Raw genomic sequence first — 230,686 nt, forward strand, 5'->3', positions numbered from 1 at the left:
CAAAGCGATTGAAGCAGCAATCAGACCAATCCATAAGCTTTGACCAACGGTGCTCATGATGCCTTCCCACTCGAACTCCCAGAAGCGCGTGCTGTAGCGGCTCGGCAGTAAATCAGGGAAGCGCCAACGCTGAGCAACGCTCCAAATTACCATTAAAGGAATGATCAGCAGTGAAAGGCTAGCAAGGACAGTGAATACCGTTTTCCCCGGAAGGTTTGCCCCTGTTCTTCCGGAATACTGCCAAGTTCGAAAGTACTTAAGAACCGCCCATTCAACTAAACGCGCCAAGGCGATGATCAACGAAGCTAAACCAAACAAAACGATGGCACCAGCAGCAGCTCGCGGAAGTAGGTTAAGATCCGGATCGTTGAACCATTGCCATACCAAAACGGCAAAGGTCGGCGGGTTGGTTGGGCCTATGATCAAAGCAATATCGACAACCGAGACACTGTAAGCGAGTACCGCCAGCATTGGGAAACGAAGCTTAGTAAACCATTGTGGGAAAATACATTTCCACCAGATCTGAGCGCGGCTGTAACCGAGCGATGCACTGACCTTGGTGATACGCTCTACATCAATTTGCTGAAGTATCGAAATGCTCATCAGCAATAAGAAGGGGACTTCTTTGAGTGCGAGCATAATAATTAAGCCGAACGCGTATGGGTCTTTCACCAATAACGCCAATTCAGAGCTGGTAGCCGATTCGCCGAGCAAGTGATGTACCGCTCTTGCGCCAAGCCCCGTTGGACTAAACAGAAAAGCAAAGCCGATAGCGAAAGCTACATGTGGAATGGCAAGCATTGGCGATAGCGTAAACTCAATCTTTCTCCAAAACTTGTTTCCCCAAGAGGCTTGAAGAATACAAAAGGTCAGGAAGCAGGCTATATAGCTGCTTGCAATTGCTGAACCTAGGCTTAAGCCAATAGAGTGCCAAGCCCCTTCCCATTGAAAGACTTGGCTAAAACCGTTGAGTGTCGGCTCCTCTAAACCAAGGGGCGGGATGAAACTCAGTGACGAAGCCACGACTCCCGCTACCCCAGGAATGGTCGGGATAATGCATACAGCTATAACAACAAAATATAGAGCGCGTAGCATGAAGACTAGTTACCGTATCGCTTAAGCCACTCTTTCTCGAGCGCGTTTTGCCAGCTCGGGTGTGGTTCATCAACCGATTTAAATTGCTGGGTGTTTTTAGCGCTGCCAGTGAGGTACTTGCTGCTCAGAACCGAAGGATCGCCCCAAACATTGAGGTCCCCCTTGCGAGACTGTGCTTCAGGGCTCAGTAAGAAGTTAATGGTCACTTGAGCACCCGCGGTTGCATTGGCGTTCCAAGGAATCGCAAGGAAGTGAATGTTAGATAGAGCGCCGCTTTCTAGAGCATAAGCCTTAGTGGTTTCGGCTAAGCGACCACTGGCTTGTGCTGAATAAACAGAGTTTGGATTAAACGTAATCGCGAGATCGATCTGTCCGTCATCCAGAAGTTGGATGCTTTCCGATGTGCCTGCTGGGAACTGCTTTCCACCGCGCCACGCCACTTTATGGAATTTATCTAAGTAAGCCCACAGTGGTGCCGTTACTTCTTGGAAGTTGTCTTCTGAAACCGGCTGAGCCAGCGCAGGGTTATTGTTTGTTAGTTCAATCAGTAGTGACTTAATGAAGCTCGTGCCATGAAACTCTGGTGGGCGAGGGTAGCTTAAGCGGTTCGGGAAAGCCTGAGCGTAGCTTAACATCTCAGAGAATGATTGTGGCGGGTTGTGAAGTGTTTCTTGGTCATGAATGAACACCAGTTGTCCCACGCCCCACGGTGCTTCTAAGCCTTCTGTCGGCTCTGAGAAATCGACATCAATTGGCAGAGACTTATCGACATACTGCCAATTTGGAAGTGATTCCGTAAATGGCCCAAACAATAGCGCGTTGTCTTTCATCGAACGGAAGTTCTCGCCATTAATCCAGACGATATCGACGCTGCCTTCACTGTTCTTTCCTGCCGCTTTTTCAGCAAGCAGTCGAGTGGTGGTTTCCGCAATATCGGTCACTTTCACATGCTTTAACGTGACACCGTGGTCACTTTGTAATTTCTTGCCTGCCCACTGTAGGTAACGATTGATCTCTTGGCTTCCGCCCCAAGCGTGAAAGTAGACAGTTTCTCCCTCTGCCTGCTGTTCTATTTGGTTCCAGCTGTCGATGGATGTTGCTTCATCAGCATAAATGGTTGCGCTGTATGCAACGGTTGCCATGATTCCTAACGTACTTACTATCTTGTTCATAAACTTTTCCATTTGGTAGTGAACGGGCAAGAGCATTGTATTTTCGAACTCCCTAGTGCGTATTGACCCTTCGTGGTTAACGAAAGATCAACATGCCCTAATAGTTATTCTATCTGTTTCTGAAATAAATTCTAATTCAACAGTAAATTCAATCAATTACTTGAGAACAAGCAGGGAGTTCGCGGTCGAGTTTTGTTCGATACGTAATCATCTCGAAAACTCGACAGACTCTAGGCTTTTGCCATCCTAGCAACAGACCGCTGAACCGTTGAATTTATTGCATCTAAATGAGAGATTTTTGAGGTTTATTGGAGGTTGGTACGAAAAGTCGGCGATGAGCGTCAATTTTGAAGAAGTAGTGAGGGCAAGCTGACAATAAAAAAGGAGCCATCAGGCTCCTTTAATCAGTATTTGGTTTCGATGACGGATTAGTTTACCCAGTCACGAATTGTGTACGTTAGCGTGTGTACATCGTTTTTCAGTACTAGCGTATCGTTTGTTAGCGTTACGTCGCTCCACTCGCTTAGAGTAGCAGAAACCGATTGTTCGATTTCCATCGCAGAGCCGTGACACATTTTCATTGTCATGCCCATTTGCTTGATACGGAATTGACCGTCTTTCAGCTCGCCTTGACCGAAGAAGTTGTTACAACCAGCCATGCCGTTTGCAGTCATCTTTTCGCCGATCTCTAGACGAGGAGCTGCTTGGTCTTCGCTTTTCACAATGTCCTTGCCATCAATTTGCGCAAGTTCCCAATTATGGTGCTGTAGATCGGTTGGTGTTACTTGCATCGCGTTGTCACCTGTTGTTGTGCATGCTGCTAGCATCATAGGTAAAGCGGCTACTGCTAGTAATTTTTTTGAACTAAACTTCATATTATAAGGCTCCAAAGGAAAGAACGAAGTTACCGGATAAGTGTAACTTGATGGGTTCAAAGTATAGTTTACAAAACACTATATGTGTCAGTATAAGGTCATAGTTTAGTATGGATTTCATGAGCCAGGCGACAAATTAATCGCTTATTTTTGAGAGAGTAAGCGTAATTTTGAATGTGTAAGGAGGCATGGTGGAGCAGTTAGAGTTTTTCCAAGTTCCAAGCCCTTGCGTTGGGGTTTGTTCAAGCGATGACAAAGGCTATTGCAACGGTTGTATGCGCAAGAGAGAAGAGCGCTTTAATTGGATGTCGATGACACCGTCAGAACAATTGCACGTGATAAAGCTGTGTCGTCAGCGCTATAGAAGAAAAATAATGAATCAAAAAAACTTGATTGGTAAGCAGGTCGATGAAGAGGGAAATACCAGTCCCCAAAGAGATCTTTTTGGCTAAAGAGGAAGTATTTAGATTTTATTTAACTCCGAAGTAACTATTACTTTACATAATGGTTGGGGTGTAATATTAAAGTAGGTACCTTTGTACCAGAAGGAGTGGTGTCGGTATGAATAAAAAGAACGTAAAAATCAAAAAAGAGCCAGTCAAAGCACTTGACCGAAAACCGATCGGGGCAAAAGATGACCCTGAAGAGACTCCGCGTGATTGGCATTCGATGTCAGAAGAAGAACGAATGGAAATCCTTTCTCACCTCTCAGACATGCCTTTCCAATAACACCACTGGTTCTTCAGAGCCTTTCTTAAAGCTCAGTTTTCAGAAACAAAAATGTGATTAAACAAACATGTGATTCGCTTTCGTTACACCACGATGGTACGTGCAAAATGTATCATCGGCCTCGGTGGTTTTACTGTGAATCTTAATGTTTGTGATCACTTCTACCGCCCCTGCATCGTAGCAAGCTTGTTCTGCTTTTTTAACGATATCGAGTAATTGATTGAGTTCACCTTTCATTGTGGTTTCCATCGCACCAACTTGGAAAGGGACATCGGCTGCTTTCACAACTTCAATGGCTTTATCAACTACTTCGAAGTTGTTGCCTTCTTTAACGCGAGGGATCACTTGGAAGGCAACCATCACTTCTTTTTCTCTTTTTAACTCAGACACTTTCTGCTTACTCAATGATAGGGATTTGTTGCAGATGATAGGTTAATGCGGAGACGAATTCTACAGCGATTATGCTGGTTGGATTACTCTCTTTGTCCTACTTGTTACCCCAGTGGTCACTTACCCAACCACCTATGTGCTCATCAAAATGACTGCCACTGAACCTCTGGTTGCGTTCAACCGAAGTATCACAATCATCTTTATTATCTATTAGGTTTTGTATGTAGTTTGCCATTGGGTCATTGGAACTCTGACGATCTCGGCGAGTAGCCACTTCCTTAATCAGTTGTAATCGATATGTAGAGCTTGCACGTTTCATTTCAATGACCTCCCGGTTTTTAGGCACTAATAGAAAAATCTAGTTGCCAGATATAGGGGCGTCAACGTGATCAGAAAGTATTTTTTTTGAGCAACCAAGAATCAATACCTTGGCATCATAATTCACAAAAGTGTCATTTAAATTGGCATTTTGTCTGAGTCGATAGGTTGTGATTTTACATTTGATTGCATATAAAAAGCCCAGTGCAAACTGGGCTAATCGATTTTCTATGGTTATTTTGAAGAGCTGGTTATTTTGAAGAACTTAGCTTGCTCTTAAATTGCTTAGCACTTTTCTTCTTTGCGGTTCTTCGGTTAGCCATTTTGTCTTTAGGTGGACGTTTGCGAGCTGTCACTTCAGATGCAGGTTTGTCTGTAACAGGGAAACCTTCTAATGCTTGTAGCACAAGAGGCTTATTGGTCAGAGTACGAATCGCATTTAGGTAGTCAGTTTCGCTGTGACTAACCAGAGAGATAGCGCAACCAGTGCTTCCTGCTCTTGCTGTGCGACCAACTCGGTGTACGTAAGTTGCGGAGTGTGTCGGCAAATCAAAATTAATCACGACAGGCAGCTGATCAATATGGATGCCGCGAGCCATCACGTCTGTCGCGATAAGCACACGAGTCTCGCCATTTTTGAAACTTTCTAATGCTTGCTCTCGTTCTTCTTGGCTCTTATTTCCATGTAACGCACTCACACTGATTTTGGATTTATTCAATCGCTTGGTTAATGCGTCGGCATTATCTTTTGCGCCAATGAACACCAATACTTGCGGCCATGGGGTCTGATGAAGTAGGGCGATAAGTGCTTGAGCCTTACTGCCTTTGTTCACTAAATACAGAGTTTCTTCAATAGTCGCGACCACGCTGTTTTCTTGGTGTGTAGTGACTTTAACCGGGTTTAAAAGAAGCTCTTCAGCTTGCCCCACTAATTCAGGCGGAAGTGTCGCAGAGAACAACAGTGACTGACGTTTGCTTGGTAGTGCTGCGGTAATCGCTTGAATATCTGGCCAAAAGCCCATGTCGATCAGGCGGTCGGCTTCATCAAGAACCAATGATACGCACTGAGTTACATCCAGTTCGCTACTTTTGATTAAAGCAAGTAGACGCCCCGGAGTAGCGATTGCTAATTGCGGTTGGGTTAGTAATTGTTGCTGCTGATCATCAGTAGTCACGCCACCGGTTAAGGTTACGAATTTGATATCGAGCGCTGTCGCGATCGGCTCTAAAGATTTGGTCACTTGAGATGCAAGTTCACGGGTTGGAACAATGATCAGTGCTTGCAGTTCATTCACATCTTGGTTGATGTTATTCAGTAACGGTAAGCCAAACGCCAATGTTTTACCGCTGCCCGTTTGAGCCAATGCAAGTACGTCTTTCCCCGCAATAATGGTAGGAATTACCGCTTGCTGTATCTCTGTTGGCTTATTGAATTGAGATGGGAGCGCGGAGACGGTTTTTGCGTTAAGGGTTAGGCTAGCAAATGACATAAATGAACCAAGTATCAAAAGGGAGGTGGAGTCTAACAGGGCTACAAATGTTAGAGAATCAGTTTTGTATGTTAGACGATAAACACATTCATTATACGCGCGAATTATGTATGTTAGCCATACGCGATAATTAAGCGTTTATCATATTGTAATGGTATTGAATGGACGTACAATACCCGCCCTAAAACGATCAAGTATGATTAGGAAGCTTTAAGGAAATGAGAGCGAAATGAGTTGGGAAAGTATCTGGCTGTTTATTATCATCGTGTTTTTTATTGCCATTATTCCAGGCCCAAATGCTCTGTTGGTATTGAGCACGGCTCTAACCCAAAGAAAGCTGTTTGCGTTTATTAACGTGTTGGGTGTGTCATGCGGGTTCTTTTTTCATGCGTTTGTTTCTGCGAATGGCATGAGCTTACTGTTATCTCAGACCCCAATGGCGTTTGAAGGTCTTAAGTGGCTGGGCGTCTTGTACTTAATCTGGCTTGGTTGTAATCACTTTCGAGCGGCATTGCGAGCTCAAGAGGGCGTGCTTGCTGTGGTGAGCGCATCGGGAAGTAAGCTATATCATCAGTTTTTCAAAGGGCTTCTCACTAATCTACTGAATCCTAAAATTGTCCTGTTTTATCTTTCTATATTCCCTCAATTTGTTTCAACAGATGCGATTGTGACAGACAGTTTGATACTTGGTGCAATTCAAGCGTCAGTGGTGTCGATGTGGTTCTTAGTTGTGATCTTAATGGCGGATACCTTTAAGCGCTTGTTAGTTCAAAAGCGCACCTCGCAAATGGTGAACATTGTGTGTGGGATTCTATTCGTGGGCTTCAGCATTCAGTTGGCATTGTTTCAGCTTTAGGGTGCGATGCGAAGAATTGGGTTTTTAGCTATTGGTTCAGTTCATTTCCGGCTTAGTTCTCGTTTCCATCTTAGTTTTCATTTCCGATTCAGTTCTCATTTTTTACTGAATGCTAAGCAATCCGTGTTTCTCTGTATAAATCTCTAAAGCATTAGCTCGGGAAGTCGATATAATTATTAGCTATCAATTTGGTGAATGTGTTTATTTGAGACCAATTGAAGCTACAGCCTATTGCTTGACCGAAATAACAGAGACAGGGAGTCACTAATGCGTGAAGATTCATTCACCCAGAAACGCAAATATTACCGCTTAAAGTACCCTCAAAAGGCTCGTCCGGTGATGCGAATTAAGGATGAGCTTTTTCATGTCAGCGAAGTTTCTGAAAAGGGTGTACGCCTGATGATGCGTAACATCATTCCGGTTTATCGTGGCTTTTCAATGGCCGGCACCTTGAGGTTGCATGACAACAACAGTATCGATATTAGCGGTGCTGTATTGCGACAAGAAGGTGACGAAGTGATCGTTCAGTTATCACAAGGTCCGAGCTTCAAAGATATGGTGTCTGAACAACGCCACATTAGGCAAAGATACCCAGTGTTTTTTGCTAGCCTCAGAGTGGCATAGAAAGCTTTTAAAGTTAGATTCACTCATCCAAGCCGATATTAAAAAGCCCAGCACTTTCACAAGTGCTGGGCTTTGTTCTATCTATAGCCCAGATTCTTATAAACCAAAGGCGATACAGGTAAAGCTAATGAGCTTAGTTCGCCTTATAGCTCGTCTACTGTAGCCCAAACTGCGGCTAGCATATCGTGACCAAACGCGACACTTCGTTCTGGAGACCAGCCGTAAAGTTCGTCAGCGTGACTGATGTGATCTTTAAATGGCATCTCGACGGTGTAAGCCAAACACTTGAATTGCTCACCAATCCAGTTTGTGCCAACTGTCATGTTTGCTTTGCCTGGTTCGTCTTTATCGTAACCAAATTCATCTTGGAACTCTGGCGTGATAGTGAGCAGTGCTTGCTTGAAGTGGCTCTCTAGCTTCGCGATGCGCTCGTTGTAAGAAGGTGTGCCTTCGCTACCTGCTACAAAGTTATATGGAATCGCTTCGTCGCCGTGAATATCTAGACACAGGTCAACGCCCGTTTCCAGCATACGCTCGCGAACAAGGAATACCTCTGGGCTGCGTTCCATAGAAGGTGATTGCCATTCGCGGTTCAGGTTTACGCCAATCGCGTTAGTACGCAGGTGACCGCGGATGCTGCCATCTGGGTTCATGTTTGGTACAACTCTGAACACAACGCTGTCTAGAAGAGAGCGACCAACCGTATCTGTTTCATCAAGTAGGCGTTGTAGCAGGCCTTCGATCAGCCATTCAGCCATCGTCTCGCCAGGGTGTTGGCGACCAATAACCCAGATGTTTTTCTTCTCTTCACTTGGCTCACCAATGGTTAGCAAGGTGATGTCGTTGTTGTCTAGCGTGTGACCTAGAGTTTCAAGCTTACAAGCCGGGTGCGTTTGAGCACTGTGCAGAAGATCTTGGTGACGATCGTATGAGTACGGCGCAAAGTAGGCGAAGTACATTGAATCGTGTTCAGGGATGATATCAAAGCTTAATGTATCGCCATCGAACTGAGATGGAATACGGAACCACTCTTCACGGTCATAAGATGCTACAACATCATAATCTTTCCACCCATCAGGGTAAGCAGATGTTGCCAATTGGCCGATTTCAAAGTGGTGAGCTTGTTGAGCTTCACTTTCTAAACGGAAATGAAACCACTGAGAGATTTCAGTCTGGTTGTCTGCTGGGATCGTCAGTTGAATGTTTTGTGGTGAATCTGCTGAAACGACGTGAATGTTGCCGCTTTCGAAATTGCTGAAAATTTTCATTGTAGTTTTTATCTCGTAGTTGAGTTGCCGTAAGACTAGCACACTTTTTTTCGAGCAAACCACTAACTAAATCGTAATGAGATGTTATTTCAATTCTCTATTTTTTGTTATCTACGTTTAAGCTTTCTGATTTTGAACTAGCGGCGTTGGCAAGTTGTGCAACCACGACAGGCTGATCGTGTGTAGCGATCCAGTTTACTGCGTTGAACCTTACAGTACGCGCTTTTCAGTGCTCTTCTTCCCGAAAACCAATCATCGGGTTTCGATAGGATCAGATAACCATTAAAGCGCTTCACAAGCTCTATTCTATTTTGGTCGATAAACTTGCTATCAAAGCCAATTTCGAAGTAATCAAGCGCTTGTTCGATGGCGGTGAAACTCGCTATTTTTTGCTGGAATTCTGTTTGGTTCATTGAGTGAGGAGTTTATGAAAAATAGATAGCCAATATTGTAATAGATTTACAATTTACTTCTTTGACTTAGAAAGCCGTTTTGTCTCGTTGATGTTAGATTAATCAATAATAGATATTTAACCGTCGATTCTTATTTGGTGGGCGATTGTATCTGGTGGGGAATAATTTCGTGAAGTGCCCTTGGGTTCTCATAAAGGTTCAATCTTTGTTCCTCAGAATGCGATTTATGATCCAAATCAAACTGATCTACCCCTAAAGTACTATTCTGATCTTAATTGTAACCAATTGTTGAAGATGATTAAGAATTATGACAATAAAAAAACGTTATATCGCACTAATAGCGGCGGTTGGTATAGGTATTGGTTGGTTAACCTTAGGGGGAACTGCAGCCGTTATGCACTATACATCGAGCACTGAGTTTTGTGTTTCTTGCCACACAATGGAAGCACCCCACAAAGAATACCAAGGTTCTGTACACTTCAGTAACGCAAAAGGCATTCGAGCTGAATGTGCCGATTGCCACATTCCAACTGATCCGATTGACTACGTGATCACCAAAGTAAGAGCGTCCAAAGACATCTACCACGAATTTATTTCAGGTAAGATAGACACGCCTGAGAAATATGAAGCACACCGTGAAGAGATGGCTGAGACAGTTTGGGCTCAATTCCGCGAGAATGACTCAGCGACTTGTCGCTCTTGTCACGAATTCGATGCAATGGAAGAGTTCGAGCAATCTCGTGATGCAGCAAAAATGCATGCTTATGGTCGCGAAAATAACCAAACGTGTATCGATTGTCACAAAGGCGTTGCACATTTTGCTCCTGAAGCTCAGCTAGATAGCAAAGCGTTCGATACCCTGATCGCATTTACGAAAAACACGCCAGCAGATGCGAAAGTGGTTTACCCAGTAACCGATATCGCAATGGGTGACTTCGGCAGTGTAAACCCAACAGCAGAACTGCAAGTGGTCAAGGCTGAAGGCGACAACCGTACTGTGACTTTGAATGCATTCCAAATGAAAGGTGCAGAGCAAGTGCTTTACTTCGGTGAAGGCCAACGTGCAATCGTTGCGACATTGACAGACAAAGGTCAAGAAGCACTGACTACTGGTGACTATAAAGCCGATGCTTACGGTAACGAGTGGCGTTCAGTTGCGCTAACGGGTGATATCACTTCTCCAGTTGTCGATAAACTAGACCCAATCTGGTCTTACGCAGAAGAGTTGGACAACGTTTACTGTGCAACGTGTCACGCGAAAATTCCTTCAAACCACTTCACTGTGAATGCTTGGGGACCTGTTGCGAAAAGTATGGGCGACCGTACAGACATTTCTGAGCAAAACCTTGAGCTGCTGACTAAGTACTTCCAAAACCACGCGAAAGACGTTGTTGGTCACTAAAGAGAATTAGAAGGATAAAATTATGACTAATATGACACGTCGTGGATTTATGAAAGGCACAGGTATTACAGCTGGTGCGTTGGCATTCACATCTTTGACGCCGATGAGCGCAATTGCTTCGGACAAACGTGGTTCTGGTGTTCTAACATCAGGTCGTATGGGACCAATGCTGTGTGAAGTGAAAGATGGCAAGTTAGTGTCGACGACGAATGCACTGGCACAAACGGTTCCAAATAGCCTGCAGACCACAGGCCCTGATCAAGTACACACCAAAGCGCGTGTTAAGTACCCTATGGTTCGTAAAGGCTACTTGGCTAACCCATCTGCACCTGAAGGTGTACGTGGTAGTGATGAATTTGTTCGTATCTCTTGGGATGAAGTGTACAAATTGATTCACCAACAACACTCACGTATTCGTCAAGAGCACGGTGCGGAATCTGTATTCGCAGGCTCTTATGGCTGGCGTTCAAGTGGTGTTCTGCACAAAGCGCAAACGCTTCTACAACGTTACATGAGCATGGCTGGTGGTTACTCTGGTCACTTAGGTGATTACTCAACAGGTGCTGCGCAAGTTATCATGCCGCACGTTGTGGGTTCGATTGAGGTGTATGAACAGCAGACGACTTACCCAGTTATCCTTGAGCACAGTGATGTGGTGGTACTTTGGGGCCTAAACCCAATTAACACCTTGAAGATCGCTTGGAGCTCAACCGACTGTGCAGGTCTTGAGTTCTTCCACCAGTTGAAGAAGTCGGGCAAGACAGTGATTGCGATTGACCCAATGCGCTCTGAGACTATCGAGTTTTTTGGTGACAACGCAGAGTGGATTGCTCCTCACCCAATGACTGACGTAGCCATGATGATGGGTATCGCACACACGTTAGTGAAACAGGGCAAGCACGATAAAGAATTCTTGGGTAAATACACAACAGGTTACGACGTATTCGAAGCTTACTTGATGGGTAAGGAAGACGGCGTAGAAAAATCTGCTGAGTGGGCGTCTGAGATCTGTGGTGTGCCAGTGAAGCAGCTTGAGCTACTTGCGGATATCTTCAGTAAGAACCGTACTATGCTGATGTCTGGCTGGGGTATGCAGCGTCAACAATACGGTGAACAACGTCACTGGATGTTGGTTACGCTAGCGACAATGCTAGGTCAAGTTGGCTTGCCTGGTGGTGGTTTCGGTCTTTCTTACCACTACTCAAACGGTGGTAACCCTGCTCGTGATGCAGGCGTACTTCCTGCGATTTCAGCGTCACTTGGCGGTGGTTCTTCGGCGGGTAACGATTGGGCTGTTTCAGGATCTGTGAACGCATTCCCTGTAGCTCGTATTGTTGAAGCGCTAGAAAACCCGGGTTCAAGCTACCATCACAATGGTCACAACCTAACGTTCCCAGAGATCAAAATGATCTGGTGGGCAGGCGGTGCGAACTTTACTCACCACCAAGATACCAACCGCTTGATCAAAGCTTGGCAAAAGCCTGAGCTGATTGTTATCTCAGAACCTTACTGGACAGCAGCAGCTAAGCACGCGGATATTGTTCTGCCAATTACTACATCGTTTGAACGTAATGATATGACGATGACGGGTGACTACAGTAACCAACACTTAGTGCCAATGAAGAAAGTGGTTGAGCCACAAGGTGAAGCTCGTAACGATTTCGATGTATTTGCGGACATGTCTGAGTTACTTGCTCCGGGTGGTCGTGATGTGTACACCGAAGGCAAGACCGAGATGGAATGGCTGTATGGTTTTTACAAAACCGCACAGCAAGGTGGTCGTGGTCAGCGTATCGTAATGCCTAACTTCAGCAAGTTCTGGGAAGATAATCAGTTGATCGAGATGAAGTGGAACGAGAAGAACGCACAGTTTGTTCGTTACGCTGATTTTCGTGAGAACCCAATCATGAACCCACTAGGTACACCAAGTGGCAAGTTCGAGATATTCTCAAGAACCATTGAAGGTTACCAACTAGATGATTGCCCTGCACACCCAACTTGGTTAGAACCAACAGAGTACACAGGCAACGCTAAAGATGGCGAACTGCAACTGATGACAGCGCACGCCGCGCACCGTCTGCATAGCCAGTTCAACTACGCGAAGATCCGCGAAGAGTATGCGATTGCAGACCGTGAGCCGATTTCAATTCACCCTGAAGATGCGAAAGCTCGAGGCATTAAAACGGGTGACTTGGTTCGTGCACATAATGGTCGTGGACAAGTATTGGTGGGTGCATTAGTGACGGATGGCATCAAACAAGGCTCTGTATGTATCCATGAAGGCGGTTGGCCTGATTTAGATAAAGACACAGGTCTATGTAAAAACGGTGGCTGTAACGTGCTTACGTTGGATATCCCGACTTCTCGTTTGGCGAATGGCTGTGCTGCAAACTCTGCGCTTGTGAAGATTGAAAAATACACAGGTCCAGTATTAGAACTCACGGCATTTGATCCACCTAAAAACGGCTAATCTTTAACAAGTAATAGCTAACTGAATGAAGTCAGCCTAATCGCTGGCTTTTTTTGATCCTTTTCTTGCGACGAAGACTATTACTCAGTGTCGGCTAGACAATCCATAATAATCAATGACATCTAAGCGAGAAATAAACTCATGAATCGAATCAATCCAAAGAAACTACTTCGCAGTAAATGGACGGCCGTTAGCCCTGTAAAGAAAGAAAAACACTTTATGGTCACAGAGGTCGAGTTTGAAGAAGGGGAGGTTATTCGTTGTTTGATAGAAGCGGTGATGACCAAACGAGAGGAAGACATCAACTGGCGGGATCTCACCGACAAGGATCATTGGCTTCCCGGTTGGAAATAAGGATAGCAAGTAGGGAGCAGTCCTTATTTCTAATTACCCGCTGCTGCACGTCCTTGCCAGTATTTAAGGCCTTCTAAGACACCCTCAGCATGTGTTGCTCTACTCGTGTATACGTTGTCTCTATCCGATAGGTGAGCAACCTCTGGGTAATGGTTAGCAACCAGTATCGAGTTTACGCCTTCAATGGTGAGCATTGAGGTGTCGTTAGCTGAATCACCGGCAACGCAAACCTGGTCAATGCTCAAGTCGTGTTGCTTCAAAAGATGGTGGATAGCGGTTGCTTTGTTGACTCCCTTTGGTGTGATGTCTAGATACCAGTCGTGTGAATACGTTAGGTGAACATCTAATCCGTGCATCTCCAAGCTAGATTCAATCAGTTCGTGTTGAGGCTCTGAAAGCTTTCCTTCAAAGGTGATCTTGTAATCGCCTTGATGGTTTTCTATGCGATCACCCATAAAATCAAGGGGGGCGAGAGCCGTCTCTACCCTTGATTTGTTCCAAGAAGCTTCCAGTTGGTTATGCCAAACATGGTCTGGTTTTTGGGAATGAACATGATGAATTTTGGTGCCCACATCGCTAATAATACTGTGTGGCTTCGGGTAGTTATCCGATTCTAAACCCATTCGAATCGAAGGTAATGTTCTTCCTGTCGCGATGATAAAGCGAATATCAGGTTGTTCTGTGAGGTAATCAAATAGCTGGTTAACACCGTGAGATGAGCCTCCATCAAGCGTACCGTCAAAGTCACACACCAACATTTTTATCATTCGAATTCCTTGTCTTTTTCTCTATTTCGTCACGGGAAAATGCTTATTTCTTTTATAAAGAATGGCTCAGCAATGAGCACTCTACAAGTTGAAGTTCAGCTTAGATAATCACCAATTGGCAGTTTGCAGCAAGTATCACAGTTGGTGTGACGTATTAAAATTCTTGGTTGAAAAGGTTGATTTCAACTCGCTGACTTTAGCCGGTTGACCTTTGGTTTTTAGGTAGAGATTGAGAGTTGATCTTATATTTTTTATCGAGCGAACTTTCGCCTCGGAAACATCATGAAAGCTTAATAAATAGTTCGTATTCGAATTGTTTGTGCACGAACTAATTATGGCTTTTGTTGGTTCATTCAGCCTATTAATTACTCTAATGTAAAATTAATATTCAATAATCTACGACTACGTAATACATAATATTGGCCGTACGCTTATCTAATTTATCCCTTTTATTATCAGTGACTTGCTTTGTTTTTGCTTATTTTTTGGTCTTGTTGTTGCTGGTCTGGTTTCAGTCTGTTGCCTTGTTTTACCGAGCGAAGAACCTTGATGTTCATGATGTACAACGCCAAACGCTTTGTTCATTGTCCAACTCGCGGTAAGAATGTAACCGCCGTCTGTGTGCTCTTCCCATTTTACATCGGTGTAATCAACGTCTTTGAAACCTTGGTCGATGATGTTTTGCCAAAATGCTTGAATCGCTTCATGACCTTCAAAAGTACCAAATGGACGCGCTTCCATTACACAGCTTTTAGTATATTGATCGGCACAACCTTTCGCATCTTGGTTGTTGAAAGCCTTTTGCCACGCGTTAATGCCTTGCTTACATGCTTCTAAAATTTGGTTGTCTAACATTGTCTTTCTCCATAACAGTCTTGTTGTTTCGAGCACTGTCTTTTTTATTTGGTATTTCGATAAGTTGAATTGAGTTTAGTCTTGGAAATTGATTTGAAAAACAGAGATAATAGAAAATACTGTTTGTAAAAAGAGAACAATAAGATGAGTAAGCTAAAGCAGATGTCGATTTTCGCTCATATCGTAGAGCAGGGTTCAGTCTCGGCTGCGGCTGAAAAGTTAGAGTTGTCTAAATCTGTCGTCAGTCAACATCTCAAAATTCTAGAACAAGAGTTAGGCGCCTCTCTCCTTAAACGCACAACACGAAGACAAACTTTGACAAGCATGGGTGAGCGCTTTTATTTGAGTTGCAAAGACATCAATGTGATCGCTGAATCGGCTTGGGATATGGTAAAAGCCGAGCTAGAAGAGCCACAAGGCCGGATTCGTATCACAGCTCCGAATGCCTTGATGGATTTATTGGTAGCGCCTGTTATTGCCGAACTGATGAAACAATATCCGAAGTTAAAGCCAGAACTGATAAGCGACGATCAGCATTTAGACTTCATGGAGCACGATATTGATCTCGCGGTACGAGTGGGCAGTTCTCGTGATAGTAACCTCAAACAGAAACGCTTGGGTGAATTTAAAGATGTGTTGTGTGGCGTTGAAAGCATGCGTGAACGCGAACTTGATTCTATCCCTTATATCGCTAACTCATGGCAGGGGAAGCAGGTGACTCATCATTTTAGTTCTCAAACTGAGCAGGACTTTGTCTACCAACAGCAAGCTAGTTGCGTCACCAATTCGTTCCACAGTTGCCTTGCACTGATTAAATCAGGTGTTGGTATCGGTGTGATTCCAGATTTCTGCATTCCTCAGTTATTTGGTGATGTTGTCGACGTGCTGCCAAGCTTTGAATTACCCACCAACACGGTTTATGCGCTAAACCCATTTGCTTCAAATACGCCTATCGCCATCAAGCTGTGTATCCAAGCGTTGGAAGAAAAGCTTAAGCAGAATTTAGTATAAGCTTTCTATCGTTGGTAAAATCCGGTGCTTAACCATATTTACTAATAAAAGAAATAACATGTTTATTACTCAGTAATTCGATCTTGTCGATAGTCAGTACGCAATAGCGATAGTTTTTGTTTTTGAAGGTGATGTTCGACTTTTGTTCTGTTGGTTCTGAAAACTTCCATATTTCAAATCCGATGTTCTTCATAAGTTCCAATGCACTTGGGTTCTTTATGATCATGGAATACTTTTTAATCTTAGTATTTCTTGCAAGAAGCTTCATATCGGAAATCAGGTTCGCAATAGATTGTTCACGCTTCTCAGAGTGACCGCTAACCACAATGTAATTTAAGTTATGATTAGAATCTAAAGAGCAGGCTTGCTTAATATGTAGATGTTTATTTTGGTATTGCTCGAATACCTCTTCGTTGAAGAAAAAACCTAGGCTATGACTAACAATATCGCCATTAACATCGACCATTTTTCTGCCATGCGCCTTTTTTTCACTGCAATAGAGAAACAGGTCGATAGTATCAAGAGCTGAAGGATCCACCTTTGTATATTGTGAAATCAGCTTTATTCTATCTATTACTGATTTGTCATTCTGATCTGTCATTAGTGGCATGATCTGACAGTCGCAGCCTTCTTCTATTTCCCCTTTAGTGATAGACGATATTCGGCTTTGAAACGAAAAGAACCTCTCACGAAGGAAGTCTTCAAGTAATGCACTGTCTTCGTTATCTTCTGAATCAAAGGATTTCAACGTTGTATACAAGTCCAGACCAAGGCAGTCCAGTAGCTTTAGGGCTTTGTAATTACTTGGCTTTACTTTGCTATTTTCCCATCGATTTATCGTTACGACATCTACAGAGCTGAATTCATCATCTAAGTGATTAATGTATGCCGCAAAATCCTTTTGCGTTAACTTCAATTTCTTGCGCGCTTCGCGCAGTAATTGCGGAAATTTCATCATGGTAGAATATTCATCTTTGATTAGTGACATTACGTTCCGATTCGTCAGATAGTCTATTTTATCAATCGTTAATATACAGTAGCTATAATATTTATTTTTGAATGTAATATTACATTTTTTAGCAGAAGGTTCTGAAAATTTAAATACTTCAAACCCCACGCCCTTCAAGAGTTTCATCATGTTGGGGTCTTTTACTAAAACAGAATATTTTTTAATGTTTTTGTTCTGAGAAAGTAACTGTATATCTGAAACTATATGCTCAATAACATGATCTTTTGTCTCTGAGTGTGAGCTTATATTAAAATAATTTATGCTTTTGCTTGAATTTAAAGAGCAGGCCATTCTTAGATCTAGCTCTTGAGTTTTTAATGTTTCAAATTGATGGTCTTCAAAGAAAAAGCCTACGTTGTGACTCACAATGTCACCATCTACATTGATCAGTTTGTGACCATGTGCTTTTTTCTCACAGTAGTAGAGATATAAATCAATTTGGTCCAATGGCGAAATATCGACTTTTGTGAATTTAGAAAGTAGTTTGATTCTGTCGATAACGCCAGTGTCACACGGCTCTGACATTAAAGGCCGTGACTTAAAGTTGCGTTTGCCTTGTTGTTGATTCAGGCCTGATAGAGCTGAAATTCTACTTTGAAATGAGCCATAGGATTCGTTTAAAAACAGTTCGATTAGTGTGTCTTTTTGTTCGGATTTAAAGCTCTTTATTGTCTCAAACAAATCTCCGCCAAGGTACTGTAAGATCTTGAGTGCTTTGTATGTACTAGGCTTTACCTTACTGTTTTCCCAACGATTTATCGTTACGACGTCAACCGCATTAAACTCGTCGTCCAGCTGATTTAAGTAGGTTGCAAACTCTGTTTGTGTAAATTGAAGTTCCTTTCTGAAGTTACGTAACAACTGTGAAAACTCACTCATTAAAACATTAACCTTCTGATAATTAACTCAATGTCTTGATTCTAATTTAGACATCAGATTCTCTATTTAACATCTTCAGTAATTTGTTTTTTACAGATGTTAATTGTTCGGATTATTTGAACTGTATGTTGCGCATGTCCCTAATAGGCTAAGTGCCAAATTAGTGACGTCAAATCTATGGCTTTTTGCCTAGACACTTGTCAATCTACTGTGAAGTGCGCGTTAATGTTCAGATACAACCTTGCCTTTTTCTTATCTATTTTATTGATTCCATTTGCCTCCTATGCGGACACAACGGGTCTTGTTATGGATCTGTCTGTTGACAGCGCGTCTTACGACAACGACCAAGAGGTGGCTTATACGCTTGTTTTAACGAATGAGTCGGATAAAGCTATTGCTGAGTTGGACGTTAAGGATGAGCTGTTAAATATCTTAACGACAGATGACCAAGGGAATAATGTCAGCGCGTTCTCGCAAGTCTCGACTCAAGCGCAATCCTCCTTCCTGTCATCTCCAGGTGATTACAGTCGCTTCGGAAACTTAGATGCATCAGGTGTGCGTATTGCGGCTGGTGGGTCAGTGACCTACACCATGGTCGCCACCGTTTCTGCTAACGCAGCCGGTACGATTGATAACTTCGCAAGTGCGAGCACTGGACTATTGGATGCTGTTGAATCAAATACAGAATCCATTCAGCGTGGTGTGTATCAACATGATGTTGTTGTTTCGGTCGATAAAGCGAACTATCAACTCAATAACAAACTCACCTATAAGATTAAGGTTTCGAATACTGGCGATACGTTTATTCAGGCGCTCGACGTTCAAGATATCATTTCAGATATAAAGGCACTCAATATTGAAGGGGCTTTGCAACAAGCTTTTACTGACAACGTTAACTCTGCCACCAAGGTTGAAGGCAGCAAAAGCGATCCAGGCACCTTCGCCGAATCAGGGGACTTATCAGTAAGTGATGCGTCGATTGATATAGGCGGTTCTGTGACTTACGAAATTAAAGCGACCGTTGCCGACAATTTAGTCGGCGACATCGTTAATGACGGTATAATCGCTGAAACACGCGATGACTTGGTCACAGTTGATGAGGTTATCACTCCACCCACTGAGCCTAGTATCACCCTGACACATACCTTGAACCAATCGGATAACTACCTAGTCGACGATGAGTTTTCCTATACGGTCACGGTTGCTAATCAAGCAAACACTGGTATCGCGTACTATTATTCGGTTCAGCAGTTTCTTGCGGATCTTGAAACCGATCTAGGTAACGATGTCAGCAACGAAAAGAACGCAACTGACACGGTTGGTAACCCTTACGATTTTTGGACCAATGAAGTGACCTCGATCGGTTCTAATAGCCTTTCTGAACTCAATGCATCTGGAAAGGAGTCCAACAAGTCACTAGAAGACAAAGTGTCTATCTATCCCGGTGAGCAGATTGTTTATTCCGTTGTGGTGGACGTTAGCCCTGTGTCTATTGGTCAAATTCCCCAAGTTGCAGCCCGAGTGGTTGATGCTGATGGCCACGCAGATTCTGGCGATGCTTTGGCCAATATTCTCGATTCGAAAGACGTTCTGACGACGTCATCAAGTCAAATTACACGTAATAAGAACACCACAGATACGACTTATGTTCCGGGGATAGTCGGTGATAACGAAGTGGTCTATGACATTGTTATTTCTAACAAGGACACAGAGTTCTTCGCCAACGATATCGAAGTTGTCGATAAATTTGCTTGTATCGTGACAGAGCAAGCGGATGGCTCTAATGCTTCAGCATTTTCCGAGTGGAAGCTTGAAGTCGCTGATAGAAGTGGTGAAGGATCGAATTATGGTTCATTTAATTACAATACTTGGACAACAAACGACATCAATTTGAAAGTCGACCTCGCACCTGAGGGCTTCGTTCATTATAAGCTGACCGCAAAAGTGGCAGACACCAGTGTGGGGCAGATTGTTGATGATGGTACCGATGCCGGCTTGTGCTTAGGGGATAACTTAGGCGAGTCGGGTTCTGGCGTCCAAATGCCAAACTCGAAATTAAAGGTCCAAAAGGAAGTGGATTCTCGTTACTACTCAGCTGGCGGTACCCTGAACTACGACATCACGGTAGAGAATAACGGTGACGGCTATGCGATTGATATACCGGTTTATGATGATTTAGTCTCTGTCATGACTCAGTCTATTAATGATACACCGACTAAAGCGTATTTGAGCTGGATTATTACTGCGAAATCTTATGCCTCTGACGGCTCAATTTCGACAAACAGTGATCCCGGCTTTACTGATGACATAGAAGGTAATCAGAAGAATCAAAAGATCTTAGATGTGAAGGCAAAGCTAGCTCCACACGATAAGATCGTTTATAGCATTGCCGCGATCGTAAACCCCATTGCCGATGATGAAATCCGTAATGAAGTGACGGTTGACAGCGTACTTTATTCCGATAGAGGCTCATACCCACGAGATTACTACTTAGTATTGGATAAGCGTGTTGATGGTCATGACGAACAAAACGCGTATACCGACACCACCAATACTGTCACTTATACGATCAGCATTACCAACCCAGCAGGGAACGGTTTCGCCTCTAACATCAATGTTAAAGATGAAATCAGTACCATAGAAGCAGAGTTACTTCACGAGCCGGGTGATACCAAGCCCGTGTTCTCTTCGTGGACGATCAGTGCAGAAAGAGAGGCAGACTCCCCGTGGGTGAAAGCCGTGACTGACCCTGGATCGTTCTCGGATAACAATGATCTGGATGCCACCGCTCAGATCCCGCCAGGTGCGACGATTACTTATACCATTGTTGGGACACTCGATCGCAGTGTCGACAGTGAGATTCTTTGGGGAGCATTCACCAATACCGCAACAGTGACGGGACCAGATACTAATCTATCGGATACGGTACGTACCTATCCTAGCGAGCCGAATCTTGTAGTCGCTAAGACCGCTCAAAATACCGACTTTGTTGTAGGTGAGCGCGCTACGTTCGATATTTATATCTATAACCGCGGTGTTGGCTATGCAAATGACGCAACGGTACAAGATAGTATTTCAGCGCTTAACTTCTTTAATAGTTGGACAATTGTAGGTTCGACCAACACAGATAAACCGGGTTCTCGTTACGGTGACATTGCTAACGACACTGACATCGATACCGACGTTGATATCACTCCCGGAGGGTGGGTTCACTATGAGGTGAGCGGCATTGTTAAGTCTGACTATGAAGAAGAACAAGTATCGAACCGTGTTGATGTTTACGATCCTATTACAGACCGTGACCACAGCTCTTCCGCTCAAATAGATAACTCACACAGTACCTATGACATCAATGTTTCATTAGCCAAAACGACCGATGTTGTCCGCTACACGCCGGGTGAAGATCTCACCTACACCATCGTTATTGGCAATAACAGCGACACTGATGAGACCGATCTTATCTTCATGGATCGCCTGAGTGAGATCACTACTACGCTAGCGAATGATAAAGATGGTGAAGTAGAAGATGTTCTTAATCAAAACCCGTTTGACTATTGGTCTGTTGATACTGGCTCTGGTTTCGGCCCTCAAACGACTGAAGATGTGGAGTTCCCAGTTTCAATTCCGGCCAAAGACTTTGTCACGGTGCGTATTAAGGCGCATCTCAAAGACAATGCGGTATCTAACGGTGTAGCGGACAGAGACGGCGGCATAATCCGCAACGAAGCCGTGCTGATTCATGATGATAATGCCGGTTGTACTGACGATTGTGAGTATGCCAAACGTGCCGTGGCTGAAAACCATCAGGTACATAATAACGGCGGCGTTGTTCGCACTACTAACATTAACCGCTACTCTCCGGGAGATGAGTTGACTTATACCATTAGGTACAACTCTCAAGATGGACATGGTTATCGAAACAACGTAGACGTTAACGAACTGATTAATGACATATCAGTGGAGCTACAAGATGGCAATTCAGGTAATCCATTTTTCGATGATTCGGTAGGTTCAAACAAGTTTACGGTGGCGGTTGCTAAGAGCGATCCTGCGAACGCGGGTACAACAGATGGTACCAAAGACGGTGATGTTGCGAACGACACTGACATCGTAACCTCGATTGATATCGATGCTGGCGAAGACGTGACTTACACAGTAACAGGTACCGTAAGACCGGATGCGGTCGGTGATATTCATTATCGAGATACCGTCGTGATTCCCGATGGCTACCATTTAGATTTTGATAAAACGACTGATGAAGCGGTGTACGAGCCCGCTCAAACCGTGACCTATCACTTAGTGATTGAGAATGACGGCAAAGGTAACGCTCACGATATTCCAATCGTCGATAACCTCGAAGATATTACGGTCAGCTTAGTGGATGGTAATACAGGACCAGCGTATTCAGATTGGACCATCACATCGATCGCAACTGGAACTGATTCTGAGTATGTGGATGCGGGCGCAGGTGCTGGCAATGTTTACACATCAACCAACAGTAACCTAAATGTTGAAGCCGATATTCCGATGGGCGCTAAGCTTGAGTACCAAGTTGTCGCGACCATAAATGACAAAGCCAATGGCGATGTTGTTAACGTTCTAACCGTCGATGGCGACACGATATCTCATAATATTTCGCAAACTGGTCGCCAAATTGATTACGAAAAAAACATTCTGGCTTACTACGACACGGATGGTAATGAGTTGGTTGGTGCTACCAATTACATGCCTGGCGGCTACATCGAGTATGAAATCCTAATCGAGAACATCGCATCGGCGCACGTTGATGACATCAGTTTACGTGATGACATCGACCAAATAACGACTCAATACTACGATGGAACTCGCGGTTCGGCGTTTGATAGTTGGACGATTGAAACTTTCGCTGATGGATCGGGGATTTCAGATCCTGATGTAGATAACTCGATTAAAGACAATCAACCGATTGATACGCACTTTGATATATCGGCAGACAACTTTGGCGGTGTAGTATTGTCATCGTTTGTGCGTTACGTCATCAAGGCCAAAATCAGTCCGAAAGCAGTAGGTTCTTTCACTAACCGAGCGTACATCGATGAAGATGACGGAAATGAACTAATTGCCGTATCTCCACCTGCAAAGATGGCTGAGCCTGAAATTTCGTTCTCTAAGAAAGCATTTTATGACGCAGGCCTCTCCTCGGCAAAGACTGAGTATTCTCAAGTCGCTGGTGAAAGTGAGGTTTACTACCGAGTTCAAATTAAGAACACGGGTAATGGTATTGAGTATGGTTCTCGCCTTGAAGATACTATTTCTGCAATTCAGACTCGCATTGCAGAAGATGCCTCGACGTCTGGCACTGACCCTGTCGGCCAGCCATTTTTATCTGGTTGGGAAGTGCAGCTAGAAAAAACGGCAGCGGTAGGTTCGATTACAGACGCGGTTGACTTCGTTTCTGGTAATAACGTCAATATTGATAACGACATTGTTATCGCGCCTCAAGAAAGCCTAACGTTCACCATCCATGCTGAGATTCGTGAGGATGCGTTGGGCGATATTCAAAACAAAGCGAATTATGACGGTAAGGTTCGTACTGCGACTCTAATGCCACTAGGAAATAATATCAGTGTTGAAAAACGCGTGGTGTCGATTAACGGCAACCCGTTCAATGATGGGGATACCTATCTGCCGGGTGACGAAGTTGAGTATGAATTTGTGGTCACTAACACTGAAAACGGTTGGGCGAATGATATTCAAATCAAAGACACGGTAAAGGATATCCAAGTTGAGGTTATTGGCGGAACAATGGAGTCTGCCTTTGTTTCGGGCGATATCATTCACGAAATCAGTAATGGTATTGATGCCAACGTCGATACCTATGTTCCTAGCTATAACCCAAACAATAACCTGAATATTGAAACCGATATTGCCGCAGGTGAAATACTGACGTTTAACTTAACGGGTGTTATCCGTGATGACGCTTTGGGAACTATCGAAGCCAACCGAGTGACGGCAGAAAATGAGTCTGCGACGTCAGAAACTATCCCACCTCAAGAAGCTGAGCTCGACTATTTCAAAACCTTGGTTTACACCGATGGTGAATCGGCTGGTTGTTCAGTTCCTTCAAACGATGGCAGTAGCTGTACCTACGCACCTCGCGGGGATGTTGAGTATCAAGTTACGCTAGAGAATACGGGTGATAGCATCGCGAATGACGTGAGTGTTATCGATGCTATTCATACCATCAAAACCGAAGATGGTGATGATGCGTTCTCTGAATGGACCACCGCGATTGCTGTGGAACCTGTTGGTTCTTATGACGTACGAGGTAACTACAACGGCAGTGTACCATTGAATGCAACTGTCGACCTTCGCCCAGGTGAGCACATTGTATTTGACGTGAAAGGCAGAGTTTCTACGTCAGCGACAGGTACCATCACCAATACAGCACAAGTGAATGGCGATAACACCAACGATATTGCCCTCAACCCTGGCCGCTCGAATATCCTGATTGATAAATGGACGGATACGCCTGAGTACGTGCCGGGTGGAACAGTGAATTACTATATCGACATCACCAATGACGATGTGGATTCTGGCCTGTTTTCGATTCGTGACATCATCAGAAGCTTTGAAGTCGAAACCGTTGATGGCTCAATGAAAACGGCATTGACAGAATGGACGGTTGATTACGATGTGCTTTATAACTCGGCGCCGTCAGACCCTGACGCTAATGATTTTTCAGAGCTAGATAAGCTAGTTGCTCAAAACAGTCCAGACATCGATTTACCTGTCGAATCGATCAAGATGGCAGGGCGTGACGATGCCGGTACGGGTGGCGGCGATAAGTACACAGTTGTCCGTATTCACGTCCAAGGCAAGGTACGAGATGACGCGATTGGGCGCTTCACCAATACGGCTTATCTGCGACATGGTTTGGACGATTCGAAGATCGCTCGCTTACGAGAAGGCTTTATCACGCCGAAGTCGGGTCAATTGGTTCTAACCAAAGAAACGACGCCAATTGCAGAACCTGATGCCAAATACCAACCGGGTCAACCAATCTCATACAAGATCACTGTGGCTAACACGGGTGAAGGTTACCTTGTCGATCAAGTTCTAACCGATCGTATCGACACCATCATGACAGAGGTGGCTAACAGCCCAGATCAAGAGCAAGCGTTGACAGGTAATTGGATCATTAGCGACGAACAGCTTGATGGCAGTGGCGATCCAGCCCTGAACGCTCGCAAAGATGTGGTTAATAACGCACAGGGTTATAGTGCGACTTACAGCATTCACCCGGGTGACAGTTATTCATTTGTCGTGACCAACACTGTTAATGATAAGGTCAAAGGCGAGATAACTAACGTCGTTAAAGTTGATAGCGACGACGGTGAGCACTCTGCAGACGCGACCTACATTCCAGAAGATGCGCAAGTTGAGATCACTAAAGATGTCGATAAAGCAGAGTACCTTCCGGGAGAAATACTTCAGTACACCGTGACCGTTAAGAATAATGGCTTAGGTTGGGCTGAAGATGTTGCTATTGAAGATGCGCTGAAGTCGGTTGAAACCACGATTGCAGGTGGTACGACTGAACAAGCTTTTGACCCTGCTTCAATCCAAATATCGGCGGTATCGACAACCGGTGAAACCCCAGTACCGGATGCAACCCGTGGTGAAGACCTTCATGAGACGCTCGATATTGCGCCTCAAGACAGTATTGTTTTCACTATTCAAGTTGCGACTAATCCGTTGGCGACAGGCGATATTACTAACATCGCATCAGCGACCTTTGACGGCACAACATTTGATGACAGTGCTACCAGTACACCAGTGTTGGCGACGGTTTCGGTCAAGAAGACGGTTGATACGCCATCGTATGAAGTAACCAAGCTGATTAACTACGACATCACCGTAACCAACAGCTCTGATGCGTTTGCATCTGGTGTTCAACTTCAAGACATCATCAGTGACATTCAAGTCGACACGACCGCGGATAAACAAGAGTCGGCATTCCTACTATGGGAAGTGAGCTTTGACGCCTCGGATGATCGCTCTGTTGTCACTCCCAAGACGTTCGACTTGAGTGAAGATATCGATGTGAGTATGGATGTGGCGCCACAAAGTACCGTGACATTCCATGTTAAGGCGTTGATTCGTACGACGGCGATTGGCGATATCAGTAACACGGCAACCATCACTTATAACGGAACACCACAAGACTCAACGGTAGTCATGACACCGAAAGACTCTGAGTTTGTTGCGACGAAAACTAACGTACAAACCGAGTATGAGCCGGGTGGTGAGCTGGAATTCTTGATTACCATTGAAAACACCTCTAACAACTACATCAGCGATTTAAGTGTTGTCGATGACATGAGCACGATAGAGGTGGGCTATTACGATGGTACCACTGGGCCTGCTTTTGTTGCTGGAACCACTTCTTTGGTTGTTGAGTCAACCACGGTAGGAACGACGACGGAGCAAATTAGCCCGATTGAGTACAGTGTGGATATTGCACCGCACGGCACAGTTGTGTTCCGCTCAAAAGGCACCGTAGTCGATACCGCGACCGGACACATCATTAATACTGCGCAAGTAGATGGCGGCGATGTTATCAGTCCTCCAGTTCAAACAGTTGCGGCTGTGGTTCAAGCTGAGCTGTTTACCGATGCCCCGTATTACGTGCCGGGAGAGCAGGTTGAGTATCACTTAGTGGTGCAAAACATAGGCCGAGGTATAGCCAAAGATGTCGCGCTTTACACCCAGTTCTCTGAATCCATGGGTGATCATATTGATGGTAATTTTAGTAATGCGTTTGATGAATGGACACTAACGGCAACATCAGAAGGGGCTGAAACTCAACCTGGCACCTTTGATGACGACAAAGACCTGTTCACCTTGGTCGACATATCGCCGGGCGGCAAGATTGATTACACGTTCACATTGACGGTCAACGAAGACATGCTGACTAATATCGATGTGCTTGGATACTACCTCGACTTAACTGGTAGCCCAGCGATGCGCGCTCGTTCTAAAGGCATGTTGGCCTCTGAAACCTCGATGCAGGCATTGGCAGATCAAGTATCTGCTTTGGATTTGCCGCCAGTGGGTGCTGATTTGGTTGTTGAAAAACGTTCTGATAAGCCTGAATACACCGAAGATGACGACAGTGTCACTTATTACTTAGCCGTGACCAACAACGGTCAAGGTAACGCGGCTAATGTTCGTCTAACCGATGAGATCAGTGGACTACAAAACAGCACAGGTAATAAAGTCTTTATCGATTGGACAATTGAAGGTGTGGAAGTCGACGACTCGGGCGCGGTTATTCAGCGTCATTCTTTCCCGTCGAATAAAGACTTAGACACTACCGTTAACCTGAAATCCAACAAACGAAATGCTTACGCGTTTGAGGTCGTGGGTACGCTAGGTAAGGGCTTGGATGACGACATTACCAATACCTTTACGGCGACCGAATCTGACGGTACCGAAACCAGCGACAGTGTAACTACTCATATCAAGAAGATTCCTGATAATTCTGGAGAGTTGGAGCTGACCAAGTCTGCGTTGCAAGATACCGCGCAAGTGGGTGATGCGGTTGAGTACGAGATCATCGTTGAGAACAACAATGAATCTTACTTTAAGAACGTGACTGTGGAAGACCGTTACCCAGGTGGTCTGAAATACATCGTGGATACATCAGAAGTTGTGCTAAGCGGCATTGATGGTGAGTTCGGTACGGAAGACGATCAGGTTATCTCTCAAGATCCATCAGATACGGGCAAGTTAATGTTCACATCGTTGAACTTTGATCCGGGCGAGAAGCTGCGTATTCGTTACTTATTGCGTGTCTCGGTAGGTGCCACTTTTGGTGATTACATCAACACCGCAGTAGCGAAGGTTGATGGCTCGGCTGTTTCTAATGAAGACACCGCCAAAGTGACCATTGAGCCGGACAAGGTGTTCGATACCTCATCGATCATCGGTAAAGTTTTTGAAGATCATAACAAAGATGGATTCCAAGCTGATGCAACCGCGTTTGATGTTGAGCTAACTGCGAACTTAGCAACACAAGGCTACATCGCTGATTCGACGCACATCATTCGTGATGGTCAAGACGTTGCTATTCAAGATGGTGCGATAACCACTGCACTTGAACAAGGTTTGGAGCTTGGTGACCTTTGGGGACATTCAGTGAACCGAACACTGCCAGAAACCAGCAAAGTGGTGATTCAATTTAAAACTCGCACGCAGCAAAGCTTTGATTTCTACGTCACGACTGATGCGGGCTCTCGCATCGAGTTCGACGCACAAGGTCAGATTCAGTTTAAGCATGAATCCGATAAGAAGAAGGGACTGAGCGCGGAAAATCTCAACGTAACCAGAAACCTGTATCGCGATGGTGAGGATTACCTGTGGGAAATCGTTATCGAGAACAAAGGTATTTACGAAGATGGTATTCCGGGCGTTAAGTTGATGACGGTTGAGGGAATCGTTATTTACACAGACCAGTACGGTCGTTACCACGTGCCCGACCAATGGGTACTCAATAAGAAAGGTAAGAACTTCCTAGTGAAGTTGGACACTGATTCGCTCTCCACCTCCATGGAAGTGGTAAGCGAAAACCCGAAAGTGTTGCGAATTACCCCGAACAAGCTCACCAAGTTCAACTTTAGCGTTTATCGCAAAGACCAACAAAGTGAACAGAAGTAAGCCATTGGAACCGTATCTGGAAATTGTATGAAAGTATTTAGTAAGTCTCGTTTAGCGACGTGTTTGTTGACTGCCATCCCTGTAATGGCGGTAGCGAAAGACACAGGTAAGCTTGAAAAACTCGGTTCTGAGACGACTGGCATTGAAATCACCAAGCCGAACCAAGACCAAGACAGCTCGCGTATTTACTTAGAGCAAGGCGCTATTTGGGCAAGCCGTGACATCACTCGCTTTGACCCAGTATTAGATGTCAGTGTCAGCGATGAATTAGAAGTCGAACAAGGCACACTGCGTGACAGCGTCGGTTTCACCATTACCACCAACTACGGTTACTACATCAAAAAGTACCAGTTGGAAGTGTACCGAGTGGGTGACTTTGGTCTGTCTGAGCCAATCGCTGTGCTTGAAGGCGATAAACTGGCGAACGACTCTGACATCAATTGGGATGGTCAAACTGATGTTGATTATCAGTTTGAGGTCGGTGAGCAGCTGATGTTCCGCCTAAAAGCGTGGGACAAAGATGGCAACATGGATGTGACCACCGTTGGTGTGACTGACTTAGTTAAGCCGGACTCTGAAGTCGATATCGACCGAAACGATAACGACGATGAAGAGAGCAAAGGTAAAAGTTACGGACAGGCAAAGCTGATGCGTCACAACATCCCGACCAATGCGGGTTTAGCGAAGTTCATCGGCACTGGCTTGAAAGGCGTAGATAAAGTCATCATCGGTGAAGATGAATTTGATGTCGAAGATGGCAACTTATATGCAGAGCAGTACTTACCAACAGACTCCTACATTTTCCCTACCAAGGTTGTGTTTGATAACGGTGATGAACGTCGTTACAAGCTGTACGTTCGTATTCCAGATACGTACTACGCACAAACTGGCTTGGCTGATCTTTATGTTGGTAAGAATAATGTGTCTGGCAATAGCGATGCATTAAGTGTCGATGACCAGTACCAAGATGACATCTACAACCAAGGTCGCTTAGCGTACTTTGGTCAGGGTAAATTTGGCGACAAACTTCGTGTAACGACTCACTTTGATACGCGAGAAAGTGAAATCAAAGACATGTTCAAACATCCGTTCGCCTCCGACGATTCGGATGTGTTCGATATCCTTGAAGACGACGATGAGCTTTATTACGGTAACTATGGTGACAGCTCAAACATCGAAAAAGTGGTCAACACCAAGGGCAAGGTTTACCTCAATGTGGAATACGATAAGTCTCAATACTTGTGGGGTAACTACAACACGGGTTTAACAGGCACTGAGAACAACGATTACAACCGTAGCCTCTATGGTTTCAAAGCTGATTATCGCACTCGCGATACTACACAATACGGTGAAGATCGTCTGAACATGGTCGGTTTTACCGCAGAAGCTGATTCCTTGTATGCACACGATGAGTTCTTGGGCACAGGCGGTTCTCTGTACTTTCTTCGTCATGGTGAAGCGGTACCAGGAAGCGACAAGGTTTATGTAAAAGTAAAAGATGAATCTGGCCTAGTGCAGAATGAAATCCCACTTGAGCCGGGTGTCGACTATGATTTTGACCCATACCAAGGTCGAATTATTTTGACCAAGCCACTCGACAACATCCTATCCGATAGCTTTGGTAGCGTGATTGAAAACGGCGATGATTACGAAAACTTTCTGGTTGTCGATTATGAGTATGTTCCACAAGGTTCAGATTCATTAGACGCGATGTCTTACGGTGGTCGTGCTAAAGGTTGGATCAACGATTACGTTGGTGTTGGCGTGACGTATGCAACTCAAGAAAAGGACAACCAAGACTACGAGTCTTACGGTACGGACTTAACGTTGCGTGCAACAGAAGGTACCTACATTAAGGCTGAGTTTGCACACAGTGAAGGTACTCAAACTGAGTCGAATTTTGTCTCTGTTGATGGCGGCTTAACCTTTACGCCAATTGGCGACACATTGGAAGACCGCGAGGGCGACAGTGTCCAAATAACGGCTGTGACTAGCCTTTACGATCTTGCTCCAACCATCTTTGGTGCCGTTGGCAATGACCTTAAGCTTTGGTACCGAGACAAAGACGCGGGATACAGCTACGCAAGCAGCAGCGATGATTTAGAGCAAGAGGCATACGGTGCTGAACTTCGTTTGCAAGCTACCGATCGCTTGGCGGTTCTCTCTCGCTTCTCGACCAATGAAGAGCGCGATGTCGATGGTAATCTAGAAACAGATACTGAAACGATTGAGATTGAGACTCAAGTTAAAATCACCGAGCACATTAAGGTTTCGGCGGCAGGGCAACAAACTGAAGAGCTTAACCAAAACGACGAGCACAGTGATGCCACCTTAGCGGGTGTGCGTTTGGAATACATGTGGGACAGTGAGAACAGCGTTTACGTCAAAGGGCAAAAGACCGTCGACCAGTCGGATGACTATGATGAAAACGACAGCGCGTCGATTGGTGCTGAATTCCAAGTGTTGGAAGACTTGTCTCTTGGTGGCGAATACACCGATGGCGACCGAGGCCAAGTAGCAGAAGCGACTGTGACTTACGATTTATCCGATGACCATTCAACCTACGTAACTTATGTAGATGATAACTACGAAGGCCAAAACAACGTGATTGTTGGTCAGCGTGCAGATCTCACCAGCAGTGTCGATTTTTACCAAGAGAACCAGTTTGTTGATGAAAATGATGGTCATGGCCGTATCGACTCATACGGCTTTGGCTACGATGTGACGGAAGATGTCGAGATGGGGATTGGTTATCAGCTTGGTGAAATTGAAGATGACCAGAACATTACCACAGAGCGTGAATCTATCAGCTTCAATGCCTCAATTGACCTAGATGACATAACCCTTAGCCACAAATTTGAATACCGAGTGGATAAGAGTGAAGACGACCCTGACATCGCTCAGCGAGAACTTCAACAAATCGTGACGACCAACCGTTATACGCATCACTTAACGGAAGAGTACACATTGTTCGGCAAGTACAACTACTCCATTACCGAAAGCGAGACTACGGGCGAAACTATGGCGCAATTTACTGAAGCCACTGGCGGCCTCGCGTATCGTCCGATCTACAACGATCGACTCAATTTACTGAGCCGCTACACGTATATTGCAGATTTCGATCAACTGGATCGCGATGTGGATTATCAAGACGAAACCAGTCAGATCATTGAAGTTGAAGCGATCTATTCGATTGACCAACATTGGGACGTCGGTACTAAGTACGCCCATAAAGACAAACAGCAAGCTTTTGAACGAGCATCTGGTGCGAATGAGATGGTTAAAAGTGACATCGACCTATATGGACTTAGCGCTTCTTATCGCGTGATGAAAGAGTGGGATGTGACGGGTGAATACCACTGGAAAACAGACACACTCAACGATGAGCTAGAACACGGTGCGCTAGTTTCGGTGAACAAGCACATTGGCGAGAACTTTAAAATGGGGATTGGTTATAACTTCTCTGCGTTTGATAGTGACTTAACCAATGATGACGACTACGACGCATCTGGTGTGTTCATTAACTTAGTCGGTAAGATCTAAGCCTGCCCAAGTGGGTCGAAAGTTAAGAGTTGAGAATTCAAAGTGACAGTTAAGAGTAAGATGAAAACAATTATTTTCCTAATAAGCGCAGTGATGAGTACTTTGTTGCTGTCCGGCTGTGCAACCGCCACGTTCGTGAGTCAGGAGAACCGAGACAAGTTTGCTGGCATCGATGTGTCTAAGTTTTTAATCAGCGAGTGTTTGGCGCCAGAGCGTGAGGTGCATATTGCCATCGCAGAACATTTTGCCTTTGATAGATATCAATTACGCGACCTCGACAAGATCAACTTAGATACCTTTGTTAAAGAGATCAGAGGCTTAAAAGGGCGCATCACGATTGTAGGCCATACTGATTTCAAGGGCTCTCTCGAATATAATGAGCGCCTTTCACAGCGCCGTGCTAAATCGGTCGCAGATTATTTGAAAGGGCAACTAGACCCAACGCAATATGACTGGGAAGTGAAACACCTTGGTGAGACTCAACCTCTTCTGTTTGGTAAGACAGATAAAGACCGAGCGGAGAACCGCCGTGCATTTATTGTGTTTGAAGAAGCTCAGAAGTACGAAGAGATGCCTTTCTGTGAGCCACCAAAACCAGAACGTAAAGTTTATATGGCAATGACGCCACACTTCGATTTCGACAAATCAGTACTTAAGCAAGAAGATCTAACTCAGTTAGATGGCTTCACAACGAAGTTGAGCGGCTTGCAAGGCAGCATTATGGTAGCAGGGCACACCGACCAAGCGGGTTCACTTTCTTACAATGAAAAGCTGGCTGAGCGCCGCGCAGAAACGGTGGTTGAATACCTTAAAACCAAACTCGACCCTAAGCAGTTCATCTGGGAAGTGAAGTCATTTGGTAAGTTGCAGCCTGCGATTAATGAACGCTCTGAAAAAGCCGATGCATTAAACCGTCGCGCGTTCATTGTGTTCAAAGAATCTGATATTACCGCCGAACAGCAAGCTCTTGCTGGCAGTGAACAAGAGACGTCGAGCAGCGAGAGCGATTAGAGATCACCGAAGAATAACGAATAGACGCCTCTACAATAAAACGCAAAAAGCCCCACACGTTGGGGCTTTTTGTTGCTAACTCTAGGGATTAAGTCGGGTCGAAGATCTATTCAGATGGCAAATTTTGCTTTAACTCTAAAAGCATTCGGTAAGCACTTTCGCCAGACATTTCGTAGGGGTTAAATTGATCAGATGTTGAAAACTGTAAGTTCAACAGCTCGGTTAAATTGGACTGCGGAATGTCTCCCATCGACCAATCTCCAAATTCTCTGCTATCAATCTCTTTAAAATAAAGTATTGCGACGTGATTGTGTCTCTCGTCGTTAAGAATATGATTGTACGTGTGGTTAACGGCTTCTCTAGACCCTTCAATACATTGAAGAAAGTACTTTTGATTATGGCTGAGAAGCCCCGTTAAATGGCTCTGCCGATTATGATCTCGCGAGATAGCGAGTATCTCCTCCAATGCTTTGGAATCACAACATTCGGAAAGCGTACTGACATAAATTAACCGAGTTAGGAACATAGGCATCATTTCGAATTTTTGTTCAAAGGGTATTAATAAATATAAGCCAAGCTCATGGAATTGCGAGTTATTGATTTAATTGTCACTCGGTGGCTTTTGGAAGAGAGAGGATGGGGATGAAGTAGAAAAGGGCAGGTCGCAAGATACGCTAAAATGACTCGAATGTTGGCCATTCAATTATTTTAGCGACCTGCTTGTGAGCTCGTTAGTTGTTTAGAATTGAAATCGATTCAACGTTTGAAGACGCATCAAAACGAACATTGACCAACACACTCTCTCGTTCGAAAGTCACATCATCAAAGTCAGTAGCCGCGATCTTGAATCCATTTCTTGCGAATAAACTCGTCACTGTTGTTCGTTGTTTCTGTTCCATAGCGCATGTCAGTAGTTCATTCATCGTGATCTCCATTAGGTAACCGTGTGCATAACGTAAGCGTACAGTCTCTTTGTTATGAGATCAATTGCTTAATTGATAAGCTATGATGATATGTTCAATTGAATGATTTTGGTATTCAAAAAATCAATAATCAAGAGGGAGGATGGTTGTTCTGATTATGGAAGATGGAGCGTTATGTGACCGTGGTTCAGCATTCCTAGAGCGTGAGATTCATTGCAAAAATCTCTTTGAAATATGTAGTTACAAAGCAGGGTGAACCATGCCCGCCGTTTAGTCTTTTTGGTCGGTTATTGGAACCATTATCGGCCTATATCTAACTTAACTAAAGTACACAGATTTATGATGAGTAGATTCCTTAATAAGCCTTCTTCATATTGAAATTTCACATGCAAGATGGTGTTGTTATAAGTGTTATTAATTGCATAAGCTTGATTTTAATATTAGTTTGATTTATAAAATAAGCACTCGTTCATTAACTTCATGATTATATTAGTTTTTACTAACCTTTAATAACATGGAGAAAGGCGATGAAAAAGAATCAAACACGCAACAGGTTAGCGAATTTAGTGCGACTTCGTAGGTCATACAAAGCGTCAGACTTTCTGGTGAACTCTAACGAGCTCCGAGTTAAGAAAGATGTGTATAGCTTACGTAAAATCAAACAGTTAGAAATTCGTCAATTGGGTCTTAAAGAAAACGCAATCAATATTGTTTCGTTGGCTTTAGTTCTCTCGGCTGCGACTTGGGCATTTGTTCCTCAGTTCGGTTTACCGATGCTTGCACTGACCTTTATCTTGGCGTTTGTTACATGGCGAAGATATGAGTTGCGTGCAGAGTTTAAAGGAGCCGATGAAACTGGCGACCATTGGGTTTCCGTGGCACGCGGTTGTACTCGCGAAGAGTTCAAAGTGTTGAAAAACGTTGAATTGGCTTTGCGCGATCAGGTGTCTTAATGGTTAGATCGGTTAAGGCTTGGGTCTTATAACCGTTAAGCTCCCATAATCAATAAAGCTCGTCATTGCATGGCGAGCTTTTTGTTTTCTGAAAAACACAGATAGTGCAGGTTACTTTGAGAGGCCAATGCTTATATGTGTAATGGGGATTGATATGAATCTTAAGTCACGGCATTTGTGATGCTCTTTGTGGTTTTGAATATAGGGAGAGGGTGGAAATGAATACACGAGTCAGTGAGAGTTCTTTTAAAAGGCTCATCCAGTTAGTTGGTTGTGTTTTGATTATAGTGTTGAGCAATAGTCGACTCTCCAATGCTCAAAGCATCGAGTTTCCTACTTGTGCGAAGAGTGAGGTTTTGAATACAGAGATCCATCTTTATGTTGATGAATCTGTATTAGCCGAATATTCCAAAGCATTTGTTGCCTCTAAAATAGCGACATGGGAAAGCTATTCGAATCTGGTGTTGAAAAACTCCTGCATTCCTATGACGCGAAAAGTCACCAAGGTGATTTATACGTCTGAAATCGACAGCCTTTGGTTTCAAGATTTGGGGGCAGCAGAGAGGTTATTAAAATTATCGATGGAAGAACCGATTCCAGAAACAACAGAAGACGGCGTCCCCATTTTTACTGGGATAGTATTTTCTAATTATAATTTTAGCTTTGAGTCTGATTATTGTGGTATGTCATCTTCGGTATCCTACTTTTTTTCTTTAGCGATAAACTGCCCTGATTACTTAATGGAGCATGAAATTGGCCATTTAAGTGGTGCTAATCATGACTATAAAACGTTATTGAAAGATTTTGATAGTATCGAAAGTTACATTTCTGGAACGTATCCAAGAGCTCCTCAATATTCCTTCGGTGCAATTTGTGCTGACAGAGGGACAGTGATGTCTTATGAGCGAGATGTTATACCTGCATATTCCAGCCCGGACATCAGAGTAGATGGCATAAAATGCGGAGATAGCAAACACCACAATAATGCAAGAGTGCTTAGAGAGTTCGCACAAGCTTATTTAACCCCATGATTGCCTAGTTGGTAGCCTGTTGTTTTATCGAACGTTATAACGCGTTCAATTCAAAGTGTTTGTCCTGTGATCTTTAAATTTGGAACGAGCGTATTTCTCCCAGTTTATAAAGGAAGAGTATGCATGATGCTATCTAAAGAGAATGAATCAAGAATTATCGAAATGGCGTGGGAAGACCGAACGCCATTTGAGGCAATAGAGCACCAATTTGGTTTAAATGAATCGCAAGTGATTCGTTTTATGCGTAGCCATCTCAAGCTTGGCAGTTTTAAGCTGTGGCGCTCACGTGTTTCTGGGCGCTCGACCAAGCATGTAAAACTGCGCAGTTCGGACGTTTCGAGAGGTTATTGTCCGACTCAGTACAAGCATCGTTAAAAGAGGGGATGCCCAGCCAGTATCCCAAATCAACACACAGATATGGGAAATGAAAGGAATGAAACAATTTTGCGCTCTACTTTTGGTGCTGCTTAGCTTCGGCATCAGTCATGTTCAAGCGAATGATACGCGACTTAAGCAAGCTTACGAAAATCACCAAAGCGACGTTCAGGTGCGCGGATCGGGTACGGTGTATCGAGTACTTCCTGATGATAATAAAGGCTCTCGACATCAGAAATTCATTTTGCGACTCGATAGCGGACAAACCTTGTTAGTCGCACATAATATTGACTTAGCGCCTCGTGTTCAGGGACTGGCAAAGGGCGATCGAGTTGAATTTTATGGTGAATATGAATGGAACAATAAAGGTGGCGTAATGCACTGGACGCACAAAGACCCTCGTAATCATCACACTCATGGTTGGTTGAAGCATAACGGGAAAGTATACGAGTAAACACCTCCGAGACTTTTCCTTTCAAGGCTATAAGATAAAAAGGAATTTTGATGTTTAAGCTGGAAACTGACAGGTTGATTCTTCGAGATATGAGTCTCGAAGACGAGTGTGCTTTTGTTGCGATGTCTCAAGACGCTAAGTATCAGCGTTTCTATGATGAAAGTGATTGTGAACCTAACAAATATCGAGAGCTAACCCAGCTGTTTGTTGAGCAGGCTTCAGAAGTTCCTCGACAGTCCTATCAGCTTGCAGTTGAAAACAAAGACTCGGGGAAGTTTATTGGAACCGTTTGTTTGCGCCTTGAGGGCGATAAACAAGCTTCGATGGGCTGTGCTTTCTCAAGGGAAACTCAGGGAAAAGGGCTTTCTATAGAAGCATCTGAAGCCCTCGCTGATTTTGGTTTCTCAGAGTTAGGCATATACCGTATCTACGCTGAAACCATCAGCAAGAACTTGGCTGCGATTAAGTTATGTAAGTCACTAGGAATGAAACAAGAAGCGTGTTTTAAAGATCATCGATTCTTCAAAGGTCAATGGTGGGATACAGTTGTGTTGGCGGCTCTACGTTCTGATTGGAAAAAGGCTTAGTGATGGAAAGTGAAAGGCTCAAATTAACCCCTCCATCATTAAAACACAGCGAAGAGATGTTTGAGGTGATAAATGAGTGCAAGGCCGAGTTTTCCCCATTCTTACCTTGGGTTTCTGATTCTCTAACTAAAGAGCAGCTAGAACTTAACATTCAAGATGCTACCAATAATTTCGCCAACTTTACTGGTGAGTTCTGGTTCAATATTATTGAAAAGCAAACAGGGGTATTTATCGGGGCTATTGGTTTTATGATCAGAGACGATACTGTTCCTTACTTTGAAATCGGCTACGGGTTGCAAACATCAAAAACGGGTTTAGGCTACGTGAGTGAAGCCGTCCGAATTATCGAAGAGTATGCATTCACTCAAAAAGGTGCGAAAAGAGTCGAAATTAGGATGGCAGGCTCGAATCTTAAAAGTCAGGCCGTAGCCAAACGATGTGGCTATCAACTTGAAGATCGCTTAGCCAATGATCGACGTTTGCCATCAGGAGATATGGACAGCACGCTCGTTTACGCCAAAATAAGCCAGTCTTAAATGTGTGCTGTTGATTCTTAATGTGTGGCACTTTTATTGAGAGAAACCGTAAATTCCCAAGTAATCTGAAAGACCAACATTTAGCGCTTAGTTATCTGGCTCATCGTCTACAGTGACGTCACCATTCATTGAGTTGTAGTAAATGGAGATTCCAGGCACTACTCGATAGTGGTAGATACATTGATCGGTTTGAATGTATTCAGCGATGTAGTCTGTATCTGTAGGCGAATTAAAGCTAGAAACACTAGGGGGATCAAGAAGTAGAGCGCCCCACACCGAAATGCAATCTTCGGTATTGTCCAGTCTTGGAAAGTCTTCTTCTGCGTACCATTGCTGGGCTGGATATCCCCATTCATTGAAATCGAGCTGACCTGTTGCAGATTCATCATAGATAGGTACATTCGTAGATGCACCGCCACCGTTTGAGGTTAAATTTTTTGAATAGGCAAAATCGACACCTGTTTTAAAAGAAGCGCCAGTGCCTTTCACAACTGCAATATGAGAATCAGTACTTACGTTGAGGAACCTTGGAGCAGCAGTTACGGCGAGTATTCCAAGGATCACAATAACGACAACAAGCTCAATAAGTGTAAAACCGTTCTTTTTCATTTAGCACCTCTTTTTAAGGCCGCTAGTATGCATTATAAGTTACTCTTACCAAAGGGAATATCCTTGTTTTAGTGGTAATTTAAATGCTCAATAATGAATGTTGTGATTAAGGTAACTTATATTTTATAAATTCAATGCGTATGGTTTAAGTGCTGTGTATCTCACTTTGATATTAATTTTAGTTCTATGAAGGTTTGGCAATTAATGAATATCGTTGAAACGGTAAAGCTTCATCTTTCAGACGTTGGCTATCCAGAGGCTAGTGTTAAAACAGGGCTGGTTCGATCTATATCGGCGCTCGTTTTTAAAACCATCAAAAATAAAGATATCTCTAATGTTTTGTCCCTGTGTACTCAATTGCTTGAAGAAAGGGATTGGGCGTTAGGTGTTATTGCTTACGACTGGGCTTTTAGAGTAAGAAAACAATATTCGAAAGAAACGTTTCCAATCTTTGAGCATTGGTTAATGGAGTATGTCACTGACTGGAATGATTGTGATGACTTCTGCACTCATGCGTTTGGTGAGTTACTGTCTCAATACAATGAGTTGTTCGAACTCACAACCAAATGGGTCGAGCATTCAAATTTTGCTGTACGTAGAGCTGCTGCTGTCATCTTAATTTATCCGATCAATCAGAATCGATACTCAGCGTTGGCTCCGCTTTGTGTAGCAGACCTATTGCTAGAAGATGGACATGACCTCGTGCAGAAAGGATATGGTTGGATGCTTAAAGTCCTCAGTAAAAAGGAACCTCAACAGGTTATTGGTTATTTAAACGCTAAGCATGCCGCAATACCAAGAGTTGCTTTTCGCTACGCGATTGAAAAGTTGGACGATAAAACTAAGCGAGAGTTAATGTTACTTTAACCACTGGCACTCCTCAAATCATCATCAGAATCCGGTGTGATTAATTATAACGATTAAAATAGGAACCCAAGGTGCAAGAACAAACTAGAGGACTCGATCGAGAAGGGTTCATTCAAAATCTTTATTCGCCAAAGAACATTGCGACTGAATTTCAAGAAGTGGTGTCAGCAGTCGTTGATTCGCTGCTAAGAGAACTTCCAGGTCAAGTTGATGGTATCTACTTGTATGGAAGCGTGCCTAGAGGAACGGCCATTGTTGGTCGCTCTGATTTGGATGTTTCTATCGTACTCGCTACGCCTGTTGGTCAGAGAGAAAAGGAAGTCTTTAACCTACTTTCCGACACCATACCCCAAACCTATCCTCAAGTGACTAAGCTTGATATTGATCCAGGGTCTCTCTCAGAGGTTCTTCAGCCCAACGAAGAATTCCATTGGCAGTTTTGGCTCAAGCATTGTTGCTGTTGTATTTGGGGGAATGATCTATCGTTAGAGTTTCCGCAATACAAGCCAAGTATTGAAATCGCTCAAGCTCTCAATGGTGACTTGTCTACTTTTCTTGAGCAAATGCCCCCGAGTTTCAAAACAATGACTGATGCGGATGTCGTTAAGGTGATTGGAAAGAAGTTGGTTCGAGCTGCGTATTACTTTGTGGCTGAGCAAGACGGCAGCTGGTACACCAACCTGAGCCAGTGTGCCGAAGTAGCCAAGCGTTATTACTCCAATCAAAGCGACGATATTGAGCTAGCACATCAATACGCTCTCGGAAACTTGATATCTAAAACAGAAGCTTTTGAATTGTATGAAAGGCTGAGCAAAAAGCTTGTCGTAAATTAAGCATTAACACAAGCTAGAACAACAAACTTAACTACCTTTGTAACGGTTTTAGGAAAATTAGATGGATGTCCACGAGTGTGTCTCTTTTATCTTGCTGAACGAATCACAAGTATTGCTAGAAAAGCGTAGTGAGTCTAAGGAGACCGATCCCGGCTTAATCACTATACCTGGCGGCCATATTGAACACGGTGAAAACCAGGTTCAGACACTCTTTCGTGAGATCGATGAAGAGCTTAATGTTGTTCCGATTGATTACCAATACTTGTGTTCGCTTTACCATCCTACGAAGGAACTTCAGTTGATTCATTATTTTATCGTGAGTGACTGGGAAGGAGATATCACCGCTCAAGAGGCTGATGATGTTAAGTGGTATTCATTAGGTTCAGCTCCTGTTGGTATAGCAGCCGATGGTATTGCTTTGAAAGAAGTAGAGCGCGTGGGTAGGTATCTTTAGTTTGGATTCGATAACATGTTTTGGACGTTTTTTGAGGGCTCAAAAACGGTGAAACCCCGATGTTGGTAGTAAACTTAGCTGTATAGTATTGATTTATTTGAATTTCATGTGTTTAGAGCTGGTGGTTAAACTGAAATTGGCCTAAAAAACGGTTAAAAAGGCTAATAAAATAGTCAAATAAAATCAATACATTAGCAACTGGGTACTACTGTATTAGTCCACCCTAAAGTGGGCTTGAAATCGATTCGTTGAATCGTTTTACGCTTCGGGAATCCTTTTCGTTAATTGCTGCGCAAATAGAATGTCACTGAAAAAATCGTGCATAGTTTTTCTACCAGTAGATGAAAAATCTTAATTTTCATGTAGTGAGAAAGGTAAGGAGAACGACATGGCGACGCGTAAAATCAGACCTAGACAATTTATTGATGAGTTTTACCCTGATTCAGGGATATGCAATACCACCATCATAAACTGGATTAAACATGGCAAACTCGAGGGCACTAGAACGCCAACGGGCCGATATTTAGTCTGTGTTGACGACGAGATAGGGAACCCTGCAGACAGAGTGAGTGAACTTCTAAGATTCTTGGAGTCATAAATGGTTGGTAGAGCTAGAAGCAAAGAAACGGCTCATTACCCTCCATTCTTGGTGAAAATGAGCCATAGGGGTCAATCTCGGTTTCGGTTTACGACCGTAGATGGTGTGAAGAAGCTATTTCCTATCGGGACTGTAGAGCAAGAAGCGATACAAGCTGCGCATGTTTATAACTTGCAGTATCGTCCTGAGCTAGGAAGCGCATTTTCCCTTTCTGAGATGACCCCATTTCGCAAAGCTGTCTCCAAAGGCCGTAAGGACAAATTTAATCGGCCTTTAAAAGAGTGGCTTCCATTAGTGTTGTCTCGTGTGAAGAAAGAAGAACGGCTTTCCAAAGACGTTTATCGAAATTTGGAAAGGGACTGTTACCGCCTTGATGAGTTCATGGGGCGGTTGCCAACCAAATCGATCAAGTTACAGCACATCAATGAGTTCCTTTCGAAATACTATTCAGAGTTAAGTAATCGTCAGCTCAACAATAAGATCAGTAACCTTAAAAAGGTATTTTCCTACCTTGCTGATGAGAGCGCTATTGAGAGTAATTTTGTACTCAATAAAAAACAGCGTCGATTGACCAGAGAAGATTACACAAAAGCTCGCCACGACCTAGATATCGAAAACTACCAAAAGGTCTACGATGCAGCGCCACTGTTTCTTAAGGTCGCAATGAGCTTAACACTTGAGACGACTCATGCTGTGAGAGAGATCTATAGGCTTCGTTATCGTATATACAAACCACGGGAAGGCGTTTGTGGGATTCTATGGAACCCTGACAAAGAGGTGGAGTATGTGGATGGGCATGCAGTGTATGGAATGCTTTATGTTCATCGAGAAAAGGTGAAAAAGTCCGATGCTTCCACTGTCGCCATTCCTGTCACTCAGACGATCAAAGACATTGTAGACCTTTCTAAAACATCGAGATTGATTTGCCCTTATATCGTTCACCGTAAACCCAAACAGCAACAACGTGGTATTTCAAAAGAGACGGACCATCTTTACCAAGTACATCACCACAATATAAGTAAAGAGTTCAGTAAGGTTCGAGACTCTTTAGGGCTTTATAGTCACCTAAAGAAATCGCTAAGGCCGACCTATCATGAAATTCGAGGACTAGCTGCCCGAATGATTGAACAGCAAGGGCAGAGTGCTACCGAGCGAATGGCACATGCGAACGCGAAAACAACAAAAATCTATACAGGTACAAGTGACATTATTTGGCACCAAGTACCACCTGTTGAGGTTATGCCGAAAAGTGGCCAGAAGTGATTTGTGTTAGTTGTTTAGTTTTGGGGGAATTCGGAATCCGAATTTGAATCCGCATCGCTTTAAATTGCGTTGTAATTCGGATTCCGAATTATTAGATTAAGGAAATACGACTTGAGTTCCTTCACCACAAGAGCATGCAATTGAGTACGTGTTCTTTTTCTTACTGACTTTGGCTGAATTAGATTGGCAAGAATGGCAACTAATACGCATTGCAGTATTCACCTTACATTGTGGGCAGTAGACGTAATACCCATACTTTCCATACCTCGGCTCGGTCTGAGGGCTTTGACACTTCTTACAATTAAAACCATGCCTTATTTGTGGAATTTTGGCCTCTTCAATTGTTTCTTGAGCTGGAATCAAGTCTACCTTTTCAGTTTCGCTCAATTCTGCGATATGTACTTTGGGAGCCGGAGAAGACGTAGGCACATGTTGTTCGTTTAGAAAGTGAACTAGGCGGTACAGTTCATCACGATTAAACGTAGGATTCGGATTTAGTATTGAACCTACGCGGTGTTTTTTGATGAGACTCTTAGCGCAGCTACCAATAGATTCGGCTTTAATGAGTTTCTTCGATATATCTTTAGGGATAGAAGTTCGATCGATTAGAGCGTCATTGGACGCGGCACAGAGTTGATCCCAACAGCGACCACCAAAGTACCCTTGTAAAAATGCAATCCGGTCTAGTAACGATTTAGCGTTGTCATTTAAAAGTGCTTTCAATAGTTTGGTTTGCAACTTAGCTTGCTCGATAGGCGAGGGCATTCCTGTCCAATTCCCTCTTACGGTTCGACTCCATTCGAGTTGATTGTTGACCTTAACCTCACCACGAATCGATTTCGACTCAATAATGATAAATCCTTTGTTATAAAGGACTAAGTGATCGATCTGAGCAGTTTCATTTTTAAACTGTATGCGTAGGTCATTAATAATGAAAACGTCATTTGCATCTCCAAACTCTCTGCGTAAGTAAAACGCGACATCTTGCTCTACTTTTGCACCTGCTTTCTGTTGAAGACTGTTGTCGATTTTTGAATCTCTATCCTTAGTAATCATTCTTTATTCCTGCTTTTTTATAAAAGCAGTTTACCATGCAGTCTCATTCATATTGATGGTGTGTATATTTTTGAGACATATGTTCTTTTTCGAACACTGTTATTGATGAAAATTGTGAAATATCTCTTTTCGAAAGCTCGAAGTAGAGAGTAGGAAACCTGCAACTCGCTGTTTAATAATGTGTTTGTTAGGCATCCTGTTATTGTGCGTGTTAGGGCGTTGTGAGCGCCATGAAAGTTGTAAATAGGTAATGGTGGCGCAACAATAAGAGGTGATACGCAGCCATTGCTGCAGAGAAAAACACACACATAAATTGTAATTGAGTTTTGGAGTGACTAGAGGCCTCAGCCTTAAGAGCAGGTGATCGTGCCCTGTTTCGTGATTATGAGGTCATTTCAGAATTCGGAATCCGAATTTCATTTATCGTTATTTCACGAATATTCTTGATAGTGGGCTAACAACGCCATTGGCGCCTCTATCAATGATGTGAGTATAGATTTGCGTTGTCTTCAAATCGGTGTGCCCAAGTTGTTCTTGAACGGTTCTGATATCTGCTCCGCTTTGAAGAAGGTGCGTAGCGAATGAGTGCCTTAAAGTATGACACGAGATGTTTTTCTCAATGTTGGCTTTTTGGCCTGCTACCTTAATGTGTTTTTGAAGCGCTGTTGGGTGAATATGGTGTCTACGTAGCTCGCCTGTTTGTAAATCTGGCGACAAACGACCGGAAGGAAAGAGGAATTGCCAATTTAGGCTCCTTTCTGCGCTTGGGTATTTTCTAGCGAGAGCTTCAGGTATGTATACACCAGAAAAAACTGTGTCATTCATGTCTTGATGATAGTAACTCGCGGATCTCTGTTGCTGTTGTTTGATAGCGGGGAAAAGCTCTGGAGCTATTGTCACTATGCGGTTTTTACCTCCTTTCCCTTGCCATACACGTACAGATTTATATGCATAATCGATATCTTGTACACGTAAGCGTAGACACTCCATTAAACGCAACCCTGATCCATACATTAATTGATAAGGTAATTTGTAGTTAGGTGAACAGTGATTGAATAGCCTTCCAACCTCTTCTGGAGTCATGACTGTTGGCAATTTTCGTGATTTATCTGAGCGCCGAAACTGCATATCAAGCTCTATGGGTTCTTGAATAATTTCTTTGTATAAAAAGACTAATGCATTGAGAGCCAAACTTTGCGTTTTCCTCGCTGACTTTTTGTTAACAAACAGGTGCGTTAGGAAATCTTCTACATGTCTGGAAGTTAAGCTCTTTGGGTGCTTTTTATCATGATAAAGAATGTATTGGTGAATCCAATAAATGTACGCCTCCGTTGTACGAAGGGCATAGTGCCGTCCAAGCATATATTCTTGTATATACGATAGAAATGGTGATTTTTTCATTAAACTTTAACTGGTTATGCATACATGAGTTTCAGTTTGGCACATCAATTCATGCTATATAGAAAAATTCTGTATTTTGGGATGTAGGAAGGGGGCTGTAGTGCTTAAGTTACTGTTAGTTTTCATAAAAACGGGGTATCGTTTACGTCATTAAGATACTAGACAGAATAATTCTGTATTTAAGTGCAGAATTTTTCTGTCTAATATAGCTGTTAAGCGACAAGGGTGAAATATGATAGAAGTCGATGTTGAAAGAGTAAAGCCAGTCGTAAGTAAGACAGTGACAGACACTGCTGAAAAAATGGAGTCAATTCATAGCTCATTTTGGGATACAAGGATAGATGTTTGTAAAGCATTACTCACGATTACTAGTGCAGTACTAGTAGGTACTATTTCATTCTCTGGTTCGTTAATAGGTCCGGGTAAAGAAGAAATGGTTTGCTATCAAGCGTTAATTGCCTCTTGGGGCTTTTTCGTATTATCGATTATTGCGGCTGTATTAAGTCTCTGGTGTTCTTACCACCTTAACTCCTATAAGGTTCTTTTCTTCAATAGTAAAGGCATTATCGGGGAAAGGCTTAGGGCTATAGGTCCCCAAGAAAATAAGAAAAAACTAACGGGAGCTCTTGATGAAGCTGTACTTGATTTAACATCGCAAACAATCAACTCTTTGAAAAACTATGATAAGTGGTCGCACTATTCGACAGCTACGCAATTGTTAATGTTTGTTCTTGGGGTCATTTCTTTTCTGGTTTTTGGCGTTGTACAAGTCGCTTAACAAACTGTTCAAGAGGGATTCGCAACGCGTGGCATTTTCACTATGCGTTGAATTTAGTGATTAAGGTGGTTTGCGGCGACTTTGGTATTGCGTTGCTCACCCCTTAACAGGGCGTTAAGTGTATTTAGAAATGTCACGGTAATTAAGAGTATGAATGCATAAAAACCTTCTCTATTTGAGAGTTTTCAGTATAGAATTCAGTTAATCCGATATCCGCTTCAATTTTACGGTTACTGGTCGGCAAAATATAATTAATTTAGGTGCTTAAAGTGAATCTTAATGAAAAATCAAGGTTAGTATCTTTTCTACTCACACTCTTCTTTGGTCCACTGGGGCTGTTCTACTCTTCAATAGCTGGCGCTCTCGTTCTCTGTATTGTTGCTTTCTTTACTGCTGGGACAATCATTGTTCCTATTTTCTGTTGGTTACTGGCGATGGGAATAGGTGATCATTGTGTCCACAAGCACAATCTAAATGTTCAGCAAATCAAAGATCTGATGACGAAGTAAAAAACACTTAACAAATTGTTTAAGAGCGATTCAGCACGCATGGCATTTTTACTATGCGTTACTTTCCGTTGTTAAGGTGTTATGCGGAAACAGAAGTAACGCGAGCCTCACACCTTAACAAGGCGTTAAATGTATAATTTTTACAATGGAGTAATTAAATGAGTCAGTTGGAAGTTACACAAGAATCCTTAGCGAGGATGCAGGCTTTTGACGCAAAAAGCTTGGCGCGAGAGGAGGATTTAGGAAGAAACTTTGATTTCTCAGCAATCGTAGCTCCTGCGTCTAAGCTAATTCGATTATACAATCAGTTGGGTTTGTCGACGCTGGAAGACTTTCCTGATGGAATTCTTGTTCAAATAAAGCAAATAGCTGACGCAGACTTTAATCGCTTTCAACAAGCTTTGGATTTCGATCCTACTACTGTAGAAAACCAAAACCCAACTCAGCCCCGAGACCAAATCGTGCAGCAAGTGGTTGCGGCTTATGATCAGACGTTTCAAAAATTATTCCCATTCATTTCGTACGGCACTAGTAAGTCTGTCGACTTCCAAAGAATGGAAAATGAAGCTCGCGCAATGCTTCAAAACGTCAAAGACGAAGCTACAGGGATTACTGGTGAGCTTGCAGCTCAACAAGAACAAGCAGAAAATGTTTTAGCTGATGTACGTAAAGTTGCTGCTGAACAAGGTGTTTCACAGCAGGCGATATATTTTAAAGATGAATCTGAAGCACATGAAGAGTCGGCTGAGTATTGGAAAGTTAAAACGGTCCAAGCAGCAATAGCACTCGGTTTTTATGCTTTTTGTACGTTGTTTATACACAAGCTTGCATGGTTTAAGCCTGAAGATAACTTACAAGCTTTGCAGTTGATGACAAGTAAGGTTCTAATCTTTGGTGTTATTGCGTACTTGCTTTTCCTAGCGGCTAAAAACTTTTTATCACATAAGCATAATGCAATTGTTAACAAACACAGACAAAATGCATTAATGACATATAAAGCCCTGACTGATGCGGCGGTAACTGAAGAAACTAAAGACATAGTTTTGAATCACGCAGCTTCTTGTATTTTCTCCCCGCAAGACACAGGCTACATAAAAAATGAAAATTCTAGCTCACAAGCTAGTGCAGGGCGTTCAATTATTGAACTGATGCCTAAGACTTCAATGAAGCTTGACGGTTAGGTGTTTTTATACATTTAACAATCTGTTTAAGAGTGATTCGCAACGCTTGGCATTTTTGCTATGCGTTGCGTTTAGTGTTTAAGGTGGTATGCGGAGGCATCGGTATTGCGTTGCTCACTCCTTAACAGGGCGTTATATGCTACCCCGTCAAAATCAGATTCCAAACGAAGCACGCAGAGGTATAATCCATATACAAAGTGTGGCTAATTGGGAAGAGAAAGAATGATTGAATGGTTAAATCAACATGTTGGCGCAGATGCTGCAACTTATTTGGGTACATTTCTTGCGGTCGTAGCTTTGGTTTATGGTGGCTCTAAAATTGTTAAAAGAGTGCAAAAGCAGAAGCAAAACGTAAAAAATGGAAATGGTATTCAGGCTGGTGGAAACGTAACGATAAACGTAAACAGTAAGGAAAATTAATGTTCGGTGATAAGCAGAAGCAAAACGTTGAGGCAGAAGGGATTGCAATTCAGGCTGGTCAGAACGTAACACTTACACAAAATAACGGCATGAGCTTTAGTGAAGTAAAGGAACTGTGCTTGCTATTTCTTCGTGATAATTTTCCGGCGTTAAGAGAAGAAGCTATTAAAGCGGCAGAAGACAATGTTCGTTCTTTCTCTGAAAAACTAGAATCAAAGATCGTAGAATACTCTCAGAATATAGTTTTAGAGAAATTCAAAGACCCTGATGTTCAAGCTGCAATTAACGACGCTGTGCAAGCTTGTGCAAGGAAAGGTGAAAGAGCAAATACTGAAATATTAACTAATTTGATTGCAACAAGAGTTTCTTCTAACTCGAATGACTTTCTTGACATAGTTTTATCCGAAGCAGTTTTGGTTGCTCCAAAACTTACTAAACAGCAAATATCATATTTATCATTAATTCACTATATGACTAGTTGTTCATTAAATGGTATTGCTCATATTTCAGCCGTTGAACCAATGTCTAGAAACGTGTTCCCTGCTGTCGTTGGTGGTTTTGGAATTTCAGAGTCTCAGAAGCAGCATCTTCAGTATGCTGGCACTTGTTCAATTGTGAAAATGTCTAGAGTTGATATTCATGATGGTTGGATGAATACTCTTTATAAAGGTTTAGGTTATACGGACTTAAACAAATTTAAATCTGATATAACTAGTTTCTGTCCATATACAGAGCGTCTACTAAATGAGTTTGACAAAGACTCTCATGGTGGCGAAGTTTCGCTAACAAGTGTTGGACAAGCTATTGCTATTGCTAACCTTGCAACTATGGCAAAAGGAATGGATTATTCAATCTGGATCAAGTAGTTCGCATATAACAAGCAATTTAAGAGGGATTCTGTAGTTGACCCGATCTAGTGGACACCTTCAATTGTAATTGGAGGTGTTTATGCCAGCTTATAAATCAGGAAAAAAAACTCAACAATATCTCACGGAATTTAAGGTAACTGCCGTCCGACTTTCGCTTCGAGAAGGAGCTACAGTTAAAAGCGTGGCGCTATCATTGGATATCCACCCTTATATGCTTTCTAAATGGCGAAAGGACTATAGAGAAGGGGTTATTTTGGAAGATAAACGTAAGAAAAGGACTAAGATCCCGAGTCAGAAAACTGAGTCTAGTCGGATTGCAGAGCTTGAACGTCAGAACGAACAACTTAAGCTCGAGAATGACTTGCTAAAAAAGTGGCAACGATTCGTTGCCCAAGAAAATCGACAAAATTCCGATTCATAGCCCATTACAAAACGCGTTATTCCATTGTATTGATGTGTCGTTTTCTATCTGTTTCTAAGTCAGGTTACTACGCATGGCTTGATAGAGAGCCAAGCCGCTACGATCAAGATGAGCAGGCTTTGAAGAAGCGCATAATTAAAGTGTTTACCCAGAGTCGAGAGACTTACGGTAGTCCACGAGTTCATGCAGAGCTGAGGCGCCAAGGAGTTTTGGTTAGCCGCAAGCGTGTGGCTCGGATCATGAGAGAGCAAGGGCTAAGAGCGCGAAGTTATCGCATTTACATGAAAATGGCCAAGCTACATCGGTTCTATCAATCGATTAAAAATATTAAAAAAGACACACCAAAACCAACGGCAGTTAATCAACAATGGTCTGGAGATCTAACGTATATAAAGCAAGGTAAACGTTGGATGTATCTAGCGGTCGTTATCGATCTTTACTCGCGTAAAATCGTCGGTTGGTCGCTTGGTAGTAAGAAGAGTACACAGCTAACGATGAGTTCGTTGAGAATGGCAATTAGAAATCGAAAGCCACAAGAGCGCTTATTGTTTCATACCGACAGAGGCTCTGAATATCGAGCCCATGAAGTTCAAGCTTTATTATCAAAAAATGGAATTGTCCCAAGTATGAATCGTCCAGGTCATTGCACTTATAATGCGGAGGTGGAGTCGTTCTTCCATACGCTCAAAGGCGACATAATTAGGAAAAATAGTTTTAAAAGTGAGAAGCAGCTTAGAGATAAACTTGCCGGTTATATCCAGCATTTTTATAACCGTTATAGACTGCACTCAAGTCTTGGATATCGAACCCCGCATGAATATGAAGTAGCGACGGGTTAAAGATAATAGGGTGTCCATTTTATCGGGTGAAGATCATTCACAACGCTCGGCATTTTTGCTTCTACTTCAAATTTAGTGTTTATGGCACAATGCTTTAGCTATGGGTGGGGGCGTTGTTCACCCCTTAATTGGGCGTTATGTTTTACTTTAATCTAAATGGGAGTTGATAATTGAAAGTTAGTAACCCTTTAACAATCATTGCTATTTTTGCTGGTGTAGCTGAGGCTTTTGCTACTGGAGCATTAGTTCTACTCCCACCCGAAATACAAAAATTATTCGTTTATTTTGTAATGATTTTTCCGTTAATAATCGTGATTACATTTTTTATTATCTTAGTTAAAAAACCGCAAGTGCTTTATGCTCCGAGTGATTACTCAGATGAGCAAAACTTTATTGTGGCAAATGGCATAGAAAAAGTAATTAGAAGTAACTTGAATAAGGTAGTTGAGTCTGTTAGCAAAGATGCACCAGATCTGAGTCCTACAGTACTAGATTCACTTAGAAAGAATCTTCAAAACTCTGTAAAAAATGTTACAGAGGAAAGTTTTGAAATAATGGTTTTAGATTACTTAAAAGAGCATCCTAAAAACGCTTATACAACAACTGGAATCGCTCATATATTGTCTCTTGGTTTTCGAACTGTCGTAGATGTTTTAGCAAAACTCGAGAGTGATGGTGTGGTTGTAAAAGGTATTGAGAAAGACTCAAACGTCACTTTGTGGCAAATAAAAACATAACAAGGCGTTTAAATGCAACAAAAACAGTGGGTTACGTTTCGCTTCGCTACACATTATAACCCACAATTTTTGTCCGCTTAACGCGGCGTTAGGCGACAAGCGAGTTGAATACACGATAGGAATAGTTATGAAATATAGATTAGGTTTGAGAGAGATTACTGAGCCCGATATCAGGGTCGATTGCCCGTTTATGCCAGAACCTGAAGATTATCCGATGTATGTGGAAGCTTTTGTGGCTGATTTTAATAACCTTGAAATTGTCGATAATGCGTTTGAGGAGAATAACAGTGTAGTCATTGAATTGGCTGAAGGCGTCACTGGTGAGCAACTGCGACAAGCGAGCATTTCAATACATCAAAATTATTGGGAAAAGCTAAGAACCACTGGATTCGATAAAATCGCCTAACAATCTGTTTAAGACTGATTCACAACGTTTGGCGGTTTCAGTACAAAATTAGAGTTTAGTGATTAAGGCACAACTAATGAAGTTGTGTAGTGGTGTTGTTCACGCTTTAACGCGGCGTTATGCACTTATAGTTAGTTATGGAACAATATGAACAAAATCAAGATAAAAATTGTGTCATTAGGGGCACTACCTGCAACGTTCGATAGAACGGTTTTTGATAACTTTTCATCTAATATTTTTTCGATAGAAGGTCGAGTTGAAAGCTATGAATTTCGGGCGGATTCAGACCTTGATGATTGGGGGTATAGTGATGTTCTATTGAGCACAATTGTTCCTAAGAAACGTAGTACCGACTTTTTAGTTGTTCTTACGTCTGTACCTCTTGAAGATAATTATTATACAAGACGTATTGGTGATAATACTATTGTATTCACGTTTCATGAAGTTGGTGGTTTCCTCAAGTTTGAAAATATTCCACTTGAAAATGTAGTGAAGCGACTGCTTTATGCGTACTCATTGGTATATTTACGGAACGGTGAGTTAATACCGCATAGTGCTGAAATTATTAACTTTACTCACGATGATACTCGCGGGTGTATCTTTGATATGAATGGCATTAAGGAAGATATTACTCATTCTTGTCACGATCCAAAATTATGTAGTGATTGCAGTGAACGGTTAGTACAAGGAACTGTTTCAATTGATACGATCAACCAGACAAAAAAAGAACTTAAGAAAATAAGGAAAACTCAGTTTTATATTCTTGCTGACTGGGTCAAAGTCAATCCGAAACTATCGATAGTAATATCTTCAGTATGGGCTATTTCACTTGGTGTCATAGGTTCGCTAATTGCCACTGCATTATCTAGCAGTGCATAATCGGGTAGCCGAGGGTGTCTAACCCTCAGCCCCCACACCACCCTGCATGCGGCTCCGCACAGGGCGGTTCATTTAGAACGCCTAACCTAAACTTTCTGGTTAGGGTAATGAACTGCGATCCATCCATCTCTTAGTGAAAATAGTCCCGCTTTCTTAAGGTATTCATTACTCAGTGCTTGCTGTATTCCGGGGGTCTTCGAACTTCGCCATGGACCTTTACTTGTGATACCACAGCCAACGGCTGATTGGATCCTGACACCACGTTTAAGTAAGTTTTGTACTTTAGTCCGTGGTTTTCGCCATTGACGCCAGTAGCACATACGTACGCGACGACGGATCCAATGGTCTAGGTCGACACACCCTTGATAGGCATTGGCAATGCCAAAGTAGTTGATCCAACCTTGCAGGTATTGCCGCACTTTAAACAGTTGATAACTCATGCTTACGCCCCAGTTTCGGTTCGTCAGCCGTCTCATCTTTTGTTTGAAAATGTGCAGCGTTTTAGCATTCCACTGGATCTTGCCTCGGTTAAATGTAAAACCTAGAAATTTACTTTGACTTACTTTAACCACTTGGCTTTTCTGTTCATTAACAACCAGTTTCAGCTTAGTGGCTAGGTAATGAGTAATACTTTTGAGTATCCGTTCACCTGCTCGTTGAGACTTTACCAAGATGATAAAGTCGTCCGCGTAGCGGGCGAATTGATGCCCTCGGCTTTCCAGCTCTTTATCCAAACTATCTAACATAATATTTGATAGTAATGGCGAGAGGGGGCCGCCCTGAGGAACACCTTCAAAGCTTGCTTCAAATTGCTCATTGACCATCACACCAGCCCGTAGGTAACGACCAATAAGGGCCAATAGGCGCTTATCCTGAACCTTACTCCTTAGCTGAGTCATGAGTAAATCATGATTAACTCGGTCAAAGAACTTAGACAGATCAACATCCACGGAAAAATTGCGTTTCTGTTTGATGATATCCCTAACTTGCAATACCGCTTGTTTGGCATTTCTGTTCGGCCTAAAGCCAAAGCTGTTAGCCGAGAAAAATGGGTCAAATAGCGGGGTGAGTATTTGGGCAATCGCTTGCTGTATGACACGGTCAATAACGTTAGGGATCCCCAATTTACGTTTACCGCCATCGGGCTTATCGATCTCTACGCGCCTGACCGCTGAAGGTTGATATTCTCCTAACTCAAGCTGGGTTTTACACTGTTGCCAGCCGCCTTGTTGCATCCATTGCGGGAAAGCGTCGATGGTCATCCCATCGATGCCTGCCACGCCTTTATTGGCTTTAACTTGACGCCATGCTCGGTGTAAATTTTCAGGCTTGAGCAGTTGCTGAAATAGATCGTTGTTGAAGGCCGGTTGCAGATCAAGACGCTGCAGATAGTAATCGTCTGGCGACGTAGTGGGTATCGGCAAGTTTGACATGACTCCTCCTTCTTCTAAATGTTCAGGCCTTCACCATGTCCCATCCATTACGATGGGCGTTGGGCTACTATGCCGTCTGCTGACTTCTGCTTAATCACAGACCGAATTGCTCCGATCCGCGCTATCGTTATTCATCACTTTCGCTCGCATAAGTTGATGATGCTCACACGCCAGGCCCGTTGAACCAGAGGCCAAGCTGGTTAAGTTAACGATCGCTTGCTAAGCAGACCTCCCCAGATAAGAACATGAACTTTCTTTGCACTGCTGCATCATTTACGGTAGCCATTAGATCACGTGGTTTCGTCGTCTTGTGCCAACTCACCTCTAGCCTACGCCTCATATGATGTTCTTGTTCATCAGCTCGCAAATTTGCTAGCGGCTTCCTCTAGACCAACCCTCGCGGGTAAGCCCTTGCCATTCGCTAGTAGTTAACGTTTAATAACAGTACGTTATTTGAACGGTGATCTTCCTACAGAGGACTTTCACCTCATTAGTTCATGCCCATGCTGGGCGTACACAAAGCATTTAAGAGTGATTCGCAACGCTTGGCAGTTTCGCTTCGCTCAAGTATAGCCAAGCGTCGCTCACACCTTAATGTGGAATTATGTGCCTTTGACTTGATTTATGTTTATATATCCCTAAAAATAACAGTTTTTGTGCTTAGGTGGTTGTTATGAATAAAGTTCTTGATGAGATTCTTAAGGGTCTTGTGGTTGTCGCGATTTTTGGACTGATCGGCGGATTGCTTACTATGCAGCTCAAAGTACTCTCTTATACTAAGAAAACCGTCAATGAACAAAGCCAACAAATTAAGCAATTGAAATTAGAGAATCTTGAACTTAACCAGGAAGTTTCTGAGTTGTCTAAACAGTTCACAGTACTAACAAACTTGACTGATGAACAGCGTAAAAATTTGGTTGCATCAAAGTTAAGCGAGGATTTAGTTAATACCAATACAGAAGTAAGCCGTTTGAAAGGTATTATGCTGGAAACACCAGAACGTGCAATTAAGCTTGAGCGTTTTAAAATTACTCAGGAGGCTAAGAATAGTCAACTTGAAGCTGATATCAAAAGGCTGCAAGATGAAAAAAGTACTTTTTACTGGATAATAGCTCTAATTGTAACTCTGTTTTTTGGTTTTTTGAGCCTAATTTCTTTCCGCAATAAACCTTAGCGAGCAGTCACATAACAAGCAATTTAAGAGGGATCATTCCCAACGCTTGGTATTTTTCACTCCATCGTTGGGTTCAGTGTTTACGGTGTTATGGTAGCGTTGCTCACACCTTATTACAGGCATTATAAGCCACTAAATATTATCGTCCCATGACTTATCTAGATCTACAGCACTCCACTTAGAAGATGCCTTCATCGCAACACTGTACTCTAGAGCACTTTTTCCTAATATCATTAGTGTCTTGTGACGGTTTTCTTCCCGTGGTCCTTGTCGGTCTGCACTTTTCCAATAGATCCACGTATCAAAATATGGTCGGTCACGATCTTCAGTTATATCGGGCCTCAAAGTAATAATTTGTTTAGGTGATGGAGTACTTTGAGGCTTAGCTTGCGTTGGAATGCTATTATTCAGTTGTTCTAGAAAATCCTTAGGGTTTAGTCGTACAGCAGTTTTTGCACCAGAGCTTAAAACATCAACTAGATCGTAGAAGAAGCCTTCAAAATATGGCTTTATCCAGTATCCGTTTTGGACTTCGAACTTAAAGAATTTTGGTGCGCTTCCTCTCGAAGTTAAAGCTAAAATAAATGGCGCTTCACGAACAGAGAAAAGGCAATCAAAGCTCGCTGAACCAGTATTAATTTGAAACTGTTGCATGTCGGTGCCAATTTTCATCATACTTCGATGAAGAGCTTGTAAAGCTGTCATTTTCATATTTAATACCTATGTGGAAGCATGTAACTATAATAATGCTCTCAAAAGTACTTCAGAGTCAATGACTTATATAAAGCATTTAAGAATGATTCGCAAGGCGTGGCATTTTACTATACGTAGCGCTTAGTGTTCAGATGGCATGCGGCGGCATTGGTATTGAGTGCCCATACTTTAATGTATCGTTATGTATCTCATGAAAAAGGACGGTTTTAATGGATGCAGTTCCAAAAATATCAGATATAAAAAATCTTAAAGATCTCAGCACAGTTTTAGTTCTTCCGTTATTGTGTGCCTGTTACATATATCAAACCGAATTCATTTTATCGCTGGGTAGTTTTAGTTTCTCCATTGATCCTGACAACTCTGGCTTCTGGTACTATGTCCAAATCGTAGTGATTTTCGTTGGCAAAACCGTCTGGGCAGCATTTTTTAGTTCTGCGCTCTATATGGCTGTAATTTACGCCTATATATACATTCACCAATCAATTATTCATCTAATCGTGTTGCTCCTGTTAACATTTGGGTTTGTTGGTGTTTTTGCTACGGATAAAATTAATACGTTCCTGTCTTTGGCACCATTGTGGTATTACAGTTGTTTCGTCGTCGCATTCTTTTTACTTTCAATGTTGGAACAAATCGAGTCCGATACATAACAGCTCTTTTGGGTAAGCTAATACTTGGTATTCTCTCTAGGTTGGGGGGGTACTTACGGAGCAATGGTTTAAATTTGGTGCTAGCGTTGCTCACACTTCAATGGAAGTAAACGAAAAACAAGGAGTAGATCATCGATAACTTACTTGCAAGGTCAGCAGAATATGAGAATTATGTTGACTACATACTGAGACAACCTTTGTTTGATGATTCAGATAGGGTTCGGGTTAGCAAAATAATGTGTAGCGTATCTTTGGAGCATGCTGAAAGTTTAAAGATTTTGCTCGCGACAAGAAACTTTACTTCTGCACTTGGACTTTTGAGGCTTCAGTTCGAGAGTTTAGTGAAAGGTATGTGGGTATTGTATGCTGCGAGCGATATAGCGGTAAGTAAACTAACGGCAGAGTTAAACGAAGAAAATCAGAAAAGAGCCAATAACTTACCGATGTTGAGCGAAATGATAAGCCAACTGGAGAAGAAGGCTCCGAAAAATGCAGTAGGCCCTATTCTGGAGTTCAAAGAGTATTCTTGGAAGCCGCTAAGTTCATATGTTCATGGAGGCCTACATGCTGTAGATAGACATAGCAAAGGATACCCTGTTGCTATGCTAGAACAGGTTTTGAAAGCATCAAATGGTGTTAACGGGTTAATTGCGGTGTTTGGCTCTATCCTGACTGGTCAAACAAATTTAACCAAAGATGTATATAAGTCATTTCATATATATGAAGACTGTTTTCAGATGAAAGGGCCACTTACTTTGTAGCAAATCTTACAGGCTAGTTCTTTTAGCTTTCGTTTTCCGCTTCGTTCATAGCAGAAATCACCTCGTAACGTGGCGCCATGTTCTACCCTAAGAAGTAACACTTTATGGAGGTTGGTATGAATATCAAAGAGTCTGATTGGAAAACCTTTTGTGAAATAAAGAGTGAAGCAGCGAAAGTGTTTTGTACTCGTCAACTAGATGAAGCCATCAAAACGATTACTGATGAGTCAGAACCTGTAGGGGAAAGGTTCAACTTTATGTGTCAGCACTCTAAAGAATCTCAAAAGCAAATGAAGTCTATCTTTGATGGCCACTCTCGAAGCCGTGCATTTATCCAGCTCATGCAAATGTGTGAGGAAGGTTTGGTTGCACCAGAACAATTTGAACGCCTTTCAGAGGAACTCAAAAAAGACATTACGAGTATTCTAGAAAGAAGAGTATAAGGAAAGTTGGCTAATCAGGCCGCTTCTTTTTTATAGCTGCAACCATCTCCATATTACTCCTTTTTATTCGCGAATTCGGATATCCGCTACAATTTTGCTTCGGCAACCTCACTTTTACGAGTTTATTATACGAGTTGTATTGAAAATCTTAGAGTTACTCGTTTTTTTCTCCTTCAAAACGCCGTTTATTTTTAAGAATTAGCACTAGAATTTGGATTGAGATTTCTTCCAAAAAAGTGTCAACGTTACTTTGTCAATAAAATCTCTCGTTAGCCCTTTAAATCCATGCACTCTAGGTGAGCTGAAAGTGTCACCTAGAGTGCACGAGGGTGGGGGTGCGGGAGTTTATGCTTGTGATGCGACCAGAGCCCCACCATTACAAATTCTTGGACTCAAATTCTTAAATATTTTTGGTTTGCATAGACGTTCTAGTAATTATTCGGATTCCGAATCCGTGATTTTTGGCCAGAGAAACCGAGTGTTATGTTTTGAAAGTGAGTGTGCGTATCAGTGAGTGCCTAAAGGCCTTTAAAGTTCTTAATACTGGATGAGTAGGTTTACTTGCTGGTGGGTAGTTCAGGCATGTTATGTCATTAAATGAGAGTTGAAGGATTAGGTTGGAAGGTGGTGTTAAAAATGAACGAAAGGCTAGAAGTGTTTTCTTGATCGCCTTTCAGTGTTGTTTGATTAGCCTGGAGTGTATTACGCGGTGGTGAAGCCCAATCCAATATACATGAATGTAAGTAGGCGGCTCTCAGCGCTAGCGAGTTATGCCAAAGGAGTAGTTCTTATTCTTGATTACTCTATTCGTTTAGAAGTGCGTACAAGACCATACAAGTAACATTCTAGATGCTAGTCGGTTTTGTCTTTTTGTTTGAGTAGTGTGTTGAACCTAGCGAAAAAGCGGTCTAGTCTTACTGATAGAAAAACTACTGTATAAGTCCACCTTTCGTCCACCCTTAATCCACCCAAGTAAAGCTGGGATAAAGTGGGGAAGGGGAAAGTTGATTATTTTCAGTGTATTGCGCGAGATTTACGACGTTTTTGAGGGCTCAAAAACGGTGAAACCCCGATGTTGGTAGCATCGGGGTTTCGAATTTCTAGATTTTTCGACTGGTAAGATCGATAGTCTTTTCTATGCAGAAGGCTTGGATTAATCCAATCTTATTCCTTGGTAGGGAATTAGATACGGATGAAGTCCATGTGCTCAACTTTAGGCTTGAACGCGTGACGTTGAACGTCTTGCGGCTTAACCTTAACTTCTGCGCCGTCAATCAACAGAGTGATTGCTTCGTAGAATTCAGGCTTATCCATTTGGTTGATCACTTCAGCGTGAACAAGTTCGATAGCTACAGCTGCTGCTTCGCCACCGTAGATTACAGCTGGGAATTTACCAGCGTGACGTAGGCGGCGGCTCGCACCTTTACCTAGTTCAGTACGTACTACTGCTTCAAATTTCATAGTTTTACTCTCAAATTAGTAAAAATTAACTTCACACCTCAATGCGACCTTGAGTATGTGGTAAAGCTTAGGCATAAACGAGTTCATGCTTAAGCGAGCGCGGATACTAACATCACATTCAAATCTGAGCAAGTCAGAAGCCCATCTCAAAGTGAATTTCCTTCGATAAATGATTCGTTTGGAGATAAAACGTTCACTAACTCTTATTTACCCCGTTTTGTCGTCTTTTACATTGCCATTCTTATCTATTTATATCACCGCTAAATCATCAAGTTAATGAACGGAAAATGAATGTTTGCCTAAGACTTGGTTAAGGCTTGGTTGGTTAATCTTAGTGTTAATTAAACAGCAGAATGAATAGGTGAAAATATGGAACCGGTAAGCATTGTCGTAATTACGCTAAACGAAGAGAAACGCATTAGCCGCTTAATGGAAGAGTTGAGTGTGCAAACCCACCAAGAGTTTGAAGTGATTGTTGTCGACTCGAACAGTGAAGACAACACAAGGGACGTTGCGCAAGCCTATGAAAACGCGTTGCCAAAATTAACGGTTCATCATATGGAAAATCGTGGTGTGAGCCTTGGGCGAAACACAGGTGCTTCATTGGCGCAATACAACAGAATCCTTTTCTTAGATGCTGACGTGAGCTTGCCTCGAAACTTCCTTGCGAAAGCGCTTTATGAACTAGAGGAGAAGAAGCTTGAAGTGGCGGGTGTGTACATGAGTTCGAAAGGTCTGCCGCTTGTACACAAGTTTGGTTACGGGCTATTTAACGCAGGCTTGTTCACTACCCAGTTCTTTTTCCCGACGGCGATTGGCGCCTGTATTTTTTCGACTAAACGCGCGCATGATGAGATCGGCGGTTTCGATGAAGAGATCGTCCTGTGTGAAGACTGTGACTACGTAAAACGTGCGAGCAAAACATGGCGATTTAGATTCCTGAATATGACCTTTGGTTTTGACCCACGTCGTTTAGACCAAGATGGCGTTGTGAAGACAGGCTCAACTTATCTTAAAGCCAATGTAAGACGCTTCTTCAAAGGCGAAATGCGTAACAACGAGATGAACTACAAGTTTGGTCACTACAAAGAACAGTAAGTATTGAGGTTGTTATGTTTGATGGACTAGGGCTGTTTCTGGGGGCATTGGGTGATGCTCTCATTGGCCCAAACCTATTTGTACCGGGAGAGCCCTTCTTTATCGCAGCGGGCTTTCAACTGTATTCAGGTGCATGGATGGCGTTGGTTTTGGTGATGCTAGGTGGTTTGCTTGGTGACCAACTCAGTTATTTCATTGGTTATAAATACGGTGCTAAGGCGCAACGAAGGCTCATTAAGTTTCGTCCTAAAACCAAAAGATTAATTGCGCGCTGCCGCTATCTGGTTGCTCGCAAAGGCACATACATCATTCTTTTTGCTCGCTTATTAGGGCCTATCGCTTGGGTTGTGCCATTTATAGCTGGCTCGCATCGTGTACCGTGGCGTAATTTTAGTGTGTTGGCGTTTATCGGCTTGGCTCTTGGTGGTGGACAGTTCATTGCTTGGGGCATGTTACTGGCGCACGGCGTTGAAAACTTCCCGTGGCTTAATAGTCTTAAGATATTTATCTCTGAGCATAATAGCTTGATCGTCGGTGTGTTCGCGGTATCGGTTTTCACCATTATTGGTTATCGAATGAAGTGGCGACGCTTGGTACTTAAGTCGAGTGCGCTGTTGTTGGCGTGTGTATTGTTTGCGAACTACGCTCACTTTTTCTGGAAAGCGGACGATTTTCAGAATCAACCAGAGTTGGTTCAAATTGACAAGGTTGACTGGAATTCGGTTACCTATAAAGCGTTCCCCGGTAAATCTTCGTTCTACTCGGCGCAAGCGATCAACGTCATTTATGTTGGAGCAACCCCAAGAGACTTAATGAAGCAATTAGGCTGGATAGAGAATCAAACCTTCTCTCGAAATGAGATTGAATGGGTTGGTTATCTCGCATTGCTTAGAGAAAAAACGCCGCCAGTGTCTGATTTATATTGGCGAGACAAGCCGCAAGATATGGCTTTTCAATTGCCGGATAACCTGATGAAGCGCAGCCATATTCGTTGGTGGCGTGCAGGTGTTGATATTAAAACTAACCAGCCTCAGTGGTTAGGCGCAATTAGCTATGATGATGGCCTTAAAGTCACGCCTTACTCAGGCATTGTGACCGTGCTTCATAACATTGACCCTAATGTTGATGAAGAGCGAGATCGGCTTGCTAATCAGATACGAACGTTACTACCAGACATCGAGTTAGACAAGTACCCATTAGCAACGGTGGAAGTGATCAATGACGATCATGACTATTACACTGATGGCCGGGTATTAACGATTGGAGCAACGACCCTTAGTGATAATTCACAAACTTTGGATGTTGCTGTGAACGATATATAGAGTTGTATATAAGGTCGATAGAATTAAGCCCTAGCATTACGTTAGGGCTTATTGTGTTTAACTTTTACTTAGCTTGTTCAGCCTTTACTTACTTTAAGCACCAGAGAAGCTTTTAAGCCGCCCATTGAGCTCTTGCTGAGCGTTAGGCTGCCTCGGTAACTGTGTGCCATTTCATTTACGATATTAAGCCCTAAGCCTGTTCCTGGTGTGGTTTCATCAAGTCGGACGCCACGTTTGGTCACTTGCTCAAGCTTCTCTTCAGGAATGCCTTGGCCATCATCTTCAATCACCAACTCTATGTTGCCATCGTCGAGTTCATTTGCATGGACGCGAATAATGCTGCCAGCCCACTTGTAACTGTTCTCGAGTAGGTTGCCGACCATTTCATCAAGGTCGGTTTTTTCTACCGCCACTTCAATCTCAGAGTCTAGCTCGTTAATTATGGTGACTTCGTTGGCTGCGTAGACTTTATCAAACGCCATTGAGATAGCTTCAACACGCTCACAAGGTGAAGACTTCACCGAAAGAATGTTCATTGCACCTGCCATACGAGCGCGGCCAAGGTGATAATCAATTTGGCTTTGAATCTGATGAATGGGCTGTTGCAGCAGTGCCTTGTCATCCTCTGGAAGTCGCTCTATCTCATTTTTTAGAACTGAAAGCGGTGTTTTCAACGCATGAGATAAGTTACCCGCGTGGTTACGAGCTCGTTCTAATAACTCTTGATAGTGAAAGAGCAGGGCATTGAGGTCAGAGACTAATGGAGAAACCTCTTTCGGGTAGTTATCGCTTAACCCTTGTTGCTCGCCGTTTCTTAGCATTACCAGTTCGCGTTGCATCTTGCTGAGCGGTAATAACGACCAACTGACTTGAATACCGATCAACATCAGCACGCCAACAAACAGCAACATTAGGATCAACCAGACTTGACCAGTAAGCTCTGTCAGTGTGGATTCTAATGGATCTTCATCAATACCAATGGTGATCGTGACAGGGTCGCTCAGTTCAGGCAGGTAGATATCTTGCTCGATGTAAATCAGCTTTTCTTTCTCTGGCCCTTTGACTGATGTGTGAATCGGTGAACGCTTGATGGTGAGGTCTTTATCCCATAGCGAGCGAGATCGAATGATCTGCTCTTGGGTAGCGGCGCGCCAATAAATACCACTGTAGGGCTGGTTGAACCTAGGATCAGACAGACGCTCTGCCATGATCAGGTTACCACTGTCATTGGTTTCGATATTGGCGGTTAACTCATCCATGGTTAAGCCAAGCTGCTGCTTCATGTCATCGACGAGGTAGTCGTTAACCAGTTTCGGAATCCCGACACCAGCCGCTAATATCATCGCGCCTAGCCAAAAAGCCGCAGCAAGGAGCAAGCGGCTTTTTAAACTGATGTTTTTAAGTGTTCGTTTCTTTAGATTCATGCATTTCCAACCTGCCTTTGCTCATCGTAACTTATCGTATTGCGATGATCAGAACAGGCTGTCCACTTAATTAATGGTTGCTCTTGGCGTGATTGACGACTGAGCTATTCAGCATTCAGTTGGTAGCCAAGGCCACGAACGGTTTTGATGATCTTTGGTGCGATTTTCTTACGAATACGACCGATGAACACTTCAACCGTGTTTGAGTCTCGGTCGAAGTCTTGCTTGTAGATATGCTCAACCAACTCAGTGCGCGAGATAACCTTGTTTTGGTTATGCATGAAGTACGCGACAACTTTATATTCCAGCGCCGTGAGGCTAACTGCTTGACCTTGCCACAACACTTTAGAACTGCGTGTGTCTAGGCTTAGATCACCGATTTGAAGTATCGGAGCAGCACTGCCTGATGCTCGGCGCAGTTGAGCTCGGATACGGGCAATCAGCTCGACCATCTCAAATGGCTTAGTTAGGTAGTCATCAGCACCGGCGTTCAAGCCCTCAACACGTTGAGTTAGCGTGTCACGAGCACTTAAGATAATCACTGGCGTGTTGATGTTTTCGTCTCGAATGCCTTTTAATACCGTTAGGCCGTCAAGCTTAGGTAAACCTAAATCGAGGACAATCGCGTCCCATTCTTCTGACGTTGCACGGTAGAGTGCGTCGATACCATCTTGAGAGAGCTCTGGAACCCAGTCGGCCCCCTCAAGTGTTTCAATAATTTGTTGGCCCAAACGAGGCTCATCTTCAACGACTAAAATTTTCATAATTGTTCTTCTAATTTCTTCTAATTTCTTCTAATGACTGTTCGTCGTACGTAACTAGTCGCCGTGTTTAATTGCGTCTTTAAAGTTGCGGCCTTTGATCATAAGCATTTCTAACGTCTCAGCGTTGTATTCGACTTTGATGATGTTGTTTTGGTAATTGATTTTTAGTTCATACACCCAAATGTCGTCATCTTCTTCTAGTTCTACTTTAATGATTCTGCCATGAAGATCGTTTTCAACCGCCGCATACATTTCTGAGAAAGGGCGAATGTAGCCTTCTCGTACGGCTTCATAGACTTCGTCTTGATCTTCTTCAAATTCGATGCTGGTTCCTGCTTTGTGAACGTCCTGCACTAATTCATGACCATTATGATGTGAGTCAGCCCATGCACCAGCAGAAACAAATAAGCCTAAGCTTATAGAAAACAAAGAAATCATAGCTTTACTAAACATAGCGAATCCTAGAGAAGGTTGATAGCGTTCAGTATAAAAAAGTAATTCTGAACAGAAAGTGAACCTGATTAATAATGAGAATTTGATACCGAAAAACTTAACGTTTAAATGGCGCGGGTTTTAATACATAACACTAACTGCCGAGTGTTAAGAACGTAAGACTTACCTTTATTCTTATCCTTAACGCTGCTGTAGTTCGTCTTCGAATATCTTGTCTCTCATTTTCCAAAAGCGTCCGACTTTACGTGCAATCACGAATTGAGGTGGGCGGAATCTATGTTGGTGAGCAACCACTTTCGTCGGTGAGGCTTCTTCAAAAGGGCGATGTCTGTCTGCAAGGTGAGGGCGAACAAACTGGTCTTTGAAGTTTTGCTTCTGCTTTTTGGTGGTTAATGACCAAAACTCATGCACTTGCGCTTGGTTTTCCCCGCGATAGGTGACTTTAAGTTGTGATTTACCTTTGTCGTCTTTAAGCACGTTGAGATCCATTTCTAAACATTCAAATACCAATGCATCTTTTAGGTTCAGTGCTTCTTTTAGTTTTTTGTCTGGGTCAACTAAGGTGGCATCGCACTCATGGCAAATGCGCGCGGCAATGTCGTTGTCCGCACCACATTCACCGCAATATTTCGCTCGGAAGCGATAATTACAGTGTTCGCGTTCGCCTGTGTCTTCATCGGTAAAGTAGCCTTGGCATTTACGACCAAAGTGCTCAAGCAAGAAGCCATTGCTGTCTAGCTTACCCCAAAAGTTGTTATTGAAGCCGCACGCAGGGCAAGGGATGGTGATGATTTCACTGTCTGAATCGGGTTTAGGGTCGCCAACCTCAGGTTGGTAGAGGTCGTAACTGTTGCCCGCATAGTCGAGCACCAAACACTCTTTTTTACCCGGAGATAGGCGTAAGCCACGGCCAACGATTTGTTGATACAAACTGATGGATTCTGTCGGGCGCAAAATCGCGATTAAATCGACGTGTGGCGCATCAAAACCTGTGGTTAATACCGATACGTTAACCAAAAACTTGATTTTACGTTCTTTGAAGTCGCTGATAATTTGGTCACGCTCGAGCGTCGGCGTATCGCCAATCACAATTGAAGCTTCACCTTCTGGTAATAAGCCGAGGATCTCTTGCGCGTGTCGAACGGTCGCAGCGAATACCATGATGCCTAGTTTATCTTGGGCTAGGTGAATAATCTGATCGACAATCTGTGGGGTCGCTCGTTTCGATTGCTCGATCACCATGTCGAGTTCTGCTTCTTTGTAGCGACCAGTGCTCGCGGGCTTTAACTGCGAAAAGTCATAGCTCAACACGGGTGCATCAATCATGCGTGCAGGAGTTAAGAAACCTTCATCGAGCAGGTAACGAATCGGCAGCTCAAAGATACAGTCGCGGAAGAAACGTGGCTCATCTGAACGCACTTGACCGCGAGTGTGGTATTGATAAATCCAACCCATCCCAAGACGATATGGGGTCGCTGTTAATCCAAGCACCTTGATGCCCGAATTATTCTCGCGTAAGTGAGTGATGACTTTCTGATAACTACTGGTCTTTTCATCGGGAACACGGTGGCATTCGTCGATAACCAACAGCGAAAATTGGTTAGAGAATGAATCGAGATTTCGCACCACAGATTGCACCGAAGCAAACACGACTTGTTGGTCGGTCTCTTTGCGTCCTAAACCCGCAGAGAAAATCGAGCCTTTCAGCCCGTAACCTTCATACTTCTCATGGTTCTGTTCAACCAACTCTTTTACGTGAGCAAGCACCAACACTCGACCTTTCGCAAGCCTTGCTAACTCTGCAATCACAAGGCTTTTTCCTGCACCTGTCGGAAGCACGAGCACTGCCGGAGTTTGGTGTTTTCTGAAGTAATGAATCACTGATTTTACAGAATCAGCTTGGTACGGGCGGAGTGTATACATATCGCGTCTTGTAAGAAGGAAAACAAATAGTGTGAAATAGCTCAACTAATTGAGCAAAGGTGACTATAATACCCGACTTAGATTAGTTGAGGTATTCATGCGTTTAGATAAATTTCTGTGCGATGCATTAGGCGTCACTCGAAGAGAAGCAACACACTTATTAAAATCCAAGGCAGTGACAGTAAATGATGTCATTCAAAAAAGCGGCTCACTCAAGGTAACTGAAGAGTGCGTTGTGGAATGGCAAGGCAATGAACTGAATGTTCACGGCCCACGTTACATCATGCTTTATAAGCCAGAAGGCTTTGTTTGTTCGCATGAAGATGGCGCAAATCGTATCGCGTTTGAATTACTTGATGAAATCAAAATGGACAAGCTGCACTTTGCTGGTCGTCTAGATATTGATACAACAGGTCTTGTATTGATTACCGACGATGGTAAGTGGTCTCACCGTATCACTTCGCCAAAGCACAAGTGCGAGAAGACGTACCGTGTGTGGTTGGTTGAACCTGTTGAAGACGATTACGTTGAAAAATTCAAAGAGGGCATCCAGCTTAAGAGCGAAGATGGCCTAACACTTCCTGCACACCTAGAAGTTCGTGCAGAGCGTGAAGTGCTGCTAACGATTCACGAAGGCAAATACCACCAAGTTAAACGTATGTTTGCTGCTCTTGGTAACAAGGTAGAAGCACTACACCGTGAACGTATTGGCGAAATTGAGATGGACGAATCTTTAGAGTTAGGTGAATACCGTTACCTAACGCAAGAAGAAGTCGATTCAATCTGGAAGTAGTCCTTAGCTAGAAGTTGCTCTTAACAAGAAATTGTTCTTAACAAGAGACCACTTTTGCTGGAAATAGCCCTTTCGTTGTAAAGCCGACCATGGATAGCGTCGGCTGATGATGTTGACTGGTACTAGGAAAGTCTCAGCCAATCTTTGACTCGCGTACTCACGCTAGTCCCTAGCTCTATCAGTTGAACATTCGGAGAACCATGCAAACATCGACCTCACAGAGCCAAAGCTCCCAACTAGAAACACCTCAATTAGGCTTAGTGCTGTTTTTGATTCTAGGTGCGATTGGTGCACTTACTCCGCTAGCCATTGATATGTATCTGCCAGCGATGCCGACCATTGCTAAAGATCTTGGTGTGACGGCGGGTGAGGTACAAATCACGCTAACAGCCTATACCGCAGGTTTCGCGCTGGGGCAGTTGCTGCATGGCCCGTTGGCGGATAGCTATGGTCGCAAGCCTGTACTGCTTATTGGTGTGTTCTTGTTTGCTATCGCTTCTATGGTGAGTGCGACAACTCATGGCATTGAAGCGCTGACTTACATCCGTACCGCTCAAGGTTTTGCTGGTGCTGCGGCGGCCGTTATCATCCAAGCGGTGGTAAGAGATATGTTCGATCGTGAAGATTTCGCAAGAACCATGTCTTTCGTTACTTTGGTGATGACAGTTGCGCCATTGGTTGCTCCGATGATTGGCGGTTACTTAGCGTTGTGGTTCGGTTGGCGTTCAATTTTCTGGGTTCTGGCTATTTTTGCGGTGATCGTGATTCTGGCGGTATCGATGAAGATCCCAGAAACGCTTCCTGCAGAAAACCGACAACCATTGCGCTTTAAAACAACGATTCGTAACTATGCTCGACTGTGTAAGAACCCAACGGCGATGGGCCTGATTTTCTCTGGTGCATTCTCATTTTCAGGGATGTTTGCGTTCTTAACGGCAGGTTCATTCGTTTACATCGATATCTATGGCGTTCGCCCTGATCTGTTTGGCTACCTGTTCGGTTTGAATATTGTTGCTATGATCTTGATGACGAGCATCAACGGTCGAATCGTTAAGAAAGTGGGCTCCCACGCTATGCTCAGAGTCGGTTTAACCATTCAACTGTTTGCGGGCTTAGGTCTGTTAGTCGGTTGGATGTTAGATATCGGTTTGTGGGGTATTGTGCCATTCGTGATGCTGTTTATCGGCACACTGTCTACCATTGGTAGTAACTCAATGGCACTGCTTTTAAGCGGATACCCGAATATGGCCGGCACAGCTTCTTCGCTTGCAGGCACATTAAGATTTGGTACTGGTTCTGTAGTGGGGGCAATTGTTGCTATGCTACCAAGTGACACTGCAGGGCCAATGGCTATGATGATGGCAGCATGTGCAATACTGTCAGCATTACTATATTGGACATTAGGAAAGAAGGCATAATGTCAAAATACTATATTGAAATTCAGAAGTTAGTGAACGATGCGCTGGGCGAGCTGTATGCTCTGCATAAGTCTGGTAAAGCGATCGACGCACCTATCGCGAACAACCTTTATCTTGTTCGTTGGGTAACAAAAGCGATTAAATCTCAAGCTTATGATCGCGTGATTGTGCCTGACTTAGTTCGCTGGCAGAAACAGGGTCGCTCAAAAGGCAACAACTCTGATTTAACTTTTACCTTTAAACGTATTTCTGCGTTTTACGGACGTTTTTTCCCTGAAGGCGAAGAGCCTAAAACGCTAAAAGACAGTGATGTTGAAGCGTTCATGGACAAAATGTACGAGATGGGTTGGAGCGTATCGAGTGAAGACGAGCTAACGACTGGCGGCAAGATTCAATTCTTCACCGATGGCGAGCACTCTTTTGCTTTATGCGGTAAACAGTGTGACGACTCTTTCGACGGGGAGTTGATGGTTAAGCCAATGAACTGGTTTGTTCGTGGCAACCATGCTGAGTTCATCCAAGCGGCGATGGAAGCGGGCTTCATGCTTCACAAAGTAACGGACTATAAGTCTGCGGTGAAGTATCACGGTGAATACATCGTTTACCCTGCTAACCAAGGCAACCAACTGGCTGAGATCCCAATTAGCGTTATCGGCTAATAGCGGATTCGAGATGAGAGATACGAAGAGCGGAATTATCCGCTCTTTTTTGTCTCTCATAGCGCGTGTCGCTAATTTGCTTTTAGTCTTTTCGCATCTCGTCACTCGAATCCCGCATCTGCTTTTAATCCTGTTCTTTAGCCTGCTTCTCAATTGCCTTCACCATGCCTTTAAAAATAAACAGGTGGGCTGGCATCATAGCAAACCAATACAGTAACCCTAGAAACCCCTTTGGATGCCACCAAGCCGAGATATTCAGCTCGCGAGAGTCACCGTGGTCAGAGACAGTAATCTCGAGTCGCCCTAAACCGGGGCCTTTCATACCGAAAAGCAGAGATAAAAACTGATTCTCTTCACAGCGAATGACCTTCCATGAATCGATTTTGTCACCGACTTTTAGGTTGGGCCCTTCTGGCATTTGTCGAACCGGTACACCGCCACCGAAAAGAACATCCAACCATTCGCGTGTGCGCCATAAAGTGTTAGCAAAGAAGTAACCTTGCTTCGGGCTTCCGATTTGCTGAGCAACATGCCAAAGCGATTCCAATGAAGCGCTTGAGGTGATACTTGCGCCTGTTTTCTTCGGGTAATAGCCATACCCAGCTTGCCAGCGTTTGAATGCGGTTTTATCAAAGCCCCATACATTGCTTTTGACAAAGTTTCCTTCAGCGTGAATGGCTTGTTCAACCATATTTTCGAACGAGATAAGCTTCTGAGGGTACTTTTCTCTAATGATGGTCGAACTGGCGATGAAGTCGTGCTTTAAGCCTGCAAGTAGTGCTCTACCTATGTTAGACGGTACAGAAGTCACCACACCTAACCAATATGAAGCAATCTTTGGTGTCAGTAGCGATGTCGCCCATAGTTTGAGTGGACGATCGGCGGTTTTAGCAATATGAGCAAATTGGTTTCGGTAAGAGACAATATCCGGCCCGCCAACCTCAAAGGTTTGGCTTTCGCTAGGCGTGTCTTGTGCGAGTTTTAGTAAATAGTGGTTCAGGTTCTGCAAAGCAATCGGGTTGGCTTTAGAGTCAACCCATTTTGGCGCAATCATAATCGGCAAGTTGTACACGAAATCTCGCATGATCTCGAATGCCGCAGATCCTGGGCCAATGATCACGCCAGCTTGAAGTTCGGTAACGGGTACAGGCCCTTTACGAAGCAATTCGCCGGTTTTCTTTCTCGCTTGAAGGTGCTCTGAATCACCAGTCTGAGGCTGTAAAGAACTCAGGTAGATGACGTGTTGATTCTTTGGCCCAAGAGCAGAAACAAAGTTACGGGCTAAGTTCAGCTCATAATCGATAAAGTCGTGGCCTTCCGCCATGCCATGGACGAGAAAGAAGATAAGATCAAAGTCGGGGACTAAGGCTTGTGTCGCAGCTTGATCGGCCAGATCAAGATACTCAAGCGATAAGCTTTCGTGAGGCTCGGTCCGTGCCTTTAAATAGTCGATATGCCTTGCTGCTGCCGTGACTTGATAGCCTTGCTCAAGCAGGAGAGGGAGGAGTTGCGAACCAACATATCCAGAAGCGCCTAAAACCAGTACTTTCTTCATTGTTACTCCATTTATATCTGTGGTTAAAAACCGAACATTGATATAATAGCGCGATATTTATCTTTATTCATCAATACGTTCCGTTTAGGTATCTCTCTATGTTGCTCTCTTCAATTATTCATCACACACGAGGTGATTTTGTTCGCAGGCTTATTGCGATTGCACTGCCCATCACCTTGCAGAGCATTATGTTTTCAAGCCGAGGCTTGGTGGATGTATTGATGTTGGGCCAACTTGGCGAAGCAGACATCGCAGCTGTGGGGGTGGCGAGCCGAGCGATGTTCGTGACGACCATTATGCTGGTGGGTGTTACCACGGGCGGTGCTCTTCTTACTGCTCAATATTGGGGCGCGGGTAACAGACAAGGTGTGAGAGAAAGCACTGCGCTGACGTGGCTGGTGTCGACACTGTTTGCTTTACTGACTATCGCGTTTTTCGTTTCATTTCCTGCACAAATCATGGGCGTGACGACCGACTCTCAAGAGGTCATCAACTTAGGCGTTGAATACATCGTAATTACGTCATTTAGCATGCTAGCGGTATCGTGTGTCAGCAGTATGGCTGTGGGTTTGAGAGCGATGCACAAACCCGGGCTAAGTACATTTTTCAGCGGTATCGGCATCCTGTCTAACGTGTTCTTAAACTGGGTGCTGATCTTCGGTAACTTAGGCTTTCCTGCGCTTGGAATCAAAGGTGCGGCGATTGCGACGGTACTGAGTGGCGCGATTGAAGTCGCGACTTTGTTTGGTTATCTCTATTTCTCTAAGCATTTATTAGCATTTAAGTTTTGCGATATTAAAGCGGCAGCTTCGATTGATAAGGTGGTTCGCTTCTTGAAGCTGTCTCTGCCGACCACGTTTAACTTCTTAGCATGGGCGGGTGGTTTGTTTGCTTACCACGCGATCATGGGGCAATCGGGCGTTCAAGGTCTGGCTGCGCTATCGGTCATGACGCCGGTTGAATCTATCTCATTGAGTTTATTGATTGGCCTTTCGAATGCGGCAGCTGTTTTGGTGGGTAATCAACTTGGTGCGAAAAACAATGAAGCGGTTTACTATCAAGCGCTTGGCTTAACAATTTTGTGTTTCTTAACTAGTATTGTTGTAGCCGTTTTTCTCTATTTCGTTCAAACGCCAATACTTAATGCCTTTAGCGCACTGACGGAAGAAACCAGAGCCCTCTCAGAGAAGTTCATTCTGATCCTCTGTGTGGGTATTGTCATTCGCTCGGTGCCATTGACTGTGATCGTTGGGGTGTTGAGAGCGGGTGGTGATGTGAAGTTCTGCCTCTATCAAGATTTGATTGCTCAGTGGGTGATCGGTATCCCATTGGCAGCCATCGCGGCTATCTATTTTAAGTTTCCACCTGAGTGGGTATATCTGCTTTTCCTAACGGAAGAAGTCCTCAAGTGGGGCGGGTCGCTCTATCGCATGAAAACAAGAAAATGGATTAAAAACTTGATAGGAAGTTGAAGTAGGGCGCACCAATCGCATCACTTTATCGTTGGCGTGTGATCTATCTTTCAAAATACTTCCTCCTAACAGGGAATTAGTGTAGATTCTCCTTCCAAATTCTAACTAATGCGAGCTGTTTAATGTTAAAGCTGTCAGACCTATGTAAAGGCTATGTCGATGGGGGGGAGTTTCACCCTGTTTTGCAAGGTGCTGAATTAACATTAAACCAAGGTGACCAGCTGGCATTAATGGGAGAAAGCGGTTCAGGTAAAAGTACTTTACTGAATCTTATCGCGGGCTTAGACCTAGCGGACTCAGGTGAAATCGCTTTTCCTCACTTCAATATGCACGACTCAACCGAGCGTGACCGCACCGCTTATCGCAGAAACAACATTGGCCATATTTTTCAGCAATTCAACTTACTGCCAACGTTAAATATTGCCGATAACATCCGTTTTTGCCGCCAGTTAAAAGGCTTACCTGAAGACAAAGGTCTCTGGAGACAGATTCTCTCTGCTTTAGATCTTATGCCTTTACTTGGCCGTTACCCTGAAGAAGCGTCTGGTGGCCAACAACAACGTGCGGCCATTGCGCGTGCGCTGTATATGGAACCAAAAATATTGCTGGCCGATGAGCCGACCGGTAGTTTAGATGAGCGTAATGCAGAAGCGGTAATGCGTTTGCTGACCTCTTTGGCTCGTCAATTAGAATGTACGTTGCTGTTGGTAACACACAGTGAAAAAGTAGCTCTGCATATGGATGGTAGGATCCGTCTGCAAGGAGGGCAACTGCATGTTATGGCCCGTAGTTAAGGCACTACTCGGTCACTATCGACGTTACCCACTGCAGATTATTTTGGTATGGCTTGGTTTAACCCTCGGCGTATCACTTTTGGTTGGTGTTACTGCTATCAACCAACACGCCAAGCAAAGCTATGCGCATGGCGAAAAACTCTTTTCGAATCCTCTTCCTTACCGTATTCGACCAAAACACAACGCCAATAAAATCCCGCAAGGCTTTTATATCCAACTTCGCCGTGAAGGTTTTCAACAGTGTTCTCCTCTTGATCACCATCGTATCACTGATGAAAATGGCGCAAACTTCATGGTTGTCGGTATAGATCCTGTTTCTATGCTTCAGCTACAACCTGGTATAGCGTTAAAAGATCTCACCGCTTTGAATCTCATGAAGCCACCATATCCAATCCTTGTCAGTGATGATCTTGCTGAACACATGGAATGGCACAACGGCGATTACATCCCTTTGATGGATGGTTCTGAACTTGGTCCTGTGGTTGTTGATCAAAATAATATGATTAATGGTACAAGGTTGATTGCGGATATCTCCTTGCTCCGAATGCTTAAACGCAGTGCTGGGCTTTCAGTGATTGCTTGTTCAGACATGCCCACTGAGAAGTTTGAACGTCTTAAAAATATGTTACCTAATGGTTTGACGATCTCTCGTAGCTCTAAGGCAGAGCTTGAGTCGCTGACCAATGCGTTCCACTTAAACCTAAAAGCGATGGGTATGCTGTCGTTTGTGGTTGGTTTATTTATTTTCTATCAAGCGATGTCGTTGTCATTTATTCAGCGCCAACCGTTAGTCGGAATCTTAAGACAAACAGGTGTATCGGGCTGGCAATTGGCTAAAGCGCTTTGCTTAGAATTGTTGATATTGGTCGTACTGAGCTGGATCTGCGGTAATTTATTCGGTGTCATGTTAGCCAACCAATTGTTACCAGCGGTATCTTCAAGCTTAGGCGACTTATACGACGCCAACGTTGGCTTAACGATCGACTGGAATTGGCGATGGAGCGGCTACAGCTTATTGATGGCGTTACTTGGTGCGTTTTTAGCGTGCGCTTGGCCATTGGTGCGCTTGCTTAGATCACAACCGATTCGTTTGACCTCTCGCTTATCTTTGATGCGCTTTGCGGGTACGGAGTTTACTTGGCAAGCATTGATTGGCTGTGGTTTCTTGGTTGCTGCTGTCGCCGTGTATCAAGCCCCTCAGACTCAAGAGACGGGTTTTGCGATTATCGCGCTAATGCTGATCAGTGTGGCGCTATTTACCCCGTTTTTGATGTGGAAGTTATTTAACAGCCTCTCTTATTCGTTGCGCTGGGTTCGTGCTCGCTGGTTCTTTGCTGATGCAGCTTCCAGTATGAGCTACCGTGGCGTGGCGACGATGGCGTTTATGTTAGCCTTAACAGCCAATATTGGTGTAGAAACCATGGTCGGTAGCTTTAGAGATACCACTGATAAATGGCTAACACAGCGTTTGGCTGCCGATCTGTATATCTACCCAACCAACAATGCCGCTGCTCGTATGAGTAATTGGTTATCTGACCAACCTGAAGTGGATTCGGTTTGGTGGCGTTGGGAGAAAGATGTGGCGTCTCCAGTCGGTAGTATTCAGGTGGTCAGTACGGGGCCTTCTGAAGGTGAGCTAGAAGCGCTGACGATCAAATTAGGTATTCCGAATTACTGGTATCACTTACATCACTCTAAAGGTGTGTTGATCAGTGAATCGATGTCTCTCAAGCTGGGGATTCGCCCTGGCGACTACATTGACCTCTATGATAGTCTCGGCTCTGGTTGGCAGGTTGTCGGTGTTTATTACGATTACGGTAATCCTTACCATCAAGTCATGATGTCGCATCGAAACTGGCTGTATGGCTTTGCAGGGCGGGGTAATGTCGGCCTTGGGGTAATACTCAAAGACAATGTGAATTCATTAGGGCTTCGCAGCCGATTAGAAAGCGTATTCAGGCTTGGCTCCGAGCGCGTTTTCGATAACAACAATATTCACAGTCAAGCAATGCGGGTGTTCGATAGGACGTTCGCGATTGCAGATACACTAGGTAACATCACCTTGGTTATCGCCGTCTTCGGTATCTTCTTCGCGACGGTTGCGGGAGAAGTGTCTCGCCAAAGGCATATTTCCTTGCAGCGCTGTTTGGGTGTCTCGGCGAAAGAGCTGATCCTGACAGGTAGTTTGCAGTTGTTTGTGTTTGGGCTTATTTCCTCCTTAATTGCGATTCCGCTCGGATTGGCGTTAGCGAGCCTAATTGTTGATATCGTGATAAAGCAGTCTTTTGGGTGGTCACTCGAGTTACAAGTGATTCCTTGGGACTATTTGCAGACATTTGCATGGGCCATGGCAGCATTGATGCTAGCTGGTGCTTTACCAGTGATGAGAATGATTCGGAACACTCCGATGAAGTCACTGAGGGATGCGCTTTAGTATGTTTTTACGGAATACTTCAACTAAGTTAAGACAACGAATTCTGTCTTCTCTGCTATTAATCAGTTTCTTCGGCATCTTTTTAAGTGTTTGGGGTTATTACTCCTATTTCATCGATCCTGGTGAAAAGGACGTGAATGAAGTTAACTCAATATTGGTTAATGAACACTTCAATGTGTTCGAACCTGTTTTGCCAGACCGTAATGTTTCGCTACCACAAGATTTTAAGTTCCACCCAGAGTTTCAGCACGAGTGGTGGCATTACTTTGCATCTTTGAAAGGTGATGATGGTAAAGACTATTCGGTTCAGTGGAGTTTTTTTCGTATCGCAACGGACGAACGTGAAACACCGGGGTGGCAAAGCCCTCAAGTCTATATCTCAAATGTGGTGGTCTCTTCTAAGTCCAAAGTATGGAAAGAACAGCGCATGGCTCGTGGCGGTATTGGCCAAGCGGGAATGACTAATCGTCCATTCAGACTTTGGATTGATAACTGGAACTGGCGTGCACTCGGCAACACCCCATTCCCCGGGCGCCTTCAAGTGCAAACTGATACGTTTGGACTAGAACTCGACACCATTGCAAAAGGGCCCTATGTGCTCAACGGCGATAACGGTTATCAGAAAAAGCACGACTTATTACCTGTCGCGTCTTATAACTTCAGCGCTCCATTTTTATCGTTGAGCGGTGTGTTGAACCTAGACGGCGTTACCAAGGAAGTGGAAGGAACTGCGTGGGTACATAAAGAGTGGGGCAGTGGCTTACTTGGAGTGGGCCAACAAGGTTGGGATTGGTTTGTATTTAACCTCGATGACGGCACAGCGCTGAGCATTAACCGCTATCGTCATAACCAACAGTTGCCTTACATATTCGGGACATTAGCAACGCGCTCAGGCAAAGTTTACCAATTAACGGAATCCGACATTTCCATTCAACCATTGCAAAATACAACGTTGATGAATGGAAGACGGATGCCTTTGCAGTGGATCATTAACGTCCCTAAGCATGATATCAACCTCACAACGCGTATTATACGCAGGGATATGTGGCTTCCATTTGTCATACCATATTGGGAAGGGCCGATTAAGGCGAGCGGGAGCCATGAAGCGACAGGCTTTATGCAGTTAACTGGCTACTAAAAAACACCTAAGGCTATAATTTGATAGCCTTTTTTATGCCTGCGCCTTTTAGCGTCCCCCAATGAATTGTGCATACAGGTTCGATGATCTCATCTATACTTAATTCATGGTGCATAACAACATTATGGAATATACGACGTATTGTTTAGTATTTGTAGGAAAAACCGAAGTTAAACATCCGAAGAAGTGATTATCTATCAATTAAACTTGGATATAAACTCGTGGTTATTCTTTGTTATTCGTTTATTTAAATAATAAATATAAGGGCGAAATCATGACCGACGTCATCCGTGACTTCTTTAAAATGGAATCTGCTGGCGGCATCATACTAGTCATCGCTGCGGCGATCGCAATGTTTGTAGCAAACTCACCACTGAACGAAATGTACCAAGGTGTACTACATAGTTACGTTCTTGGTATGTCTGTGTCTCACTGGATTAACGATGGCTTAATGGCTGTCTTCTTCCTTCTAATCGGCTTAGAAGTTAAGCGCGAACTTTTAGAAGGCGCATTAAAGTCTAAAGAGACAGCAATCTTCCCAGCTATCGCAGCCGTTGGCGGTATGCTAGCTCCGGCACTTATTTACGTGCTATTTAACTCAAGTAACCCAGAAGCGCTTCAAGGTTGGGCTATCCCAGCGGCAACTGATATTGCATTCGCATTAGGTATCATGGCGCTTCTTGGTAACCGTGTACCGGTTAGCTTGAAGGTGTTCCTATTGGCTTTAGCAATTATCGATGACCTTGGCGTTGTTGTTATCATTGCACTGTTCTACTCAGGCGACCTATCAACGCTTGCGTTAACGGTTGGTTTCATCGCAACTGGTGTGCTGTTCATGCTAAACAACAAGCATGTAACTAAGCTGAGTGTGTATCTCATTGTTGGTGCAATTCTGTGGTTTGCAGTATTGAAGTCTGGTGTTCATGCAACGCTGGCTGGTGTAGTGATTGGTTTTGCTATCCCACTGAAAGGCAATAAAGGTGAACATTCTCCGCTGAAGCATCTAGAACATGCTCTGCACCCATACGTCGCTTTTGCAATCTTGCCAGTCTTTGCTTTTGCAAACGCAGGTATTTCATTGGAAGGTATCTCAATCTCAAGCCTAACAGGTATGCTACCGCTTGGTATCGCTATGGGTCTATTGATTGGTAAGCCTCTTGGTATCTTTGCATTCAGCTGGGGTGCGGTGAAATTGGGTGTTGCTAAGCTCCCTGAAGGTGTGAACTTTATGAACATCTTCGCAGTATCTGTCCTGTGTGGTATTGGTTTTACAATGTCTATCTTTATTTCATCACTAGCATTTGGCCCAACGAATGTAGAGTTTGACACACTAGCTCGACTAGGCATCCTGATGGGATCTACAACAGCTGCAATTCTAGGTTACTTCCTGCTAAGCGTTTCTTTACCGAAAACAGCAAAGCAACAAGAAGTAAAACTATAATCAGTGGTAGGCTCGTTTAACGGCGAGCCTATTCACTGATTAACAAGCTAACTTCTGAGTAGCAAGACGAGTCACAGAATCATCCTCCCCGATTCATGTGACAGCAAAGAACAAAAAAGCCGTGATAGGGTTTCCTATCTCGGCTTTATTGATCCTAACTGCTAGTATTTTTAGTTTGGTTAGTTATTGATGATCTAAAACTCCTAGATTCAACTCATTATTTTGATCGGCATGAATTGCGGATCGTTTTGGATGACCAGAGTGACAGTGTCATGTTATTTTTCTAGCGTGGTAAATATGGTCCACTCCTCGACGATCTGTTCGCTTAGTCCGACAACTGTGGCTGTTACTCGGCGGTTCAGTGCATGAGACGTAGCATCGTTGCCATCGCTCTCTAAGCGGTTTTCACCGTAACCAACAACTCTTACTCGGCTCGGGTCGATACCATTCGACAACAGTTCATCTTCAACGTGGTGAGCGCGTTTCTTTGATAGCTCTAAGTTGTATTCACTCGCGCCGACTTTACTGGCGTAACCTTGAATCTCTATCGATGCACTTTGGTAGGTTTCTAAGAACTCAGCCATAGTGGTGATTTGATCTGAGAAGATAGGGTTAACTTCATAGGAGTCATTGGCGAAAAGGATGTTCAGCCGTCTGACTTCTTGCGAGCTAACCGTCTCTCCACAGCCTTCGTTGTCTACAAGAGACGACTCTGGTGTGCCAGGACAGGTGTCTCGTGCATTGACCACACCATCGTTATCATCGTCTTGCAGGTCAGAAATTTGCTCCGCTTCTGGCGTTTCTATGTAGGGCTCTTCATTTTGGCTAGAGCATGCACATAGCGTTATCGTTAATGCGGAAAGTAATAAATAAGGTCTCTTCATCATTAATACTCCACTGCCGTTGTCCACTCGTCTGGAATGTCGACCAGTAGAGCGTTCAATAGAGAGCCTGTCGCATTCATTACACGGTATTTAGCGTACTGTTCAGAGTAATGCGCATCTAAGTAATCTTTGCGGGCTTCAAACAATTCGTTTTCAGTGTTAAGCAGATCAAGTAGCGTACGTTTGCCGATTCGATATTGTTTCTCATAAGCGATAACGGTTTCTGACGCCGAATCCACGTGATCAGACAAGAAGTTCTTTTGTTGTAACGTCAGATCCAATGCACTCCAAGAGAGGCGAAGGCCTTCTTCAACTTGTCGATAAGCACGATCTCTTAGATCTTTTGCTTTATTGAGTTGGTAAGCTGCAGCTTCTGAATTAGCACTATCGGTACCACCGTTGTAGAGGTTGTATCGCATTCTCAACATTGCCAAAGTCTCTTGGCTCGAACCTTCATCGCCTCCAGCATCATCTCGCCATGATTGAGATGCCTCGATAGAGAACGTCGGGTAGTTAACCCCTTTTGATTGTTTGTACTGGAAGTGCGCTGAATCGACATCTGCAGTCGCGACTTTGATGACTGGGTGTTGGTCCAGAGCATCAACAAGCGCGTCTGATAATGACAGAGGAATCATAGAAATATCGGCTCTTGGGTAGACTAAGCCAAGCGGTTCTTGACCCACTATTCTTCTAAATTGGGTGTGGGTATCAATTAGGTTGTTCTGTGCGGCTAATAAGTTGCCGTGAGCTTTTGCAATCCTTGCTTCTACCTGAGATACATCTGCGGTTGAGCCTATGCCTGAGACTGCACGCTTTTTGATGTCTTTATAGATTTTCTTGTGGATAGCGAGGTTACTTTCCGAAAGGGCTAAAACTTCAGTTGCTTTGACTGCGTCTAAGTAGATCTGTGTGACCTCTAGCGCTTTGTCTTCGGCATCCGCGAGCAATTGCAAACGAACCGATTCTGCTTCTGCGGCAGTACGATCAATATCATTGAGAGTCGACGAACCATCCCACAACAACTGAGTGAGGGATATGGTGGCTTCCTTTCGTGTGAGATCGGTATCAGGACCGTTGTTTGGCGCAGGGTTTATGCCTTCATAGCCAATACCAGCATCAAGATCGATACTCGGCCTATAAGCACCACCTGCGGCATCGTTTCGTTTTTGTACACTCACAAACTCATTAAAAATACTTTTTATCTCAGGATTGGTAGCCAAGGTAATGGCAACAGCCTGTTCTAAAGTCTGAGCAGAGAGTGGGGTTGCAATAGCTAAGCAACAGATGATGGGTAATTTAAACAGTCTCAAAGTAGGTCTCCTTCTACTTTTAAAAGCTCCCGCCTCCTCCCAACTAGCGTTTAACTACTTAATTGAGAAGGGTATTAAACGAAGCTTAGGACATCTGCTAGAAATTGCTAAGTTTGTTGGCTTTATTTCGAATGTAAGTCTCTATCGCTATTGATTAATTTACCAGTTGTGACAGGTGGCAAGCTTCGAGTAGATGTGTTGAAAATAAATGCAAGGCTAGAATTCGGCTTGGGCAGAGATTGGTAAACGTTGGTTAGGAGGTTGTTTGAAATACGTATCTCAGTGATAGCAATGTGCCAAGCGTGGTAGTTCGATTTTTAGTAAAAAATGACAATATAAAAAGAATCGATCGCGCTGTTTAGTTTGTAGTTGTAGCTGTGAAGAAGGGTAAGTAAGGTTTCACCCTAAACAACAAACAAAAAAAAGCCCAAACCAACGTGGTTTGGGCGGATACAAGTATAGGAGTTAATAAGGAAAATGCAGTAATTAAGAAAGCAGTGAGAAGAACAAGTTTGACGGCCTGTTAAACTTCTAAATACGCTGTTTTCTACCTAATTTAGGACTCTCCATTTCCATTTCAGTTCCAAGAAAATTCATTATTTTTTTCTTTTTTTATAAACACACAGCGATTCAATCGTTTAGTGCTGAGTTTTATTAACTGGTACGACCAATTTGTGAAAATGTGATGTTGCTTGCTTGTTAAATAAATGTACTAAGCGTATATTTCAAACAGTTGTTTAATACGAGTGATTGAAATGGCACCAAGAAGTACAACCAAAGACAAAATCTTAGATGTGGCTGAAGGCTTATTTGCTGAGCACGGTTTTAATGACACCTCTTTACGTACGATTACGAGTAAAGCGAATGTCAACTTAGCTTCAGTGAACTATCACTTTGGCGATAAGAAGACTCTGGTTCGTGCGGTACTCAATCGTTACTTAGAAGCATTTATGCCAGCACTGCAAGATGCATTAGTGAACTTAAACTTGAACGAAACGTATTCTATGAGTGACGTGTTTGAGTCGTTGAGACAGCCACTAAGAGCACTTAATGATGTTAGGCCAAATGGTACAAGCCGATTCATGTTACTTATCGGCAGAGGCTATACGGATGTGCAAGGACACTTGCGTTGGTTCATTACTACTCGCTACAGCGAAGTACTTTCTTTGTTTACGACATCTGTAATGAAGGCGAATCCGAACCTCACTCAAGAACAGTTATTTTGGCGATTACACTTCACCCTAGGGACTTGTGTATTCACCATGGCATCAAGTCAGGCTCTGGTAGAAATTGCAGAGAATGACTATGACAGAAAGATAGATGCTAAGGCAGTGGTCGATATTCTTATTCCATATTTAGCCGCAGGCATGTCAGCAGAAGAATAAAACAATAAAAAGCGAAACATTCACAACCAATATAGTGAACAAAAGGATCTGAACTATGAGCTCTCTAAGACAAAAATGGGTAAGTGACCCAGCTTTTAAACTCTTTAAAAAAGTACTACCACCACTATCTAGCACCGAGAAAGAAGCGATGGAAGCGGGTAGCGTGTGGTGGGACGGAGAGCTGTTTTCTGGTAAACCAGATTTCACTAAGCTGCACCAATACCCAAAACCTCAGCTGACAGCAGAAGAGCAATCGTTCATGGATAATGAGCTTGAAACCTTGCTCGCTATGCTTGATGACCACCAAATTGTAAAAGAAGATCGAGACCTTCCTGAAGAGGTGTGGAACTTCTTACGCAAAGAGCGTTTCTTTTCGCTAATTATTGCGAAAGAGTATGGCGGTCGTGAATTCTCAGCACACGCTAACTCAACTATCGTAACTAAGATTGCGACTCGCAGTATCAGTACTGCGGTTTCAGTAATGGTTCCAAACTCTCTTGGTCCTGGTGAGCTGCTGTCTCACTACGGCACTCAAGACCAAAAAGACTACTGGCTACCTCGTCTTGCTGACGGTACAGATATCCCATGTTTCGCACTAACAGGCCCAGAAGCGGGTTCTGATGCGGGTGGTATCCCTGATGTCGGTACTGTGTGCATGGGCATGCACGAAGGTAAAGAGACGCTAGGTATCAAGCTTAACTGGAACAAACGCTACATTACACTAGCACCAGTGGCGACGGTACTTGGTCTGGCTTTCAAACTGCACGATCCAGAAAAGCTACTGGGTGACAAAGAAGACATTGGCATCACTTGTGCGCTAATCCCGGCTGACCACGAAGGTGTTGTGATTGGTGAGCGTCATGACCCACTTGGTCTTGCGTTCATGAATGGTCCAACACGCGGTCACGATGTATTTATTCCTATGGAATGGTTAATCGGTGGTGCCGATTACGCAGGTAAAGGCTGGCGTATGCTGGTGGAATGTCTGTCTGCAGGTCGTGGTATCTCATTACCCGCACTTGGCACGGCGATGGGCCACCTAACGGCGAAAACGACCGGCGCATACGCTTATGTTCGTAAGCAGTTCGGTATGTCGATTGGTAAGTTTGAAGGAGTTGCAGAGAGTTTAGGTCGTATTGGTGGCTTAACGTATCTACTAGAAGCGACTCGTACACTAACAACTACTTCACTCGATATGAAAGAGAAGCCGGGTATCGTTACGGCTATCGCGAAATATCACATGACAGAAATGGCGCGTACTATCCTGAATGATTCAATGGATATCCACTCTGGTCGTGCAATTCAAGATGGTCCAATGAACTACTTAGCTGCGCCTTACCTAGGTATTCCAGTTGCTATCACAGTAGAAGGTGCGAACATCTTAACTCGCAACCTGATGATCTTCGGTCAAGGTGCGACACGTTGTCACCCATACGTGCTAAGCGAAATGGAAGCGGCAGCAAACCCAGATGAGAAGCAAGGTGCGAAGGATTTCGATAACTTGTTGTTCAAGCATATCTCTCACGCAACTAAGAACACGTTTGGTGCGTTCGGTGCGGCATTGACAGGCTCTAAGTTCATTAAAGCGGATATGAGCGGTCCAACGAAGCCTTACTACCAAGACTTAACTCGCTTGAGCCGTGCGCTTGCAGTGAGTGCGGATTTCGCAATGCTTACACTAGGTGGCGAACTGAAACGTAAAGAGCTTATCTCTGCACGTCTAGGTGATGGTCTAAGTTACCTATACATGGCGTCTGCAGCGCTTAAGAAGTATGAAGATGAAGGTCGTCAACAAGCTGACCTAGACTACGTACACTACGCGGTTCAACACTGTTTCCATAACGCGGCTAAATCGCTACAAGAAGCGTACAGAAACTTCCCGAACAAGATGGTAGGTAAAGTACTTAAAGGTCTAGTTTTCCCTGTCGGTAACCACTTTGAAAAACCAAGTGATAATCTAACGGTACAACTGGCAGAAAGCTTGATGACTCCGGGTGCACACCGTGAACGTCTAACTCACCTTTGCTACATAGGCAAAGAAGAAGAGGATAGTGTTGGCCTAATGGAGAATGCGTTCAATGCGATGTACAGCATCAAGCCTCTCGAACGTAAGATCTTCAAAGCAGTGAAAGAGGGCAAAGTGGCTCGTAAAGGTCTATTGCAAGATAAACTTGCTCAAGCACTGGCGGCAGATGTTCTTACTCAAGACGAAGTTGACCAAATCATTGCAGCAGACAAACTTCGCTACGCAGCGATTCAAGTTGACCACTTCAGTCATGATTACAGTGAAACTTTGACGCGAAAAGAGTTAAAACCTAAGCTAAATAGCGTTGCTTAGATAAAGAAATGACAAAAGGCACCTTATTAGGTGCCTTTTTTGTTTTTGTCGTAGAAGTTGCAATAGAGGCGTTAACAAATGGTGACTTAGTCAGCAAATATTCACTGAGTGCTCCAACCACTTGCATTTTCACCACATTTTTACAGAAATTAGATGCCATTTGCGTACGAAACTTTTATCCTTAACCTGATTTTTTAAGGAAGTTGAATATGATCATCAAACCTCGAATTCGCGGATTCATCTGTACTACAACACATCCAGTCGGTTGTGAAGCTAATGTAAAAGAACAAATTGCTTACACAAAAGCTCAAGGCCCAATCGCAAACGCACCTAAACGTGTACTAGTTGTTGGCTCTTCAAGTGGCTACGGCTTGTCTTCACGTATTGCGGCTGCATTTGGTGGCGGCGCTTCAACTATCGGTGTTTTCTTCGAGAAAGCCGGTACTGAGAAAAAGCCGGGCACAGCTGGTTTCTACAACTCAGCAGCGTTCGACAAGCTAGCTAAAGAAGAAGGCCTGTATTCAAAAAGCCTGAACGGTGATGCTTTCTCTAACGAAGCGAAACAGAAAACAATTGACCTGATCAAAGAAGATCTAGGCCAAATCGATATGGTTGTATACTCACTGGCGTCTCCAGTGCGTAAAATGCCAGAGACTGGCGAAGTAATTCGTTCATCTCTAAAGCCTATCGGTGAAACGTACACGTCAACTGCGGTTGATACGAACAAAGACACAATCATCGAAGCAAGCGTAGAGCCTGCAACTGAAGAAGAGATCAAAGACACTGTTACTGTAATGGGCGGTGAAGATTGGGAACTTTGGATCAATGCTCTTTCTGAAGCTGGTGTTCTAGCGGACGGTTGTAAGACGGTTGCTTACAGCTACATCGGTACTGAACTAACGTGGCCAATCTACTGGGATGGCGCACTAGGTAAAGCTAAGATGGATCTAGACCGTGCAGCGACAGCGCTGAACGAGAAGCTAGGCCAAACTGGCGGTACTGCAAACGTTGCTGTTCTTAAGTCTGTAGTGACTCAAGCAAGTTCTGCAATCCCTGTAATGCCTCTTTACATCGCTATGGTGTTCAAGAAGATGCGTGAAGAAGGTATTCACGAAGGTTGTATGGAACAGATCTTCCGTATGTTCAGCCAACGTCTATACAAAGAAGACGGCAGCGCGCCAGAAGTGGATGAAGTGAACCGTCTACGTCTAGATGACCTTGAGCTTCGCGAAGACATTCAAGATCACTGTCGTAACCTATGGCCTCAAATCACAACTGAGAACCTAAAAGAACTGACTGACTACGTAGAGTACAAAGAAGAGTTCTTGAAGCTATTTGGTTTCGGTGTTGAAGGTGTTGATTACGAAGCTGACGTTAACCCAGCTGTTGAATTTGATGTAGCTGACATCTAATTCAAGTTATCGAATCTAAACGAAATAGGCGCTCATTGAGCGCCTATTTTTTTGTCTGCTATTTGGTTCAAGAGATTAAGAGCAGATATGGGATTCGAGTGGCGGGATGCGAAGAGATTTAAGAGCGGATACGGCTACCGCGATTCGAAGGGGGACAAGAGTAGAAATAAGGGATGAAGAGAGTCGGTGTTTTTCAAGGTAGTTGTCATCATTTGCTTACTTATTAAGCAGCTTCTCTTTCTGGATTTAGGTGAACGTCACCAACAGGTTCACAGTTTCTGATATCACCAGGCCAGCGTTCAGGGTTTAGCTCTTTTGCAGCGAGTAGTACCTCCGCTCGGCGCTTCAAGATCTCTTTATCTTTTCCATTGTGACGCTCTGAAGGCGTGACGTAATTTAGCTGACTGTGCTTGTGCTCGGTGTTGTACCAGCGTACGAAGGCTTCAACCCAACTTTGGCTACTATCGATTGTTTCAAAGCCTTTCGTTGGCCAGCTTGGCATGTACTTTACCGTGCGGAACAATGACTCAACATACGGGTTATCATCACTGACTCTTGGGCGACTATACGATGAAGTAATACCTAACTCTTCCATTTTGGCTTTGAACGTCAACGACTTCATCGGCGCACCATTATCGGAGTGAAGAACCAGAGCTTGATTGAAGCACTGCTCTCGCATCAACGTTCGTTGCAGAAGTTGTGACGCCAGCTCACCGCATTCATGCTCATACACTTCATAACCAACAATTTTTCGACTGTAGATGTCCTCAATGACATACAGGTAATAATGTTGGCCTCGAACTTTTGAAGGTAAGTAAGTGATATCCCACGTATAGACTTGGTTCGAGTCCGTCGCTGTGTAACTGGTTGGCTTCGCTTGCTTCTGTCTGCTCCGCTGACGACCTCGTTTGTGAAGTTGCCCCTGCGTACTCAACACTCGGTAGTAGCTCGACTCAGAGGCGATATACTCACCTCTATCAAGCAGTGTCGGGACGATTTGAGTTGGAGGCAAGCTTGCAAACTCAGAGCGGTTACACACCTCGATTATCGCATCACGCTCTTCCTGCGACAGCTTGTTAGCAGGCTCAGGTCTGAGGCATATTGGCCTTTTGTCAGCTTGAACTTCACCTTGCTGATACCAGCGACGATACGTTCTCAAGTCGATTTGAACTTCATGGCAAGCTGGCTCTAAACGACACCCGCATTGCTTCGCTTCAAGGATAAGAGTCACTATGGTCTGCCTTTCATCGGTTGAGGTTAGTCGTCCTCTGGCTCTTCCCCGTAAAAGGCTCTCAGCTTTTTTCTTAGTACCAAGAGAGCGGCCGTTTCAGCGAGTGCTTTTTCTTTGAGTCGTAAATCTTTCTTCAACTCTTTGATTTCAAGTTTGTCAGCTTTAGCCTGCTTCTTTGCTTCAGCTTCCTGCTCTTTACTCGACTTAAACCCTTGCATACATTCGCTGCGCCAGCTTTGGATTTGCTCTGGAAAAAGACCTTTTTCACGACAATATTGGCTGAGTTCACTTTCTGTCATTGAGTAGGTTTCAGCGACAATGGCAAGTTTAGTTTGAGCTGACCACTGCTCTGATGAAGTGTTGCTATTTGGCACGGCGGCTCCTGAACGTCTGAGTTGCTGGCGCCAATGATACAGGGTCGCAGTGCTAATTCCTTCCTCTTCCGACACTTCTTTAACTGACATTGAATAGGGAGGTAATAGCTTCTTCAATATAGCTTCTTTTCTTTCTACTGAGATACGAGACACAATTACTCTTTATCGCCCAAACTGGTTAAATTTTAACAGTGACATCTACCCTGCCAGATAGGGGAGTTAAGAGCAGGAGTGGGGAAGAAGGCTTGAACCGCTTAAAACAGGTTATAAAAAATGCACTAACCCAAAGTGAATTAGTGCATTCGAAATATCTAAGCTTGGCTGCTTTTAATGCAGCAGATGCTAGCTAATTATGATGATGAAAGTACCTGCTAAGGTCATCAATATATTGGCTATCGCATAAGTACCCGCATAACCCAGAGCCGGAATCGTTGAGCGAGCGTGGTCATTTACGATGTCCATCGCTGGAGCGCAAGTTCGCGCGCCAATGATTGCACCGAACAACAAAGCTCGGTTCATCTTCAATACGTAAGCGCCAACCAAGTAAGCGAAGAATACTGGCAGCACACTCACTACTAGGGCAATACCTATTACCTGTGGGCCAACTTGGGTTAAGTGCTCAAATATCTTACCACCGGCGCTCAAGCCGATACCGACCATAAAGAACATCAAACCGAGGTCTTTGACCATGTTCAGAGCACCTTGAGGCACATAACCGAAAGTAGGGTGGTTCGCTCGTAGGAAACCAAGCATGATGCCCGATAGAAGCAGGCCAACCGCGTTACCTAGCCCAAACGATACCTGACCGAATGTCATGGTGATCAAACCAAACAAAATACCCAAAATGAAGAAGCTACAGAAGGCCATCAAATCCGCCATTTGGCTGTGGATTGAGATGAAACCAATTTTCTCAGCTAGGCCGTGCACTCGACTCTTTTCACCACTCACCTGTAGGACGTCACCTTTAGAAAGCACGATGTTTAAGTCCATCGGCATTTCAATCTGAGCACGTACTACGCGGTTAAGGAAACAGCCGTATTCAGACAGGTTTAAGTCTGATAGGCGCTTACCTGCGATACTGTCACTCTTAACGACGATCTCTTCTTCCACGATACGCAGATCGAGAAGGTTACGGTCGAAAACTTCTTTACCGTTACGGAAGCTTGGGTCTAGACGAGCGTGGCTATCTGGGAAACCAACCAATGCGATCTCATCGCCTTCTTGCAGAATTGCATCACCATCTGGATGGGCAAGAATACCATTACGTCGAATACGCTCGATGTAACAGCCTGTTTGGCGATAGATGCCCAGTTCACGCAGATTCTTACCGTCAGTCCAAGAGATGAGCTCTGGTCCCACTCGATAAGCACGAATAATGGGCAAGTAAACCTTACGCTGACCTGAAGCGCCTAACCCACGTTCTTGGGCGATTTGCTCTGCCGAGTCGTGTAGGTTCACTTTTTGAAGTTTTGGAATCAAGCGAGCAAACATAATCATACTGATTAAGCCAACCAAGTAAGCCATCGCGTAACCGACTGAAAGGTTTTCGATAATCAGGCTCAAGTCCATGTTTCTTGGTAATTCTGCAAGCCCAGAATTCAGAGCATCTTGAGCACCTACCAATATCGGCGTTGCTGTTAAGGCACCTGCCATCATGCCTGCAGATAAACCAAAGCCTAGGCCAAGGTAATGACTACTGAAATAGGTTAGGGCAATTGCGGTAGAAAGTACCACAAGGCTCAGAATGAGGTAGTGCTTACCGTCTCTGAAGAAGATACCGAAGAAGTTTGGTCCAGCTTCAATGCCAACACAGTAGATGAACAGCATGAAACCAATGGTGAGCGCATCTGCGTTAAAAGAAAAGCCAAGATGTCCCATGATAAGGGAAGTAATCAAAACACCGATTGAATTACCAAGTTGGAGGCTACCGAAACGAATTTTACCAATGGCTAATCCAATCGATAAAACAACAAAGATGAGGAGAATGGGGTTTTGTTCTAACAGAAAAACAACGTCGATATTCACGGTGGTCGCTCAATAATTGGCGTGGAACACAGGGTAAGTTTGAGAGGTGAATTGTATCTAAATATAAATAAATTATAAGCAATATTTTGTTAATTTACTTGATTTTGACCTTATTCTTATTCCGTATGAAAACTGGTCATAAAAAAGCCCGCTACAGTGAGCGGGCTTTCTATAAATCGTACAGTCTAACGCCTAAATGGGTCAGCTGTTTAAGGCTTTAGCCCTGATTCTCGTTTGAGAAATCCTAGCTTAGTCGAAAAGACCTAGGTTTTCTTTTGCGTATGCTTCAAATTCTGTGCAGCCGCCGATGTGGTCTTGGTCGATGAAGATTTGTGGAACTGTATCGACAGGTTTACCAACAGTCTTCTCTAGATCAGCTTTGCTGATACCTTCAGCGTGGATGTCAACGTAACGGTAGTTGAAGTCATCGCGTTTAGCTTTAAGAGTTTCAGCATGCTCTTTTGCACGAACACAGAATGGGCAAGCAGGGCGACCAAAAATAACTACAAACATTTAATTTCTCCTAAATACGGGATGAGGCTCGTTAACTCGATTATGTTAACTATTCTTTAGTGAATGCCACTCAAAATTTCATAAAACCAACTATGCCTCAATGCCATGGGGAAATAAAGATGGAATTACCTCTTAATACAATAGGTTTTGTCTATCAGAGCAAATAATGGTCACAAAAAGGATCCATGCTGATTTCTGATGGGTATTCAGATTGATTACCCTTAATTTAAGAGTGTGAATTACCCCTAAGAATACGACATTAATCCATCTTTAATGCGACAAGTTGCACCTCGTCAAAAAAAGCGCATACAGAACGAGGCATCTTAATACTGATGCACTATATAAAGGCTAAATTCCAATAACCAAGAGTTCGCAGTTTTGTTCGGTCATAGGCGCAGGAGGCACCATGTTTCAATTTATGACATCTACAAAGATCATCTTTGGTGATGGAGCACTTTCCGCTTCATTGTCTCTCTTTAATCAATATGGCTACAGCGTGCTATTGGTTACAGGCAATACATTAGAGCGCACTTCAATTGTTACTGACTATCTTGATGCGCAGAGTATGCGTTATCAGCACATTGCCGTTTCCGGTGAACCTAATATCAAAATGGTTGAAGAGGCGGCTATTTCTGCTCGTCGATTTAAGCCAGATATGGTTGTCGCCATGGGGGGCGGTAGCGCCATCGATATGGGCAAAGCGTTGGCTGCGGTTTTACCTAATCAAGGCAATTTATATGACTATGTTGAAGTGGTCGGGCGTAATGTTCCTCTTAAAACCAAACCACTTCCGTTTATCGCAATTCCAACCACAGCGAGTACCGGCGCCGAGGTCACTAAAAACGCGGTGCTGAAATCAGGCCAAGACCAAGTAAAAATCAGCCTGAGAAGCCCAGACATGCTGGCCGACGTTGCGATTGTCGACCCAACCCTAACTCATGGAACCAATCTATATCTATCTGGGCGAGGTGCGATGGATGCCTTTACTCATCTAATGGAAGCCTACGTGTGTGGTGAACCGAATCCGTTAACCGATATGATTTGTGAAGAAGGGCTGCGTAAGTTGAGTGGTTCTGTGGTTAAAGCGTGTGTTTATGATGAGCCTCAAGCGCGTTCTGATCTTGCTTTCGCTTCTATGCTCGGTGGTATGGCGATAACTAATGCCAAGCTTGGCGCAGCCCATGGTTTAGCCTCCGCACTAGGAGGTAAGATTTCTGCGCCTCATAGTGTGATTACCGCGCGTTTAGCGCCGTTTGTGATGTTGGAGAACATAGCCGTTGCAAAAGAGCAGCAAAGAAGCGACATCCTAGCGCGTTATCAGCGAATCGCTCAGATAGTAACAGGTAACGTAGAAGCAATAGAAGAGGAGGCAATTTCTTGGTTATCGGAAGTGCTTGATACGCTTAAGTTACCCAACTTGTTGGAATTTGGTGTCTGTGAAGCCCAGTTTGATGAGGTGTCTGCCGACGCGCTCAAATCAGTGGCGATTAAAGGAAACCCTTTGCCGCTTAACCAAGAGAGGCTCGTGCATATTTTGAAGCAAGTATGCGAGAAGTACAGTTGTAGAGAAGGGCATCATGAGGGAGCTTCAATGAATCAAATTGGGCAAGAGCCAGCTGTCGAGTCGAGCTTTACCATTATCAATTCTTATGCGTCCGAAAACAGCGTGGTTGAGAAGGGCAATAGTTGGACTATCTAACGGTCTTAAACTTGTTCGTTGTATAAGTCATTTTATACAGACAAATAAAAACGGAGCTCTAGGCTCCGTTTTTTTAATTCAACTTGTTCTCTGGTCATCTGTTTTCAGTTCATGACTAAGCAGATTAGAACTGAGAGTACTTCTCGTAACGTGAATCACGAAGTGACTCTTTGACGCGCTTTAGGTTCTCTCTGAAACCAGAACCACGACGTAGCGTAAAGCCTGTCGCTAGCACATCGATAACCGTCATCTGAACAACGCGACTTGCCATTGGCATGTAAACGTCAGTGTCTTCTGGAACATCCAGAGAAATAGACAACGAGCTCGCTTTATCCAGTGGAGAATCTTTTGCTGTGATAGCAATAACTGTCGCACCGTTTTCACGCGCTAAGTTTGCAATCTCAACTTGGCTTTTAGTGCGGCCAGTATGAGAGATAAGAACAATAACGTCGTTATCACTGCAGTTAATGCAGCTCATTCGTTGCATCACGATGTCTTCGAAACATGTGATTGGGATATTAAAACGAATAAACTTGTTTTGAGCATCTTTGGCGACAGCAGAAGAGGCACCCAGTCCGAAGAACGAAATGCGTTTTGCTTGAGTCAGCAAGTCAACAGCACGGTTTACTTGCATCGCGTCTAGACTGTTTTTAGCAACGTCTAGACAAGCCATAGTTGATTCGAAAATCTTATGCGTATAAGCATCTGGACCATCATCTTCTTCAACATTACGGTTCACGTAAGGTGTACCGTTTGCCAAGCTTTGAGCTAGGTGAAGTTTGAAGTCAGGGAAGCCCTTTGTGTCTAATCGACGACAGAAGCGGTTAACTGTAGGCTCACTCACGTCAGCCATTTTAGCTAAGGTAGCAATGCTAGAATGAATTGCAGTTTGAGGGGAAGCCATAATTACTTCGGCTACCTTGCGCTCAGACTTGCTGAAATTTTCCAGGTTTTTTTGTATTTTTTCTAATGTATTCATAGTGTTCACAAGGGTATAGAGAACAACTTGCTAGTTAATATCTTTTACCAGGGGGTATGGCTGAAGCAAATATCAGTAAACACAAAGCCGATGTATATTCGGTTTCGTAAATACTGCTGCGTCAAATAGATATCAAGCTAACTAGCACCATAGAGTTAGTATAAACCCAACATACTATTTACTAATACAAAAACAGGGCATGAATGCTTAAGAATATGACAAACCTCAACAAAATTTTAGAAAACTACAGAATTGGAAGAGAGTTTGAGCAAAAAGAATGCAAAATGGGTATGAACTGACAGCTTAGTTACATCAAAAAGAAAGAAATTTTCAATTTGATGCAACTAAAATTGAATGACTATGCGTTGATTTGCGTAACCAGTTTGTTGATTTTGCCCATCAAGTTTGGTGCTAGTTTAGAGATCTCACGCTGTTCTTCAAGCACTGACGAAAGAATGTCATTGCCTGTTAGTGGGTTTGCTAATACCACGCGGAAAACGATGATTGGCTGATGTACCCATGCTTCAGGGTTTAAGCGTGTACGTGACACGAAAGACTTACCTGTTTCACGCTGCTTCTTCTGAATAAACTTAGTCAGCTCATTGAGCAATTCATTCAGTTCGACACGATGTTCAGGCTCAGCTTTAAGCAGTGCCGCTTTGACTGACTCAGGGACATAGCGATAAGTCAGTAGGCAAAGCTCAGGTTCTGAAACCAGCTCGAAGTCGCTCTGATCTTTAATTAGGTCGGCAAAGTAGCGCGCTTTGTTGATGCTTTGGTCGATCAGCAGTTCATAACCTGGGCGGCTAATGATGTGCATTGCGGCGTAAACCAGCATTGCCATACCTGAACGAGAACCTTCTAACGTATGGCTGCCTAAATCTTTTGAGCCTTTACGAAGAATGTATTGAGCATGATGTTCAATCGCAGTCATCGCATCTGGCTTCTTAAACAGAACCATACCCGCACCCATAGGGATATAAAGCTGTTTATGCGCATCAATCGTGACTGAATCCGCCAGTTCAATACCATCAAGTAGGTGACGATGATTGTTAGACATCAGAGTCGCACCGCCCCAAGCTGCATCAACGTGGAAATGACAATCGGATTCGGCACACACCTCAGCAATGTCTCTTAGCGGGTCGATATTACCGGTTTCGGTTGTACCAGCCACACCAATGACGGCGAAAGGTTTGATCTTGTTCTGCTTGAGCTGCTCGATCTTGAGTCTTAAATCATCAGTACAAATACGGTTGTCGTTATCTGTTTTAACAGACACTAGACCTTCTTGACCAATACCAAGGACATCCGCGGCTTTTTTCAGAGAGTAGTGGCCACGTTCAGAGACTAAGATGGCAAGTCCTTCGTAGTCGTAGTGCTTCATGGCTTTAAACAGGCCTTCTTTTTCTACACCTTTGAACGAACCTTGCGCTTTTAGTGCGTTGTTACGTGCAACCCAGAGCGCTGTAATGTTCGCGATGGTACCGCCAGAACAAAACGCACCTAAAGAGTGGTTTGCGCTGTGCATCCAACGAGAATAAAACTGGTCACTATCTTGATAAATCAGGCGATGTAACATGCCCAGAACTTGACGTTCTAGGGGAGTGAAAGCTTTTGAGGTCTCGATTTTTACTAGATTCTGATTCAACGCAATCATGATTTTTGAAAGCGGCATCAGGAAGTACGGCAACGCAGAGGTCATATGGCCAATAAAACTTGGCGAAGACGTGTGAACCGAATGAGACACAAGAGAATCGAGGAGATGCTCAGTATGTTCAGAAACAAACTCAGGCTGCTCTGGGATATGAGCATTTGAAAAATCTTTCTCAATTTCACGTAGCGGCTTTTCTTCAGCCACAATATGTTCACGTAAGAATTGATTCAGGTTTCGTGAAAGTTTGTCTTCAATTTGAGTGAGTGTTGAATCTGGGCCTTCAGGTACCGTGAAGATACGTAGAAGACTGTCGAAGCTAACATCTGCTGTTTTTTGTTCCGTAACCATAGCAAGCGAGTTATTTTTCTAATATTGACGCGAGCGGGACAATCTAAACGAAAACGGGAACAATGTCCCGTCTTAATTATGAAATCCAACTTCTCAAAAAAGCATATTAAATGCGGGGTTATTTACACTTAATCGCTTCAAGTTTACTGATCGACTGGTTGTAACGCTGCAGCGCTGAGTCGATTTGCTTAGGGTGACTAAGCAGCTCTGCAAAGGCAGAACGTAGTTCGTAGTTTTGAGCGTGAGGCGTTGATTGGCGGTCATCGAATGTTGTTTTCGCGATTTTACCAAGCTCATCATCACGTGTTGATAGCGTTTTAATGTCGTGTTGCTCAAGTTGCAACCAACCTTCTACAGGTTGCTCTGTTGCCACTTTGCTTGAGTCGTTTACTAAGTAGTAGTGAACCGCAGCACGGTTAAGCTCAAAGTGGTGCTTACGACCTTCTAGGAACCACTCACTCACTTCTGTTAGCTCTGGATATTGCTCAGAGGTTAATGCAGCAAGGTCGGCATACCAATTCAAAGAAGCGTCGATGTACGCATCATATTTTTTTGCTTGGCACTGGTTTGTCTCAGACATTGAATCTGCTGCAAAAGAGAAAGTAGAAGTTGAAGCTAGCAGTAATGCGACGCAAAGGCGTTTCATAGTGGTTCCTTTTGTAAGTTTATTCTTTTTATAACTTTGTCGTTACAGGTTACCGTGATCGTTATTTGTTGAGCAATGACACTTAGTGTCTTTTTATTTCGGTAACTGTATCGGTGTCTTGGGCATTGGTATTCGAGTTGCATTCTAATCTAAAACAAACGCTATTCCTGCGATCTAGTTAGCAAGAGATACAAAGAACAACATCAATATCGGAACAAGCAAGCTGAGGATAAAGCCACTGACGATAGCGATAGGCACACATCTAACGCCGCCTGTTGTTTGAATGACCGGTAAGGTGAAGTCCATCGCAGTCGCACCAGCATAACCAATGGAAGTGCATGGGTAGCTGCGAATTAGCACTGGAATCAGTACCAAGGCAACTAACTCTCTTAACAGCTCAAGCATGAAAGAAGCGCCACCATAGACAGGACCAAAGGCGTCACCCATTAAGATACCAGCCAGAGAGTACCAACCAAATCCAGAAGACATTGCCAAGGCTTTGAACAGAGGGATATCTAGGATGTAAGCCGCGATTACACCACCTAACATTGAGGTGATGATAATGGTGATTGCGATAACCATACCGTGCTTGTTGAGTAAGATCTGACGAAGTGTGAGTCCGCTATTACGCAGCTGAATGCCGATAAAGAATAGAAGAACAAACAGAATCCATTCGCTTGCGGTATCAACCCAATCAAGGCCAATAGGCAGCACTAAGCCAGCGATTAGCCCTGAACCTACCACTAAGATGAGTTTTGCAGATTCCATCGCCATAGAAGAGAGGGGAAGCTTATTCTTGCTACTGTCGGTTTTGAGTGGCAATAACTTATCAATAGCGGGCAGTGCCATTAGGTTACATACGCTTAAGCAGACAAAGAAAGTGACGGTATATAGAAGGATTGTCTGCAGGTTACTGCCTAGGTTATCGAGGGCGGCTAAGCTTAGTCCCATTAACGCCAGAATCACGTAGATCAACCGCGATGTTGAGCGGTTGATAAATTCTAATGTCTGAGCGTTCGAAATTGCAAAAAGATACCCCACGACGAGTGGCGCAAATATAAAGATCATCCCTGTAAACATGCTTTCCCCATTGCATTTACTTCATATTACACTTACTTGTAATTTAACAGTGACTTAGAAGCCGCTAGTATTGATCACGTCGCTTAGCTTTGCATTAAAATCATGCTTGCTCAAGTTGCTTAATTTATAAAGCACCTCTGCACCTGTCACGTTAAGTTCAACTTCGTGATCATCGATGTTCTCATCCTTGTTTCTGAACATCAGCAGGTGGTTAGCGATTCGAGCGATATCTAAGTAAGAGACTTCACGCTGTTCGTGGTTATTGATGGTATTGCTGCACACATCAATAAAGTCGCTGTCGAAGCCCCAACGGTTAAGCACCAATTTACTGGTAGCAGAACATTGGCCTTGGAAGATTTGTAGAGCGATGTCGTGATCTAGGTAATTGCCATTTTCGAGGTAGAGGTGGTATTCGCTAACCAAACAGAACAAACCAATATCAGCCAGTAATCCAACAAGCAGCGATTTTTCATGCTCAAGGTAACGGTATTCAGTAGGGGAGAGCTCTTTGAAGCTGTTGGTAACAAGCACCATAGTAGCGCCCAGCTCTTTTGATACAGAAGCGCTCTGAACCAATACCTTATTACATTCTTTACTGAGGTTGACTGAGTGTTTGAGTTGCTCAATAGCCTGAGCCGTCACGATGTCACGTACTCTTAATATGCCAAGGCGCGACACCGCCGTCATAATATCAACACAAGTAATATTACGTCGGTTAAAGACGACAGAGTTAGCCACACGAATGACAATAGCAGCGAGGCCTGGGTCTTCGAGTAAGCACTCGGCAACGTCAGCAATCCCAGTTGATTCAAGGGTACAAAGCGATTGAATCTTCAGTACAACGTTAGGGATAGGAGGAAGTGTTATTTTTCCCGCTGAGATAGAATGTCCAACAAGTTGGGCAAACTCTGATTCTAGACCCTTTAAGAGAAGAGTCTTATTTTGAGGTAGCCAGAAAAACGATAAATGATTCATATAAAAAGTAAAAACAGGTCTGTCCTGCCATTTTACAAGCCACGATGCTGCGAGGCAATACTCACCCGTCTACATAACCTTTAATAATTTGAACCGGTGTATCACTAGGTGTCCAAATTCAAGCATGGTTTGATAGTTTACTGTGAAGTCAATCATGAAAAACCGGAATACTCAATTGATTGATGTGAACTAAGTCCAGACTTATTTTTCTTTTCGAAGTATCATTTATTTAAAGGTGGAAAACGAAACCATAATATTCACCTATAGAATAAAAAAATAGATTTAAAATTTTTCGCATAACAAGCTGCTTGTCTGGTGATCAACCTAATCGGGGTAATTTGATTAAGGATCAACGGATATGACCGAGACAGCATTTATTAATTACGTGAATCAATTTGGTGAGCATCAAAAACGTTCTATGTTCGGAGGTATTGGCCTCTTTCAAAATGACGCTATGTTCGCTTTATTGAGTGAAGGTTGTTTATTCATTAGAGGTGGAAAATCATTAGATAAAAAACTGACCGATCTTGATTGTGAAAAGTATCGTCATGTAAAGAAGCAGACAACAGCAACCGTAAACTATTACGACATTACGGATCTGTTTACCTGTGAACATCCTGAATTGGATAGTATTATTCGTACTTCAATCGATAATTCAATTCAGCAGCGTAGCTTCAAGAAGTCATCAGCTAGCCGTAGATTAAGAGATCTACCAAACATGCAGCTTACGTTAGAGCGCATGGTTAAAAAGGCGGGTGTGGATGATGTTTCAATGTTTATGCAGTTGGGCGCACCTGAAGTGTTTAATAAGGTTCGCGAAGCGTACGGAAACGATGTTGACCTAAAACTACTTTGGAAATTTGCGGGTGCAATTGATGGTATTCACTGGAAACTATTACAAGAGCCACGCAAGCAGCAATTACTAAAGAGCTGCCACTAAAGAAGTTTACCTTATATGCTTAAGATTACTGTTAATAAATAAAAACCGAGGAATGTCCTCGGTTTTTTTGTTTCTGTCTTAGCCGGATTTCTTAAAAGACTAAGTATCAAAAGGCTAAGTGCTCATAGAGAGCTTATTTGCTAGGGCTTGAGCTTTAAGTATTAGTACTTGAAGCGAGCAGTGAACATAAGTTGGTCACCGTAGAAGTCGTTAATACGAGCTTCAGCACCTAAAGAGAAAAGCTCTGTAGAGTGGAAACGCGCGTAAACAGAACCTGTCCAATCATCGTTGTCATCGATAGAAACGTAACCACCTTTACCACCAACTTCTAGTTGTGGACCAAGCCATTGGCGAACACCAATGTTGATTTCCATACCGATATCAGTAGAGCTTGAGTTCTCAGGTTGAACGATACGAGCTAGCATTTCACCTGTTAGGTCTGCCCAGTTGTTTAATGGAGCGTGGAAACCAAGACCTACAGCTGAGTCGTAATCGCTTTCAAATTCTGAATCGATACGTGCTATAGCGTGAGCGTTCGGGTGAATGGACTTACTGAACGCACCACCAAATGTTACTGGGCTAGCACCGATACGTGCTTCAAAGTAATCATAGTTAAAGTTGCTCATTACCTGTGGTTGTTCATCAACAGCTAGTGCTTGACCAGAAGCCAATAGCATAGCGGTAGTAAGTAGAATTTTGCGCATAACGACCGTAAACCTATATTAGTGTTAATTCCTTTGGTTTGAGACAAATCGGCAAACCATAAACATTGAGACAGTTTAATCTAACTCACGGAAAAGTAATCCTTTAAAATGTAAAACCTTACTCATTTAGTTAAAAAACAAGCAAATTAAGGATCAGTATGTAACGGAGATCTCATGTTTAGGGCGAATGAGAAAAATAGACGAGCGAATTATCCAAAATTTGTATACATTCGGAAGGTTTTTATATCGGATGACGCTATTCTCAGTATCCATTAACCAATCAGTGCTATTCACCAAAACTGGTGCGTTTATCCGCCATTGAAGTCAGTATGCGCTCGGTATCTAAGATGGAAGTCCAGTTTAGCAATTGCTTGTCGTTGGCAATGACATAGTCAGTCAATTGTTGAGTAATCGTGTCTCTCAGTTGGTCGCCTTGCCAAGGTTTTGAAATATAGAAATCAAGTGCTGCGTTGTTAATGGCTGTGACGGTATCTTCTAGCCCAGCTTGCCCGGTGAGCAACAGCTTACGCGTTGGTTTAGTAGCGTCGTGTTGGTTGAGTTCGATCAGAAAATCAATGCCGGTTTCTTCTGGCATGATGTGGTCGCATAAGATTAACGCGAGCTTAATACCATCTTGTCCCATTTCTTTGATTACTTGCTTGGCTTCATCGACCGACTCTGCACCTTCAACCAGAAAGTTCTCTTCAAATATCGCCAAGTCCTGAAGGACACTATTGAGAACTTCAGGTTCATCATCGACACATAAAATTAGGTACTTATTCATGAGGTGCTCCTTCTTGTTTGAATGGAAGCCACACTTGCATGTTTGTATGGCTGCCTACCTCTGACTCCACCAAAATAAACCCTTGATGAGCCGAAACGATTTGTTGAGAAATGGATAACCCAATCCCTAAACCAAAGTTGCCTTCTTTTTTAGTCGTGAAATTTGGGTTGAAAATGGTGTTGATGTCTTCTTTGGCAATGCCGTGGCCAGTATCGGAGATTTGCACCACAAGAAACGCGTCGTCGCCTTTTGTCTGTTGAGAAGTGGTGATGGTCACTTTTCCTCGTTCAGATAGGGCATCGAGCGCATTGGAGATAAGGTTGGTCCACACTTGTTGCAGCGAGAGCGACTGGCACAATAAAGGCGGTAAGTCGGTATCGTAATGCTTTTCGAGTTGGTGGTGTTTAAGCCTGTTTTCGAAGATCACTAAGGTATCTTCAAGCCCTTCGTGGATATCTGTGTAGTGGCGAACTTCTTCATCTTCTCTAGCATAGCTTTTTAAGCTTTTGACCATATCGGCAATACGCTTGCTGCACACTTGAATTGAGCGGATAGAGTTTCCAACATAATGGTAATGCTCTAAGTCATTGAGCAGCTCTTTGCCTGCGACAGGGGACGCCTTTAATGTGTTTAGAACCGTAGAGTCTTGGCTTAGGTTTAGTCTCACGGCTTTTTTTGCTAAAGCACGGTCATTAATCGTCGACGTAAGATGCTTTACGAGCTGTCTTTCTTGGGCTGTTGATAGTGGCTTAGCTAACTTTGAATGTGCCAGTACGTCAGTCCCTTTATTGGACTCTGGAACGGATAGGTTTGCCAATATTTGGTCGAGATGGTCTGACAGAGTTTCGATGCTTCTTAATATGGCAGCAATCGGGTTATTCAGCTCATGTGCGACTCCCGCGACTAGCTGCCCGAGCATCGCCATTTTCTCTTTCTCGATCAGTTGTTGATGTGCAGACTCTAATGATTCTAGTGTCTGCTGCAGTTTGATCTTATTGGTGATGCTGCGTTGCAAACGTCGATTAAAATGACGGAGCAATAGATTGGTAAATAAAGGCAGCAGGGTATTGTTTGAATGCATCACCTGAGCAAAGCTATCTTTATCCAGTTTGATAACGCGAGTCTGCGTTAGGGTGATCGCCGTAGAAAACGAAGGCTCGCCTGTTACAAATGACATCCCGCCAACAATGTTCCCTTTGGAGTGACGTACCACTTCCCGCTGTTGCCCAAGTTCATCTTTCTTATAAAGAGCTGCTTCACCCTCAATGATCAGCCATAAAAAGCGATTGTCTTCGCCTTCCACAGTGAGTAGATGCTCGGGGGAATAGTCACGAATGGCCTTAGTTTTGTCATCTTTTGAAAACACATCTTGTAAGGCACTGACGACACGTTCTGCAAGGGCATTATCAGAAAGCTGGTGGTAGTCGTGAATGAAACCCGATTGGAAAGAGTGAATCTTTTGCTCAATGTGCGCTCTGAGTAAGCGTTGTTGATCCAATGCATCGCTGTAAGAGAGCAGGTTTTCTGAGTCGTATTGGATAACAAAAGAGGTCAGCTCTTTTTGCGCTGATTTGAACAGAACCTGATCTTGAACCGGTTTGGTTAAACAGTGGTTGAGCCTACCTTCATTCACAGCGGTTAAAATGGATTGAATGTCTGACGAAGCGCTGACTAATATCGTTCTTGCGGTATTACTATGGGGCAGCTGTTGAAGTTCAATCAGGAATTGCACGCCATTAAATTCAGAATGATGATGAGTGATCACCAAAGCAACGGTTTGGTTGTGATCATGAATATCTTCTAATGCGTGATGTGCGTCTTCTATGTTCTCGGCAGTATAAATATCGAATACAGAAGCCAACGGAGCCAGCTCCGAACGTATTCTTTCAATGCTAACCGGATTATTGTCCAAACAGATAACAGCGTATTGATTCACAGCTCAACCTTAATAGTAGCGACGTCTTTAGCCTAGCAAGAACCGCCGAATAAGGATGAGAGCTAGCCGTTAATTTATTGAGGCAATCGAAGTATCGAGCAATAGACTGATTTAACTCAATGTTTCTTGTTTGCTACTGATGGGTTAGACTAAAAAAAATAGACACGTGTAGAAAGAGAACTCATGGAACAGTTAAGAAAAATTGGTGCTATTGGCGGAGCAATCTCACTGGCACTTTGTTGGCCGCTAGCGGTTGGGCAAATTGGACAAAATGCGATTACCGATGGCGTTGCAAAGCTTAACAATTCAAGCATTCAAGCTGAGATCGTGGAATACGATAGAGGTTACTTGTCTTCCAACGTAACCACTCGTTTAACTGTGATGGATGAAAACCTGAAAGAGCAACTTGCGATTGATGGGTTGCCGAGTGAGTTTGTCATAAATAGTGCGGTTAGCCATGGTTTGGTGAGTCTAAATGCACTGTCGACGTTTGAGAATACCGATATTCTGCCTTTAACTCTGACCACTAGTACTGAGCTAAACGGCAACACTGACTTTAACTTTGAGTTAAGCCAGTTCAATCACCAAGGTTCTGATGAGAATGGGACTTCGGTCTCGATCACTAAATCGAATCTTTCTGGCCATGCGACTGTTTTAGGCCAAGTTGATTACGAGCTTTCAATCCCTTCAGTTCAAATTGATTTTGAAACCGGTGAAGAGGTAACGCTGTCTAATCTGAAAGGTGTGGGTTCAGGCCAACAAGCGAAAGGCTACTGGTTAGGTACTCAGAATTTTACTATCGATAGCTTCTTGGTTTCAGATTCTGCAATGCAGCCTTTCATGACCATTGAAAATTCTAAGTACGATTTTGAATCACATCTAGATGAAGCAACTAAGCGTCTGCGCAGCAACCTCAAGCTGGATATCGCAAACATCGAGACCAGTGAAGGCCAGTTGAACAACCTAAACGTCGATTTTGAAATGTCGAAGTTGGATAGCGAGTCGTTTGAGAAAATCTTTGAGATTTACCAATCTAATCCTGTGATGACGCAAGAAGACGTTGCAGAGATCATTCCATTTATCGATATCCTGTTTGCTAAAGGTTTCGACCTTTCAATGAACAACATGTCGTTAGAGTTAGGTAAGGGACAGTTCGAATCTAAGTGGTTGGTGAGCGTGCCGGAAGGGACCGAAAACATCAGCAGCAACCCTTCGATGATCATGCCTGCATTAACGGGCAACGTTCACTCTAGCTTCTCAAATGAACTTGTTGAAGAGTATCCATTCATCCGTGAAGGTATCGATGAATTGCTTGTGATGGAAATGATCAAGGAAACAGACAGTGGTTATGAAATCAGCGCTGACTTAGAAAATGGAAACCTAGTGTTCGAAAATGGACAAGAAATTCCATTAATCGCTCTACTTATGCCGGTTTTTGTTCAATAAACAGAGCAGGCGTGAATACTGATAGGGTGATTTAGCAGGTTAAGCTTAAACATTTTATACGGTACAAAACAAAAGAGGTCTTAAGACCTCTTTTGTTGTTTTTATGTTGGGTAAAACATGGTATTACTTGCATAGTTATTATTTAGCAGGAGCAATCATCCCCATGGAACTTACATTAGATAACGTATTCAACTTCAGTGCTGGCCCAGCTGCACTGCCTAAACCGGTAATGAAACAAGCGCAAGCGGACTTTATTGATTGGAATGGTTTAGGGACTTCCGTGATGGAAATCAGCCATCGCAGCAAGGAATTTATTCAAGTTGCTGACGAGTCCGAACAGGACCTACGTGATCTTCTGAACATCCCAGACAACTACAAAGTTCTTTTCTGTCAGGGGGGCGCTCGTGCTCAATTCGCTGCTGTTCCTCTAAACCTTTTAGGTGATGCGACGAAAGCGACTTACATTGATGCGGGTTACTGGGCAGAAAGTGCAGTGACTGAAGCGAGCAAATATTGCGAAATCGATGTATTCAACGCGAAGACGTCAATTGATGGTAAAGCAGCGGTTGTTCCAGCTAAAGATTGGAAAATTGACCCGGAAGCTGCGTATGTACATTTCTGTCCGAATGAAACCATCGATGGTATTGAAATCAGCGAGCTTCCTCAAACGGATAAGCCAATCGTAGCGGATATGTCATCTAACATTCTGTCTCGTAAGATTGATGTGTCTCAGTACGGTGTTATCTACGCGGGCGCGCAAAAGAATATCGGCCCTGCGGGTATCTGCATTGCAATCGTACGTGATGATCTACTCGAACTCGCAAACGACGTGTTGCCGAGTATTCTGAACTACAAAGTACTTGCTGAAAAAGACTCAATGTTCAACACACCACCAACGTACGCTTGGTACCTATCAGGCCTTGTGTTCAAGTGGCTGAAAGCTCAAGGTGGCGTTGAAGCGATGGAGCTGGTGAACAAAGAGAAAGCAGCGCTGCTTTACGATGCAATCGATAGCTCAGCTTTCTACAAAAACGATGTTCACACTGCAAACCGTTCTAGAATGAACGTGCCGTTCCAACTGGCGAAACCTGAGTTAGATGGCAAGTTCCTAGAATTGGCTGATGCTGCAGGTCTGAAATCACTGAAAGGGCATAGAGCAGTAGGTGGAATGAGAGCTTCACTTTACAACGCAATGTCTCTGGAAGGCGTTCAAGCGCTGGTTAGCTTCATGAAAGATTTCGAAGAGAAATACGCTTAATCGATGATAGGGCTTTGACTGATAAATTGCTTATTTGATTTTTATTGTGTCGAATGCACCGAACGAGACAGATGCCGCTTTTGCGGCATTTTTTTTGTCGTTAATAATAAAGGGTATGGTATGTTGATTTATTGTAAGAACAGTCATTCAGAGATATGACGGATGTATCAGAATGAGCAGACCTTTCTCTTAAAGCGAGAGTATCAACTGTTATTTAGGCACTTTTTACTATATAACGTGTCGCCCAAAGCTAGGTCTCTAATCATGAGCAGTGAGCGATAAGCCGCATCGCCCGGTTTATTGATGGGCGATTAAAATCCAACGTCTAATTTTTACCACAAGGAACCAAGTGTGAGGTTATTGAGTCTATTTGCGATGCTATTTCCGGCCGTTGCTTGTTCATCCACACTTGAAATATGGGCTGGTATTAATTATGAAACGGCCGATTATGTAAAAGAACATATCGAAGCGATGACTGATCATCGTGTAGAAATTCGTTCGTTTGACGTCAACAGTATTCGTTCTGAACTGCTTGTTGCTGATCCTAGAGACAATACCTTTCCCGACGCCATCTGGGTTCCTTCTGACTTCTTAGGTCTAACTGAATATATCGATTTAGCGACGCTTCCTGATGCTTGGGTCGATACCCAACGCTATGAGAAAAAAGCGCTCGATGCAGTGGTCATCAACGGTGAGCTTAAGGCGTTACCGGTTGGTATTGGAAACCAAGTCGTTCTGTATTCGAGCAAGCCTCAAGCGCAAGTCGTGACATGGGAGAGCCTAATTGAACGCTCTGCTCAGTCCGATCAAGTGAGCGTGCTTTTTCCCAATCCAAACATGTACTTCTATCTAGCTTTCTATCAGCTTTTTTCTGAAGACTTATTATCGTCGAAGAATGTTAATGGTGAAGGGTTAGTTGCTATCTTTGATTTCATCGACATGTTGCAGCAGAAAAAAGTCATCGAATCATCGTGCAGCGATATTTGCGCGAGGCAGAGGTTCATCAATGGGGAAGTCGAGTTTTTGATTGACGGTGATTGGGCGTTCAGCGAACTCGATGCCGCCTTTGGTCGAGATTTGTACATCAATTCGTTGCCGACCTATCGGGGTGAAAGTATGTCTTCATTTAGTGGCGCAAAGGTTTTTGCTGTCACGGAAAAAGGCATGCAAAACCCAGATAAGAAATTGGCTTTGAAAGAAGTCGTTCAATACCTGCAATCAAACAGTTTCACCTCTTTAGCTCACTCGAGTGCCATGGTTTCGCCGTTTTATGAGGTTAATCAACGCCGTGTTGAGGAAGGTAACCAGACACTTTCAAATATGTACGATGAGTTTCAAGCATCGCAAATGATGTCGAGTGACTACAAGATGGCGATCGTTTGGGAGGCATCGGCTCGGGCGTATCAGCGTTACAAGTCAGGGATGCCAAAGAGTGAACTGCATAAATTTTACAATGATTTTGTTCAATATTACTCGGCGAATATGAGGGTAAGAGATTGAAGCTATCATTAAAATACACCATGGGCTTGGTGTTGCTGGCTTGCTCAATGCTTCCTGTTTACCTAGCGGGACAGTTGATTCTCAATAAACAAAACCAAAGTTCTTTAGAGCAAAAAGAAACCAAGCTGGACAACTCTACGACCGGTATTCGTCAAACCGTACAAGAGCAAATTAAGCTGACGGCGAGCCTAACTCAATGGTATTCGCATGACCGATCATTGATTAAAGCGGGTGGTAATATCTTTTTCTCGAGTGTTGTTTGGGACAAGATGGATAGCTTCAATGCGCTAGCGGAGAGTGTGTCCGCGACTTATATTCTGGACCAAAACTGGAAGCCCATTTATGACAGCAAAGGCAGCTTGTACCATTTTGAGCAGAGCCAGTTATTAGAAAGCTTGAAGCGTCCTCAATCGGTTTATGGGCAAGGGAAATTGTTCCACACCGAGTTTACCGAAACTGAAGTGGCGGATAATGCCGCTGCAGGTATCGCTTTTGTCGCGCCGATTTTACCTTATCGTTTGATAGAAGGTTCTACATACACGCCGCAGGGTTATCTTGTGGTTCTTATGGGGTATGACAGACTTAAGACTAAAGTGACGCCTTTCCTTTATCAAAATGAGTCGGTTGAGTTTAACTATATTGATTCAACGGATGCTCAATCTTCTGAACAAAGTGCGAACATTATCTCTATCGAAAGCACATTCTTTACCGACAAATTGGTACTGAACGTCAAACATCATATTTCCGACAGTGAGCGTTTATTAGAGATGCAACAAGCTCAGGTGGTCTTTGTCAGAATATTGGTGGCGACGCTTGCCATCTCGATTGTGTTTGCTCTGTTCCTAAGCCGCTGGTTCTCAGGGCAGTTAAACTTGTTGGCTGAATCTGTTACGTCGTATTCGCATAACCAGTCACCGACTCATAGTGTGGATGAACATCGTTTTACAGAGTTCGTCACGCTGAGTCGTTTATTGGAAACCTTGTGGGGTCGCATACAATATCAAGTCCGTGAGCTTACCGAAAGTAACGATAAACTCGAAAGATTTAATGTTCAGCTAGAGGACTTAGTCGAAGAGAAAACCAGCAAGTTAACTAATTCGCTCGCGCGTGAAGAATCCCAGAAGCATCGTATTTTGAAGATCGTTCAGTTTGCATCATCAAGACACGCGGCTGAATATCGGTTGATTCCTCAAATGGTCGATCAAGAGTTAAAGACATTACTTGTTCAACATTCGATTCAGTTTCATTTTAACCGGACTGGCGAGGCTGACCTGATACTCTGTGACTCACAGGGGGCGGCGATCGGGTATTTTTGTTCAAGTTCATTTGATGCCCTCAGTGAAGAAGATCTTCTGATTTTTGACATGTACCAAAAACAGTTAGCTGGTTGGCTAGAGCTCGAAAATATTACACGGATTAACATGCCGACTGGCTGTTTGAATCGTAAAGCTTTTAATGAAGATCTCGAATTCAGTAAACGCAGCATTAACGACAATCAAAATCAGATTTCTTTGATCATTATTGATATCAATGGCTTGAAAACGACCAATGATGTTCATGGGCATGAGATCGGGGATGAGCTGATACAGCGCTGCGTAGACGTAATCAGCCACGAATTGACACCTGCCAGTAATCTATACCGTTTGGGTGGAGATGAATTTGCGGTGCTTACCTTAACGTCTGGTGAGTCGAGTTCGCTCAATGTCGCAAAGATGACTGAGCAGTTGTACATTGCTCAGGAGCAACAGGCAATCGAGACTAAAGCGGGTATCTCTATTCCTGTCAGATTCTCGATTGGTGCAGCCTCTAGTAATTCAACAGACGTTGAGCAATTGTTCTCAGTCGCTGATGAGAATATGTATCAGCAAAAGCGTCTTTATTACCAAACGTTGTCTGTGGTTGGGAAGTAATAATGCCAATCACGCTGACAAATAGCGATCACGATTTTCGACGTCCATTAGAGCGGAACTGCTGCGGTGTGACGTTATAATATGTTTAAACGCTTATGGGAAATGCGCTTAGTCGGGCCAACCGTTGCTTAAACACAGACGATAAAAATGAAAAAGCCCACCAATGGAAAGTTGATGGGCTTTGTGTTTGTATTTAGCTTACGTAACTCAGCTAGAGCCAGAAACTCTTCAGAGGCATCTCAGAGTCAAAGTGATGAGCAATTTGCGCTTGGAGTAGCTCAGCGGTCGCAATAGCATCAGTTAATGCATGATGTGGCGTGTAGTCGGGTAGGTGGTATCGACGACGACTCTGACCCAGTCTCACTGAAGCCGGCTTCTTACCTTTTAGCTTATTCCACAAGCCGCCAGCCAGTTTATTTTGGATCTGAGATTCAATCTCCAGCGTGTCGAGGACTGGGAACTCAATGCCTTCACCTAACCTCACTTTTAATGCGTTATCTAAGAAGTCACGTTCGATACGACGATAGTGAACCACTGGGATATGTCCCGCCATTGATTCTAAGATCTCTCCCAACACTTCGCTAAGGTCTGGCGCATCAATGATGTCATTGTGAGTGATGCCATGAATCACGACAGACTCTTCTTCCAACTTCTGTTTGGGTCTCAGCGTCCAGTGTTTGGCTTGTCGTAAGTAGATACGATTGAGCGTAAATGGCACTAAACCAATGGTAATGATGCCGTCTTTGTTTGGGTTTAACCCCGTCGTTTCAAAGTCGACAGCCAAGAACATCACTTCTGAAAGTGGCGTATCAGGCGCAGGAAGAGGCTGGCTATAAAAGTGCTTTAAGCGCTCGTCTCTCGCTCGTTCTAGCTTCTGAGCAAACTTAAATGGCCAATCGACCGCAGGTGATCTGAATAGTTTGTTCATAGGCCCTACTTAAACTTGTTGCTGGCTTGATAACGGAACTTAAGGAAGTTTTGCGCATTACTTAATATTTGGAATGCATCCTTTAGGTTACGTCGTTCGAAGTCAGACAGGTTCTCTGGCTCGATGTTGTTATCAGGCTCGATGTTGTTGTCGACATCGTGTGCTTGGTGACGAATACGAACCAGAGAGATAAACTCCATCGCATCTTTCAAATCTTGAGCTCGGCCTTTTGGCAGAATACCAGCGTCGATAATGTCATCTAAGCGTTCGAACGAGTTCTTAGAGCGAGACGCTACCGCGAGCGAGTGAACACGAATCAAATCGGCCAGTGGCGCAGTACCACGACGCTTAAGGTTGATAGAGTTGTTGTGACGGCCATCTTTCTCCATCACGAAATCTTTGAAGAAACCGAGCGGCGGTGTACGGTTGAGTGCGTTACGTGCAAGACACGCCAAGAAGCGATTGTTCTTACGTGCGCGTCGAACAATAAAGCTGTTCAATTGCTCGGCCCATTTTAGACGACCATAAACGCCATCTAAGTCAAAGAAGATTGAAGCATTCAACAGGGCTTTCGGGTTTGGATCATCAATCCAATCGGCAAAGCACTCTTCCCATTGGCGACGAGTCATACGCCACGTTGGGTTAGTTGCCATGATGTCACCAGTACAGTACACATAGCCACATTGGTCTAAGCCATCACAAATGAAGGTCGATAGCTCTTCAAAGTACTTACCGTGCTTTTTCTCGTCGTAGGTATCATCAAGAATGATTGCGTTATCTTGGTCTGTAACCAGCAACTGCTCATCACGCCCCATAGAGCCGAGTGCGAGGAAACAGTAAGGAATAGGCGCCTTGCCCAATTTCTCTTCACCCAGTTCGATAATTCGCTGCTTAAAGCTACGACCAATTACCGACATTGCAGTACCCACCATGTGGGCGTTGGCATCTTCGTTAACTAAGCGCACAAAGCTGTCTTTCACTTGCTCGGAAAGCACCTTTAGATCTTCAATGCTTTGTTGTTGGAAGATGCTGCTTACCAATAACAGCGAGTTTTGAGATTCGTAACGAACAATATCGGTCGCTTCGATAATACCAATCGGCTTCTTATCTTTGAGTACTGGTAAATGATGCACGTTATAGCGAAGCATGGTCATCATAGCTTCGTATACGTAAGCATTATGGTCGAGTGAGATAACCTCTGGTGTCATTACGCTGGATACTTCATCCGATGGATCGAGACCTTCGGCGAGGACTCGCGTACACAAATCTCGGTCGGTGATGATGCCAATCACGGGTGTTGAGTCATCTTCATCATCTTCAACGATATCTGGGTCGATGATCAGCAAAGAGGAAACATTATCTTGTGCCATCATGGTCGCAGCTTGCTGAATCGTGCGCGTTTTTTCGATCATTGGCGCTTCGCTGGTCAGTAGCGTTTTAACCTTGGATGTTGTTAGGTCGTTAGCGTCGTTGCTGTCTGAGTTGGCTTGGCGCAGTCGTGCGTTATCTTCTACTTCTACGAAATCGGCAAAAGAGTCGTAGTTGTCGTAGAGCTCTTGGAAGATAGGCTCAGGAATACAGTAGAGTAGGGTGTCTTCAGTCGCTTTAACTGGGAAACGCACCTTGTTGTTGGTCAGTAGGCCCATTTGACCGAACAGGTGACCTTCATCCAGGCGGTTATAGAGTTCGCCTTTACGACGGTAGACTTCGACTTCGCCACTTCGAACGATGTATAAGTCATGAATTTGATCACCAAAGTGAATGATAGGGGTATCTTGGCGGTAATAAGAAATTTCCACGCTACTGGTCACTTTCGCCAACATCTCCTCAGGGAGTTCTGTGAAAGGGGGGTATTGTGCCAGAAAGTTTTGAATCTCTAATAACTCAGCATCCATAATGATCATCCATTGGTTTGTATGATTTCATGGTACAACATTTGATAATATTTTGCCGTCACAAATCAATCTGTGAGCTAAAACCTTTTTAAAGTCTTATGGATAGACTAACCTTTCAATTAATGGAGTGACAGTTTAAGGATGATAGGAATGTCGAAGTGGAAGCTTAGTTTTGTATCTGCGGTTTTTATGTTTTCTCCAAGTTTGTGGGCGGACACTAACGCGGTGGATATTTTGGATTACGACCATATTTATGCCACGGCGCATTCGGGCAGTTTAAATGAAGATGCAGGCAGTAATAACAATGCCTCGTCGTATGGATTAGGCGTCAGTTACGCGATGACGGATGATTGGTTGTTGCTGGGAGACTACAGCGCACGCTTTATTCACCCTGATGACACCACAACTCGAATTGATACGCTGATGCCAGGTGTTGGTTACCGTTACAGCATTAAGAAAGATTTAGATATAGTGGCTTACTACCTGCTTGGTATCACTAAGGGTAAGGTTGAAAATAATGACACCAACCAAACTGAATCTTCAGACACTGAGTTCATCCAAGGGGTAAAAGCTGAGCTTAACTATGGCTTTGCGAAACGTTGGATTGCCAATGGCAGTGTGCAAGTGAACCGAAGTGACCTGTTTGATGAAGAGATCTATCACTTAGGTTTACGTTATCTAGTGACCAACAAGTTTGCGATTGGTGGGTCATACCAACATCGAGATGGTGAAGGTAAAATTCGTAGCGAACGAACCAATGAGTTGGGTGTAGAGTTTTTCTTAGAGTATTAACTTACAAAGTATCTAAACCTGAAAGTCGAGACACAAAAAAGCCAGCTTAATTGCTGGCTTTTGCATATCTATCGGTCTGCAAGAGCAGGTTTCTGGTCTGTAAATACAGGTTTCACTTTACGATTAAAGAACCGCAGCGATACCTTTACATAGAGGACCCATGTTCGACTTAGTCATACCAGCAACACTGATACGGCCAGAGCCAACAATGTAGATTGCGAATTCGTCTTTTAGGCGAGTTACTTGCTCTTTGCTTAGACCTGAGAAAGAGAACATGCCGTTTTGACGTTCGATGAATGTGAAGTCTGCATCAACACCTTCAGATTTCAGTGTTGTTACGAATAGCTCACGCATCTCTTGGATACGGTCACGCATTTCTGCTACTTCTGCTTCCCATTCAGCACGTAGATCAGCATCACCAAGGATGTGAGTAACGACAGCACTGCCGTGCGCTGGTGGGTTAGAGTAGATAGAGCGAATAATGCTCTTAACTTGAGAGAACGCTGTTGTTGCTACGTCTGCAGATTCTGCAACCAGAGTGAATGCACCAACACGCTCGTTGTACAAGCCGAAGTTCTTAGAGAACGAGCTAGCAACAAGGATCTCTTTGTTGTATTGAGCAAAAATACGTAGGCCAGCAGCATCTTCTTCAACGCCTTTTGCAAAACCTTGGTAAGCAAAATCGAATAGAGGCAGCAGTTTTTTCTCAGCAACCAGCTTAGCAAGAACTTCCCACTCTTCAGTTGTTGGGTCGATACCTGTTGGGTTGTGACAGCAGCCGTGAAGAAGAACGATATCGCCTTCAGAAGCTTTCTCTAGGTCAGCAACCATGCCTGCGAAGTCTTTGTCTTTTGTTTCAGCGTTGTAGTAGCTGTATTGAGCTGTCTCGATACCCGCAGCAGCGAAAACGCCGTTGTGGTTTGCCCAAGTTGGGTTACTGATCCAGATTTTTACATCGCCCAGTTGGCGCTTGATGAATTCACCCGCTACGCGAAGTGCACCTGTACCACCTGGAGCTTGTGCTGTTTTAGCGCGTTGAGATGCAACGATCTCTGCGTCTGAACCGAAAAGAAGTTTCTGAACCGCTAGACCGTATTCAGCCGTACCTTCAATCGTTAGGTAAGATTTGGTTTTTTCGTTTTCAAGAAGTGCAGCTTCTGCTTTCTTTACTGTTTTAAGTACAGGCGTTTGACCATCTTCATTTTTGTAGATGCCAACACCAAGGTTGATTTTCTCTGCACGAGAGTCTTTTTTAAACTCTTCAGTAAGGCCGAGGATAGGATCGGCGGGAGCAGCTAACACTTTTTCAAACATAATCTTCATCCATGTCAATTGAGAGGGGATAGTATCTATGGGTAGTTATACCTGTATGGAATTTTTAAGACAATACGAAGTGAACAGAAAGGCTAAAAAAAATCCATTTCAATCAGATTTATTGACTAAAGAGGGTATTTGATAACAAAACACCCTACGGATTAACCTATAGAGTGCAAGAAGTTAGTGGTTTTTGAATAGATTACGCTGGTTGAGCAATAAAGCTTTCGCGCTCGAGTTCACTGGCTACATTTTTGCCATCTTTGTAGGTCGCGGCAATTGAAACAAACGCTTGTTCAACTGCTAGAAAAGCTTGGATAACTTGCGGATCAAAATGCGTCCCATTGCCCTCTAAGATGATCTGTTTGGCTTGTTCATGAGTAAAGGCTGGCTTGTAAACGCGTTTCGATATTAGCGCATCATAAACATCGGCCAACGCCATCAAACGGCCAGATAACGGGATATCTTCACCAGACAACTGATTAGGATAACCACTGCCATTCCATTTCTCGTGGTGAGTCAGAGATATCTCCTTTGCGACTCTTAAGAAAGAGCTACTTCCCAACTGCTTTTCTGCAATAGATAACGCTTCAGCCCCAATCGCGGGGTGACCTTTCATTATCTCAAACTCTTCGTCCGTCAATTTGCCCGGCTTCAATAACACACTATCAGGAACACCTACTTTGCCCACGTCGTGCAAAGGCGCAGATTTGTAGAGCAACTCGATGTAGTTTGGAGTTAACAAGCTTGAGTGGGTTTCTGATTTGCTGAGCTCTTGTGCGAGCACCTTGACGTACTCTTGAGTTCTTAGGATATGTGCGCCCGTTTCATTGTCTCGAGATTCAGCCAATGCCGATAAGCTCACAATGGCCACGTCACGTGTGGTTTTCACTTCGTTTTGCGCGGTTTCAAGGCTATCAAGCATGGTATTGGTCATAGATGCCATTGATCCAAGCTCGTTGTAGCCGAAAATAGGTAAGCGAACGCCTTGCTCGCCATTGGTGACTTTGTTTAATGCGTGCTCTTGGCTTAGGAGAATACGCTTAATTAGCTTGCTCCAAAGCGTCATGATGGTTATCGCGTAGCCACCCAGTACCACAGCCAAATAAATAAACTCTTTGATCACGCTGATCTTGCCGGTGCCATCCAATAAGCGGTCAGGGTTGTGTTCTAGCCAGAAGATGTCTTTGACAGCAATCATCGTCAACATAGTCGTCAGTGTTACCAGAAGCACGATAACCAAGCCTATCATCTGCTTGACCAGTGAACTTCTTTCACCAACCAGTTGGAAGTCGAATTGTCCAGTCGTCTCCATTTTATCCATTTGGCTGAGCTTGGCATTCAATTGAAGAATGGTTCCGGTAAAGAAGCCGAATAGACTCATGCCAAACAGCACCTTCAAATTACTATCTATGGTGAATTCATAGCTTAAGTTGTAGTAGAGCGCGAAAGGCACACTTGCAGCAAAAAATAGCAGGGTATCGAGTTGCGCGAATCGGCCTTGCTTGACCAAGGTATGTTGCGCCAATGGGTAACGACGTGCGAGCCATAATAAGATAAACACAATACTGACTTGTGTGAAAATCTCTAACGTCGTTAAGCTATCGAGCATAGGGCACACCCGACTGCCATAGGTGCCAAACAGCACGCCAGCAATGACGTATAACTTAGTCGTTAGCGATTGATTGTAATTTGAAGTATCCATCGGTAAGCCTTTGTTCTCATTCTTATTAGATTTACGCATTCATTGATTCACGACTTTAGAATTGCGAATGATTAGCATAAGTGACGTGAATAAGACCGGAAATTCTATCGATAGCTTTCGTGGATTGATACAAGAAACTGGTTTGTGTTAGAGATTTGTTAGCTAGGTGGGGGTTATTGCAGCATTTTTATGAAGATACTTGAATAGCCTCGGTCGAGGTTCGAGGCTATTCAGTCTGTGTACTGGTTAGAATCGCGAGTGATTGAGTTTGCTATCTACTTTACCCCGTTACTTTTTGAGATTGATTTCAGCTTCGATTGAGCCGGTTTCAATCTCAGGGTGAGACGCTAGTTTGTCTGCAGCCCATTGGTTGATGTGTTTCAGAATAGCAGACACCGCGTGTTTTTCCGTTGGTGCTTGGTCTTGTTCGACATCGATCTTTTGCTTTGGATGTGAGCCTGTCGCATCTTCAGCAATATGGAGCCAATCTGGGTGCCAGTAATATGGCTGACCGCTCGGTGTTGTCCAACTGTGAACACCGTTTGACTCTCCTTTATAACTTAATTGGTCTGCTTCTATTTTTTTCATTGTTATCTCGCATGTTTTTGGGTTACATCAAATTATTGAGGTAGAAAGCCAACTTAGCTCCTACCTTGGGTACAAACTTAGCAAAGCTTACAAAGTTATCTGTGAACCAATTCACACTATTGTGGAAATTAGGTGCGATCATATGGATAGCAGCAATAGTTGTTGGCGTAAGTGATAAAATCACCGGCTCACAGAATTTCTCTAGGTAGTACAATTAGATGGCGCGTTATGAAGAGCTTGCAAAGGATATTCGAACTCAGATAGCCAACAATACGTGGCGATCCGGAGAGAAGATCCCTTCGGTACGCATGAGTTGTCGAAATTACAACGTCAGCAATAGTACTGTCTTACAAGCCTACCAGTTGCTAGAAAGCGAAGGGTGGATCATCGCTAAACCTCAGTCGGGCTACTTTGTAGCGCCAAGGCTGGACGGCGTTGACTACGCACAGCCACTCGTTAGTGAAAAGAAAGCCATTAATGACCGCTTATTTGATTTCTTGAAGTCGAGTTCAGCCGAAGGTGTGATTCCTTTCGGCTCTGCATTCCCAGATCCCGACCTTTTCCCGTTACCTACCTTGACTCGAAACCTTGCCAGCGCGGGTAGGAAGATGACTGGCGCGAGTGTGATAAATAATTTACCACCGGGCAGTGAGTCCTTGAGAAGGCAAATCGCACAGCGTTATCTGCAGCAAGGGATCACGGTTAATCATCAAGACATCGTGATTACGTCGGGTGCTATGGAGGCGCTCAACTTGAGCCTGCAAACGGTCACCAAGTCGGGTGATAACGTCGTGATTGAGTCTCCCGCATTCTATGGTGCTCTGCAGGCTGTCGAGAGGCTCGGGCTTAACCCGATCGAAGTGGACGTTTGCCCAATCAATGGGTTGAATATAGAGCAGTTTGAAAACGCGCTACAAAACCAAGATGTTAAAGCGTGTTGGCTGATGACGACTTTTCAAAACCCAACGGGAACCAGTTTGTCGGAACAGGCAAAGCGCCGTGTGGTAGAGATTGCAGAACAGCATGGAACCTACATTATTGAAGATGACGTGTATGGCGATCTTTATTACGAAGGGCATAAGCCGAAGCCACTAAAGGCCTTCGATAAGACCGATTCCGTCTTGCTTTGTGGGTCGTATTCAAAAAGTTTGTGTCCTGGTTATCGAGTAGGGTGGGTTGTGAACACGCGTTTTAACGACGCGATTCAAAAGTTACAGCTTCTTTCTACGTTATCGAGTAGCGCTCCTGTTCAACTTGGTGTCGCTCATTTCTTAACGCATGAAAGCTACGACAATCACCTTCGTAAACTGCGTAAAAACCTTGTCGTCAGGAAAGAGCGATTTATCGATGTCATTAAGCAGTACTTTCCGCATTCAATAGAGATTGAAGAGCCGGCTGGTGGTTACTTGATATGGATTCGCTTTTCTGAAAAATTCGACAGCCAACAGTTTCATCAACTGGCTATCGAACAAGGTATTAGCGTTGCATCTGGCGATCTGTTTAGTGAGCATGGCAGAGTGGATAACGCGATACGATTGAACTTCTCTTATGAACTGACAGAAGAGAAAGAACAGGCGCTCATCTGGCTTGGCAAACTGGCACATCAACTTACGCACTCGTAAAACCTTAAGTCCCTCATAAAAAAGACAATCATTCCAACTGTACGGGTTGTTTGTGGGGTAACTGTACGCCTAATTGACCAAAGAGTTGTGATTCAATAACGGTAGACCAAATATTGGAGATACCGTTATGTTGAAAATGACTATGGGAAATGAAGTTAAGCTGATTATTGTCGCTATTGTGTGTGCGCTTCTGCTTATTCTCGGCCACGTACTGCTGGCAAAAGCATTCGCTGATATGGCGTGGGCGGAATACACCACTGCCGCGATCCCATTCGTTATGATGGCAATCTGCGGTCTTGCAATAAAATACGCTATCGACCAAGATGTGGATTAGCTTTTGAAATAATGAGTCTCAGATAGTGGTACGCAGAAACAGCCGTCGTCTCGTTTTATTCCGAACATAAAAAAACCTCCGCAAGTGCGGAGGTTTTTGTTTGTTCTTAACTTTTAATATCGAATAGGTTTCGAATTAGAAGTTTGCAGAGCGTGGTGTACGTGGGAATGGAATCACGTCACGAACGTTACCCATACCTGTTACGTAAGATACTAGACGCTCGAAACCAAGACCGAAACCAGCGTGTGGCACTGTACCGTATTTACGTAGGTCGCGGTACCAGCTCATGTGCTCAGGGTCGATACCCATAGCAATCATACGCTCGTCTAGAATGTCTAGACGCTCTTCACGTTGTGCACCACCGATGATTTCACCGATGCCTGGTGCAAGTACGTCCATTGCTGCAACTGTTTTGCCGTCGTCGTTTAAGCGCATGTAGAAAGCTTTGATGTCTTTCGGGTAGTTCTTAACGATAACAGGTGCTTTGAAGTGCTCTTCAGCTAGGTAACGCTCATGCTCAGAAGACATGTCGATGCCCCACTCAACGTCAAACTCAAATTTCTTACCAGAGTCTAGTAGGATTTGGATTGCGTCAGTGTAGTCAACTTGTGCGAAGTCAGCGTCAACGAATTGCTCTAGACGAGTAATTGCTTGCTTGTCGATGCGAGAAGCGAAGAATTCAAGGTCGTCGCGGCGCTCTTCAAGAACAGCAGCGAAAACGTACTTAAGCATGTCTTCAGCCAGTTTCGCTACATCGTTAAGGTCTGCAAACGCAACTTCAGGCTCAACCATCCAGAACTCAGCTAGGTGGCGGCTTGTGTTTGAGTTTTCAGCACGGAACGTAGGACCGAACGTGTAAACCTTGCTTAGTGCACAAGCATAAGCTTCAGCATTAAGTTGGCCAGATACTGTTAGGAACGTCTCTTTACCGAAAAAATCTTCGTTGAAGTCTACGTCGCCTTTTTCAGTGCGTGGTAGGTTTTCCATGTCTAGCGTAGAAACACGGAACATTTCACCTGCGCCTTCTGCATCAGATGCAGTAATAAGCGGAGCAGAAGTCCAGAAGAAACCTTGCTCGTGGTAGAAACGGTGAATCGCTTGAGATAGACAGTTACGTACACGTGCTACTGCGCCAATCACGTTTGTACGTGGACGTAGGTGAGCAACTTCACGAAGGTACTCGATAGAGTGACGCGTCTTAGCCATTGGGTAAGTGTCAGCGTCTTCAACCCAGCCTACAACTTTAACGTCAGTTGCTGCTAGTTCGAAGTCTTGACCTTTCGCAGGAGACTCAACAATCTTACCCGTTACTTCAACAGAGCAGCCAGTTGTTAGCTTTAATACTTCGTTTTCGTAATTATTAAGATTATTAGGAACCACGGCCTGAATCGGGTCGAAACAAGAGCCGTCATAAATGGCAAGGAAAGAGATTCCAGCTTTGGAATCACGACGTGAACGGATCCAGCCGCGAACAGTTACTTCACTGTCTACCGCTAGCTTGCCGCCAAGTACGTCTGTTACAGGCGCGTAAGTCATGTTGATTTCATTCTCCATTGAGGGACAAATTCAACTCAAAGTCTCTGGCATTGCTGCAAATAAATATACATTTGCACAATAATTAGCCGAAACATTAAGTTGTATAAACTTTTTAAATCGATTGAACATATTACCTGTCATACCGACAGCTTCAACCTTTATTCTTGCTTGGTGAAAGAAATATTGTGTCTACTGACGATAAATAGGTTTGAGGGTGTGTTTTTTGTTCGATCTTAGCGTCAGCCTTACCTTTCACCCTATGTGAGCTGCTGAACGAGCATGGCGTAATCGAAACCTTTGTTTTCAATAATGGGAGTGTGATTGTGTTGAGACTCACTCTATATTGGCGCGGATTCAGTCATTTTGGACTTGATCACCTTCTTAATTTCCCACTAAAGTACAAGAGGAGTTTAATATCTACGTGTTAATTACGCCGCCTTAACCCCTGCATTCTCTCTACACCCGCACTTTTCGAGCGCTCGCTCATTCAAGAAAAACAGTCGATCAAATTATGTCTCAACAAGGCAGGACTGGCTGTACAAGTAAAAGAGAATTACATGCTTAATTATTTAAAAAAACACTGGTTATCAAACGTTAAAGGAGATTCATTATCTGGGATTGTGGTTGCACTCGCATTGATCCCTGAAGCCATCGCATTTTCAATTATTGCAGGCGTTGACCCTAAAGTAGGGCTCTATGCCTCGTTCTGTATTTGTGTCGTCACTGCTTTGGTTGGCAGTCGTCCGGGAATGATTTCCGGTGCAACAGGCGCTATGGCGCTACTAATGGTCACTTTAGTGAGAGAGCACGGACTAGAATATCTACTCGCCGCTTCATTTCTAGCTGGCGTCATTCAGATCGCAGCTGGTTATCTCAAGCTTGGTAACCTGATGAATTTCGTTTCCAAATCGGTGATTACTGGATTTGTTAACGCGCTCGCCATTCTAATTTTCATGGCCCAACTTCCTGAATTAATCAACGTCCCTTCAAGCGTTTACGTGTTAGTCGCTTTGGGTTTGGCGATCATTTATCTGCTTCCTTATTTCCCCAAGTTTGGTCGCGCAATACCTTCTCCACTGGTCGCGATTGTTACCCTGACAATCATTAGTTTGCTCTTCGGCTTAGATGTGAGAACGATTGGCGATATGGGCAAGCTTCCCGATTCACTGCCTGTGTTCTTGATTCCTAATATTCCATTCACGTTTGAGACGCTTGCAACCATCCTGCCATATTCGATTGCTCTGTCTCTGGTTGGCTTGTTGGAATCCTTGATGACAGCGACCATAGTCGATGACCTGACTGATACTGAAAGCAATAAAAACAATGAGTGTAAAGGGCAGGGCGTTGCGAACATCGTGGCTTCCCTTTTTGGTGGAATGGCGGGCTGCGCAATGATCGGTCAGTCGATCATTAACATCAAATCAGGTGGCTTAACCCGATTGTCCAGCATGATCGCTGGGGTGGTTTTGTTGCTAATGGTGGTGTTTGTTTCTGATTGGTTGAAGCTGATACCGATGGCCGCTTTAGTGTCTGTGATGATCATGGTTTCTATCGGCACATTCTCATGGCGTTCCATTGTTGAGCTTAAAGATCACACACTGCCAACCAATGTAACCATGCTAGCAACCGTGGCGGTGGTGGTGTTTACTCATAATTTAGCAATAGGTGTTGCGGTTGGCGTGGTGCTGTCGGCTCTGTTTTATGCACATGCCAGCAAATCCATGGTGTTTATATCCGATGAAGTCGTGACAAACGAAATGCACACCATTCACCGAGTAAAAGGCCATGTCTTCTTTGCTTCGTCAGATGCGTTTGTCGACTTATTTGATTATGACAACGCGACCTCTTTAGTGACCATCGATATATCGGATGCGTCATTCTTAGATAATACCTCGGTCGAGGCGCTTGATAAGGTTGTGTTCAAGTTCCGTAAAAAAGGGGCTTACGTTGAAGTGTCAGGAATGGATAGCGTGAGTGCGAACCTGATAGTCAAACACGCGATGTATCACAAGCATAAAGACTTAACCGCGGTTTCCATTACGCACTAATCTTGGTTTAAGGTACTTTTAAAGCCTGAAAGCCTGAAAGCCTGAACTAGACATTGTTATGAAGTTAAAGCGCTCATTGTTGAGCGCTTTTTTGTTGGCGATCTATGACTTCTTCTTTGTACTCGACAAAGTAAACTGATTAATCAGTGACTCAAGGTGATCAGACAGCTCTTCTAAGTCATTGCTGATGTTGCGAGTTTCAGCCGCGGATTGCGACGTGTTGTTGGCGTGAGAGGTGATGGTTTTAACCTTTTGTTGAACATCTTGAGTCGCTTGTGTGGTGGATTGTGTTTGCTGCTGAATATTCTGTGCGTGAGCCAGCACCTGTTTCATCTCTTCGACCACACCATTCATTTCAATTGAAAGTGCGTCGATATCGGTTGAGCTTTGATGGGCTTGTTCGCAAACGCGATCGGCAGAAGTTAGCGACTCTTCACTGCCTTGCTGGAATTGATGAATGATTGACTCAATGCTGCCTGTTGCTTCTGCGGTTCGCGATGCAAGGTGGCGAACTTCATCTGCCACTACCGCAAACCCACGACCTTGTTCTCCCGCACGAGCTGCTTCAATCGCTGCATTCAAGGCCAGAAGATTGGTTTGGTCAGCAATGCCACGAATCACACTCAATATTGAAGAGACCTCTCCGGTTTGCTCATTGAGTGTCAGTATTTTGTGTTTCACTTCTTCTATGCTGCTAACGAGGTTTTTTATCTCACTGCTTGCTTCGTGTGCTTGGTTGGCACTCTTACACGCCACATCAGCGGTGTGATTGATAAGCTCTGAAGCCGTTAAAGTCGCTTGTTCTACATTGACTTGCTGTGCCTGTATTCCTTCGACATTATGTTGCACTTCGGCGGTTTCGCTTTGCTGGTCACTGGCGGCTTGCTCGGTAATTTGCGCGACACTAGTCAGTTGGTTGGCAGACGCATTCAGTTTGTGCGAGGTGTTTTGTACCTTTTCTAAGCTGTCGGATACGGTTCCCATGAACGAGTTGATGGAGTTAGCCAGCGTGCCAATCTCATCCTTGCTTTGTTCCGGCAGGCGAGTGGATAGGTTTTTATCGTTGCTGACTTGGGTCATAAAGCGAGAAGTCTGTTGCAGCGGGCGCACGATAATCTTACGAATTAATCCCATCGTAAGGACAAATCCGGCAAACGAGATCACTGCCATAATGCCAATAGCAGCCATGGTTTGAGTGTTAATCAGCGAGTTAACATGGTTAAGGTTATATTCGAGACGAATCGCACCCAAGACTTCACCTTCTGGTGCCATATGACAGGCGACACAATTGGTTCCTCGGTAATCTTCACTCGACTTCATTGGCAGAGCAATAACCAAGCCTTTGCCCCAATCAGCAGAAAAAGGTTCGATAACGGTTTCGCCCGCTAGCGCTCGTTTATCAATATCGTCAACCGGTGTTTGGTTGTCATTACCTGGGCCATATAACTTGCTGACAGCGTCGGCGCGTAAAACACGAACGTCTTCAATGCCTTCTTGAGCCAGTGCTTTCTGACGAAGGGTCTCTTTTTGTGCCATGGTGCCGGTGAGCATCATCATATTGAGGCTATCGAAGTAGTTACTTGCTTTGTCGTGAAGCTGCTCACTTAACACTGAGTTTACAAGTTGCTTTTGTTGCGAATATTGGAAATAGGTCGATATTGCCAGCAAAAAGGTGAACACGATGGCGAGGGCCACTAGGATTTTAAAGGTGATTGTTGAGCGCATAAGGTGTTTGTTTTTATTAATTATAATGACGCAAATACTGTACTAGTAAGAATTCCTACCACCTATGGGGTATAACGAATTGTGTGACCACACTCCGGTTGTGGTTATGTTTCTGTGATGTAGCGAGTTTGTGTCGTGTCTGATGTTGAAATGGAACGCGCTTCAAGCTCCTCGCTGTTCTTAAAACAGACTGTTGTTTTGGGAAAATTGAAGTGCAGCATCGAGTTTTGATTGTGCTGATAATTAGAAAAGCCTAGGTTGTTAATTAGCTCGATGTATTTGTCCGCTTGTCTTTTATCAATAAAGACTATTGTTTTAGACGACTTAGTGGTCAATTTATATCCAAATGGTTGTTTTGTTCAATTTAATAGCAAAAATTGTGGTTATAGCGTTGTGTTTCGAGGCTCATTCGATAAGATGAAAAGACCTCTATGATAGAGGTAGGGCAGCAACGGATACGCTGCTTCAAATACTATGGAATGTGACTTATTGGACACATACATGAAATTCAAGATTACATCACCGATTATTGAACCTACGGAAGGTTCACCACATCAGTTAATGCTTACTCACGCTTCTCGTTTTACCTCTTTTAAGACAAGCTCCCCTTTGAACGCCCTGTTCGACAACGTCTCTGCACGCTTCTTTACCGCTTATCGCTCCTATTGTTATTCGTTTTATAACTTTATTTCTATCTGAACTCCTTTGTCATCCGCTCGATGAACGAAGACTCACATCTATAAAAACTAAACAAATAAGTTAAAAACAATGAATATTAAAATGATGGGTAGCTCCCTAATTATCGCTGGTACCGCTCTCGGTGCTGGTATGCTTGCGATCCCAATGGTATTAGCTCAATTCGGATTGCTTTACGGCACACTGCTTATGGTACTGATCTGCTTCGGTACGACTTACGCAGCATTACTACTTCTAGAAGCGACCATCAAAGCGGGTGGCGGTCTAGGATTAAACTCTATTGCCCGAAAAACCTTGGGTAAACAAGGTCAGTTGCTTACCAACGGCTTGCTATACGCGTTGTTGATTTGCCTATTAATGGCTTACATTCTGGGCGCAGGTGACTTGCTGAGTAAGTTACTGTCTAACTTTGGCGTCGAAATTACCGCGACTACCAGCCAAACCGTGTTTACCTTGCTTGCTGGCGCAGTAGTCGCAAGTGGTACTGGTGTGATTGATAAGCTCAATCGAGCATTGTTCTTCGTGATGCTTGCTAGTTTGTTTGCAACCATGGCCTTCTTAGCGCCGAGCATGACTCAAGAAAACTTGATGCAGGTAACCAGCCATGACCACGTTGACCTAATCAAAACCAGTGCCATCCTGTTTACGAGCTTTGGCTTTATGGTGGTGATTCCAACCTTGGTTTCTTACAACCACGAAGCGACAGACAAACAGCTGCGTAACATGGTGATCATCGGTTCTCTGATCCCATTAGTGTGTTACTTGTGTTGGTTGTTTGCGGTAGTGGGCAACTTGAGTGAAGAGCAATTCAGAAGCTTTGAGAACGTATCAGATTTGATGGCGGCGTTTGAGGCTCAGTCTCCTTGGGTGGGTAACGTTCTGTCTACCTTCACGGGCTTGGCGTTGTTGACCTCTTTCTTTGGTGTGGCGATGGCGTTGTTCAACCAGAACAAAGACATGTTCAACCAAAATACAGCGGTAACGTACTGCATTAGCTTTATCTTGCCGTTGGCTGGTTCATTGCTTGCGGCAGACAAGTTCCTACAAGTACTGAATTACGCAGGTATCATCTTGGTGTTCCTAGCGGTGTTTGTTCCTCTGGTTATGGTCCACAAACAGCGTTTCATGAAAGTTGCTGATGACCGATACCGAGCAGAAGGTGGCAGCGCAATGATGTTGTTCTCACTGCTGTTTGGTTGCTTCCTGCTTATCTCACAAGTGATCTAGTTCTTTGGTCCATTATCTAAGATGCGAATCGAGCATCTTAGATATAAGTGGCCGGAATTCAGATACAAAAAAGGAACGCATCGGCGTTCCTTTTTATTATCTGCTGATTAAAAACAGATTGATTCAAAGGCTATCAACAAACAACCTTAACAGCCAAACCACCTTGAGAAGTCTCACGGTATTTAGCGTTCATGTCTTTACCTGTTTCTAGCATTGTTTCGATAACTTTATCTAGAGAAACAGTAGGAGCAGAAGAACGACGAAGTGCCATACGAGTCGAGTTGATTGCTTTAACTGCAGCAATACCGTTACGCTCGATACATGGTACTTGTACTTGGCCAGCAACTGGGTCACATGTTAGACCTAGGTTGTGCTCCATGCCGATTTCTGCAGCCATACATACTTGCTCAGGGCTACCACCCATAAGCTCAGCAAGACCAGCAGCAGCCATAGAGCATGCCACACCAACTTCACCCTGACAGCCAACTTCAGCACCAGAGATTGAAGCGTTACGCTTGTAAAGACCACCGATCGCGCCAGAAGCTGCGAAGTAACGGATGTAATCTTTCTCTGTCACTGTTTGGATGAACTTATCGTAGTAAGCCAATACAGCAGGGATGATGCCACATGCGCCGTTTGTTGGTGCCGTTACTACACGGCCGCCAGCTGCATTTTCTTCGTTTACTGCGAAAGCAAACATGTTTACCCAGTCAACAACCGACATTGGATCATTGGTTGTTTTTTCTGAAGTCATTAGCTGTTGGCGAAGTGCTGCTGCACGGCGAGGAACACGTAGTGGACCAGGCAGGATACCTTCAGTATTCATACCGCGATCCATACACTCACGCATAGTTTTCCAGATGTTAGCGAAGTAAGTGCGAGACTCTTCGTCTGAGTGGAACGCTGCTTGGTTTTTCATAACCAGTGTACTGATAGAAAGACCGCTTTCTTTGCACTGATTAACCAGCTCTTCAGCTGTTGTGAATTCGTAAGGTGCTTTGATTGGGTTTTCTTCTTCTTTGCCGAAGTTCTCTTCGTCAACGATGAAACCGCCACCAATTGAGTAGTACGTTTTTGAGTATGCAACTTCGTCACCAACCCATGCATGAATGCTCATGCCGTTCTCGTGTAGAGAAAGGTTGCTAGTGTGGAAGTTCATACCGCCATCGCGTGGGAACGATACTGTATGACAGTGCATGCCAACAGGAAGGCGCTCAGTTTCTTCTACGCGAGCAATGAAGCCAGCAATAGAATCGATATCAACACGCTCAGGAGTATTGCCAGCAAGACCCATGATGATTGCGATATCTGTGTGGTGACCTTTCCCTGTCAGTGATAGTGATCCATATACGTCCACGGTGATTTTAGTGATGTCGCGCAATTTTCCCATTGAACGTAGGTCATCAATAAATTCTTTACCCGCTTTCATTGGTCCAACTGTGTGTGAGCTCGATGGACCAACACCGATTTTATAGATATCAAATACACTAATCATAGCGATTACCTCAAAAAGAGAGCCTCCCAAGGGGAGTAGGGAGGCTCATTTATTATCATTATATTTTTTGTCTAATCTCGTGATATAAGATGGATGCCATCTTATAAAAAGGGCTTGAGATTAAAGAGCGCCGTAGATTACAGAACTAATAGCCGCTAGACCACATAAAGCTGTAAAGATTTGTACAGGTGCTGAAGTTTTGTACTTAGCCATTGCTGGTACTTTTTGCATCGCGAATACAGGCATTAGGAACAGGATAGCTGCAATCATTGGAGCACCCATTGTTTCAATCATACCTAGGATACTTGGGTTAACTACCGCAACAATCCAAGTAGTAACAACGATGAACGCTAGAGATGCTTTTTCGATAGTGCTTACTGAAGAACCAGAGCGAGACTTGATTAGACCAACAAGACCTTCGTGAGCACCTAGGAAGTGACCGAAGTAGCTAGAAGTAATCGCTGCGAACGCTACTAGAGGACCCATGTAAGAGATAAGTGGAGACTCATGTACGTTTGCTAGGTAAGAAAGAACAGAGATGTTCTGTGCTTGTGCTGTTGCTAGTTGCTCTGGAGATAGAGAAAGCACTACAGAGAATACGAAGAACATTACAAAACCCATCAGCATCATTGCTGCGCCACCAGTGATCGCGTCAGTTTTCTTAACTGCGTCATCACCGTATACACGACGTTGCTCTTTAGAGAACTGTGAAATGATTGGGCTGTGGTTGAAAGAGAACACGATGATTGGAATAGCAAGCCAGATAATAGAAGGCATTGTTGACCATTCTGGGCTTACGTCCATCATTGAAGTGTTCCAATCAGGAACTAGGTAAAAAGATAGCGCTAGTAGGATGAATACTAGTGGGTAAACCATTGCTGAAGTTGCTTTAAGCATCAGCTCTTTACCGAATACAACACCTGCTGTCATAGCAAGGATAAGTGCACCAGAAAGAAGAGGACGTGGAATAGATTCCATACCCATTTGGTTTACTAGGAAAGAATCAACTGTGTTTGTGATACCAACACCGTAGATAAGAACGATCGGGTAGATAGCGAAGAAGTAAGCAAAAGTAATAATGTTTGCGCCAGTCTTACCGAAGTGCTCTTCAACTGTGTCTGTAATATCAGCTTCAGGGTTTTTAGCAGACAGTACGAAACGAGCTAGAGATTTGTGTGCGAACCAAGTCATTGGTGCCGCAATTAGAGCTAGGATAACTAATGGCCAAAAACCACCCGCACCAGCTTTGATTGGAAGGAATAGTACGCCAGCACCAACTGCTGTACCGAATAGTGATAAACACCAGGTAAAATCTTTATAGTTAAACTTGCTTGAATCTTTAACGGCATTTGCCGAAGAAGTTGTTGTGTTCATGTTAAATTACTCATTTTTTGGGAACAGGAAATAAGTCGGGGCTAATTCTGCAGAATTTTCTTCTGCAAAAAATAGATCTAAATCATGTAATGAAACGGCGTGTCACATGATATGCGAAAAACGGATTTTTGATCACGAAAATAGCGTGCCACAGGTGATTTATGTTTATGCTTGGTATTACTTTTATTTATGCGAAAGGCGGGGTTGTATAGATTTATACCAGGGAAACGTTTGCGTAAAATTGCATTAATAAATCTGTTCCATAGAAAGTCTGGATTTTGTTAACAGAGATTAAACAAAACGTAGTTGCTATGTAATTTGTTGCACTACATGTTGCTGCAGTGAATGGATGATTTGCGCCGTAACGCCCCAAATTAGGTGCTCTTGGAAGGGCATAGCAAAAACTCGATGCTTGATTTGTTTAAAGTTAACAGTGTGGCTGTGTAACTTGGCTTGGTCTAAAACATAGGTAGCGGGCACCTCAAAAATTGAGGCAACTTCGTTCTCATCGATGATGGCTTTATAGTCAGGATCGACCATGGCAACAATCGGCGTCACAGAAAATTTACTAATAGTACTCAATGCAGGTAATTGCCCAACAATTTTAACTTGATCCGATCGAATTCCCACCTCCTCATGGAGCTCTCTGAGTGCAGTGAATTGCATAGAAGGGTCAGAAAGTTCGTGTTTACCACCAGGAAAGCTGACTTGGCCGGGGTGATGCTTTAAATGAGCCGCTCTTTTAGTAAAAATGACATGTAAACCATCTTCTCTTTCAACTAAACCTACCACCACTGCCGCTTTACGTAATTGCTCGCCACTGATGTGCGAAACACGCTCTACTGACTCTGGGTGATAGCCAACGGTAGGGTTAAGTTGGAATTGCTGAAGGAAGTTTTCTTTATTCATATCAAGCCAATATATTGATTATTATGATTTTAATTATAGACATAACCGTGGGTTGATTACCAATATTGAGTTTTTCTTCATTCACTTTCCCTCTTTTAGTTATCAATTGGGCGTCATGAGAGGCTGTTTACCGATGAATCTCCTCAAAATGACGATTTTTGCTATATTCAATATGTGCATACAGGCGAGTAAGCGTTACCCATGTCATAAAATTGGGTGACGAAACGTAGATTTTTTGTTTAAGAATTTGATAACAATAACTTAGTGGACCATTCTAAAAAGAAATAGAAAAAAAGGTATGAGATGAAAGGAATCATATTCACCGAATTTTTAGAGCTTGTTGAAGACAAGTTTGGGCTAGAGCTTTTGGAAGAAGTTCTAGAAATGTCAGAAGATGAAGGGATCTATACGTCGGTCGGCAGTTACGACCACAAAGACCTTGTCAGGTTGATTATCAACTTGAGTAAGAAAACCGATATTGATGCGGCAAGCTTGCAACGCGTGTTTGGGCAGTCTGTATTTAAGAACTTACTGGCCTCATTACCGAATAAAGCGAGCCTTGCTCACAGCAATACCACCTTTCAATTTATTCAGCACGTAGAGCGTTACATTCATGTTGAAGTGAAGAAGCTCTATCCAGATGCTGAGCCACCTGAATTCAGTTTTATCACCACGAACGAAGCACAACTTGTTTTTGACTACAAAAGCGCAAGGTGTATGTCTCATGTTTGCTTAGGGCTTATTGAAGGATGTGCTGAATACCACGGTGAATCTATCGCGGTGGAGATGACGCCACAAAATGATGACCAAAGCGTGGTTAGGTTTAATCTCAAAGTAGAAAAGTAATATGGATCTGGCATCTGCCCTAGAGAAGAAGCTTAAGCGTCAAATCGCGGCAAGGAAAGCGGCTGAAGGATTGTTGGAACAGAAGAGCCTCGAACTGTTCGAGGCTAACCAACAGCTTGAGCTTGCTTTGCGTCAGTTAGAAAAGCGCTCCAACGCGAATATACGCCGCATTGAATTCCAAGAACAAATCGACAACCTGTTGATTGATTTTGGGCGCGCGTTTCTAAGAAATGATCTCGATGATGTCATGCTATCTGAACTAACGACCAACGTGACTAACAGTTACTTAATCGAAGCCAGTCGTTTGATTCTACCTCCCAAGCTCATCCCTCAGTTACAGACCTATGATTATGGCGATGAGACTGTCGAGGTGTTAGAGCAAGACATTCAAGAACCTCATTGGCAAGACAACCTACTGACCGTGCCCTTAGAGGTTGAAAAAGTCATAGTTGGTGCGTTAATCGTCAGAGTCAGGTTGTTAGACCAAGACTACGAGTTTATCCAAAGCCAACTGTTGTTGGTCACGGACCTTATCTGCAGTGCCTTAACCCATCAACTAGCAATCAACCGAAATATTGAATCACGTAAACGAGCGGAAGAGTCCGAAAGGGCAACGCGTGACTTTGTGGCCATGATTAATCATGAGTTAAGAACTCCACTTAATGGCTTACTAGGCAGTGCCGAGTTGATCAGTGATACCGAACTGAATAGCTCTCAGCGTGAGATAGTGAACAACCTGAGCCAATCTGGAGAGTTTCTCCGAACCATCATTAATGATCTATTGGATTACAGCAAAATTAACGCAGGGATGTTAGAGCTTATTCCAAAGAAATTTGCCCTACGTGATTTGAGAAACACGATTGAAAGCATCTTCGTCAATCGAGCAATTGAGAAGCAGCTCGAATTCAATATCAGTGTTACGTCAAACGTTCCCTCCCATTTCCAAGGCGATTTAGAGCGCATCACACAACTGTTTGTGAACTTAATAGGTAATGCGATTAAATTTACAGAAGAAGGGCATGTGAATGTTGATATTGAGTGGGACAAAAACCAATTTGTTTTCTCTGTAGAAGATACCGGAGTCGGAATCGCTGAATCGGCGCATAAGACGCTGTTTGAACCTTTTACGCAGGCAGATAACTCAAGTAGTCGGAACTATGAGGGTACAGGACTTGGGTTAGCGATTTGTCGCAAACTGGTGGCTCTGATGAATGGTGATATTGGGGTGACCAGTGTCGTTGGTTCAGGCACGACGTTTACCATCTCGATTCCTCTTCAAGTTGTCGATGTTCCGGCAGAGAGTGATAGTGTCGCCAAGGGCTTTGAGTATGAGGCGGAATTGTCACTACTTAAAGTGCTGGTGGTTGATGATATTAAGATGAACCAGATCATCATCCAACAGATGCTCCGTAAACATGAGATTGAACCAGCTATTGCAAGTAATGGTGTCGAAGGGTTTGAGCTCGCGTCAGACAACGAATACGACATTGTATTCATGGATTGCAGAATGCCTGTTATGGACGGGTTTGAAGCAACAGAGAAGCTAAGAGAGAAGGGTTACGTTAAATCTATTGTGGCACTGACCGCCGGAACGACATTGGAAGAACGCGAACGTTGTATTCAGTGTGGAATGGATGACATTTTGAGTAAGCCTTACACCGCCAACGATCTGAAAGAGATGCTCAAGAAGTGGGGTGTCTCAGCGGTGAAGGTCGCTTAAACACGCGAATAAGGCGTTGTGAGTTATGTACTCTAACTTACAGACTAAAAAACCGAAGTGATCTTACGATCCTTCGGTTTCTTTTTATATCGAACTTTTGCTAGCCGTTAAGCTACGGAACTCGTCATTAAGTCGCGGAACTCGCAGTTAATGACACTAGGTTTAGCAATCTTCAAGTACCGGTAGAATTCGACTCAGCTTATCCAGTGTTTCTTGGTATTCAGAAGCACAATCACTATCAAATACCACACCACCGCCAGCCCAAGCATAAAGCGTGTTGTTCTCGGCGACTAATGTACGAATGGTAATACTGGTATCCATTCTGCCATTTCGGCTGATGTAGCCAATACTGCCGCAGTACGCTGAACGTCGATGCGGTTCTAACTCTTCAATGATCTGCATCGCGCGAACTTTTGGTGCGCCAGTAATCGATCCTCCAGGGAAACAGGCTCTCAGAAGGTCAGTTGCAGAGTATTGGTCATCAAGGTCCGCTCGTATCGTGCTCACTAAGTGGTGCACGGCAGGGAAGCTTTCAATATCGAAGAGCTTTGGTACATGCACTGTGCCCGGTTTTGCTACTCGGCCAATGTCATTACGAAGTAGGTCGACGATCATCAAGTTTTCCGCCTCATCTTTATCGGCGCTTGCTAGGTCTTGCGCGTTGGCATTATCAATCATCGGGTCCTCAGAACGAGGTCGTGTGCCTTTGATTGGCTTGGTTTCAATGACGTTGTCTTTGAGTTCTAAGAAACGCTCTGGCGAAACACTGATGATTGCGCAGTCGGCCAAACGGATAAAACCCGAAAAGGGCGCTGAGTTGTACTGTTCTAACTTGTCATAAGCCAGCCATTCACTACCTTGGTATTGGGCATTGAAGCGCTGAGCTAAGTTAATCTGATAGCAGTCCCCGGATAACAGGTACTCTTGAACACTATCGAACTTAGTGGCGTAGCTCTCTTCGCTCATATTGGATTGCCACGGTGTGGTTAACCCAAAGGGCGCATGTGATAGGTGTGATTGAGCCATCTGCTGCATTAGCCAATCATGATGTTCATCGATATTGCTACCGACAATACACGCCGTTTTCAATTGGTGGTCAACGATAACAGCCCATTCATACAAGCCAACTGCCATGTCAGGTGCTTCAATATCACGCTTTGCGAGTGATGGAAGTGTCTCGACTCTGCGCCCTAAATCATAGCTAAAATAGCCTAAAGCGCCGCCAACGAATGGCAACTGAGTGTGCTCTTTAGTCGCAGGCAATAATTGTTGCTGATATTGGTCGAGTAGTTCGAAAGGATCAGAGTCTGAAACCTCGCACGTCTCATTAACATTAACGGTCGTTTCTGCACCGATTGTCTCGAAGGTGGCGATGGGTTGAGCAACTAAAATATCGTATCGACTATCAACGTGGCTTTCTGAAGCGGAGCGTAATAGCATTGCCCACGGCAGGTTTTCAATATGGGAAAACAGCTGTTTAGCTAAAGTTGATTGATATTCAAGCGGCTTGATTTGGATAGAGCGAAATTCGTTGTTATTCATTTGTTTAATTTGTGACAAAGAGTTCGATCACTGCATGGCGTGTGAGAGGAAGCAAGAGTATCATAAATTGAAAATAAAATGGGTTCTTGATTAGAACGGAGTAATCCAAGTGGTTTAGTTTAAAGCTATGCAAGCGATTGCTAAAGCAACTAAATACAGCTCAACACAATAAAAAGCTAAACCACCTAATTCGATTTGGCACATATAGTCAAACTGTGAACCCACATGGAACCAGAACAATAAAGAGGCATGCAATGACGGTTATTCGTAAGCAAGATGTGATCAGCAGTGTCGCTGACGCACTTCAGTACATTTCTTATTATCACCCTTTAGACTTTGTCCAAGCCCTAGAAAAAGCGTACGAGAAAGAAGAGAGCCAAGCAGCTAAAGATGCGATCGCTCAGATTCTTATCAACTCGCGCATGTCTGCGGAAGGCCATCGTCCAATTTGTCAGGATACGGGTATTGTTACTTGTTTCGTGAACATCGGTATGGATGTTAGGTGGGAAACGGATCAAACAGTACAACAGATGGTTGATGAAGGCGTTCGTCAAGCTTACAACAACCCAGATAACCCATTGCGTGCATCTGTCCTAATGGACCCTGCAGGTAAGCGTATTAATACCAAAGACAACACACCAGCGGTTGTCCACATTAATATGGTTCCAGGCAACAAAGTTGAAATTCAAATCGCGGCTAAGGGCGGCGGTTCTGAGAACAAAACCAAGATGGTTATGCTGAACCCTTCTGATGATATTGCAGAATGGGTAGAGAAGACGCTGCCAACAATGGGTGCAGGCTGGTGTCCACCGGGTATGCTAGGTATAGGCATCGGCGGTACGGCTGAGAAAGCAGCTGTGCTAGCGAAAGAATCTTTGATGGAACACATCGATATCCAAGAGCTTATCGAGAAAGGTCCTGAGAACGCAGAAGAAGAGCTTCGTTTAGACATCTTCAACCGTGTAAACAAGCTTGGCATTGGTGCACAAGGTCTTGGCGGTCTCACTACTGTGGTTGATGTAAAAATCAAAACAGCACCAACTCATGCTGCTTCTAAGCCTGTATGTTTGATCCCGAACTGTGCAGCAACGCGTCACGTTCACTTCACACTAGATGGCAGCGGCCCAGCAGAGCTAACGCCACCTAAGTTAGAAGAGTGGCCAGACATCACTTGGGAAGCGGGCGCAAATACACGTCGTGTTAACCTTGATGAAGTGACTAAAGAAGACGTACAAGAGTGGAAGACCGGCGAAACGGTTCTTCTGTCAGGTAAGATCTTAACCGGTCGTGATGCTGCTCATAAACGTATTCAAGGCATGCTAGAAAGCGGCGAAGGCTTACCAGCTGGCGTTGATTTCAAAGGTAAGTTCATTTACTACGTGGGTCCTGTTGATGCTGTAGGTGATGAAGCGGTAGGTCCTGCGGGCCCAACAACTTCAACACGTATGGATAAGTTCACTGACATGATGCTGAACGAAACTGGCATTATGGGCATGATCGGTAAAGCGGAACGTGGCCCTGCAACGGTTGAATCAATCAAAGAGCACAAAGCGGTTTACCTAATGGCGGTTGGTGGTGCAGCTTATTTAGTCGCAAAAGCAATTAAAAAAGCACGCGTTGTTGCGTTTGAAGATCTCGGTATGGAAGCGATTTACGAGTTTGAAGTTGAAGATATGCCTGTAACGGTAGCGGTTGACTCTAACGGCGTGAACGCACACCAGATCGGCCCTGACACGTGGAAAGTGAAGATTGCTGAAGCTGAGAAAGCGTAATTAATCGACGCCAAAAAATCGTAATTGTAGCTAACTTCAGCGTTTGAATTGCAATTTTTGACAGAAAGTTAAAGACAAAAGTGCAGCATTATCTGCACTTTTGTCTTATTATCAATGATATAGTGATAAACACATAGTTTGATATAAGAACATAGGAGAGAGGAATGCCTCGTTTTATTCAGATCCTACAGATTATCTTGGCAGTGGTGATTGGTGCTTTTGTTGGCTACGACCTGATCTTGAAAGGGATCAGTATCTTTGATAATAAATACGTGACGATTACATGTGCGCTTTGGCTAATTGCAGAGATTGCACTGTTTGTTATCTACAAGTTGATTGAAGACGATTAGACGTCGGATATCGTGCAAAAATTCTAAAGCCCCTGATTATGAATGTAGTCAGGGGCTTTTATTCATCTAGCATTAAGAATGTGTATTGCATACTCATCAACATAAGCAAAAGCATACAAACTATCCCAACGTGGAAAGAACATAGGCTTGCCTTTCTATTATCATAACCAGCTAGCCTAACTATCACGGAGTCGTTCTAATGAAACACCTAACTCAAGAAATGAGTGACTTTATAAGCAGAGGAACGGATTCTCATATTCGAGTAGCGGTCACGGGGCTCTCTCGTGCGGGTAAGACAGCATTCATTACTTCGCTGGTTAATCAGCTTCTTCATACGTCTACCCACAAAAACTTGCCACTGCTTGCATCGGCGAGAGATGGAAGAATTATTGGCGCAAAGCGTATCCCGCAACACAACATGATGATTCCACGCTTCTCTTATGATGAAGCGATGGAGTCGTTGAATGCACAGCCACCAGAATGGCCAGTGCCAACGCGTGATGTCAGTGAGATTCGTCTAGCAATCAAATATAAGCCTGCGAAGGGCGCGAAAAAGCTACTGAGTAAAAACAGCACCCTTTATCTCGATATTGTCGATTATCCAGGTGAATGGTTGCTTGATTTGCCGTTACTGGATATGGACTTCGATACCTGGAGCCAATCTCAGTTTGCCGCATTGAAAGGCGACAGAGAAACTTACTCGCAACAGTGGAACGTAATGCGTGGTGATATCGATTTGCTAGCAGAAGCGGACGAAAAGAAACTGGTCGCGATTGCCGATAGCTACACCCAGTACCTTCATACTTGTAAAAGTAACGGACTGCATTGGGTACAACCGGGTCGATTCGTATTACCGGGTGAGCTTGAAGGCGCGCCTGTGTTGCAATTCTTCCCGTGTCTCGCACCTGAGGGTAAGTTCTCAAAAACAAGTAACTATGCGGTACTGAAAGCGCGTTATGAAGAGTATCAACAGAAGGTCGTGAAAGCGTTCTACAAGAATCACTTCGCGACGTTCGACAGACAAATCGTGTTGGTGGATTGCTTACAGCCACTTAATGCGGGCTATGACTCTTTCATGGATATGCGTGGCGCGTTAGAACAGTTACTTAAGAGCTTTAAGTACGGTCGAAGCAATATCTTAAGACGTTTATTTGCGCCGAAGATCGACAAGATCTTGTTTGCAGCCACCAAGACTGACCACGTGACACCGGATCAACATCCGAACTTGGTGTCACTGTTACAACAGATGGTACATCCGGCTTGGCAGCAGGCGGCGTTTGAACACATCGACATGAGTTGTATGAGTATCGCGTCTATTCAAGCGACCAGCGCGGGTTATATCTCGTCTGGCTCAGACAATGTTCCGGCGTTGCAAGGTGTGACTTTGGATAATGTCCCTCAAACCATGTATCCGGGAGAGGTGCCGCGTAAGTTGCCCAACAAACAGTATTGGGAAACCAACCAGTTTGATTTCACGAGCTTTAGACCGATGGAGCAACATTCCGATGAGCCTTGCCAACATCTAAGAGTCGACAAGGTTTTAGAGTATCTCATTGGCGACAAGTTGAAGTAATTGAGGCAATCAAAATGAGTGAATTAAAAACAAAGCAGGTCTTTAATGAACCGTTGAAGACCTCTTTTGATGAGCAAGACAAGACCGACGTTGGCCCGGATTTAGGTGCTCAACAACTGTTCACAGAGCAAGAGAAATTTGTCCCTGTCGCACCGCAAGTGGAAGCCGAACTTGATGGTGAAGCTGAGCAGCAATTGGAACAAGTGATTCGACCGAGCAAAAAGAAGAAGTGGTTTGGAACGGGTTTATTGGTCGCTTTTTCTGGCCTAGTTGGATGGCAAGCAATTGAATCGGTCATTACCGCAATTCAAACTGCTGATTGGCTTGCGTTAGGTTGGGCAGGCTTTATTGCTGCCATTGCTTCATTGGGTTTAGGCGCAATAGGCAAAGAGCTGTGGAAACTGCGTTCACTTAAAGATCACTTTAGTGTGCAAGAGCAGAGTGAAGAGCTACTCCAAAGTCAAAGTGTCGGCAAGGGCAAAGCGTTCTGTGAAAACATCGCCAAGCAAGGCGGCATTATCGCTGAGTCTCCTTCGTACGATAAGTGGCGAAACAGCATTAACCCTGCACACAGTGATGCAGAAGTGTTGGATATGTACGATGCGTTAGTCGTGAGTCAACAAGACAAAGTAGCGACTCAAATCGTCACTAAGTTTTCGACCGAATCGGCGGCTTTGGTCGCGGTGAGTCCATTGGCGGCGGCTGATATGTTGTTGGTGGCTTGGCGAAATTTCACCATGATAGACAAGCTTGCTGATGTGTATGGCATTGAGCTTGGCTACTGGTCTCGCATTAAGCTATTTAAACTGGTGTTAATCAACATGGCCGCTGCAGGAGCAAGTGAGCTCGCGATTGATGCAAGTATGGATCTCGTCTCGATGGATCTTGCAGGCAAAGTCTCAGCTCGAGCAGGGCAGGGGCTAGGTGTTGGTATTCTTACTGCAAGACTGGGTCTAAAAGCCATGACATTGCTTCGACCTATGCCTTGGCATAACGAGAGAAAAGTAAAACTGGCAGACCTCCGCAAAGCCGTCCTTTCAGAAATAAAGCGTATCACTCTCAAATAACAATACCGCACCCACAAAATGGGTGCGGTTTATTTAAATTGTTCTTTTGGCAGAGACTAAAAATGCATGATGAGCTGAGCAGAAGCCCCGTAGTTATTATCTTTGCCTACTTGTGCCGCTAAATCGAATCCAAAGATACCGAATGGTTTAAAGCCTAAGCCTACAGTGGCTAGGTCATCTGCATAGTTAGTTAAACTATGCATATAGCCTAAACGAAGTTGAGCCCAACTGAATGCATCAAGCTCAGCGCCCACTTTTGCATACTGAGTTTTGTAGTCGTACTCTTTAAAGTGCTTGACGGCGTTTAAATCAATATCCGCTGTAAGGTTGTACCACGATTTATCATAGGAAATACCTAATACATATTCTGGTTCAACAAGTACCGTTGCTTTTTGTCCCATGTGAGTTTTAGTTTTTAGCTTTTGTGACAGGAGGTTCTTAGCAGACAACCCAATAATGGTGTTATCTCCCCATTCATAAGCAGCACCAAAATCTATGTTGAATGCGGATTTTTCTACGTAATCCTCTTCAATATCAAAGTCGTCATCTAAATCATCCAGTGTTTCAACGTAGTTCAGACCATAAATTCGTTGGTATTTGGGTGAAATACCCAACATAAAATCGTGTTCTTGAAAAGTAAATGTATCAGCAAAAGTAAAACCTACATCAACAATTGCTATACCAACCGCTTGACCACTTGAGAGCAGTTCTGAATCTGTAGGGTTATCATTTTGTAAGTCATCATCATTCACATTGAATCTAGCAATGGTGGCTACTTGAGATTTAATGAAGAAGTTGGTGCTCAGGTGTTTATTTGGAATAGCGAATACTGTACCTAGATTAGCTTCTACGTTTAAGTTTCCGTTATCTAGTTGTTTTAAAGCTTTGCGCCATTCCTCTAATAGTTCTTCATTCCCGGGATCAAATTGCAATCGTTCATCAATATCTTGGAAGTGATCCAACTTGTCGATCATGTCATCTGCATCATGAACCCTTGCTCCGAGAACGGGAAGAATTAACCCAAAGTTATCTCCTTCTTTATAACGAGCCGCTAAAGCAGGATTATGAAAACTGGATGTTAGGTAAGAGGCTGACGCAGCTCCAGTGCTGCCCATGCCAACACTTCTTGTATCGAAAGAAGTCATTGCAAAACTAGACGCAGAGAAGGTACTGATTATTGTGAGGAATAGTTTAGAGTATTTCATATTTAAGCCGATGTTTTTATACGGAAGAATATAGGCTATGGGTGATTTGACTTTAGTTCCATAAAATAACCATTTATAAAGTAAGGGGATGTTGCGAGGTGTTACGGTTGGAAATGTTGATAAGTGTGGTGAATGGTTTTAGATCTTTCTAAGGTGTTGATATCTAAAAATTGAATAGATATATGATAACTCTTCTTCTTGACTGAACTCAGAGCTTAATCCACACTACTGTCAACTTATCCTGACACCTATAATAGGACTATTTGTGCGTCTTGAAGTATTGTGTGAAGACAGACTCGGCTTAACGCGTGAGTTGCTCGATATCTTGGCCTCAAAAAGCATTGATTTAAGAGGAATCGAAATTGATGTTAAAGGTATTATTTATCTAAACTGCCCTGATATTGATTTTGATGCTTTTAGTGAACTTATGGCTGAAATTCGCCGAATTTCAGGTGTGAAGGATGTACGTAAAATCCAATTTATGCCAAGCGAAAGGCATAACACAGAGCTGATTGCTCTGCTGGCAAACCTACCTGATCCTGTGATTGCGATTGACCTTAAAGGCTCAGTCGATATGGCTAACCACGCCGCATTGAGCCTCTTCAACAAACAAGAAGATGAAGTCATCGGTGAACCGCTCGCGACGTTTGTTCCTAGTTTTAACTTTGCTCGTTGGATCGAAGGCGATGTAACGCGCCATCGTGAAGTTGTCGTGTTAGATGGCTTAGATTTCTCTATTGAGATCCTGCCGATTTACCTTGGTGGTGATGTCAACGAAGCGGTACTGGCAAGCGCAGTAATGACGATTCGTTCTTGTAATCAAGAGATGAACTCGCCAGATTCAATCCCAGAACAGAACAACCTGGGTTTTGAACACTTTGTTGGTGTCTCTAATCGCCATAAAGCCTTGATCAGCCAAGCTAGGAAATTGGCTATGCTGGATCAGCCTCTATTAATTGAAGGCGATACAGGTACGGGTAAAGAGATGCTGGCGAAAGCGTGTCATAACCGTTCAAATCGATCGTCTTTCCCATTCTTGATTCTAAGCTGTGCATCGATGCCTGATGACGTAGCGGAAACGGAATTGTTTGGTCATGCGCCGGGTTCATTCAACCATGAGCAAGGTCATAAAGGCATTTTCGAGCAAGCGAATGGCGGTACGGTATTTTTAGATGAAATTGGCGAGATGAGCCCGCATCTTCAAATCAAGCTGCTGCGTTTCCTACAAGATGGTTCATTCCGTCGTGTTGGTGAAGAAGAAGAGATGCACGCGGATGTTCGTATTATTGCATCAACGCGCCACCGTCTTTCTGAATTAGCCGACTCGGGCTCGTTCCGTGAAGATTTGTTTTACCGCTTGAATGTACTGACTCTGTCTATCCCTGCATTGCGTGAACGCTCAAACGACGTAGCGCCACTGTTGGAACTGTTCGTTGCAAAGTACGCGCAGCAGTTAGGTATGTTAAAACCAAAATTGACTCAAGAGTTAGTCGACCAGCTTGGTAATTACCAATGGCCGGGCAACATTCGTCAGTTAGACAACATGGTTCTACGCGCACTGACAGAGTTGGATTCAGACACGCTAACGGTTGAGCAATTCCACCTGCCACAGCTTGAAACCATGACTGCTGGAATGGCGAACTTGAGCTTAGACGGCTCGCTTGACGAGATCATGAAAGACTATGAATCTCAGATTCTAGAGAAGCTTTATCAGTCTTTCCCATCAAGCCGTAAGCTAGCAAAACGTTTGAATGTATCTCATACCTCAATTGCGAATAAGCTTCGTGATTACGGTATCAGAAAGAACTGATCGAATAAGAACAAGATTATGGAAGATTTGAGTACACCAGAGCGCATTTATAAGCATGATGGTAATCTGATTCTACGCACGGCTGAAATCGATGATGCTGGCATGATCAGCGAGTACTTTCAGGTTAACAGAGAGTATCTGAAACCTTGGGAACCGATTCGCGAAGACGCGTTCTTTGATAGAGCGAGTTGGGCGCAGCGACTGATCAAGTTAAACGAGCTTCATAAAATGGGGCTAGGCTATTACTGTTTACTGATTAACGCTGACTCTAATGAAATGTTAGGCACCATATCGTTCAGTAATTTGTCTCGTTTCCCGTTCTACGCTTGTAATGTCGGTTACTCATTGGCGCAAAGTGCACAGGGCCACGGTTACATGCGCAGAGGTTTGAACATGGCCAAAGACTACATGTTTGATGTGCAGAACATGCACCGCTTAATGGCGGGCTACATGCCTCACAACGAACGCAGTGCTGGTGTATTAGAACATCTTGGTTTTGTCCGAGAAGGTTTTGCTAAAGACTACCTACAGATTAACGGTAAATGGGAAGACCATATACTGACGGCATTAGTTAACCCAAACTGGGAAGATAGACGCGCTGTATAGAGATCAATAGTCATTAGGCGTAAGTACCAATTAAGCGTAAATACAGATTTAGAGGCAGTGACGACATAGATAAAATGAAACCGTCACTGCATCAAAAAGAACAGATAGGCATGGTAAATCCATCAGCCTGAGAAGATATTTGAGGAATTTTGATGTCATACACAACTTTGGACGAATACCAAAGAAAATGGATTTTCACACACCAGTCAATGCCGCTGCCGGCAGAGGACTTGGAAAAGATTAAGCCAATGACACAGGCGAGAGCATCTCAGTTCTGGAAAGAGAACGTGAGCCCTCAAAGCCCAGACGCAGAACGACTGAGCTCGCAAGACTGGCCAAGCAAAGCATCGAACTGGAATGAAGAGATCAGCTGGATGGCGCATTGGGAAGCGGATGAGCCTGAAATGCCAGAAGAGATTCTTAACTTTATTGATTGGCAAGATGACGTAACTGTTTATTTTTGTTATGAAAAGTACAATGTTCTTGAAACCAAATGGGCGATTTTCAAGAAGCATTGGAAGAACTTTTTGTTCTACGATGATGGCCCGATTTTAATCGGTCGTCGTCGTTCAGAAGCCCTTTGGTTTGCTACCAATGGCAAGGTGAAAATTGGTAACCGTGCTTAACCTCGGTGTGATTTAATCGAGCTAGTGCTGGTAATCCGAGCAACAGATAGATAAACAAAAAGCGAGCATCGAGCTCGCTTTTTTTGTGCCTAATGATCTTCGAAGATCATGGGGAAAGACCCACTATTTGAGCCCAACTAAAGGTGACCATATCCACTCATTTAAAGCGAGTGAATTACGAAATTGAGATCGCTATCTCATTGGGTTAGTTGAAGTTTCATGGGGTTGAGCTATCTTTATATTACTGCCTTAGTGGAGGTGAAGTATTATGATTTGGGATACTCTCGAACGTGTAAATAAACTTCGCAAGGAAGCAATGGAGGATCCAGAGTTTTTGGATTCAGCAAAAATGCATGAGGAATGGCTTTTAAGCGAAACTCATAATCAATCGAACAAAGGAGCAAAAGAGAAGAAACCGAAAAAACTATCTGACATTTATGAAAATACGGATTTTCCTATCAACCCAACTGGAACCAAACATTAACAATGATGAACTGCAACACGGCTAAGGCTCTTAACCAAAAAGCTATAAGTCGATTACACATACCAGCCTTAAGCCACCAATAAAAAAGCCACTTTCAACGAATCGAAAGTGGCTTTTTCTTTTCTTGCTAGCTTCTTTACCATTAGCAACGAAAGCTAATCGTTTTCAAACCTAGTTATTGATTAGGCTTAATCCGCTTGGTAACGCATCACCAAACACACGCTTAGATTCACTCTCAGAAAGCTCAGTCACTTCACTCACTAGTGTTAACCATGAGTCAGGTACCTTGCTTTGCTTAAGCTTCTCAATCACTTGATTGCGATAGTCGTCAGAGATATCAAACTGACGGTCACCGGTTTTTCGACAAATCATCACCGCTGCAAAGGCGATCATCTGCTCTTTATGCCAGTTCTGCTCAAGCAGTTTGGGTAACCATTGTTCAGCTTGTTCTCTAGGAATCACGCTGTGTTGGCTACCATACAAAGGTGTTCTTGAAGCCAATCGACCTAGCGCCCACCAGTGCGCTTGCTCAAACTGATTATGGTTAATCGCCTTGCTTAAGAACCAACTTGCCAGCAGCACTTTGTCTTCAACCTCAAGTTGCTCAAGTGACGCCGCTAAACGAACCATGGCTTCATAACCATTGTCTTGCGCATCTTTGGCTGTCTTAGGGTTCTTCATTGCACCTGGGTGAAGGTATTTAGCGATGTCCGCCAAGATACTCTCTTGCTGCTCTTGGTTTAGTCCACCGGCCACACGACGCCAGAATACCCACCAGTCTGTCCAGCCTTGGTGGTTCTTGAACTGAATGTTCTGTTGGTAAAGGCCCCAAATCTGTTCGATACGCCATGAGTCAGTCGGATCGCCAAAGCCAGGACGTAGCGAGTATCCCGCCAAACGTAGCCAGTTCTTCTCGTGTGCTTCTGAGCGGCGACGACGTTTACGACCTAATGAGAAGGTATCAAATAGATGACGAAGGGTCGTGAAGTCCCATTCATCGCGTTTACCTAGTCGCTTCTCAAGATCTTTCGATAGTGTTTTGATCTCTTTCGATTCAGCACTCTTCTTGTTGCCGCTGTACAGGCGAGAAATCAACTCCTTACACTCTTCCAATCTTGGGTGAAGCGCGGAGGTATCAGATTCATCGCCTTGCTTGTTTCTTACTTCAAACTCAAGCAACCAACGCTTAGAGTCATCTTCTATACTAACACACTCCATTTTCAATGTGCCGACTTCGGTTAACTGACAAGCGAGCAGTACTTCGACGCGTTCTTTTTGGTTGGCTTGAAGCTCTGCAGTACCAGACCCTTCCAGCGTAGAAATATAAGGTGGAAGAGGGGAGAACAAGTCGGCATCCACATTGACCATCACACCGTTTTGAATGGCGGTGTCATGAGCAATTTGATCGTGTGTTGAAGTCAGAAGATTAAATCGTACTGGCTCACCTAAAGTCAGCGAGAAACGACGGCTGTTCAAGCGTATCTCTTGGCCTTCTTCGGTTCCTTTGGCAAGCAGACAAAGCGCTTTACCCATCTTGTTTTTCTCTTGCAGATGCAAGAAGTAAGAACGGGCAGCACCGCCACCGATTTTCAGCTGTGCACCGCGGCGTGCTTTACCAAAGGCAACCGCGCCAAGGGCAACAGACCAATCTGGATGAGGGTTATCAAGCACTGTGATAGGAGAACCGTTCCAGTTGCCCAGTAGCTGAGTAATTCGCTCTGTTACCAGTTCACTGTTAAACACACCACCATTGAGCAGCACGCCAACTGGAATTGCAGGTTTGGTGTCATCGAACTCAATATAGTCTGAGTTTTCCAATGCGGCTTTAGACACTTGTTGGTGCGTTGCTAGGAATTCTGCAACGTGCTTACTCACCGCAGGGTCAGCCACGTAAGGCAGACCAAACTCAACCACAGCACTGCGGCGTTTGTCGGGTGTTTCAGTAAACTCAGAAAGCGGGAAGAAACCTTCCAATGCGATTTGATGGACTTCTTGTTTAGTTAAACCAATACTCTTAGTACCGCCAAGCAGTTTTGAACCGCTGCCCAGCATGGTGATCTTTACATCATCGGGCGCATTGGCAGAAAGCAGGCTCTCTTTTGCGGCGCGAGTCTGTTGAATCAGTTTGGTTAGGCTAGAGGCATTCAGCTTTTTGTTTTGATTGAAGCGTTGCTCTGCAAGGTGGGCAAGGGCTAAATCGAGGTTGTCACCACCGAGCATCAAGTGTTCACCAACACCAATACGGTCGAGTGCGAGCTCGTTATTACCGTCGCTGTTCGCATCGAATTTGGCTTCAATTAAGCTTAAATCGGTGGTACCACCTCCAACATCACACACTAGAATCAGTGGGATTTGTTGAAGTTCATCTGCTGCGGTTTGTTGGTGACGGGCATACCAGTCATAACAAACGGCTTGCGGCTCTTCGAGTAATAGAATCTTACCTAAGCCCGCCAGTTCTGCGGCTTCGAGTGTTAGCTTACGTGCTGTCTCATCGAAGGAAGCAGGAACGGTAACCACAACATCTTGGTCTTCCAGCTTGTTGCTCGGGTTACGGTAGTTCCATGCTTGGCGAATGTGGTTGAGGTAGCTTGCACTCGCCACAACTGGCGAGACTTTATCGACATCAGCTGCGCCAGCCCAAGGCAGAATGTCGGAGTTACGATCAACCGCTTGGTGTGATAGCCAACTCTTAGCACTCGATACTTGGCGGCCTTCAACCTTAGCGCCTAATTCACGAGCCCATTCACCGACGATAACGTTCTTAATATCGCCTTCAACGGGGCTTGGTTCCCACGGCATCGTCAGGTCAGAAGGGGAGATTTGACCTTGTGCTGGGTGGTAACGAAAGGATGGAAGTAGGGGCTTGCGAACCACTTCACCGGGGCCGATGAGTTGGTCAATATCGAAAAGAGAAACGGGAGCATGTTGTAGGTCGTCGTTGATTTCACAGTAAGCGACAACCGTATTGGTTGTACCTAAGTCAATGCCGACTAAAAAACGAGGAGTTGCCATACAAAACCTTATTCTTCCAGAGTGATGACCAGTTTTTTGATAGCTTTGGTCTTATTGTTGTTATTCGTAAACGTCATTCCTGAGAAACAGGCAGGACTAGATTGAGAAATGCATTGATAAAGTAACGGCACCCGCTAAGGTGCCGTTGATTCATTATGCTTGTTCGTTTGAGTCGTTATTCGAGTCTTCACGAACATCGAACTCAACGTGCCACTTCTGACCGTTGTCAGTAGCAATCGCTTCTAGGTGTAAGGTGCCTAGCTCAGTAACGCGAGAAGCCAAAGTCACTGGAACCACTTCACCTTCGCGACGGCCTTCAGAAACCGGCAATGTCACTTGGATTTCAGGAAGCTCATCAAGCTCTTCAGGCGCCCAGTGATCAAGGTGCGTACCCGCTTCATCTTCACGACGAATGGTTGAACCGAAGAACTGGAAGTGTACTGGCTGACCAATCACTAGACCGAATTCTTGGCTAGGTACTTGTACGCTTGAACCTTCTTCCATACCAAATGGTGCAACACACAAAGCTTCCATCGGAGGAGCCATACCTGGGATAGCTGGCATCGCGCTTTCAATTCCTACGTAGTAAGAAGAAGCGATACCACCGCGGATACGAACGCCTTGGCCACGACGAACTGCGCCGTAGTATGAAGCGCCACTTGCAACCGCTAGGTCTAAATCTAAACCTGAAAGCTGTTTTGCGAACTCTTCGTCAGCATTGATCAACCATTCGTTGATCGTATCTGAAAGACGATCAGCAAGTAGGTTCGATTTTAGAACACCACCATTGAACAGGATTGCTGTTGGCTTGATGAAGTCTGCCGCTGGCGCTTCTGACCCTTGCGTACCGGGCATACCGGGCATGTTTGCAAACGGGTTGAAATCTTGCTGAGCCGTTTCGCTATTTCCAGAAAGCGCGTTCGCTTGCTTAGAAAGGAATGCGGCAATGTGACGAGTAATACCTGCGTCTTGAGCGTAAGGCAGACCCATTTGAGTCAGTGCGCCACGCGTCTTTTGTACAGGGTGCTCAGTTACAGCAACTTTAGGGAAGAAGCCGTCCACTAATGTTTGTTGAACTTCTTGCTGAGTCAGTTCTGTTTTCAGTGTTGCGCCAAGCAGTTTAGAACCACGGCTTGGAACAACGATAGGCACAGATTGCAGTTCAGCATCGTTAAGCAGTGCTTCTTTCGCATCACGACATGCGTGAGTCATTGCTTGAACCTGCCAAGGAGCCAGTTCTTTGCCTTCTTGCGCCAGTTTCATCTTCAAGCGGTAAGCCAGTGCTAAGTCCATGTTGTCGCCGCCAAGTAGGATATGTTCACCTACTGCGATACGGTTCAGGCTTAGGTTGCCGTCATCTTGTGTTACTTCAACTAACGAAAGGTCGGTTGTACCACCACCGATATCGACAACAAGAACGATGTCACCAACGTTTACTTCATCACGCCATGTGTCGTTGCTGTTATCAATCCAGCTGTACAGAGCCGCTTGTGGCTCTTCAAGAAGCGTTAGGTGAGTGAAACCAACATTACGTGCAGCTTCTGCTGTTAGGTCACGAGCCGCAGGATCAAACGAAGCTGGAACCGTGATCGTTACATCTTGGTCTGCCAGTTTGTGTTCTGGGTTTGCGTGGTTCCATGCGTCTTTAAGATGCTCAAGGTACAATTCAGTTGTCTTAAGCGGAGATACTTTTTCAACTTCTCCAGGGCTGCCTGCAGGAAGGAAAGCATCGCGACGGTTAACACCACCGTGGCATAACCAAGATTTTGCACTTGCTACCAAACGGATAGGGGTTTTAGAACCAAGGTTACGAGCAATTGCACCCACTAGCGCTTTTGGCTCTGAAGACCAAGGAAGAACGCGAGAGCCCGCATTCATTTCATGTTCGTGCGGTTGGTATAGGAACGAGCCAAGTTGGCTGCGAGTTTCTACTGTACCTGGCGCCGTCAGTTGAGGGATTTGCATCACCTCAACGCGAGCGTCTTCATTGCTTGTGTCTATGTAAGACAAAACGCAATGTGTAGTACCTAAATCGATACCAACACTGAACTTGGGTACCTGGTTTTGCTCTTGAGAAGATGGCTCTTGAGCTGAATGACTTTGGTGTTCCATTATAGCTCCACCTCTGCCGGTGCAATTACAGATGCATCGTAGTTTTCAGCAAGCTTAGGCAGGTTCATGTCAGTTGCTTTCCAACCTTTGTGAACTAGTGTGCCGTTGAATGGTGCATTGCCCGTTACGTTGCCAGTTAGGCGAATTTCTTGAGGGTTGAAACCTTCAGCGATAGTGATACGTGTTTCTTCATCTTCAGTGCGGATGTGAGACAGCGTTACGTAATCAGCCAATACTTTTTGACCGCCAGTGTGAATAACACGAGCTGCTGCGCCAACTTCTTCATCAGAGAATGACGTTAGGTCTTCTTTTAAGAAGTCGATAAGGCGCGCTTCTTGCTGCATGATAGACAGTAGCTGCATTGCAGAGTCTGTTGGTGCTGTAGCAAGCTTAGATTCAACTTCTACTACTTTTTCGATCACACGTTCAACTTCTACTACTTTCTCTACTTCGACAATTTTCTCAACTGGCTTTTCAACTTCAACGACCTTTTCTACTGGTTTTTCTACGACTTTCTCGACCACTTTGGTTTTACGAGAAACGGCAATTAGCAGTAGTAAAACGCTTGATGCAGTTAGGCCTGCGTGAAGCATATCAAACGTTTGTGGGATTAGGTTCAAATCAACGATCATAGTGATTTCTCTTTAAAATTGATTTAACGGTATATTCGTCGGTTTAAAGGAATATACAGGTTGGAAAGAAACTCAGTGGCATAAGGCCGAAATGGTCACTTTCAAGCTATAAATATGGGTGGATACTAGCATATTCAAGGCTTAAGGGCTTTATTTAATGTTTTCAATAAACTGGCTTTTTGGTGAGTTAGCTTGAAAGTTAATCGAGATTTGTTGGTTTATTAGCCGTAAATGTCCATGGGTTGTAAATAGTGTTAGTTTTATCCCATTGTGAGAGTCAAAGATAAATAGAGCCTAGCATTCCGGCAGTGTATACTTTCGACTCAAAATAACATCATATGGGAAGCTGTATGCCCCACACTACCGACCCTATAACAGGGTTGAAGAAACGAACTTTGCCGTTAGTTGTCTTTTTTGCCACATTTTTGATGACGGTGTTGTGTTTTGTTTTGGTTGCGGCGAATCAAAATAGGTCTTTGAATGAGAATCTGGATAGCTTTGCTCAGCATCAAACGCTCAGTTTAAAAGCGTTTATTGATAACGATGTCGCTTATATCGGTTCCGGTGCGAATTTTTTCTATTCTAATGATGTCGATAGTCGGGACCGATTTGATCGTTTTGCTCAGCAAACGATTAACGGCTCGAAAAGCCTGATCGGATTGCAGTGGATGCAAAAAGTAGCGGTAGAAGATATCGCCGAGCACACCGCCAAAATGAAAGCTCAATACCCATCCTATAGAATGTTTACTATCCCTAAACATGGGCCAAAAACTTATGGTTATGTCTTGGATGGCGAGCCCGTATTTATCGCGACAGATATTTATCCGAATGATCCAGTGAACAACGGTGTTTTGGGTTTTTACTCTTCTCGTGAGCGGTTTAATCTGGTCATTGAGAACATTAAAAAAACACGTGAAGCGAATATTTCAGACAAAGTTCGTCTATTGCAAGATGGTTTAGACAGCAACACACCTAAGAGCGGAATGTTGGTCTACCACCCTGTGTTTGATGGTCAAACGGACAATTTGTTAGGGGTTGTGATTGGTGTTGTTCGTACCACATACTATTTTGAGAAACTTCTGGCATCTACTGTCGGCGATATGGACGTTTATGTGCGTGTTACCGATAGCGGTTTTGAAGCTGAAGATGCCCCGATAATGTTCGAAACCAATGGTTATGAAGCGGTAACTGGGCAGCACATTACAAAGACGATTACATTAACTAACCGTGAATGGATTATCGACTTCAAGATAGATGCATGTATTTCATTTAATGGTTACTTAGTGTTGGCGGGAATCGGCATAGTTGGTACCACTATCTCATTACTGCTTGCTTATATTGTGAACCTGCAAATTCGAGAGAAAGAGCGCTTATATCGAATGATTGATGAAAGAACAGAAGAACTTCGCTTTCTTGCCAATCATGACAGTTTAACGGAAATTTATAATCGCCGAGCTTTTAATAAGATGCTTGGTCAATCGATACAAAGCGATAAGCCGTTTAGCTTAATAGTGTTTGATGTTGATAAGTTTAAAGAGATCAATGATAAGTTTGGGCACCCAGCCGGTGATGCGTTACTTATCCATGTGATTAAGGTTATCTCAGTGAGCTTGAAGTCTGGAGATAACCTATTCCGGATGGGAGGGGATGAGTTCGGTATCATTTCGAGCATCACTGAACATGACTCATTGTCTCGCTATTTAGAATGTATTTTAGATACGGTGAGTGAGTCTCATTGCGAGCATTCTGGCCAGCTATTGAGTTGCACTCTAAGCATCGGGGCTACCATCCGCACTAATGAAGACATTGAAGCGCTCCTTCAAAAAACTGACAGCATGTTATACCTAAGTAAGTCAAATGGCCGAAATCGAGTCACAATTGCAGGCTAAATGAGCACTTGATGCAACTGGGGTCGAGTTCTTTATTAGGCTCATGTACAATTTCACGAAATTTTTGACGAGAGAATTAGGCGACGTATGAATCACAATCGAGTGGTGTGTTTCGATTTGGAAATGTGCTGTTGGAGCGAAGACGGTGTAGGAACAACAGGGGAGATCATTGAAATTGGTCTTGCTGAGATCGATCTTGTATCTGGAACCATCGTGAAGCGCGCGCAATATTACGTTAAGCCCGAAAAAGACGAAGTCTCTCTATTTTGCGCCGAGTTAACGGGCATTACCCCTCGTAAAATCGAAAAGCAGGGTCGCCCATTAGAGTCTGTTATCAAGTCGATGATTAAGAACTTCGGTGGCCCAAAGAAAATCTACGCAGCGTGGGGACGCGACGATCTTATCTTACACAAAGAGTGTATTGAGAAAGGCATTGAACCTCCGTTTAGCGAGTTCTTAAACATCGCAACGCTTTACCGTGTTCAGAATCGCTTGAAAGACAAACGCATTGGTCACCGCGCTGCTCAAGAAGCCAAAAATATTGAGTGGGAAGGTCGTCAGCACTCGGGTTATGTCGATGCTTATAATCTTGCGAAACTCACATTAACTATGTTGTAGCTAAATTTTTAGCTCCTCTCAGCCCTGTTTAGTCAGCTTTCAGTTTACCGATTCAAAAAAGCGACCGGTTTCTTAACCCGTCGCTTTTATTTATTTCAGTTTCCAATTCATTATTTCAGGCACTAATTTTCGCCTAAAACACTTAACTTACTCTTGATGAAGTCACTGTGGTCAACGTAGAGCAGCTCCGCTGTTTTACGGATCACAGAATCTTCGATAGGGTCAATTTCCCCGTCGGCATGCGCTACTTCCCACATCGCTTTGATTAAGTCGATTCGCACTGGCTGAGATAGGTCTCTGAGTTGCGATGTAAAGTCATACAGCGATACTGATTGCTCTACTTTCGGCTCTGCTTGCGCGAGCAGTACCTTTGCTTGTTCTTCATCTAAATCCAGCAAACGCTGCAGAAGCTGTAGCTTAGCGACTCTTTCTGATTCATTGATCTGATGGTCGGCACCCGCGACTTCACACAACAAACTCGCGATGGCGATATTAGGTGATGTGCCTTGGTTTTTGCTTAGGTCCTGGCCTTCAATCAATTGTTTAAACATTGATGTGAGAGAATTGAACATAACGAGCTCCAGTTAAAATTTGTATCGAGTTCCGTAACGCTGATAGCTATCAACTATAACCATAAGCATAACTATTGGGTCTACAGAGTGTGATCGCAAGCGTCTTTACTAAAAACTGACATTACGGATACGCTAGCGATAAGGAGCATTTTATCAATCGGGCTCTGGGAAACGGGTAATTTTACCGTCGCCACTGAGTGTCGTGATCGATTGCGGTTTCCCATCAGTGTCTAGCCTCAATTCTCCAATCGCACTGCGGTTTGAAAGGCGATAGAAGGTCTGATTGTCAGGGCTTCGCTTTTCGATCTTCAAGCGTTTACGCTTAGTGAAGTAGTTCAAAACTGAGCGAGGGCTGTATAACAGGCGGTCCCATACATCGCAGAATTTAAGCAGCGGAGCAGGGAACTGATTTTTAATACCACTGCAGGTGATTTGATAGATGTTCGGGCTGTTGCGACGATACCTAAGCTTGATGTCATAAGCGAAGGAGTAGTGAACATCGCCAGAAAGTACCACGAAGTTGGTCGGTGTTTTGGTATGGGTAAAGATGCTGATCAGCGTATTAGCACTGCCCGGATGTGCCATCCAGTTTTCAGCGTCAATCACTAATGGCTTGCCGATTGTGGTCGCCATCTTTTGCAGTGTTTCAATAAACTTCACGCCAAACATCGGTGCAGCAGAAACGATCACCACTTTATCTTGATTCATTAACTGATGTTGAAACTCAATCAAGGCTTCCCAGTCCATTAAACCTGAAGGCTTGTTCATGCGTGACTCTGAACGCCAACGACGCGTACGAGTATCCAACACAATGACTTTGGGTGAGGTATCTATTGTGTAATGCCACTCTTCAAAGCGACTCAGCATCTCAATAAAGGCTTGATGCTTGTCTGGCTCGATGTTGCCAATAGAGTGAGTAGTCGCTGCATTGCCGGCTTCATTATGAGTTTGTTTACTAATGCGCGGTTGTTTAGTAATGAGCGGTTGAGCGACAAAAAGCTGTTTTGCTTGCTCGATAAACGTTTCATCGAAGCTCTCCGGTTTGTTACCCCAACCTTGACACATCCAGTAAGCCGCAAGGCCGTTACCAATGACTTGGGTCGCGAACTGGTTTTGGTCGACGGCATGCTCCCAACCCACGGTAAGGTTCCAATCATCCGTCACATCGTGATCATCGAAGATCATGTACGTTGGAATATGCGCGAACAGACGTTGCACTTGCGGTAAGCCAGCAATGAAATCATCCATGATGACGCTTTCATCACGCCATTGTTGCTGCTCAGTCGGTGTTAATTGGCGTCCACCTTGAGTGAAGTTATTCTCAATTAAACGCTCTCGATTGACGCATTGCCACAGTGTCGGAGACCAAACCAATAAGTACATCGCGATAAACTCAGACAGCGTGACCAAGTGGTTTTCACAATCGGTAGAGCTAAAAATCGGCACGCCACGGTTCGGGAATAACTTATCGAGCATGGATTCTGAAGCTGTGTGGTGCGGCAAATAGTGATGACGCTGGTATAAGTGGTATTCACTGTTATACAGAGCGTCACTGTTGTTGATTTGTTTAATTTGCGAGTCAGTCGGTAAGCTTTCGCCTACAAGGCCAAGCAGGTGAATCACTTGTTGAATAGCATCAAGTGTTGGGCCTGCCACATGGTCGGCGTAGATCTGATCGCCGCTCATCATCAGCATGTCGGGTCTTTCAGCGACGGTTTGATCGGCCATCTTGTTATCGGCTGCAACTAGGCTGTCTTTGCTTGGATGATGCGGGTTGCGGCAAGAGCCATGAAGAATGTAATCAGCTGAGGTCGATATCTTAAACTCAACGCGAGATTTACCGTTGTAAACAAGGTGAGGGGCGAGCTCTTTTAGTGAACCTGACTCTGTGTGAAAGTCATATTCAAGCAGCGTATTAGTCGGAAACTCACCTTGTAAGCGAATTAGCGTTATCCACGCATGTGTACCGATTTGAATCGAATCATGTTCTTCAAGCGATGAGGTATAAAACGGCTGGTCTTGTGCTGCTTCAGAATCGTCTATTTCTTGAGTATGAAGCTCGGCTCTGCCTGTAAGAGGCGAGCTGGTGGCTAACCAAAGTATTACTTCAGTCGCGGTGGTTTTTCTTAAAATGGGTCCGGCGAGTAACAGGGGAAGAGATGATGTCGTAGAGGGTTTCAATACGGTACCTAAAATCGTTGGTGGCTAGTCGTCGTGGTGTTCTTTTGTTTCGAGCTTGTTCGTGTCTGGCTTTGTGGTTCCAAGCGTTGATGCTTCAAATTCTACTGAGTCAGATTCTGTTGATTATGCTCTGCAATCTCAGGCTCTGTCGTTTCAGATTCTGTTGATTCAAGAACTTCGATAACTTCTGAGCTAGAAAGTTCATGGCCCATTAGAAATATTGCCAATAGGGCATCGGCTTTGGTCTTGGTATCGGAAGGCTCGTCTAATAACAGTTCGAGCTTTTCTCGAATCATAGCAATCTCGTGCTCAACAAAGCCACGGCCTTCTTCATCCCCTTGATTGTCTTCAGGGGCATTATCGAATTCAAGAAATAGCATGTCACCGTCTAGGTTGGTATCCACCAAACGCTCAGGCAACCACGCCTCACCCATAACAATATCTGGATCGGAATCTTTGGGTAAGTGATCTATAATGTTTTGTAATTCGGAGACTTTCACAATACTTTCATTTAACCGAGAATATTCTACATTGTAACGGTCAATGCCGAGCAAACCTAAAAATAGTTAGCCGTCATGGTTAATAAATGTCTAATCAGTAAAACAATATTTTTTTCAAAGAGTAATTACACAAGAATGAAGCTCAAATATTTACCGACTCTTCCTTCATCTGGATTGGTTTTACTAGGTAGCGCTTTCCTAAGTGGCATTTTCGTAAGTGCTAATGCGTGGGCCGCTGAAGAGCAAGAGTGGGGCATCGCTGCAATGTTCCGTACAGCAAGCATCCCTTATGACACGTCTGGTGGCGACCAATCGGTTAGCTCATTCGTACCGATGCTGTTTTTCAAGAACGATTATGTGTTTATTGACGGTACTGAGATGGGGGCATACCTCTATCAAACTGACGATGAGAAGTGGTCTTTCAATGCTATCTCTCGCATGCGCTTTATTGATATTCCTGCATCTGAGCAGAACGCGATTGAAGGCGATACGGCGGACTTTGGTGCTCAACTGACCTACCAACTTGATGATTCTTGGTCTGTCGAGACGGAGTTAATGAGCGACAGTGAATACAACTTCCACGGTAACTTACGAGCTAAAGCCAAGTATGAAACTGGAGATTGGGAGTTTTACCCGAGCGCGACGCTGCGTTATAAAAGTGCTGATTTCAACAGTGAGTATTACTCCGCATCTAATGAAACCATTGGTGCTGGTGTTGACTTAAATGTTGGTGTTGAAACGCGTTACCATGTGGTTTCTAACTTGTACTTATTGGGTTCAACCAGTGTGACTCGATTGGACGATAACGCTTACGATTCTTCGATTGTTGAAGACCGTTATCAGGGGGAATTGTACCTTGGCTTTGGTTTCTTTAACGACAAAGAGAAAGCGCCAAAACCTAAACTGAGCAATGCGCCTTACTTACGTGTCGCACACGGCTGGGGAACGCCATCCAATATTGGCGACATCATGAAGTTCAATAGAGAAAAAGACGAATACAACAACCAGTTGACCTCGTTCTTCTATGGACACCCATTAACTGATGAGATCTTCGGCTTGCCATTGGATATCTATTTAACCCCAGGTATTGCCCACCACTGGAGCTCAGACGTTCAATCAAGCAGCACCGAATACATTATCGCAATCAAAGCGTATTACACCTTTGATTGGCCAACTCAGTGGCGTGTTGGTGTGGCAGAAGGTATGTCTTACATCGATTCGATTACCTACATCGAAGGCTCTGAGATGGAGCGTAAAGGCTACACAGCCAGTCATCTGTTGAACTACTTAGACTTCTCATTCGATGTCAACGTTGGCGACTTGATTGGCAAGAATGACTTGAACAACTTATGGTTCGGTTATTCATTGCATCACCGTTCTGCAATCTTTGAAAAATCCTCTCAGTATGGTCGTATCAAAGGCGGTAGTAACTACAACACGGTTTACTTCCAATATGAGTTTTAAGCGCAGTTTTTAACGTTAGCTTTAAACCAGAGTTGACTAAGTACGAATTACATTTGACCGCGCTTTCATAGCTCCTGCGAGTGTTAGCGAGATTAATCAGCCTGATAGCTAAAGGTTTTCCCTTTGCTGTCAGGCTTTTTTGTTTGAGACTTGTGATATAATCGCGCGAGTTTAATAAGTACAAGAATAGGACACGCTTTGACTTCGTCTCCGGAAAAAGCAGATAACAACAAGAATGCAGCACAGCCAAGTTCTTCACAGAGCAAAGCGAAACTAAACCAAGCTGCATCGAAAAAATCTGCTGAACAATCAGCGAAAAACAACAAATCATCTCAGAATAGCCCAGCCTCTCTTCGTAAAGCGCTCAACGAATGTATGATGCGCGATCGCTTCCGTTTGAGTAAGCGAATTGCTGGTGCGAGTAAAATTAAGAACGAACAAGCTAAGCACGCTGTCTTTGATGAGATTGCGTTAGACATTGCTAAGTCAATGATGATGGCAACTCAGCGCGCGGCACAGAAACCAACGATTGAATACCCAGAAATTCTCCCGGTTAGCCAAAAGCGCGAAGACATCGCGAAAGCCATCGCTGAAAACCAAGTGGTTATCGTGGCGGGTGAAACGGGTTCGGGTAAAACCACTCAGCTACCAAAAATCTGTTCTGAGCTTGGCCGCGGCCGCTTTGGCTTAATTGGTCACACTCAGCCCCGTCGTCTTGCGGCGCGTTCGGTTGCGAACCGTATTGCTGAAGAGATGGAAACACAGCTGGGTGAGTTCGTTGGTTATAAGGTTCGATTCAACGACCAGATTTCTGACAATACCCAAATCAAACTGATGACCGACGGTATTCTACTGGCGGAGATTCAACACGACCGTTTCTTAAATCAGTACGACACCATCATTATCGATGAAGCGCACGAACGTAGCCTGAACATCGATTTCATCATGGGTTACCTGAAAGAGTTACTGCCAAAGCGTCCTGATCTGAAAGTGATCATCACGTCGGCAACCATCGATCCAGAGCGTTTCTCTAAGCACTTTAACAATGCACCGATCATTGAAGTGTCTGGTCGTACTTACCCAGTTGATACGCGTTACCGCCCATTAGGTGGTGATGAAAGTGATTCAGACCGCGACCAAATCGAAGGCATCTTTGAAGCCGTTGATGAGCTGTGTGATGAAGGCCTTGGCGATATCTTGATCTTCATGAACGGTGAGCGAGAAATTCGTGATACCGCAGATGCATTAAGTAAACGCAACCTTCGTGATACCGAAATTGTCCCGCTTTACGCGCGTCTATCGGCGGGTGAGCAGAACCGTATCTTCCAGTCTCATACTGGTCGACGCATCGTTCTGGCAACCAACGTGGCAGAAACCTCGTTAACCGTTCCGGGCATCAAGTATGTTATCGACCCGGGTACGGCGCGTATTAGCCGCTACAGCTATCGTACTAAAGTACAACGTCTACCGATTGAGCCAGTGTCTCAAGCGAGTGCAAACCAGCGTAAAGGTCGTTGTGGTCGTGTTGCAGAAGGTATCTGTATTCGTTTGTACTCTGAGGAAGATTTCGAGTCACGCCCAGAGTTTACTGACCCAGAGATTCTTCGTACTAACCTAGCATCGGTTATCCTTCAGATGACAGCGCTAGGCCTAGGCGACATTCAAGCGTTCCCATTTGTTGAAGCGCCCGATAAGCGCAACATTCAAGACGGTGTAAGGCTGCTTGAAGAGCTTGGTGCGATCGCCACCGTTGAACCGTCAGCGAACAAAAACAAGAACCACGGCGACGACAAGAAGAAGCTAACCGCGATTGGTCGTAAGCTGGCAAAACTGCCTATCGATCCACGTTTAGCGCGTATGGTAATTGAAGCGCCACGTAACCGATGCCTACACGAAGTGATGGTGATCGCGTCTGCGTTGTCGATTCAAGATCCGCGTGAGCGTCCATCAGATAAGCAACAATCGTCTGATGACAAGCACAAGCGTTTCTTCGATAAAGAGTCTGACTTCATCACGTTTGTGAACTTATGGGATTACATCAAGCAGCAGCAAAAAGCATTGTCGAGTAACCAGTTCCGCAAACAGTGTAAGCAAGATTACCTCAACTATTTACGTATCCGTGAATGGCAAGATGTGTACTTCCAAATTCACCAAGCAATGCGTGAGCTAGATACTAAGTTGAATACAGAACCGGGCAGCTACGATGGCATTCACATGTCACTGCTATCAGGTCTGCTTTCGCACATTGGTATGAAAGACCAAGAGAAGAATGAGTATCAAGGTGCACGTAATGCACGCTTCCACATCTTCCCTGCGTCTGGCCTATTTAAGAAACAGCCTAAGTGGATCATGTCTGCGGAGCTGGTAGAAACCTCAAAACTTTGGGGCCGTGTTATCGCGAAGATTCAACCTGAATGGATTGAACCGCTAGCGAAACACCTGATTAAACGCAGTTACAGCGAACCACATTGGTCGAAGAAACAAGCAGCGGTAATGGCACACGAAAAAGTGATGCTTTACGGAATCCCAATCGTACCTAAGCGCCTTGTGAACTACGGCGCGATTGATGCAACCGTCAGCCGTGAGTTGTTTGTACGCAGTGCATTAGTAGAAGGTGAGTGGGAAACCAAACACGCTTTCTTCAAGCAGAACCGTAAGCTTCTACAAGAAGTCGAAGAGCTAGAGCATAAATCGCGTCGTCGTGACATCTTGATCGACGATGATGAACTGTTCGATTTCTATGACCAGCGTGTTGGTGAAGAGGCGGTTTCTGGCCGTCACTTTGATACATGGTGGAAGAAGACCAGTCAGAAAACCCCTGAGCTGCTTAACTTTGAAAAATCGATGCTGTTCCGCGGTGATGCTAGCCACGTTACCGATCTGGATTACCCGAACTTCTGGCACCAAAACGGTATCAAGCTCAAGCTGAGTTACCAATTTGAGCCGGGTGACGATAACGATGGTGTAACGGTACACATTCCGCTGCCTATCTTGAACCAGATCGACCAGAACGGTTTTGATTGGCAGATCCCGGGTCTACGTCAAGAGCTAGTAATTAGCTTGATTAAGTCGTTACCTAAAACGCTACGCCGTAACTTTGTACCTGCGCCAAACTACGCAGATGCATTCTTGGCACGTGTGACACCGCTTGAAGCACCGTTACTGGATTCTCTTGAGAAAGAGCTACGCCGCATGACGGGTGTGGAAGTGGTACGTGATGACTGGAAGTTAGACCAGATTCCAGAGCACTTAAAGGTAACATTCCGCGCTGTAGATCATCGCAAGCGTAAGCTGAAAGAACAGAAAGATCTGCATGAGTTGAAAGAGAGCCTGAAAGACAAGGTTCAAGAAACGCTTTCTAAAGTGGCAGACGACGATATCGAGCAGCAGAACCTGCACACGTGGAGCTTTGGTGAATTACCAAAAGTCTACCAACAGAAACGTGGTGGCTACGATGTTAAAGCCTTCCCTGCGCTGGTGGATACCAAAGACAGCGTAGAGATCAAACTGTTCGAAACCGAGCAAGAGCAAATCTCGGCAATGAAATCGGGTCAGCGTCGTTTAATCTTGTTGAACGTGCCATCACCGATCAAATACTTGCACTCGAACCTGCCGAACAAATCGAAACTTGGCTTGTACTTCAACCCATACGGACAGGTACTCGATCTTATCGATGACTGTATCGCTTGTGGTATTGATAAGCTGATTGAAGAGAAGGGCGGTTTGGTTTGGGAACCAGAGCAGTTTGAAGCTCTGAAAGAACACGTACGTGCAGAGCTGGGTGATACCGTAGTAGAGATTGCTCAACAGGTTGAAACCATCCTAACCACGGCATTCAGCATCAGTAAAAAGCTGAAAGGACGCGTGGATCTTTCTATGGCATTCGCACTTTCTGACATAAAAGCTCAAGTAGAAGGTTTGATTTTTAAGGGTTTTGCCACAGAATGTGGGTGGAAACGCTTGCCGGATATTCTACGCTATATGAGAGCGATTGAACGCCGCATGGAAAAACTGCCAATTGACCCGAACAAAGATCGTCTTCACATGATCAAAGTTGAGTCAGTAATGAATGATTACAAAGAACTGCTGAATAAAATTCCAAAAGGGATCGCGGTTCCAGAAAATGTAAAAGAGGTGCGTTGGATGATAGAAGAGCTTCGTGTAAGCTTCTTCGCACAGCAGCTCGGTACGCCTTACCCAGTATCAGATAAGCGTGTTAAAAACGCGATTGATGCTTGCTAAAGGAATAAAGCTAGACGCAATGGCAAGGTTTGGGTATAAATCTTGCTTATTGCATTACTAATTGAATAGTTATTACATACAGGGCGACTTGGTGGCAATTTATTACCACTCAAGGCCTGCCACTAGGACGAAAAAGGTCGAATATGAAAAAAACGTTATTGGCACTAGCACTACTAGGTGCATCTTCAACAGCAATGGCTGATTCTTGGTTGTACGGCGGTGTAATGGGTGGTCAAAACTCATTCGCTGGTGAAGATGAAAACGCGGTGGGCATCCACGTAGGTACAGGTATCCTTCCACTAATCGGTGTTGAAGCGGGTTACTGGGATCTAGGTTCTTTCGGCAGCGTTAATTACGGCAACCGCGATCTTAAGAATTTAGACGCAAGCACTGCTTACCTAGCGATTAAACCAAGCATCGATTTTGGTCCTCTTCACGTATACGCGAAGGGTGGTCTTCACTCTTACGAGCTTAAAGCTGATGGCTTCAAGCAAGACGATGTTGATATCATGTACGGTGTAGGCGCTGAATACTTCATCTTTGGTCCACTATCTGTAGGCGCTAGCTACCAAAACTTCAAAATGAAAGATGACGACTCTGGCGTATTCACGCTAAACGCAACTATCCACCTACTGTAATTACTTGCAGTCAGTGACAGACGTACCGTTGGTCACGGATATTTGTAGAGTTCGTAAGAATTCGTAAAAAATGCCAGCTTGATAGCTGGCATTTTTGTATCTGTTAACCGTGTAATCGCTACTCTGTTTTCTTATAACAGATAGCAAGCGGATGGTTATTTTTTACTGTTCAGAATACGCTGAATTCTTGGGTTAATCGATTTACCGTGTTTACTTTCGTACTCTTCACGTTTTAAATCGTTCAGGTTCTTTACAGAGTTAGCGGCAAGAAGGAATTCTGGTAACTCAGTTTCAAGCATGCCTTTCTCATCTAAACGTTTCGCTTCCAAGTAATACTTCTTGAACAGGCCATCGAGTTTGTTTTCAGCCGTGCGCTTTAAATCGTACAGTTTATTCTGGATTAACCATTGCTCAATCTTATTATCTGCAGAGCGTGACAACACTCGAATACGGCTATCCAACAACTCTTCTTCAGTCAAAGAATCTTTCAGGATCCAAAGCTCACCCATTTGCGGCGGCCAACTGTTGCCAAGTTGAATACGTTCATGACAGTGCATTAGCACGCGGTTAAGGCCGTCTGAATCGACTGAGTTAGCAAATTCAATAAACTTACCGCTTGGCTCACTACCGTACTGATATTCCCACTGCGTTTCGTACACGCTCAAGAAAGAGCCGAACACGTGAATACACCAATCGGTTAGTTCCAGCTCTGCAGGATCTTGATCAACAACAGGTACTTGTTGAGACGCACCAGAATCCGCAGCTTGTGCAGCCGCTACTTTCACTTCGGTACTTTGCGCTTCAATCACTTCAGGTACTAATGGACCTGTAGCGTCAGGTACAACAGGTTGAGCTGGCTCAGAAGGTTGGCTTTTTGCCTTTTTGAATGAGCTGCTGCCTGAAGCGTTCAGATGGGCTAAGCTTTTGTCTATACCCATTTCCTTGAGCTTGTCCTGCATTTCCTGAATATTGAGAGGTCTTCTGCTGTTGTTGTCTTTCATTTTGCTTCTCGTTAACTAGCCAGTACTGCAGCTTGGATTCAATCCGAGATAATGGCATTAATTCATTGGCTTTGGCTTTATACCAGAGGACAAATTTCTTCCATACTAAACTATGGTCACCGGTCAAACCGGAGAATTTAAACGCACGTTCTGCCCATGATGGTATCTCTTCTTCGTTGAGATCATGAGTAGAGACGGTGTTGCTGTTCATTGAGCCTCGACCTTGTGGGCGAGGGGCCTGCTGCATGTGTTGCATTGGTGCCGGAGCAGGCTGAAACTTAGGTGCAGGTGCAGGTGCAGGTGCAGGTGCAGGTGCAGGTGCAGGTGCAGGTGCAGGTGCAGGTGCAGGTGCCGTAGAGTAGACCGGAATACTATTGGTCGGTTGAACCTCAACGTGCGCCGCAGTTTGCTCTTGCTCAATGAGCATTTTGAAAACGTGAATCTCTTTTTTATCCCGATAATCTACTTTTACCTTATCGAGAAAACCTTGGTCGACTAAACACTTAAGACAGTCGGCTAAACCAAACGTAGAGAGAGCACAAAGTTGACCTGCTGTTTGTAGGCACACATTGGTGTAGCCGAATTCGTCAGCACCGTCTGCAAGCATCAATAAAACCAGCTTTTCTGCAGGGCTAGAAGTATTCACTTGCCAAGCTAAATAAGAATATTTGGCGCTCAATATCGTGTTCTCAAAAAAGGTAAGTCGTTGTCACTATTGTAAGTCACCCCTTACCGAATTTATAGCAACTTAACAGAAAACGGCATTAGTAAGCCAAATATTGACCATAAGGAGACGTCTGCCCCATAAAGTAAGCCTACAGTCATTCATTCTTGTGGTTTAAGCTAGGAATCATTGGGCATGAATACGCATAGCAGCTTAAAGTGCCGACATTCTTTGTTAGGTTAAGAATGCCCAATTCGCGTCCACATTCTGTTGGTCACAATACAGGTCTTCTTTTAAAGTCTTCTCTTTAGGTCAACTATTGATGATTTTCTTAGCTATATCCCATTTATTCTCTTTCCATTCACAAAATGTATTTAATTTATAAAACCCCTTGTTATGATCAATATTTGCGCTATTATGACGATAAGTCAGAAATGACGAAGCGTCACAAAATGGTTAACTACATGAATTTACTATTCGTGTTAATATATTGGATAGGAGTGTTTTAAATACTGGCGAAGCTTAGATAACGGCTAAGCTCATATACGGACTAAAAAATTATGTTTGGCTTTGGTTGTAAAGGCGATAAACAAGGTATCTTTGGTTGCAAAGGCGTGTTGTCTAAAAAGCAGCAGTCTATTGCAGACCGAGAAGTAGAGTTGATGTTGTTAGCAAAAGATCTGGTTCGAGAACAAGGGTTCGGAAACCTCACGATGGACAAGCTAACGGCAGCGAGCTCTTATTCTAAAGGTACGATATACAATCACTTTTGCAGCAAAGAAGACGTCGTTTTAGCGTTATGTATTCACTCTCTCAAGACAGAAGCAATGATGTTTGCTCGCTCTGGAGAGTTTGAAGGCAACACACGTGAAAAGATCGTCGCATTGCACGTTGCTTACCGAATCTATGCTCGCATGGAACCGGTACTATCAACCTGTGCGATCATGGCTAAAAGCCCGTGGGTACTAGAGAAAGCGTCTAGTGCACGCGTCGCCGAGATGAATGAACTGGAAGAGTTGGTGATTGAACAATGCGACTCTATGGTTAACCAAGCGGTAGAAGTGGGTGACCTAAAGTTCTCTTCTGGCGTTGGCTCAGATGCCATCGTTTTTGCTAACTGGTCAATCGCATTTGGTTCAAATGCTTTGTCACAGAATGCATCAAACAGTCATTGTATTAAGCGGTTACAAGACCCGTATTCAGTATTACACAACGCGAACATGATTCTAGACGGCCTCAATTGGCAGCCCCTTTCTAGTGACTGGGATTACCGCAAAACTTGGCGTCGTGTAGAACAAGAACTGTTCAGTGAAGAGATCGCTTACTTAGAGTCTGTAGGTCGATAGCTTCCGTTAAGCCCACACATGTGGGTTTATTAATAACCATTTTTGACGATTCGTCACAAACTTGAGACTGACCGACTGTGGTTGCTGTTTTCTTGAGTGTTTGACTAAGCATTGTGTCTTTTGTCAGCTTCGGCTGGCTTTTTATGACACAAATATGACGAATCGTCACAAATGGAGACTGTGATGAAACATGACAGCCAGAAGCCCACGTTCGATCAGCAAAACCGAGATAACCCTAATGCCGATAGCGCAAACACAGATCTAAACAGTTGGCACTCAATACCTACCAAGCGTTCGTTTATCGTTCTGCTGGTGGTGTTTTCAATCATCATTCTCTCTGCATTAGGGGCTAAGAACCTCTACTTTAGAGGGGACTACAACATCTTCTTCGAAGGCACCAACAAGCAGTTGATGGCGTTCGATGAAATCCAAACCACCTTTGCAAAAACCGACAACCTTGCGATTGTTGTCGCACCTGAAGATGGCAATGTCTTCACCCCTGAAACTCTCACCCTGATTCAAAATCTCACGGTTGATGCGTGGCAGATCCCGTATTCAAGCCGTGTCGATTCCCTTGCTAATTATCAGCACACCGAAGCCATTGAAGATGATCTTTTGGTAGAAGACTTGCTGTATGAAGAGTACGAACACACACCAGAACGCATCGCCAAAGTAAAACAGATCGCCCTTAACGAGCCGTTGCTTAAGAATGCCTTGGTGTCGGCCTCTGGCGATGTGACGATTGTGAACGTCACCGTGCAACTGCCAGAAGTGGACAAAACCGCAGAAGTGCAAGAGGTGATTGCGGCAATCAATACCATGATCGGCAAGTACCAAGCTCAGTATCCTAATGTCGAATTCCATAAAGCGGGCATCATAGCCATGAACAACGCGTTTATGACTTCGGCTCAAGAAGACAGCTCAACGCTCGTTCCCTTAATGCTGTTGGTGGTACTGATGTTCCTGACCTTTATGCTGCGCTCGTTCTTTAGTGTGGTGGCGACGCTCATTGTGATCATCTCTTCGATTGTTGCCACCATGGGATTGTCTGGTTGGGCAGGGATGTTCTTGAGTACCGCAACCGTGAATGTGCCAACCTTGGTTTTAACTTTGGCGGTGGCTGATTGTGTTCACGTGATTGTGACCATGAGACAAGCGATGCAGCGCGGTATGGAGAAAGCACAAGCCATTCAATACAGCATCAAGCTCAATGCGATGCCGATTCTGATCACCTCGGTGACCACTGCGATTGGTTTCCTGATGATGAACATGTCGGACTCACCAGTGCTGCGTGATTTCGGTAACTTATCGGCACTGGGTGTACTTATTGCGTGCTTCTTGTCTGTGACTATGTTGCCAGCGTTGCTAAAACTGCTGCCAGTCAAACGTCTACCTGCCAACCCTAAGGCGGCAGACAAAGTCACCTTCATGGATAAGCTGGGCGATTTTGTCGTAACTAACCGTAAAGCACTGCTGCCGATTTCTACGCTAGTGATTGTTGGCGCTGCCGCGTTAATTCCGCTCAACAAAGTCAACGATGAATCGGTGAAGTATTTCGATACCTCAAGTGAATTCAGACAAGCGGCCGACTTCATGGAAGAGACCGTAAGCGGCATGACAACCCTCAGTATCGCAGTGAAAACTAACGAGTCTCAAGCGATTGCTGATCCTGTGTTCTTGCAAGCGATTGGTGACTTTACTGAGTGGCTACGTGTTCAACCAGAAACCGACCATGTCGCCACGCTTTCTGATGTTTACATGCGTTTGAACAAGAATATGCATGCCGACGACGACAGTTACTACAAGCTACCGCTGAACCGTGAACTTGCCGCGCAATATCTGCTGCTTTACGAAATGTCTCTGCCGTACGGCTTGGACTTGAACAACCAGATCAACGTCGATAAATCATCGATCAAAATGGTACTCACCGTCGATAACCTTGGCAGCGTTGAGCTAGTCGAACTCGAAGAGCGCATTTACTCATGGTTTGCAGCCAATGCACCGCAATATGAAGTGGTGGCTTCGAGCCCTTCACTGATGTTTGCTCATATTGGCGAAACCAACATGGCGAGCATGCTATCAACTTTGCCTATCACCCTAGTGCTTATCTCTGGCTTGATGATCTTTGCATTGCGCTCGGTTCGCTTAGGCATGATCAGCCTAGTGCCCAACATTGCGCCTGCGATCATTGGCTTTGGTTTATGGGCGCTTATCTCAGGTGAAATCAACCTCGGTTTGTCAGTCGTGGTCACGCTCACGTTGGGTATCGTGGTTGATGATGCGGTGCACTTCTTGAGTAAATACCAGCGCGCAAGAATCGAAGGGAAATCAGCAGAAGAAGCGGTTCGATACGCTTTCCACACCGTAGGTCGCGCTTTGTGGATCACCACTGTTGTGCTAGTGGCCGGTTTCTCTGTACTGGCGATGTCGAGCTTCAGACTCAACTCCGACATGGGCTTACTCAGCGCGATTGTGATTTTCATTGCGCTGGTGGTCGATTTCATCTTGCTACCAAGCTTACTGATGCTCTTCGACAAACAGACCCACTATTCAGCTAAAACTCAGCACGAATCAAAGCCAGATACCAAGTCGCAGCCTAGATCGACAGCCGAACTGACTACTTCGACCAAATAAGGAAACGTCGGCCTGCTGCGGTGGGCTGACTCAAGGAGATATTTATGAAAAGCGTTAAACAAACATTCGCTACTACATTACTTACTGTTAGCTCGTTGGCACTGAGCACATTCGCCGCTTTCCCAGCGTTAGCAGACCCTGCGAAAGGCTTAGAAATTGCCGAGCAACGTAAAGCGGTCGATGTCGGGTGGGGCGATTCTGTCGCAACCATGGAAATGCTACTTCGCAACAAGCAGGGCGAAAGCAGTACACGTTTGATGCGATTGAAATCTTTGGAAGTCGATGACGATGGCGACAAAGGCTTAACCATTTTTGATGAACCACGCGACGTAAAAGGCACGGCTTTCCTAAACCATTCGCACATCACCAAATCCGATGACCAGTGGTTGTATCTTCCTGCACTCAAGCGTGTAAAACGCATCTCTTCACGCAACAAATCTGGCCCGTTTATGGGCAGTGAATTTGCGTATGAGGACTTAAGCTCGTTTGAACTTGAAAAGTACACCTTCAACTACATTGAAGACGCAAAACTGGAAGGCGTAGACACCTTTGTTTTAGAGCAAGTACCGACCGATAAAAACTCAGGCTACACCATGCAAAAGGTATGGCTAGACCAACAGCACTACCGCCCAATGAAAGTCGAGTTTTACGACCGCAAAGGCGCACTGCTTAAAACTCTATCGTTCCAAGATTACAAACAGTACCTAAACCAATACTGGCGCGCACACACCATGGCGATGCAAAACCATCAAACAGGCAAAAGCACCGTATTAACCACGACAGATTTAGTGTTCCAGACCGGTCTTAAAGACAAGGATTTCCAAAAGAACACACTAAAACGTGCGAAATAAGGCAGGAATATGAAAAGGATTGTGGCAACAGGAACCCAATTATCCTTAACCTTGGCGGCGACCGTCGGGCTTATGCAGGTGTCGTTGCCTTGTGTGGCGGCAGGCTTTAGTCCTGATATCGCAGGGCAGGTTAACCTTGAACATAGGCAGTTCTTTAGCGACGGCTTACAAGGGCAAGACAAAGGACAAAGCTCACTGGTGTTGCAGCCAGAGTTTTACTGGGAGCAACAAGAGGGCAACGGCAGCATTACCTTCACCCCGTTTTATCGCCTAGACAGTGAAGACGATGAACGAACTCATGGTGATATTCGCGAAGCCTTGTATTTAACCTATTGGGATGATTACGAACTGCGAGCGGGTGTTGGAAAGGTATTTTGGGGCGTAACCGAATCGGCGCATTTAGTGGATGTGGTAAACCAGACCGATGCCATTGAATCGGTCGATGGCGAATCCAAGTTAGGTCAGCCTATGGTGCACTTCACCTCGATAAAAGAGTGGGGCACCATAGACGCCATGTTACTGCCGTATGTTCGTGAGCGTACCTTCGCAGGCGAAGACGGTCGATTAAGGCCAACCGTGCCAGTATCGGACGATGCGCTTTACGAATCTTCACGAGAAGAAAAACACGTTGATGTGGCATTGCGTTACAGCCAAATGTACGGTGATTGGGATGTCGGTTTAAGCTACTTAGGCGGCACAAACCGCGACCCTTATTACCGTGTGGAAGGCAATCAACTCAAGCCATACTACGCCCAAATGCAACACTTCGGATTGGATGTTCAAGGCATTATCGGTGACTGGTTATGGAAGCTGGAAAGCATTTATCGCGACAGCTACGACAACCATACCGGCGTGGCGACAGGCTTTGAATACACTTGGGTAGGGGCGCTTGAATCGTACTGGGACATCGGCTTCATCGCTGAATACCTGTATGACAGCCGAGGCAACAATGCCCAAACCATCGGCCAAAATGATGTGTTCCTTGGGGCACGTTTCGCTTTGAACGATGAAGACGGCACCGAAGTGCTTACTGGTATCACTCAAGACTTAGATAACAGTGATGTCTACAGTGCCAAGCTAGAGGCATCGAGCCGTATTAACAACAATCTCAAGTGGCGACTGAATGCTTGGTTGTTTGAGAACGAAACCCCAGAGGACTTGTTGTTCTTCGCACGCAAGGATGACTTTGTTGAACTGGCGTTGGAATACTATTTTTAGTCTTTACAAAAAGTTAGTATTTCCAACCATTTAGCATTTCCAAAAAAATTGGCATTTCCAACAAGTTAGCATTTCCCGAAAAGTTAGCATTGGTTTCGTGGGGCGCTCTTGCTAAAGGGGGCGTCTCAGATTTAAGAAGCGCAATATTTAGAATGTTTAATGTCATCTTTTTATAAAATAGAGCAAATAATCGAATAGTCCCAAAGGTAAAATGGTTGTATTTTTCGAGTATCTATAACCTCCGAATATGCATGTAAATCGTGCTGGTGGTATCGGCCCTAAGGGATTTATGAATTTATTTAATTGGGATAAAAACTTTGAAACAGGCATTGGTGTTGTAGATGAACAACATCAATACCTTGTTGGTTTTATCAATCACTACGGAAATCTTTTGTCAGAGAATACTATCTCTATAGACGACATTAACATCGCTTTACTCGAACTCGCGCGCTATGCAGAATTTCACTTTAAAGAAGAAGAATCTTTGATGAGAGATTGCGGTGTACATGAGTTACACATTGAAGAACACATCAAAGTGCATCGTGTATTTAAGCAAGATATCTACGGTATGCAAGCTTTCATCTTAGAAGAAGATCAGGTGTCAGCACGGCAGTTATTGGACTTCCTCATCCATTGGCTTGCTTACCACATCCTCGGCATCGACCAAAACATGGCGCGACAAATGACCGCGATAGAAGAGGGCGCGACACCTCTGCAAGCCTTTGAAGCGGAAGAAAAGCAGCAAGATTCTGCGACTGTCCCGCTGTTGGCTGCGCTTAACGGCCTGTTTGAACAAGTCTCTGAACGAAACAAACAGTTGTTACGCTTCAACCAGTTACTCGAAGATAAAGTTGAGGAACGTACGGCAGAATTAAAACGAGCGAATAAGAGACTTGAAGAACTGTCATTAACCGACTCTCTTACTAATTTGCATAACCGTCGTAGTGCTTTTAAACAGTTAGCGCTGCATTGGCAAGACTCCAAAGAACTGGGCATGCCTTTAGTGTGTATTATGATTGATGCCGACCACTTCAAGCGCATTAATGACACCAGCGGCCATGATGCAGGCGACTTGGTGCTACAAACCCTCTCGCGTGAACTGAAAAACACGTTCCGTAATGATGATATTGTTTGCCGGTTAGGTGGCGATGAGTTCTTGGTTATTTGCCCAAACACCGACCTTAAAGGTGGGATGTACATCGCGGAAACCGCTCGACAGAAAGTGTCTGAATTAGAGGTTGAAACCAGTCATCAAGTTTGGATTGGCAGTATTAGTGTCGGTGTCGCTGAAATGACCCAAGAATTCGAAACCATGAACGAATTGATTAAAGCGGCGGATGAGTCCGTCTATTTAGCAAAAAACGCAGGGAAGAACAGCGTTTGTTCTATTCAGATCTAGCCTTCAGGTCATTTCCAAATTAAGAAGTGGAACCTGTAATTGTTCCACTTCTTCCTACTCCTCATTAATATCCTGTTAAATTTGCCGTGTTTTTAGGCAATAACTTGTTCTTTTAGCGATTCAATTTGGCATTGGTTGCGTGTTTGATTACTATGTGTAGCTATCTAAAAAAACTAATCATCCGATACGGACACTACCAACTGGTAGATGAGGAAATGATGCAACATCTAGAAGAGATCATTGCTAATGCAACGACTGCTATTGATACAGCAGATTCGTTAGTCGCACTTGATGAAGTGCGAGTTCAGTATTTAGGTAAGAAGGGTGAATTAACTCTTCAACTACAAAGCCTAGGTAAACTTCCACCTGAAGAGCGTCGCACTGCTGGTCAAGAGATCAACAAAGCGAAAGGTGCTGTTCAACAAGCGATCGCAGCTCGCAAAGACGCACTACAACGTGCAGAGCTTGAAGCGAAACTAGCTGAAGAAACTATCGATGTGAGCCTACCAGGTCGTCGCATTGAGAACGGTGGTCTTCACCCAGTTACTCGCACTGTTGAGCGTATCGAACAGTTCTTTGGTGAGCTTGGCTTTAGCACTGAGTCTGGCCCTGAGATCGAAGATGCATTCCACAACTTTGATGCACTAAACATCGCAGACGATCACCCAGCTCGTACTGATCACGATACTTTCTTCTTCAACCCTGATCTAATGCTACGTACGCACACTTCTGGTGTTCAAATCCGTACGATGGAAAACGGCAAACCGCCATTCCGCTTCATTGCTCCGGGTCGTGTTTACCGTAACGACTACGATCAAACTCACACGCCAATGTTCCACCAAGTGGAAGGTATGTTAGTTGATGAGAACGTAAACTTCGCACAACTTAAAGGCATTCTTAACGATTTCCTTTGTAACTTCTTTGAAGAAGAAGTTGAAGTGCGTTTCCGTCCTTCATTCTTCCCGTTCACAGAGCCTTCAGCTGAAGTTGACGTGAAACGTAAAGATGGCAAATGGCTAGAAGTTCTAGGCTGTGGCATGGTTCACCCTAACGTACTTCGCTCTGTTGGCATCGACCCTGAGAAATACTCTGGTTTTGCATTCGGTATGGGTGTAGAGCGTCTAACGATGCTTCGTTACGGCGTAAATGACCTTCGTGCGTTCTTCGAGAACGACCTTCGTTTCCTTAAACAATTCAAGTAATCCGGGGCAGTCAAAACTATGAAATTCAGTGAATCTTGGCTACGCGAGTGGGTTAAACCTGCAATTAACAGCGAAGAGCTAGCTCACCAAATCACTATGGCTGGTTTGGAAGTTGACGATGTAGAACCTGTTGCTGGTGAATTCACCGGCGTTAAAGTAGGTAAAGTGGTTGAGTGCGGTCAGCACCCAGACGCAGACAAACTACAAGTTACAAAAATTGATATCGGCGAAGAAGAGCTTTTAGACATCGTATGTGGTGCATCTAACTGTCGTCTTGGCCTAACTGTAGCAGTAGCAACAGTTGGCGCAGTACTGCCTGGTGACTTCAAAATCAAGAAAGCAAAACTACGTGGCGTTCCATCGCACGGCATGCTTTGTTCTTTCTCTGAGCTAGGTATCGACGTAGAGTCTGACGGCATCCTTGAGCTGCCAGAAGGCACAACGCTAGGTATGGACGTACGTGAGCTTCTTGAGCTTAACGACGTAACTATCGATGTAGACTTAACAGCAAACCGCGCAGACTGCTTCAGCATCCGTGGCCTTGCTCGTGAAGTTGGCGTACTAAACCGCGCAGACGTTACAGAGCCAACAGTTGAAGCTGTTGCAACAAGCATTGAAGACACAGTATCTGTTGAAATTAAAGCAACTGATGCTTGTCCACGTTACCTTGGCCGTGTGGTTAAGAACGTAAACGTGAAAGCGGAAACACCAATCTGGATGCAAGAAAAACTGCGTCGTTGTGGTATCCGTTCAATCGACCCAGTTGTAGACATCACAAACTACGTGATGCTAGAGCAAGGCCAACCAATGCACGCATTTGATCTAGCTAAGATCGAAGGCGGTATCGTGGTTCGTCTAGCAGAGCAGGGCGAAAAGCTAACACTTCTAGATGGCAACGAAGCTGAACTAAACAGCAACACACTTGTTATCGCTGACCACAACAAAGCACTAGCAATCGCTGGTATCTTTGGCGGTCAAGATTCAGGTGTGACTACTGAAACGACAGACGTACTTCTTGAAGCAGCATTCTTCGCACCGGATCATATCCGTGGTCGCGCACGTGCTTACGGCCTTCACACAGATTCTTCTCTACGTTTCGAACGTGGTGTTGATTCAACACTTCAAGCAGCAGCAATGGAGCGTGCAACACAGCTTCTAGTTGAAATCTGCGGTGGTGAAGTTGCGCCAGTAAACGGCAGCGAATCTGAAGCTGATCTTCCTAAAGCAAACGTAGTTGCTCTACGTCGCGCTAAGCTAGACAGCCTACTAGGTCACGAAATCCCATCTACAGACGTAGTGGAAATTCTTACTCGCCTAGGTTGTAACGTTGAAACGACTGATGCTGGTTGGACGGCAACGTCTCCATCTTGGCGTTTTGATATCGCAATCGAGCAAGACCTAATTGAAGAAGTTGGTCGTATCTACGGTTACGATAACATTCCAAACCAAGCGCCTAAAGCGGCGCTTAAAATGAATGACCACAAAGAAGCTAACCAACCGCTTAAGCGCGTTCGTGACCTTCTTGTAGACCGTGGCTACCACGAAGCAATCACATACAGCTTCGTAGAACCAGAACAGCAAAAACTTGTTGTACCTGGTGTTGAGCCGCTAATCCTGCCATTCCCAATCTCTGCGGACATGTCAGCAATGCGTCTTGGCCTAATCCAAGGTCTTCTAAACACAGTTGTTCACAACCAGAAGCGTCAACAGTCTCGCGTTCGTCTATTCGAATCAGGCCTACGTTTCATCCCTGAAGCTACTGCTGAAAACGGCATGCGCCAAGAAATGATGCTTGCGGGCGTTATCTCTGGTACTCGTGGCGAAGAGCACTGGGACATTGCAACTAACACTGTAGATTTCTTCGATCTTAAAGGTGACCTAGAAGCCGTTCTTGAGCTTTCTGCAAACGAAATCGCATACAGCTTCAAAGCAGCTAAGCACCCAGCACTTCACCCAGGTCAAACTGCGGCTATCGTAGTAGATGGTAAAGAAGTGGGTATCATTGGTACTGTTCACCCAGAACTAGAGCGTAAGTTTGGTCTTAACGGCCGTACTATCGTATTCGAAATCGAATGGGCAGCTATCAACACTCGCGTGCTTCCAGAAGCAGTAGCCGTATCTAAGTTCCCTGCAAACCGTCGTGATATCGCCGTTGTTGTTGACGAAGCAGTTGCTTCTGGCGACATCGTAGAAGCGTGTATCGCTGCTGGTGGCGAATTCCTAACAGGCGCTAAACTGTTCGACGTATACGTTGGTCAAGGCGTTGAAGAAGGTAAGAAGAGCCTAGCAATCGCACTTAGCCTACAGTCTGTAGAGCGCACACTTGAAGATGCAGACATCGCTGGTTCAGTAGATGCTATCGTAGCTTCAATCTCAGAGAAATTCGGCGCAGCACTTCGCGACTAATCTCTTCTGATAGATAGAAAAACCAAAGGCCTCGCATTGCGAGGCCTTTTTTGTTTTCAGTGTACAGTGCTAAATATGGTTGATACATTCTAGGGTTGCTACTTAAATATTGTAGAAACACAAAATCTTAAGTTATCGATTTGAATATAACTAGAATACATTAGGTCTTAATATACTGGCTCTACAAAACTAATATCTGTTATAAACCCTTCAATTTCACTGTAAAGCTCTTGGCTACTAAGCGAACTTAGGTCTCGACATAAGTTGTCAATATCCTCAGAAAAAGAAATACCCATTCTAGGATTAAAAAGCTCAATCTTCTCTATTTTTTTTCTGTTTTTAGAGTAAGAATTAAGAGCGCAGTAAACTAATACTTGCCTGATATCATATATACTAAAGTTTCGTTCCCCTGACTTAATTTCAATTAATGTATTATCGATTAAGATATCCCCCTTGGCATCGTTTATATAACCGCAACCATTGAATTCTGGGTCTATTATTCGAGTGTGTTTACTAGACATGCAACGAATATACATCTTCTTATAAAGTTGAATTATTTGACTGATTTCTAGATTATTCAAAGGTAGGCTACAAGCGTTACCATAACTGAATCGAGACAGGTAATCTAATGACGTAAACATAACGGAATCAAAATCAGGACTTAAATGAAAAGTAGAAGAGTTTACTTTTTCATTATTTATTTCTTTATTAATTACTTTTCTTAATAACTGGAAAGACATAACATTGACTAAGGCTATGTTTTCTTTTCGTTCTGCAGATGAAAATGGTTCATACATTGCTTCGGTCAATCCACCATTGATCAATCGGATATGGTTTCTAGCGTTCGGCAATAGTTCATTCCAAAATGCAGTAAACTTTTTAGAAAATGTAATCTCTGAAATCATAATGCTATCTCCAATTTTCTTGAAGATTTTCGTTTTGCTGCCCAATCTTGATATATTTTCTCAATGAAGTTGAAGTTTCGTTTATTATGATCACGCCAATGTGAACCTTCATCACCTAATGTATAACTTGCAATAATAAACATTCTTCTTTGCCATTTATTCATTGTAGAGAACGTCCCTTTCAAGTCTGATAACCAATAGTGTACGTTCCATTTCGTCATGGCTTGAGTTACCACTAGATTGATCAATATACTAGAAGTGTTTTTGTTATATATATCAATTAAAACTGCTTGTGAATCGGCATTATTTTCTTTTGCTAATAATTTTACTGCATAAGCTAGATTTAACTCTGTCTTAAGTATGAATGAATCATTATTTATCAGTTGAATTATTGTGTTTCTTATCTCATTTTTTGTAGTATCGTCAAAACGGTCCCAATTACTTGAGGCAACTTGTATAACCGTGGAGAATATCGGATATATTTCATTAATACTGTCTAAAATAATGGTATAGGCATCTGATAATACAGCGTCGTCTGTTGCTGAAAAAGCCCGTATTAGTTGTTTACTAAAAGACTGGTTTAACTTTGACTTCTGTAGTTCAGCACTAAGTAATCCAAGTAAGTCAAAATCTTTTAGAGACTCTTTAATGGATTCGTACTGCTCTACAGCGTCAGATGAGTATGGGTCGTAACGAATAGGTAGGCTCATGAATCTTGCTTTCTGTGGAGAGCCTTCATCTTCATCTACACCGAACAGTTTTGCTTGGGTTAAAGATACAAACTCGTCTTTTGACATAATTGAGGTCTTATGTTTTTGAAGAGTAAGACCCTCGTTTTTCATGAGCTTCTGACTTAGAAGTGTCAACGTAGAATGTGCACTTTCTTTTGAATCACAAAATATATGGAAATCGTCAACATAACGTTTGAACGAAATACTGTTAATTTGAAGTAGATGATCTATTGAGTCAAGTGAAAGCTCAGCTAAGATTCGCGCTGCAGGACCTCCAACAGGAAGACCATATGAATTGGTACCAGAAAATTGTTGTATTAATTTCTTTATTTTACTAGATATATTTTTATTGTCGTCAAGACGATCAAGAGCATTCTCTAAGCGATGGTGATATATCCTAGTGTAGAAGTCAGAAATATCACATGTAATTACATAATTACATTTCTCAGACTCTTTAACAAAATTCAAACTGTCTTCTTGGAAATTTCTCCACCCTATATTTTTGTCAAATAATGAGCCAGACTCCATATCTGGATTGAAGCGATATGAATACACGTATTTTTCAGACAATCTATCGCTTTCTACTTTATTAGATAAGCTCAATACTAGACCTAAGAAAAAAACATTCCAATATGGATCTATTTGAGTCGCCCATCTAAAACCGGTATAACCAACAGTTGAAAATGTACTGATGTTTACAGGGCCAGAATCCGTTATTCGGTCTTCATAATTATTAAATGTATCCATTAGAGATTCTAATAACGAATCCTGTACATCTTCAAACATTCTGGTTTCCATAGGGTATGGAAATATATCGGTGTCTCCAAATGAAATAACATTCTTGATTGCCAATGCAAATGCAGACTCAATATCATTTTCTTTGAATGTTCTAACGATCTTTTTGTCTGATTTATTCTTAGATTTTCTTTGTCTAGTAGGCGGTTTTTCAGCTAAAGGTATTGGCGTAACTTCCTTGGTAGTCATTATGTTTTCTTCATTTGGTAGTTTTTTTTAATATACAACTTAATGCTATTCCATACAATAAGTATGCTCTCTATTGAGTAAAGTGGCTCTGAAAGATGCCTATCACTAATTGTCTTAGTGTTGTTAAGGCCCCCTTGATCCAACTAAAGCTCCATACTTCATAGTGACTATATTGATTGAGAGGGGAGCTTTCTATGCTTCCTCTAAAGTAAGTAGAGAGACACTATGAAACGTTTAATTCTAAACATCACACTCTTGGTATTTATGGCGCTTGGTAGTATGAGTGCCATGGCTCATGATTCAACGGTTAAGTACGGTATTGCGATATCTCACGATGGTGAGCAAATTGCGTATGGCAAAAGTGGGAGCTGGGAGACGGCGCTGATCTTCATTCACGGCTGGAGTTTAGACAGCAGGCTTTGGCAAAACCAAGTGGGTGAGGGCTTTCTTACGTGCTGTACAGCTCCCGAAACGACTAGGGCAGATTCACGTGAGAATAGGCTGATAATCCCCTCCTAACCTCCCCTTGGTTTACATTTCCAATCTCTTGCCGGTCATGGGAAAGGGGAGGAACTGAATACCGATCGCTACATGTGCTGCTATATGTTCAGCGGCAAAGAATGTTCTCCCCCTCATTCATATATCTCAAGAGATCGAGTCACTCCATTCGAGGGGGAGTTAGAGGGGGAGGCTTTGGTCTACTAGAACTATTCCACAATGTCGATGAAAGCGGTGGAGTCAGTGAAGTAGGGCGCTGTAGTTGTTAAAAGATGGATGTAATCGGTGATAGATAAAACTAAGGCCTCGCGATTGCGGGGCTTTTTTGTTCGTTGGAGGCTTTGCTAGATACATTCATTTCAATTTGTGAGTAATGTTCGCATCGTTCATTCTTTTATGGTCCTTAAACGACGGCCTCATAGTTATATAAATGCTCTATCAACCACCTCTAGATACGTAATTAGCACCCCTGTTATTAGTAAGGGCTGACCGAATCTAGTGGTGCTTTCTACTGATAATCACTTTAACTATGTGTTTAGGACGTCCTGCTATGGCTAAGAAAATAATATTCATTCATGGTCGCGCTCAAAAGCCCGATAAAGCTTCCCTTCAAGCACTTTGGTACGAGGCTATAGAACATGGCTTGCAGCGAGATTGTGGAGACTCAAGTTCGTTACAAGCTTTTAAAGATGTCGATAAACGGTTTGTCTATTACGGTGAACTATCAAACACCTTGTTAGACAAACCAACGGAAGATCCTGCAAGTCGACAACAAGCGTTGTCTGAACTCAAAAAGTACAAGACAAACCAATTCAATAAAACAACGTATAACAAGGTATCTAAAATTGGTTTTCTAAAAGAGGCGTTAGCAGATACTTTTTCATCGCTATTTGGAAAGCTAGGTGTGGCTGAGACACTGATAACGAAGGTCGCGCCAGATATGGCGAACTATTGGAATGAAGATACCTATTTTGGTAGCGATGTCAGGCATAGGCTAATGGTTGAACTAAAGGAAGCGCTTGATGATCAAGATGACGTGATGATTGTATCGCACAGTCTTGGGTCAATGATCAGTTATGACGTGTTATGGAAGCTGTCTCATTACGGAGAGTATAGACACGACTATGGTGCAGGCAAGAAGGTCAACTTATTGCTTACGCTTGGGTCACCGTTAGGAGATGAAAACGTAAAAGATAGGCTAAAGGGGAGTCGCTTAAAAGATGAGAAGAAGTACCCTTTAAACATTCAGCAATGGATAAACATTTCGGCAGAAGATGATTTTATCTCTCATGACAGCAAAATTAAAAATGACTTTAAGGATATGCTCAAACTGGATCTGATACCCGGCGGAATGAAAGATATCCACCCCATTTACAACCTCAATATTCGCAACGGAAAAAGCAATCCTCATGCTTCCATCGGTTATCTAATCAACCCTAAATTCATCACAGTACTGGACGAATGGCTCTCGAGTTGATTTGGTTTTACCATCGTAAATTGCTCACTGCTCGTTCGTTGAAACTTTGATAAAACAAGGCCTCGCATGTGCGAGGCCTTAGTTTTTCCACTAGTTTCAATAAACCATTATTACTGAAAAGAAAGCTCTGACTGAGGCTTACTGTTGACCGAACTTTAAAGTTTCTTGGGTCGATAGTTTGATGATTTTTGGCGTTGGACTAAAGTAACCCTGCTCCCAATACGGTTTCAAAGAGTTAATATCTTTTATCAGGTACCCCTTGATGTTTTCATCTTCAATGTAAGACTGCGCTGTTTGGTAGAAATAATCATTCGGGTTGTCAGACACTAAACTATCAATTGGAAATAGAGTGGGAATATATGCCTTCATTATAATGAAGTCAGAATTAGGTATCAAAGTGCCATCACCAGCAGCGTTGTTGTAGTAATAGTGACCTTTAGCCTCGACACGCCCAAAACAGTTTAAAGTCGAAATCGGCAAGTTACTATCAGCTTCGTAATCTGAATCCATATAGCCAGTAAACTTATTGAATATTTCTGGGTCCGAACAATATGAAACGCTACCTTCGTCGTTCAGTGGAACAACGTAACTCGTATCAATAAAAGTCGACAGCCCCACCTCAACAGGAACAAACCTTTCTACTTTTACAACATCGTTACTCTTCAAATAAGCTTTCTCAATGATCGTTGTCAGTTCGTTCTGGTTTTTGAGAAGAGTCGCTGCGATGTCAGTTTCGTCCTTTGAATCTACAGGTATCACACGAAAAAGAATGTTACGTTTATAGTGGTAGATCATTTTAGACAAGCTGCCCTGAAGCCCAATAACATTGAACGCAGCTTGAAAGGGGTTTAGCGTGGTGGTTGCTACTGCGGCGACGTTCGCGGCTTGGGTCGCCCGAACTGAAACATTGGTATAGCCATCAACGTTTCGATCGAGGTCATTCGATTTGGTCGGAGCCTTACGGCTAACCAGATAGGCTAGTTGCATCGCATCTGAATGTTTGTAGTCGGTTTCGGACGCTAAATCATAATCTTCAAAAGGTTCGGCATTTAGCATAGTGCGTTCTGTAGTAGTACCAAATGTACCTGTAAACATGGAGGTACAACCGGAGAGAGCTAAGGCCGTGGATAAAGTGGAAAAGATGATGAGTGACTTGGTTTTCATTTTTGAAACATCCTGTAACTTCTGAAATATAATGTCATTTTATCAATTTAAATCAATCTATTACCATACGGTGCGAGCCTCTCTTTGTTACAAGCTTCACAGAATAGTAAAGCTGCGGTCAGCTTGACCTATTGACTAACCCGCGATACTAGAACGACAAAGCAGTTTGTTAAGACCTTTATTTAGCGGGTTAAGTCCATTAAGTGGAATTCCGTATCTGCTAGGCAACCAATCCCCTCCTAACCTCCCCTTGGTTTACATCTCCAATCTCTTGTTGGTCATGGGAAAGGGGAGGAACTGAATACCGATCGTGACGAGTGCTGCCATGTGTTCAGCGACAAAGAATATTCTCCCCCTCGATCGTATGTTTAAAGAGATCGGCCAACTTGTTTGAGGGGGAGTTAGAGGGGGAGGATTTGGTTTACTAGAATCGTTCACGCAACGTTGATGAAAGCGATTAGGTCAGTGAAGTAGGACGCTGTAGTTGATATAGAATAGCTGTAACTGTTTGATAGATAAAACAAAGCCTCGCGTGTGCGAGGCCTTTTTGTGTTCCGACTAAAACTAGATATTAATCGAGCCTAGCGAAAGCTTGGGATAATCGCCGGTATGCCCGGTAGAAGGCCAACCAACGCCATCACACCACTTAGCACAATGAACATAGTTCCAGGCAATACCCAACGGCTCATTTTACTCAGTTCACTACTACGCTCTTTACAACCGACTAAGCCTAAGTTATCCAACAGCATGGTGAGAGCCCAGCCAAATGCAGGGTTAACGAGCGCTGAAGAAAATACAACAATCGCTGCCGATTGGGTGGTTTTCCCTTCACGCGTCATTTCCATTCCAGCTTCTAGCAATGGTACAAATACCCCAACAATCAGCGCAACACAAAGCACAGGTTGCCAGATAGCTAAATCCATCGGGTAACCCCAAACTGCGGCGATGATACAGAACAGAGCTGTGAGCAAAGCGCCCGCAGGAATAGGGCGTTTAGCAATCGCCGCCGGTACGATGTAAGTACCCCATGAGGACGTAAAGTTAGTACCGCCAAGTAGAGAACCGAACGTTTGACGAATTGAAGCCGTGGTCATGGTGTCGTCGATGTTCATGTGTACTTTTTCGGTACGCTCTGGGTAGCTGATCTTTTGGAATACTTGATGCCCTAAGAAATCCGGTGACCACATCGCTACGGCTAGAATCGCAAACGGCAATACCACCATGAAGTGTTCAATCGTCGGTAGGCCTAGCATCCAACCTGTATCTTCTCCCCACCAATACATAGGGTTCATGTTGGGCAAGCCTGGCTCAGTGTGGAAAGCAAATGGGGCGCCCATGGCAAATGCGATCGTACCACCCAACAAGCAGCTAAGAGGTACTGCTAACCAACGTTTGCGGAAGTGTTCCAATAGCGCGTACAAAATAATGGTGCAAAAGATCACGACAAAAGCAATGTGGCTCATGCCAATTCCCTCAGCCCAAGCGAACAGCTTTTTCACTTGAGAAGCGGTTCCAACAAAGCCGAGGTAGAGCAACAAGCCGCCACACACACCTTTACTGGTGAGGTTGGCCAACATGCTGCCACCTTTACTGATGGCTAAGATGAGGCCAAAAGCGCCAATCAATAACCCAAACGCCATAGGGTGTCCGCCTGCTGCAACCACAATTGGAATTAAAGGGATGAGTGGGCCGTGTGTACCTGCGAGGTTCGCGGTCGGCAACAGGAAGCCAGAGAAAATAATAATGAAAACAGAGGCGATGAGGAGTTCATAACGAACGTTTTCTAGAATGAAGTCTTCATTTAATCCGAGAGCCCCAGCAAAGGTGGCTGCAATAGCGCCCACCATAACCACTTTACCAATGGTCGCCGCCATCGCTGGGATGGTGTCTTCTATCTCAAATCGATAATCTTTAAACGGCAAATTTGGACGCCAGCGCTTAGGCGACATGATTTGCAATTCGTGTTCTAGATACTGTTCTCGGGATTCAAACTCTGAGCTTGGTTTATGTTGTTGTTCATAGGTGAGTTCATCCTCATTGGCTTGAGGCTTCTCTGTTTGTATATGTGCGGACTCTAAAGTAGTGCTCATTTTGATTCCTTTCGTTCACACTCTGAGGTGTGTTATTCCAACAAACGTTGTTGACTCACGGTATGAAGTGCAAACAATGCGTCAACTTATAATTAAAAACTCATTAACATTTAGTTGTTAGTACCTTATACCAAACCAAAAAAAACAAATAGACTCAGTCGGTTAGACATTAGTCGTAGAGTCGGACGACTAGTATTAGACCCTGTAGATAGTATGTGTCTGGTTATTTGTAGTCCCTTAATTTCTCCCACGTTCTGCACTTGATAGTGATAGAATCTCCGCATTAGAGTTATCGAGAAACTAGGTATTTATAAACAATGTTTATCCATCACGTAAATGGCATCGACTGGCTGGTAATTACAGCCTTTGAAGAACTGAAAACTATGTTTATCGAAGATGCAGGCCCAATCCCAGCTTGCTTTTCTACCGCCAGCGAGTTGAGCCTGATTGATCAAGCCAAACGCAGTTATGGATTTTTGCCTAAACTCCGCGGTGTGATCACCGATACCGGCACTTTTCAAAGTAGAGATATTGAAGAAGATTTGAACCCACAGCTTGCGTGTATCGTTGAAGGGCGTGGTCGGGTTTTTATCTATCACGGCGACTACGTGGCTTTTGTCGATGACGAGCAAACCTTCATTACCCGTATGGACTGAGAGTGATTCAGTGAGTTGAGATCGGCGAATTGGTAAATCGGCGAGTTAGCCCACCTAGAATTTAAAACTAAAGGATTAATATGATGGCAAAAACGATCTCATTGGTACTTGGCAGTGGTGGCGCAAGAGGCTTGGTTCACGTTGGAGTCATCCGCTGGTTAATTGAGCATGGCTATCAGATAAAATCCATTTCTGGCTGTTCAATTGGCGCACTTATCGGTGGTGTCTACGCTGCGGGCAAGTTGGATGAATTTGAAGAGTGGGTCACCAGTATCGATCAAGGTGATATGGCGATGTTGTTGGACTTTTCATGGCAGTCGAGTGGTATGTTCAAAGGGGACAAGATCATCGACACTCTGCGTGGACTGATCGGCGAGATTTCAATTGAAGATCTGCCCATCCCTTATACCGCAGTTGCCGCTAACGTCGCCGATGAAAAAGAGGTTTGGCTGCAATCAGGTTCTCTGTTTGATGCCATTCGCGCCTCTATCTCTTTGCCACTGTTCTTGACCCCTCACGTTATCAATGGAGAAGTGCTGATTGATGGCGGCGTTCTTAATCCCGTACCGATTGCGCCTACCTTTGGTGATAATACAGACTTTACACTGGCTGTGAATTTAGGTGGTGAACCTGAAATGGTTAAACAGGAAGTGATACCGGTTTCCCTGCCAACAAAAGAGAGCAACCTGCATGAGAAGGTTGTGCATTTTATCGATAACCTCGGTAGCAGTGTAAAAAGCAAAATGAGCTTCAACTTTGCTTTTTACGATATTGCCAACCAAGCATTTGATGCGATGCAATCGACCATTGCTCGCCAAAAGTTGGCCGCTTACCCCGCCGATATCACGCTTGAGATCCCACGCAATGCTTGTGGCACCCTAGAGTTTGATCGCTCACAAGAGATGATCGACAGAGGCTACCACTTAGCACAGGCTAAACTGGGCAATCGACTTTAATGTATTTGCTGCTGAATGAGGGTAACTATGGAAACTGAACTCAAACTATCTGAACTCAAAGAATTGGTCACAACAAAAGATGTCATCGTGCTCACCAGCATAGAAGAGCCTGCTGTATCTTGGTTGATAGATTGCTATCAAGAGAATGCTGATATCCAAATTATCGAGAACGCACACCAACTAGATACTGAAGCGATTTTGTCGCAATGCAGAAGCAGCCTTAACGAAAGTAAAAAGGTCATCCTTACAGCGCAGTTTCGTAGCCAACTGCCTATCATCAATATCGCTTCACTGTGTAATGAGAAGCGCAAGTCATTGATCAATATTGAGCTATTAGGCTGGGATGAAGACAAACGCGTTCCTCATTCTTACAGTAGTTTCTAGCTTATATTTGTTGCTAGGTAACTGCAGTTTTTAGGTAACCGACAGCGTCTCTATAACCAGAGCAGTTCAACACAAGGTTGATCAAAGCGGTTAAGTCAGTGTCCGGAATTTGTTGACCACTACAGGATGGTTGTATCGAATCAGGAGTAGAAAAGTCTCTTGAGATTTTACTTGTCTAAATTGTGCTTAATTATTTGTTCCACCACACCATTCATCGTCCTTGAGCTAATCTCCGGTTTCAAATACAAGGAATGATACTCAACTCCTGTTCGGTCTATATAGGCTGCTTGTAAGCCAGCGGATAGCGCACCATGAGTGTCCCAATCATGAGTAGCGACAAGACGAAGGTTTTCGACAGGCTCTTTTAAAGTTTCGGCTGCAAAGTTATACACATCTGAATTGGGTTTGAAACTGCCTGTTTCTTCAACGGAAATGACGGTGTCGAAATAATCTTCTAAGCCTGAGTTCTTGATTTGAGAAGTGATGAGATCGAGGGATGAGTTGGAAAAAGCGACGGTTTTAAACCCGTTCTCGCGCAATTTGAGCAAAGACGCTTTGATATCTGTGTGCGGTGGTAGATTGGCAAAAGAAGTTAACAAGGCACCTTTGCTTTCCGCCGTTAAATCACACTTGTACCGTTGTGCAATAGCGTTGAGCGCTGCATTCGCTAATTCAGAAAAAGTAGATTTTACGTTTGTTGCGATGCAAACCGTTGAAGAGTGTAAAAGCTTTGAAAACCAAAGTGATAATGCATCCTCCTTTCCAAACACCGCTTTAAATTTAGGCTGTAATGACTCCAAATTTAAAACCGTTTCGTTTATATCAAAAAGTATCACTTCTTTTTTCATGCAAAGCCCCCAGATTTAATTGAATTTTATGCTTACATAATCTGCTCTGACGATATGGTTTTCAACCTCCATTCAAGTAACTAAAGCTTTGCTCTCTAATTTGAAAAGAAGCTGGAATGCGTCAACGACAACCCGCCAACTCAAATCTGGCGTTGCTTTATGAGTATCATGCAACGCCAAATCTGAAACGATTTAGCTTAATTTGCGGCTTCGATGGTGCCTTTGAAAGTGCTGTCTAAAAAGTCATTGATCTCTTGTGAGTGGTAAATTGAGATAATCTTTTTATACGTTTCATTATTTTTGTCTTCTTCTCGCGCCGCAACAACCATCACTGCTAAAGGTGCGTCTTTTTTCTCTAAGTAAATGCCTTGTTTCTTAGGGTCGAGTCCAGCCGACATTACATAGTTCATGGTGATTGCAGCAGCATCTACATCGTCAAGAGAGCGGGGTAGCTGCGCGGCATCCACTTCAACAAATCGAATGTTCTTCGGGTTGCTAACAATATCGTTTAAAGACGCGTTGAAACCAGCGTTGTCTTTTAATGAGATCAGCCCTGCATCTTCAAGCAGTAATAGTCCACGCCCGCCATTCGTTGGATCGTTTGGAATCGCGATTCGAGCGTTTTCGGGAATAGAATCAAGCGAAGTGTACTTGTTCGAGTAAACGCCCATACGCATCAAAATTGAACGTCCGATAGAAACTAACTGGCTATCGTGATTGGCATTAAAGTTATCGAGGAATGGCTGATGCTGGTAACTGTTCAGTTGGATACTTCCATCATCTAATGCTGCGTTAGGGGTGATATAGTCTGAGAACTCGACGAGTTCAATGTTTATCCCTTGCTTTGCTGCTTCTTTGGCAACAGCTTGTACAACTTGTGCATGTGGGCCAACTGTCGCCCCAATCTTGATGACAGCCTCGTCTTTTTTTCCACATCCTGTTACACCGAATACGAAAGCTAATGCCAACAGGGATGCTGTGATTTTTTTGTAGCTGTTCATGATAACTCCATTTAATAAATAAAAGACATATAGACGTCTAGCTATCTATATTATCTATTTGCGCGATCGGGTCAATAGGTTTGTTTGAAGCGAAGTTACATTGATGAGCGGTTAAGTCAGTGAATCAACGAGGCTTCTGTGCGTGAGACTCGACCGACAATCCCCTTCTAACCCCCTTGGTTTACATCTCAAACCTATTGTTGGTAATGGAAAAAGGAGGAACTGATTACCGACCAACAAAGGCCTCGCGAGTGCGAGGCCTTTTGGGTTTTGTAGGGAATAGGGCAGTCACTCGGAATCTAAAGAAAACGGGTTCAGTAAAGCTAACTATTAAGAAAGCTTTTGGTTAAAGAACTCAAGTGTACGTTTCCAAGCTAACTCTGCTTCTTCTTCAGCATAGCGGCCAGTTGAATCGTTATGGAAGCCATGGTTCACGCCGTCATAGATGTAAGCTGTGTAGTCTGCTTCGTTCTCTTTGAGTTCGGCTTGATAATCTGGCCAAGTCGCATTCACGCGTTTATCGATTCCCGCAAATTGGATGAGCAAGGGGCCTTTTACATTTTTTCTTAAATCTGGTGCGGCAGGAGTACCATAAAATGGAACGCCTGCATCGAGTTGCTCTGGCATGACAGCGGCCAACATATTCACGATATAGCCACCGAAGCAGAAACCGACTGCGCCTAGCTTACCGTTACTTTTTTCATGGGACTTCAAGAAGTTTGCCGCTGCGATAAAGTCTTCTTCGATTTTCTCTTTTGATAGCGACTTCTGCATCGTTCGACCTTCATCATCATTACCTGGATACCCGCCAAGCGAATAGAGTGCATCAGGTGCAAACGCAATAAACCCCGCCGCTGCGAGTCGTCTTGCCACATCCTTTATGTATGGATTGAGGCCTCTATTTTCATGAATGACCAATACAACAGGCGCATTGCCCTCTAACTCTTTGGGTACAACCAAGTAACCATAGCCTTCGCCGTGTCCTTTAGGTGAAGGAAACTTCTCGTAGGTTGCTTTGATGGAAGGGTCATTGAAAGAGACTTGCTCTGCCTGCGCATAATTAGGAATCAGTGCAGAAGTTAGCGTCGTCATGGTTAAGCCAAGTACAGCTAGCCCAGATAGACGAGCCATAAACTCTCTGCGATCAATCAGGCCGTGTGCATATTCGTCGTACCAATCAAATGCTTCTTGAGGGATAGATCGAGTCGGCGTTGATTGAGATTCGGTATTTGGATTCATAACTTTTCCTTGTTGTGAGTTGTTTGACCAATCAACTATAGTGGAAAATTTGATATAATTGAACGATCACTCAATAACTTTTGAGCTATTTGTTATATCAAAGTACAAAAATTAGATGACAGTCCGATAAAACGATCACTTCGAATCGATTTCCATCGCTTTGGTTTGTTTTACGGAGCAATTCAATACAAGGTTGATTTGAGGGTTAAGTCAGTGAAGTCGGGTGTGATGATTGTTTGTTTTTAGGGAGGCTCTAAATCGAAGTTGGGCACATTAGAGCTAGGCTTATTTTCCGCAGACATGGACAAGTAAGTTTCAATGCAAAACGCTTGATTTTACTCTGGTATAATCTTTCTCATAGGGACGACCTTAGCGTTATCAGAACCTTCTTGATGAGAGATAAAATAGATGTTGAAACTTCTGCGTCAGATAAAAAAATGGAAACTTGTAACGTTTGGCTTACTGATGCTCATTGCCGCTTTTTTTATCTACAACCAGTTCGGGAACCGTATGTCCCGTGTCGACGAGGCAAAATTTCTAATCGGCCAACTGAATACTGTTTTGGATGCCGCTGAGCAATATTCTCGTGATAATGGCTCTCTGCCTCCTATTGCTTCCGATACCGATACGAACTTCGGCTACTTAAACATCAATCACTTAATTGCAAATCCGGGCTTATCCACATGGAAAGGGCCGTACCTACCTTATGAAGATACATGGATAGGTGGCGATCAGTACATCGACCACCCAGATTACATAGCAACGCAATTACTGCTTAAGGAAAAGGATAGTCTTTGGATAAGAGGAAGCTCCGAGACAGGTTGCGAATCGTCATCATCCACTTGCTCTGTTGCAGCTTGTATCTGGTTGGTACCAACAAAAGTCGCACAAGAAATTAATAAGATTGTGGACGGCAGTTCGAGTATAGAAAGCTCAGATGCGACAGGAAAAATACGTTACGAAAAAGCTTTTGGTGGCGCTCTTATCTGTATGATTGGAGATGATTATCCAATGCCTTCAGCACAGACAAATTAAGTCGTTTCTAATTACCTCACTGGCAACTTGGTCTTAGTTTTTACCTGACCGAAGGCGAAGCTGGATTCAATAGAAGCAATATTAGGCAGGCGAGTTAGTTGTTTACGGATGAACTGCTCGTAGCTTTTTAGCGATTCACTGACTACATGCAATAGGTAGTCGTGATTGCCCGTCATCAGAAAACACTCTAACACCTCGTCAATCACTTCAATGTGCTGCTCAAAGTCTCGCATGTTCTCTTCTGTCGGCTTTTCAAGTTTCACCAACACAAACACATTGACTGGCAGGCCACACGCTTCTTGGTCGACACTGGCGTGGTAACCACGAATTATCCCTTGTTTCTCTAATGCTCGAACTCGGCGTAAGCAAGGAGAGGGCGACAGTGCTACTCGATCGGCCAACTCTTGATTAGACAGCCGAGCGTTGTTTTGCAGTTCAGCCAGTATTTTTTTGTCGATCTCGTCCATTGGCATAATCCATCAATATTGAATTTAGTTTGGCAATATTATTGCTCAAAGTGTATGTCTTACTTCGCAAATAGCAATTTTTAACATCTGCCCAAAACTAAAATTAAAGAAGGAACAACAAGCATGGAATGACTTAGGAATTATGAATACTTCAACTCAACTTAGCCCGCTGCGTAAAACCACCAAACACGAACAAGCAGAAGCTCTTGCCGTTGAGCAAGCAAAGCATTTTGGTATCGACCCAAATAGCGATTACGGCATCACGCTGATTGAACTGGCGACGACACTGTACCAAGCCAATACCAAGACACACGATCTTTGGGCATTGACGGTTGATGGACTTTCAGAGCTCGATAAAAGTGACCGAATCGCTTGGTTTAACGCCAAACGTTTTTTGTCATTCCAGATCGCTAAGATCCTCGATAATCTGCAAAACCCAATGCGCGCCACTTACCAGTCTATTGCCACCAATAATGGTAATTTTGCGTCTAAAGGTGCGTATCCAATTTTCGATAATGTCGCTGCTATATTTTCTGCAAGCCCTGTGATTACACGTACCGCGACCTATTTGTTTGCGTGTACAGAATGGATTGAAGATGTGTTTAACGGTAAAGAGCCGTTGCACGATATATATTCTCGACTGCTTAACCCTACATCGATTTCACTGGCTAACCATATGGTTGATATCGAGGCAGGCTCTAGAGCCAACGAATACCTCGCATGGAACTTTAACTCGGGTATGGCGGCTATTGATGGGTTGTTGAGCCACTTGCTCGGGCATGAAGAGATTGTTTTGGCTTCACGCAATATCTACGGTGGTTCTTACCAGCTGTTGGAAGATTGGTTTGGAAAACCTTCTAATCTGAATGTCGCGGTAGAGTGGGTGGATGGTTACTCCGGTGATGAGTTTGCGACGCGCCTTGATGAGGTTGCTGATAAATACGCAGATCGCATCGCTGCAGGTAAGAAAATCTACGTTTACCTAGAGTCACCGTGTAACCCGCATGGATACGTGTTGGATGTTGCTAGCATCAGTAAAGCTGGTCACTCTCGTTGTTGGGACGTAATTGTTGACTCGACAGTGGGGACTCCATTGCTGCATCCAGTACTAAAACGCGACGATGTGGCTGAAAGACCCGATTATGTGATTCACTCCTACACCAAAGAACTGGCGGGTTCTGGCACCACAACTGCTGGGGTTGTGATTGGTCGCAATGAGACTATGTTTGTGCCAAAAGGAGAGGAGGTCACTTTCACCAAGCCCAACGGTGATGAGGCCAAAATCCTATGGAACGAAACGCTGTTTTGGAATGTGTACTACATTAAGGGTGCATTCCTAGATGCAGATAAAGCGTTTGAAGTGCTCAATGGTATGAAAACGTATGAGATGCGAGTGGTGCAAAAAACGATTAATACACTGACTCTCGCGAAGATCTTTGATGCTCACCCAGACATCAATGTGTCGTGTCCTGCTTTGCCAGATAGTGATAACTATGAACACTGCCAGAACAACATGTACTTGGGGCTACCAGCGGCGCTTTTCACTATCGATATGGAAGGCAATGGCGACCGTGCGCCAATCAATCGAGATGGCTTCAAACAGTTCTTCGACATGCTTGAGCCCGCTATCGGCATGCAAGTAAGTTTAGGGCAAACCAATACAGTGGCGCTGTGTCCAGCACTGACTACGCACTCAGAACTCAGTGATGAAGCGCTCAATGAAGCCGGTATCAAACCGACGACAATGCGTATCTCTATTGGCTTGGAAGATCCTCGAATGTTCATTGCTCATATTGTCGAGGCGGCTAAATTGTCGATTGACCGCAACCACGTAGATTTCTCATCCAGCTTCCCGAGTGGTGACAATATCGATGAAATCTATATGCAAACTTATATGGATGTACACCAGAAGTTTGTGAAAAGCTTGCCGAAGTTCAGTCAGCTGAGTCAGTAACTTAGGTCAGTTAACAAGATTAGTCAGTTAAAGGCCGTCAATAAAAAAGCACCCAGCTGACTCAATAGTCGGTAGGGTGCTTTCTCGATGATCATATTGGTTTACCAAGTCACTTACTATTTAGGCTGGTGGCCTGTCTTCTTCGCAAGTTCTTGCATAGCCTCGGCAAACGTAGTTGTTCCGCCTTTCGCTTTAACCTGAACCACCTTATATCCTTGGCTTTCCAGCGCTTGGCGCTCTTCTAAAACGGCTTTGTCATCTGGTTGACTGCCTTGCACAGGCTGATGAATGTAATACCCTTCTAATTGACCATCTTCGACCAGTTGGTGGTGTTTCAGTGCATTGATATCAAAATTCATAGTAAGTCTTTTCGCTTTAAATGGAGAGTCTCTGTGGCAAAGGCCGCGAGTCTTTATAATTTTATGGTTTGTACAATAGGCATTTTAACCATAAGAAGCTAGCGAAAATTAAGCAATCCAATGGAATGAAGTCGGGTGGTCTTACTTCTTCAATCTCTTATTGAACGCTGGGAAGGAAAGGGGAGGAACTGAATGCGAACGTTTCAATACACCCTTATCTGACCTTTTCGTTCAACCATTGAGCGAAATCGGTACAAATCATCAACCTTTCCAAATGTGGAATCCTCACTTCTTTTATTGGCTCTGTTTTCCATTTGTGAATGGTTATAACCTAGTTTTCGTAGAAAAGAGAATCGAATAAGCCGTGAGCGCGGCGCTTTATAACGAATGAAAACTAGGTACAAGCATGAACGAAAACTTTTATAGATACGCGATTTACACTGTTTTTTCAGCGGCAGCATTGTTCTCCGCTTTTTTAGTCACCTCAGATAATGTTTCCCCTTTTACCACTCAAGCGACTTTGTATCGTAACGTCGCGACCATTGCGCCAGAAGTGTCCGGCGTAATTACCGACGTCATGGTTAGTAATGGCGAGTTGGTTGAAAAAGGTCAACCATTATTTGCTATCGATGCCAGTAGCTACCAATTGAAAGTGGCACAAGCGCAAGCCGAACTGCATCAAGCGCGTGATTCTGACTCAGCGAAATGGCAGCAATTAGCAGCAGCGAAACAAACACAAAGCCAACGAGAATTCGAATATCACAACGCGAAACAGAAACTCGCACGTAACCAAAAACTGCGTAACAAAGGGCTTGCGACTGAACAAGATCTTGATGATGCAATCACCAATACACAAGTTGCGAGTAGTGCGGTTGAAGCTGCGAACGCGGAAGTGAAACGCATTGAGGTTGAGTTATCGACCCAAGACCGCACAGCGGCCATTGAATTAGCAGAAGCAAAACTTGCCAGTGCGGAACTGGATTTAGGCCACACTCAAGTCGTCGCGCAAACGGAAGGTGTCGTGACCAACTTACAATTGCAATCGGGCAGTTATATCACTCAAGGCACTTCATCATTGCTGCTGGTGGACGAAGCTCATGCGTGGATCAGTGCAGACTTCAATGAGAAAGGCATTGATAAGCTAACTAATGGCCGCGAAGTTTTGGTCTCTTTTGATGCGCTACCGGGCAAAGTCTTTACGGGTGAAGTGAGTAGCCAAGAGCGTGCGATTTACGACACCAATAATGCCAATGGCAAGCTGTCTAGCGTGACTAATGATACGCGTTGGATCCGTGAGCAACAGAAAGTACGTACCCGCATTACAGTTAACGAACTGGATCCTTCGATGATCTCAGGTTCACGAGCGAGTGTGATTGTTGAAAGCGGTAACCCAATAATGCACGTTATTGGCTCGGCTTGGATTCACTTGGTTTCAACATTTCGCTACATCTATTAATAGGAGATGACTATGTGGACATTCGAAAACACTGCACAGGGTCAGTCTCAACGTAATGAAGCGCTGCGTGTCGCACTTACTGTGACGATTTGTATGGTGTTGGGAAAGCTACTAAACCTAGACTCTCCCGTTTATCTGGCGTTGTATCCAACCATCATCATGACCAAGAATAAAGATTACTCTTGGCTTGGCCTGATCCGTACTTTGTCACCCACTTTATTGGCTGCAAGTACAGCGCTGGTGGTGACTGAGGTATTTTCACAGCATCCGTTTGTGGTGTGGACCATTAGCCTGTTCTTCTTCGATTTTATGCGTCGTCGAGCTACTACACCGGCAAAGAAAGGTCAAATGTTGATGCCAACTTTCAACTGGATTTTGATTGTCGTGTTTGCTCAGCACACCACCATGGATATGCCGATGCGTATTCATGAAATTTTGTTATCCATGTTGATTACCATGGTAGTAGCAAAAACCATGGTGGCTCTGTTCCCTGTTGAGCAAGGAAGCAAGCCTCCTGTATTTAAAGAACAGCCTGTCACATTTGAGAACAGAGCAATTTCACTCGCGTTGATTGGTCTTGGTTTGGCATTCTTGATGATTGTCGACATCATCTCTGCAACGTTCTGCATGGTGCCAGTGATTGCTGCTGCAACCCAAACCACACACAAAAGCTTTATCGACGTGGTTGACCGCCGTTTTCAAACTCAAGTAGGCGGCTGTGCAGTAGCCGCGGTGTTCACCTTGTTGATGGCAGGGCATCAGTCTACATTCGGTTACTACACCATAGTGTTGGGTTTATTTGCCTTTATGATCACCGCATCAATGGCCAAAGCGAAAGGTTCAGCCAGAGACGTTCATGCCGATGCGTTATTGGCGACTATGCTGCCGATTCAGTTGTACATGACCAGTAGCAATTTAGGGTTGGAAAGTACCTTCCTACGCGCTTGGGAGCTGACTGTGACTTTGTTTGTGCTGTGGGCTTTGTGTCATTTTGTTCGTAAGCCTAATGGTGAAGAGCCGGCACTCGTTCGCTAATAATCAAATCCGGCCAACCGATTATGGTCTGATTTGATTGCGCCTTTCATAAAATTAAAAAATGCTTTTACTTTGGCTGAATCTTCTAAATCTTTATGAGTCATCATCCATAGGTCTGTATTTTGGTGCATCACTTCCATATCTACTCTTTGCAGAGTTCCCTTACTGTTACCTAAAAAGCAGGGTAAGTAGGCTAACCCCATCTGATTTTCAGCTGCGATGATCAGGGGCTCAAAAGAGTCGGCTTTCATGACAATTTTGTCTTCCGAAATCAGTTCAGAAACCTGTAGCGAAGCACTGCCTCTATGCATCATTAACCAAGATGCAGACTTTAAGGGGTGCTTACTCTTAAGGCCATTTATATATTCTGGCGATCCGTAAACACCAAAGGCAATTTTACTTAACTTGGTCCCAACTAAATGGGCTGGCAACTCATTTGCCGGGCGAATCGCGATATCTGCATCTAGGTGTGAAATATCCAATTGACGAGATGTGAGGCTGAGTTCTAACTGAATTTTTGGATAAAGCCGATGAAAAGCAGCCAAATGAGTACCCAGAATGAGGCGAGATAACGCATCGGTCGTCGTTATTCTTAGCGTACCTTCTAGCTTCAATTCCTGTCCAAAAACCTTGTGCTCCAATTCTCTTACTGTGGATTCGATAGCGAGAGCTGACTCCAGAAGCTTTTGCCCTTCAACCGTTAGTTTGTATCCGGTAGGAAGTTTATGGAAAATTCGTAATTTGTGACGATACTCAAAGGTGTCAATACGACGTAAAACGGTGCTGTGGTTTACACCAAGTGCTCTTGCCGCGGCCGACAGGGATCCTTCATTCGCCACTGTTAGAACATATTGCAGGTCATCCCATCTTATGTTGTGCATTTGCGCATATCCAACGTGTTCAATTAGTGAGTTTACCAAAAATTTAGCACAGCTATAGTTATCTCAACAAGGCAACAAACAGAACTGAAGTTCAAAGCATGCACTGATGGCACTTTTAATCTCCCACGCATTGAGCTTCAAAATTGACAATCAGGAGAAAGAAAATGTTAAAGAAAAATCTACTTATCGGTCTAGCGAGTCTTCTGGCTTTCTTTCAATTCACTCCAGCCCTTGCAGATGAAACAAAAGCAGTCGATTCAGCAAAGACACTAGAAACGGCTCAAGCATTCTTATGGGCGGCAGGCTCAGGTGATATGGCAAAACTCGAGTCATTAATGGCCGATGATTTTGTCTGGCACAACGAAGGTGACGCCGACATCCCTTGGATCGGTAACTGGGAGTCAAAAGAAAAAGTGCTCAACACTTTCTTTCCTCTATTTGGCGCAGGTTTGAAAGTCACAAGCTGGTCAACAGACTATAGTTTTGTAAACGGCGACCAAGCAGTATTCATGGGCAGCATGAGTGCCATTGCGAATGAATCTGGTGTAGACACGGGTAAATTCAGCTGGGCGGTTCGAGTTCAGGTTGAAGATGGCAAAGTGAAGAGTTGGAACTGGTTTGAGGATAGCTACGCAGTATCTAAAGCTTATCACGCCAAACAGTAACCACAGTGACCAATTAGGTTGTAAAGGCTCGATATGCTGTAGACGTATATCGAGCTTAACTTGGTTTTGAATAGCGACGCGAAGAGCCTATTCAACAATCCGACAGTTAAAAGGACACCTGAGACAATCTAGTTCTGAGTTTCAGTGTACGAGCCAAATAACGTACTTTGGCACTATTAAGTTTGGAGAAACTATCTATGAGCAATAAGCTAGCGAATGCGACTAATCTGTATATGGAAGGTATCCGAGATGGTCATGCATTAGAGGCGGTAACGAAGTACACCGGTCAACGTTATACTCAACATAGCACTGGGGTTCGCAACGGTATTGATGGTTTTGTTGAGTTCTTCGAACCGTTCTTAAAACGCTGCCCTGTTAGAGACATAAAGATCATACGTTCAATCGTCGATGGCCAATTCGTGTTTGTTCAAGCATTCCAAGATATTAATAATGGCGAATATAAGTGGGTGACTACGGATCTATTCGATACCGATAATGACGATAAAATTATTGAACATTGGGATGTGATTTCTGCCTTCGAAGCTCAACCGACGGAAGGGGAAGGTCGACTGCAAGGGCCAATCAATCATACTGACTTAGATAAAACAGAGGAGAATAAGAACCTTATCCGTGATTTTTTATGTGATGTCATGGTACTAGGGCAGAAAGACAAGCTATCAAAGTATCTCCAGCACGAAGAGCTAGCCGTTTATCAAGCCTCAGATGTGAGCCCTTTAGATAGCTATATTGGTGGCTATGACCAAGTGTTCAAGATTGTCGGTCAAGGTAACTTCGTAGCAGCTTACAGCCGAGTTATTGATAATGGTCTCGAGGTTGCGCGTTTTGATCTATTCCGAGTTGAGGGAGGTCAAATTAAAGAGATATGGGTAAACCAAGAGCCCGTGCCACCAAAAGCAGAATGGGTAAATGGCGGGAAGTTCTAGAGTCGCTTTAAGGGAGTTACGCCAATAATGCTATCGCTAAAACAAACCGAAAAAGCGCATCCTTGCTAACCTTACTGGTTGTGTGTGTTTAACCTCTTGAATCTTAGCCAACATGTTTTGTGATGGAAGAATATTTACACTGTTTTACAACTCGCCTTAACGCTCAACAATGCAATCGCGCCCTTGAGATTTTGCGTCGTAGAGGGCGTTATCCGCTCTTTTAATTAATGAATTCCAGTCATCGTTTATGAGGGCTTGAGTCACTCCAATGCTGACAGTATACGTGCCAGAAGAGAGCTCTTGATTGGAGTTGTGTTTTGCGTGGTTTCTTATTCTTTCAGCTATCTGCATTGCTTGAACTTTATTCGCTCTAGGTAACATGACAACAAACTCTTCTCCACCATAGCGAAAACAGAAATCGCTTGTGCGGCATGTATCTTCAAGAATTTGACCAAAGTGCTTAATCACATCATCTCCCTTGTCATGACCATAGGTATCATTAATTTTTTTGAAGTGATCTAGGTCGGCCATCAGTACAGAAATGTCGCTCTCTCGGCCTGGTTGAACAAGCTTGGGTATCAGTTCTGCTAGGCCTCTACGGTTATAAAGGCCTGTTTGTTCATCAGTGATCGATGAACGATAGGTCTGCTTCAACAAACGATCAGTTAAGATCCAAAACACTGAAAATGCGAGGCTAACAATTGTGATTGTCATGATAACGAAAGACAATTTATGAATATCTGATATCAGGTAATAGTTCGAGTTCGTTCCTTTGGTATGAGCAAGTACGCCCCTAATTGCCATATAGAGAATGTTGATAAACAGGGTCAGGTTCAACAGGCACTTTGCTTCTCTGTTATCGTGCTTTTCCCCTGAATAGTTTGCACATAGGGCTAAGATACATATCGTCACAACGAGAATACTTCGTGCCTCGATCCTAGAAGTTACAGAAGGCGCAATTAGGGCGCTATAAAGGAAGAAGCTAATGCCAAGGGAGCTAATGATGATTGATATTACGAGAAAAGATCGACTTGCTCCGCGTAACACGGTTATACCGACGAGTAACAAACCAAAAGCCGTTGCGTATGCACCATTGGAAAGAAAAACAATGGATTCTGAAGATTGAGTAACGCCGAACGAAAGCGGGGTAACACTGGCTCCTAACAGCAAAGCAGCATAAGCAATATAATTTACCCCTAACGTGGTGCCTGCGAGTATATATTTATGCGTTAACAACATAGCACTCGCAACCGTAGCTGCTAACAAAGAGGTATATATAGCTAAGGTGTGTACATCCATGAAATCACCAACAACGTAAAAATGAACTCTCTCAATTCAGTATTGCGCAATTTGTATTATGAATGTTTAGTAGTTAATCATTATTAAACCATATGCTAATGCAGATCAATTTTTGCTCAGGTGCATTTGTAAGCGTTGGGCAATGTACGAGTTATTCAGGAGCCTAACCTTAGCTTTGTTATACCTTTATTTTAAATTCTCTAAGCCCGATGTATCGACGCCTTTTAAGGTGTCTTTTGCTACTTCATCTAAATCCGTCGTTGTCGATTTTTGAGGATAACTAGCAGCGGCACCTTTACCGATCGCTGTTGCTTCTGCTTGTAGCTTTTTCCCCTCAGACTCACCCGCGATCCAGCCTTGCTTGTAGTCACTGTCTGATTCAAAACGCTTTCCATCTTTTATGTAGTTTTCGAAGCTATTGCCGCTTTCTTGCATGCCGCTATGCCTACCGTCATGAAAACCTTGTATGTAAGAGGTGTTGTGACCACTCTCAATCAAAGCACTATCACTTGTTCCGCATCCGGACAAAAGAAAAACCAATAAGATTAAAAACAGTTTATTCATACTCAAAGCCTCGGAACTCAGTCGTCTAAATGATAAGAATAGACCAAGATCATCTCGCAAAGGCATAACAGCGCTCTAGGCGGGAAAGCTTGTTTGAGAATCATGATATTCAAAACTTGAGAGAGTAGAGTTACTACTGCCTTATTAGATCTAGAACGATAGCAAATCACTGGGTGGTAATTTGCTATCAATTACAGAGTGAATATCCGTTGTGCATATTGGTAAGTTCAAGAATTAAGACGAGGTGACTTATTGCTTATTTGAACGGTTAACGATAAAACTCAATATCACGACTGCAATACTAAAGCCCACAACACCAATCCAACCCGCACGTTCAAATACCTGAATTCCCACAAATGAACCAAACGCACCACCGAGATAGTAGCCAAGCATATAGATTCCGTTGATACGACTTTGAGCTTGTGGGTCAATTGAGAATACGCGTACTTGGTTCGATACTTGAGCGCTAAATACCCCAAGGTCGATGAGAATGATACCGACGATCAATCCAGCCAATGTGTCAGCGAAAAGCCCCGATATAATAAAACCAGCAGTAATAATAACTAACGCCATACTGATCATGTTTCGAGAGCCAAACTTGCTCACCAGTGACCCTGAAACTTTTGCTCCAATGACTCCAGCAAGAGCAATAACACCAAACATTCCTGCCTGTTGTGCATTGTAGTTAAACGGAGATTCACTGACATGCAGAGCTAACGTCGCCCACAGCGCATTGAACGAAGCAAACCAAAGCGCGCCAGTTAAAGCGGAAGTACGCAGTGTCGCATGCTGCTTGATTAACGTGGCCATGCTCGAAACCAGTTTAAGGTAAGGTATTTTCGTTGTCGGCGTGTTCGTCGGTAAAAAGGCATACAGCAACACACCAAAGACCATCGCAATAATTGCTGACATCATAAATACCGCGCGCCACCCAAACTGCTCACCGATGAACCCACTGAGTGTACGCGAAAGCAAGATGCCCACAGTTAGGCCTGTCATTAATGTGCCAATGACTTTTCCTTTCGTTTCTGGAGTACTTAGTGACGCTGCAAATGGAATCAGCTGCTGAGTGATGTTGGCACTCAAACCAATCGCAAAACACGCAACAACCAGAGCCACTAAGCTAGATGCAGTAAACGCGACAAAAGATGACAACACCAACATGACAGACAAGATCGCTATTAGGCGTCTGCGGGGTAACGTGTCTCCTAAGGGCGATAAGAATAGCAATGCCACGGCATAACCAATCTGACCGGCAGCTGGCACTGCGCCTAGCTGTTCGCTTGTTAACCCTAGCTCTGCGCCGATCTTAGGTAAGATGGGTTGGTTATAATAAAGGTTTGCAGCAGTTGCCGAGACTGCGCTCGACATCAGTAATAAACGTCCTGTGCTCAACACTTCTGTAGTCAATTTTGACATGGTGACACCTTAACTTTGGTTCATCGTTTTAATGAATGATTTCGATGAGCTAAGTCTAAGGTTAGCGATTGAATAACAAAAATAACCATTTGATTTAAATTCTATACGAATCTGGTATAGATAACTTTCTAAGCCATGTTTTGTTGAATCGCCTCAATTTCACTCTGGACGACAGCAACAAAGACACTGGCTGTAGGGGATAGAGTATGCGAATGGTGTGTCATCACTAATGGCATTTGTACGTCCACAGATTCAAGATTAACAAATACACATCCCTCACTGCGTAAATCACGAATTGCATGCGGTGCGATAGATACACCTAAGCCAGAAGAGACTTGGGTTAACACGGTTTGCATGTTGTTGGGTTGTTTTTTTATATTTGGAGAGAATCCAGATAGGTCACATTGAGTAATGATGGAGTCAAATAATCCTACCGCTTGTTCACGTTCAAATAAGATGAAAGGGTCTTGCTGCAGTTGTTTCATTTGAATGGTGGAGTATTTAGCCAACTCGTGGGTGACGGGCAAAACAGCAACAAGCTTATCTGTATAAATCGTCACCGAGGTGTAATCATCAACAAGCAGGTTCGGCAGTGGGCGAGAGAAGCTAATATCGATCTCTCGTTTGTCCAGAGCTTCGATCTGTTCAGAAGCCGTCATCTCAACAAGATCAACATCAATATTGGGGTTTTCAGCAATATACTGTCGAACTAAACGAGGCAAAAAGCTCAGAGTTGCGCCTCCAAGATAACCAATAGTTAAAGTACCAATACAACCAGAAGAAGCTCGAATCGCGGACTGTTTTGCTTGTTCCGTTTGTTCGATGAGTCTAATCGCATCTTTAAGTAAGTGCTGCCCTGCGGCGCTAATGACGACTTCGCGAGATGTACGGAAAAATAGGCTCACTCCAAGTTCGTGTTCAAGGCTTGTGATATGGCGGCTAATGGCAGGTTGAACGGTATTTAACTCTTTTGCAGCTTTTGAAAAACTGCAATGTGTCGCGACAGCCACAAAGCTTTTTAGTACTTTGATTTCCATATAGCCTCAATATAAACCTAGGTGATAAAAAAGCGCTAACTTGCGCCTATATTGCTTTTATTATCAATCACAAAGACCTTGCTAGCAAACCTTAGTGTAATAACGTTTGCAAGGCTCTGGTCACTTGTGAGAGTGGGGCGATAATCCTACGTATTCAGCTTTCAAGCTTTCTGTTTTCTAGATAATTCTTTTTCAAACTTTTAGTTTTCGAGCTCTTCGTTTTCGAGATTGCGCCGAACTAAATCGTGCATTTGTTTTACAGTCATCAGTGCTAACCAGGTAATTTCTTCTACTGAACGTTGACCCGTTGTGGAAGTTGGGTTGTGGGCTTCAATCACAGATTGATAAATTGAATCGCCGCAAGCCTCTTCTATTGGCATAGCTCTATATAGTTTGGTTTATTTGAAAGCTAATCTATGAGGTTTAAGACAGTAAGATAGGGTTCAAAAATAGACAGCTTGGTAGTTGATGGAATCAGTACAGAACGAGATTCGACTTAATCCTATCTTCTCGCTGCGATTGTATTCATTGATCGAGTGGTCAAAGCCATAGGCTGTCGACGGGGCCATATATTGAGTTATGCCTTGCTGTGTCGCTGTTATTTCATCATGGCCATGACCGCAGAACACGTCACGAACGCGATATTTTCGAAGCACTTTTATCACATCAGTATCGTTCTCTAGGCGGATCGCTTTCATCCAATCTGCACCGACTGGAATGACAGGGTGGTGAACAACCACGATAGGATCATTGGCCTTTCTCAATTGTTGTTTTAGCTGAGCCATGCCGCGGTTATCAAGACGCCCTGAACCAAGTGGGTGGCGGCTGTCTAGCGGCTTGAAGCTTGAGTCTAGGAACACAAACTCTCGTTCACCGATGGTGGCTTTGTCGGTGACATAAATCGTCGAGCCTTTTAGCTCTGTGCGCATTAAGCGAGAGTCATCATGATTACCCGCAATCACGTAAATGGATTGGTCGCTAATGTGTTGCCTAATGAATGCCTCTAATCGAACGTAGTCGCCAGACTTTGGGTTACAACAAATATCACCAGTCAGAAAGATGGTCTTGCATGCCGTGTCTTTGTTGACGTATTCCAGTGCTCTGCGCAGGTTCTCATAGCTGGATTCATCGGAAAGGTGGCAATCACTGATTTGGTACACGGTATTCATTGTTATTGTCCGGTAATTCGATACGTAGAATTAAAAGTGATAGAAAAATGCCTGCTAAATCAGCAGGCATTTATTGGTGTTATTTCGCTTTTGATGCGGCGTGGTGTTCAATCATGAAGGCAATAGCTTCATCGTTTAAACAAGATTTACTCACATATTGGCGCTGTTTACCGATATGCAGGATAAAACCAAGATCGGTCTGCTCAAGTTGGTCGATGTCACTCCACGCGATGGTGTTGGTCGCTTTGTGGTTTTTGTAACTTACTCCGTTAGCGTCACCTTGAAAGACAATTTTGCTGCCTGCGCCTGAGCTGATTTTTTGTCGCCATAACCACCAGGTTCTTTTGCAGTACACACTGAATGCTTCAATCACACTCAAAACAATAAAGAACCAGCCAACATAGCCGTTAGGTAATAGTTCAAACTCCAGCAGAACCACACCAAAAATAAGAAACAGTATTCCTTTTAAGTAGGCTTTTGGAAATTGAGTCGGAAGGCTAGTTTGATCATAACACTCCGCGAAAAACGTCTTGTCGAGTTTGTATTCTGTAGTGAAACCGGGTTCTTTAGACATGTGAGGCTACTTTATGGTTCTCTGTGAATGGGCTGTCAGTGGGCAGGTGTCCCACGCTGCAATTTTGCAACTTGATTATTGTATCGCTTCTCACTGTTTTTATTTAGATATTTTGGCTCTGTTTTGTAAATCGATGATACTTAACGGGTCTATTCTAACTTTAGCTATCAGACTAGTGTAGGGGCATCTTTAAAGTCACCTAAAAAATTGGTGATGGGATGGATAGATCTGTGGAGTCACCCGGTTGTTGAGACTACTGGCCTTTTTGGATAAAACTTCGATCTCATTTTGTTGGTTGATGGAGTCTATAGTGATTAGCGTGCTTTATCACTACTGTTGAGGGGCTGGCATAGTCTGCTCTAACAGAATAAACATATGAAGCTTGCAAAGTTCATCACTGTTCACTCTGAGAGGCCATGCCCAAAGCGATACCGTGGGCATGGCCTTATTCTATTTCAGTTTTAGGATCAGTACTCGATGAATAATGACACCTGCTTAACGTTAATGAAGAAACTTCTTTCATAGGGAGAAGAGGTAAGAGCAATATCTAGTTTGTTCAACCCAGACACTCTCTTCTCATTTAATGCTTCTAATAGTTTAGAGTTGGTAAACCTAAGCGTTTGACCGGCTTCTACGTTGTTGAATGTAGTGAGTGGATTACTCCATGCTGCACATATTGTAAAAGACTCACAGAACGTGTCGTAATCCAGTGTGTTTGGAGACCAAGTTTGATTAACGATATGCGCAGTTACATTGTTGAATGGAAATTGAAGAGTTGAATCTCCGAAATCAACAATAAGCGTTGCCTGTTTAATTTTCCCTCGAACCTCACTTAAGTCAAAACTCGCTAGTGTTTCGTAGTCGTATGGGATTGAAGCCCCCGCTCTCAAGTAACCACCGACACGATGTTGCGTGACATGTGTTGCCGGGGTTGCTTGCCAGTTTTCTCTTTCCAAACCGAATAGGTTAGAGGGGAGGGTCACATTCACTGGCGGACTGAAATCAGAGGCTTGGTATGGTGGAGTTTGACCGAGAACTCCTTGTCGATAGGAGTCAACGCCACTGTAGATTAGCAGTGCGTTCAGTTCATAAGGACCATCGGCTTGCTTAAACGTGTCACCAGGAACGGTAAACTTGATGGTGTTTTCGCCAGCCTCAAGCGGTTCTTGGAAACTCACTAGCTCTAAATACTCTCCGGCTGCACCAACGATATTTACCGAACCTGTGTAAGTTCCACTGCGCGTAACATGGATAGGAAACTCAAAACTCAGCGAATCAATGTAGGTTCCATCTTGCGACATAGTCGGTGTGGTGACTAAACTCCCCGTGACTTCAATCGGTTCGCGGCAACGCTCAAAAGATGCTAAATCAATAAATTCTTCAAACTGAATTCGAGGGGCTGAAATTCGTATGTCATCTTGAGTGATTGCGTAGATGATCGTCGGGTTGGAGGTCAAAGTAGACGCTGAATCAAACGCGCCAAAAATATCTTCAGTTGAGTACTGTAGAGTGACGATTTGCTTCGCAGGTTTGAGTTGCAGACGTTTGCTTGTGTTCAGCTCGTCAATTCCATCGGTGAGGTAACCATGAATGGCAAAATCCCCCGCGGATTTAACATCAAGTTCCAAGCGCTGCTCTAAGGCAATAACACAGCCTTCAGAGGAAAACAGTGGAGCGAGTGAGAGGCTGACAAATTCAATGTCAGAGGGTAGTACGTGGATTTTTTTACTTGTCTGGCGAGTGATAGTTGTTCCATATTCTTCAAAAGACGTTATGCCTTCAATTAGATAATCCCCTTCAGCGGGTGGAACGAAAATATTGCTGTAGACACCATCTTTAGCAATAGCATCGAAATTGACACCCTCATCTTTAAGCGTCAGGCGTGTTTTTATTCCAGCTTCATCAATGATCACTGCGCTGGTTTGGGCACCTGTGATTGGATTCCCTTTGTTTGTCAGTAATGCAGAAACGGGAACTGGTTCACCGACCACAAATTGGTTTGCAGCTATCGCCATGCCAAACGCAATAGGGGATTGGATCGCAACCTGAGCAATAATTACTGTGTTGTAACTTGGGTTTGGAAAATCAACGACGATCTTCCATTCGCCAGGTTCAGGGTTAGTTACTTCAGGCAAAAATAAATAGCTGCCCGGTAGCGGCGGACTTTGTGTGTCACCTGAAAGTATGTTCGCTTGCACATCATTGGATGATGTTGCGACTTGCCCGTTAGGCTTGACTAAATATACGGTTGCATCATCCAACGGCACGATGATTTCTGCTTTTAGGGCTTCCGCTTTGTCGATGGTAAATAGCATTGTGACTTCGTTATCGTTACTAGTCACTAGTTGAGATAGTGTCGTGCTTGTACTCATCCCAACGGGTATTGCATTACTGGCGATAGCCGGTGTGATGAAGGTACAGAAAAGACTGAACACCATCACTAATTGCTTGATGAATTTCATTGTGGCCACTCCTTAGCGCATTGAAATAATTTGTTGTAGAAAACGTTCAACGTTTTGTCCCGTTTTCATTGTTGAGTGGTTAGCCAATACGTTACCCAATGCATTGGTATAACTTGGGTTAGCGCTTGCCAAGGTCACAACAACATCATTTTCTTGCGGTACTGTTTGAATGGCTTGGTAACTGACTATGGTGATTGGATGAGCTTGTGGTCCATGCACACTTGGCATTGTGACCGGTTGAGTTTGAGTATCGAGGTAGGCCGCAGAACTAAAGTTTCTTAGCGCCTGCCAAGCGGTAACGCCTGCCCAACGCGATCCCCATGGGAATAGGCCAACGATATCGGGATCTTTCTCAATAACACCGTCTTGGTTGAGATCGGCATTTGCCCCAATAGAAAATGTATTTGCAATATTGCCGCGAGTACGCATTTGGATCGCGTTTGATGCTGTATCCGTTGTTAGATCACGGATACCAGGCATTTTAGGACCCGCAAACGGAATATTTGGGAGTTGCATGTACTTGCCAACGTAATTATTTGGATCGGTACTGACGTTACTGTAGATATCGGCGTAGTGGTCCATTTTTATCACCGACAAATCTGCTGCGACGCTACCAAGGTGAGGTGTGGAGAAAGTAGAAAGGGAGGTTATCTCAAAGGAAGGGCTAAGTGCTTTGAGGTTTTGGGTATCTAGCCCGCCTTTACTGTGTGCAATGACGTGAACTTTGTCGGATTTCAACTCATCGAGAAAACCCTGAATTTTGTTGTTCAAGATATTAGCGTTAGTCGCTGTGGTTCCATTTTTGTCAGCAGAGAAACGAGTATAACGAATGCCATAGTCATCAAGTGTAGAAAGCACGCCTGGAGCCGTATCATCATCCCAAGTGTCTGATTGTGCAGCAATGCCATGAGCAAGAATCACAGGAATGGCAACATCAAACTCGATTGAGACCCAATCGACAGACATACACCAGTTGTCTCCCGTATTGCCAGTATCAATATCGACGCGAATCTCATTGCTTTGGCCGAACTTGACATCACTGATATCGACTTGAAGGTTAGTATCCGTCCAACGGTTATCAGCGCCTTGCAGCGTACCTAAAGACTTTCCGTTAAAAGATACGATATCTATTTCTGGAGCAATATTACTGACGTTGGCATTGGAGTCTATGTCGAAGACCGGCATGCTGATCCTTGCGTTAGAACCGATAACGCCTTTTTGCTGCATATCGCCCAGTTTACTCGGAGCAATTCTCCCGTCACTTTGTAAAACGTTGGGGCTGACGACCATAGGAACAGGTAAAGAGATAAGTAGAGGTCCGCCAGAAGCATAGGTACAACCGGTATCCAGACCAGGACCCGAATTCACAACATAAACGCCGAGTTCTTCTTGCGGTGGGGCTATCCCAGAGCTTTGTGAGCGCATCGAAAAATTACGCAATTCGTATGAATCAGGTATATCTTCGGCACTCGCGAAACTCGGAGAAAGTAACAAAACACTGAGCGTGGCGCTCGGAATGTATAGTTTCATTTGTTTACCTTTGAGTATAGGTTATCCAAGAATTTGGTTGAAGAAAGCTCTATCTGTAGTTGTAAGGTAAAGGCTTGGAGTTTGATGTGAAATTTATTGGGTATAATTTCGGCTTGTTACTCAATTGATAAAACTGCTGCTCTATTTTTTTTCAAAATAGGAAGAGTGCGATCGTAGTTTCTGGATTGCCCTATCTGGCAGGGTAGTTGTCACTGTTAAAATTTAACCAGTTTGGGCGATAAAGAGTAATTGTGTCTCGTATCTCAGTAGAAAGAAAAGAAGCTATATTGAAGAAGCTATTACCTCCCTATTCAATGTCAGTTAAAGAAGTGTCGGAAGAGGAAGGAATTAGCACTGCGACCCTGTATAATTGGCGCCAGCAACTCAGACGTTCAGGAGCCGCCGTGCCAAATAGCAACACTTCATCAGAGCAGTGGTCAGCTCAAACTAAACTTGCCATTGTCGCTGAAACCTACTCAATGACAGAAAGTGAACTCAGCCAATATTGTCGTGAAAAAGGTCTTTTTCCAGAGCAAATCCAAAGCTGGCGCAGCGAATGTATGCAAGGGTTTAAGTCGAGTAAAGAGCAGGAAGCTGAAGCAAAGAAGCAGGCTAAAGCTGACAAACTTGAAATCAAAGAGTTGAAGAAAGATTTACGACTCAAAGAAAAAGCACTCGCTGAAACGGCCGCTCTCTTGGTACTAAGAAAAAAGCTGAGAGCCTTTTACGGGGAAGAGCCAGAGGACGACTAACCTCAACCGATGAAAGGCAGACCATAGTGACTCTAATCCTTGAAGCGAAGCAATGCGGATGCCGTTTACAGCTAGCTTGCCATGAAGTTCAAATTGACTTGAGAACCTATCGTCGCTGGTATCAGCAAGGAGAAGTTCAAGCTGACAAAAGGCCAATATGCACCAGACCTGAGCCTGCTAACAAGCTGTCTCAGGAAGAGCGTGATGCGATTGTCGAGGTGTGTAACCGCTCTGAGTTCGCAAGCTTGCCTCCAACTCAAATCGTCCCGACACTGCTTGATAGAGGTGAGTATATCGCCTCTGAGTCGAGCTACTATCGAGTACTGAGTACGCAGGGGCAACTTCACAAGCGAGGTCGTCAGCGGAGCAGACAGAAGCAAGCGAAGCCAACCAGTTACACAGCGACGGACTCAAACCAAGTCTATACGTGGGATATCACTTACTTACCTTCAAAGGTTCGAGGCCAACACTATTACCTGTATGTCATTGAGGACATCTACAGTCGAAAAATTGTTGGTTATGAAGTGTATGAGCATGAATGCGGTGAGCTAGCGTCACAACTTCTGCAACGAACGTTGATGCGAGAGCAGTGCTTCAATCAAGCACTGGTTCTTCACTCAGATAATGGTGCGCCGATGAAGTCGTTGACGTTCAAAGCAAAAATGGAAGAGTTAGGTATTACTTCATCGTATAGTCGCCCAAGAGTCAGTGATGATAACCCGTATGTTGAGTCATTGTTCCGCACGGTAAAGTACATGCCAAGCTGGCCAACGAAAGGCTTTGAAACAATCGATAGTAGCCAAAGTTGGGTTGAAGCCTTCGTACGCTGGTACAACACCGAGCACAAGCACAGTCAGCTAAATTACGTCACGCCTTCAGAGCGTCACAATGGAAAAGATAAAGAGATCTTGAAGCGTCGTGTAGAGGTATTGCTCGCTGCAAAACAGCGAAAGCCTGAGCGGTGGTCTGGTGATATCAGGAACTGTGCGCCTGTTGGTGACGTTCACCTAAATCCAGAAAGAGAAGCTGCTTAATAAGTAAGCAAATGATGACAACTACCTTGAAAAACACCGATTGTGGAAGTTATGTCCTTATTTTCAAAAGGAGGGGGATAGTGCTCTAATATTGTTAGAACAATCTAAGTTAGTTTATGAAAGAGTAGCTAAGAATAGGAAAATCAAAGTTGGATGTAGGTTTGTTACAGAACTACATAGAGCGCGCTGTTCTGAATGGCTGACTACTAACCTAACTGGCTGTGCAAAGTTAGGTTAGTAGAAATTATGTGGCTGTTAATTCAGATTTGAGAGATAAGGGCTAGTGTTTTTTAGTAAAAATGGTAAAGGTCGCAATAAACTGAGGTTTGTTATTACATCGTTCGCTACATAGTGAAAACAGGCGACATACCGCTGTCTTGTCCACTCATTAGCAACAAGCCAATTAAGACAAGCAAAACCCCACCAAAGAGTTGTAAATAATGACCTGCGGCTTTCAGTGTCGCACTGTTACTCTTGCTACCTGCAGCCAAATAGCGTTTTACCAAGTTCTTGCCTGTTAGTGTCATTATAGCAATCGTCGAGGTTGTGAAAGCAGTACCAATCGCCATTGCAAAGGCACTGACAACCCCCATCCAATATAAGCCAACCATGTTTGCGAAAAGCAGAACCATAATCGCGCCAGTACATGGTCTCACGCCTATCGTCACGATGATTCCCGCATATTCTCGGAGCGTTGAGGCTTTGTTAATTGCGTCTGCATCGGCAACATGCTGGTGGCCGCACCCACAGTCGGCATGAGAATGATCTGCATGAGTGTTAGTTGCGGCTTGCATTGTGCTAGTAGCGTCGATTATCGGAGAAGGGGCTGATATTGATGAACGAAGTGCCATTGGCGAACGCGCTGAAATTGTCGCAGCTGTGTCTGTTGCGAGTGTAGTGATGGCTTTCACTTTCAGCTTAGGCTTACGCATAGCGGTGTAGATGTTTTTCAAAGCCTTCCAACATATAAGTGCGCCGACGACCGCGACTAAGGCAAAGCTTAATGAAACAAACATATTCGCTTTGTCATTCACTACTCGCATGGAAGCACTAAAGCCCCACAGCAACACGCTTACTAGTAAGATTGCGACCAATGCTTGTAAAAAAGCGGAGACGACCGTAAGCACTAAACTCGCCTTGGCTTTGGTTGGGTGAGTCGCTAAGTAAGTCGACACGATAACTTTGCCGTGCCCAGGCCCCAAAGAATGAAGCATGCCATAGATAAAGCTGAACCCGATAAGGTAACTGCCTGCGCCCCAAGGGTTGGATTTAGCTTCATAGAGCAGGTCTGCAAGTTCTGAATTGACTTCTCTTTGCCATTGAATGCTAGAGATAACTAACGATGGCCACATGGACCACAGTTGATACGCACCAATAGCAATAAGCACGAACGCGCCAGCACCAATGAGGTAGTGATTGATTTTGGATTGATTTTTCTTCATTTAACAAGAACCTATATCTGAAATCTTTCTGTTAATTAGTTGCCATGCTTAATCAGCTAGACGCTGACTTAAAGGCTGAAACGAACCACTGCGACTAAGAAGCGGGAACCGCCGCACAATGAAGCTCAACCGATTGTGTAAACAGTTGGCCTAGCGTGTTATCTGGATCTGCATCGACAGGTAAAGACATTGCATAACTCATTTGCTCTGGCGTCGGGTTAGGCTCGATTAATTCTAAATGGCATTGTCTTGCTAGTTCAGGTGACAATGTCACGTCGCTGTTGGATAGCCACGACATGTCGACAAAGTAACTAGGGTCAAAAATCAATACGCGAAGCGAGTTTCGTGTCACAGGCTTAGGTTTAGAAAGTGGTAGGTCAAATGTTAGAACCATCTTGGCTTTATCACGCTCAAACTTTGCGTTCTCAACCACCTGATATTTGATGGGCTCTTCACCATCATAAAAGTACGTGAAGTAGTGCTCGTACATCATGTTTTCGATTACAGACGCAGCGAGCTTTTTGAATGTTTCAGTTTCTGTATCGGCAGAGACGTCTTCTCCATCCAACATGTACATCGAGGTCATTGCATCAAAAGACCACTCCATAGAGAGACCGGTGATCATGCCATTCTCTCCCTCAATATGAGTTTTCATCTCTATCCAAGAGTGAGGGTGGGCATATAGATTTGGCGCAAAACACAATAATGCTAGGCCAACAGTCAAGCCCTTGAGAGAGCGAAAGCATGTCGAGAAACGGCTTACATAGCGTGTGGAGAGGCGATTGATGACATCGATTAGAATAAATGGCTGTTTCATGAGAAATGATGGTAATTTAGTGTGATGTTATATTATAACAACCCGATGCGTTGTTCACTTCAAATTATAAGCTTGTTTACATTGAAGCCGACTGCAATTCTTGATTTTCAATCCAACCTATTTTTCCTATAAACATCTTTGATTGGTCCCTAATTCGACATTATTCAGACTAGTGTGTGACGTTGAATAGTCGATTAAGCTCTCGGTTGTGCGAGGCCTTTTTGTAATGGGTTTGAGCTTGGCTCTTGATAACAGGCATTAACAACGCAAAAAATACCCCCAGTAAAAATACTACCCCCTAGTATATATGGTTATTTGAAAGGTAACTGAGATAGGCTGAAGATGACGCTAAGTTTGGGTGCTTGTGATCTTAGTTATCGATCCAGTAAATCTTATTTTTCACATGATAGTTATTGGCATATGCTAATAATGGGGCGTATGCTGAACTTCTGATCATCAATAACAGGAAGTTACTATGTTATACGCAGTACCTTGTCGCGACCTTCATGTCGGCAACCATTTTGCTCGTTCCCCACAGATCGCGATTGTCGATGAGCAACGACAAATAAAGCAGATTGTTCCTTTGGTTGATTCCGACACCGCTTGCAATAAAAAGAAGCAATGGATCTCTGTCCTCCGTTCTTACGATGTGAAATCTGTAGTCGTCCGTCACATAGGGAAGAAGATGCTAGCGCACTTGTTCAACCACGATATTAGAGTTTTGGCATCAACAGGAAAGGCAGAAATAGGTGCTTTGGATTTTAGTAATCTGCAACAAGTGACCGATCTCGATTACGGTCGCGAGCCTCGCAACGTTTGTCACAGTAAAAAAGGGCACAGTCAGAGAGAGTGCAGTAATAAAGGGAGTAGTAAGAAAGGCTGCGGTGAGGAAGGGCGCAAGAAAGGCGCCGCGATTCTTATGGCACAGCCGAATCATTTAGGGGGTATTCGAGGGTTCCGAAAATGACCTTTTTGTTGACGCTATTGGGGTTTATCGGAATCGTCGCGTTGATGGCGATAGGTGTGATTTTTTCTCGCAAGCCAATCAAAGGCAGCTGCGGAGGGCTTGCGCAGTTAGATATTGAGCGTGAATGCAATTGCAAAGATGTCTGTGAAGGGCAGAGTCGAAAGCTGTATCAGATCTCTGAGCCATCAAGCTGAGTATCGAGAATTCACTGTCATTGAGCTAGCTAACGTTGGGCTAGTTCGCGAGTTAAGCGCTTTGAATCACCAACGCGTGACCGTTGACGATGCACTTGGCGACTTTGGCTCGTGCACGCTTGATGATGTTGCCGAACGTTTGGCGAGACACCTGCATTTGTTCAGCTGCTTCAAGTTGGCTCAATCCTTCTTGATCAGCCAAGCGTAAGGCTTCTAACTCTTCTAATAGCAATTCTTCTTTATGAAGCTCGTCCATAGGAACGCCATTAGGCTTAAAACAAGAGTAAGCCGCTCGGGTGCATAACTGGCGATGTTTTTTTGGTCGAGCCATATTAATCTCTAGGTATTTAAGGTTAAAAGGTAAGTATGAAGGTTTTCATTCCACACAACCATCGGCGTTGCCAAGTGTGCAGTCAAGGTTTTTTTTCAGACAATCCAATAATATTTGAAGCTATTGGTGAGCACGAGGCTTTAGTTAAGCATGAGACTTTATCCAAGTATGAAACTTTAGCTAAATATAAAACCAGGGCAAAGATTGTACCAACAGATAAAGCTGAGGGCTACGATGGCATCATGCAGGGTGGCATTGTCACCGCGTTACATGACAGTGCGATGCTGCATTGTTTGTTCCAAAATAACATCACTGCAATGACGGTGAGTTTAGCGTCTCGCTTTCATCATCCTATTTCCATTGGTCAAGAACTGGAAGTTCGCGCCCAATGGGTCAAAAGCAGACGTAATATCTACTTCCTTGAAAGCCAAATTACGCAGTGCGGAAAGTTATGTTCGTCGGCACAAAGTCAGTTTATGTCAGTTTCTAGCTATCAAACTTAAGCTTGGTATAGCGGTGTTGTTTTATCAGTTATAAAAGTCCAACTACGGTTTCATCATCACTGAAAATAACGTGTACGAAGAAGAGATTAACCGCGCCCTGTTGAAGATTCGTGAGTCACGAAAGTGGCGTAAAATCTTGGTCGATTATTTCGCAGATCAGTAATCGAAATTAGAGGCTTATTCAAAAGCTTTTGGACTTTCGCCGTTACAGTTGATCTGAATCTGAGGCCTTGATCTTTTTGAAGTATTTAAATGCACTCCAAACCGCGTAAGCCGCAACCCCTACAATCAATGCCGAGCGAAGGAGAATAGGCGCATCATGCTCAAGTTGACCAACATGAGGAACAATACTGGCAAACAATCGACTGGTAAAAAGCAGCCCCATTACTAACATAATTACTTTATTCATGTGACCTGCCATTCAATTGAGTACGTTGCACAGAACGAGTTTTGGGGCGATTACACGGTTAACACGCCAGACAACGATTCTGCTCGAGATAAAATCATGCGCTTCTCAAACGTAACCGTCAATGCGATATCGGCGTTAAGCCAGTAAGCTAAAATTTCGTTTTTGGAAGGGGGCTGTTCTGGTGCTGGAGTTTCGAGTTCGAGACTGTGGGAGGGCTATGACATCTTCCCGTGAAATTGATTTTCCGGATTTAATATTCTGATTTATGATCGCATGCATTCTAGGGGGGACAAATGTCCTCCTTTTTATTTGGAGAGGCGCAATAAAATAGGTGCCACTAAAACAAATAATAAAGGACACATCTATGGACCTATTCGCTCTACTTGATATCAACAATACTTTAGTCAATATCCCAATAGGGGATGGCTACGCAATGAGCTGGATTGAAGCATTCGGCACCGTGTTTGGTTTGTTGTGTATTTGGTTTGCAAGCCAAGAAAAAACCATTAACTACCTGTTCGGATTGCTGAATGTCATCTTATTCGCGGTTATCTTTTTCCAAATTCAGTTATACGGACTGTTACTTCTACAACTCTTTTTCTTTTGCGCCAACATTTACGGTTGGTACGCATGGACACGTCCTAATGAGCAAGGTGAAACGCTAGAAGTTCGTTGGTTGAGCCAAAATAAACTAGTAGCAACGGCCGTAGCGTGTGCGATTTCTATTGCTTTGTTAACTATGTACATCGACCCATTCTTTTTTGCGCTAGCAAACATCGCGGTAGATAGCCTGAATCTATTTGGTGCGGATTTAGCGGAGCCAGTGCTTGAACCGGATGCGTTCCCATTCTGGGATGCCACGATGACCATTCTATCTATTGTTGCTCAAGTTCTTATGACACGTAAGTATGTTGAAAACTGGATACTGTGGATTGTGATTAACATTATCAGCGTTGGTATTTATGCGACGCAGGGTGTGTACGCAATGTCTGTTCAATACGCAATCTTAATGTTTATTGCGGCAAACGGTACTCGTGAGTGGGCACGCACAGCTAAACGAAACAGTGATAAATCGTTAACTCAAGCAACGGCTTCTTAGGAGTGAAGATGGCAAAGCAACCTCATATCTGCGTTGATGAAACGCAAATTGCTCCGTTAGTTATTGTTTGTGGTGAGCCAGATAGAGCGAATCGAATCGCTAACTTGCTTGAACATGCTGAACTGGTCTCTGAAAACCGTGAATATCGAATCTTCACTGGAACTCATCAAGGGAAAGCGATATCAGTTTGCAGCACTGGTATTGGTGCACCTTCAATGATCATTGCGGTAGAAGAGCTTAAGTTTTGTGGTGTGACTCATATTGTCCGAGTAGGGTCTGCAGGTGCGATGCAGTCCCATATCGGGCTTGGTGAGCTAATTATTGCAGAGGGCGCAGTTCGCGATGAGGGTGGTTCTACCGCTTACGTTAAGCCGTCGTATCCCGCCTATGCAAGCTTCTGTCTGCTTAAAGAGCTAGACAAGTTCTTGCAGCAGCAATCAACACCTTACTATTTAGGAACGGTGCGCTCACACGACAGTTTTTATACCGATGACGAGCAGGCGCTTTGTCAGTACTGGAATGGCAAAGGCATTTTAGGTGCAGACATGGAAACATCCGCGCTGTTTACCGTGGGACGCTTGAGAGGGCTTAATGTAGCTTCTATCTTGAACAATGTTGTCTTGTACGAACAAGATGTAAAAGAGGGCGTTGGGCAATATGTCGATGAGGCAGAGGCAATGATGCAGGGAGAGCGGCTAGCATCATTAGCGGCACTGGAAGCATTAATTACTCAATAAGAGCCTGAATAAATGCAAGACGAAAGCGATGGGAGACCGTCGCTTTTTTATTGGGTTCTCTCCTGTGGTTTAAGTGGTTACAATCGTTTGAATATAAACAGCAGTAATGCAATGAGAGAGTAAGTATGAAGATTGCACCATACTCAAGCGGACGCTTTAAAAACTACTTAGAACAAAAAAGCTCTGAGTTTAGAGATCTCATCTACCAACACCAAGTTAACTCTCGTTACTTCAATCAAAATGATGAAATCCTACGTCAAGGTGAGCAGCTTCAGTATCTTTATGTAGTGCCTGCAGGGAGAGTCTCTATGAGTATTTCCGCGGCTAATGGGCGACGCTTTCAATTGGGCGAAGTGAATTGTGATTACCATATCTTCGGTGAGATGGAGTTTTTCACGCAGACCCCTTGTCAGTGGAACGTAGTGGCTGATGAACACATGCAAGTTGATGTTATTTGCATCAGAGATTAGCAGAAGCACTACTTGAAAATCCGGGGATGATGTTCTTCTTTGCCTCTGCATTAGCGGAAGATTATCAAGACTCTATGGGTATTTACACTAACCGTCTTTTACACTCAATTACCTACAATATTGCGTATGATTTATTGGTTCAAAGCGAGACTAACACTGTGTTAGGCGGTTTCGATAAAGTGAATCAAGAAGCGGAACGTTTTGGCACATCGAGCAGAGTGTATCGAAGAGCGGTTAAAGACCTATTAGACAAGGGTTTCATCAGAAAAGGAGATCAAGGGTTAGAAATTGTCGATCAGCGAGCACTGCAAGCTTTTATTGACTCCTACGAATAATAAAAGAGCTTGGCACTTACTTAAATGCCAAGCTCGGTTTTTCAATGTTTACTATTAACTACTCGCATCTATTTATGAGCGACTTTCTCTCAGCAACTAGCAACTAGCCCGTAAGTGTCCGCGCACCATTACCGGCGACTAAGTATTAATCCTTAAGCTTTTGCATACATGAGTGTTCTATAACCACCGATTAAGTTGCGTGCTTTAAAGCCGTTGTTGACGAGTTGGCGATAAGCCACGTTACCACGTAACCCGACTTGGCAGTAGATTACAATCTCTTTGTCTTTTGATAGTTCGTCCATGCGGTGACGCAGTTGGTCGACAGGAATGTTGATTGCGCCTTCAATAAAGCCACCATTTTCTAGTTCGCCAGGGTTACGAACATCGAGTAGGAGTTGGTTGTCGCTTAATGTTGCAATCTCATCGAAATGAATAGGTGTCGCGTCACCTTTAATAATATTGTTGGCAACAAATGCGGCTTGGTTAATCACGTCTTTGGCACTCCCGTAAGGTGGTGCATAGGTTAATTCAAGGTGTTGAAGCTGATCAACGGTCATACCTGCACGTTGAGCTACTGCCATAACATCAATGCGTTTATCAACGCCATCTTTACCGACGGCTTGCGCACCTAGTATTTTCCCTGTCTTAGGGGCGAATAACATCTTGAACGAGACAATCTCAGCGCCAGGATAGTAGCTAGCGTGGCTTGCGGTATGCACATAGACTTTTTCGTAGTTGACGCCTTCACGCTTCAACTGTTTTTCGTTTTTCCCTGTTGAGGCAACGGCTAGGTCAAAAATCTTACAGATAGCTGTGCCCTGTGTACCTTGATAGATTTCATTGCGTCCGAGCATGTTGTCGGCAGCCATACGACCTTGACGGTTAGCAGGGCCAGCAAGCGGAACTAGAGTTTGTGCACCTGTGACAAAGTCTTTTTCTTCGACCACATCACCCACAGCGTAGATGCTAGGATCGCTAGTCTGCATCATTTCATTGGTGTAGATACCACCTAGTTCGCCAATTTGAAGTCCTGCTTCTTTTGCTAACTTAGTCTCAGGACGCACACCGATAGCCATGATTAAGATATCAGTAGTTAATGACTCGCCATTATTAAGTGTTAATTCTAATTCACCCTCTATGTGTTGGTGCTTCTCGCTCTCGCCTGAATCAAAACTTGCGATGTGTTCGTTAGGTATATATTTCACAGACTCAAGCGCGACGCCGAGTTTTAGGTCGATGCCTTTGTCACGAATCTCCGCATGGGCAAAGCCGGCCATTTCCCGGTCTACTGGCGTCATTACTTGGTCAGCCATCTCAATCAACGAAGTCTTGATCCCAAGCTGATGAAACGCTTCCATCATTTCCAAGCCGATAAAGCCACCGCCAACAACTGTCGCGTGCTCAGGTTTATTCATTTGGATTGTTTCGATGATGCGATCCATATCTGGAATATTGCGTAGTGAATGGGTGAGGGGGTTATCGATTCCTGAGATGGGAGGAACGACGGCACCGGCTCCAGGGCTGAGTAATAAGAAGTCGTAACTCTCGCTGTAGTGATTACCATCAACAAGATTTTTGACTGTAACGGTTTTATTGGTGCGATCAATAGAGGTAACTTCGTTCATCACTCGTGCGTCAACGTTGAAGCGAGCTAAGAAGCTTTCAGGTGTTTGTAACAGAAGCTTGCTTCTATCCTCGATATCGCCACCTATGTGGTATGGCAATCCACAGTTGGCAAAAGAGACGAATGGTCCTCGTTCAAACATTATGATTTCGGCTTCTTCACTAAGACGACGAGCGCGTGCAGCAGCTGAAGCACCTCCAGCTACGCCACCGATGATTACAATTTTAGTCATACGTTTACCTATTACTGTCTCTAAGTTTAACTATACAAATTGCCGAGCATAGAGCTTGTATCTTCTTAATGATCAGTACTGGCTGGTCGCCGGCGATTGAGTAGTTTTCGAAATACCTAGATACTATAAAGATGTAAATTAGCATTGTCTAATATTTATTTTAAAGCTATCACCTCGGGATTGAGCGTTTGGTCCAAGGGCTGTGATTAGACTAAAGCACGCTAGTAAAGGTAATACGCGTTAGCGAGTCGAGTACAGGTTAGCCAAATTAACTGTCATGAGCATAATGAACAGGATCATGGATGTGCTGACTGATTACGTTCTTCAGATCTTGTTCATACAGATCTAGCCAGGCATAACGCTCGCGATACAACTTACGCTTTTGACGTTTTAGAGCTTCAAGATCTTTCCTGTTCGGGTTTGTCGGGAGACGATAGAAATAGTTATCATGCACCTGTCCATCGTGCTCTTCCCACAGACTGTCGTATTTAAGGCTGATGTCTTTGTTTTTCTTACCGTAGCGTAATGAGTTCGAGACATGACCAGACTCTTTTACCGCATAGATATTGTCGATACCCAAGTTAATAGCGAGCAGTCGTAGTGTTTCTACCATGAAGGATTTAGGTCTTAAACCGTAAAAAGCTTTGGTGAATGTGCGGCTAAATCCATTGTCATTGGCGCCACCCTGTATACCGCCGATGTAGATGTTGTTGTCGAAAACAGTAAACGAAATGGTATACATTTTTTCGAGTTGAGAGTTGGTCAATGAAATTGTCAGTTCACCTTCTTTTCTCGCGTTTCTTTCGAAGCTGAGATTAACCAGATAAACGTTGTCATCTATCTCAAGTTTTAAAAGATTGAGCCTTTCGTTATAGATTTGGTGTCTAGCTTCTGTTGCGAAGGTGTTTTCAAACCAGTCGTAGTGTTTGGATAAGATATCGATCTTTTCTTTATTGCTAAAGCCAGTACATAAGTAGGGAGTCACAAATTTAGAAAGGAAGTTGGGTTGCTTGATAAATAATAACTTTCTCTCTTCAGAGTTGAAATTATTACTCATTTTTCGAGTAGCTGAATAATAAAACAGGGCTCGAATAGTAAACTTAACTATCGCTTTGTACTTACCCTTATTTTTATGGGTATTTGCTTCAATCCCCATGCGAACGACATTCATAATCACCTCAAAGAAGAAGGATTGCTCGAACATAGTCGTGTCATGAACCCTTCCAATAATCTCACCAATAATCTCACCAATAATCTCACCAATAACAAGAAAATGATGATAGTGAAAAAGGTGATTTGGGTAAGTATGGATATGTATAGCTATGTAACTCAATCAGTTACTTAGCGTTCAGATGTTGGACAGATGTGTTTGTCGCTTTAGTGGGGAGGGGTATCAATGTTATTTATTAGAGGCGCTTGCTCCTAAATCAAAAATGCCACTACAAATCTGCAGTGGCATTAGAACGATAACAAACTATCACCTTGCTTAAACCTAAACTTTAGTTCTTATATAAACTAAAGTTCTAACAGTTTAGCCAGTTCACGCTCTTCGAGAAGCTCTTCAATGCGTTGACGAGTCTTAGGCGTTTCGGCTTGCGCTTTAGTCGACTTGCCTGCTTTTTTGCTTCGGCTCGTTTTCGCTTTTTCCTTAGTCGTCATCGTAATCTTCCTTGTGTTTTTTGTGTTACAGGTTGCACGTCTCTTTTAGTGCCTTGCCCGCTTTAAATGCTGGCGTCTTTGATGCGGCAATCTGAATCTCTTCTCCGGTTCGCGGGTTACGACCAGTGCGAGCAGCTCGAGAGTTAACTTTAAAGCTACCAAATCCAAGGATCGATACGTCATCACCGTTCGCAAGCGAAGTAGAGATACCTTCAACTAGCGCATTTAGTGCTGTGCCTGCTTGGTCTTTTGAGATGTCTGCAGAAGTCGCGATGTGTTCAACTAATTGAGATTTGTTCATAATCTATATTCCTTATTGAGTACGGCTGGCGTCTACCTTTAGCACCTAGCTTATGCGATCTTATCAACAGCAATTGAAATAATGTCAGTGAGCGGGTAGAGCTTTGTAAAGTAACCAACAGAATTGACTATAAAAGCATCTGTCGGTTCAATCAATGCAATTCATTGATTATTATTGGTTTATAGACATGTTGCCCAAATTTACTTGAGAAAAGAGCATTAGGGTTGCCCGTTCGATTCATAATCCAAATCGAAGCTGTCATCTATCACGTTGATAACGAAAGAGTAAAAACAAAGAAGCCCAGCTTAATTGCTGGGCTTCATGTTGTGCTGTCAGAGCGATTTGTTAATTCAGAACTATTTAGTAATAAAAATTTGTTCTGTTTCTAGTGATGTCATCGTGCGAACTTGACGCCAAATGTAGTAGAAAATACCTAACATCATCAGCATGCTTGGGATGGCGATTGCTGGGTAGCTGTAAAGTGTCAGCTTGCCAAGTTCTTCATTAAAGGCAGCGGTGCCAGCAGGGCTAGTCACAATCCAAGTCGCTAGGAAGTAGTTCATAGCTGAAGAAAATGCGAAAGTACTCGCGAATAGGTAGTTGGATGTCATTAGACAACGATCAAACTTTGCTTGGTTACCGAACTGCTTTAGGCGCTCTTCAATAAGAGAGATATTTAACAGGGCCGGTGTGAAGATAACTTTCTGGATAAACGGGTAGCGGGTGAAGGTTGAGCCAAGAACCGCCAAACCAATTAGACCAGGGATTAATGCTTCTTTTAGTGCTAACCAACGAGTGTCTAGCTCGAAGAAACCAATACCGCCCGTCAATAGCACGCTTACAAAGCCGAGCGCAGCGATGAAGTTGAACTTCTTATTGCGGATTAACTCCATGCCACCGTAAGCAATAGGGAAGGCTAGTGCGACAAGTAATGCTAAGCCTGTTCCGAGATGCTCATCTCCACTGAACTTCATTAAAATGAATGAAGGAAGAAAGACGTTAAACACGACTTCGAAAAGAGGACTCGATTTTTTGTTTTCTGTGTTACTCATAATTTCTAAATACATTATGTTATGGATTTATTCTCAGGGATTGTTGTTTAACTCGCCCAAGATGTAAAGCCTTAAGGCGTCATGCTGTGTAACGACATGTGACATCAACGACATCTCTGAGCCTATATAACGCTCAATTTAATACTTTGTGAGGGATGTTTATCTGGCCGACTTGGGGAAATCGAGTGGAAATTTTGGTTTAGTTTATTCAAACCAAATTCAGTTTATTGCGTTGTCGCGTACTCTTACTCACATTCACCGCTCTCAAACGATTGATGAATGTGAAATGAGGGAGAATAGAAAGGAATAGTTATAAGTCCATTATTGGTCGAAAAGTAGGTTAAAGCTTAAAGGGATTTGGTCGGAAATCGCTAATCCACCCACGGTCGCTGAAAGTTTGTTTAGATTCTCTGTCGATATCCCAAAATCAGCGCCGTTGACGATGATTGTCGAAGCTGAGCTAACCATGACAAACCCTGAGGATGGAACCACCACAACTGGGAAGTCGATCGTTTTGGTTACGCCGTGTAAAGTAACTTCCGCTGCTACTGTTGTTCTTTTTGGATCACCAGACAACATTGACGGTTCAACTTTTCCAGAGATTTTCACTTCAGGGAAAGTCATCGATTCAAAGTAGAGCTCATTGAGCCTCTGATCGCGAATATCCACGCCAGTACTCACACTTTTTACGTCCAACAATATGGCAAATTGACCCTCTTCGGTAAGACCACCAGATAAAGGCTTGATGGATGCGGGCTCAACAACAAACTGCTTCTTGATGGTTGCGAACGTGATATTCGATAAATTGGGGTCTAACGTGTAGCCCGTTTCCGCGAAAGATTGAGCGGAGATAACGGTGCATAGGAGGCCGAATGTAGAGATTAGTTTTTTCATAAGTTGTCACCAGATTGATGAATTCACAGGTTTACGTTCTTGAGTCGTACGTTTTTAAAATGACTTTTTGGAAAGAGTGATTGAGAGAAGCTTAGTTCAGCATTCGAAAAATTACCGCAGGAAAAGAAGAGCGTCGCTGTATTACTGGAATCATGATCGACGAAGTGACTTGTTTATTTTAAGTTATGTTATAACATAACCAAAATCACTCTTGCCAAGAATAATTATTCTGTTGGTAAAAGGGAAGCGATGAGCATGTATCAAGGAGACGACGTAATGAATGCCGTGTTAACCAAGCCTTTGGCTACCAATAGCAGCCAGCCACTCAACATTAGTTCAGCTGTGAGTATTCAGGATAAGGCAAATCACAAGCCAAGCTTGAGTGCTTCTGAGCAGCCAACGGTATTAGCGGAAATCTACCAAAGTGATATTAATATAGCGGTATGGCAGCGACAGTTTGATGAAGGCTTAACGACGGCAATTAGTGAATTTATCGCCTTGAATCCAAACTTTAGTAAGTCTGTTAGCGTGTCACCTGATAATGCTTTCGATAAGTTGGAATTTGCTACCGATGGCACCGCCTCTAAAGCGCTATTAGAAAACATGGCAGAGCTGGTGGATATGTTCTGTTGTTTGTTTGAGCTTGAAGAAGTCGGATTGCGTTTAGCCGTTCTGAATAAAGCGATGTGCCCACGTTTCCATTTTGATCAAGTGCCTTGCCGCTTGGTGACAACTTATCATGGTGTTGCGACTCAATGGTTGCCAAACGACTTAGTCGACCGTTCTAAGCTAGGGCTAGGGGCTAACGGAAAGCCTGATTCTGTTTCAGGCCTGTACAACGACGAATCTGACATCCAGAAAATGGCCAGTGGTGATGTTGCGTTATTAAAAGGGGAGCGTTGGAGTGGCAATGAGAATAGAGGCCTTGTTCACCGTTCACCAGTCACTTCATCTGACGAAACACGATTGCTGTTAACGTTGGACTTTGGTTGATCAACTTTTGACTACTTTGTCCGCAACCTGTTTCTATTCAGACGTTCAACTCATTTAAATACCTTCCTAATGATCTAACGGTATAGCGCGATCTGTGCCGTTATTATTCTCAAACAGAGACACTCATCAGCTGACCATGTTTAGCACATTAATTCAAAATTTAGAGTTTACCATTCTCTAAATCAATGCGTTACGATGCGTGCACTTACTCACATATATCAATATTTCAGTTCCTCATCGGTTTCTTAATTTATTTTAAAGCGTAAAATATATCCCGCTTGCAAACCTCTTTGGCAACCAATTTGTTCGCCACGGTTTTTTACTTCCACATTATAGGTTTCCTATGTTCAAGAAACTCTCGCTTAAAAATAAACTGGCGATTTCAGCCAGTATGGCCATTATCCTGGGGGGGATCTTGGTCGAGGCATTGTCTTTTCGTGCTTCATTGCAAAGGTTGGATACAGAAGTTGAACAGCGTTTAGAAGGCGCATCGGCTTCTTACAATCAATATGTATCGGATTGGATCTTATCCAAAGAGCGTGCGCTTACTTCTCTTTCGAAAGAATCCAAACAAGAAAGCTTGGTGACTCACCTAAAACAGGTTCGTGATTCAGCCTCTTTTGATAATGTCTTCTTGGCGTTTCCAGACGGTTCGCAAAAGAACGCAAACGGAGTGGTATTGCCGCCGGGCAATGATGACCCACGTCTATGGGGTTGGTACACCAACGCGGTAGCAAACCCTAGTAAGGTGTTCATGGATAATCCAACGGTTGCAGCTGCAACTGGGGCGAATGTTGTGTCGCTGGGTACTGCCATGCAATTACATGGTCAACAGGTTGTGTTAGGCGCGGATGTTGAAATTACCGACATTCTTAATAGCCTAGAGCAAGTGATTCTTCCAGGTGAAGGTTACATGTTCATCGCGACCAATAAGGGCACGGTTTATACGCACCCTGACACTAAGTTACTGAACAAAAACATCAGCTCACTTGGGTTAGATTTTGCGGACGTACAAAAGGCGCTGACTAGCGGTAAAGACACTTCTATCGAGTTGAATGGCAGCGACTATGTTCTGTACGCACGTGCGATTGATGGAACGAGCCTGATTACTGTGAGCGTTGTTAACCATGACTCTCTGGTTGCGCCACTATTTGATGCAGTGATTGGTCAAGTGTTGGTGACGCTACTTGTGGTGATCGTATGTACCATACTGTTTAACCTGTTGTGTACGATTCTATTCCGCCCGTTGAACCACGTTTCTCAAGCACTGGCGCAAATCGCGAATGGTAGTGGTGATTTAACTCAACGCATTCATGTTGAAAACCAAGATGAAGTGGGCGAGTTGGCTCATAACTTCAATACCTTTGTTGGAAGCTTACAGCAGTTGATTGGCCATATCCGTGGGCAGTCAGAACAGCTAAACAGCCAGTCAGAGCAAAGTGCTCAGCGTGCGAACCGTTCGGTGGATGAGCTTAATCATCAGCAGCAAGAAATCACTATGGTCGCGACGGCCGTAACTGAAATGGCGAGCGCCACGCAAGAGATAGCATCGCATGCCGAGCAAACAGCAAAAGCGGCGCAAGATTCAGCGACAAGCACTAACAGTGGTCACGCTCTGGTTGTGGATACCAAAGGTTCAATCAATAACCTAGCCAATGAAGTTAATGAAGCGGGTAGTGTGATTAGCGAACTTAACAAGCACGCTCAAGAGATCTCGACCGTACTCGCCACGATTCAAGGTATTGCTGAGCAAACCAACTTGCTTGCTTTGAATGCGGCGATTGAAGCGGCTCGTGCTGGTGAACAAGGTCGTGGCTTTGCTGTGGTAGCGGATGAAGTACGTGTGCTTTCACAGCGTACCCACTCTTCAACAGAAGAGATCAAATCAACAATTGATATCTTGCAGCGCACAACGGCGCAAGCGGTTGAGCTTATGGAGAGCAGTTCTAAACTGGCGATACATTCAGTAGAAGATGCAGACAGAGCTTCGCATGCGCTTGAAGAGATCAACACGGCGGTTGCTTTGATCAGCGATATGGCGACTCAAATCGCGACGGCTGCTGAAGAGCAAACACATGTGACGGGTGAAATTACCCAAAACATTACGACCATTAAAGATGTTACTGACCACTTGGTTGTGGGCGCACAGGACAGCTTAACTGAGTCAAACGAACTTAAAAGCCAAGCCGCGGGTTTAAGCGACAAAGTGGCGACTTTTAAGCTTGCTTAACTGTTTCACTCGCTGATGCCTGATCAGTGAGTGCGCTGTAAGCAATAAGTCAAAGCGACGTAGATTACGTCGCTTTTTTTGTGCTTGTGATTAAGAACTCTTAATTAATCGGCTTGTGAAAACTCTTTCAGCGCACTCATTGCGGCTTCTGCTTTGTCTTTTTGCACAAAGATGTGGTCGTGATAGTAGCCTGCAACAACGTTAGCGCTAATGCCGTATGAGCCAAGCTTTGTCGCAAACGCTGCCGTCAATCCAACCGCTTCAAGGCTCGAATGTACCGATAAAGTGATCAGGCTAAACACAGCGTCGAAGTCTAGCTGAGCTTTGGTCGCAACGTCTTCTTCCAGAACCAGCGTTAAACCTTCTTTTTCACGAAAAGTCGAGATTGGATTGAGCTGAACATAGTCTGCTAGCGCTCCGTCGACAGTGCAAAAAACATAGTTACCGTCGATTAATTCTGGTGACATGGATTTCAGTAGGAGGTCTAGATCCGTAATGGCAGTCATAGTCAGTTTCCCTGCGTTAATAAGCTAATTGATGATGTATGCAGTCACGATAGAAGCAACTGACAGTTAAGTAAAATTAATGATTTTAATTCTGCATCAGTTTTACTAATGGCAAGTTTTCCTCCTTAGTGATGGCATCGTACTTCTACCAACTTGTCGATTGTTCCATCTCGTCAGATAAATGGTCGATAAAGGCTCTTAACAGCGGTGTGACTTGTTTACGCGTTCCATAAATAGCATGAACACCGAGCGTTTTAGGTTGCCATTCAGAAAGCAGTGGCACTAATAGACCATCACGCATCAAGGTTTCCACTGAAGGGAAGGGCAGTAAACAGATACCGTTGCCTTTGAGTGTGGCAGAAAGCAGAACCTCTGAGGTGTTTGCACTGATATTCCCTTTAATCGGAACCGATTCGAGCCCATTGGGGCCATTGAACGTCCAAGCGGTTTTGCCAAAGTAACTGAACGATAAACAGTTGTGGTGCGCTAGATCTTGGGCTTCTGTGGGTGTGCCTTTCTCTTTTAGATATTGAGGCGATGCGCAAATCACGGAGCGGCATTCACCGATCTGCTTCGCGACAATATTGGGCGTCAGTTCGTTGGTTATGCGAATGGCCAAATCGATGCGTGACTCAACCAGGTTGACGGTCTGATCAGTCGAGATAATGTCGATAGAAACCTCTGGCCATTTGGCGATGAAGCGACTAATTGATTCCATCAAGAAGCTATCGACAATCGAGTAGCTCGCAGTAATACGCAGCTGACCTTTTAAATGCTCTCGGTTTTGGTTTCTGATCCCAGCTAGGGATGTTTCCAGTGCCAAAAGTTCTCTGGCGACCTCAAGTGTTTCTTTACCTGCGCTGGTTAAACTCAAGCTTCGTGTTGTTCTGTGAAGCAAGCGTGTGTCCATCCATGTTTCTAACTCACCCAAATAACGAGTGACCTTGGTTCGTGAGAGATCAAGGTGCTCTGCCGCTGCGCTCAAACTGCCACGTTCCACTATGGTGACAAAGACATTCATTGCCTCGAGTTTATCCATTGTTTTATTGCCTAGAGAATTAAACCGACCTCAGTATATGTCCGAAAACTGCAACAGTTAAAGTTAATTTGATGTCTATTTCATCTAAAAACAATCAAATAAGATATTTGGACATTCAGCGAGTTGGCAGGTGTTCAACTCCAAATATCGGAATAAAGCCATGAATACGTTATCGAAAACCCTGTTATCAAAAAGCATGCTTTTAGGAACCATAAGCCTAGGAACCGTGCTGGCATCAAGTGTTGCTTTAGCTGTGGATCTGAACATCACTCACTATAACCCCGGTGAGAACGCGATATTCCCTGCAAGCTCGGTATTGGTTTCGGGTGAGAAAGAAGTGATTCTATTTGACGCACAATTCAGTGTCGCAGACGGACAAAATTTGGTGGAGCAAATCAAAGCCACAGGCAAAAAATTATCGATGGTTTACATCAGCAGCGGCGACCCAGATTACTACTTTGGTTTGGAACCGATAGTTTCGGCATTTCCTAACGTTAAAGTCGTTGCCAGTGAAGCCGTTGTCGCGCATATCAAACGCACCAAAGATGCAAAGCTTGAATACTGGGGGCCTATATTAGAAGGCAACGCGCCCTCTAAGGTGATTGTTCCAATGATGATGAACGACACAACATTAAGCATCGAAGGTGAAACCATCGAAGTGAAAGAGATAAATACACACCAAGCTTACCTATGGGTTCCGTCTGAAAAAACGGTGTTTGGTGGCGTGTCGGTGTATAGCGGTGTGCATGTATGGATGGCAGATACTGCATCGAAAGAGATTCGTAGCCAGTGGTCACAATCGTTGGAGCGTATGAAAGCACTAGAGCCAGAGGTTGTAATTCCGGGTCACTATTTAGGTGAAATGCCAACAGGAATAAATGCAGTTCACTTCACGAAGGATTATGTGGCTGATATTGAAAAAGCGTTGGCGAGCAAAAGTAATCCAACATCGGTCGAGATCAGTGATTACATGAAGAAAGCCTACCCGAAATTTGAGGCTACGGAAGGCGATTTAGAACTTGGCGCGAAAGTGCTAAGCGGCGAAATGGCTTGGCACTAGAGTTGATTATCTCGGTTGTGTCCCAGAACAGTCTGAAGATTGTATGCTAGATTTATTGGTGATACACAACTGGAGATATCGATGATCTGGCTTTCAGTGAAAGTACTACAGATTGGACTTGTCTATGGATACAGGAAGTATCAAAAAACGAAAAGAGCTCCAGCTTAGGAGCTCTTTTTTTGTTTCGGAGAGACGACTTTCTATTTCAAGTGAGAAAGAAAATCAGCATTTACCCGGTTTACTGTTAGTAGTCAGATTAGCCTAGTAGCCAGATCCGCCCTGCAACTCAATATCACCAATAAGCGAAAGTATGTTGAAAATAGAACCCATTACTCCTCACATCGGCGCTCGTATTCACGAACTAGAGCTTTCTACATGCAGTGCTGATGAACTCGATAAGGTGTATCAGGCACTTATTGCCCATCAAGTGATCTTTCTCGACGGGCAGACTTTGTCTCCAGAACAACACTTGATGATTGCACAGCGCTTTGGAACGTTAGAACCTGCACATCCTTTCTTCCCTCGCGTGGAAAGTGCGCCACAGGTGAGTGTGATTGAAACAACCCGTGGCAATGCGCCAAAGGAAAGTTATTGGCATACCGACTTAACGTGGCGCAGCTTGCCGTCGAAAGCTTCCCTGTTGCATGCTCAACACATTCCAAGCATTGGTGGTGACACTATCTGGTGTTCTATGACTGCGGTTTTTGAATCTCTACATGAAGATATGAAAGCTAAGTTGAGAGGGTTGTCGGCGACTCATTCGCTTGTGGCCTTTGAAGGTATAGAATCAGAAGACATTGATCTCGATTGGCACAAATCCTTGATTAAAACAGCACAGGAGAATCCGCCAGTGGTTCACTCTGTTGTTCAAGTTCATCCTGAAACGGATAAAGAAACGCTCTGTATCAATGAACAGTTTACTCGTTATATCAACGAACTCGACCGCAAAGAGAGTGATGTTTTACTCAGCCAACTGTTTGAAATTGCGAGACGCCCTGAGTTTCAAGTTCGTTTCAAATGGGACAACGGCTCAATGGCGATCTGGGATAACAGGGTAACGCAACATTACGCAGTGATAGATTACGGGGATACTCCAAGAAAAATGCATCGAGTAACAGTGACATAGCGGTAAGCTGAACACAGTTATCAAAAGAACACCGCGCATGCCCATCCCTGAACCAAGCACTCGTACTTAAATTTAAGCGTCAGCAGGGTGCATCATTCATCTACGCTTAATAATAAAAACAAATGCGTTGGTACATATTTGATTGAAACCTCACTGCTCGGACGTGATGTGTAATATAATCGGCGCCAAAATATAAGTATAAAAACCAAATCATAGAAATAATAAACGTCAGGGCTTAGAGAGCAAAGTATTTCGTATGAACGCGATTCGTAAAGTTTACCAGTACGCAGAACCGAATTTAACCCTCGTGGGTTGGATGGGCTTTGTCGGCTTCCCAATTTACTACATTGTGTGGGAGTTTTTGTTCCCGCAACCCTACGAAAACTTAGCGCTTCGCCTGTTTTGCTCGGTATTGTTCTTTGGCATTATATTTCGCAATCGCGTCCCATTTGAATGGCGAAAATACCTTCCGGCTTATTATCAAGTTGCCGTAACTATCTGTTTGCCAGGTTTCTTCTTCTACATGCTGCTAATGAATAATTGGTCCAACGTTTGGGTTATGTCATTCATGTCGGCTATTTTCCTCCATATTTTATTGGTGCACGTGACGAGAGTGATGTTTGCACAAACCTTTGCCGGTATTGGGATTGCTACCTTGTGCGCTTGGATTGCACAAGGCTTCTACCTCGAACTCACAATGGATTGGACGCATGTGCCAATCTTTTTGTTTATCTACTTATTCGGCAACTTGTTCTACTTCCGCAATCAGGTGGAACATGAAAACAAGGTGTCATTGGCGAAGTCTTTTGGTGCGGGTATTGCCCATGAGATGCGAAACCCTCTAAGCGGATTACTTACCTCTATTGATGTCATGCAGTCCATATTGCCGAACCCTAAAAGTGGCGATCAAAAAGGGCAATATGCGTTAAGCAATGAAGAAGTGATTCAGTTGCGTGAAGTGGGCGATGAAGCGATGGAGATCATTCATTCCGGTAACGAAACGATAGATCTGTTACTGACTTCAATTGATGAAAACCGAGTCTCTCGATCTACGTTTAAGAAGCATTCAGCGCAAGCGGTGGTTGAGGATGCGATAGACAGTTTCAATTACAAGCGCTCTGCTGATAAGTCAGCAATCTCCTTGGATGTGCAGAGTAACTTTGAGTTCTTGGGTAGCGACACCTTGTTGAAATACGTCATGTATAATCTGTTCAAGAATGCGTTCCATCATCGTAGCCCTGAAGATTTTCATATTCATGTCACCATGTTCAGTGATGAAGTGACGAACCAGATAATGGTGACGGATAACGGCTCTGGTATTTCGAGCGATATCATTCGTCGTATTTTCCAAGACTTTTACACCACAGGCCAGTCGGGTAATTACGGTTTAGGTTTGCCATTTTGTCAGAAGGTAATGCGCTCGTTTGGTGGTGAGATTAAATGCCAGTCTGAAGTGGATCAATGGACACAGTTCACGATGACTTTTCCATCTTTGTCTTCCCATTCGGTGAAAGAAATCAAGAATGAACTGACTAAACTTAAGACTGTGCTAATGGTGAGTGACCAGAAAGTTCTCACCAATAAAATGACTGAGGTAGCCCGTTTTATGGGTTTTGAGCTCACGGTGTTGGATGTAGCATCAGCGCTTAAAAATAAGGAATACCAGTTCGAATTCGACTTGATATTCGTTGACATGGAGAGCTTGGATTTAAGAGCAAGTTGCCTCGATAGGATTGAATCTTTACTTTCATTCACTGAAGCTCGAATCATCTATTTGTATGAACATCACCCAATTAAATGTGTCCGAAACGTTGCTTTTGAACCTATTTGGGTGGAGACACAAGTTTGGCTACTGAATACCAAGGCGACCATTGACCGTTTACTGTTTGACTCCAACTATGTGATGCCATCGGTTGCTGTAAAACCGTTAGAGGCTACCAATAAGCGCACGATCATGGTGGTCGATGACAACGAATCTCTGCGCCGATTTACCGCGATGTTATTGGAAAAACAGGGCTTTGATGTTGTGCAAAAAGAAGACGGACAACAAGCCTTAGATGCGCTTGATACCGACGAAATCGACTTGATCCTAATGGATATTGAAATGCCAATCATGGACGGTGTTGAAGCTTCTCGCCGAATTCGCAGTGCCGACAAAGAATACTCTTCGGTGCCGATTATTGCTCACACGGGTGACAGTTCTCCCGTTACCTTGGAAAAGATGGAATCATCAGGCATGTCGGACTTTATTGTTAAACCTGCCGATAAAAACCGACTGTTTGATAAAATTGCTCACTGGATTTAGCGGGTGTAATAGTCTGAAGTTCACGGCCATTGGGTAGACATAGATTCAAGAAAGAGCTCAGCGAATTGCTGGGCTCTTTTTGTATCGCGACATGATAGCGTCCATTCAGTCCTGCCGTTGGTGTTGGTTATAAATATGGTTCGAAAAAGGTTACACGAACTCTAACTCGGGGTGATGGTACGCTTCGTGACAAACCGTGAGCACATGGTCAATGTCTCTTGGTGTCATATCGGCATTCACTGAAAAACGGATGATGTTTTTGTTCTTGCCAGTCGCAGGGCGGCAGAATACCGCACCGAACACATCACGTTCTTCTAAGAAGTCTCGCACACGCTCCGTGTTTCTTTCATTGCCGCACTCTAGCGCTACAATTTGAGACTCACTGCGGATATTAAAGCCAATTCGCTTTAGCCCCGTAGTCAGCGACTTAGCCCGATTGAATAAGGCTTCTCGTTTGTCTTCCGCACCTTTGATCACCTCCAACGTTTTCTCTAAACGAACCACTTCTTGTGGTAACACTGTTGAGCTAAAAATCGCAGGGTACGCCACAAACGGCAAGGTTTTAGACAGTTGTTTAGGGCCAAGGATTGCCCCAGCGCGATAAGCAAAGGTTTTTGCCAAGCTAACGGTGATGAAGTCGACTTGGTTGGTGAGCCCCAATGCTTGCACTAAGCCTGCACCATTCTCTCCATGTGTACCCAGTGAATGGGATTCATCAACGACGACCGCACAATCAAACTCTTGCGCCATTTCGTAGATGTCGCGCAGTGGGGCAATGGTGCCTATTGTGCTGTAAACCGAGTCGACAACAATGACACCTGAGCCGTGGCGCTCTAACTGTTTGCGTAGGTGATTCATATTGTTATGCATAAACGGATGGGCAACTGCGCCGGCAGCCCGAATCCCTTCCCATAGCGACATGTGTGCAAGGAAATCAATACAAACAGGTGTGCCCGGTGGGCAGATGGTTTGCAATAGCCCAATATTGGCCGCCCAGCCCGATTGAGAAAGCAAACAGCTCTCCATTCCAACATAGTTCGCAAGCTTAGTTTCGAACGCAGGTTTAGACTGATCATCTTGTAAGAAAATGGCAGACATCACCACGTTGTCATCGTGCTCACAGATCGCCGCTTGATGGGCTTGTTGGATCTGTTTGTTGTTTGACAGCGCTAGGTAATCATTGCTCTGCATCACAACGGCACTGCGCTGGGGGCGTTTACCCAATACCAAATGCTTTTGGCTTTGGTTCTGGGTAATCAGGTCTTGAATATAGAAGTTCAAGCGTTCTTCGATAAAGGAAGGTAGTGGTTTGTTTTTTGTTTTATCACTCATAATAGTTCTCTTCAAATACAGGAAAACGCCAGCGCTGACGGCTGTATATTGACGATAAAAAGTGATGTGTCATTAGCCAAGTTGCATAATTTTGTGGGTGCTTGCAAACTCAGCATTTAAGGGTTTTGAGGCGAGTGGGTTTCCTTACGGTTCGGGGCTTTACCCGAATTAAGATAGGAATAATAGCCTTCTTTTTTATGACAAAAGGCTATTAGAATTCGGCATTCGAAGGCATTTAAAAAAGCGGATTTTGAAAGGCTACGTGCTACGTGCTGTTAGCTGTGAATATGGATAAGCTCGATTAAGGCATCCAATTGCTGCTTGGCTCCACCCTCTAACGAATACCCAATATTGATGCGTAAGCAATTGCTGTAAAGGTCGAGAGTGCTGAACAGGTGTCCAAGCCTAATATCAATGTTCTTCTCGGTAATGCCCTGAGCAAAGGCTGACTGGTTCAAGCTTGGGATTTGCAGCCAAAGCACCATGCCACCTTGTGGATTACTTATCTTCACATCTTGAGGAAGGTGCTGAGCCAAATAACTTAGGTATTGTTGGCGCAAAGACAAGATCTGAGTGCATCTTCTCCTCACGTGCTTAGCGTATTGGCCAGATCCAATAAAGTCAGCAACCGCAAGCTGAGTGGGCAGGGCAACGCCGTAGCTCGCAGCTGAGAACTGAGCCTTGTATTCGTTGATAAACCTGCCCGGCAAGCAGCATCCCAAACGGTAACTCGGTGACAAATTTTTCGATACTGATCCACACCATAAGACATATCCGCCTTTGTCGTAGTATTTCGCGGGGAGCGGCGTGTGTGAGGAGTAGGACAGTTCCAGATACACATCATCTTCAATGATTGGCACTCGATAGTGATTCGCTAATTCAGCCAGTTTCTGCTTTTGAGTGGCTGACATGTTGATCCCTTGAGGGTTCATATGAGAGGTACAAAAGATCGCGGCATCGACTTGTTTATTTTTCAAATGCGCTTCCAGTTGTTGCAAGTCGACACCATCATCTAGAGACGGGATCTCGATGATTTTTCGCGACATTTGTCCGAGCAATTCCAGAATACCGTTGAAACATGGCGAGCTAATAGCGATGGTGTCGCCTTCTTTGGTACACGATTCAAGTGCGGCCTTAATCGCAGACATACAGCCAGCCGTAATCACCATCTCTTCAGGTGAAAAGTGCACATCGAGCTTGGCAAAATGAGTGGATAATGCCTGTCGTAAAATCGGCTCACCTTGTGTATCTGGGTAATGGTTAAGCCTGTTGCTCATACGCCTAATAGCGCGACGAAAACTTCGTTCCAGTTCAACGATCGACTGCTCATCATTAGTGGTGCTCGAAACCCCTGAAGGCCCATTGATTGACTTGTGAGTCGATGAGGTTTGCCTAACGCTGGACACCTTACTCTCAAACTGTGCCCACTCTGGGGTTGAGTGAGCAGGTTTATGAGGAGAAACAAAATATCCCGCTTGCGGTCGAGAATGAATCCAACCTTGTGATTCCAGTTCTTGGTAGCAGCTCACCACGGTCGACATGCTGATCGCCTGTTGCTTGGCGCTACTTAGTCAGTTAAGGCTTTGTGTTCGGTGTGGGTATCTGGGGTATGGCTTCATGGTCGATCACTGCTGGTTTATCGTCTGGGCTTTCATCGGTCTTGCTTTCAACCAACGTATTAATCGGCATGGCGGTTGGCGTGTGGTTGTTCAAGGAGAGTGCTTCTATTCGTAAATTATTGGGTGCGATGCTAGCTATGTGTGCATTGGCGGTATTGGTATCTGCAGCTACGGGTAATGTCACCGTTAATGGCGTGATCTTGATTATGATTGCGGCGTGCAGTTGGACCTTGATGGGCGTGATTGTTAAGGCATCGAAAACCACTCAAGCTTTTGCGTTCAATGTCTGGGGGATGCTGTTTGCTCCAGTGCCATTTGCCGTGATGTTACACGGTGACCAAATAATCTGGCAGGGCATCGAACAATGGGATTGGAACACGACGATTGCGGTGCTGTTTCAAGCTTACCCAACCACGCTATTTGGTTATTGGGTATGGAATAAGCTGCTAATCCAATACCCTTTAAGCACGACCGCGTCGTTAACCTTGTTAGTGCCTATCTTCGCATTGATTAGCGGTTACTTTATGTATGATGAGGTGCTGTCTGTGGCTCAGGTTGTTGCATCAATACTGTTTCTTGTCGGGATTGGTTTGATTGTGAAACCT

Annotated in this window: 192 protein-coding genes and 5 pseudogenes (2 of these 197 only partly in view); 107 read left to right on the forward strand and 90 right to left on the reverse strand. The window is 44.0% G+C overall.

The window, feature by feature from the left end:
• From BCU07_RS04090 to BCU07_RS04100, 3 genes are all read right to left on the reverse strand, one after another.
• A protein-coding gene (locus BCU07_RS04090; RefSeq protein WP_102429177.1) for an ABC transporter permease crosses the window boundary here: on the reverse strand, nt 1–1,095 show its 5' portion. 606 nt of this gene lie to the left of the window's left edge; the window shows 1,095 of its 1,701 coding nt (coding positions 1–1,095); its start codon is at nt 1,093–1,095; the stop codon falls past the left edge of the window.
• A 5-nt stretch (nt 1,096–1,100) separates the two neighbouring features.
• A complete protein-coding gene (locus tag BCU07_RS04095) occupies nt 1,101–2,267 on the reverse strand; it encodes an ABC transporter substrate-binding protein (RefSeq protein WP_102429178.1) in 1,167 nt (388 codons plus the stop codon).
• A gap of 428 nt (nt 2,268–2,695) precedes the next feature.
• Nucleotides 2,696–3,142: an META domain-containing protein gene (locus tag BCU07_RS04100; protein ID WP_004734625.1), complete on the reverse strand. Its 447-nt coding sequence runs from the start codon at nt 3,140–3,142 to the stop codon at nt 2,696–2,698.
• A gap of 188 nt (nt 3,143–3,330) precedes the next feature.
• Between BCU07_RS04100 and BCU07_RS04105 the strand changes: the two genes are divergently transcribed.
• Both BCU07_RS04105 and BCU07_RS04110 read left to right on the forward strand, forming a co-directional pair.
• On the forward strand, nt 3,331–3,594 hold the full coding sequence (locus BCU07_RS04105; RefSeq protein WP_017060324.1) for a DUF1289 domain-containing protein: 264 nt from the start codon (nt 3,331–3,333) through the stop codon (nt 3,592–3,594).
• Between the two features lie 109 nt (nt 3,595–3,703).
• Nucleotides 3,704–3,871 (forward strand): hypothetical protein, encoded by a 168-nt coding sequence (locus BCU07_RS04110; RefSeq protein ID WP_017060325.1) that lies wholly within the window; start codon nt 3,704–3,706, stop codon nt 3,869–3,871.
• Nucleotides 3,872–3,928: 57 nt separating this feature from the next.
• Here the strand turns inward: BCU07_RS04110 and BCU07_RS04115 are convergent, their stop codons facing one another.
• The 3 genes from BCU07_RS04115 to BCU07_RS04125 form a co-directional block, all read right to left on the reverse strand.
• Nucleotides 3,929–4,231: an MTH1187 family thiamine-binding protein gene (locus tag BCU07_RS04115; RefSeq protein WP_017065764.1), complete on the reverse strand. Its 303-nt coding sequence runs from the start codon at nt 4,229–4,231 to the stop codon at nt 3,929–3,931.
• Nucleotides 4,232–4,358: 127 nt separating this feature from the next.
• Complete coding sequence (locus BCU07_RS04120) at nt 4,359–4,580, reverse strand: hypothetical protein (RefSeq protein WP_029222094.1); 222 nt, start codon at nt 4,578–4,580, stop codon at nt 4,359–4,361.
• A 250-nt stretch (nt 4,581–4,830) separates the two neighbouring features.
• Nucleotides 4,831–6,069 carry a DEAD/DEAH box helicase gene (locus tag BCU07_RS04125; protein WP_102429179.1) on the reverse strand — a complete coding sequence of 413 codons (1,239 nt, stop codon included), beginning with the start codon at nt 6,067–6,069 and terminating at the stop codon, nt 4,831–4,833.
• A 229-nt stretch (nt 6,070–6,298) separates the two neighbouring features.
• Here BCU07_RS04125 and BCU07_RS04130 point away from each other — a divergent pair, with 229 nt between their 5' ends.
• Together BCU07_RS04130 and BCU07_RS04135 are read left to right on the forward strand one after the other, a co-directional pair.
• A complete protein-coding gene (locus tag BCU07_RS04130) occupies nt 6,299–6,925 on the forward strand; it encodes a LysE family translocator (protein WP_017068053.1) in 627 nt (208 codons plus the stop codon).
• Nucleotides 6,926–7,192: 267 nt separating this feature from the next.
• Entirely contained in the window at nt 7,193–7,549 is a 357-nt protein-coding gene (locus tag BCU07_RS04135; RefSeq protein ID WP_017060329.1) for a hypothetical protein, read from the forward strand.
• A 143-nt stretch (nt 7,550–7,692) separates the two neighbouring features.
• On the opposite strand, the gene BCU07_RS04140 is transcribed toward BCU07_RS04135, so the two are convergent.
• Nucleotides 7,693–8,817 carry a M14-type cytosolic carboxypeptidase gene (locus BCU07_RS04140; RefSeq protein ID WP_102429180.1) on the reverse strand — a complete coding sequence of 375 codons (1,125 nt, stop codon included), beginning with the start codon at nt 8,815–8,817 and terminating at the stop codon, nt 7,693–7,695.
• Between the two features lie 137 nt (nt 8,818–8,954).
• Nucleotides 8,955–9,230 carry a nitrogenase-stabilizing/protective protein NifW gene (locus tag BCU07_RS04145; protein ID WP_102429181.1) on the reverse strand — a complete coding sequence of 92 codons (276 nt, stop codon included), beginning with the start codon at nt 9,228–9,230 and terminating at the stop codon, nt 8,955–8,957.
• Between the two features lie 307 nt (nt 9,231–9,537).
• On the opposite strand from BCU07_RS04145, the gene BCU07_RS04150 reads away from it, so the two are divergent.
• The 3 genes from BCU07_RS04150 (at nt 9,538) to BCU07_RS04160 (ending at nt 13,456) form a co-directional block, all read left to right on the forward strand.
• Nucleotides 9,538–10,632, forward strand: a complete 1,095-nt coding sequence (locus BCU07_RS04150; protein WP_017060332.1) for a NapC/NirT family cytochrome c — start codon at nt 9,538–9,540, stop codon at nt 10,630–10,632.
• Nucleotides 10,633–10,654: 22 nt separating this feature from the next.
• Complete coding sequence (locus tag BCU07_RS04155; protein WP_017060333.1) at nt 10,655–13,102, forward strand: molybdopterin guanine dinucleotide-containing S/N-oxide reductase; 2,448 nt, start codon at nt 10,655–10,657, stop codon at nt 13,100–13,102.
• A gap of 141 nt (nt 13,103–13,243) precedes the next feature.
• Nucleotides 13,244–13,456 carry a TIGR02450 family Trp-rich protein gene (locus BCU07_RS04160; RefSeq protein ID WP_017068050.1) on the forward strand — a complete coding sequence of 71 codons (213 nt, stop codon included), beginning with the start codon at nt 13,244–13,246 and terminating at the stop codon, nt 13,454–13,456.
• Between the two features lie 29 nt (nt 13,457–13,485).
• On the opposite strand, the gene BCU07_RS04165 is transcribed toward BCU07_RS04160, so the two are convergent.
• Both BCU07_RS04165 and BCU07_RS04170 read right to left on the reverse strand, forming a co-directional pair.
• Nucleotides 13,486–14,223: an HAD-IIB family hydrolase gene (locus BCU07_RS04165; RefSeq protein ID WP_102429182.1), complete on the reverse strand. Its 738-nt coding sequence runs from the start codon at nt 14,221–14,223 to the stop codon at nt 13,486–13,488.
• 435 nt (nt 14,224–14,658) lie between these two features.
• Nucleotides 14,659–15,078: a YybH family protein gene (locus tag BCU07_RS04170; protein WP_347232041.1), complete on the reverse strand. Its 420-nt coding sequence runs from the start codon at nt 15,076–15,078 to the stop codon at nt 14,659–14,661.
• Between the two features lie 144 nt (nt 15,079–15,222).
• Here BCU07_RS04170 and BCU07_RS04175 point away from each other — a divergent pair, with 144 nt between their 5' ends.
• Nucleotides 15,223–16,089: a LysR family transcriptional regulator gene (locus BCU07_RS04175; protein WP_102429183.1), complete on the forward strand. Its 867-nt coding sequence runs from the start codon at nt 15,223–15,225 to the stop codon at nt 16,087–16,089.
• A 28-nt stretch (nt 16,090–16,117) separates the two neighbouring features.
• Here BCU07_RS04175 and BCU07_RS04180 read toward each other — a convergent pair whose 3' ends face one another.
• On the reverse strand, nt 16,118–17,977 hold the full coding sequence (locus tag BCU07_RS04180) for a helix-turn-helix domain-containing protein (RefSeq protein ID WP_102429184.1): 1,860 nt from the start codon (nt 17,975–17,977) through the stop codon (nt 16,118–16,120).
• A gap of 306 nt (nt 17,978–18,283) precedes the next feature.
• Here BCU07_RS04180 and BCU07_RS04185 point away from each other — a divergent pair, with 306 nt between their 5' ends.
• From BCU07_RS04185 to BCU07_RS04195, 3 genes are read left to right on the forward strand one after another with little or no spacing between them, the layout of a single operon-like run.
• Nucleotides 18,284–28,678, forward strand: coding sequence for a DUF11 domain-containing protein (locus BCU07_RS04185; protein WP_102429202.1), 10,395 nt, complete (start codon nt 18,284–18,286; stop codon nt 28,676–28,678).
• A gap of 27 nt (nt 28,679–28,705) precedes the next feature.
• Entirely contained in the window at nt 28,706–32,221 is a 3,516-nt protein-coding gene (locus BCU07_RS04190) for a hypothetical protein (RefSeq protein WP_102429185.1), read from the forward strand.
• A gap of 60 nt (nt 32,222–32,281) precedes the next feature.
• Nucleotides 32,282–33,232: an OmpA family protein gene (locus tag BCU07_RS04195; protein WP_102429186.1), complete on the forward strand. Its 951-nt coding sequence runs from the start codon at nt 32,282–32,284 to the stop codon at nt 33,230–33,232.
• A gap of 106 nt (nt 33,233–33,338) precedes the next feature.
• Here the strand turns inward: BCU07_RS04195 and BCU07_RS04200 are convergent, their stop codons facing one another.
• Both BCU07_RS04200 and BCU07_RS04205 read right to left on the reverse strand, forming a co-directional pair.
• The gene (locus BCU07_RS04200; RefSeq protein WP_017079037.1) at nt 33,339–33,758 is read right to left on the reverse strand and encodes a BLUF domain-containing protein; all 420 of its coding nucleotides are present in this window, start codon (nt 33,756–33,758) and stop codon (nt 33,339–33,341) included.
• Nucleotides 33,759–33,963: 205 nt separating this feature from the next.
• The gene (locus BCU07_RS04205; protein WP_004734640.1) at nt 33,964–34,155 is read right to left on the reverse strand and encodes a hypothetical protein; all 192 of its coding nucleotides are present in this window, start codon (nt 34,153–34,155) and stop codon (nt 33,964–33,966) included.
• Nucleotides 34,156–34,682: 527 nt separating this feature from the next.
• On the opposite strand from BCU07_RS04205, the gene BCU07_RS04210 reads away from it, so the two are divergent.
• From BCU07_RS04210 to BCU07_RS04235, 6 genes are all read left to right on the forward strand, one after another.
• A complete protein-coding gene (locus BCU07_RS04210) occupies nt 34,683–35,108 on the forward strand; it encodes a hypothetical protein (protein WP_017060345.1) in 426 nt (141 codons plus the stop codon).
• Between the two features lie 218 nt (nt 35,109–35,326).
• Entirely contained in the window at nt 35,327–36,139 is an 813-nt protein-coding gene (locus BCU07_RS04215) for a hypothetical protein (protein WP_017060346.1), read from the forward strand.
• 123 nt (nt 36,140–36,262) lie between these two features.
• Nucleotides 36,263–36,514 (forward strand): TIGR03643 family protein, encoded by a 252-nt coding sequence (locus BCU07_RS04220; protein WP_017067224.1) that lies wholly within the window; start codon nt 36,263–36,265, stop codon nt 36,512–36,514.
• Between the two features lie 58 nt (nt 36,515–36,572).
• Complete coding sequence (locus tag BCU07_RS04225; RefSeq protein WP_017060348.1) at nt 36,573–36,968, forward strand: DUF3465 domain-containing protein; 396 nt, start codon at nt 36,573–36,575, stop codon at nt 36,966–36,968.
• A gap of 50 nt (nt 36,969–37,018) precedes the next feature.
• Nucleotides 37,019–37,555 carry a GNAT family N-acetyltransferase gene (locus BCU07_RS04230; RefSeq protein WP_102429187.1) on the forward strand — a complete coding sequence of 179 codons (537 nt, stop codon included), beginning with the start codon at nt 37,019–37,021 and terminating at the stop codon, nt 37,553–37,555.
• A 2-nt stretch (nt 37,556–37,557) separates the two neighbouring features.
• Nucleotides 37,558–38,091 (forward strand): GNAT family N-acetyltransferase, encoded by a 534-nt coding sequence (locus tag BCU07_RS04235; protein ID WP_102429188.1) that lies wholly within the window; start codon nt 37,558–37,560, stop codon nt 38,089–38,091.
• A gap of 87 nt (nt 38,092–38,178) precedes the next feature.
• Here the strand turns inward: BCU07_RS04235 and BCU07_RS04240 are convergent, their stop codons facing one another.
• Nucleotides 38,179–38,700, reverse strand: a complete 522-nt coding sequence (locus BCU07_RS04240) for a type II secretion system protein (RefSeq protein WP_065608044.1) — start codon at nt 38,698–38,700, stop codon at nt 38,179–38,181.
• A 204-nt stretch (nt 38,701–38,904) separates the two neighbouring features.
• Here BCU07_RS04240 and BCU07_RS04245 point away from each other — a divergent pair, with 204 nt between their 5' ends.
• The 5 genes from BCU07_RS04245 to BCU07_RS04265 all read left to right on the forward strand — a co-directional run bounded on the left by BCU07_RS04245 (nt 38,905) and on the right by BCU07_RS04265 (nt 42,715).
• Nucleotides 38,905–39,567: a DNA alkylation repair protein gene (locus BCU07_RS04245; RefSeq protein WP_017079045.1), complete on the forward strand. Its 663-nt coding sequence runs from the start codon at nt 38,905–38,907 to the stop codon at nt 39,565–39,567.
• Nucleotides 39,568–39,638: 71 nt separating this feature from the next.
• Nucleotides 39,639–40,400, forward strand: coding sequence for a nucleotidyltransferase domain-containing protein (locus tag BCU07_RS04250; protein ID WP_102429189.1), 762 nt, complete (start codon nt 39,639–39,641; stop codon nt 40,398–40,400).
• A gap of 61 nt (nt 40,401–40,461) precedes the next feature.
• A complete protein-coding gene (locus BCU07_RS04255; RefSeq protein WP_102429190.1) occupies nt 40,462–40,854 on the forward strand; it encodes an NUDIX hydrolase in 393 nt (130 codons plus the stop codon).
• A gap of 388 nt (nt 40,855–41,242) precedes the next feature.
• The gene (locus BCU07_RS04260) at nt 41,243–41,452 is read left to right on the forward strand and encodes a hypothetical protein (RefSeq protein WP_010434910.1); all 210 of its coding nucleotides are present in this window, start codon (nt 41,243–41,245) and stop codon (nt 41,450–41,452) included.
• Entirely contained in the window at nt 41,453–42,715 is a 1,263-nt protein-coding gene (locus tag BCU07_RS04265; RefSeq protein WP_016788799.1) for an integrase, read from the forward strand.
• Between the two features lie 96 nt (nt 42,716–42,811).
• Here the strand turns inward: BCU07_RS04265 and BCU07_RS04270 are convergent, their stop codons facing one another.
• Nucleotides 42,812–43,771, reverse strand: coding sequence for a nuclease-related domain-containing protein (locus tag BCU07_RS04270; protein ID WP_102429191.1), 960 nt, complete (start codon nt 43,769–43,771; stop codon nt 42,812–42,814).
• A 426-nt stretch (nt 43,772–44,197) separates the two neighbouring features.
• Entirely contained in the window at nt 44,198–45,172 is a 975-nt protein-coding gene (locus BCU07_RS04275) for an integron integrase (protein WP_102429192.1), read from the reverse strand.
• Nucleotides 45,173–45,404: 232 nt separating this feature from the next.
• Here BCU07_RS04275 and BCU07_RS04280 point away from each other — a divergent pair, with 232 nt between their 5' ends.
• From BCU07_RS04280 to BCU07_RS04320, 9 genes are all read left to right on the forward strand, one after another.
• On the forward strand, nt 45,405–45,950 hold the full coding sequence (locus BCU07_RS04280) for a hypothetical protein (RefSeq protein WP_086585476.1): 546 nt from the start codon (nt 45,405–45,407) through the stop codon (nt 45,948–45,950).
• A 269-nt stretch (nt 45,951–46,219) separates the two neighbouring features.
• Nucleotides 46,220–46,459 (forward strand): hypothetical protein, encoded by a 240-nt coding sequence (locus BCU07_RS04285; protein ID WP_102429193.1) that lies wholly within the window; start codon nt 46,220–46,222, stop codon nt 46,457–46,459.
• Between the two features lie 158 nt (nt 46,460–46,617).
• Nucleotides 46,618–47,640 (forward strand): hypothetical protein, encoded by a 1,023-nt coding sequence (locus BCU07_RS04290; protein ID WP_062905710.1) that lies wholly within the window; start codon nt 46,618–46,620, stop codon nt 47,638–47,640.
• Between the two features lie 222 nt (nt 47,641–47,862).
• A complete protein-coding gene (locus BCU07_RS04295) occupies nt 47,863–48,060 on the forward strand; it encodes a hypothetical protein (protein ID WP_102429195.1) in 198 nt (65 codons plus the stop codon).
• Entirely contained in the window at nt 48,060–48,926 is an 867-nt protein-coding gene (locus tag BCU07_RS04300) for an LPO_1073/Vpar_1526 family protein (RefSeq protein ID WP_102429196.1), read from the forward strand. The genes BCU07_RS04295 and BCU07_RS04300 overlap by 1 nt, the downstream gene beginning before the upstream one ends.
• A gap of 82 nt (nt 48,927–49,008) precedes the next feature.
• A protein-coding gene (locus BCU07_RS04305) for an IS3-like element ISVisp1 family transposase (RefSeq protein WP_102429197.1) occupies nt 49,009–50,189 on the forward strand; the annotation gives its coding sequence in 2 pieces (ribosomal slippage) (nt 49,009–49,294 and nt 49,294–50,189; 1,182 coding nt in all).
• Between the two features lie 170 nt (nt 50,190–50,359).
• Complete coding sequence (locus BCU07_RS04310) at nt 50,360–50,926, forward strand: hypothetical protein (protein WP_102429198.1); 567 nt, start codon at nt 50,360–50,362, stop codon at nt 50,924–50,926.
• Between the two features lie 127 nt (nt 50,927–51,053).
• Nucleotides 51,054–51,332 (forward strand): hypothetical protein, encoded by a 279-nt coding sequence (locus tag BCU07_RS04315; RefSeq protein ID WP_102429199.1) that lies wholly within the window; start codon nt 51,054–51,056, stop codon nt 51,330–51,332.
• Between the two features lie 147 nt (nt 51,333–51,479).
• Nucleotides 51,480–52,211, forward strand: a complete 732-nt coding sequence (locus BCU07_RS04320) for a hypothetical protein (RefSeq protein ID WP_102429200.1) — start codon at nt 51,480–51,482, stop codon at nt 52,209–52,211.
• An 86-nt stretch (nt 52,212–52,297) separates the two neighbouring features.
• Here the strand turns inward: BCU07_RS04320 and ltrA are convergent, their stop codons facing one another.
• Complete coding sequence (gene ltrA, locus BCU07_RS04325) at nt 52,298–53,644, reverse strand: group II intron reverse transcriptase/maturase (RefSeq protein ID WP_102428970.1); 1,347 nt, start codon at nt 53,642–53,644, stop codon at nt 52,298–52,300.
• 673 nt (nt 53,645–54,317) lie between these two features.
• On the opposite strand from ltrA, the gene BCU07_RS04330 reads away from it, so the two are divergent.
• On the forward strand, nt 54,318–54,818 hold the full coding sequence (locus tag BCU07_RS04330) for a hypothetical protein (protein ID WP_102428226.1): 501 nt from the start codon (nt 54,318–54,320) through the stop codon (nt 54,816–54,818).
• 132 nt (nt 54,819–54,950) lie between these two features.
• Here BCU07_RS04330 and BCU07_RS04335 read toward each other — a convergent pair whose 3' ends face one another.
• A complete protein-coding gene (locus tag BCU07_RS04335) occupies nt 54,951–55,529 on the reverse strand; it encodes a DUF6037 family protein (RefSeq protein WP_102428227.1) in 579 nt (192 codons plus the stop codon).
• A 212-nt stretch (nt 55,530–55,741) separates the two neighbouring features.
• Between BCU07_RS04335 and BCU07_RS04340 the strand changes: the two genes are divergently transcribed.
• The 3 genes from BCU07_RS04340 (at nt 55,742) to BCU07_RS04350 (ending at nt 57,386) form a co-directional block, all read left to right on the forward strand.
• Nucleotides 55,742–56,182, forward strand: a complete 441-nt coding sequence (locus tag BCU07_RS04340; protein WP_102428228.1) for a hypothetical protein — start codon at nt 55,742–55,744, stop codon at nt 56,180–56,182.
• Between the two features lie 197 nt (nt 56,183–56,379).
• The gene (locus tag BCU07_RS04345; protein WP_241910047.1) at nt 56,380–56,943 is read left to right on the forward strand and encodes a DUF6988 family protein; all 564 of its coding nucleotides are present in this window, start codon (nt 56,380–56,382) and stop codon (nt 56,941–56,943) included.
• 116 nt (nt 56,944–57,059) lie between these two features.
• Nucleotides 57,060–57,386 (forward strand): hypothetical protein, encoded by a 327-nt coding sequence (locus tag BCU07_RS04350; RefSeq protein WP_102428230.1) that lies wholly within the window; start codon nt 57,060–57,062, stop codon nt 57,384–57,386.
• A gap of 1,182 nt (nt 57,387–58,568) precedes the next feature.
• Here BCU07_RS04350 and rplY read toward each other — a convergent pair.
• Nucleotides 58,569–58,847, reverse strand: a complete 279-nt coding sequence (gene rplY / locus BCU07_RS04355) for a 50S ribosomal protein L25 (protein ID WP_017079048.1) — start codon at nt 58,845–58,847, stop codon at nt 58,569–58,571.
• 369 nt (nt 58,848–59,216) lie between these two features.
• On the opposite strand from rplY, the gene BCU07_RS04360 reads away from it, so the two are divergent.
• Together BCU07_RS04360 and BCU07_RS04365 are read left to right on the forward strand one after the other, a co-directional pair.
• Nucleotides 59,217–59,945, forward strand: a complete 729-nt coding sequence (locus tag BCU07_RS04360; RefSeq protein ID WP_054540994.1) for a glycosyltransferase family 2 protein — start codon at nt 59,217–59,219, stop codon at nt 59,943–59,945.
• A 14-nt stretch (nt 59,946–59,959) separates the two neighbouring features.
• On the forward strand, nt 59,960–61,267 hold the full coding sequence (locus BCU07_RS04365; RefSeq protein WP_102428231.1) for an LssY C-terminal domain-containing protein: 1,308 nt from the start codon (nt 59,960–59,962) through the stop codon (nt 61,265–61,267).
• 77 nt (nt 61,268–61,344) lie between these two features.
• Here BCU07_RS04365 and BCU07_RS04370 read toward each other — a convergent pair whose 3' ends face one another.
• The 4 genes from BCU07_RS04370 to BCU07_RS04385 form a co-directional block, all read right to left on the reverse strand.
• Entirely contained in the window at nt 61,345–62,691 is a 1,347-nt protein-coding gene (locus BCU07_RS04370) for an ATP-binding protein (RefSeq protein WP_017060376.1), read from the reverse strand.
• A 104-nt stretch (nt 62,692–62,795) separates the two neighbouring features.
• A complete protein-coding gene (locus tag BCU07_RS04375) occupies nt 62,796–63,455 on the reverse strand; it encodes a response regulator transcription factor (protein ID WP_017060377.1) in 660 nt (219 codons plus the stop codon).
• 54 nt (nt 63,456–63,509) lie between these two features.
• Complete coding sequence (locus BCU07_RS04380) at nt 63,510–63,908, reverse strand: PepSY domain-containing protein (RefSeq protein WP_017066076.1); 399 nt, start codon at nt 63,906–63,908, stop codon at nt 63,510–63,512.
• A gap of 180 nt (nt 63,909–64,088) precedes the next feature.
• Complete coding sequence (locus BCU07_RS04385; RefSeq protein ID WP_017065396.1) at nt 64,089–65,831, reverse strand: DEAD/DEAH box helicase; 1,743 nt, start codon at nt 65,829–65,831, stop codon at nt 64,089–64,091.
• 97 nt (nt 65,832–65,928) lie between these two features.
• Here BCU07_RS04385 and rsuA point away from each other — a divergent pair, with 97 nt between their 5' ends.
• From rsuA to BCU07_RS04400, 3 genes are all read left to right on the forward strand, one after another.
• Nucleotides 65,929–66,624 (forward strand): 16S rRNA pseudouridine(516) synthase RsuA, encoded by a 696-nt coding sequence (gene rsuA / locus BCU07_RS04390; RefSeq protein WP_017060380.1) that lies wholly within the window; start codon nt 65,929–65,931, stop codon nt 66,622–66,624.
• Nucleotides 66,625–66,824: 200 nt separating this feature from the next.
• Nucleotides 66,825–68,042, forward strand: a complete 1,218-nt coding sequence (locus tag BCU07_RS04395; protein WP_017060381.1) for a Bcr/CflA family multidrug efflux MFS transporter — start codon at nt 66,825–66,827, stop codon at nt 68,040–68,042.
• Entirely contained in the window at nt 68,042–68,701 is a 660-nt protein-coding gene (locus BCU07_RS04400) for a DUF2913 family protein (protein WP_017060382.1), read from the forward strand. The genes BCU07_RS04395 and BCU07_RS04400 overlap by 1 nt, the downstream gene beginning before the upstream one ends.
• A 124-nt stretch (nt 68,702–68,825) precedes the next feature.
• On the opposite strand, the gene BCU07_RS04405 is transcribed toward BCU07_RS04400, so the two are convergent.
• The gene (locus tag BCU07_RS04405) at nt 68,826–70,256 is read right to left on the reverse strand and encodes a DUF2867 domain-containing protein (RefSeq protein ID WP_017065397.1); all 1,431 of its coding nucleotides are present in this window, start codon (nt 70,254–70,256) and stop codon (nt 68,826–68,828) included.
• Between the two features lie 98 nt (nt 70,257–70,354).
• Here BCU07_RS04405 and BCU07_RS04410 point away from each other — a divergent pair, with 98 nt between their 5' ends.
• The 5 genes from BCU07_RS04410 to nhaA all read left to right on the forward strand — a co-directional run bounded on the left by BCU07_RS04410 (nt 70,355) and on the right by nhaA (nt 77,535).
• Entirely contained in the window at nt 70,355–71,728 is a 1,374-nt protein-coding gene (locus tag BCU07_RS04410) for an MATE family efflux transporter (protein ID WP_017060384.1), read from the forward strand.
• Between the two features lie 122 nt (nt 71,729–71,850).
• Nucleotides 71,851–72,522 (forward strand): ABC transporter ATP-binding protein, encoded by a 672-nt coding sequence (locus BCU07_RS04415; protein ID WP_017060385.1) that lies wholly within the window; start codon nt 71,851–71,853, stop codon nt 72,520–72,522.
• Nucleotides 72,503–74,956, forward strand: coding sequence for an ABC transporter permease (locus BCU07_RS04420; protein ID WP_102428232.1), 2,454 nt, complete (start codon nt 72,503–72,505; stop codon nt 74,954–74,956). Before BCU07_RS04415 ends, BCU07_RS04420 begins: the two co-directional genes overlap by 20 nt.
• Nucleotides 74,946–76,094: a lipocalin-like domain-containing protein gene (locus tag BCU07_RS04425; RefSeq protein ID WP_029235783.1), complete on the forward strand. Its 1,149-nt coding sequence runs from the start codon at nt 74,946–74,948 to the stop codon at nt 76,092–76,094. Before BCU07_RS04420 ends, BCU07_RS04425 begins: the two co-directional genes overlap by 11 nt.
• Nucleotides 76,095–76,368: 274 nt before the next feature.
• Nucleotides 76,369–77,535 (forward strand): Na+/H+ antiporter NhaA, encoded by a 1,167-nt coding sequence (gene nhaA, locus BCU07_RS04430; RefSeq protein ID WP_010441484.1) that lies wholly within the window; start codon nt 76,369–76,371, stop codon nt 77,533–77,535.
• Between the two features lie 275 nt (nt 77,536–77,810).
• Here nhaA and BCU07_RS04435 read toward each other — a convergent pair whose 3' ends face one another.
• Together BCU07_RS04435 and BCU07_RS04440 are read right to left on the reverse strand one after the other, a co-directional pair.
• On the reverse strand, nt 77,811–78,422 hold the full coding sequence (locus BCU07_RS04435; RefSeq protein WP_102428233.1) for an OmpA family protein: 612 nt from the start codon (nt 78,420–78,422) through the stop codon (nt 77,811–77,813).
• Nucleotides 78,422–79,729 (reverse strand): TolC family outer membrane protein, encoded by a 1,308-nt coding sequence (locus BCU07_RS04440; protein ID WP_102333196.1) that lies wholly within the window; start codon nt 79,727–79,729, stop codon nt 78,422–78,424. The genes BCU07_RS04435 and BCU07_RS04440 overlap by 1 nt, the downstream gene beginning before the upstream one ends.
• 755 nt (nt 79,730–80,484) lie before the next feature.
• Here BCU07_RS04440 and BCU07_RS04445 point away from each other — a divergent pair.
• The 3 genes from BCU07_RS04445 to fabV all read left to right on the forward strand — a co-directional run bounded on the left by BCU07_RS04445 (nt 80,485) and on the right by fabV (nt 84,864).
• Entirely contained in the window at nt 80,485–81,114 is a 630-nt protein-coding gene (locus tag BCU07_RS04445) for a TetR/AcrR family transcriptional regulator (RefSeq protein ID WP_017065403.1), read from the forward strand.
• Between the two features lie 55 nt (nt 81,115–81,169).
• Nucleotides 81,170–83,452: an acyl-CoA dehydrogenase gene (locus tag BCU07_RS04450; RefSeq protein ID WP_017071963.1), complete on the forward strand. Its 2,283-nt coding sequence runs from the start codon at nt 81,170–81,172 to the stop codon at nt 83,450–83,452.
• A gap of 209 nt (nt 83,453–83,661) precedes the next feature.
• The gene (gene fabV, locus BCU07_RS04455; protein ID WP_017060392.1) at nt 83,662–84,864 is read left to right on the forward strand and encodes an enoyl-ACP reductase FabV; all 1,203 of its coding nucleotides are present in this window, start codon (nt 83,662–83,664) and stop codon (nt 84,862–84,864) included.
• A gap of 223 nt (nt 84,865–85,087) precedes the next feature.
• On the opposite strand, the gene BCU07_RS04460 is transcribed toward fabV, so the two are convergent.
• From BCU07_RS04460 to BCU07_RS04470, 3 genes are all read right to left on the reverse strand, one after another.
• Nucleotides 85,088–86,622 (reverse strand): IS3 family transposase gene (locus BCU07_RS04460; RefSeq protein WP_372118817.1). Its coding sequence is split into 2 segments (ribosomal slippage): nt 85,088–86,169 and nt 86,169–86,622, totalling 1,536 coding nucleotides; the frame shifts between segments, so codons are not numbered across the junction.
• Between the two features lie 189 nt (nt 86,623–86,811).
• Nucleotides 86,812–88,494 carry an aspartate:alanine antiporter gene (locus BCU07_RS04465; RefSeq protein WP_017060395.1) on the reverse strand — a complete coding sequence of 561 codons (1,683 nt, stop codon included), beginning with the start codon at nt 88,492–88,494 and terminating at the stop codon, nt 86,812–86,814.
• Between the two features lie 249 nt (nt 88,495–88,743).
• Entirely contained in the window at nt 88,744–89,007 is a 264-nt protein-coding gene (locus BCU07_RS04470) for a GrxA family glutaredoxin (RefSeq protein WP_009847069.1), read from the reverse strand.
• 406 nt (nt 89,008–89,413) lie between these two features.
• Here BCU07_RS04470 and BCU07_RS04475 point away from each other — a divergent pair, with 406 nt between their 5' ends.
• Nucleotides 89,414–90,706 (forward strand): iron-containing alcohol dehydrogenase, encoded by a 1,293-nt coding sequence (locus BCU07_RS04475; RefSeq protein WP_102428574.1) that lies wholly within the window; start codon nt 89,414–89,416, stop codon nt 90,704–90,706.
• A 124-nt stretch (nt 90,707–90,830) separates the two neighbouring features.
• On the opposite strand, the gene BCU07_RS04480 is transcribed toward BCU07_RS04475, so the two are convergent.
• The 5 genes from BCU07_RS04480 to BCU07_RS04500 form a co-directional block, all read right to left on the reverse strand.
• On the reverse strand, nt 90,831–91,685 hold the full coding sequence (locus BCU07_RS04480; protein WP_004734686.1) for a MurR/RpiR family transcriptional regulator: 855 nt from the start codon (nt 91,683–91,685) through the stop codon (nt 90,831–90,833).
• A gap of 358 nt (nt 91,686–92,043) precedes the next feature.
• On the reverse strand, nt 92,044–93,687 hold the full coding sequence (gene panP / locus BCU07_RS04485; protein WP_017060397.1) for a pyridoxal-dependent aspartate 1-decarboxylase PanP: 1,644 nt from the start codon (nt 93,685–93,687) through the stop codon (nt 92,044–92,046).
• Nucleotides 93,688–93,805: 118 nt separating this feature from the next.
• Nucleotides 93,806–94,333, reverse strand: coding sequence for a hypothetical protein (locus tag BCU07_RS04490; protein ID WP_017066066.1), 528 nt, complete (start codon nt 94,331–94,333; stop codon nt 93,806–93,808).
• Nucleotides 94,334–94,507: 174 nt separating this feature from the next.
• A complete protein-coding gene (locus BCU07_RS04495) occupies nt 94,508–95,413 on the reverse strand; it encodes a lysine exporter LysO family protein (RefSeq protein ID WP_102428575.1) in 906 nt (301 codons plus the stop codon).
• Between the two features lie 54 nt (nt 95,414–95,467).
• Complete coding sequence (locus BCU07_RS04500) at nt 95,468–96,388, reverse strand: HDOD domain-containing protein (protein WP_017066065.1); 921 nt, start codon at nt 96,386–96,388, stop codon at nt 95,468–95,470.
• A 358-nt stretch (nt 96,389–96,746) separates the two neighbouring features.
• Between BCU07_RS04500 and BCU07_RS04505 the strand changes: the two genes are divergently transcribed.
• A complete protein-coding gene (locus BCU07_RS04505; protein ID WP_017060401.1) occupies nt 96,747–97,328 on the forward strand; it encodes a TfoX/Sxy family DNA transformation protein in 582 nt (193 codons plus the stop codon).
• A gap of 161 nt (nt 97,329–97,489) precedes the next feature.
• Here BCU07_RS04505 and BCU07_RS04510 read toward each other — a convergent pair whose 3' ends face one another.
• The 3 genes from BCU07_RS04510 to BCU07_RS04520 all read right to left on the reverse strand — a co-directional run bounded on the left by BCU07_RS04510 (nt 97,490) and on the right by BCU07_RS04520 (nt 100,752).
• On the reverse strand, nt 97,490–98,032 hold the full coding sequence (locus tag BCU07_RS04510; protein WP_017065409.1) for a hypothetical protein: 543 nt from the start codon (nt 98,030–98,032) through the stop codon (nt 97,490–97,492).
• A 286-nt stretch (nt 98,033–98,318) separates the two neighbouring features.
• Nucleotides 98,319–98,816: a response regulator gene (locus BCU07_RS04515; RefSeq protein WP_017065410.1), complete on the reverse strand. Its 498-nt coding sequence runs from the start codon at nt 98,814–98,816 to the stop codon at nt 98,319–98,321.
• Complete coding sequence (locus BCU07_RS04520; RefSeq protein ID WP_017060404.1) at nt 98,809–100,752, reverse strand: ATP-binding protein; 1,944 nt, start codon at nt 100,750–100,752, stop codon at nt 98,809–98,811. Before BCU07_RS04520 ends, BCU07_RS04515 begins: the two co-directional genes overlap by 8 nt.
• Nucleotides 100,753–100,935: 183 nt before the next feature.
• On the opposite strand from BCU07_RS04520, the gene BCU07_RS04525 reads away from it, so the two are divergent.
• From BCU07_RS04525 to BCU07_RS04540, 4 genes are all read left to right on the forward strand, one after another.
• Nucleotides 100,936–102,198: a DUF945 family protein gene (locus BCU07_RS04525; RefSeq protein WP_017066064.1), complete on the forward strand. Its 1,263-nt coding sequence runs from the start codon at nt 100,936–100,938 to the stop codon at nt 102,196–102,198.
• A gap of 163 nt (nt 102,199–102,361) precedes the next feature.
• The gene (serC, locus tag BCU07_RS04530) at nt 102,362–103,456 is read left to right on the forward strand and encodes a 3-phosphoserine/phosphohydroxythreonine transaminase (protein WP_017065411.1); all 1,095 of its coding nucleotides are present in this window, start codon (nt 102,362–102,364) and stop codon (nt 103,454–103,456) included.
• Nucleotides 103,457–103,807: 351 nt separating this feature from the next.
• On the forward strand, nt 103,808–104,956 hold the full coding sequence (locus BCU07_RS04535) for an extracellular solute-binding protein (RefSeq protein WP_372055821.1): 1,149 nt from the start codon (nt 103,808–103,810) through the stop codon (nt 104,954–104,956).
• Nucleotides 104,957–104,976: 20 nt separating this feature from the next.
• Entirely contained in the window at nt 104,977–106,866 is a 1,890-nt protein-coding gene (locus tag BCU07_RS04540) for a GGDEF domain-containing protein (RefSeq protein WP_102428576.1), read from the forward strand.
• A gap of 211 nt (nt 106,867–107,077) precedes the next feature.
• Here BCU07_RS04540 and BCU07_RS04545 read toward each other — a convergent pair whose 3' ends face one another.
• Together BCU07_RS04545 and BCU07_RS04550 are read right to left on the reverse strand one after the other, a co-directional pair.
• Nucleotides 107,078–107,794, reverse strand: coding sequence for a 3'-5' exonuclease (locus tag BCU07_RS04545; protein ID WP_017060409.1), 717 nt, complete (start codon nt 107,792–107,794; stop codon nt 107,078–107,080).
• Nucleotides 107,795–107,799: 5 nt separating this feature from the next.
• On the reverse strand, nt 107,800–109,689 hold the full coding sequence (locus tag BCU07_RS04550) for a DUF294 nucleotidyltransferase-like domain-containing protein (protein WP_048609207.1): 1,890 nt from the start codon (nt 109,687–109,689) through the stop codon (nt 107,800–107,802).
• Nucleotides 109,690–109,839: 150 nt separating this feature from the next.
• Between BCU07_RS04550 and BCU07_RS04555 the strand changes: the two genes are divergently transcribed.
• Nucleotides 109,840–110,481 carry an outer membrane beta-barrel protein gene (locus tag BCU07_RS04555; RefSeq protein WP_052878179.1) on the forward strand — a complete coding sequence of 214 codons (642 nt, stop codon included), beginning with the start codon at nt 109,840–109,842 and terminating at the stop codon, nt 110,479–110,481.
• Between the two features lie 123 nt (nt 110,482–110,604).
• Here the strand turns inward: BCU07_RS04555 and BCU07_RS04560 are convergent, their stop codons facing one another.
• The 3 genes from BCU07_RS04560 to BCU07_RS04570 form a co-directional block, all read right to left on the reverse strand.
• The gene (locus BCU07_RS04560) at nt 110,605–111,795 is read right to left on the reverse strand and encodes an amino acid aminotransferase (protein ID WP_019822582.1); all 1,191 of its coding nucleotides are present in this window, start codon (nt 111,793–111,795) and stop codon (nt 110,605–110,607) included.
• Nucleotides 111,796–111,997: 202 nt separating this feature from the next.
• Complete coding sequence (locus BCU07_RS04565) at nt 111,998–113,539, reverse strand: HD-GYP domain-containing protein (RefSeq protein WP_102428577.1); 1,542 nt, start codon at nt 113,537–113,539, stop codon at nt 111,998–112,000.
• Between the two features lie 249 nt (nt 113,540–113,788).
• Nucleotides 113,789–114,088, reverse strand: a complete 300-nt coding sequence (locus BCU07_RS04570; protein WP_017060414.1) for a hypothetical protein — start codon at nt 114,086–114,088, stop codon at nt 113,789–113,791.
• 218 nt (nt 114,089–114,306) lie between these two features.
• On the opposite strand from BCU07_RS04570, the gene BCU07_RS04575 reads away from it, so the two are divergent.
• Entirely contained in the window at nt 114,307–115,710 is a 1,404-nt protein-coding gene (locus BCU07_RS04575) for a PLP-dependent aminotransferase family protein (RefSeq protein WP_017065418.1), read from the forward strand.
• A gap of 127 nt (nt 115,711–115,837) precedes the next feature.
• On the forward strand, nt 115,838–116,044 hold the full coding sequence (locus BCU07_RS04580; RefSeq protein WP_004734707.1) for a hypothetical protein: 207 nt from the start codon (nt 115,838–115,840) through the stop codon (nt 116,042–116,044).
• 135 nt (nt 116,045–116,179) lie between these two features.
• Here BCU07_RS04580 and asnS read toward each other — a convergent pair whose 3' ends face one another.
• Nucleotides 116,180–117,580, reverse strand: coding sequence for an asparagine--tRNA ligase (gene asnS / locus BCU07_RS04585; RefSeq protein ID WP_017060416.1), 1,401 nt, complete (start codon nt 117,578–117,580; stop codon nt 116,180–116,182).
• A 557-nt stretch (nt 117,581–118,137) separates the two neighbouring features.
• Between asnS and BCU07_RS04590 the strand changes: the two genes are divergently transcribed.
• Nucleotides 118,138–119,628, forward strand: coding sequence for a SulP family inorganic anion transporter (locus BCU07_RS04590; RefSeq protein ID WP_017068770.1), 1,491 nt, complete (start codon nt 118,138–118,140; stop codon nt 119,626–119,628).
• 102 nt (nt 119,629–119,730) lie between these two features.
• Here BCU07_RS04590 and BCU07_RS04595 read toward each other — a convergent pair whose 3' ends face one another.
• Nucleotides 119,731–121,353, reverse strand: a complete 1,623-nt coding sequence (locus BCU07_RS04595; RefSeq protein ID WP_102428578.1) for a methyl-accepting chemotaxis protein — start codon at nt 121,351–121,353, stop codon at nt 119,731–119,733.
• A gap of 501 nt (nt 121,354–121,854) precedes the next feature.
• Between BCU07_RS04595 and BCU07_RS04600 the strand changes: the two genes are divergently transcribed.
• Both BCU07_RS04600 and BCU07_RS04605 read left to right on the forward strand, forming a co-directional pair.
• Nucleotides 121,855–122,052, forward strand: coding sequence for a hypothetical protein (locus tag BCU07_RS04600; RefSeq protein WP_048611631.1), 198 nt, complete (start codon nt 121,855–121,857; stop codon nt 122,050–122,052).
• Nucleotides 122,053–122,133: 81 nt separating this feature from the next.
• Nucleotides 122,134–123,276 (forward strand): amino acid permease, encoded by a 1,143-nt coding sequence (locus tag BCU07_RS04605; RefSeq protein ID WP_017060419.1) that lies wholly within the window; start codon nt 122,134–122,136, stop codon nt 123,274–123,276.
• Between the two features lie 133 nt (nt 123,277–123,409).
• Here BCU07_RS04605 and BCU07_RS04610 read toward each other — a convergent pair whose 3' ends face one another.
• The 3 genes from BCU07_RS04610 to BCU07_RS04620 form a co-directional block, all read right to left on the reverse strand.
• Nucleotides 123,410–124,771: an L-serine ammonia-lyase gene (locus BCU07_RS04610; RefSeq protein WP_017060420.1), complete on the reverse strand. Its 1,362-nt coding sequence runs from the start codon at nt 124,769–124,771 to the stop codon at nt 123,410–123,412.
• 120 nt (nt 124,772–124,891) lie between these two features.
• The gene (locus tag BCU07_RS04615) at nt 124,892–126,145 is read right to left on the reverse strand and encodes an aromatic amino acid transport family protein (RefSeq protein ID WP_102320452.1); all 1,254 of its coding nucleotides are present in this window, start codon (nt 126,143–126,145) and stop codon (nt 124,892–124,894) included.
• A gap of 309 nt (nt 126,146–126,454) precedes the next feature.
• Nucleotides 126,455–127,054, reverse strand: coding sequence for a CoA pyrophosphatase (locus tag BCU07_RS04620; protein ID WP_102333204.1), 600 nt, complete (start codon nt 127,052–127,054; stop codon nt 126,455–126,457).
• Between the two features lie 303 nt (nt 127,055–127,357).
• Between BCU07_RS04620 and BCU07_RS04625 the strand changes: the two genes are divergently transcribed.
• Nucleotides 127,358–127,900 carry a heme NO-binding domain-containing protein gene (locus BCU07_RS04625; RefSeq protein ID WP_065584176.1) on the forward strand — a complete coding sequence of 181 codons (543 nt, stop codon included), beginning with the start codon at nt 127,358–127,360 and terminating at the stop codon, nt 127,898–127,900.
• A gap of 1 nt (nt 127,901) precedes the next feature.
• Nucleotides 127,902–129,620 (forward strand): ATP-binding protein, encoded by a 1,719-nt coding sequence (locus tag BCU07_RS04630; protein ID WP_102428579.1) that lies wholly within the window; start codon nt 127,902–127,904, stop codon nt 129,618–129,620.
• Nucleotides 129,621–129,782: 162 nt separating this feature from the next.
• Here the strand turns inward: BCU07_RS04630 and pabB are convergent, their stop codons facing one another.
• Complete coding sequence (pabB, locus tag BCU07_RS04635) at nt 129,783–131,162, reverse strand: aminodeoxychorismate synthase component I (RefSeq protein ID WP_102428580.1); 1,380 nt, start codon at nt 131,160–131,162, stop codon at nt 129,783–129,785.
• 254 nt (nt 131,163–131,416) lie between these two features.
• Here pabB and BCU07_RS04640 point away from each other — a divergent pair, with 254 nt between their 5' ends.
• The 4 genes from BCU07_RS04640 to BCU07_RS04655 all read left to right on the forward strand — a co-directional run bounded on the left by BCU07_RS04640 (nt 131,417) and on the right by BCU07_RS04655 (nt 135,924).
• Nucleotides 131,417–132,934: a fumarate hydratase gene (locus BCU07_RS04640; protein ID WP_017068776.1), complete on the forward strand. Its 1,518-nt coding sequence runs from the start codon at nt 131,417–131,419 to the stop codon at nt 132,932–132,934.
• 164 nt (nt 132,935–133,098) lie between these two features.
• Nucleotides 133,099–133,284 carry a hypothetical protein gene (locus BCU07_RS04645; RefSeq protein ID WP_004734731.1) on the forward strand — a complete coding sequence of 62 codons (186 nt, stop codon included), beginning with the start codon at nt 133,099–133,101 and terminating at the stop codon, nt 133,282–133,284.
• A gap of 199 nt (nt 133,285–133,483) precedes the next feature.
• Nucleotides 133,484–134,857: a YcjX family protein gene (locus BCU07_RS04650; RefSeq protein ID WP_102428581.1), complete on the forward strand. Its 1,374-nt coding sequence runs from the start codon at nt 133,484–133,486 to the stop codon at nt 134,855–134,857.
• A gap of 14 nt (nt 134,858–134,871) precedes the next feature.
• Nucleotides 134,872–135,924: a YcjF family protein gene (locus BCU07_RS04655; protein WP_017068778.1), complete on the forward strand. Its 1,053-nt coding sequence runs from the start codon at nt 134,872–134,874 to the stop codon at nt 135,922–135,924.
• A 56-nt stretch (nt 135,925–135,980) separates the two neighbouring features.
• On the opposite strand, the gene traF is transcribed toward BCU07_RS04655, so the two are convergent.
• Nucleotides 135,981–137,129: a conjugal transfer protein TraF gene (gene traF / locus BCU07_RS04660; protein ID WP_102428582.1), complete on the reverse strand. Its 1,149-nt coding sequence runs from the start codon at nt 137,127–137,129 to the stop codon at nt 135,981–135,983.
• Between the two features lie 265 nt (nt 137,130–137,394).
• Here traF and tyrR point away from each other — a divergent pair, with 265 nt between their 5' ends.
• The 4 genes from tyrR to BCU07_RS04680 all read left to right on the forward strand — a co-directional run bounded on the left by tyrR (nt 137,395) and on the right by BCU07_RS04680 (nt 140,655).
• Nucleotides 137,395–138,939 carry a transcriptional regulator TyrR gene (gene tyrR, locus BCU07_RS04665; RefSeq protein ID WP_102428583.1) on the forward strand — a complete coding sequence of 515 codons (1,545 nt, stop codon included), beginning with the start codon at nt 137,395–137,397 and terminating at the stop codon, nt 138,937–138,939.
• 18 nt (nt 138,940–138,957) lie between these two features.
• Nucleotides 138,958–139,545 carry a ribosomal protein S5-alanine N-acetyltransferase gene (gene rimJ / locus BCU07_RS04670; protein WP_065584184.1) on the forward strand — a complete coding sequence of 196 codons (588 nt, stop codon included), beginning with the start codon at nt 138,958–138,960 and terminating at the stop codon, nt 139,543–139,545.
• Nucleotides 139,546–139,697: 152 nt separating this feature from the next.
• Nucleotides 139,698–140,171 carry a DUF2947 domain-containing protein gene (locus BCU07_RS04675; protein ID WP_017060433.1) on the forward strand — a complete coding sequence of 158 codons (474 nt, stop codon included), beginning with the start codon at nt 139,698–139,700 and terminating at the stop codon, nt 140,169–140,171.
• A gap of 268 nt (nt 140,172–140,439) precedes the next feature.
• A complete protein-coding gene (locus BCU07_RS04680) occupies nt 140,440–140,655 on the forward strand; it encodes a hypothetical protein (RefSeq protein WP_012604204.1) in 216 nt (71 codons plus the stop codon).
• Nucleotides 140,656–140,826: 171 nt separating this feature from the next.
• On the opposite strand, the gene BCU07_RS04685 is transcribed toward BCU07_RS04680, so the two are convergent.
• From BCU07_RS04685 to BCU07_RS04695, 3 genes are all read right to left on the reverse strand, one after another.
• Entirely contained in the window at nt 140,827–143,667 is a 2,841-nt protein-coding gene (locus BCU07_RS04685) for an Hsp70 family protein (RefSeq protein WP_102428584.1), read from the reverse strand.
• 153 nt (nt 143,668–143,820) lie between these two features.
• Nucleotides 143,821–145,779 carry an Hsp70 family protein gene (locus tag BCU07_RS04690; RefSeq protein ID WP_102428585.1) on the reverse strand — a complete coding sequence of 653 codons (1,959 nt, stop codon included), beginning with the start codon at nt 145,777–145,779 and terminating at the stop codon, nt 143,821–143,823.
• The gene (locus BCU07_RS04695) at nt 145,779–146,411 is read right to left on the reverse strand and encodes a DUF2760 domain-containing protein (RefSeq protein WP_017060436.1); all 633 of its coding nucleotides are present in this window, start codon (nt 146,409–146,411) and stop codon (nt 145,779–145,781) included. The genes BCU07_RS04690 and BCU07_RS04695 overlap by 1 nt, the downstream gene beginning before the upstream one ends.
• A 350-nt stretch (nt 146,412–146,761) precedes the next feature.
• Between BCU07_RS04695 and BCU07_RS04700 the strand changes: the two genes are divergently transcribed.
• Nucleotides 146,762–148,300 carry a sensor domain-containing diguanylate cyclase gene (locus BCU07_RS04700; RefSeq protein ID WP_102428586.1) on the forward strand — a complete coding sequence of 513 codons (1,539 nt, stop codon included), beginning with the start codon at nt 146,762–146,764 and terminating at the stop codon, nt 148,298–148,300.
• A gap of 87 nt (nt 148,301–148,387) precedes the next feature.
• Nucleotides 148,388–148,918 carry a 3'-5' exonuclease gene (locus tag BCU07_RS04705; protein ID WP_017060438.1) on the forward strand — a complete coding sequence of 177 codons (531 nt, stop codon included), beginning with the start codon at nt 148,388–148,390 and terminating at the stop codon, nt 148,916–148,918.
• Between the two features lie 122 nt (nt 148,919–149,040).
• On the opposite strand, the gene BCU07_RS04710 is transcribed toward BCU07_RS04705, so the two are convergent.
• The 3 genes from BCU07_RS04710 to BCU07_RS04720 form a co-directional block, all read right to left on the reverse strand.
• A complete protein-coding gene (locus BCU07_RS04710; RefSeq protein WP_102428587.1) occupies nt 149,041–149,490 on the reverse strand; it encodes a TerB family tellurite resistance protein in 450 nt (149 codons plus the stop codon).
• Between the two features lie 153 nt (nt 149,491–149,643).
• Entirely contained in the window at nt 149,644–151,671 is a 2,028-nt protein-coding gene (locus BCU07_RS04715) for a hypothetical protein (protein ID WP_102428588.1), read from the reverse strand.
• Between the two features lie 101 nt (nt 151,672–151,772).
• Nucleotides 151,773–152,225 carry a hypothetical protein gene (locus BCU07_RS04720; RefSeq protein ID WP_102428589.1) on the reverse strand — a complete coding sequence of 151 codons (453 nt, stop codon included), beginning with the start codon at nt 152,223–152,225 and terminating at the stop codon, nt 151,773–151,775.
• A gap of 81 nt (nt 152,226–152,306) precedes the next feature.
• Between BCU07_RS04720 and BCU07_RS04725 the strand changes: the two genes are divergently transcribed.
• The 3 genes from BCU07_RS04725 to BCU07_RS04735 all read left to right on the forward strand — a co-directional run bounded on the left by BCU07_RS04725 (nt 152,307) and on the right by BCU07_RS04735 (nt 158,515).
• Entirely contained in the window at nt 152,307–153,635 is a 1,329-nt protein-coding gene (locus BCU07_RS04725) for a MipA/OmpV family protein (protein ID WP_102428590.1), read from the forward strand.
• Nucleotides 153,636–153,833: 198 nt separating this feature from the next.
• A complete protein-coding gene (hrpA, locus tag BCU07_RS04730) occupies nt 153,834–157,877 on the forward strand; it encodes an ATP-dependent RNA helicase HrpA (RefSeq protein WP_102428591.1) in 4,044 nt (1,347 codons plus the stop codon).
• Between the two features lie 143 nt (nt 157,878–158,020).
• A complete protein-coding gene (locus tag BCU07_RS04735; protein WP_017065440.1) occupies nt 158,021–158,515 on the forward strand; it encodes an outer membrane beta-barrel protein in 495 nt (164 codons plus the stop codon).
• 155 nt (nt 158,516–158,670) lie between these two features.
• On the opposite strand, the gene BCU07_RS04740 is transcribed toward BCU07_RS04735, so the two are convergent.
• Nucleotides 158,671–159,453: a hypothetical protein gene (locus BCU07_RS04740; RefSeq protein WP_102428592.1), complete on the reverse strand. Its 783-nt coding sequence runs from the start codon at nt 159,451–159,453 to the stop codon at nt 158,671–158,673.
• Nucleotides 159,374–160,195: a hypothetical protein gene (locus BCU07_RS04745; RefSeq protein ID WP_413286080.1), complete on the reverse strand. Its 822-nt coding sequence runs from the start codon at nt 160,193–160,195 to the stop codon at nt 159,374–159,376. The genes BCU07_RS04740 and BCU07_RS04745 overlap by 80 nt, the downstream gene beginning before the upstream one ends.
• Before the next feature lie 545 nt (nt 160,196–160,740).
• Between BCU07_RS04745 and BCU07_RS04750 the strand changes: the two genes are divergently transcribed.
• From BCU07_RS04750 to pheT, 7 genes are all read left to right on the forward strand, one after another.
• On the forward strand, nt 160,741–161,526 hold the full coding sequence (locus tag BCU07_RS04750; protein WP_102428593.1) for a TetR/AcrR family transcriptional regulator: 786 nt from the start codon (nt 160,741–160,743) through the stop codon (nt 161,524–161,526).
• Between the two features lie 171 nt (nt 161,527–161,697).
• Nucleotides 161,698–164,160: an efflux RND transporter permease subunit gene (locus BCU07_RS04755; protein ID WP_241910058.1), complete on the forward strand. Its 2,463-nt coding sequence runs from the start codon at nt 161,698–161,700 to the stop codon at nt 164,158–164,160.
• A gap of 44 nt (nt 164,161–164,204) precedes the next feature.
• On the forward strand, nt 164,205–165,011 hold the full coding sequence (locus tag BCU07_RS04760; protein ID WP_017060448.1) for an outer membrane lipoprotein-sorting protein: 807 nt from the start codon (nt 164,205–164,207) through the stop codon (nt 165,009–165,011).
• 9 nt (nt 165,012–165,020) lie between these two features.
• Nucleotides 165,021–166,229: a hypothetical protein gene (locus tag BCU07_RS04765; RefSeq protein WP_102428595.1), complete on the forward strand. Its 1,209-nt coding sequence runs from the start codon at nt 165,021–165,023 to the stop codon at nt 166,227–166,229.
• A gap of 247 nt (nt 166,230–166,476) precedes the next feature.
• Nucleotides 166,477–167,628, forward strand: a complete 1,152-nt coding sequence (locus BCU07_RS04770; protein WP_372102238.1) for a GGDEF domain-containing protein — start codon at nt 166,477–166,479, stop codon at nt 167,626–167,628.
• A 218-nt stretch (nt 167,629–167,846) separates the two neighbouring features.
• Nucleotides 167,847–168,830 (forward strand): phenylalanine--tRNA ligase subunit alpha, encoded by a 984-nt coding sequence (pheS, locus tag BCU07_RS04775; RefSeq protein ID WP_004734764.1) that lies wholly within the window; start codon nt 167,847–167,849, stop codon nt 168,828–168,830.
• A gap of 18 nt (nt 168,831–168,848) precedes the next feature.
• Nucleotides 168,849–171,236 (forward strand): phenylalanine--tRNA ligase subunit beta, encoded by a 2,388-nt coding sequence (pheT, locus tag BCU07_RS04780; RefSeq protein WP_102428596.1) that lies wholly within the window; start codon nt 168,849–168,851, stop codon nt 171,234–171,236.
• Between the two features lie 167 nt (nt 171,237–171,403).
• On the opposite strand, the gene BCU07_RS04785 is transcribed toward pheT, so the two are convergent.
• Together BCU07_RS04785 and BCU07_RS04790 are read right to left on the reverse strand one after the other, a co-directional pair.
• Nucleotides 171,404–172,141: a hypothetical protein gene (locus BCU07_RS04785; protein WP_102428597.1), complete on the reverse strand. Its 738-nt coding sequence runs from the start codon at nt 172,139–172,141 to the stop codon at nt 171,404–171,406.
• Nucleotides 172,138–173,856 carry an RNA-directed DNA polymerase gene (locus BCU07_RS04790; RefSeq protein WP_241910059.1) on the reverse strand — a complete coding sequence of 573 codons (1,719 nt, stop codon included), beginning with the start codon at nt 173,854–173,856 and terminating at the stop codon, nt 172,138–172,140. The genes BCU07_RS04785 and BCU07_RS04790 overlap by 4 nt, the downstream gene beginning before the upstream one ends.
• Before the next feature lie 225 nt (nt 173,857–174,081).
• On the opposite strand from BCU07_RS04790, the pseudogene BCU07_RS04795 reads away from it, so the two are divergent.
• Together BCU07_RS04795 and BCU07_RS04800 are read left to right on the forward strand one after the other, a co-directional pair.
• A pseudogene (locus tag BCU07_RS04795) lies at nt 174,082–174,297 on the forward strand (alpha/beta fold hydrolase); the annotation flags it as partial.
• A gap of 607 nt (nt 174,298–174,904) precedes the next feature.
• Nucleotides 174,905–175,831 (forward strand): hypothetical protein, encoded by a 927-nt coding sequence (locus BCU07_RS04800; protein WP_102428599.1) that lies wholly within the window; start codon nt 174,905–174,907, stop codon nt 175,829–175,831.
• 138 nt (nt 175,832–175,969) lie between these two features.
• Here the strand turns inward: BCU07_RS04800 and BCU07_RS04805 are convergent, their stop codons facing one another.
• Together BCU07_RS04805 and BCU07_RS04810 are read right to left on the reverse strand one after the other, a co-directional pair.
• The gene (locus BCU07_RS04805; protein WP_133154772.1) at nt 175,970–176,995 is read right to left on the reverse strand and encodes a hypothetical protein; all 1,026 of its coding nucleotides are present in this window, start codon (nt 176,993–176,995) and stop codon (nt 175,970–175,972) included.
• 581 nt (nt 176,996–177,576) lie between these two features.
• Entirely contained in the window at nt 177,577–179,085 is a 1,509-nt protein-coding gene (locus BCU07_RS04810) for a DUF3360 domain-containing protein (RefSeq protein WP_017059070.1), read from the reverse strand.
• A gap of 317 nt (nt 179,086–179,402) precedes the next feature.
• Between BCU07_RS04810 and BCU07_RS04815 the strand changes: the two genes are divergently transcribed.
• The 3 genes from BCU07_RS04815 (at nt 179,403) to BCU07_RS04825 (ending at nt 181,081) form a co-directional block, all read left to right on the forward strand.
• Nucleotides 179,403–179,741: a hypothetical protein gene (locus BCU07_RS04815; protein WP_017059071.1), complete on the forward strand. Its 339-nt coding sequence runs from the start codon at nt 179,403–179,405 to the stop codon at nt 179,739–179,741.
• 83 nt (nt 179,742–179,824) lie between these two features.
• On the forward strand, nt 179,825–180,697 hold the full coding sequence (locus BCU07_RS04820) for a patatin-like phospholipase family protein (RefSeq protein ID WP_017070388.1): 873 nt from the start codon (nt 179,825–179,827) through the stop codon (nt 180,695–180,697).
• A 15-nt stretch (nt 180,698–180,712) separates the two neighbouring features.
• Nucleotides 180,713–181,081 carry a hypothetical protein gene (locus BCU07_RS04825; protein ID WP_102428601.1) on the forward strand — a complete coding sequence of 123 codons (369 nt, stop codon included), beginning with the start codon at nt 180,713–180,715 and terminating at the stop codon, nt 181,079–181,081.
• 167 nt (nt 181,082–181,248) lie between these two features.
• On the opposite strand, the gene BCU07_RS04830 is transcribed toward BCU07_RS04825, so the two are convergent.
• The 3 genes from BCU07_RS04830 to BCU07_RS04840 form a co-directional block, all read right to left on the reverse strand.
• On the reverse strand, nt 181,249–181,929 hold the full coding sequence (locus tag BCU07_RS04830; protein WP_017065459.1) for a haloacid dehalogenase type II: 681 nt from the start codon (nt 181,927–181,929) through the stop codon (nt 181,249–181,251).
• A 197-nt stretch (nt 181,930–182,126) separates the two neighbouring features.
• Nucleotides 182,127–182,930, reverse strand: coding sequence for a MetQ/NlpA family ABC transporter substrate-binding protein (locus BCU07_RS04835; protein WP_017059075.1), 804 nt, complete (start codon nt 182,928–182,930; stop codon nt 182,127–182,129).
• Between the two features lie 330 nt (nt 182,931–183,260).
• On the reverse strand, nt 183,261–184,169 hold the full coding sequence (locus tag BCU07_RS04840) for a dienelactone hydrolase family protein (RefSeq protein ID WP_102428602.1): 909 nt from the start codon (nt 184,167–184,169) through the stop codon (nt 183,261–183,263).
• Between the two features lie 408 nt (nt 184,170–184,577).
• Between BCU07_RS04840 and BCU07_RS04845 the strand changes: the two genes are divergently transcribed.
• On the forward strand, nt 184,578–185,204 hold the full coding sequence (locus tag BCU07_RS04845) for a hypothetical protein (RefSeq protein WP_017065460.1): 627 nt from the start codon (nt 184,578–184,580) through the stop codon (nt 185,202–185,204).
• Between the two features lie 11 nt (nt 185,205–185,215).
• Here BCU07_RS04845 and BCU07_RS04850 read toward each other — a convergent pair whose 3' ends face one another.
• Complete coding sequence (locus BCU07_RS04850; protein ID WP_017059083.1) at nt 185,216–185,671, reverse strand: Lrp/AsnC family transcriptional regulator; 456 nt, start codon at nt 185,669–185,671, stop codon at nt 185,216–185,218.
• Nucleotides 185,672–185,813: 142 nt separating this feature from the next.
• Here BCU07_RS04850 and BCU07_RS04855 point away from each other — a divergent pair, with 142 nt between their 5' ends.
• Complete coding sequence (locus BCU07_RS04855) at nt 185,814–187,625, forward strand: PLP-dependent transferase (protein WP_102428603.1); 1,812 nt, start codon at nt 185,814–185,816, stop codon at nt 187,623–187,625.
• A 116-nt stretch (nt 187,626–187,741) separates the two neighbouring features.
• On the opposite strand, the gene BCU07_RS04860 is transcribed toward BCU07_RS04855, so the two are convergent.
• Nucleotides 187,742–187,984 (reverse strand): hypothetical protein, encoded by a 243-nt coding sequence (locus tag BCU07_RS04860; RefSeq protein WP_017059085.1) that lies wholly within the window; start codon nt 187,982–187,984, stop codon nt 187,742–187,744.
• Between the two features lie 406 nt (nt 187,985–188,390).
• On the opposite strand from BCU07_RS04860, the gene BCU07_RS04865 reads away from it, so the two are divergent.
• Complete coding sequence (locus BCU07_RS04865; protein WP_102428604.1) at nt 188,391–189,440, forward strand: HlyD family secretion protein; 1,050 nt, start codon at nt 188,391–188,393, stop codon at nt 189,438–189,440.
• A gap of 12 nt (nt 189,441–189,452) precedes the next feature.
• Entirely contained in the window at nt 189,453–190,475 is a 1,023-nt protein-coding gene (locus BCU07_RS04870) for a DUF2955 domain-containing protein (protein ID WP_102428605.1), read from the forward strand.
• Here BCU07_RS04870 and BCU07_RS04875 read toward each other — a convergent pair.
• Nucleotides 190,472–191,356 carry a LysR family transcriptional regulator gene (locus BCU07_RS04875; protein ID WP_017059087.1) on the reverse strand — a complete coding sequence of 295 codons (885 nt, stop codon included), beginning with the start codon at nt 191,354–191,356 and terminating at the stop codon, nt 190,472–190,474. The genes BCU07_RS04870 and BCU07_RS04875 overlap by 4 nt on opposite strands.
• A gap of 164 nt (nt 191,357–191,520) precedes the next feature.
• Here BCU07_RS04875 and BCU07_RS04880 point away from each other — a divergent pair, with 164 nt between their 5' ends.
• Both BCU07_RS04880 and BCU07_RS04885 read left to right on the forward strand, forming a co-directional pair.
• Nucleotides 191,521–192,021, forward strand: coding sequence for a nuclear transport factor 2 family protein (locus BCU07_RS04880; RefSeq protein ID WP_017059088.1), 501 nt, complete (start codon nt 191,521–191,523; stop codon nt 192,019–192,021).
• A gap of 197 nt (nt 192,022–192,218) precedes the next feature.
• Complete coding sequence (locus BCU07_RS04885) at nt 192,219–192,965, forward strand: nuclear transport factor 2 family protein (protein ID WP_017059089.1); 747 nt, start codon at nt 192,219–192,221, stop codon at nt 192,963–192,965.
• 156 nt (nt 192,966–193,121) lie between these two features.
• Here the strand turns inward: BCU07_RS04885 and BCU07_RS04890 are convergent, their stop codons facing one another.
• From BCU07_RS04890 to BCU07_RS04930, 9 genes are all read right to left on the reverse strand, one after another.
• The gene (locus tag BCU07_RS04890) at nt 193,122–194,264 is read right to left on the reverse strand and encodes a sensor domain-containing diguanylate cyclase (RefSeq protein ID WP_050649555.1); all 1,143 of its coding nucleotides are present in this window, start codon (nt 194,262–194,264) and stop codon (nt 193,122–193,124) included.
• Nucleotides 194,265–194,450: 186 nt separating this feature from the next.
• On the reverse strand, nt 194,451–194,828 hold the full coding sequence (locus BCU07_RS04895) for a hypothetical protein (RefSeq protein WP_240798951.1): 378 nt from the start codon (nt 194,826–194,828) through the stop codon (nt 194,451–194,453).
• Between the two features lie 249 nt (nt 194,829–195,077).
• Entirely contained in the window at nt 195,078–196,247 is a 1,170-nt protein-coding gene (locus BCU07_RS04900; protein ID WP_102428606.1) for an MFS transporter, read from the reverse strand.
• 128 nt (nt 196,248–196,375) lie between these two features.
• On the reverse strand, nt 196,376–197,284 hold the full coding sequence (locus tag BCU07_RS04905; RefSeq protein WP_102333226.1) for a LysR family transcriptional regulator: 909 nt from the start codon (nt 197,282–197,284) through the stop codon (nt 196,376–196,378).
• A gap of 200 nt (nt 197,285–197,484) precedes the next feature.
• Nucleotides 197,485–197,664, reverse strand: coding sequence for a hypothetical protein (locus BCU07_RS04910; protein WP_017059095.1), 180 nt, complete (start codon nt 197,662–197,664; stop codon nt 197,485–197,487).
• Between the two features lie 63 nt (nt 197,665–197,727).
• A complete protein-coding gene (locus tag BCU07_RS04915; RefSeq protein WP_102428607.1) occupies nt 197,728–198,453 on the reverse strand; it encodes a metallophosphoesterase family protein in 726 nt (241 codons plus the stop codon).
• A gap of 79 nt (nt 198,454–198,532) precedes the next feature.
• Nucleotides 198,533–199,027, reverse strand: coding sequence for a YcxB family protein (locus tag BCU07_RS04920; protein ID WP_017059097.1), 495 nt, complete (start codon nt 199,025–199,027; stop codon nt 198,533–198,535).
• 467 nt (nt 199,028–199,494) lie between these two features.
• Complete coding sequence (locus BCU07_RS04925; protein ID WP_102428608.1) at nt 199,495–201,489, reverse strand: choice-of-anchor X domain-containing protein; 1,995 nt, start codon at nt 201,487–201,489, stop codon at nt 199,495–199,497.
• Between the two features lie 12 nt (nt 201,490–201,501).
• Nucleotides 201,502–203,019: an esterase/lipase family protein gene (locus BCU07_RS04930; protein ID WP_102428609.1), complete on the reverse strand. Its 1,518-nt coding sequence runs from the start codon at nt 203,017–203,019 to the stop codon at nt 201,502–201,504.
• Nucleotides 203,020–203,270: 251 nt separating this feature from the next.
• On the opposite strand from BCU07_RS04930, the gene BCU07_RS04935 reads away from it, so the two are divergent.
• A protein-coding gene (locus tag BCU07_RS04935) for an IS3 family transposase (RefSeq protein WP_413286081.1) occupies nt 203,271–204,805 on the forward strand; the annotation gives its coding sequence in 2 pieces (ribosomal slippage) (nt 203,271–203,724 and nt 203,724–204,805; 1,536 coding nt in all).
• Between the two features lie 344 nt (nt 204,806–205,149).
• Here the strand turns inward: BCU07_RS04935 and BCU07_RS04940 are convergent.
• Together BCU07_RS04940 and BCU07_RS04945 are read right to left on the reverse strand one after the other, a co-directional pair.
• Nucleotides 205,150–206,247, reverse strand: coding sequence for a nickel/cobalt transporter (locus BCU07_RS04940; protein WP_102427787.1), 1,098 nt, complete (start codon nt 206,245–206,247; stop codon nt 205,150–205,152).
• A gap of 94 nt (nt 206,248–206,341) precedes the next feature.
• Nucleotides 206,342–207,064, reverse strand: a complete 723-nt coding sequence (locus BCU07_RS04945; protein ID WP_029235926.1) for a DUF1007 family protein — start codon at nt 207,062–207,064, stop codon at nt 206,342–206,344.
• Nucleotides 207,065–207,539: 475 nt separating this feature from the next.
• Here BCU07_RS04945 and BCU07_RS04950 point away from each other — a divergent pair, with 475 nt between their 5' ends.
• Nucleotides 207,540–208,031: a NifB/NifX family molybdenum-iron cluster-binding protein gene (locus tag BCU07_RS04950; protein WP_061025317.1), complete on the forward strand. Its 492-nt coding sequence runs from the start codon at nt 207,540–207,542 to the stop codon at nt 208,029–208,031.
• Nucleotides 208,028–208,225 carry a (Na+)-NQR maturation NqrM gene (nqrM, locus tag BCU07_RS04955; RefSeq protein WP_017077941.1) on the forward strand — a complete coding sequence of 66 codons (198 nt, stop codon included), beginning with the start codon at nt 208,028–208,030 and terminating at the stop codon, nt 208,223–208,225. The genes BCU07_RS04950 and nqrM overlap by 4 nt, the downstream gene beginning before the upstream one ends.
• A 52-nt stretch (nt 208,226–208,277) precedes the next feature.
• On the opposite strand, the gene BCU07_RS04960 is transcribed toward nqrM, so the two are convergent.
• Complete coding sequence (locus tag BCU07_RS04960) at nt 208,278–208,556, reverse strand: DUF134 domain-containing protein (protein WP_004734814.1); 279 nt, start codon at nt 208,554–208,556, stop codon at nt 208,278–208,280.
• A gap of 35 nt (nt 208,557–208,591) precedes the next feature.
• On the opposite strand from BCU07_RS04960, the gene BCU07_RS04965 reads away from it, so the two are divergent.
• Both BCU07_RS04965 and BCU07_RS04970 read left to right on the forward strand, forming a co-directional pair.
• Nucleotides 208,592–209,059 carry a PaaI family thioesterase gene (locus BCU07_RS04965; protein ID WP_102427788.1) on the forward strand — a complete coding sequence of 156 codons (468 nt, stop codon included), beginning with the start codon at nt 208,592–208,594 and terminating at the stop codon, nt 209,057–209,059.
• Between the two features lie 34 nt (nt 209,060–209,093).
• Nucleotides 209,094–209,222: pseudogene (locus BCU07_RS04970) on the forward strand (ABC transporter substrate-binding protein); the annotation flags it as partial.
• Nucleotides 209,223–209,264: 42 nt separating this feature from the next.
• Here the strand turns inward: BCU07_RS04970 and BCU07_RS04975 are convergent.
• Nucleotides 209,265–209,468 carry a hypothetical protein gene (locus BCU07_RS04975; RefSeq protein ID WP_017059106.1) on the reverse strand — a complete coding sequence of 68 codons (204 nt, stop codon included), beginning with the start codon at nt 209,466–209,468 and terminating at the stop codon, nt 209,265–209,267.
• Nucleotides 209,469–209,832: 364 nt separating this feature from the next.
• Here BCU07_RS04975 and pnuC point away from each other — a divergent pair, with 364 nt between their 5' ends.
• The 3 genes and pseudogenes from pnuC (at nt 209,833) to BCU07_RS04990 (ending at nt 212,109) form a co-directional block, all read left to right on the forward strand.
• The gene (gene pnuC, locus BCU07_RS04980) at nt 209,833–210,567 is read left to right on the forward strand and encodes a nicotinamide riboside transporter PnuC (protein ID WP_102427789.1); all 735 of its coding nucleotides are present in this window, start codon (nt 209,833–209,835) and stop codon (nt 210,565–210,567) included.
• An 8-nt stretch (nt 210,568–210,575) separates the two neighbouring features.
• Nucleotides 210,576–211,304, forward strand: coding sequence for a nucleoside phosphorylase (locus BCU07_RS04985; RefSeq protein ID WP_102427790.1), 729 nt, complete (start codon nt 210,576–210,578; stop codon nt 211,302–211,304).
• 125 nt (nt 211,305–211,429) lie between these two features.
• Nucleotides 211,430–212,109 (forward strand): annotated as a pseudogene (locus BCU07_RS04990) (Crp/Fnr family transcriptional regulator).
• A 152-nt stretch (nt 212,110–212,261) separates the two neighbouring features.
• Here the strand turns inward: BCU07_RS04990 and BCU07_RS04995 are convergent.
• From BCU07_RS04995 to BCU07_RS05020, 6 genes are all read right to left on the reverse strand, one after another.
• Entirely contained in the window at nt 212,262–213,965 is a 1,704-nt protein-coding gene (locus BCU07_RS04995) for an FAD-dependent oxidoreductase (protein WP_102427791.1), read from the reverse strand.
• 268 nt (nt 213,966–214,233) lie between these two features.
• The gene (locus BCU07_RS05000) at nt 214,234–215,136 is read right to left on the reverse strand and encodes a VirK/YbjX family protein (RefSeq protein ID WP_133151375.1); all 903 of its coding nucleotides are present in this window, start codon (nt 215,134–215,136) and stop codon (nt 214,234–214,236) included.
• A 344-nt stretch (nt 215,137–215,480) separates the two neighbouring features.
• Nucleotides 215,481–215,624 (reverse strand): hypothetical protein, encoded by a 144-nt coding sequence (locus BCU07_RS05005; RefSeq protein WP_017059112.1) that lies wholly within the window; start codon nt 215,622–215,624, stop codon nt 215,481–215,483.
• 25 nt (nt 215,625–215,649) lie between these two features.
• Nucleotides 215,650–215,925 (reverse strand): HU family DNA-binding protein, encoded by a 276-nt coding sequence (locus BCU07_RS05010; RefSeq protein WP_017059113.1) that lies wholly within the window; start codon nt 215,923–215,925, stop codon nt 215,650–215,652.
• A 356-nt stretch (nt 215,926–216,281) separates the two neighbouring features.
• Complete coding sequence (locus BCU07_RS05015) at nt 216,282–216,977, reverse strand: VC0807 family protein (protein ID WP_017059114.1); 696 nt, start codon at nt 216,975–216,977, stop codon at nt 216,282–216,284.
• 321 nt (nt 216,978–217,298) lie between these two features.
• Complete coding sequence (locus BCU07_RS05020) at nt 217,299–217,871, reverse strand: YceI family protein (protein ID WP_102427792.1); 573 nt, start codon at nt 217,869–217,871, stop codon at nt 217,299–217,301.
• A 276-nt stretch (nt 217,872–218,147) separates the two neighbouring features.
• Between BCU07_RS05020 and BCU07_RS05025 the strand changes: the two genes are divergently transcribed.
• Together BCU07_RS05025 and BCU07_RS05030 are read left to right on the forward strand one after the other, a co-directional pair.
• Nucleotides 218,148–218,864, forward strand: coding sequence for a DUF1826 domain-containing protein (locus BCU07_RS05025; RefSeq protein WP_102427793.1), 717 nt, complete (start codon nt 218,148–218,150; stop codon nt 218,862–218,864).
• A gap of 343 nt (nt 218,865–219,207) precedes the next feature.
• Nucleotides 219,208–221,094 (forward strand): methyl-accepting chemotaxis protein, encoded by a 1,887-nt coding sequence (locus tag BCU07_RS05030; protein WP_102427794.1) that lies wholly within the window; start codon nt 219,208–219,210, stop codon nt 221,092–221,094.
• A gap of 104 nt (nt 221,095–221,198) precedes the next feature.
• Here BCU07_RS05030 and BCU07_RS05035 read toward each other — a convergent pair whose 3' ends face one another.
• On the reverse strand, nt 221,199–221,600 hold the full coding sequence (locus BCU07_RS05035) for an ACT domain-containing protein (RefSeq protein WP_102427795.1): 402 nt from the start codon (nt 221,598–221,600) through the stop codon (nt 221,199–221,201).
• A 145-nt stretch (nt 221,601–221,745) separates the two neighbouring features.
• Nucleotides 221,746–222,639 (reverse strand): LysR family transcriptional regulator, encoded by an 894-nt coding sequence (locus BCU07_RS05040; protein WP_017059121.1) that lies wholly within the window; start codon nt 222,637–222,639, stop codon nt 221,746–221,748.
• 160 nt (nt 222,640–222,799) lie between these two features.
• On the opposite strand from BCU07_RS05040, the gene BCU07_RS05045 reads away from it, so the two are divergent.
• From BCU07_RS05045 to BCU07_RS05055, 3 genes are all read left to right on the forward strand, one after another.
• The gene (locus tag BCU07_RS05045; protein ID WP_102427796.1) at nt 222,800–223,699 is read left to right on the forward strand and encodes a Vmh family MBL fold metallo-hydrolase; all 900 of its coding nucleotides are present in this window, start codon (nt 222,800–222,802) and stop codon (nt 223,697–223,699) included.
• 310 nt (nt 223,700–224,009) lie between these two features.
• Nucleotides 224,010–224,825: a TauD/TfdA dioxygenase family protein gene (locus tag BCU07_RS05050; RefSeq protein ID WP_017059123.1), complete on the forward strand. Its 816-nt coding sequence runs from the start codon at nt 224,010–224,012 to the stop codon at nt 224,823–224,825.
• A 256-nt stretch (nt 224,826–225,081) separates the two neighbouring features.
• Nucleotides 225,082–227,130, forward strand: a complete 2,049-nt coding sequence (locus BCU07_RS05055; RefSeq protein ID WP_102427797.1) for a response regulator — start codon at nt 225,082–225,084, stop codon at nt 227,128–227,130.
• A 150-nt stretch (nt 227,131–227,280) separates the two neighbouring features.
• Here BCU07_RS05055 and cqsA read toward each other — a convergent pair whose 3' ends face one another.
• On the reverse strand, nt 227,281–228,462 hold the full coding sequence (gene cqsA / locus BCU07_RS05060; RefSeq protein ID WP_102427798.1) for an alpha-hydroxyketone-type quorum-sensing autoinducer synthase: 1,182 nt from the start codon (nt 228,460–228,462) through the stop codon (nt 227,281–227,283).
• A gap of 275 nt (nt 228,463–228,737) precedes the next feature.
• Nucleotides 228,738–230,024, reverse strand: a pseudogene (locus BCU07_RS05065) (PLP-dependent aminotransferase family protein); the annotation flags it as partial.
• Between BCU07_RS05065 and BCU07_RS05070 the strand changes: the two are divergent.
• A pseudogene (locus tag BCU07_RS05070) lies at nt 230,015–230,686 on the forward strand (DMT family transporter) (its annotated part continues 51 nt past the right edge of the window); the annotation flags it as partial. The pseudogenes BCU07_RS05065 and BCU07_RS05070 sit on opposite strands and share 10 nt — an antisense overlap.

Origin of the sequence: Vibrio sp. 10N.261.54.E10 (assembly GCF_002877735.2) — a bacterium.
Classification (GTDB): Bacteria; Pseudomonadota; Gammaproteobacteria; order Enterobacterales; family Vibrionaceae; genus Vibrio; species Vibrio crassostreae_C.

What these genes read in the sequence shown, in the direction of transcription:
- BCU07_RS04415 (WP_017060385.1), top strand. Translation starts at nt 71,851, where the DNA reads ATGTTAAAGCTGTCAGACCTATGTAAAGGCTATGTCGATGGGGGGGAG.
- BCU07_RS04855 (WP_102428603.1), top strand. Translation starts at nt 185,814, where the DNA reads ATGAATACTTCAACTCAACTTAGCCCGCTGCGTAAAACCACCAAACAC.
- BCU07_RS04425 (WP_029235783.1), top strand. Translation starts at nt 74,946, where the DNA reads ATGCGCTTTAGTATGTTTTTACGGAATACTTCAACTAAGTTAAGACAA.
- BCU07_RS04405 (WP_017065397.1), bottom strand. Translation starts at nt 70,256, where the DNA reads ATGAAGAAAGTACTGGTTTTAGGCGCTTCTGGATATGTTGGTTCGCAA.
- BCU07_RS04945 (WP_029235926.1), bottom strand. Translation starts at nt 207,064, where the DNA reads ATGAAACAGCCATTTATTCTAATCGATGTCATCAATCGCCTCTCCACA.
- pnuC (WP_102427789.1), top strand. Translation starts at nt 209,833, where the DNA reads ATGGACCTATTCGCTCTACTTGATATCAACAATACTTTAGTCAATATC.
- BCU07_RS04265 (WP_016788799.1), top strand. Translation starts at nt 41,453, where the DNA reads ATGGTTGGTAGAGCTAGAAGCAAAGAAACGGCTCATTACCCTCCATTC.
- BCU07_RS05040 (WP_017059121.1), bottom strand. Translation starts at nt 222,639, where the DNA reads ATGGATAAACTCGAGGCAATGAATGTCTTTGTCACCATAGTGGAACGT.
- BCU07_RS04680 (WP_012604204.1), top strand. Translation starts at nt 140,440, where the DNA reads ATGATTTGGGATACTCTCGAACGTGTAAATAAACTTCGCAAGGAAGCA.
- BCU07_RS04145 (WP_102429181.1), bottom strand. Translation starts at nt 9,230, where the DNA reads ATGAACCAAACAGAATTCCAGCAAAAAATAGCGAGTTTCACCGCCATC.
- BCU07_RS04960 (WP_004734814.1), bottom strand. Translation starts at nt 208,556, where the DNA reads ATGGCTCGACCAAAAAAACATCGCCAGTTATGCACCCGAGCGGCTTAC.
- BCU07_RS04820 (WP_017070388.1), top strand. Translation starts at nt 179,825, where the DNA reads ATGGCAAAAACGATCTCATTGGTACTTGGCAGTGGTGGCGCAAGAGGC.
- BCU07_RS04985 (WP_102427790.1), top strand. Translation starts at nt 210,576, where the DNA reads ATGGCAAAGCAACCTCATATCTGCGTTGATGAAACGCAAATTGCTCCG.
- BCU07_RS04785 (WP_102428597.1), bottom strand. Translation starts at nt 172,141, where the DNA reads ATGATTTCAGAGATTACATTTTCTAAAAAGTTTACTGCATTTTGGAAT.
- BCU07_RS04100 (WP_004734625.1), bottom strand. Translation starts at nt 3,142, where the DNA reads ATGAAGTTTAGTTCAAAAAAATTACTAGCAGTAGCCGCTTTACCTATG.
- BCU07_RS04880 (WP_017059088.1), top strand. Translation starts at nt 191,521, where the DNA reads ATGTTAAAGAAAAATCTACTTATCGGTCTAGCGAGTCTTCTGGCTTTC.
- BCU07_RS04120 (WP_029222094.1), bottom strand. Translation starts at nt 4,580, where the DNA reads ATGAAACGTGCAAGCTCTACATATCGATTACAACTGATTAAGGAAGTG.
- BCU07_RS04555 (WP_052878179.1), top strand. Translation starts at nt 109,840, where the DNA reads ATGTCGAAGTGGAAGCTTAGTTTTGTATCTGCGGTTTTTATGTTTTCT.
- rsuA (WP_017060380.1), top strand. Translation starts at nt 65,929, where the DNA reads ATGCGTTTAGATAAATTTCTGTGCGATGCATTAGGCGTCACTCGAAGA.
- BCU07_RS04240 (WP_065608044.1), bottom strand. Translation starts at nt 38,700, where the DNA reads ATGAAAAAGAACGGTTTTACACTTATTGAGCTTGTTGTCGTTATTGTG.
- BCU07_RS04570 (WP_017060414.1), bottom strand. Translation starts at nt 114,088, where the DNA reads ATGAAAAAAATAGAAGCAGACCAATTAAGTTATAAAGGAGAGTCAAAC.
- BCU07_RS04615 (WP_102320452.1), bottom strand. Translation starts at nt 126,145, where the DNA reads ATGAACACAACAACTTCTTCGGCAAATGCCGTTAAAGATTCAAGCAAG.
- BCU07_RS04330 (WP_102428226.1), top strand. Translation starts at nt 54,318, where the DNA reads ATGAATAAAGTTCTTGATGAGATTCTTAAGGGTCTTGTGGTTGTCGCG.
- nhaA (WP_010441484.1), top strand. Translation starts at nt 76,369, where the DNA reads ATGACCGACGTCATCCGTGACTTCTTTAAAATGGAATCTGCTGGCGGC.
- BCU07_RS04920 (WP_017059097.1), bottom strand. Translation starts at nt 199,027, where the DNA reads ATGTCTAAAGAACCCGGTTTCACTACAGAATACAAACTCGACAAGACG.
- BCU07_RS05050 (WP_017059123.1), top strand. Translation starts at nt 224,010, where the DNA reads ATGTTGAAAATAGAACCCATTACTCCTCACATCGGCGCTCGTATTCAC.
- BCU07_RS04475 (WP_102428574.1), top strand. Translation starts at nt 89,414, where the DNA reads ATGTTTCAATTTATGACATCTACAAAGATCATCTTTGGTGATGGAGCA.
- BCU07_RS04295 (WP_102429195.1), top strand. Translation starts at nt 47,863, where the DNA reads ATGATTGAATGGTTAAATCAACATGTTGGCGCAGATGCTGCAACTTAT.
- BCU07_RS04500 (WP_017066065.1), bottom strand. Translation starts at nt 96,388, where the DNA reads ATGAATCATTTATCGTTTTTCTGGCTACCTCAAAATAAGACTCTTCTC.
- BCU07_RS04700 (WP_102428586.1), top strand. Translation starts at nt 146,762, where the DNA reads ATGCCCCACACTACCGACCCTATAACAGGGTTGAAGAAACGAACTTTG.
- BCU07_RS04695 (WP_017060436.1), bottom strand. Translation starts at nt 146,411, where the DNA reads ATGATCGTTGATTTGAACCTAATCCCACAAACGTTTGATATGCTTCAC.
- BCU07_RS04765 (WP_102428595.1), top strand. Translation starts at nt 165,021, where the DNA reads ATGAAAAGGATTGTGGCAACAGGAACCCAATTATCCTTAACCTTGGCG.
- BCU07_RS04895 (WP_240798951.1), bottom strand. Translation starts at nt 194,828, where the DNA reads ATGAATAAACTGTTTTTAATCTTATTGGTTTTTCTTTTGTCCGGATGC.
- BCU07_RS04590 (WP_017068770.1), top strand. Translation starts at nt 118,138, where the DNA reads ATGCTTAATTATTTAAAAAAACACTGGTTATCAAACGTTAAAGGAGAT.
- BCU07_RS05005 (WP_017059112.1), bottom strand. Translation starts at nt 215,624, where the DNA reads ATGACGACTAAGGAAAAAGCGAAAACGAGCCGAAGCAAAAAAGCAGGC.
- BCU07_RS04320 (WP_102429200.1), top strand. Translation starts at nt 51,480, where the DNA reads ATGAACAAAATCAAGATAAAAATTGTGTCATTAGGGGCACTACCTGCA.
- BCU07_RS05035 (WP_102427795.1), bottom strand. Translation starts at nt 221,600, where the DNA reads ATGACTGCCATTACGGATCTAGACCTCCTACTGAAATCCATGTCACCA.
- BCU07_RS04650 (WP_102428581.1), top strand. Translation starts at nt 133,484, where the DNA reads ATGAAACACCTAACTCAAGAAATGAGTGACTTTATAAGCAGAGGAACG.
- nqrM (WP_017077941.1), top strand. Translation starts at nt 208,028, where the DNA reads ATGACCTTTTTGTTGACGCTATTGGGGTTTATCGGAATCGTCGCGTTG.
- rplY (WP_017079048.1), bottom strand. Translation starts at nt 58,847, where the DNA reads ATGAAATTTGAAGCAGTAGTACGTACTGAACTAGGTAAAGGTGCGAGC.
- BCU07_RS04830 (WP_017065459.1), bottom strand. Translation starts at nt 181,929, where the DNA reads ATGAAAAAAGAAGTGATACTTTTTGATATAAACGAAACGGTTTTAAAT.
- BCU07_RS04190 (WP_102429185.1), top strand. Translation starts at nt 28,706, where the DNA reads ATGAAAGTATTTAGTAAGTCTCGTTTAGCGACGTGTTTGTTGACTGCC.
- BCU07_RS04710 (WP_102428587.1), bottom strand. Translation starts at nt 149,490, where the DNA reads ATGTTCAATTCTCTCACATCAATGTTTAAACAATTGATTGAAGGCCAG.
- BCU07_RS04400 (WP_017060382.1), top strand. Translation starts at nt 68,042, where the DNA reads ATGTCAAAATACTATATTGAAATTCAGAAGTTAGTGAACGATGCGCTG.
- cqsA (WP_102427798.1), bottom strand. Translation starts at nt 228,462, where the DNA reads ATGAGTGATAAAACAAAAAACAAACCACTACCTTCCTTTATCGAAGAA.
- asnS (WP_017060416.1), bottom strand. Translation starts at nt 117,580, where the DNA reads ATGACTTACGCGCCTGTAACAGACGTACTTGGCGGCAAGCTAGCGGTA.
- BCU07_RS04575 (WP_017065418.1), top strand. Translation starts at nt 114,307, where the DNA reads ATGGCGCGTTATGAAGAGCTTGCAAAGGATATTCGAACTCAGATAGCC.
- BCU07_RS04280 (WP_086585476.1), top strand. Translation starts at nt 45,405, where the DNA reads ATGATAGAAGTCGATGTTGAAAGAGTAAAGCCAGTCGTAAGTAAGACA.
- BCU07_RS04450 (WP_017071963.1), top strand. Translation starts at nt 81,170, where the DNA reads ATGAGCTCTCTAAGACAAAAATGGGTAAGTGACCCAGCTTTTAAACTC.
- BCU07_RS04640 (WP_017068776.1), top strand. Translation starts at nt 131,417, where the DNA reads ATGACGGTTATTCGTAAGCAAGATGTGATCAGCAGTGTCGCTGACGCA.
- BCU07_RS04115 (WP_017065764.1), bottom strand. Translation starts at nt 4,231, where the DNA reads ATGGTTGCCTTCCAAGTGATCCCTCGCGTTAAAGAAGGCAACAACTTC.
- BCU07_RS04170 (WP_347232041.1), bottom strand. Translation starts at nt 15,078, where the DNA reads ATGTTAGACAACCAAATTTTAGAAGCATGTAAGCAAGGCATTAACGCG.
- BCU07_RS04395 (WP_017060381.1), top strand. Translation starts at nt 66,825, where the DNA reads ATGCAAACATCGACCTCACAGAGCCAAAGCTCCCAACTAGAAACACCT.
- BCU07_RS04235 (WP_102429188.1), top strand. Translation starts at nt 37,558, where the DNA reads ATGGAAAGTGAAAGGCTCAAATTAACCCCTCCATCATTAAAACACAGC.
- BCU07_RS04165 (WP_102429182.1), bottom strand. Translation starts at nt 14,223, where the DNA reads ATGATAAAAATGTTGGTGTGTGACTTTGACGGTACGCTTGATGGAGGC.
- BCU07_RS04940 (WP_102427787.1), bottom strand. Translation starts at nt 206,247, where the DNA reads ATGAAGAAAAATCAATCCAAAATCAATCACTACCTCATTGGTGCTGGC.
- BCU07_RS04195 (WP_102429186.1), top strand. Translation starts at nt 32,282, where the DNA reads ATGAAAACAATTATTTTCCTAATAAGCGCAGTGATGAGTACTTTGTTG.
- BCU07_RS04815 (WP_017059071.1), top strand. Translation starts at nt 179,403, where the DNA reads ATGTTTATCCATCACGTAAATGGCATCGACTGGCTGGTAATTACAGCC.
- BCU07_RS04270 (WP_102429191.1), bottom strand. Translation starts at nt 43,771, where the DNA reads ATGATTACTAAGGATAGAGATTCAAAAATCGACAACAGTCTTCAACAG.
- BCU07_RS04545 (WP_017060409.1), bottom strand. Translation starts at nt 107,794, where the DNA reads ATGAACAAACTATTCAGATCACCTGCGGTCGATTGGCCATTTAAGTTT.
- pheT (WP_102428596.1), top strand. Translation starts at nt 168,849, where the DNA reads ATGAAATTCAGTGAATCTTGGCTACGCGAGTGGGTTAAACCTGCAATT.
- BCU07_RS04205 (WP_004734640.1), bottom strand. Translation starts at nt 34,155, where the DNA reads ATGAATGAACTACTGACATGCGCTATGGAACAGAAACAACGAACAACA.
- BCU07_RS04870 (WP_102428605.1), top strand. Translation starts at nt 189,453, where the DNA reads ATGTGGACATTCGAAAACACTGCACAGGGTCAGTCTCAACGTAATGAA.
- BCU07_RS04835 (WP_017059075.1), bottom strand. Translation starts at nt 182,930, where the DNA reads ATGAACAGCTACAAAAAAATCACAGCATCCCTGTTGGCATTAGCTTTC.
- BCU07_RS05055 (WP_102427797.1), top strand. Translation starts at nt 225,082, where the DNA reads ATGAACGCGATTCGTAAAGTTTACCAGTACGCAGAACCGAATTTAACC.
- BCU07_RS04625 (WP_065584176.1), top strand. Translation starts at nt 127,358, where the DNA reads ATGAAAGGAATCATATTCACCGAATTTTTAGAGCTTGTTGAAGACAAG.
- BCU07_RS04845 (WP_017065460.1), top strand. Translation starts at nt 184,578, where the DNA reads ATGTTGAAACTTCTGCGTCAGATAAAAAAATGGAAACTTGTAACGTTT.
- BCU07_RS04515 (WP_017065410.1), bottom strand. Translation starts at nt 98,816, where the DNA reads ATGAATAAGTACCTAATTTTATGTGTCGATGATGAACCTGAAGTTCTC.
- BCU07_RS05010 (WP_017059113.1), bottom strand. Translation starts at nt 215,925, where the DNA reads ATGAACAAATCTCAATTAGTTGAACACATCGCGACTTCTGCAGACATC.
- BCU07_RS04995 (WP_102427791.1), bottom strand. Translation starts at nt 213,965, where the DNA reads ATGACTAAAATTGTAATCATCGGTGGCGTAGCTGGAGGTGCTTCAGCT.
- BCU07_RS04365 (WP_102428231.1), top strand. Translation starts at nt 59,960, where the DNA reads ATGTTTGATGGACTAGGGCTGTTTCTGGGGGCATTGGGTGATGCTCTC.
- BCU07_RS04180 (WP_102429184.1), bottom strand. Translation starts at nt 17,977, where the DNA reads ATGAGTGAGTTTTCACAGTTGTTACGTAACTTCAGAAAGGAACTTCAA.
- BCU07_RS04095 (WP_102429178.1), bottom strand. Translation starts at nt 2,267, where the DNA reads ATGAACAAGATAGTAAGTACGTTAGGAATCATGGCAACCGTTGCATAC.
- BCU07_RS04410 (WP_017060384.1), top strand. Translation starts at nt 70,355, where the DNA reads ATGTTGCTCTCTTCAATTATTCATCACACACGAGGTGATTTTGTTCGC.
- BCU07_RS04875 (WP_017059087.1), bottom strand. Translation starts at nt 191,356, where the DNA reads ATGCACAACATAAGATGGGATGACCTGCAATATGTTCTAACAGTGGCG.
- BCU07_RS04130 (WP_017068053.1), top strand. Translation starts at nt 6,299, where the DNA reads ATGAGTTGGGAAAGTATCTGGCTGTTTATTATCATCGTGTTTTTTATT.
- BCU07_RS04550 (WP_048609207.1), bottom strand. Translation starts at nt 109,689, where the DNA reads ATGGATGCTGAGTTATTAGAGATTCAAAACTTTCTGGCACAATACCCC.
- BCU07_RS04110 (WP_017060325.1), top strand. Translation starts at nt 3,704, where the DNA reads ATGAATAAAAAGAACGTAAAAATCAAAAAAGAGCCAGTCAAAGCACTT.
- pabB (WP_102428580.1), bottom strand. Translation starts at nt 131,162, where the DNA reads ATGAATAACAACGAATTTCGCTCTATCCAAATCAAGCCGCTTGAATAT.
- BCU07_RS04540 (WP_102428576.1), top strand. Translation starts at nt 104,977, where the DNA reads ATGGGCTTGGTGTTGCTGGCTTGCTCAATGCTTCCTGTTTACCTAGCG.
- BCU07_RS04175 (WP_102429183.1), top strand. Translation starts at nt 15,223, where the DNA reads ATGAGTAAGCTAAAGCAGATGTCGATTTTCGCTCATATCGTAGAGCAG.
- BCU07_RS04705 (WP_017060438.1), top strand. Translation starts at nt 148,388, where the DNA reads ATGAATCACAATCGAGTGGTGTGTTTCGATTTGGAAATGTGCTGTTGG.
- BCU07_RS04220 (WP_017067224.1), top strand. Translation starts at nt 36,263, where the DNA reads ATGATGCTATCTAAAGAGAATGAATCAAGAATTATCGAAATGGCGTGG.
- BCU07_RS04605 (WP_017060419.1), top strand. Translation starts at nt 122,134, where the DNA reads ATGATGGGTAGCTCCCTAATTATCGCTGGTACCGCTCTCGGTGCTGGT.
- BCU07_RS04865 (WP_102428604.1), top strand. Translation starts at nt 188,391, where the DNA reads ATGAACGAAAACTTTTATAGATACGCGATTTACACTGTTTTTTCAGCG.
- BCU07_RS04755 (WP_241910058.1), top strand. Translation starts at nt 161,698, where the DNA reads ATGGAGACTGTGATGAAACATGACAGCCAGAAGCCCACGTTCGATCAG.
- BCU07_RS04850 (WP_017059083.1), bottom strand. Translation starts at nt 185,671, where the DNA reads ATGGACGAGATCGACAAAAAAATACTGGCTGAACTGCAAAACAACGCT.
- BCU07_RS04505 (WP_017060401.1), top strand. Translation starts at nt 96,747, where the DNA reads ATGACCGAGACAGCATTTATTAATTACGTGAATCAATTTGGTGAGCAT.
- BCU07_RS04725 (WP_102428590.1), top strand. Translation starts at nt 152,307, where the DNA reads ATGAAGCTCAAATATTTACCGACTCTTCCTTCATCTGGATTGGTTTTA.
- BCU07_RS04620 (WP_102333204.1), bottom strand. Translation starts at nt 127,054, where the DNA reads ATGAATAAAGAAAACTTCCTTCAGCAATTCCAACTTAACCCTACCGTT.
- BCU07_RS04740 (WP_102428592.1), bottom strand. Translation starts at nt 159,453, where the DNA reads ATGGGTATAGACAAAAGCTTAGCCCATCTGAACGCTTCAGGCAGCAGC.
- BCU07_RS04445 (WP_017065403.1), top strand. Translation starts at nt 80,485, where the DNA reads ATGGCACCAAGAAGTACAACCAAAGACAAAATCTTAGATGTGGCTGAA.
- BCU07_RS04255 (WP_102429190.1), top strand. Translation starts at nt 40,462, where the DNA reads ATGGATGTCCACGAGTGTGTCTCTTTTATCTTGCTGAACGAATCACAA.
- BCU07_RS05015 (WP_017059114.1), bottom strand. Translation starts at nt 216,977, where the DNA reads ATGAGTAACACAGAAAACAAAAAATCGAGTCCTCTTTTCGAAGTCGTG.
- BCU07_RS05030 (WP_102427794.1), top strand. Translation starts at nt 219,208, where the DNA reads ATGTTCAAGAAACTCTCGCTTAAAAATAAACTGGCGATTTCAGCCAGT.
- panP (WP_017060397.1), bottom strand. Translation starts at nt 93,687, where the DNA reads ATGGTTACGGAACAAAAAACAGCAGATGTTAGCTTCGACAGTCTTCTA.
- BCU07_RS04675 (WP_017060433.1), top strand. Translation starts at nt 139,698, where the DNA reads ATGTCATACACAACTTTGGACGAATACCAAAGAAAATGGATTTTCACA.
- BCU07_RS04805 (WP_133154772.1), bottom strand. Translation starts at nt 176,995, where the DNA reads ATGAAAACCAAGTCACTCATCATCTTTTCCACTTTATCCACGGCCTTA.
- BCU07_RS04560 (WP_019822582.1), bottom strand. Translation starts at nt 111,795, where the DNA reads ATGTTTGAAAAAGTGTTAGCTGCTCCCGCCGATCCTATCCTCGGCCTT.
- BCU07_RS04140 (WP_102429180.1), bottom strand. Translation starts at nt 8,817, where the DNA reads ATGAAAATTTTCAGCAATTTCGAAAGCGGCAACATTCACGTCGTTTCA.
- BCU07_RS04225 (WP_017060348.1), top strand. Translation starts at nt 36,573, where the DNA reads ATGAAACAATTTTGCGCTCTACTTTTGGTGCTGCTTAGCTTCGGCATC.
- BCU07_RS04580 (WP_004734707.1), top strand. Translation starts at nt 115,838, where the DNA reads ATGTTGAAAATGACTATGGGAAATGAAGTTAAGCTGATTATTGTCGCT.
- BCU07_RS04300 (WP_102429196.1), top strand. Translation starts at nt 48,060, where the DNA reads ATGTTCGGTGATAAGCAGAAGCAAAACGTTGAGGCAGAAGGGATTGCA.
- BCU07_RS04910 (WP_017059095.1), bottom strand. Translation starts at nt 197,664, where the DNA reads ATGCCAATAGAAGAGGCTTGCGGCGATTCAATTTATCAATCTGTGATT.
- serC (WP_017065411.1), top strand. Translation starts at nt 102,362, where the DNA reads ATGGAACTTACATTAGATAACGTATTCAACTTCAGTGCTGGCCCAGCT.
- BCU07_RS04630 (WP_102428579.1), top strand. Translation starts at nt 127,902, where the DNA reads ATGGATCTGGCATCTGCCCTAGAGAAGAAGCTTAAGCGTCAAATCGCG.
- BCU07_RS04915 (WP_102428607.1), bottom strand. Translation starts at nt 198,453, where the DNA reads ATGAATACCGTGTACCAAATCAGTGATTGCCACCTTTCCGATGAATCC.
- BCU07_RS04245 (WP_017079045.1), top strand. Translation starts at nt 38,905, where the DNA reads ATGAATATCGTTGAAACGGTAAAGCTTCATCTTTCAGACGTTGGCTAT.
- BCU07_RS04890 (WP_050649555.1), bottom strand. Translation starts at nt 194,264, where the DNA reads ATGGATGTACACACCTTAGCTATATATACCTCTTTGTTAGCAGCTACG.
- BCU07_RS04185 (WP_102429202.1), top strand. Translation starts at nt 18,284, where the DNA reads ATGGATCTGTCTGTTGACAGCGCGTCTTACGACAACGACCAAGAGGTG.
- BCU07_RS04290 (WP_062905710.1), top strand. Translation starts at nt 46,618, where the DNA reads ATGAGTCAGTTGGAAGTTACACAAGAATCCTTAGCGAGGATGCAGGCT.
- fabV (WP_017060392.1), top strand. Translation starts at nt 83,662, where the DNA reads ATGATCATCAAACCTCGAATTCGCGGATTCATCTGTACTACAACACAT.
- BCU07_RS04380 (WP_017066076.1), bottom strand. Translation starts at nt 63,908, where the DNA reads ATGTTTAGTAAAGCTATGATTTCTTTGTTTTCTATAAGCTTAGGCTTA.
- BCU07_RS04315 (WP_102429199.1), top strand. Translation starts at nt 51,054, where the DNA reads ATGAAATATAGATTAGGTTTGAGAGAGATTACTGAGCCCGATATCAGG.
- ltrA (WP_102428970.1), bottom strand. Translation starts at nt 53,644, where the DNA reads ATGTCAAACTTGCCGATACCCACTACGTCGCCAGACGATTACTATCTG.
- BCU07_RS04975 (WP_017059106.1), bottom strand. Translation starts at nt 209,468, where the DNA reads ATGAATAAAGTAATTATGTTAGTAATGGGGCTGCTTTTTACCAGTCGA.
- BCU07_RS04525 (WP_017066064.1), top strand. Translation starts at nt 100,936, where the DNA reads ATGGAACAGTTAAGAAAAATTGGTGCTATTGGCGGAGCAATCTCACTG.
- BCU07_RS04435 (WP_102428233.1), bottom strand. Translation starts at nt 78,422, where the DNA reads ATGATGAAGAGACCTTATTTATTACTTTCCGCATTAACGATAACGCTA.
- BCU07_RS04735 (WP_017065440.1), top strand. Translation starts at nt 158,021, where the DNA reads ATGAAAAAAACGTTATTGGCACTAGCACTACTAGGTGCATCTTCAACA.
- BCU07_RS04800 (WP_102428599.1), top strand. Translation starts at nt 174,905, where the DNA reads ATGGCTAAGAAAATAATATTCATTCATGGTCGCGCTCAAAAGCCCGAT.
- BCU07_RS05020 (WP_102427792.1), bottom strand. Translation starts at nt 217,871, where the DNA reads ATGAAAAAACTAATCTCTACATTCGGCCTCCTATGCACCGTTATCTCC.
- BCU07_RS04470 (WP_009847069.1), bottom strand. Translation starts at nt 89,007, where the DNA reads ATGTTTGTAGTTATTTTTGGTCGCCCTGCTTGCCCATTCTGTGTTCGT.
- BCU07_RS04360 (WP_054540994.1), top strand. Translation starts at nt 59,217, where the DNA reads ATGGAACCGGTAAGCATTGTCGTAATTACGCTAAACGAAGAGAAACGC.
- BCU07_RS04150 (WP_017060332.1), top strand. Translation starts at nt 9,538, where the DNA reads ATGACAATAAAAAAACGTTATATCGCACTAATAGCGGCGGTTGGTATA.
- BCU07_RS04840 (WP_102428602.1), bottom strand. Translation starts at nt 184,169, where the DNA reads ATGAATCCAAATACCGAATCTCAATCAACGCCGACTCGATCTATCCCT.
- BCU07_RS04685 (WP_102428584.1), bottom strand. Translation starts at nt 143,667, where the DNA reads ATGGCAACTCCTCGTTTTTTAGTCGGCATTGACTTAGGTACAACCAAT.
- BCU07_RS04905 (WP_102333226.1), bottom strand. Translation starts at nt 197,284, where the DNA reads ATGGAAATCAAAGTACTAAAAAGCTTTGTGGCTGTCGCGACACATTGC.
- BCU07_RS04335 (WP_102428227.1), bottom strand. Translation starts at nt 55,529, where the DNA reads ATGAAAATGACAGCTTTACAAGCTCTTCATCGAAGTATGATGAAAATT.
- BCU07_RS04925 (WP_102428608.1), bottom strand. Translation starts at nt 201,489, where the DNA reads ATGAAATTCATCAAGCAATTAGTGATGGTGTTCAGTCTTTTCTGTACC.
- BCU07_RS04565 (WP_102428577.1), bottom strand. Translation starts at nt 113,539, where the DNA reads ATGCGTAAATCTAATAAGAATGAGAACAAAGGCTTACCGATGGATACT.
- BCU07_RS04350 (WP_102428230.1), top strand. Translation starts at nt 57,060, where the DNA reads ATGAATATCAAAGAGTCTGATTGGAAAACCTTTTGTGAAATAAAGAGT.
- BCU07_RS04510 (WP_017065409.1), bottom strand. Translation starts at nt 98,032, where the DNA reads ATGCGCAAAATTCTACTTACTACCGCTATGCTATTGGCTTCTGGTCAA.
- BCU07_RS04690 (WP_102428585.1), bottom strand. Translation starts at nt 145,779, where the DNA reads ATGGAACACCAAAGTCATTCAGCTCAAGAGCCATCTTCTCAAGAGCAA.
- BCU07_RS04215 (WP_017060346.1), top strand. Translation starts at nt 35,327, where the DNA reads ATGAATACACGAGTCAGTGAGAGTTCTTTTAAAAGGCTCATCCAGTTA.
- BCU07_RS04385 (WP_017065396.1), bottom strand. Translation starts at nt 65,831, where the DNA reads ATGTATACACTCCGCCCGTACCAAGCTGATTCTGTAAAATCAGTGATT.
- BCU07_RS04495 (WP_102428575.1), bottom strand. Translation starts at nt 95,413, where the DNA reads ATGTTTACAGGGATGATCTTTATATTTGCGCCACTCGTCGTGGGGTAT.
- BCU07_RS05045 (WP_102427796.1), top strand. Translation starts at nt 222,800, where the DNA reads ATGAATACGTTATCGAAAACCCTGTTATCAAAAAGCATGCTTTTAGGA.
- BCU07_RS04825 (WP_102428601.1), top strand. Translation starts at nt 180,713, where the DNA reads ATGAGGGTAACTATGGAAACTGAACTCAAACTATCTGAACTCAAAGAA.
- rimJ (WP_065584184.1), top strand. Translation starts at nt 138,958, where the DNA reads ATGGAAGATTTGAGTACACCAGAGCGCATTTATAAGCATGATGGTAAT.
- BCU07_RS05000 (WP_133151375.1), bottom strand. Translation starts at nt 215,136, where the DNA reads ATGAATGTCGTTCGCATGGGGATTGAAGCAAATACCCATAAAAATAAG.
- BCU07_RS04610 (WP_017060420.1), bottom strand. Translation starts at nt 124,771, where the DNA reads ATGATTAGTGTATTTGATATCTATAAAATCGGTGTTGGTCCATCGAGC.
- BCU07_RS04135 (WP_017060329.1), top strand. Translation starts at nt 7,193, where the DNA reads ATGCGTGAAGATTCATTCACCCAGAAACGCAAATATTACCGCTTAAAG.
- BCU07_RS04930 (WP_102428609.1), bottom strand. Translation starts at nt 203,019, where the DNA reads ATGAAACTATACATTCCGAGCGCCACGCTCAGTGTTTTGTTACTTTCT.
- BCU07_RS04370 (WP_017060376.1), bottom strand. Translation starts at nt 62,691, where the DNA reads ATGAATCTAAAGAAACGAACACTTAAAAACATCAGTTTAAAAAGCCGC.
- BCU07_RS04790 (WP_241910059.1), bottom strand. Translation starts at nt 173,856, where the DNA reads ATGACTACCAAGGAAGTTACGCCAATACCTTTAGCTGAAAAACCGCCT.
- BCU07_RS04655 (WP_017068778.1), top strand. Translation starts at nt 134,872, where the DNA reads ATGAGTGAATTAAAAACAAAGCAGGTCTTTAATGAACCGTTGAAGACC.
- BCU07_RS04275 (WP_102429192.1), bottom strand. Translation starts at nt 45,172, where the DNA reads ATGAAAAAATCACCATTTCTATCGTATATACAAGAATATATGCTTGGA.
- BCU07_RS04885 (WP_017059089.1), top strand. Translation starts at nt 192,219, where the DNA reads ATGAGCAATAAGCTAGCGAATGCGACTAATCTGTATATGGAAGGTATC.
- pheS (WP_004734764.1), top strand. Translation starts at nt 167,847, where the DNA reads ATGCAACATCTAGAAGAGATCATTGCTAATGCAACGACTGCTATTGAT.
- BCU07_RS04420 (WP_102428232.1), top strand. Translation starts at nt 72,503, where the DNA reads ATGTTATGGCCCGTAGTTAAGGCACTACTCGGTCACTATCGACGTTAC.
- BCU07_RS04750 (WP_102428593.1), top strand. Translation starts at nt 160,741, where the DNA reads ATGTTTGGCTTTGGTTGTAAAGGCGATAAACAAGGTATCTTTGGTTGC.
- BCU07_RS04260 (WP_010434910.1), top strand. Translation starts at nt 41,243, where the DNA reads ATGGCGACGCGTAAAATCAGACCTAGACAATTTATTGATGAGTTTTAC.
- BCU07_RS04760 (WP_017060448.1), top strand. Translation starts at nt 164,205, where the DNA reads ATGAAAAGCGTTAAACAAACATTCGCTACTACATTACTTACTGTTAGC.
- BCU07_RS04375 (WP_017060377.1), bottom strand. Translation starts at nt 63,455, where the DNA reads ATGAAAATTTTAGTCGTTGAAGATGAGCCTCGTTTGGGCCAACAAATT.
- BCU07_RS04340 (WP_102428228.1), top strand. Translation starts at nt 55,742, where the DNA reads ATGGATGCAGTTCCAAAAATATCAGATATAAAAAATCTTAAAGATCTC.
- BCU07_RS04860 (WP_017059085.1), bottom strand. Translation starts at nt 187,984, where the DNA reads ATGAATTTTGATATCAATGCACTGAAACACCACCAACTGGTCGAAGAT.
- BCU07_RS04200 (WP_017079037.1), bottom strand. Translation starts at nt 33,758, where the DNA reads ATGTTCCTAACTCGGTTAATTTATGTCAGTACGCTTTCCGAATGTTGT.
- BCU07_RS04210 (WP_017060345.1), top strand. Translation starts at nt 34,683, where the DNA reads ATGAAAAAGAATCAAACACGCAACAGGTTAGCGAATTTAGTGCGACTT.
- BCU07_RS04480 (WP_004734686.1), bottom strand. Translation starts at nt 91,685, where the DNA reads ATGAATACATTAGAAAAAATACAAAAAAACCTGGAAAATTTCAGCAAG.
- BCU07_RS04900 (WP_102428606.1), bottom strand. Translation starts at nt 196,247, where the DNA reads ATGTCAAAATTGACTACAGAAGTGTTGAGCACAGGACGTTTATTACTG.
- BCU07_RS04160 (WP_017068050.1), top strand. Translation starts at nt 13,244, where the DNA reads ATGAATCGAATCAATCCAAAGAAACTACTTCGCAGTAAATGGACGGCC.
- BCU07_RS04105 (WP_017060324.1), top strand. Translation starts at nt 3,331, where the DNA reads ATGGTGGAGCAGTTAGAGTTTTTCCAAGTTCCAAGCCCTTGCGTTGGG.
- BCU07_RS04230 (WP_102429187.1), top strand. Translation starts at nt 37,019, where the DNA reads ATGTTTAAGCTGGAAACTGACAGGTTGATTCTTCGAGATATGAGTCTC.
- BCU07_RS04965 (WP_102427788.1), top strand. Translation starts at nt 208,592, where the DNA reads ATGAAGGTTTTCATTCCACACAACCATCGGCGTTGCCAAGTGTGCAGT.
- BCU07_RS04645 (WP_004734731.1), top strand. Translation starts at nt 133,099, where the DNA reads ATGCCTCGTTTTATTCAGATCCTACAGATTATCTTGGCAGTGGTGATT.
- BCU07_RS04490 (WP_017066066.1), bottom strand. Translation starts at nt 94,333, where the DNA reads ATGAAACGCCTTTGCGTCGCATTACTGCTAGCTTCAACTTCTACTTTC.
- BCU07_RS05025 (WP_102427793.1), top strand. Translation starts at nt 218,148, where the DNA reads ATGAATGCCGTGTTAACCAAGCCTTTGGCTACCAATAGCAGCCAGCCA.
- BCU07_RS04155 (WP_017060333.1), top strand. Translation starts at nt 10,655, where the DNA reads ATGACTAATATGACACGTCGTGGATTTATGAAAGGCACAGGTATTACA.
- BCU07_RS04770 (WP_372102238.1), top strand. Translation starts at nt 166,477, where the DNA reads ATGCATGTAAATCGTGCTGGTGGTATCGGCCCTAAGGGATTTATGAAT.
- BCU07_RS04600 (WP_048611631.1), top strand. Translation starts at nt 121,855, where the DNA reads ATGAAATTCAAGATTACATCACCGATTATTGAACCTACGGAAGGTTCA.
- BCU07_RS04810 (WP_017059070.1), bottom strand. Translation starts at nt 179,085, where the DNA reads ATGAGCACTACTTTAGAGTCCGCACATATACAAACAGAGAAGCCTCAA.
- BCU07_RS04125 (WP_102429179.1), bottom strand. Translation starts at nt 6,069, where the DNA reads ATGTCATTTGCTAGCCTAACCCTTAACGCAAAAACCGTCTCCGCGCTC.
- BCU07_RS04950 (WP_061025317.1), top strand. Translation starts at nt 207,540, where the DNA reads ATGTTATACGCAGTACCTTGTCGCGACCTTCATGTCGGCAACCATTTT.
- BCU07_RS04595 (WP_102428578.1), bottom strand. Translation starts at nt 121,353, where the DNA reads ATGCGCTCAACAATCACCTTTAAAATCCTAGTGGCCCTCGCCATCGTG.
- traF (WP_102428582.1), bottom strand. Translation starts at nt 137,129, where the DNA reads ATGAAATACTCTAAACTATTCCTCACAATAATCAGTACCTTCTCTGCG.